This window comes from Nonomuraea sp. NPDC050540 (assembly GCF_044457485.1).
Lineage (GTDB): Bacteria > Actinomycetota > Actinomycetes > Streptosporangiales > Streptosporangiaceae > Nonomuraea.
This window is the reverse complement of sequence record NZ_JBITHA010000001.1, coordinates 371592-601067: the sequence shown is the minus strand read 5'-3', so window position 1 is coordinate 601067 and position 229476 is coordinate 371592. Positions and strand designations below refer to the sequence as shown.

General features: G+C 71.2%; 198 protein-coding genes, 1 other RNA gene and 2 pseudogenes (2 of these 201 running past the window's edge). 103 read left to right on the top strand and 98 right to left on the bottom strand.

Going from position 1 to position 229476, the window contains the following annotated elements; genetic code table 11:
• Positions 1-767: the 5' portion of a hypothetical protein gene (locus ACIBI5_RS02730; protein ID WP_397242460.1), read on the bottom strand. 388 nt of this gene lie to the left of the window's left edge; only the first 767 of its 1155 coding nucleotides appear in the window; it begins with the start codon at positions 765-767; its stop codon lies beyond the left edge, outside the window.
• Positions 768-911: 144 nt separating this feature from the next.
• Positions 912-2351 (bottom strand): FAD-dependent monooxygenase, encoded by a 1440-nt coding sequence (locus tag ACIBI5_RS02725; protein ID WP_397242458.1) that lies wholly within the window; start codon positions 2349-2351, stop codon positions 912-914.
• A 163-nt stretch (positions 2352-2514) separates the two neighbouring features.
• Here ACIBI5_RS02725 and ACIBI5_RS02720 point away from each other — a divergent pair, with 163 nt between their 5' ends.
• From ACIBI5_RS02720 to ACIBI5_RS02700, 5 genes are all read left to right on the top strand, one after another.
• The gene (locus ACIBI5_RS02720) at positions 2515-2826 is read left to right on the top strand and encodes an ArsR/SmtB family transcription factor (protein WP_379613865.1); all 312 of its coding nucleotides are present in this window, start codon (positions 2515-2517) and stop codon (positions 2824-2826) included.
• Positions 2827-2871: 45 nt separating this feature from the next.
• Positions 2872-3735, top strand: coding sequence for a hypothetical protein (locus tag ACIBI5_RS02715; protein WP_397242456.1), 864 nt, complete (start codon positions 2872-2874; stop codon positions 3733-3735).
• A 60-nt stretch (positions 3736-3795) separates the two neighbouring features.
• Positions 3796-4953, top strand: a complete 1158-nt coding sequence (locus ACIBI5_RS02710) for a thiolase family protein (protein WP_397243777.1) — start codon at positions 3796-3798, stop codon at positions 4951-4953.
• Complete coding sequence (locus tag ACIBI5_RS02705; protein WP_397242454.1) at positions 4950-7022, top strand: 3-hydroxyacyl-CoA dehydrogenase NAD-binding domain-containing protein; 2073 nt, start codon at positions 4950-4952, stop codon at positions 7020-7022. The genes ACIBI5_RS02710 and ACIBI5_RS02705 overlap by 4 nt, the downstream gene beginning before the upstream one ends.
• Positions 7023-7119: 97 nt before the next feature.
• The gene (locus tag ACIBI5_RS02700; RefSeq protein WP_397242452.1) at positions 7120-7494 is read left to right on the top strand and encodes an SSI family serine proteinase inhibitor; all 375 of its coding nucleotides are present in this window, start codon (positions 7120-7122) and stop codon (positions 7492-7494) included.
• A gap of 41 nt (positions 7495-7535) precedes the next feature.
• Here ACIBI5_RS02700 and ACIBI5_RS02695 read toward each other — a convergent pair whose 3' ends face one another.
• A complete protein-coding gene (locus ACIBI5_RS02695) occupies positions 7536-9011 on the bottom strand; it encodes an amino acid permease (RefSeq protein WP_397242450.1) in 1476 nt (491 codons plus the stop codon).
• Positions 9012-9142: 131 nt separating this feature from the next.
• Positions 9143-11041, bottom strand: a complete 1899-nt coding sequence (dxs, locus tag ACIBI5_RS02690) for a 1-deoxy-D-xylulose-5-phosphate synthase (protein WP_397242448.1) — start codon at positions 11039-11041, stop codon at positions 9143-9145.
• Positions 11042-11179: 138 nt separating this feature from the next.
• Between dxs and ACIBI5_RS02685 the strand changes: the two genes are divergently transcribed.
• From ACIBI5_RS02685 to ACIBI5_RS02670, 4 genes are all read left to right on the top strand, one after another.
• Positions 11180-12001, top strand: a complete 822-nt coding sequence (locus ACIBI5_RS02685; protein ID WP_397242446.1) for a neutral zinc metallopeptidase — start codon at positions 11180-11182, stop codon at positions 11999-12001.
• A gap of 103 nt (positions 12002-12104) precedes the next feature.
• A complete protein-coding gene (locus ACIBI5_RS02680; RefSeq protein ID WP_397242444.1) occupies positions 12105-12872 on the top strand; it encodes a neutral zinc metallopeptidase in 768 nt (255 codons plus the stop codon).
• Between the two features lie 68 nt (positions 12873-12940).
• Positions 12941-13678: a neutral zinc metallopeptidase gene (locus ACIBI5_RS02675; protein WP_397242442.1), complete on the top strand. Its 738-nt coding sequence runs from the start codon at positions 12941-12943 to the stop codon at positions 13676-13678.
• Between the two features lie 41 nt (positions 13679-13719).
• A complete protein-coding gene (locus tag ACIBI5_RS02670; RefSeq protein ID WP_397242440.1) occupies positions 13720-14508 on the top strand; it encodes a neutral zinc metallopeptidase in 789 nt (262 codons plus the stop codon).
• A gap of 4 nt (positions 14509-14512) precedes the next feature.
• On the opposite strand, the gene ACIBI5_RS02665 is transcribed toward ACIBI5_RS02670, so the two are convergent.
• From ACIBI5_RS02665 to ACIBI5_RS02645, 5 genes are all read right to left on the bottom strand, one after another.
• On the bottom strand, positions 14513-15640 hold the full coding sequence (locus ACIBI5_RS02665) for a serine hydrolase domain-containing protein (protein ID WP_397242438.1): 1128 nt from the start codon (positions 15638-15640) through the stop codon (positions 14513-14515).
• 158 nt (positions 15641-15798) lie between these two features.
• Positions 15799-17007 (bottom strand): ROK family protein, encoded by a 1209-nt coding sequence (locus ACIBI5_RS02660; RefSeq protein ID WP_379640912.1) that lies wholly within the window; start codon positions 17005-17007, stop codon positions 15799-15801.
• Complete coding sequence (locus ACIBI5_RS02655) at positions 17007-18266, bottom strand: sugar ABC transporter permease (protein WP_397242436.1); 1260 nt, start codon at positions 18264-18266, stop codon at positions 17007-17009. The genes ACIBI5_RS02660 and ACIBI5_RS02655 overlap by 1 nt, the downstream gene beginning before the upstream one ends.
• Positions 18263-19018, bottom strand: a complete 756-nt coding sequence (locus ACIBI5_RS02650) for an ATP-binding cassette domain-containing protein (RefSeq protein WP_397242434.1) — start codon at positions 19016-19018, stop codon at positions 18263-18265. The genes ACIBI5_RS02655 and ACIBI5_RS02650 overlap by 4 nt, the downstream gene beginning before the upstream one ends.
• A gap of 90 nt (positions 19019-19108) precedes the next feature.
• Positions 19109-20209, bottom strand: coding sequence for a sugar ABC transporter substrate-binding protein (locus tag ACIBI5_RS02645; RefSeq protein ID WP_397242432.1), 1101 nt, complete (start codon positions 20207-20209; stop codon positions 19109-19111).
• A gap of 147 nt (positions 20210-20356) precedes the next feature.
• Here ACIBI5_RS02645 and ACIBI5_RS02640 point away from each other — a divergent pair, with 147 nt between their 5' ends.
• The gene (locus ACIBI5_RS02640) at positions 20357-20767 is read left to right on the top strand and encodes a nuclear transport factor 2 family protein (protein WP_397242430.1); all 411 of its coding nucleotides are present in this window, start codon (positions 20357-20359) and stop codon (positions 20765-20767) included.
• 64 nt (positions 20768-20831) lie between these two features.
• Positions 20832-21944: a DUF5685 family protein gene (locus ACIBI5_RS02635; protein WP_397242428.1), complete on the top strand. Its 1113-nt coding sequence runs from the start codon at positions 20832-20834 to the stop codon at positions 21942-21944.
• A gap of 4 nt (positions 21945-21948) precedes the next feature.
• Here the strand turns inward: ACIBI5_RS02635 and ACIBI5_RS02630 are convergent, their stop codons facing one another.
• Positions 21949-22638: a sulfite exporter TauE/SafE family protein gene (locus ACIBI5_RS02630; RefSeq protein ID WP_397242426.1), complete on the bottom strand. Its 690-nt coding sequence runs from the start codon at positions 22636-22638 to the stop codon at positions 21949-21951.
• A 120-nt stretch (positions 22639-22758) separates the two neighbouring features.
• Here ACIBI5_RS02630 and ACIBI5_RS02625 point away from each other — a divergent pair, with 120 nt between their 5' ends.
• Positions 22759-23466, top strand: coding sequence for a neutral zinc metallopeptidase (locus ACIBI5_RS02625; RefSeq protein ID WP_397242424.1), 708 nt, complete (start codon positions 22759-22761; stop codon positions 23464-23466).
• Between the two features lie 57 nt (positions 23467-23523).
• Here the strand turns inward: ACIBI5_RS02625 and acnA are convergent, their stop codons facing one another.
• Together acnA and ACIBI5_RS02615 are read right to left on the bottom strand one after the other, a co-directional pair.
• Complete coding sequence (acnA, locus tag ACIBI5_RS02620) at positions 23524-26238, bottom strand: aconitate hydratase AcnA (protein WP_397242422.1); 2715 nt, start codon at positions 26236-26238, stop codon at positions 23524-23526.
• Between the two features lie 154 nt (positions 26239-26392).
• Positions 26393-27121 carry a metal-dependent hydrolase gene (locus ACIBI5_RS02615; RefSeq protein ID WP_397242420.1) on the bottom strand — a complete coding sequence of 243 codons (729 nt, stop codon included), beginning with the start codon at positions 27119-27121 and terminating at the stop codon, positions 26393-26395.
• A gap of 197 nt (positions 27122-27318) precedes the next feature.
• On the opposite strand from ACIBI5_RS02615, the gene ACIBI5_RS02610 reads away from it, so the two are divergent.
• Complete coding sequence (locus tag ACIBI5_RS02610) at positions 27319-29256, top strand: ricin-type beta-trefoil lectin domain protein (protein WP_397242418.1); 1938 nt, start codon at positions 27319-27321, stop codon at positions 29254-29256.
• 94 nt (positions 29257-29350) lie between these two features.
• Here ACIBI5_RS02610 and ACIBI5_RS02605 read toward each other — a convergent pair whose 3' ends face one another.
• Entirely contained in the window at positions 29351-30604 is a 1254-nt protein-coding gene (locus tag ACIBI5_RS02605) for an MFS transporter (protein WP_397242416.1), read from the bottom strand.
• Between the two features lie 61 nt (positions 30605-30665).
• On the opposite strand from ACIBI5_RS02605, the gene ACIBI5_RS02600 reads away from it, so the two are divergent.
• The 3 genes from ACIBI5_RS02600 (at position 30666) to ACIBI5_RS02590 (ending at position 32510) form a co-directional block, all read left to right on the top strand.
• Positions 30666-31178 (top strand): CGNR zinc finger domain-containing protein, encoded by a 513-nt coding sequence (locus tag ACIBI5_RS02600; protein ID WP_397242414.1) that lies wholly within the window; start codon positions 30666-30668, stop codon positions 31176-31178.
• Between the two features lie 67 nt (positions 31179-31245).
• Positions 31246-31980: a PadR family transcriptional regulator gene (locus ACIBI5_RS02595; RefSeq protein ID WP_397242412.1), complete on the top strand. Its 735-nt coding sequence runs from the start codon at positions 31246-31248 to the stop codon at positions 31978-31980.
• 5 nt (positions 31981-31985) lie between these two features.
• The gene (locus ACIBI5_RS02590; RefSeq protein ID WP_397242410.1) at positions 31986-32510 is read left to right on the top strand and encodes a DUF1707 domain-containing protein; all 525 of its coding nucleotides are present in this window, start codon (positions 31986-31988) and stop codon (positions 32508-32510) included.
• Here the strand turns inward: ACIBI5_RS02590 and mug are convergent.
• Positions 32502-33026: a G/U mismatch-specific DNA glycosylase gene (mug, locus tag ACIBI5_RS02585; protein ID WP_397242408.1), complete on the bottom strand. Its 525-nt coding sequence runs from the start codon at positions 33024-33026 to the stop codon at positions 32502-32504. The genes ACIBI5_RS02590 and mug overlap by 9 nt on opposite strands.
• A gap of 10 nt (positions 33027-33036) precedes the next feature.
• Positions 33037-34437 (bottom strand): sugar porter family MFS transporter, encoded by a 1401-nt coding sequence (locus tag ACIBI5_RS02580; protein WP_397242406.1) that lies wholly within the window; start codon positions 34435-34437, stop codon positions 33037-33039.
• Positions 34438-34620: 183 nt separating this feature from the next.
• On the opposite strand from ACIBI5_RS02580, the gene ACIBI5_RS02575 reads away from it, so the two are divergent.
• Positions 34621-35847: an MFS transporter gene (locus tag ACIBI5_RS02575; protein ID WP_397242404.1), complete on the top strand. Its 1227-nt coding sequence runs from the start codon at positions 34621-34623 to the stop codon at positions 35845-35847.
• A gap of 156 nt (positions 35848-36003) precedes the next feature.
• On the opposite strand, the gene ACIBI5_RS02570 is transcribed toward ACIBI5_RS02575, so the two are convergent.
• From ACIBI5_RS02570 to ACIBI5_RS02540, 7 genes are all read right to left on the bottom strand, one after another.
• The gene (locus ACIBI5_RS02570) at positions 36004-36456 is read right to left on the bottom strand and encodes a GNAT family N-acetyltransferase (RefSeq protein ID WP_397242402.1); all 453 of its coding nucleotides are present in this window, start codon (positions 36454-36456) and stop codon (positions 36004-36006) included.
• A 32-nt stretch (positions 36457-36488) separates the two neighbouring features.
• Positions 36489-37628, bottom strand: coding sequence for a sensor histidine kinase (locus tag ACIBI5_RS02565; RefSeq protein WP_397242400.1), 1140 nt, complete (start codon positions 37626-37628; stop codon positions 36489-36491).
• On the bottom strand, positions 37625-38290 hold the full coding sequence (locus tag ACIBI5_RS02560; protein WP_397242398.1) for a response regulator: 666 nt from the start codon (positions 38288-38290) through the stop codon (positions 37625-37627). Before ACIBI5_RS02560 ends, ACIBI5_RS02565 begins: the two co-directional genes overlap by 4 nt.
• Complete coding sequence (locus ACIBI5_RS02555; protein WP_397242396.1) at positions 38290-39843, bottom strand: carboxylesterase/lipase family protein; 1554 nt, start codon at positions 39841-39843, stop codon at positions 38290-38292. Before ACIBI5_RS02555 ends, ACIBI5_RS02560 begins: the two co-directional genes overlap by 1 nt.
• 97 nt (positions 39844-39940) lie before the next feature.
• A complete protein-coding gene (locus ACIBI5_RS02550; RefSeq protein ID WP_397242394.1) occupies positions 39941-42412 on the bottom strand; it encodes a polynucleotide kinase-phosphatase in 2472 nt (823 codons plus the stop codon).
• Positions 42405-43901 carry a 3' terminal RNA ribose 2'-O-methyltransferase Hen1 gene (locus ACIBI5_RS02545; protein ID WP_397242392.1) on the bottom strand — a complete coding sequence of 499 codons (1497 nt, stop codon included), beginning with the start codon at positions 43899-43901 and terminating at the stop codon, positions 42405-42407. The genes ACIBI5_RS02550 and ACIBI5_RS02545 overlap by 8 nt, the downstream gene beginning before the upstream one ends.
• 62 nt (positions 43902-43963) lie before the next feature.
• Entirely contained in the window at positions 43964-44878 is a 915-nt protein-coding gene (locus tag ACIBI5_RS02540; protein WP_397242390.1) for an LLM class F420-dependent oxidoreductase, read from the bottom strand.
• A gap of 144 nt (positions 44879-45022) precedes the next feature.
• On the opposite strand from ACIBI5_RS02540, the gene ACIBI5_RS02535 reads away from it, so the two are divergent.
• From ACIBI5_RS02535 to ACIBI5_RS02520, 4 genes are read left to right on the top strand one after another with little or no spacing between them, the layout of a single operon-like run.
• Positions 45023-45994 carry a hypothetical protein gene (locus tag ACIBI5_RS02535; protein ID WP_397242388.1) on the top strand — a complete coding sequence of 324 codons (972 nt, stop codon included), beginning with the start codon at positions 45023-45025 and terminating at the stop codon, positions 45992-45994.
• A gap of 50 nt (positions 45995-46044) precedes the next feature.
• Positions 46045-47163, top strand: coding sequence for a sensor histidine kinase (locus ACIBI5_RS02530; protein ID WP_397242386.1), 1119 nt, complete (start codon positions 46045-46047; stop codon positions 47161-47163).
• The gene (locus ACIBI5_RS02525) at positions 47160-48233 is read left to right on the top strand and encodes a sensor histidine kinase (protein ID WP_397242384.1); all 1074 of its coding nucleotides are present in this window, start codon (positions 47160-47162) and stop codon (positions 48231-48233) included. The genes ACIBI5_RS02530 and ACIBI5_RS02525 overlap by 4 nt, the downstream gene beginning before the upstream one ends.
• Positions 48230-48829, top strand: a complete 600-nt coding sequence (locus ACIBI5_RS02520; RefSeq protein ID WP_397242382.1) for a response regulator transcription factor — start codon at positions 48230-48232, stop codon at positions 48827-48829. The genes ACIBI5_RS02525 and ACIBI5_RS02520 overlap by 4 nt, the downstream gene beginning before the upstream one ends.
• Before the next feature lie 176 nt (positions 48830-49005).
• Here the strand turns inward: ACIBI5_RS02520 and ACIBI5_RS02515 are convergent, their stop codons facing one another.
• Complete coding sequence (locus ACIBI5_RS02515; protein ID WP_397243775.1) at positions 49006-50235, bottom strand: class I SAM-dependent RNA methyltransferase; 1230 nt, start codon at positions 50233-50235, stop codon at positions 49006-49008.
• 88 nt (positions 50236-50323) lie between these two features.
• On the opposite strand from ACIBI5_RS02515, the gene ACIBI5_RS02510 reads away from it, so the two are divergent.
• Entirely contained in the window at positions 50324-51970 is a 1647-nt protein-coding gene (locus ACIBI5_RS02510; protein ID WP_397242380.1) for an alpha/beta hydrolase, read from the top strand.
• On the opposite strand, the gene ACIBI5_RS02505 is transcribed toward ACIBI5_RS02510, so the two are convergent.
• Positions 51948-53990 carry an APC family permease gene (locus tag ACIBI5_RS02505; protein WP_397242378.1) on the bottom strand — a complete coding sequence of 681 codons (2043 nt, stop codon included), beginning with the start codon at positions 53988-53990 and terminating at the stop codon, positions 51948-51950. The genes ACIBI5_RS02510 and ACIBI5_RS02505 overlap by 23 nt on opposite strands.
• Before the next feature lie 102 nt (positions 53991-54092).
• Between ACIBI5_RS02505 and ACIBI5_RS02500 the strand changes: the two genes are divergently transcribed.
• Entirely contained in the window at positions 54093-54758 is a 666-nt protein-coding gene (locus ACIBI5_RS02500) for a potassium channel family protein (RefSeq protein WP_397242376.1), read from the top strand.
• On the top strand, positions 54758-55417 hold the full coding sequence (locus ACIBI5_RS02495; protein WP_184971832.1) for a TrkA family potassium uptake protein: 660 nt from the start codon (positions 54758-54760) through the stop codon (positions 55415-55417). The genes ACIBI5_RS02500 and ACIBI5_RS02495 overlap by 1 nt, the downstream gene beginning before the upstream one ends.
• 353 nt (positions 55418-55770) lie before the next feature.
• Here the strand turns inward: ACIBI5_RS02495 and ACIBI5_RS02490 are convergent, their stop codons facing one another.
• From ACIBI5_RS02490 to ACIBI5_RS02465, 6 genes are read right to left on the bottom strand one after another with little or no spacing between them, the layout of a single operon-like run.
• A complete protein-coding gene (locus tag ACIBI5_RS02490) occupies positions 55771-56433 on the bottom strand; it encodes a DUF3159 domain-containing protein (protein WP_397242374.1) in 663 nt (220 codons plus the stop codon).
• A 4-nt stretch (positions 56434-56437) separates the two neighbouring features.
• Positions 56438-56827, bottom strand: coding sequence for an OB-fold nucleic acid binding domain-containing protein (locus ACIBI5_RS02485; protein ID WP_184971835.1), 390 nt, complete (start codon positions 56825-56827; stop codon positions 56438-56440).
• 28 nt (positions 56828-56855) lie between these two features.
• A complete protein-coding gene (locus ACIBI5_RS02480) occupies positions 56856-57494 on the bottom strand; it encodes a DUF3710 domain-containing protein (RefSeq protein WP_397242372.1) in 639 nt (212 codons plus the stop codon).
• A 12-nt stretch (positions 57495-57506) separates the two neighbouring features.
• Positions 57507-57986, bottom strand: coding sequence for a dUTP diphosphatase (gene dut, locus ACIBI5_RS02475; protein ID WP_397101315.1), 480 nt, complete (start codon positions 57984-57986; stop codon positions 57507-57509).
• A 20-nt stretch (positions 57987-58006) separates the two neighbouring features.
• Positions 58007-58561 (bottom strand): PaaI family thioesterase, encoded by a 555-nt coding sequence (locus tag ACIBI5_RS02470; RefSeq protein ID WP_397242370.1) that lies wholly within the window; start codon positions 58559-58561, stop codon positions 58007-58009.
• 11 nt (positions 58562-58572) lie between these two features.
• Positions 58573-59772 (bottom strand): AI-2E family transporter, encoded by a 1200-nt coding sequence (locus tag ACIBI5_RS02465; protein ID WP_397242368.1) that lies wholly within the window; start codon positions 59770-59772, stop codon positions 58573-58575.
• Positions 59773-59858: 86 nt separating this feature from the next.
• Here ACIBI5_RS02465 and ACIBI5_RS02460 point away from each other — a divergent pair, with 86 nt between their 5' ends.
• Positions 59859-61997: a DUF6351 family protein gene (locus ACIBI5_RS02460; RefSeq protein WP_397242366.1), complete on the top strand. Its 2139-nt coding sequence runs from the start codon at positions 59859-59861 to the stop codon at positions 61995-61997.
• On the opposite strand, the gene valS is transcribed toward ACIBI5_RS02460, so the two are convergent.
• Positions 61994-64492, bottom strand: a complete 2499-nt coding sequence (gene valS / locus ACIBI5_RS02455) for a valine--tRNA ligase (RefSeq protein WP_397242364.1) — start codon at positions 64490-64492, stop codon at positions 61994-61996. The genes ACIBI5_RS02460 and valS overlap by 4 nt on opposite strands.
• Positions 64493-64571: 79 nt before the next feature.
• Here valS and ACIBI5_RS02450 point away from each other — a divergent pair, with 79 nt between their 5' ends.
• On the top strand, positions 64572-64850 hold the full coding sequence (locus ACIBI5_RS02450) for a DUF4235 domain-containing protein (RefSeq protein WP_379609721.1): 279 nt from the start codon (positions 64572-64574) through the stop codon (positions 64848-64850).
• On the opposite strand, the gene ACIBI5_RS02445 is transcribed toward ACIBI5_RS02450, so the two are convergent.
• The 11 genes and pseudogenes from ACIBI5_RS02445 to paaN form a co-directional block, all read right to left on the bottom strand.
• Positions 64831-66216 carry a trehalose-6-phosphate synthase gene (locus ACIBI5_RS02445; RefSeq protein ID WP_397242362.1) on the bottom strand — a complete coding sequence of 462 codons (1386 nt, stop codon included), beginning with the start codon at positions 66214-66216 and terminating at the stop codon, positions 64831-64833. The genes ACIBI5_RS02450 and ACIBI5_RS02445 overlap by 20 nt on opposite strands.
• Positions 66217-66229: 13 nt before the next feature.
• Complete coding sequence (locus ACIBI5_RS02440) at positions 66230-67762, bottom strand: FAD-dependent monooxygenase (protein ID WP_397242360.1); 1533 nt, start codon at positions 67760-67762, stop codon at positions 66230-66232.
• A complete protein-coding gene (locus ACIBI5_RS02435) occupies positions 67741-68688 on the bottom strand; it encodes an MBL fold metallo-hydrolase (protein WP_397243773.1) in 948 nt (315 codons plus the stop codon). Before ACIBI5_RS02435 ends, ACIBI5_RS02440 begins: the two co-directional genes overlap by 22 nt.
• 59 nt (positions 68689-68747) lie before the next feature.
• On the bottom strand, positions 68748-69752 hold the full coding sequence (locus ACIBI5_RS02430) for a 2Fe-2S iron-sulfur cluster-binding protein (RefSeq protein ID WP_397242358.1): 1005 nt from the start codon (positions 69750-69752) through the stop codon (positions 68748-68750).
• 1 nt (position 69753) lies between these two features.
• Positions 69754-70221 (bottom strand): 1,2-phenylacetyl-CoA epoxidase subunit PaaD, encoded by a 468-nt coding sequence (gene paaD / locus ACIBI5_RS02425; protein ID WP_397242356.1) that lies wholly within the window; start codon positions 70219-70221, stop codon positions 69754-69756.
• Positions 70215-70898, bottom strand: coding sequence for a 1,2-phenylacetyl-CoA epoxidase subunit PaaC (gene paaC, locus ACIBI5_RS02420; RefSeq protein WP_397242354.1), 684 nt, complete (start codon positions 70896-70898; stop codon positions 70215-70217). The genes paaD and paaC overlap by 7 nt, the downstream gene beginning before the upstream one ends.
• On the bottom strand, positions 70895-71164 hold the full coding sequence (paaB, locus tag ACIBI5_RS02415) for a 1,2-phenylacetyl-CoA epoxidase subunit PaaB (RefSeq protein WP_379609714.1): 270 nt from the start codon (positions 71162-71164) through the stop codon (positions 70895-70897). The genes paaC and paaB overlap by 4 nt, the downstream gene beginning before the upstream one ends.
• 206 nt (positions 71165-71370) lie before the next feature.
• Positions 71371-72300 (bottom strand): annotated as a pseudogene (gene paaA, locus ACIBI5_RS02410) (1,2-phenylacetyl-CoA epoxidase subunit PaaA); the annotation flags it as partial.
• Entirely contained in the window at positions 72297-73295 is a 999-nt protein-coding gene (locus ACIBI5_RS02405) for a 3-hydroxyacyl-CoA dehydrogenase family protein (RefSeq protein WP_397242352.1), read from the bottom strand. The gene ACIBI5_RS02405 and the pseudogene paaA, both read right to left, overlap by 4 nt.
• Positions 73292-74035, bottom strand: coding sequence for an enoyl-CoA hydratase/isomerase family protein (locus ACIBI5_RS02400; RefSeq protein ID WP_397242350.1), 744 nt, complete (start codon positions 74033-74035; stop codon positions 73292-73294). The genes ACIBI5_RS02405 and ACIBI5_RS02400 overlap by 4 nt, the downstream gene beginning before the upstream one ends.
• A gap of 196 nt (positions 74036-74231) precedes the next feature.
• Entirely contained in the window at positions 74232-75878 is a 1647-nt protein-coding gene (gene paaN / locus ACIBI5_RS02395; RefSeq protein WP_397242348.1) for a phenylacetic acid degradation protein PaaN, read from the bottom strand.
• A gap of 97 nt (positions 75879-75975) precedes the next feature.
• Here paaN and paaI point away from each other — a divergent pair, with 97 nt between their 5' ends.
• The 3 genes from paaI to ACIBI5_RS02380 are packed head-to-tail and all read left to right on the top strand — an operon-like array spanning position 75976 to position 78255.
• Positions 75976-76344: a hydroxyphenylacetyl-CoA thioesterase PaaI gene (gene paaI, locus ACIBI5_RS02390; protein ID WP_397243771.1), complete on the top strand. Its 369-nt coding sequence runs from the start codon at positions 75976-75978 to the stop codon at positions 76342-76344.
• Positions 76345-76352: 8 nt separating this feature from the next.
• A complete protein-coding gene (gene paaK, locus ACIBI5_RS02385) occupies positions 76353-77660 on the top strand; it encodes a phenylacetate--CoA ligase PaaK (protein ID WP_397243769.1) in 1308 nt (435 codons plus the stop codon).
• A 4-nt stretch (positions 77661-77664) separates the two neighbouring features.
• Positions 77665-78255 (top strand): TetR/AcrR family transcriptional regulator, encoded by a 591-nt coding sequence (locus ACIBI5_RS02380; RefSeq protein ID WP_397242346.1) that lies wholly within the window; start codon positions 77665-77667, stop codon positions 78253-78255.
• Positions 78256-78303: 48 nt separating this feature from the next.
• On the opposite strand, the gene ACIBI5_RS02375 is transcribed toward ACIBI5_RS02380, so the two are convergent.
• From ACIBI5_RS02375 to ACIBI5_RS02360, 4 genes are all read right to left on the bottom strand, one after another.
• Positions 78304-79113 (bottom strand): hypothetical protein, encoded by an 810-nt coding sequence (locus ACIBI5_RS02375; protein ID WP_397242344.1) that lies wholly within the window; start codon positions 79111-79113, stop codon positions 78304-78306.
• 12 nt (positions 79114-79125) lie between these two features.
• Positions 79126-79425, bottom strand: coding sequence for a DUF4193 domain-containing protein (locus tag ACIBI5_RS02370; RefSeq protein ID WP_090929286.1), 300 nt, complete (start codon positions 79423-79425; stop codon positions 79126-79128).
• A 287-nt stretch (positions 79426-79712) separates the two neighbouring features.
• The gene (locus ACIBI5_RS02365; RefSeq protein WP_397242343.1) at positions 79713-80996 is read right to left on the bottom strand and encodes a sensor histidine kinase; all 1284 of its coding nucleotides are present in this window, start codon (positions 80994-80996) and stop codon (positions 79713-79715) included.
• Positions 80993-81646, bottom strand: a complete 654-nt coding sequence (locus tag ACIBI5_RS02360; protein ID WP_184971867.1) for a response regulator transcription factor — start codon at positions 81644-81646, stop codon at positions 80993-80995. The genes ACIBI5_RS02365 and ACIBI5_RS02360 overlap by 4 nt, the downstream gene beginning before the upstream one ends.
• A gap of 211 nt (positions 81647-81857) precedes the next feature.
• Here ACIBI5_RS02360 and ACIBI5_RS02355 point away from each other — a divergent pair, with 211 nt between their 5' ends.
• On the top strand, positions 81858-82022 hold the full coding sequence (locus ACIBI5_RS02355; protein WP_184971869.1) for a hypothetical protein: 165 nt from the start codon (positions 81858-81860) through the stop codon (positions 82020-82022).
• A 61-nt stretch (positions 82023-82083) separates the two neighbouring features.
• Here the strand turns inward: ACIBI5_RS02355 and ACIBI5_RS02350 are convergent, their stop codons facing one another.
• Positions 82084-82872 carry an inositol monophosphatase family protein gene (locus ACIBI5_RS02350; RefSeq protein WP_397242341.1) on the bottom strand — a complete coding sequence of 263 codons (789 nt, stop codon included), beginning with the start codon at positions 82870-82872 and terminating at the stop codon, positions 82084-82086.
• Positions 82873-82906: 34 nt separating this feature from the next.
• Positions 82907-84883 carry a prolyl oligopeptidase family serine peptidase gene (locus tag ACIBI5_RS02345; RefSeq protein ID WP_397242339.1) on the bottom strand — a complete coding sequence of 659 codons (1977 nt, stop codon included), beginning with the start codon at positions 84881-84883 and terminating at the stop codon, positions 82907-82909.
• Positions 84884-84922: 39 nt separating this feature from the next.
• On the opposite strand from ACIBI5_RS02345, the gene ACIBI5_RS02340 reads away from it, so the two are divergent.
• Positions 84923-85834 (top strand): ferrochelatase, encoded by a 912-nt coding sequence (locus tag ACIBI5_RS02340; protein WP_397242337.1) that lies wholly within the window; start codon positions 84923-84925, stop codon positions 85832-85834.
• On the opposite strand, the gene ACIBI5_RS02335 is transcribed toward ACIBI5_RS02340, so the two are convergent.
• Positions 85825-86982 (bottom strand): lytic transglycosylase domain-containing protein, encoded by a 1158-nt coding sequence (locus tag ACIBI5_RS02335; RefSeq protein ID WP_397242335.1) that lies wholly within the window; start codon positions 86980-86982, stop codon positions 85825-85827. The two genes, ACIBI5_RS02340 and ACIBI5_RS02335, sit on opposite strands and share 10 nt — an antisense overlap.
• Before the next feature lie 78 nt (positions 86983-87060).
• On the opposite strand from ACIBI5_RS02335, the gene ACIBI5_RS02330 reads away from it, so the two are divergent.
• Genes ACIBI5_RS02330 through ACIBI5_RS02315 form a run of 4 tightly spaced genes read left to right on the top strand, consistent with a single transcriptional unit; the run spans position 87061 to position 91637 of the window.
• Positions 87061-88263: an MFS transporter gene (locus ACIBI5_RS02330; protein WP_397242333.1), complete on the top strand. Its 1203-nt coding sequence runs from the start codon at positions 87061-87063 to the stop codon at positions 88261-88263.
• A gap of 56 nt (positions 88264-88319) precedes the next feature.
• Complete coding sequence (locus tag ACIBI5_RS02325) at positions 88320-89030, top strand: polysaccharide deacetylase family protein (protein WP_397242331.1); 711 nt, start codon at positions 88320-88322, stop codon at positions 89028-89030.
• 46 nt (positions 89031-89076) lie between these two features.
• Positions 89077-90354 (top strand): D-arabinono-1,4-lactone oxidase, encoded by a 1278-nt coding sequence (locus ACIBI5_RS02320; protein ID WP_397242329.1) that lies wholly within the window; start codon positions 89077-89079, stop codon positions 90352-90354.
• Positions 90355-90407: 53 nt separating this feature from the next.
• A complete protein-coding gene (locus tag ACIBI5_RS02315; RefSeq protein WP_397242327.1) occupies positions 90408-91637 on the top strand; it encodes a sensor histidine kinase in 1230 nt (409 codons plus the stop codon).
• Positions 91638-91793: 156 nt separating this feature from the next.
• Here ACIBI5_RS02315 and ACIBI5_RS02310 read toward each other — a convergent pair whose 3' ends face one another.
• Positions 91794-92606 carry a hypothetical protein gene (locus ACIBI5_RS02310; RefSeq protein ID WP_397242325.1) on the bottom strand — a complete coding sequence of 271 codons (813 nt, stop codon included), beginning with the start codon at positions 92604-92606 and terminating at the stop codon, positions 91794-91796.
• 113 nt (positions 92607-92719) lie between these two features.
• Here ACIBI5_RS02310 and ACIBI5_RS02305 point away from each other — a divergent pair, with 113 nt between their 5' ends.
• Positions 92720-93853, top strand: coding sequence for a S8 family serine peptidase (locus ACIBI5_RS02305; RefSeq protein WP_397242323.1), 1134 nt, complete (start codon positions 92720-92722; stop codon positions 93851-93853).
• Positions 93854-94012: 159 nt separating this feature from the next.
• The gene (sepH, locus tag ACIBI5_RS02300; RefSeq protein ID WP_397242321.1) at positions 94013-96217 is read left to right on the top strand and encodes a septation protein SepH; all 2205 of its coding nucleotides are present in this window, start codon (positions 94013-94015) and stop codon (positions 96215-96217) included.
• A gap of 172 nt (positions 96218-96389) precedes the next feature.
• Here the strand turns inward: sepH and ACIBI5_RS02295 are convergent, their stop codons facing one another.
• Complete coding sequence (locus ACIBI5_RS02295; protein ID WP_397242319.1) at positions 96390-98009, bottom strand: PH domain-containing protein; 1620 nt, start codon at positions 98007-98009, stop codon at positions 96390-96392.
• Entirely contained in the window at positions 98006-98539 is a 534-nt protein-coding gene (locus tag ACIBI5_RS02290) for a PH domain-containing protein (protein WP_397242317.1), read from the bottom strand. Before ACIBI5_RS02290 ends, ACIBI5_RS02295 begins: the two co-directional genes overlap by 4 nt.
• Before the next feature lie 95 nt (positions 98540-98634).
• Here ACIBI5_RS02290 and ACIBI5_RS02285 point away from each other — a divergent pair, with 95 nt between their 5' ends.
• Positions 98635-99582 (top strand): ATP-binding cassette domain-containing protein, encoded by a 948-nt coding sequence (locus ACIBI5_RS02285; RefSeq protein ID WP_397242315.1) that lies wholly within the window; start codon positions 98635-98637, stop codon positions 99580-99582.
• A 12-nt stretch (positions 99583-99594) separates the two neighbouring features.
• Positions 99595-100383, top strand: a complete 789-nt coding sequence (locus tag ACIBI5_RS02280) for an ABC transporter permease (RefSeq protein ID WP_397242313.1) — start codon at positions 99595-99597, stop codon at positions 100381-100383.
• Here ACIBI5_RS02280 and ACIBI5_RS02275 read toward each other — a convergent pair.
• Positions 100367-103507 carry a BTAD domain-containing putative transcriptional regulator gene (locus tag ACIBI5_RS02275; RefSeq protein WP_397242311.1) on the bottom strand — a complete coding sequence of 1047 codons (3141 nt, stop codon included), beginning with the start codon at positions 103505-103507 and terminating at the stop codon, positions 100367-100369. The two genes, ACIBI5_RS02280 and ACIBI5_RS02275, sit on opposite strands and share 17 nt — an antisense overlap.
• Positions 103508-103615: 108 nt before the next feature.
• On the opposite strand from ACIBI5_RS02275, the gene ACIBI5_RS02270 reads away from it, so the two are divergent.
• From ACIBI5_RS02270 to ACIBI5_RS02255, 4 genes are all read left to right on the top strand, one after another.
• Complete coding sequence (locus ACIBI5_RS02270) at positions 103616-104188, top strand: YbhB/YbcL family Raf kinase inhibitor-like protein (RefSeq protein ID WP_397242309.1); 573 nt, start codon at positions 103616-103618, stop codon at positions 104186-104188.
• A gap of 183 nt (positions 104189-104371) precedes the next feature.
• Entirely contained in the window at positions 104372-105868 is a 1497-nt protein-coding gene (locus ACIBI5_RS02265) for a hypothetical protein (protein WP_397242307.1), read from the top strand.
• Positions 105869-105926: 58 nt separating this feature from the next.
• Positions 105927-108143, top strand: coding sequence for a SulP family inorganic anion transporter (locus tag ACIBI5_RS02260; protein WP_397242305.1), 2217 nt, complete (start codon positions 105927-105929; stop codon positions 108141-108143).
• 34 nt (positions 108144-108177) lie between these two features.
• Complete coding sequence (locus ACIBI5_RS02255; protein ID WP_397242303.1) at positions 108178-109191, top strand: NAD-dependent epimerase/dehydratase family protein; 1014 nt, start codon at positions 108178-108180, stop codon at positions 109189-109191.
• A 97-nt stretch (positions 109192-109288) separates the two neighbouring features.
• On the opposite strand, the gene ACIBI5_RS02250 is transcribed toward ACIBI5_RS02255, so the two are convergent.
• From ACIBI5_RS02250 to ACIBI5_RS02230, 5 genes are all read right to left on the bottom strand, one after another.
• Positions 109289-109756 (bottom strand): GNAT family N-acetyltransferase, encoded by a 468-nt coding sequence (locus ACIBI5_RS02250; RefSeq protein WP_397242301.1) that lies wholly within the window; start codon positions 109754-109756, stop codon positions 109289-109291.
• Between the two features lie 384 nt (positions 109757-110140).
• Positions 110141-110530, bottom strand: an RNA gene (gene rnpB, locus ACIBI5_RS02245) — RNase P RNA component class A.
• Positions 110531-110568: 38 nt separating this feature from the next.
• Positions 110569-111981: a histidine phosphatase family protein gene (locus ACIBI5_RS02240; RefSeq protein WP_397242299.1), complete on the bottom strand. Its 1413-nt coding sequence runs from the start codon at positions 111979-111981 to the stop codon at positions 110569-110571.
• Positions 111978-112718, bottom strand: coding sequence for a zinc ribbon domain-containing protein (locus tag ACIBI5_RS02235; RefSeq protein ID WP_397242297.1), 741 nt, complete (start codon positions 112716-112718; stop codon positions 111978-111980). The genes ACIBI5_RS02240 and ACIBI5_RS02235 overlap by 4 nt, the downstream gene beginning before the upstream one ends.
• Positions 112719-112720: 2 nt before the next feature.
• Positions 112721-113521: a Nif3-like dinuclear metal center hexameric protein gene (locus ACIBI5_RS02230; RefSeq protein WP_397242295.1), complete on the bottom strand. Its 801-nt coding sequence runs from the start codon at positions 113519-113521 to the stop codon at positions 112721-112723.
• Between the two features lie 107 nt (positions 113522-113628).
• Here ACIBI5_RS02230 and ACIBI5_RS02225 point away from each other — a divergent pair, with 107 nt between their 5' ends.
• Positions 113629-115203: a flavin-containing monooxygenase gene (locus tag ACIBI5_RS02225; RefSeq protein ID WP_397242293.1), complete on the top strand. Its 1575-nt coding sequence runs from the start codon at positions 113629-113631 to the stop codon at positions 115201-115203.
• 33 nt (positions 115204-115236) lie between these two features.
• Here ACIBI5_RS02225 and ACIBI5_RS02220 read toward each other — a convergent pair whose 3' ends face one another.
• The 6 genes from ACIBI5_RS02220 to ACIBI5_RS02195 form a co-directional block, all read right to left on the bottom strand.
• Positions 115237-117366 (bottom strand): hypothetical protein, encoded by a 2130-nt coding sequence (locus tag ACIBI5_RS02220; protein WP_397242291.1) that lies wholly within the window; start codon positions 117364-117366, stop codon positions 115237-115239.
• 10 nt (positions 117367-117376) lie between these two features.
• Positions 117377-118222: a hypothetical protein gene (locus ACIBI5_RS02215; protein ID WP_397242289.1), complete on the bottom strand. Its 846-nt coding sequence runs from the start codon at positions 118220-118222 to the stop codon at positions 117377-117379.
• A gap of 50 nt (positions 118223-118272) precedes the next feature.
• A complete protein-coding gene (locus tag ACIBI5_RS02210; protein WP_397242287.1) occupies positions 118273-119025 on the bottom strand; it encodes a hypothetical protein in 753 nt (250 codons plus the stop codon).
• A 50-nt stretch (positions 119026-119075) separates the two neighbouring features.
• Positions 119076-119999 carry a hypothetical protein gene (locus tag ACIBI5_RS02205; RefSeq protein WP_397242285.1) on the bottom strand — a complete coding sequence of 308 codons (924 nt, stop codon included), beginning with the start codon at positions 119997-119999 and terminating at the stop codon, positions 119076-119078.
• Between the two features lie 13 nt (positions 120000-120012).
• Entirely contained in the window at positions 120013-123426 is a 3414-nt protein-coding gene (gene fxsT, locus ACIBI5_RS02200; protein WP_397242283.1) for an FxSxx-COOH system tetratricopeptide repeat protein, read from the bottom strand.
• 166 nt (positions 123427-123592) lie between these two features.
• The gene (locus tag ACIBI5_RS02195; RefSeq protein ID WP_397242281.1) at positions 123593-123775 is read right to left on the bottom strand and encodes a hypothetical protein; all 183 of its coding nucleotides are present in this window, start codon (positions 123773-123775) and stop codon (positions 123593-123595) included.
• Between the two features lie 80 nt (positions 123776-123855).
• Between ACIBI5_RS02195 and ACIBI5_RS02190 the strand changes: the two genes are divergently transcribed.
• The 9 genes from ACIBI5_RS02190 (at position 123856) to ACIBI5_RS02150 (ending at position 134756) form a co-directional block, all read left to right on the top strand.
• Entirely contained in the window at positions 123856-124971 is a 1116-nt protein-coding gene (locus tag ACIBI5_RS02190; RefSeq protein ID WP_397242279.1) for an FxsB family cyclophane-forming radical SAM/SPASM peptide maturase, read from the top strand.
• A 589-nt stretch (positions 124972-125560) separates the two neighbouring features.
• Positions 125561-126136 (top strand): aKG-HExxH-type peptide beta-hydroxylase, encoded by a 576-nt coding sequence (locus tag ACIBI5_RS02185; protein ID WP_397243767.1) that lies wholly within the window; start codon positions 125561-125563, stop codon positions 126134-126136.
• Between the two features lie 189 nt (positions 126137-126325).
• The gene (locus ACIBI5_RS02180; protein WP_397242277.1) at positions 126326-127354 is read left to right on the top strand and encodes a dipeptidase; all 1029 of its coding nucleotides are present in this window, start codon (positions 126326-126328) and stop codon (positions 127352-127354) included.
• Positions 127351-128439 carry a M20/M25/M40 family metallo-hydrolase gene (locus tag ACIBI5_RS02175; RefSeq protein WP_397242275.1) on the top strand — a complete coding sequence of 363 codons (1089 nt, stop codon included), beginning with the start codon at positions 127351-127353 and terminating at the stop codon, positions 128437-128439. The genes ACIBI5_RS02180 and ACIBI5_RS02175 overlap by 4 nt, the downstream gene beginning before the upstream one ends.
• A 7-nt stretch (positions 128440-128446) precedes the next feature.
• Positions 128447-129205, top strand: a complete 759-nt coding sequence (locus ACIBI5_RS02170) for a GNAT family N-acetyltransferase (protein ID WP_397242273.1) — start codon at positions 128447-128449, stop codon at positions 129203-129205.
• 9 nt (positions 129206-129214) lie between these two features.
• Positions 129215-130642, top strand: a complete 1428-nt coding sequence (locus ACIBI5_RS02165) for an Nramp family divalent metal transporter (protein ID WP_397242271.1) — start codon at positions 129215-129217, stop codon at positions 130640-130642.
• A 165-nt stretch (positions 130643-130807) separates the two neighbouring features.
• On the top strand, positions 130808-132658 hold the full coding sequence (locus ACIBI5_RS02160) for a zinc-binding dehydrogenase (RefSeq protein WP_397242269.1): 1851 nt from the start codon (positions 130808-130810) through the stop codon (positions 132656-132658).
• A 17-nt stretch (positions 132659-132675) separates the two neighbouring features.
• Complete coding sequence (locus tag ACIBI5_RS02155; protein ID WP_397242267.1) at positions 132676-133629, top strand: helix-turn-helix transcriptional regulator; 954 nt, start codon at positions 132676-132678, stop codon at positions 133627-133629.
• A 35-nt stretch (positions 133630-133664) separates the two neighbouring features.
• Positions 133665-134756 carry a C45 family autoproteolytic acyltransferase/hydolase gene (locus ACIBI5_RS02150; RefSeq protein WP_397242265.1) on the top strand — a complete coding sequence of 364 codons (1092 nt, stop codon included), beginning with the start codon at positions 133665-133667 and terminating at the stop codon, positions 134754-134756.
• Here ACIBI5_RS02150 and ACIBI5_RS02145 read toward each other — a convergent pair.
• Both ACIBI5_RS02145 and ACIBI5_RS02140 read right to left on the bottom strand, forming a co-directional pair.
• A complete protein-coding gene (locus ACIBI5_RS02145) occupies positions 134740-135399 on the bottom strand; it encodes a response regulator (RefSeq protein ID WP_397242263.1) in 660 nt (219 codons plus the stop codon). The genes ACIBI5_RS02150 and ACIBI5_RS02145 overlap by 17 nt on opposite strands.
• Positions 135396-136454, bottom strand: coding sequence for a sensor histidine kinase (locus tag ACIBI5_RS02140; RefSeq protein ID WP_397242261.1), 1059 nt, complete (start codon positions 136452-136454; stop codon positions 135396-135398). The genes ACIBI5_RS02145 and ACIBI5_RS02140 overlap by 4 nt, the downstream gene beginning before the upstream one ends.
• A gap of 122 nt (positions 136455-136576) precedes the next feature.
• Between ACIBI5_RS02140 and ACIBI5_RS02135 the strand changes: the two genes are divergently transcribed.
• Both ACIBI5_RS02135 and ACIBI5_RS02130 read left to right on the top strand, forming a co-directional pair.
• Positions 136577-137791 carry an FAD-binding oxidoreductase gene (locus ACIBI5_RS02135; protein ID WP_397242259.1) on the top strand — a complete coding sequence of 405 codons (1215 nt, stop codon included), beginning with the start codon at positions 136577-136579 and terminating at the stop codon, positions 137789-137791.
• Between the two features lie 2 nt (positions 137792-137793).
• Positions 137794-138756 carry a carboxymuconolactone decarboxylase family protein gene (locus tag ACIBI5_RS02130; RefSeq protein WP_397242257.1) on the top strand — a complete coding sequence of 321 codons (963 nt, stop codon included), beginning with the start codon at positions 137794-137796 and terminating at the stop codon, positions 138754-138756.
• On the opposite strand, the gene ACIBI5_RS02125 is transcribed toward ACIBI5_RS02130, so the two are convergent.
• Genes ACIBI5_RS02125 through ACIBI5_RS02115 form a run of 3 tightly spaced genes read right to left on the bottom strand, consistent with a single transcriptional unit; the run spans position 138757 to position 142324 of the window.
• Complete coding sequence (locus ACIBI5_RS02125; protein ID WP_397242255.1) at positions 138757-140205, bottom strand: AMP-binding protein; 1449 nt, start codon at positions 140203-140205, stop codon at positions 138757-138759. It abuts the gene before it with no gap.
• A complete protein-coding gene (locus ACIBI5_RS02120; protein WP_397242253.1) occupies positions 140205-141191 on the bottom strand; it encodes an acyl-CoA dehydrogenase family protein in 987 nt (328 codons plus the stop codon). Before ACIBI5_RS02120 ends, ACIBI5_RS02125 begins: the two co-directional genes overlap by 1 nt.
• Complete coding sequence (locus tag ACIBI5_RS02115; protein WP_397242251.1) at positions 141188-142324, bottom strand: acyl-CoA dehydrogenase family protein; 1137 nt, start codon at positions 142322-142324, stop codon at positions 141188-141190. The genes ACIBI5_RS02120 and ACIBI5_RS02115 overlap by 4 nt, the downstream gene beginning before the upstream one ends.
• A 192-nt stretch (positions 142325-142516) precedes the next feature.
• Between ACIBI5_RS02115 and ACIBI5_RS02110 the strand changes: the two genes are divergently transcribed.
• The 6 genes from ACIBI5_RS02110 (at position 142517) to ACIBI5_RS02085 (ending at position 147948) form a co-directional block, all read left to right on the top strand.
• Positions 142517-143824: a sensor histidine kinase gene (locus ACIBI5_RS02110; protein ID WP_397242249.1), complete on the top strand. Its 1308-nt coding sequence runs from the start codon at positions 142517-142519 to the stop codon at positions 143822-143824.
• 35 nt (positions 143825-143859) lie between these two features.
• Positions 143860-145188, top strand: a complete 1329-nt coding sequence (locus ACIBI5_RS02105; RefSeq protein WP_397242247.1) for a sensor histidine kinase — start codon at positions 143860-143862, stop codon at positions 145186-145188.
• A gap of 14 nt (positions 145189-145202) precedes the next feature.
• Positions 145203-145802 (top strand): TetR/AcrR family transcriptional regulator, encoded by a 600-nt coding sequence (locus tag ACIBI5_RS02100; RefSeq protein WP_397242245.1) that lies wholly within the window; start codon positions 145203-145205, stop codon positions 145800-145802.
• Positions 145803-145870: 68 nt separating this feature from the next.
• A complete protein-coding gene (locus ACIBI5_RS02095) occupies positions 145871-146854 on the top strand; it encodes a diiron oxygenase (protein WP_397242243.1) in 984 nt (327 codons plus the stop codon).
• Positions 146851-147717 (top strand): SDR family NAD(P)-dependent oxidoreductase, encoded by an 867-nt coding sequence (locus ACIBI5_RS02090; RefSeq protein ID WP_397242241.1) that lies wholly within the window; start codon positions 146851-146853, stop codon positions 147715-147717. Before ACIBI5_RS02095 ends, ACIBI5_RS02090 begins: the two co-directional genes overlap by 4 nt.
• An 18-nt stretch (positions 147718-147735) precedes the next feature.
• A complete protein-coding gene (locus ACIBI5_RS02085) occupies positions 147736-147948 on the top strand; it encodes a hypothetical protein (RefSeq protein WP_379609662.1) in 213 nt (70 codons plus the stop codon).
• A 173-nt stretch (positions 147949-148121) separates the two neighbouring features.
• Here the strand turns inward: ACIBI5_RS02085 and ACIBI5_RS02080 are convergent, their stop codons facing one another.
• Both ACIBI5_RS02080 and ACIBI5_RS02075 read right to left on the bottom strand, forming a co-directional pair.
• On the bottom strand, positions 148122-149801 hold the full coding sequence (locus ACIBI5_RS02080; RefSeq protein WP_397242239.1) for a beta-galactosidase family protein: 1680 nt from the start codon (positions 149799-149801) through the stop codon (positions 148122-148124).
• A gap of 57 nt (positions 149802-149858) precedes the next feature.
• Positions 149859-150617, bottom strand: coding sequence for a class I SAM-dependent methyltransferase (locus ACIBI5_RS02075; RefSeq protein ID WP_397242237.1), 759 nt, complete (start codon positions 150615-150617; stop codon positions 149859-149861).
• A 50-nt stretch (positions 150618-150667) separates the two neighbouring features.
• Between ACIBI5_RS02075 and ACIBI5_RS02070 the strand changes: the two genes are divergently transcribed.
• Positions 150668-151282 carry a copper resistance protein CopC gene (locus ACIBI5_RS02070; RefSeq protein WP_397242235.1) on the top strand — a complete coding sequence of 205 codons (615 nt, stop codon included), beginning with the start codon at positions 150668-150670 and terminating at the stop codon, positions 151280-151282.
• Positions 151279-152367 carry a copper resistance D family protein gene (locus ACIBI5_RS02065; protein WP_397242233.1) on the top strand — a complete coding sequence of 363 codons (1089 nt, stop codon included), beginning with the start codon at positions 151279-151281 and terminating at the stop codon, positions 152365-152367. Before ACIBI5_RS02070 ends, ACIBI5_RS02065 begins: the two co-directional genes overlap by 4 nt.
• Positions 152368-152443: 76 nt before the next feature.
• Here the strand turns inward: ACIBI5_RS02065 and ACIBI5_RS02060 are convergent, their stop codons facing one another.
• Positions 152444-153607, bottom strand: coding sequence for a hypothetical protein (locus ACIBI5_RS02060; RefSeq protein WP_397242231.1), 1164 nt, complete (start codon positions 153605-153607; stop codon positions 152444-152446).
• Between the two features lie 66 nt (positions 153608-153673).
• Positions 153674-154930, bottom strand: coding sequence for a cytochrome P450 (locus tag ACIBI5_RS02055; protein ID WP_397242229.1), 1257 nt, complete (start codon positions 154928-154930; stop codon positions 153674-153676).
• A gap of 25 nt (positions 154931-154955) precedes the next feature.
• On the opposite strand from ACIBI5_RS02055, the gene ACIBI5_RS02050 reads away from it, so the two are divergent.
• Positions 154956-155363 carry a PaaI family thioesterase gene (locus ACIBI5_RS02050; protein ID WP_379609655.1) on the top strand — a complete coding sequence of 136 codons (408 nt, stop codon included), beginning with the start codon at positions 154956-154958 and terminating at the stop codon, positions 155361-155363.
• A gap of 6 nt (positions 155364-155369) precedes the next feature.
• Here ACIBI5_RS02050 and ACIBI5_RS02045 read toward each other — a convergent pair whose 3' ends face one another.
• Positions 155370-158672 carry a BTAD domain-containing putative transcriptional regulator gene (locus ACIBI5_RS02045; RefSeq protein ID WP_397242227.1) on the bottom strand — a complete coding sequence of 1101 codons (3303 nt, stop codon included), beginning with the start codon at positions 158670-158672 and terminating at the stop codon, positions 155370-155372.
• A gap of 73 nt (positions 158673-158745) precedes the next feature.
• Here ACIBI5_RS02045 and ACIBI5_RS02040 point away from each other — a divergent pair, with 73 nt between their 5' ends.
• From ACIBI5_RS02040 to ACIBI5_RS02025, 4 genes are all read left to right on the top strand, one after another.
• Entirely contained in the window at positions 158746-159159 is a 414-nt protein-coding gene (locus tag ACIBI5_RS02040) for a DUF4267 domain-containing protein (RefSeq protein ID WP_397242225.1), read from the top strand.
• A gap of 15 nt (positions 159160-159174) precedes the next feature.
• The gene (locus tag ACIBI5_RS02035; protein ID WP_397242223.1) at positions 159175-161694 is read left to right on the top strand and encodes a CocE/NonD family hydrolase; all 2520 of its coding nucleotides are present in this window, start codon (positions 159175-159177) and stop codon (positions 161692-161694) included.
• A complete protein-coding gene (locus ACIBI5_RS02030; protein WP_397242221.1) occupies positions 161691-162596 on the top strand; it encodes an ABC transporter permease in 906 nt (301 codons plus the stop codon). Before ACIBI5_RS02035 ends, ACIBI5_RS02030 begins: the two co-directional genes overlap by 4 nt.
• A gap of 295 nt (positions 162597-162891) precedes the next feature.
• Entirely contained in the window at positions 162892-164934 is a 2043-nt protein-coding gene (locus tag ACIBI5_RS02025; RefSeq protein ID WP_397242219.1) for an ATP-binding protein, read from the top strand.
• A 1-nt stretch (position 164935) separates the two neighbouring features.
• Here the strand turns inward: ACIBI5_RS02025 and ACIBI5_RS02020 are convergent, their stop codons facing one another.
• Positions 164936-165943 carry a hypothetical protein gene (locus ACIBI5_RS02020; protein WP_397242217.1) on the bottom strand — a complete coding sequence of 336 codons (1008 nt, stop codon included), beginning with the start codon at positions 165941-165943 and terminating at the stop codon, positions 164936-164938.
• Between the two features lie 70 nt (positions 165944-166013).
• Entirely contained in the window at positions 166014-166385 is a 372-nt protein-coding gene (locus ACIBI5_RS02015) for an ankyrin repeat domain-containing protein (protein WP_397242215.1), read from the bottom strand.
• 95 nt (positions 166386-166480) lie between these two features.
• Here ACIBI5_RS02015 and ACIBI5_RS02010 point away from each other — a divergent pair, with 95 nt between their 5' ends.
• Complete coding sequence (locus tag ACIBI5_RS02010) at positions 166481-167383, top strand: proteasome assembly chaperone family protein (protein ID WP_397242213.1); 903 nt, start codon at positions 166481-166483, stop codon at positions 167381-167383.
• Between the two features lie 13 nt (positions 167384-167396).
• Entirely contained in the window at positions 167397-168437 is a 1041-nt protein-coding gene (locus ACIBI5_RS02005; protein WP_397242211.1) for a Gfo/Idh/MocA family oxidoreductase, read from the top strand.
• Positions 168438-168439: 2 nt separating this feature from the next.
• Here the strand turns inward: ACIBI5_RS02005 and ACIBI5_RS02000 are convergent, their stop codons facing one another.
• Positions 168440-169219 carry a tyrosine-protein phosphatase gene (locus tag ACIBI5_RS02000; RefSeq protein ID WP_397242209.1) on the bottom strand — a complete coding sequence of 260 codons (780 nt, stop codon included), beginning with the start codon at positions 169217-169219 and terminating at the stop codon, positions 168440-168442.
• Between the two features lie 52 nt (positions 169220-169271).
• Between ACIBI5_RS02000 and ACIBI5_RS01995 the strand changes: the two genes are divergently transcribed.
• Complete coding sequence (locus ACIBI5_RS01995) at positions 169272-170144, top strand: hypothetical protein (RefSeq protein ID WP_397242207.1); 873 nt, start codon at positions 169272-169274, stop codon at positions 170142-170144.
• On the opposite strand, the gene ACIBI5_RS01990 is transcribed toward ACIBI5_RS01995, so the two are convergent.
• Together ACIBI5_RS01990 and ACIBI5_RS01985 are read right to left on the bottom strand one after the other, a co-directional pair.
• The gene (locus ACIBI5_RS01990; RefSeq protein ID WP_397242205.1) at positions 170125-172635 is read right to left on the bottom strand and encodes an ATP-binding protein; all 2511 of its coding nucleotides are present in this window, start codon (positions 172633-172635) and stop codon (positions 170125-170127) included. The genes ACIBI5_RS01995 and ACIBI5_RS01990 overlap by 20 nt on opposite strands.
• A gap of 107 nt (positions 172636-172742) precedes the next feature.
• Positions 172743-174851 carry a M6 family metalloprotease domain-containing protein gene (locus tag ACIBI5_RS01985; protein WP_397242203.1) on the bottom strand — a complete coding sequence of 703 codons (2109 nt, stop codon included), beginning with the start codon at positions 174849-174851 and terminating at the stop codon, positions 172743-172745.
• Positions 174852-174951: 100 nt separating this feature from the next.
• Here ACIBI5_RS01985 and ACIBI5_RS01980 point away from each other — a divergent pair, with 100 nt between their 5' ends.
• The 3 genes from ACIBI5_RS01980 (at position 174952) to ACIBI5_RS01970 (ending at position 178693) form a co-directional block, all read left to right on the top strand.
• The gene (locus ACIBI5_RS01980; RefSeq protein WP_397242201.1) at positions 174952-176094 is read left to right on the top strand and encodes a PucR family transcriptional regulator; all 1143 of its coding nucleotides are present in this window, start codon (positions 174952-174954) and stop codon (positions 176092-176094) included.
• Between the two features lie 121 nt (positions 176095-176215).
• Positions 176216-177157 carry a hypothetical protein gene (locus tag ACIBI5_RS01975; RefSeq protein ID WP_397242199.1) on the top strand — a complete coding sequence of 314 codons (942 nt, stop codon included), beginning with the start codon at positions 176216-176218 and terminating at the stop codon, positions 177155-177157.
• Between the two features lie 357 nt (positions 177158-177514).
• Entirely contained in the window at positions 177515-178693 is a 1179-nt protein-coding gene (locus tag ACIBI5_RS01970) for a Cmx/CmrA family chloramphenicol efflux MFS transporter (protein WP_397242197.1), read from the top strand.
• A gap of 459 nt (positions 178694-179152) precedes the next feature.
• On the opposite strand, the gene ACIBI5_RS01965 is transcribed toward ACIBI5_RS01970, so the two are convergent.
• Positions 179153-179569, bottom strand: coding sequence for a MarR family winged helix-turn-helix transcriptional regulator (locus tag ACIBI5_RS01965; RefSeq protein ID WP_397242195.1), 417 nt, complete (start codon positions 179567-179569; stop codon positions 179153-179155).
• A gap of 79 nt (positions 179570-179648) precedes the next feature.
• Here ACIBI5_RS01965 and ACIBI5_RS01960 point away from each other — a divergent pair, with 79 nt between their 5' ends.
• The 3 genes from ACIBI5_RS01960 to ACIBI5_RS01950 all read left to right on the top strand — a co-directional run bounded on the left by ACIBI5_RS01960 (position 179649) and on the right by ACIBI5_RS01950 (position 183504).
• The gene (locus ACIBI5_RS01960; RefSeq protein WP_397242193.1) at positions 179649-181382 is read left to right on the top strand and encodes an ABC transporter ATP-binding protein; all 1734 of its coding nucleotides are present in this window, start codon (positions 179649-179651) and stop codon (positions 181380-181382) included.
• A 59-nt stretch (positions 181383-181441) separates the two neighbouring features.
• A complete protein-coding gene (locus tag ACIBI5_RS01955; protein ID WP_397242191.1) occupies positions 181442-182980 on the top strand; it encodes a gamma-glutamyltransferase family protein in 1539 nt (512 codons plus the stop codon).
• Between the two features lie 206 nt (positions 182981-183186).
• Positions 183187-183504 (top strand): DUF5709 domain-containing protein, encoded by a 318-nt coding sequence (locus tag ACIBI5_RS01950; RefSeq protein WP_397242189.1) that lies wholly within the window; start codon positions 183187-183189, stop codon positions 183502-183504.
• Here ACIBI5_RS01950 and ACIBI5_RS01945 read toward each other — a convergent pair.
• The 6 genes from ACIBI5_RS01945 to ACIBI5_RS01920 are packed head-to-tail and all read right to left on the bottom strand — an operon-like array spanning position 183483 to position 187259.
• On the bottom strand, positions 183483-184148 hold the full coding sequence (locus ACIBI5_RS01945; RefSeq protein ID WP_397243765.1) for an HAD family hydrolase: 666 nt from the start codon (positions 184146-184148) through the stop codon (positions 183483-183485). The genes ACIBI5_RS01950 and ACIBI5_RS01945 overlap by 22 nt on opposite strands.
• Before the next feature lie 31 nt (positions 184149-184179).
• Positions 184180-184557 carry a DUF1992 domain-containing protein gene (locus tag ACIBI5_RS01940; protein ID WP_397242188.1) on the bottom strand — a complete coding sequence of 126 codons (378 nt, stop codon included), beginning with the start codon at positions 184555-184557 and terminating at the stop codon, positions 184180-184182.
• 20 nt (positions 184558-184577) lie between these two features.
• On the bottom strand, positions 184578-184982 hold the full coding sequence (locus ACIBI5_RS01935; RefSeq protein ID WP_397242186.1) for a DUF5360 family protein: 405 nt from the start codon (positions 184980-184982) through the stop codon (positions 184578-184580).
• Positions 184966-185514, bottom strand: a complete 549-nt coding sequence (locus ACIBI5_RS01930) for a TetR/AcrR family transcriptional regulator (RefSeq protein ID WP_397242184.1) — start codon at positions 185512-185514, stop codon at positions 184966-184968. The genes ACIBI5_RS01935 and ACIBI5_RS01930 overlap by 17 nt, the downstream gene beginning before the upstream one ends.
• 33 nt (positions 185515-185547) lie before the next feature.
• Entirely contained in the window at positions 185548-186183 is a 636-nt protein-coding gene (locus ACIBI5_RS01925) for a response regulator (RefSeq protein ID WP_397100784.1), read from the bottom strand.
• Positions 186180-187259: a sensor histidine kinase gene (locus tag ACIBI5_RS01920; protein ID WP_397243763.1), complete on the bottom strand. Its 1080-nt coding sequence runs from the start codon at positions 187257-187259 to the stop codon at positions 186180-186182. Before ACIBI5_RS01920 ends, ACIBI5_RS01925 begins: the two co-directional genes overlap by 4 nt.
• A 113-nt stretch (positions 187260-187372) precedes the next feature.
• Between ACIBI5_RS01920 and ACIBI5_RS01915 the strand changes: the two are divergent.
• The 3 genes and pseudogenes from ACIBI5_RS01915 to ACIBI5_RS01905 form a co-directional block, all read left to right on the top strand.
• Positions 187373-188032: pseudogene (locus tag ACIBI5_RS01915) on the top strand (ABC transporter ATP-binding protein); the annotation flags it as partial.
• A gap of 50 nt (positions 188033-188082) precedes the next feature.
• On the top strand, positions 188083-188805 hold the full coding sequence (locus ACIBI5_RS01910; RefSeq protein ID WP_397242182.1) for an ABC transporter permease: 723 nt from the start codon (positions 188083-188085) through the stop codon (positions 188803-188805).
• Positions 188806-188849: 44 nt separating this feature from the next.
• Entirely contained in the window at positions 188850-189431 is a 582-nt protein-coding gene (locus ACIBI5_RS01905) for a Uma2 family endonuclease (protein WP_397242180.1), read from the top strand.
• Here ACIBI5_RS01905 and hrpA read toward each other — a convergent pair.
• Positions 189421-193287 (bottom strand): ATP-dependent RNA helicase HrpA, encoded by a 3867-nt coding sequence (gene hrpA, locus ACIBI5_RS01900; RefSeq protein ID WP_397242178.1) that lies wholly within the window; start codon positions 193285-193287, stop codon positions 189421-189423. The genes ACIBI5_RS01905 and hrpA overlap by 11 nt on opposite strands.
• Before the next feature lie 257 nt (positions 193288-193544).
• Here hrpA and ACIBI5_RS01895 point away from each other — a divergent pair, with 257 nt between their 5' ends.
• Genes ACIBI5_RS01895 through ACIBI5_RS01880 form a run of 4 tightly spaced genes read left to right on the top strand, consistent with a single transcriptional unit; the run spans position 193545 to position 195375 of the window.
• The gene (locus ACIBI5_RS01895; RefSeq protein ID WP_397242176.1) at positions 193545-194291 is read left to right on the top strand and encodes a hypothetical protein; all 747 of its coding nucleotides are present in this window, start codon (positions 193545-193547) and stop codon (positions 194289-194291) included.
• 51 nt (positions 194292-194342) lie between these two features.
• Positions 194343-194513 carry a hypothetical protein gene (locus ACIBI5_RS01890; RefSeq protein WP_397242174.1) on the top strand — a complete coding sequence of 57 codons (171 nt, stop codon included), beginning with the start codon at positions 194343-194345 and terminating at the stop codon, positions 194511-194513.
• The gene (locus ACIBI5_RS01885) at positions 194510-195220 is read left to right on the top strand and encodes a tetratricopeptide repeat protein (RefSeq protein ID WP_397242172.1); all 711 of its coding nucleotides are present in this window, start codon (positions 194510-194512) and stop codon (positions 195218-195220) included. The genes ACIBI5_RS01890 and ACIBI5_RS01885 overlap by 4 nt, the downstream gene beginning before the upstream one ends.
• Positions 195163-195375: a tetratricopeptide repeat protein gene (locus ACIBI5_RS01880; RefSeq protein ID WP_397243761.1), complete on the top strand. Its 213-nt coding sequence runs from the start codon at positions 195163-195165 to the stop codon at positions 195373-195375. The genes ACIBI5_RS01885 and ACIBI5_RS01880 overlap by 58 nt, the downstream gene beginning before the upstream one ends.
• On the opposite strand, the gene ppgK is transcribed toward ACIBI5_RS01880, so the two are convergent.
• Complete coding sequence (gene ppgK, locus ACIBI5_RS01875; protein ID WP_397242170.1) at positions 195341-196075, bottom strand: polyphosphate--glucose phosphotransferase; 735 nt, start codon at positions 196073-196075, stop codon at positions 195341-195343. The genes ACIBI5_RS01880 and ppgK overlap by 35 nt on opposite strands.
• A gap of 90 nt (positions 196076-196165) precedes the next feature.
• Here ppgK and ACIBI5_RS01870 point away from each other — a divergent pair, with 90 nt between their 5' ends.
• Both ACIBI5_RS01870 and ACIBI5_RS01865 read left to right on the top strand, forming a co-directional pair.
• Positions 196166-197278 carry a TIGR03118 family protein gene (locus ACIBI5_RS01870; protein ID WP_397242168.1) on the top strand — a complete coding sequence of 371 codons (1113 nt, stop codon included), beginning with the start codon at positions 196166-196168 and terminating at the stop codon, positions 197276-197278.
• Between the two features lie 167 nt (positions 197279-197445).
• Positions 197446-198081, top strand: a complete 636-nt coding sequence (locus ACIBI5_RS01865) for a TenA family protein (protein WP_397242166.1) — start codon at positions 197446-197448, stop codon at positions 198079-198081.
• Here the strand turns inward: ACIBI5_RS01865 and ACIBI5_RS01860 are convergent.
• The 3 genes from ACIBI5_RS01860 to ACIBI5_RS01850 are packed head-to-tail and all read right to left on the bottom strand — an operon-like array spanning position 198071 to position 200763.
• On the bottom strand, positions 198071-198649 hold the full coding sequence (locus ACIBI5_RS01860; RefSeq protein WP_397242164.1) for an HAD family hydrolase: 579 nt from the start codon (positions 198647-198649) through the stop codon (positions 198071-198073). The two genes, ACIBI5_RS01865 and ACIBI5_RS01860, sit on opposite strands and share 11 nt — an antisense overlap.
• Positions 198646-199254 (bottom strand): response regulator, encoded by a 609-nt coding sequence (locus tag ACIBI5_RS01855; protein WP_397242162.1) that lies wholly within the window; start codon positions 199252-199254, stop codon positions 198646-198648. The genes ACIBI5_RS01860 and ACIBI5_RS01855 overlap by 4 nt, the downstream gene beginning before the upstream one ends.
• Positions 199255-199263: 9 nt before the next feature.
• Complete coding sequence (locus ACIBI5_RS01850) at positions 199264-200763, bottom strand: carboxylesterase/lipase family protein (RefSeq protein WP_397242160.1); 1500 nt, start codon at positions 200761-200763, stop codon at positions 199264-199266.
• A 118-nt stretch (positions 200764-200881) separates the two neighbouring features.
• Between ACIBI5_RS01850 and ACIBI5_RS01845 the strand changes: the two genes are divergently transcribed.
• Positions 200882-201700, top strand: coding sequence for a DUF4253 domain-containing protein (locus ACIBI5_RS01845; RefSeq protein WP_397242158.1), 819 nt, complete (start codon positions 200882-200884; stop codon positions 201698-201700).
• A 66-nt stretch (positions 201701-201766) separates the two neighbouring features.
• On the opposite strand, the gene ACIBI5_RS01840 is transcribed toward ACIBI5_RS01845, so the two are convergent.
• Positions 201767-202594 (bottom strand): SAM-dependent methyltransferase, encoded by an 828-nt coding sequence (locus ACIBI5_RS01840; RefSeq protein ID WP_397242156.1) that lies wholly within the window; start codon positions 202592-202594, stop codon positions 201767-201769.
• A gap of 314 nt (positions 202595-202908) precedes the next feature.
• The gene (locus ACIBI5_RS01835; protein WP_397242154.1) at positions 202909-204147 is read right to left on the bottom strand and encodes a Scr1 family TA system antitoxin-like transcriptional regulator; all 1239 of its coding nucleotides are present in this window, start codon (positions 204145-204147) and stop codon (positions 202909-202911) included.
• A 163-nt stretch (positions 204148-204310) separates the two neighbouring features.
• Between ACIBI5_RS01835 and ACIBI5_RS01830 the strand changes: the two genes are divergently transcribed.
• The 11 genes from ACIBI5_RS01830 to ACIBI5_RS01780 all read left to right on the top strand — a co-directional run bounded on the left by ACIBI5_RS01830 (position 204311) and on the right by ACIBI5_RS01780 (position 215380).
• A complete protein-coding gene (locus ACIBI5_RS01830; protein ID WP_397242152.1) occupies positions 204311-205024 on the top strand; it encodes a hypothetical protein in 714 nt (237 codons plus the stop codon).
• Entirely contained in the window at positions 205021-206676 is a 1656-nt protein-coding gene (locus ACIBI5_RS01825; RefSeq protein WP_397242150.1) for an MFS transporter, read from the top strand. Before ACIBI5_RS01830 ends, ACIBI5_RS01825 begins: the two co-directional genes overlap by 4 nt.
• 20 nt (positions 206677-206696) lie before the next feature.
• Positions 206697-206885, top strand: a complete 189-nt coding sequence (locus ACIBI5_RS01820; RefSeq protein WP_184974744.1) for a hypothetical protein — start codon at positions 206697-206699, stop codon at positions 206883-206885.
• Positions 206882-207085, top strand: coding sequence for a hypothetical protein (locus tag ACIBI5_RS01815; RefSeq protein ID WP_379609609.1), 204 nt, complete (start codon positions 206882-206884; stop codon positions 207083-207085). Before ACIBI5_RS01820 ends, ACIBI5_RS01815 begins: the two co-directional genes overlap by 4 nt.
• Before the next feature lie 65 nt (positions 207086-207150).
• Positions 207151-207381 carry a hypothetical protein gene (locus ACIBI5_RS01810; protein WP_397242148.1) on the top strand — a complete coding sequence of 77 codons (231 nt, stop codon included), beginning with the start codon at positions 207151-207153 and terminating at the stop codon, positions 207379-207381.
• Positions 207378-208094, top strand: a complete 717-nt coding sequence (locus tag ACIBI5_RS01805; RefSeq protein ID WP_397242146.1) for a hypothetical protein — start codon at positions 207378-207380, stop codon at positions 208092-208094. Before ACIBI5_RS01810 ends, ACIBI5_RS01805 begins: the two co-directional genes overlap by 4 nt.
• Complete coding sequence (locus ACIBI5_RS01800; protein WP_397242144.1) at positions 208091-209236, top strand: FAD-dependent oxidoreductase; 1146 nt, start codon at positions 208091-208093, stop codon at positions 209234-209236. The genes ACIBI5_RS01805 and ACIBI5_RS01800 overlap by 4 nt, the downstream gene beginning before the upstream one ends.
• 1 nt (position 209237) lies before the next feature.
• Positions 209238-210029, top strand: a complete 792-nt coding sequence (locus tag ACIBI5_RS01795) for an aspartate/glutamate racemase family protein (protein WP_397242142.1) — start codon at positions 209238-209240, stop codon at positions 210027-210029.
• The gene (gene hemB, locus ACIBI5_RS01790) at positions 210026-211003 is read left to right on the top strand and encodes a porphobilinogen synthase (RefSeq protein WP_397242140.1); all 978 of its coding nucleotides are present in this window, start codon (positions 210026-210028) and stop codon (positions 211001-211003) included. The genes ACIBI5_RS01795 and hemB overlap by 4 nt, the downstream gene beginning before the upstream one ends.
• A gap of 19 nt (positions 211004-211022) precedes the next feature.
• Positions 211023-213761 carry a PT domain-containing protein gene (locus ACIBI5_RS01785; protein WP_397242138.1) on the top strand — a complete coding sequence of 913 codons (2739 nt, stop codon included), beginning with the start codon at positions 211023-211025 and terminating at the stop codon, positions 213759-213761.
• A gap of 14 nt (positions 213762-213775) precedes the next feature.
• The gene (locus tag ACIBI5_RS01780) at positions 213776-215380 is read left to right on the top strand and encodes a hypothetical protein (protein WP_397242136.1); all 1605 of its coding nucleotides are present in this window, start codon (positions 213776-213778) and stop codon (positions 215378-215380) included.
• Position 215381: 1 nt separating this feature from the next.
• Here ACIBI5_RS01780 and ACIBI5_RS01775 read toward each other — a convergent pair whose 3' ends face one another.
• The gene (locus ACIBI5_RS01775) at positions 215382-216101 is read right to left on the bottom strand and encodes a hypothetical protein (protein WP_397242134.1); all 720 of its coding nucleotides are present in this window, start codon (positions 216099-216101) and stop codon (positions 215382-215384) included.
• Positions 216102-216477: 376 nt separating this feature from the next.
• Positions 216478-218394 (bottom strand): Xaa-Pro dipeptidyl-peptidase, encoded by a 1917-nt coding sequence (locus ACIBI5_RS01770; protein WP_397242132.1) that lies wholly within the window; start codon positions 218392-218394, stop codon positions 216478-216480.
• A gap of 2 nt (positions 218395-218396) precedes the next feature.
• Between ACIBI5_RS01770 and ACIBI5_RS01765 the strand changes: the two genes are divergently transcribed.
• The 3 genes from ACIBI5_RS01765 to ACIBI5_RS01755 are packed head-to-tail and all read left to right on the top strand — an operon-like array spanning position 218397 to position 221070.
• Positions 218397-218831 carry a hypothetical protein gene (locus ACIBI5_RS01765; protein ID WP_397242130.1) on the top strand — a complete coding sequence of 145 codons (435 nt, stop codon included), beginning with the start codon at positions 218397-218399 and terminating at the stop codon, positions 218829-218831.
• 20 nt (positions 218832-218851) lie between these two features.
• Positions 218852-219436 (top strand): TetR/AcrR family transcriptional regulator, encoded by a 585-nt coding sequence (locus tag ACIBI5_RS01760; protein WP_397242128.1) that lies wholly within the window; start codon positions 218852-218854, stop codon positions 219434-219436.
• Entirely contained in the window at positions 219433-221070 is a 1638-nt protein-coding gene (locus ACIBI5_RS01755; RefSeq protein ID WP_397242126.1) for a nitroreductase family deazaflavin-dependent oxidoreductase, read from the top strand. The genes ACIBI5_RS01760 and ACIBI5_RS01755 overlap by 4 nt, the downstream gene beginning before the upstream one ends.
• On the opposite strand, the gene ACIBI5_RS01750 is transcribed toward ACIBI5_RS01755, so the two are convergent.
• On the bottom strand, positions 221054-221662 hold the full coding sequence (locus ACIBI5_RS01750) for an NAD(P)-dependent oxidoreductase (RefSeq protein WP_397242124.1): 609 nt from the start codon (positions 221660-221662) through the stop codon (positions 221054-221056). The two genes, ACIBI5_RS01755 and ACIBI5_RS01750, sit on opposite strands and share 17 nt — an antisense overlap.
• Positions 221663-221750: 88 nt before the next feature.
• Between ACIBI5_RS01750 and ACIBI5_RS01745 the strand changes: the two genes are divergently transcribed.
• The gene (locus ACIBI5_RS01745) at positions 221751-222113 is read left to right on the top strand and encodes a winged helix-turn-helix transcriptional regulator (RefSeq protein ID WP_397242122.1); all 363 of its coding nucleotides are present in this window, start codon (positions 221751-221753) and stop codon (positions 222111-222113) included.
• A gap of 24 nt (positions 222114-222137) precedes the next feature.
• Here ACIBI5_RS01745 and ACIBI5_RS01740 read toward each other — a convergent pair whose 3' ends face one another.
• Together ACIBI5_RS01740 and ACIBI5_RS01735 are read right to left on the bottom strand one after the other, a co-directional pair.
• On the bottom strand, positions 222138-222332 hold the full coding sequence (locus ACIBI5_RS01740) for a hypothetical protein (protein WP_397242120.1): 195 nt from the start codon (positions 222330-222332) through the stop codon (positions 222138-222140).
• Positions 222333-222558: 226 nt separating this feature from the next.
• On the bottom strand, positions 222559-224883 hold the full coding sequence (locus ACIBI5_RS01735; RefSeq protein ID WP_397242118.1) for a glycosyl hydrolase 2 galactose-binding domain-containing protein: 2325 nt from the start codon (positions 224881-224883) through the stop codon (positions 222559-222561).
• Positions 224884-225366: 483 nt separating this feature from the next.
• Here ACIBI5_RS01735 and ACIBI5_RS01730 point away from each other — a divergent pair, with 483 nt between their 5' ends.
• Positions 225367-229476, top strand: partial view of an SCO7613 C-terminal domain-containing membrane protein gene (locus ACIBI5_RS01730; RefSeq protein WP_397242116.1) — the 5' portion only. 186 nt of this gene lie beyond the right edge of the window; the window shows 4110 of its 4296 coding nt (coding positions 1-4110); the start codon lies at positions 225367-225369; the stop codon falls past the right edge of the window.

Genomic DNA, 229476 nt, shown 5'->3' with positions numbered 1-229476 from the left:
ACCTGGCCGGCGCTTGAGCACTGCGCGCCGCTGCAGGGCTCGGAGCCGGAGCCGGTCAGCATCCAGCCCGCGCCCACGCCGATCACCACGATGGCCGCCGCCGCGACGATCAGCATCTTGGTACGGCGCCGCACCTCCCCCTGCCCTTGGTCCTGCTCGTCGGAACCGCTCCAGCCCGAACCGAGGAAGCCCCGGCGCGGCTCGTCGTCATCGCCGCCGAACGGGCGCTCGTAGGACTTGTCCAGCGGCAGGTATCCGGGCTCGTTCTCGTCGCGGTCTCCGTCGGGCCCTGCTACGGCGTCGTAACCGGCTCCCGCGGCTCCGGCGTCGTATCCAGGTCCCGTCGTGCCGGCCTCGTAGCCCGCCGTTCCGGCCTCATAGCCCGTGCCTGACTCGAAACCCGTGCCGGCCTCATAGCCGGTGCCGGGCTCGTAGGCCGTGCCGGGCTCGTAGCCGGGCGTGCCGGAGTCGTAGCCCGCCACGGCGTCGTAGGCGGTGCCTGCCGGGCGGTCCAGGCCGTGGTCGGCGCCGGTGTTCAGGTCGAGCGGGTCGGCCGGGTCGGGGTGGCTCTTCAGGGCGCTCTGGTCCAGGAGGATGTCCTGGTGGACCAGGGCGTCCGGCTCGGGCAGATGGTAGGTCTCCGAACGCTCCCCGGGCGTGCCCGGGTCGCCCGGCAGGTGGTAGGTCTCGCTGAGCACGACGGCCGGCTGCTCGTCGGTGTCCGCGGCGTCCGTCTCCCACCGGTCGGAGAGCACGTCACCGGTCATGTCCGGGTTTAACGACCTGCCCTGCTCGTCCTCGAATGGTCTGTCCTTCTCGTCGCGCGACACGGTGTACCTCTCTAGCTACCGGGTGTGGATCGCGACCTTCCTAACAGACTCCACCACCTCCTGTCCGGAAATTTCACTCGATCACCACAAATAGTCGTCCGTAACAGGTTTGAACCAGCGTCCCAGTGCTTCACCCAGCGTGTCCGCCCCGGCCCGAGAGGTCCACGCCACGTAACCGTCGGGACGGATCAACAGGGCCTCCGCCTCGTGTTCCGCCCGGCCGCGCACCACCTCCACCGGCCAGCCGGACACCGCCTCGACGAGATCGTCCCGCCCGGCCAGGTCCAGGAGAAACGGTCGCCCGCCGCGCAGCAACTCTGTCAGCCGTATGTCGCCGTCTTCGGTCTTGACCGCCAGATCGGGGGCCATCCGCCCCGCCCCCGGCACGCCGACGTCGTAGGCGGTGTCGACGCCGCTGATCATCCCGCTCAGGTAGGTGTTCACCTCGTCGAAGCCCATCAGCTCCGCGAACAGCTCCCGCAGCGGATCCACCGACGGATCCGGGTTGGCCAGCGCCGTCTGGGCCCTGACGTTCCAGAGCACCCGCGCCGCCACCGGGTGCCGCTCGGCGTGGTAGCTGTCGAGCAGCCCGGCCGGCGCCCGCCCCCGGACCTCCGCCGCCAGCTTCCAGCCCAGGTTGACCGCGTCCTCCAGTCCGGTGTTGAGGCCCTGCCCACCCCACGGGAAGTGCACGTGCGCCGCGTCCCCGGCCAGCAGGACCCGGCCGGTCCGGTAGCGCTCGGCCTGCAGGGCGGCGTCGCCGTACCGGGAAAGGGCGCGCGGATCGCGCATGGGCACGGGAACGCCCGCGATGTGCTCGGCCGCCTCCCGCAGCTCCTCCAGCGTGACCGGCGCCTCCCGGTCGGCGTGGGGCGCGCGGAAGTCATAGGTGGTGATCCGGCTGTGCCCGGCGGGATTCACCCAGGCGATCAGCCAGCCACGGGGCGTGCGGTGGTAGCCCCCAGGAAGCCCGTACGGATCCTCCAGCCGCACATCCCCCATCAAGGCGGCCACCCGGGCCCCCGTCCCCGTGAACGGGATCCCGGCGGCCTTCCGCACCACACTCCGCGCCCCGTCGGTCCCCACCACGAACCGGGCCGCCACCTCCCGCCCGCCGGCCGTCACCACCACCCGGTCCTCATGTTGAACCAGCTCCGTCACCTCCTGCCCCCGCCGGATCTCCGCCCCCAGCCCCGCCGCCCGGCGCGCGAACACCCGCTCCGCCCACGCCTGCGGGCTCCCCACCAGACTGGGCCCGTCCCCGGCCACCGCCCCGAGATCGAGCCCGAACATCCCGGAGAAGTGGAACCGCAGGCTCCCGTAGCTCGCCCTCCCGACGGCCTCCAGCAGCCCGCGCCGGTCGAGGCTCTGCGCCGTCCGCGCGTGCAGCGTCCCCGCCTTGGACTCCCCCGTCGGTACGGCCAGCCGCTCCAGCACCAGCGCCCGCACCCCCTGCAACCCCAGCTCCCCGGCCAGCAACATCCCGACCGGCCCGCCGCCCACGATCACCACGTCATACATCCGAACCTCCTCAGCCGACTCCCCCACCCGAACACCACAACCCCCACCCCGGTTTCACGACCCGACGCCACCGGAAGCCGACACCGTTTGTCAGTTCGGAATCCTCGTACGGACGTACCGTGCCTGTCAAATCACTGTTCGGGAGATGCGTACAATGGGCCGTATGTTGCATCCGACACGCGACCAGATCGACCTGGTGGATGTGATGGCCGCCATCGGGCACCCGGTCCGCGCCGCGATCGTGCGGAAACTGGCCGCCTCGGAAGAGGAAGAGTTCTGCGGCTCGATCCTGCCGGATGTGCCCAAGTCCACCCTGACCGCCCACTGGCGGGTGCTGCGCGAGAGCGGCGTCATCTGCCAGCGCCCCGAGGGCCGCAAGCTCTTCATCAGGCTCCGCCGCGCCGACCTCGACGACCGCTTCCCCGGCCTCCTCGACCTGATCGTCTACGAAGGATCTAGGGCTCCATCCGAGTAGCCCGTTCACCGGCACGGACACGCTCGGTGACGCCATCATGACGTCATGCTTTCGACCGAGATCTTCCCCCTCCCCGGCGCACGGGTGGTGACCGGGCTGCGCACGCACGCCAGGGCCGCGCGCCGGCTCGCGCTCATCGCGCTCTCCGGTTCGATCGCGCTGCCCGCCGCCGTCCAGATGCTCGCCGAACGGGCCGCGACCAGGGAGGAGACACTGCCGTACGCCGTCGCGGCACTCCTGCTCTCCCTGGCCTCCCTGCCCGCGCTGGCGGCGACACAGGCGGTGTGGGGCGTGCGCATGCGCCGGGTGCGGCGGCGTGAGCTGGAGCTCTACGCCGTCACCGGCGCCCCTCTCACCCGCGCCCTGAGCCGGCTCGGGGTCGCCGCGTGCTGGACCGTGACACTGCTGCTCGGCTACACGGTGCCGCGCCTGTTCCGCGAGTCCGGCCTGTACGGCACCGCCGACACCCTGACCCGCGCCGTCGACCTCCTCACGCTGGCGGGCTACGTGGCCGCGGCCTTCTTCGCCGCCTGGTGGGCCCGAGGCGCCCTGTCCACCCTCGCCGGCATCGCCCGCTCCGGCCACTCCCCAGGCGACCCCTGGGACCCGGACCACGCCAGACCCCCCACCGAACCGAACCGGCCCCGCGCCGGCCGAAGCGCCGCCCCGGCCGGCACTCCGACGCTGCCCTTCACGGCACCCATGCCGGCGACTACGACATCGGCGAAGCCGTACCGGATGAAAGCGGCGATCAGGACCGCGAGGCGCCCCGCGGTCACCTGGACCGCCACCGCGCTGGCCGTGATCGCCCTGCTCGGCGGCCGGGCGCATCTGTGGGAGCCCGCCGCCCTCACGGTGGGCGCGCTCCTGCTCGCCGCCCTCGTCTGCGGAGTAGTTACTGGCGAGTAGCATAGGCTCGGAAGCTGTCCAGCAACGAGGAGCGAATCCGTGCCTTCCTCTCGTGACGTCGTGTTCGTCGACGGCGTGCGCACGCCTTTCGGCAGGTCAGGGCCGAAGGGACTGTACGCGGAGACCCGCGCGGACGACATGGTCGTCCGCGTCATCCGCGAGCTGATCCGCCGTAACCCCAATCTTCCGCCCGAGCGGGTGGACGAGGTCGCGATCGCGGCCACCACCCAGATCGGCGACCAGGGCCTGACCATCGGGCGTTCCGCCGCCGTGCTGGCCGGGCTGCCCAAGAGCGTGCCGGGCTACGCCATCGACCGCATGTGCGCGGGCGCGATGACCGCGGTGACCTCGGTCGCGGGCGGCATCGCGTTCGGCGCCTACGACGTGGCCATCGCCGGCGGCGTCGAGCACATGGGCCGCCACCCGATGGGCGAGGGCGTCGACCCCAACCCCCGCTTCCTGTCGGAGAAGCTCGTGGACGGCAGTGCCCTGGTCATGGGCATGACCGCCGAGAACCTCCACGACCGCTACCCGGAGATCTCCAAGGAGCGGGCCGACGCGTACGCGGCGCTGTCGCAGGAGAAGGCGGCCAAGGCCTACGCCGACGGCAAGATCCAGCCGGACCTGGTGCCGACCGCGATCCGGACGGCGGAGAAGGGCTGGGGGCTGGCCGTACAGGACGAGGCTCCGCGGCCCGGCACGACCGTCGAGGCGCTCGCGGCGCTGAAGACGCCCTTCCGCTCGCACGGCCGGGTCACGGCGGGCAACTCCTCGGGCATCAACGACGGCGCGACCGGCTGCGTCGTGGCCGCCGCGGACGTCGCCGAGGAGCTCGGCCTGGACGCGAAGATGCGCCTGGTCTCCTACGCCTTCGCGGGCGTGGACCCCGAGGTGATGGGCGTGGGCCCGATCCCGTCGACCGAGCGCGCGCTGCGCCTGGCCGGTCTGAACATCTCCGACATCGGGCTGTTCGAGATCAACGAGGCCTTCGCCGTGCAGGTGCTGGCCTTCCTCGACCACTTCGGGATCGACGAGGACAAGGTCAACCCCTACGGCGGCGCCATCGCCTACGGCCACCCGCTGGCCTCCTCGGGCGTGCGGCTGATGACGCAGCTCGCCCGCCAGTTCGCCGAGCGGCCCGACGTCCGCTACGGCATCACCACCATGTGCGTCGGCATGGGCATGGGCGGCACCGTGATCTGGGAGAACCTCGCATGAGCGTGAACGTGACGGAGCTGTTCAAGGACGAGGTCGTCACCAAGGCGCTGGTACGCGACGTCGAGCTGCCCGGCGGCGCCGGGACCATGGCGCTGATCACCCTGGACAACGGGTTCGACCACACCAAGCCGAACACGTTCGGGCCCGGCGGGCTGACGTCGCTCGGCGCGGCGCTGGACGGGATCGCGGCGCGTACCGATCTGGCCGCGGTGGGTGTGACCGGCAAGCCGTTCATCTTCGGTGTCGGCGCGGACCTCAAGGGCGCGGCGCTGGTCCGCGCGCGCGAGGAGGCCCTGGAGATCGGCCGGCTGGGGCACGAGGTGTTCCGGCGGCTCGGCGAGCTGCCCGTGCCGTCGTTCGCGTTCGTGAACGGCGCGGCCATGGGCGGCGGCCTGGAGATCGCGCTCCACTGCACGTACCGGACCCTTTCCTCCGGGGTGCCCGCGCTGGCCCTGCCGGAGTGTTTCCTCGGCCTGGTGCCCGGCTGGGGCGGCACGCAGCTGCTGCCCCGCCTGATCGGCCCGGCCGCGGCGCTCAAGCTCATCATCGAGAACCCGCTGTCGCAGAACCGCATGCTCAAGGGTCGCGACGCGTTCGAGCTCGGGGTGGGCGACGCGATGTTCGAGCCCGCCGACTTCCTGGAGGAGTCGCTCCGCTGGGCCTCCAAGGTCCTCAAGGGCGAAATTTCCATCGAACGCGCGACATATCCGGATGCCGACTGGGAGAAGGCCGTCAACGACGCCCGCTTCCTCGTCGACATGAAGCTGCGCGGCGCCTCCCCCGCCCCCTACCGGGCCCTCGACCTGGTCGCCCTGGCCCGCACCGCCACCCGCGACGAGGGCTTCGCCGCCGAGGACGAGGCCCTGGCCGACCTCCTCATGGGCGACGAGCTGCGCGCCGGCCTCTACGCCTTCGACCTCGTCCAGCGCCGGGCCAAGAAGCCCGCCGGCGCGCCGGACACGTCGCTGGCCCGCAAGGTCACCAAGGTCGGCGTCGTCGGCGCCGGGCTGATGGCCTCGCAGATGGCGCTGCTGTTCGCCCGCCGCCTGGAGGTGCCGGTCGTGCTGACCGACCTCGACCAGGCCAGGCTCGACAAGGGCGTCGGCTACGTCCACGCCGAGATCGGCAAGCTCCTGTCGAAGGGCCGGATCTCCGGCGACCAGGCCAACCGGCTCAAGGCCCTGGTCAGCGGCTCCCTCACCAAGGACGCCTTCGCCGACGCCGACTTCGTCATCGAGGCCGTCTTCGAGGACATGGCGGTCAAGAAGAAGGTGTTCGCCGAGGTCGAGGCACACGTCTCCGCCGAGTGCGTGCTGGCCACCAACACCTCCTCACTGTCGCTGAGCGAGATGGGCGCCGAGCTCCGGCACCCCGAGCGGCTGGTCGGCTTCCACTTCTTCAACCCGGTCGCGGTCATGCCGCTCCTGGAGATCATCCGCGGCGCCGGCACCTCGGACGCGACCCTGGCCACCGCCTTCGCGGTCGGCAGGTCACTGCGCAAGTCGTCGGTGCTGGTCAAGGACGCGCCCGCGTTCGTGGTCAACCGGCTGCTGACCCGCTTCATGGGCGAGGTCATCGCGGCCGTGGACGAGGGGACGCCGCTGGAGGTCGCCGAGCACTCCCTGGACGACCTGGGCCTGCCGATGTCGCCGTTCGCGCTGCTGCAGCTCGTCGGTCCCGCCGTCGGCCACCACGTGTCGGAGACGCTGCACGCCGCCTTCCCCGGGCGGTTCGGCGTCAGCGGCAACATGGCCAAGCTCGTGGCCTCGGGCAAGCCGGGCGTCTACGCGCCCGACTTCTCGCTCGACCCCGAGGCCGTGGCGCTGTTCGCGGGCGGCACCCGTCCGTCCACCGCGCAGGAGGTACGGCGGCGCGTCCTCCTGGCCCTGTCCGAGGAGATCCGGCTCATGCTGGAGGAGGGTGTGGTGGCCGCCGCCCAGGACATCGACCTGTGCATGATCCTGGGCGCGGGCTGGCCGTTCCATCTGGGTGGCGTCACGCCGTACCTGGACAGGGCGGGCGTCTCCCAGCCCCGCTTCCTGGAGCCCGGCGTCGCCTCCGTGCCGTAGGAGGCCGTAGGAGACGGAAGGGCCTCGTGTCACGGGGCCCTTCCACCCCGGAAGAAGTAGCGTGTGTGACCTTGCCCGTCCGAGGAAGGGAACACATGTGAAGACGCTCGCGCTCGTCGTGCTGGCCGGTGCCGTGGTCTTGGGGAACGCCGCCCCGGCAGCCGCCTCGCAACGGCCCCGCGCGACGTTGAAGATCAGCGTCACCGCAGGGGACACCACCAAGGCAGTCCGGCTGACCTGCGACCGGGACGGCGGGAACCATCCGTCGCCGCGGGCGGCCTGCCGGCTGCTGCGCTCGGTCAAGGGCGATCCGGCCAAGCTCAAGAACGACCGGGCCATCTGCACCAAGGAGTACCTGCCGCACAAGGTCAAGGTCGCGGGCACGTGGCGGGGCAAGAAGGTCGCCTTCACCCGTACGTTCGGCAACGGCTGCCTGATGAAGGCCGCGGGACGGGCCGTCTACACCTGGTGAGTGAGCCGGGGCCGTGCCACGCGAGCACGGCCCCGGGCCGGTCAGTGGGGCTTGATCCCCGTGGGCAGGCGCTGGGCGCGGCTGTGGCGGTAGCCGTACAGGAAATAGAGGGCGGCCCCGATCACCATCCAGATGAGGAAGCGCAGCCACGTCTCCACCGGAAGGTTGAGCATCAGGTAGAGGCAGGCCAGCACCGACAGGATCGGCAGCAGCGGGACGAACGGCGTGCGGAAGGCGCGGTGCAGGTCCGGGCGGGTCCTGCGCAGGATGATCACGCCGATCGAGACGACGACGAACGCGAAGAGCGTGCCGATGTTCACCAGTTCGGCCAGCGCGCCGAGGGAGATGAACCCGGCCAGCAGAGCCGTCACCACGCCGATGATGATCGTGAGGCGGGCGGGCGTGCCGTACTTCGGATGGACCTTCGCCAGGCCGCGCGGCAGCAGGCCGTCACGGCACATCGCGAACAGCACCCGGCTCTGCCCCAGCATGAGGATCATCACCACGGTGGTGAGGCCGGCGATGGCGCCGATGCTGATCAGCGCGGCGGCCCAGTTCTGGCCCACGGCGGTGAACGCGTCGGCGAGCGGCGCCCGCGTGCTGAGTTCGCTGTAGGGCTGCATGCCGACCACGACCAGCGAGACCACCACGTACAGCACCGTGCAGACGACCAGCGAGCCGATGATGCCGCGCGGCAGGTCGCGCTGCGGCTGGATGGTCTCCTCCGCGGCCGTCGCCACGATGTCGAAGCCGATGAACGCGAAGAACACGATTGCGGCGGCCGAGAAGATGCCGATCACGCCGAAGGCCACCGGGGTGATGCCGAACAGCACCTGGATGAGCGGCGCCTTCAGTCCCTCGACGGCCGGTGTGGAGATCGGGTCGGGGATGAACGGCGTGTAGTTGGCCGCGTTGACGAAGAACAGCCCCGCCACGATGACCAGCAGGATCACCGCCACCTTGATGATCACGATGATCAGGTTGACCCGCGAGGACAACTTGATGCCGGCCACCAGGATCGCGGTCAGGATCAGCACGATCACCATCGCCGGCACGTTGACCACCGGGCTGTCGCCCGCCATCCAGTCCGGCAGCGTGAGCCCGATCGACTGCAGCAGTGAGGCGAAGTAGCCCGACCAGCCGACCGCCACCACGGCCGCGGCCAGCGCCATCTCCAGCATCAGGTCCCAGCCGATCACCCAGGCGGGGAACTCGCCCAGCGTGGCGAAGGAGAAGGTGTACGCAGAACCCGCCACGGGCAGCGTGGAGGCGAACTCGGCGTAGCAGAGCGCGGCCAGCCCGCACACGACGGCGGCCACGATGAAGGACAGGGCCACCGCGGGTCCCGCGGTCTGCTTGGCCACCTGACCCGTGAGCACGAAGATGCCGGTGCCGACGATCACGCCGATGCCGAAGACCGTGAGGTCGACGGCGGTCAGGCGCTTTCTCAGCCGGTGCTCCGGCGCCTCCGTGTCCTGGATCGACTGCTCGACGCTCTTGGTGCGAAAGATATCCACGATCAGTCAGTGCCCGTTTACCCCGCTGTCATGCCTTCTCTCGCGCATCACGAACGGCCCCGATCCCCCGGCGACCAGGTACTTTCCGGACAACGTGCCGCCGTGCGAGGTGAGCACGGCGGCGCTCGGGGTCAGTTGCGGGCGGTCGGGCTTTCGATCGGGGCGCCGCGCTTGGCGATCGCCTCGGTGATCTCGCGGGCGAGGTCTTGTCCGGTCAGCCCGATCTGGCCGAGGATCTTGGCACGCTTGGCGTGGTCGAGGAAGCGCTGCGGGATGCCGTAGGAGCGGACGGGCACGTCCACGTCGGCCTCGCGCAGCAGCCGCGAGACCGCGTCGCCCACGCCGCCGACCTTGCCGTTGTCCTCGACCACGGCCACCAGCTTGTGGGCCCCCGCCGCCACCACCAGGGCCTCGTCGAGCGGCTTGACCCAGCGCGGGTCGACGACCGTGGCGGTGATGCCCTGGGCGTCGAGCAGCTTGGCCGCGTCCATGCAGATGTGCGCCATCGGGCCCACGCCGACCAGCAGCACGTCGGGCTCGCCCGAGTCGGCCACCCGCAGCAGGTCCATCTCGCCCAGCTTGCCGACCGGCTCGATCGTCTCGGCCAGCGCGCCCTTCGGGTAGCGCAGCACGGTCGGGCCGTCCGTGGTGGCGACGGCCTCGCGCAGCAGTTCGACGATGCGCTCCCCGTCGCGCGGCACGGCGATCCGCAGTCCGGGGACGACCTGCATGATGGACAGGTCCCACATGCCGTTGTGGCTGGCCCCGTCGTCGCCGGTGACGCCCGCGCGGTCGAGCACCAGGGTGACCGGCAGCTTGTGCAGGGCGACGTCCATCAGCAGCTGGTCGAAGCCGCGGTTGAGGAAGGTGGCGTACACGGCGAACACCGGGTGCATCCCGCCGAGCGCCAGGCCGGCGGCGCTGGTCAGGGCGTGCTGCTCGGCGATGCCGACGTCGTAGATGCGCTCGGGGTAGGCCTCGGCGAAGGCGGCCAGGCCCACCGGGTGGAGCATGGCGGCGGTGATGCCGACGATGTCGGAGCGCTCGCGGCCGAGCTTGACCATCTCCTCGCTGAACACGTCGGTCCAGATGCGGGGCTTCGGCTTCTCCCGCCCGGTCGACTTGTCGAAGGCGCCGGGACCGTGCATCTGGTCCTCGTCGTGGTTCTCCGCCGGGGAGTAGCCGCGGCCCTTCTGGGTGAGGGCGTGGACGATGACCGGGCCGCCGAAGTCGCGCGCCTTGCGCAGCGCGGCCTCCATGGCCTGCTCGTCGTGGCCGTCGATGGGGCCCAGGTACTTCAGGCCGAGGTCCTCGAACATCACCTGCGGGGCGATGACGTCCTTGACGCCCTTCTTGATCCCGTGGAGGGCGTCGTAGAGGACGGGAACGTTCCCGATCTTGTCCTTGACGAACTCCAGCATGTCCTCGTAGCGGCGGTTGACGCGCAGCGAGGACAGATGGGAGGCCAGCCCGCCGATGGTCGGCGAGTAGGAGCGGCCGTTGTCGTTGACCACGATGACGACGGGGAGGTCCTTGATCGCGGCGATGTTGTTGAGCGCCTCCCAGGCCATGCCGCCGGTCAGGGCGCCGTCGCCGATGATCGCCACGACCCTGCGCTCGCGATCGCCGCGCAGCTTGAACGCCTTACCGAGCCCGTCGGCGTAGGACAGCGCGGTGGAGGCGTGGGAGTTCTCGACGAAGTCGTGCTCGGACTCGGCCTGGCTCGGGTAGCCGGACAGGCCGCCCTCCTGCTTGAGCGCGTCGAAGCCGGCGAGGCGGCCGGTGAGGAGTTTGTGGACGTACGCCTGGTGGCCGGTGTCCCAGATGATCGGGTCGCGCGGGGAGTCGAAGACCCGGTGCAAAGCGATCGTGAGTTCCACGACACCGAGGTTGGGCCCCAGGTGTCCGCCGAAGCGCGCGCACGAGTCGACGAGCGTGTCGCGGATCTCCCCCGCGAGCCTCGGCAACTGCGCCGCTCCGAGCCTTCTGACGTCCTCCGGACCCTTGATTGAGCTCAGCAGCCCGCTCACGGAATCAGCCCCTCCTGCTCGTGCTCGCCACTGCGCACGAGTCTAGTTCGTGCCCCCGGCGCTGACTGCATCGAGTCAAATCAGCCCACATTTGTCCGATCTTGACCTAGTCTTTCCCTCACTATGAACACTCTCCCCATGAGGAAACTCTCGTCACTCGTGGCCGCTGGGCTGGTGCTTGCTCTGGCGGGCGTGGGTACGGCGACCGCCGAAGCGCAGCCCGCCAACCAGGGGGCGCAGCTGCAGCAGGCAGCGCCGCCCCGTGGCAAAGCAGCCGCGACGGCGAACCCGCTCTACCGAACCGGCCGGCTCGCCGACTCCAACTGTTCTCCCGGCAGCCTGCCCCGTGGCAGCACCGCCGCCTACAAGCGCTTCCTGCAGCGCGTCACCAACTGCCTGAACGCCTCCTGGAGCAGCCAGTTCCGCAAGGCGGGCCTGTCGTTCAGCAAGCCGCGCCTGCGGATCATCACCAAGAAGGTCCGCACCGCCTGCGGCCCGTGGAGCGCGGGGGCCGACGGCCTCTACTGCTCGGGCGACCGCACGATGTACATGCTGATCACCAAGACGCAGCTCCGCAACCCGTACGCCCTGGGCATCACCCGCCTGATGGCGCACGAGTACGGTCACCACGTCCAGCAGATCTCCGGCATCTGGAACTACTACTGGGCGGCCCGCAACAGCTCGGGCAAGTCGATGCAGCTGCAGCTGTCGCGCCGCTCGGAGCTTCAGGCCGAGTGCTTCTCCGCGGTCTTCATGAACACCGTGGCCGACTCCCTGCCCGTCGACCAGGGCGAGTGGGACCGGACGGTCGACTGGTTCCGCAAGAACGGCCACAAGGCCTGGGCCCAGAACGACCACGGCAAGGGCTCCTCGCAGGCCGCCTGGATGAACCGGGGCTTCAACTCCGGCCAGGTGGGCGCGTGCAACACGTGGAAGGTCTCCGCCCGCTACGTCGCCTAGCCTGCTAGGCCCGAAATATCGTGACATTGCGGCCCGTGCCCCTCGCGGCACGGGCCGCAATGTGCTTTACCAACGGCATATGCGCCAAATAAGGTGCCTTCTCATGCGTACCCCCATTTTGGCGCTCATTTCCGGCGCCCTGGCGAGCGTGCTGTTCACCGGTGTGGCCCACGCCGCTCCCCCCACCTACTCACCGGTGCTGACCAAGAACCCGGTCTACAAGACAGGTGCGCTGGAGCTCAAGGAATGTGACGAGCAGCCGGTCCAGAGCGGGGACCTGGACGACGCCCGCGTCTACCTCGAGTTCCTCATGGACTGCCTGAACGAGTCCTGGAGCAGGCAGCTGGCCAAGAAGAACATCCCGTTCGCCAAGCCGGGCTTCGAGGTCATCGCCAAGCCGGGCGCGCGGACCTCGTGCGGGAAGTTCCCGGCGGGCGCCCAGGCCATCTACTGCCCGAAGAACAAGAAGATCACCTTCCTGCTCGACGAGGCGATCCTGGCCGAGCCGTTCGAGCTGTTCCTGATGGAGGTCCTGGCCCACGAGTACGGTCACCACATCCAGCAACTCACCGGCATGCTGAGGGTCGTCGACAACCTCAAGGGCAAGAGCAAGGCCCGCGTGTACGACGAGAGCCGCCGGGTGGAGCTGCAGGCCGAGTGCCTGTCGGGCGCGTTCATCGGCTCGGTCTGGCACTCGCTGGGCCGGCGCGAGTTCGACTTCCGCTACATCGTGAAGGTCGCCGAGAACGGCTACGACTTCCGTTCCCACGGCAAGGCCAAGAACATCGCCTGGTGGCTCAAGCGCGGCTTCGACGCCGAGTCCCCCAGCGCGTGCAACACCTGGGCGGCGCCGAAATCCCGGGTCTCCTAACCGGAGCGCCCCGAACTGGTCTAGGATCCGCGATCGTGCGACTTCCCCTTATTGCGGCATCTGTGTGCATGATCGCGGGTCTGACCATTTCCGGTACGGCCAGCGCCTCGGCAGAACCGGCGGCCGCCGTGCCGCCCGCCGTACTGACCCAGAACAAGATCTATCGCTCCGGCACCACGTCGGCGCTCTCGTGCGCCATTCCGGAGATCCGCCGGGGAAGCGCCGCCTCGCTCCGAGCCTTCCACACCGGGATGGCCCGGTGCGCCGACCGCTTCTGGACGGCCAGGTTCAAGGCCGCGGGGCTGCGGTACACGCCGCCGAAGGTCCAGGTGACGACGGGCAGCCGATCGGTCTGCGGGAAGATCACCAGCAACGGCGCGCAGTACTGCCCGCAGCAGCGCACGGTCGCCATCCGGATCATGAAGCGTGACCTGACCGACCCGTTCAAGATGAACATCGCGCACTCGGTCGCCCACGAGTGGGGACACCACGTCCAGCACCTCACCGGCATCCTGACCGCGCAGAACGCCATGTACTGGCGCTCGTCGGGCAGCGCGCGCACGATCCTCAGCCACCGCCTGGAGATGCAGGCCGAGTGCTTCGCCGGCGCCTTCTACAGCTCCACCCTCGATTCCATCGATCCCGGCATCACCTGGGACCAGTGGATGGAGTCGGTCAGCAGGGCCGGGGAGAGCAAGACCCACGGCCGGCCGGCCAATCTCGCCTATTGGCAGAACCGCGGTTACGGCGGTCGTTCGGCGCAGTACTGCAACACGTGGAAGGCGGGAAAGTCACGCGTTCTCTGAATGGCAATTGATTGTTAAGCAGGACGTATCACACTTTCTCCATGAGGTTCCCCCTTTATGCCGTGGTGTCGGTCCTTCTGGCCGGGGTAGTCCTGGCCGGCGCGACGGGCACCGCGGCCGCGTCCGCGTACCCGATCAAGAGTGCCGTCCTCACCCAGAACAAGATGTACCGGACCGGCGCGCTCGCGCCGGGCGCCTGCGTGGAGAAGCCGGTCGCGGCGGGGAGCGTCGCGCAGGCCAAGGCCTACGTCCGCACCGTCCACACCTGCCTCAACAAGGCGTGGCGCGCGCATTTCACCGGCGGGGGGCTGGAGTTCGGGCAGCCGTCGCTGACGTTCGTCACCAAGAAGGGCGCCCGCTTCTGCGGCGAGAAGTGGGCCGACCAGGCGGGCAGCTACTGCGTCAACACGCGGCGCTTCGCCATCAGCCTTGACGACAAGATGCTGGAGGACCCCTCGGACCTGTTCCTCATGGACGTGGTCGCGCACGAGTACGGGCACCACCTCCAGAACATCGCCGGCCTGCACCACGCCTACCTCTACGAGCCGTACCGGAGCAAGAAGGAGGAACTGGAGCAGACGCGCCGGTTCGAGCTCCAGGCCGAGTGCCTGGCCGGGGTCTTCATGGGCAGCGTGTGGGAGTCGCTGGACCGGACCGAGGACGACTGGGACTACCTGCTGGACATCGTCAAGAGCTCCGGCGACGAGACCACGAAGATCAAGGACCACGGCAAGGGCGGGAACCAGCGCTACTGGCTCGACAAGGGCTTCACCGCCGCCGCCCCGTCGGCCTGCAACACCTGGACCGCCCCCGCCTCACGGGTCGCCTAGGACGTCAGGACGCGCACAGCGCGCGGTCGATCAGGTCGCCCGACGCCTTCTCCTGCTTCAGCGACCGCTCGTCGCCGATCTGCGTGGACATGAAGACCACCACGCTGCGCCGGCCGTCGGCGCTCACGCCGGTGCGCGTCTTGTAGCCGTAGTCGTCGCCGCCGTGGTGCCAGTACACGCCGCCGCAGGACAGCGGGCGCGAGCTGAGCCCGAGGCCGTAGCGCGCCCCCGGCCACCCGGCCTCGTGGGCGGGCGCGCGCACGGTCTTCTTCATCTGCGCGAGCTGCTCCGCCGGCAGCAGCCTGCCGCCCAGCAGCGCGCGGAGGAACCGGCCGGTGTCGGCGGTGGTCGAGATCAGTCCGCCCGCCGCGTCGCCGTCGAACTTCGAGGTGAGGTCCACGGGCTTGGCCGGCGGCATGAGGAGGTAGCCCCTGGCGTGCGGCTTGGGCACCTCGTTCGACGCGCCCGACCACAAGGTACGGCGCAGCCCCAGCGGCCCGCTCACCCGGGCCGCCACCTCCTTGTGCCACGGCCGGCCCGTCGCCTTCTCGATGATCAGGCTGATGAGCAGGTAGCCCGTGTTGTTGTAGCGCCACTCGGCGCCCGGCCGGAACTCCGGCTTGTGCTTGACCGCCCTCTCCACGATCTCCAGCTCGGTGAAGCGCTCGTAACGGTGCTCCAGGATCTCTTCGAGCGAGGCGTAGCCCGGGTAGGCGTCGTACAGGCCGCTGGTGTGCTGGAGCAGCATGCGAAGCGTGATCGTGTTTCCGTCGTTGCCGTTGCCCTGGACGACGCCGGGCAGGAGCTTCTCCACGGTGTCGTCGAGCGACATCTTGCCCTCGGCGACCAGTTGCAGCGCCACGGTGGCCACGAACGTCTTGGTGGTGCTGGCGATCCTGCTGTAGCCGTTGGCCGGGACCGGGCGCCGCGTGCCGTGGACGGCCGTGCCCGCCGTGGCCACCAGGTTCCGGCCTCCGTCGGTGACCCTCGCCTGGACGCCGATCGTGCCCACGTCCTTGATGGCGTTGACGTCGCGTTGCAGGTCGGCCCGGCCGTACCCGGGGCGGGCGGTCGCGCCGGCCCCGGCGGGCAGCGCGACGGACATGACGGCCGCGGTGACGGCGGTGAACAAGACTGCTCGATATGCGTGGCGCATGAACTCTTCTCCGTGTCGAACGCTGATGCATCCGACACTAGAAACAGGATCATGCCTTGTGATCGGCCGTACGCCCGGTCCTGCCCTCGGCCGCCGGGACGATCCGCCCGGGGTCCGGGCAACTTTGGATGCGCTCAGCCGCCCGCGCGGGCCAGGACTTCCAGCGGGTCGGCCAGTACATGGGCGAAGGCCAGTTCCGCGGCGCCCACGAGGGTCGCGTCGTCGGCCAGCGCGGAGGTCCGCAGGCGCAGCTTCTCCCGCTGGGGCGCCAGGGCGCTGACCGCCAGCCGGCTGCGCACCTGGGCGGCCGAGCCGAGGTAGACCTCGCGCAGCATGCCGCCGAAGATCACCATCTCCGGGTTGAACAGATTGACCAGGTTCGCCACGCCCAGCCCCAGCCAGTCGCCGACCTGGCGCAGCGCCTCCTGGGCGACGATGTCCCCCCGGTCGGCGGCGTCGACGACGTTGCGTACCGCGTCGCGGCCCTGGTGGCCCTCCTCCGGGCTCCTGCCCGCGGCCTCCAGCAGGGCGCGCTCCCCCACCTCCGCCTCCAGGCAGCCTCGCGAGCCGCAGGCGCACTGCCCGCCGCCCGGGTTGATCACCATGTGGCCGATCTCACCGCCGTAGCCGTCGTGGCCGCCGAGCAGGTGGCCGCCGGCGATGATCCCGCCGCCGACGCCGACGTCCCCGTGCAGGTAGACCAGGTCGCGCACGCCCACGCCCACGCCGCGGCTGTGCTCGGCGAGCGCGGCCAGGTTCGCGTCGTTGCCCACGCTCACCGGCAGCCCGAAGGCCAGCCGCCTGCCCAGTGCCTCGCCGAAGGGCGCCTCGTCGGCGTGCAGGTTCGGGCCGAACCTGATCACGCCGTCGCTTCTGCGCACGCCGCCGGACACGGCGGCGCCCGCCCCGACGCAGACGGCGTCGTGGCGGGCCTTGCGCCGCATCTGCCGGGCCGCGGCGGCCAGGTCCCCGGTCAGCTCCGTCAGGTCGAACGGGCCGCGCCGCCGTACCGACTCCCTTCGGTCGAGTATCACCCCGCCCAGCCCGACGCGCGCGACGGCCAGCCGATCGGGACCCACGTCGAAGGCGAAGACGTAGACGCGCGCCGACTCGGGGCGCACCACCAGCGACGGCCGGCCGGCGCGGCCGGTCTCGCGCGGCAGTTCCTCGCGCACCAGGCCCGCCGCGGTCAGGTCGGAGGTGAGCGCCATGATGGTGCTGCGGTTCAGGCCCATGCGCGAGGTCAGCTCGGCGCGGGAGATCGGCCCGCCCAGATGGACATGGCGCAGCAGCGTGCCGAGATTGTGCCGCCTGATGTCCTCCTGGGATGGCCCCGCCCGCATCACCTCAGACCCGCTGCGGCCGCCCGCCTGCGCGCCAGCGCGTCGACGCCCGCGGCCAGCAAGAGGACAGATCCGGTGACCAGGTATTTCACGCTGGAACCGTACTGCATCAGGCCCATGCCGTTTTCGATGACCGCCACCACGGCGCCGCCCAGCACGGCGTCGAGGACCCTGCCCTTGCCGCCGAACAGGCTCGTCCCGCCGATCACCGCAGCTCCGACGGCATACAGCAGGACCGTGCTGCCTCCGGTGTTCGGGTCGACGGAGTTGGCGCGGGAGGCGGCGATGATCCCGCCGACCGCGGCCATCGACGAGCAGATCACGAACGCGCCGATCTTGATGCGGTCGACGTCGATGCCGGCCCTGCGGGCCGCCTCCGCGTTCCCGCCGACCGCGTAGACATGCCGTCCGAAGGGCATACGGCGCAGCACGAACGTCCACAGGACCAGCAGCGCCAGGATGACCGGCACGACGATGGGCACGCCGGTGAGCGAGATCGTCAGCGGGTTGCGGCTGCGTTCCAGGTTCAGGACGTGGACGGCGAGCCCGGCGATGACCGCCAGGCTGCCCACCCGCGCGGCGATCAGCGAGAACGGGTCGGCCACCAGCCCGCGCGCGGCCCGCCGTCGGGCCCGGGTGAGCTGGAGCGCCGCGTAGATCACCACGCCGGCGGCGTAGAGCGCCCAGCCGAGCGCGGGCGTCATGTTCTTGGTCGCGATGGCGACGATGACCGGGTCGGCGATGGAGATGTTGGTGCCCTCGTCCAGCATGATCAGCACCACGCCCTGGAAGGCGAGGAAGGCCGCCAGCGTGACCACGAAGGACGGGATGCCGACCTTGGCCACCAGCGAGCCCAGGACCACCCCGATCGCCGAGCCGGTGAGGATGGCCGCGATCACGGCCACGTACCAGGGTTGCCCGAGGTCGGTGAGCGTGACGGCGAGCACCGCCGCGCAGACGCCGCTGGCGAAGCCGGCCGACAGGTCGATCTCGCCCAGCAGCAGGACGAAGACCAGGCCCATGGCGATGACGGTCACCGCGGCGCCCTGGGTGAACAGGTTGGCGAAGTTGATGGCGGTCAAGAACGAGGGCCGGGCGATCGCGAAGACCGTGCAGAGCACGACCAGGCCGATGACGGCGGGCAGCGCGCCCATGTCGCCGCCGCGGACCCGCTCCCCGTAGGCGCGGGCGCTGTGCCCGATCGACGGCGCCTGCACCGCCGTGATGATGGCCTCTTTGTCCTGCACGAGCTTGCTCATGGCGCGATCCCCAGTTCTCCGCTGCGACCGGAGGTGATCAGTTCGACGACCTGCGCGTGCGTCACGTCGGCGGTGCGGACCTGGGCCGCCATCCTGCCGAGGTAGAGCGCCGCGATCCGGTCGGAGACGGCGAACACGTCGTTCATGTTGTGCGAGATGAGCACCACGGCCAGGCCCTGGTCGGCCAGCCTGCGCACCAGTTCCAGCACCTGGGCGGTCTGGGCGACGCCGAGTGCGGCGGTGGGCTCGTCGAGGATGACCACCCGGGAGTTCCAGAGCACCGCCTTGGCGATGGCGACGGTCTGCCGCTGGCCGCCGGACAGGCTGGCGACCTGTTGCCGGATGGATTTGACCGTGCGTACCGACAGGCCGGACAGCGTGCGCTCGGCCATCTCCTCCATCGTCGCCTCGTCCAGGACCAGGCCGCTGCGGCGCTCGCGGCCGAGGAACATGTTCTGGACGATGTCGAGGTTGTCGCAGAGCGCGAGGTCCTGGTAGACGATCTCGATGCCGAGCGCTCCGGCGTCGCGCGGGGTGCTCACCTGGACGTCGTCGCCGTCGAAGAGGATCCGGCCGGCGTCGACGGGGTGGATGCCGCCCACGCACTTCACGAGCGTCGACTTGCCGGCGCCGTTGTCGCCGACCAGAGCGGTGACCTCGCCGGCGTGGGCGGAGAAGGCGACGTCGTGGAGCACTTGGACGGGGCCGAAGCTCTTGTCGAGGCCGCGTACTTCGAGAAGTGGGGTCGTCATGGGGCTCCCTCGGAGGAGGGTACGGCAGGCCGCCTTGTGGGCCGCTTGCCGTACCTTAAGCCGAAATTTCGGGATCTAGAGGGGGTTGGGTTAGCTGATTCCGGCTTCTGTGCACTTGGCGGCGAAGTCGCCGGTGCAGAGTTCGTCCTTGGTCACGTAGCCGTCGGCCACGACGTCCTTGACGGTGTCGAAGGTGATGGGCTGGGGGTCGAGGAGTTCGGCGGGGACGTCCGCGCCGGTCTGGGAGTCCTTGACGGTGCCGCTCGCCGTCGGCTTCTCGCCCTTGGCCAGCGCGACCGCGAGCTTGGCCGCCGCGTCTGCCTCCTTCTTGACGGCCTTGTAGACGGTCATGCACTGGTCGCCGGCCAGGATGTTCTGCAGGCCCTGGACGGTGGCGTCCTGGCCGGTGACCGGGACCTTCCCGTTGAGGTTGTTCTTCTTCAGCACGGTGATGGCGGCGTTGCCGAGCCCGTCGTTGGCCGCCAGCACGCCGGCGATCTTCGGCTGACTGGTGAGCATCTGCTCGAACAGCGTGCCGGCCTTGGTGTTGTCCCACTCGGGGACCGACTCCTCGGGGCCCTTCACGTACTCTCCGGCGTCGAACTTGGGCTTCAGGACGCCGTCGTAACCCTCCTTGAACAGCGTCGCGTTGTTGTCGGTGGGCGAGCCGTTCAGGTAGGCGACGATGGGCTTGCCTGCCTTCTTCTCGGCCAGGCACTTGCTCAAGCCCTCGCCCTGAAGGGTGCCGACCTTGGTGTTGTCGAAGCTGACGTAGTAGGCGGCGTTGCCGCCGAGCGTGAGCCGGTCGTAGTCGATCGTGGGCACGCCCTGCGCCTTGGCCTTGTCGATGACGGTCTTGCCGGTGCCGCTGTCGAGGTTGACGATCATCAGCACGGTCGCGCCGTTGGTGATCATCTGGTCGGCGATGGTCTGGAACGCGGACTTGTCGTTCTGGGCGTTCTGGATGTCGAAGGCGACCCCGGCCGCCGTGAAGGCCTCTCCCAGGAACTTGCGGTCCGCCGTCTCCCAGCGGGCCGAGGACTTGCTGTCGGGCAGGATGACGCCGACCTTGCCGGGCTTGGCAGTGGCGGCTCCCGTCGTCGCGGTGGTGCCGGTGGTCGTGCCGCTCTCGCCCCCGCAGGCGGCCAGACCCAGGATGAGCGCGGCGGCGCCCAGGATCCCCTTGCGCATGGCAGACCTCCCTGAATGTTGTTTGCGGCAACGTATTCCGCCAGGGACCTCTTGGGAAGGGGCTCCGAGGCCGGAGTTTGTTGTTCCGCATAACAATCGTGAAACGTGGGTCTTGCTCGTGTACGAGCTGTCGCGTTGTCTGGGCCCATGGACGATCACTGGGCCATCGGCGACCGCCTGGCCACCTACGCCTACGCGCTGGACAGCGGCGCCTGGGACCTGCTCGACGAGGTGTTCACGCCCGACGCCGTGCTCGACTACACCTCCGCCGGAGGAATCAAGGGGCCGTTTCCCGAGGTCAAGGCCTGGCTCGCCGAGGTGCTGCCGCACTGGCCAGGCCGGCTCCACCTGATCGGCGCCACCCGGGTCGCGGTGCGCGGGGACGCGGCGGAGGTCTCGGCCTCGTTCACCGACACGCTGGCGCCCGGCCGGGAGCTGGCCAAGCCGGCCGGGATCCTGCAGGGCGGCGGCTGGTACCACCACCGGATGACCAGGACGGCCGCCGGGTGGCGGAGCCGGGAACTGGTGGAGGAGCAGACCTGGCGGACCATGCACTGAGGCCCTCCCCTGTCCTAGGTCACCGGTGCTACGGTGAGCACCGCCGTACCGGTTGAGGGGGCGTATGTTCGGGATTGTCCGGCCATGTCGGCACGGCATGTGCGGGGGGATGTTCAAGGACTGGCTGGGGCATCTGTGCGGCCTGTGCCTGGCCCTGCGGGACGAGCATGGGCAGGCGGCGCGGCTGGCGACCAACTATGACGCGCTGCTGGTGTCGGTGCTGGCCGAGGCGCAGACGGACGCGCCCACCCCGCGGCGCACCGCTGGGCCGTGTGCTCTGCGGGGGTTCAGGACGGCCGGGGTCGTGGAGTCGGAAGGGGCCCGGCTGGCCGCGTCCGTCTCGCTCATCCTGGCGGGGGCCAAGCTGCGCGACCACATCGCCGACGGCGACGGGCCCTACCGGCGCCGGCTCGTCGCCGCGACGGCCGGGCGGCTGGCCGGGCGCTGGTCCGGCGCGGGAGCCTCGACGGCGGCCGCCCTGTCCTTCGACCCCGCCCCGCTGACCGGGGCGGCCCTCGCCCAGGTGGAGCTGGAGCGGTCCGGCGGCCGTACGCTCGCCACGCTCACGGCGCCCACCGAGGACGCGGTGGCCGCCGCCTTCGCGCACACGGCGGTGCTGGCGGGGCGGCCCGGCAACCGCGAGCCGCTCGAACACGCCGGGCGGGCCTTCGGGCGGCTGGCCCACCTCCTGGACGCGGTGGAGGATCTGGCCGAGGATCGCGAGCGGGGGGCCTACAACCCGCTGCCGGCCACCGGTACCGCTCTCGCGGACGCCCGTTCCCACTGTGAGCGCGCGCAGGCCGATCTGCGGGCGGCCGTGGACGGGCTGGAGCTGCCCCGGCCCCGGCTGGCCAAGGCGCTCCTGGTCCATGAGACGTCCCGGGCGATCACCCGCACCTTCGCCGAGGGCACCTCGCCATCCGAGCCGCCGGCGCACTCGCCCCCCGAGCCGCATCCCCGCAAGCCGGATCCCGGCGGGCTGATCTCGCTGGCCTGTGCCGCCTTCTCCTGCTGCACCTGCGGGCTCTACCAGCCTCCGTGGGAGGAGGAGGACTCGCGGTGCTCCAGTTGCGCCAACTGCGGGGACGTCTGCTGCCATCTGCCCGACTGCTGCACGAGCTGCGACTGTTGCTCGGACTGCGACTGCTGTTCCGGCTGCGACTGCTGCTCGGCCTGAGCCGTCACCGCATAACGCTCTGGCCGATGAGCACCAGCGCGGAGACGGCCGCCACGATCAGAATCGCCGCACGCACCTTCCCGCCGTCGAGGTAGCGCCGCAGCGGCCCTGACACGAGAAATCCAGCGATCATGGGTACGAGCAGCGCCGCCCCCGTGGCCAGCGCCTTGCCGGGCAAGCGGTCCACGAACGCCAGGACGGCCAGCGACTGGGCGGCGCTCAGGGCGAAGAACATGGCCAGTGTCGCCCGGATCTGCGGCCCCTTGGCGCTCTGGTACACCAGGCCGATGGGCGGGCCGCCGATGCCTGTGGCCGTACCGGTGACGCCGGAGACGAACCCGGCGGCGGCGAGTGTGGCGCCGTTGCGCGGCACGCTCAGCGCCCGCGCCGTCAGCCCCACCGCGATGAGCACCATCACGCCGACGAGCACGCCGAGTGTGTGGGCCGACACGTAGACGACGACGAATCCTCCGATGACCGTGCCGGGCAGCCGGCCGAGCACCGCGAACCCCAGCCCCCGCCAGTCCACCCTGCGCCACTCGGCGGCCAGCGTGAACAAGGGCAACGTGAAGTTGACCACCTGGATCGCACCGGGCATGACGCCGGGGTCCAGGATCGTGAGCACGGGCGCGGCGATCAGCCCCAGCCCGAACCCGACGCCTCCCTGGACAATTGCCCCGATGAAAACCGCCAAACTACCAATTGTCAGGACCAGGGCAAGATCGCTCATGCCGGAGAGTCAACCACCGTCCCATCCATCCCATCCCACCGCCCTGGTCACCACTGAGCCCTATGATCCGTGTTTGTGCCCCTCATGCAGACCGTTGCCGTGCTGTCCGTGCTGACCCTCACCACCGCCCCGGCCGCCGATCCGTGGGCGGGCACCGGCAGGCTCGCCGTCCAGTCGTGCGAGGAGCCCGAGCTGATCTCCGGCGGGGTGGCGCGGCCCAGGGAGTATCTAGTCGCGATGGTGAAATGTCTTGATAAGGCGTGGGGTGGGCATTTTGCTCGGGCGCGGATGCCGTTCAGCAAACCCAAGGTGCGCTATTTCGACGCGCCGCAGGATCGGATCTGCGGGTTCGACTGGCCAGAAGGAACTGCCGCCTTCTACTGCCCGGGGCCGCGCACGCTGGTGTTCCCGCTGACCGGCGACTGGATCGAGGGGCGGACCGATCTGCTGCCGCTCAAGATCGCGGCCCACGAGTACGGACATCACCTGCAGAGCCTGACCGGCGTCCGGGCCGCCTACGAGCGCGGGAAGGCCACCGCCGAACGCGGGCGCCGCTACGAGTTGCAGGCCGACTGCCTGGCCGGGGTGTTCCTGGCCGGGGTGTGGCGGTCGCTGCCCCGGGACACGAAGGACTGGGCGGCCCTGGTCGAAGTGGTACGGGCCAGCGGCGACGACCTCTACCGCACCCACGGCAGCGGCGCCAACCGCGTCTACTGGCTGAAGCGCGGCTTCACCGGCGCCCGACCCGCCTCCTGCGACACCTGGTCGGCGGCACGGTCGCGGGTGGCGTGACGTACCCCGTGAGAAGGCCCCGCCGCGAGCGGACGGCGGCGGGGCCCCTCGTGCCGGCTACTTGGCCAGCAGCGAGCGGAGCACGTACTGCATGATGCCGCCGTGACGGTAGTAGTCGGCCTCGCCGGGGGTGTCGATGCGGACGACCGCGTCGAACTCGACGTCGCCGGCCTTCACGTGCACGGTCCGCGGGATGCCGCCGTCGTTGAGCGCCACGACGCCGGTGATCTCGAAGGTCTCCTCGCCGGTGAGCCCCAGGGACGCGGCCGAGGCGCCCTCCGGGTACTGCAGCGGCAGGACGCCCATGCCGATCAGGTTCGAGCGGTGGATGCGCTCGTAGGACTCGGCGATGACGGCGCGGACGCCGAGCAGCGCGGTGCCCTTGGCGGCCCAGTCACGCGAGGAGCCGGAGCCGTACTCCTTGCCCGCGAGGACGACCAGCGGCGTGCCGTTGGCGGCGTAGTTGACGGAGGCGTCGTAGATGAACGACACCGGCGCGCCGGCCTGGGTGAAGTCGCGGGTGTAGCCGCCCTCGGTGCCGGGGGCGATCTGGTTGCGCAGGCGGATGTTGGCGAACGTGCCGCGGATCATGACCTCGTGGTTGCCGCGGCGCGAGCCGTAGGAGTTGAAGTCCTTGACCGCGACGCCGTGCTCGTCGAGATACTGCGCGGCCGGGGTGCCGACCTTGATCGCGCCGGCGGGCGAGATGTGGTCGGTGGTGACCGAGTCGCCCACCTTGACCAGCACGCGCGCGCCGGAGATGTCGGTGACCGGCTCCGGCTTGACCGGCATGCCCTCGAAGTAGGGGGCCTTGCGGACGTAGGTGGAGTCCGGGTCCCACTCGAAGGTGTTGCCGGTGGGGATCGGCAGCGAGCGCCACGTGTCGTCGCCCTTGAAGACGTCGGCGTAGTCGCGCTCGAACATCTCGCGGCCGATCGAGGAGTTGACGACGTCCGAGATCTCCTCGGGCGAGGGCCAGATGTCCTTGAGGAAGACCGGCTCACCGTCGTTGCCGACGCCGAGCGGCTCGGTGTCGAGGTCGATGTCCATCGTGCCCGCGAGCGCGTAGGCGACCACCAGCGGCGGCGAGGCCAGGTAGTTCATCTTCACGTCGGGGTTGATGCGGCCCTCGAAGTTGCGGTTGCCGGACAGCACCGCGGTGACGGCCAGGTCGTTGTCCTGGACCGCCTGGGAGATCTCGGGGATCAGCGGGCCCGAGTTGCCGATGCAGGTGGTGCAGCCGTAGCCGACCAGGTTGAAACCGATCTTGTCGAGGTACGGCTGCAGCCCCGACCGCTCGAAGTACCCGGTGACGACCTGCGAGCCGGGAGCCAGCGAGGTCTTGACCCACGGCTTGCGGTTCAGGCCCTTGTCGACCGCGTTGCGGGCCAGCAGCGCGGCGCCCAGCATCACGTAAGGGTTGGAGGTGTTGGTGCAGCTGGTGATCGCGGCGATGGTGACGATGCCGTGGTCGATCTCGAACGTGGTGCCGTCGGCCAGCGTCACCGGGCACGGCTTGTGCGGCCGGCCGTTCGCGCTCTGCGCGGGCGGGTCGGAGGCCGGGAAGCTCTCCTTGCCCGCCTCGTCGTCGGCGACGAAGTTGGCGACGTCGTGGCGCCAGGTGTCCTTGGCGGCCGACAGGGCGATGCGGTCCTGCGGGCGCTTCGGCCCGGCGATCGACGGGACGACCGTGGCCAGGTCGAGCTCGATGTACTCGGAGAACTCGGGCTCGGCGCCGTCCGGGTCGAGCCAGAGGCCCTGGGCCTTGGCGTAGGCCTCGACGAGCGCGATCTGCTCCTCGGAGCGGCCGGTGAGGCGCAGGTAGTTGGTGGTCTGGCCGTCGATCGGGAAGATGGCGCAGGTGGAGCCGAACTCGGGGCTCATGTTGCCGATCGTGGCCCGGTCGGCCAGCGGCACGGAGGAGACGCCTTCGCCGTAGAACTCGACGAACTTGCCGACCACGCCGTGCTTGCGCAGGATCTCGGTGATCGTCAGCACCAGGTCGGTCGCGGTGGCGCCGGCGGGGAGCTTGCCGCTGAGCTTGAAGCCCACGACGCGCGGGATCAGCATGGAGATCGGCTGGCCGAGCATCGCGGCCTCGGCCTCGATGCCGCCGACGCCCCAGCCGAGGACGCCGATGCCGTTCTCCATCGTGGTGTGGGAGTCGGTGCCCACGCAGGTGTCGGGGTAGGCCTTGCCGTCGCGCGTCATCACCACGCGGGCCAGGTGCTCGATGTTGACCTGGTGCACGATGCCGGTGCCGGGCGGGACGACCTTGAACTCGTCGAAGGCCGTCTGGCCCCAGCGCAGGAACTGGTAGCGCTCGCGGTTGCGCTCGTACTCGCGCTCGACGTTGCGCTGGAAGGCGTCGGGGTGGCCGAAGAAGTCGACGATGACGGAGTGGTCGATGACCATCTCGGCCGGGGCCAGCGGGTTGATCTTCGTCGCGTCCCCGCCGAGCTCGCGTACGGCCTCGCGCATCGTGGCCAGGTCGACGACGCAGGGCACGCCGGTGAAGTCCTGCATGATCACGCGGGCCGGCGTGAACTGGATCTCGACGCTCGGCGCCGCCTTCGGGTCCCATCCGCCCAGGGCGCGGATGTGGTCGGCGGTGATGTTGGCGCCGTCCTCGGTGCGGAGGAGGTTCTCCAGCAGGATCTTCAGGCTGTACGGCAGGCGCGCCGAGCCCTCGACGGCGTCCAGCCGGAAAATCTCATACGACGCGTCGCCGACGCGTAGCGTGTCACGGCTGCCGAAGCTGTTCGCGGACACGGTGAATCGCCTCCTCGGTGGACCAAATACTCAGTCAAATCCTGCCGCACCCGGGGACCGGACAAGACGTTAGGTAACCCTAACCCGCAGGTTGCAGCGGATATCTCGACATCAAGATATCCCTAAAGTATCTCGACATCAAGTTAAACCGCCCTCACAGGGGCGCGAGCCGCCAGAACAACAGCCCGACGATCGCCACCGACAGCACCGGGGCCAGGATCTTCTGCTCGAACTTCTTGCCCGTCTTGATCCCGATCTTCCACGGCAGCACCCACCGCGCCGCCAGTGGCCACAGCACCGGGCACCCTCTCTCGGTCATGCAGTCACCCACGACATGGATGAAGCACCCGATCCCCACCGCCAGCCCCAGCCACGCGTAACCCACCCCGAGCGACATGAACACGACGAACAGCCCCGCGGTCAGGCCGATGTTCACCATGGCGGAGCCGGTCTTGTTGCCGGGGATGCCGATGCCGATGGCACGCAGGGCCAGGCCGATCAGCAGGACGACCATGATGTCGCGCCCGATCGGGTACGTGTTCGCCAGCCAGTGCGCCCCGAACCCCACCGCCACCGCGAACGCCAGCGAGTGCGTCATCCCCCGGTGCCCGCCGCTGATCCACGCGACCACCTTCGACAACGCCCACGTCACCGGCCCGAACGTCTGGGCGATGGTCGCGCTCGGGTGGTCGAGGTCGGGCAGCATCGCCGCCCCCGCGCACACCAGCGCCCCGGCGATGAGCTCGGAGGGCGTCAGCGCGCTGGCCATGATCCCGGTCTCGATGAACCGGCTCGACTCGTTCAGCAACGGCAGCGCCGCGAACGCCGGCGCCAGTCCCAGCCACGCGATCGCTCCGGTCATCGCGTGCGAATGCCCCATCATGCGAAGATCACAAAGAGTTACTGTAATGCAAAATCCCGCCCTGGCGGAGGTATCCCCAAGGCCACTGGCACGACCGCCGCCCGCCACCCACCCGGGCTTCCCGCGATCGCGGACCCATTCACATGAGCCCTGTTCACATTTCCGGAATCTTGAGGTTACTTGTGAGTATCACTCATGATTACCGGAGGTACCCCCCAATGCGCTTACCCCTGGCCCTGCTGGCGGCACTGACCGTGCTCGTCACACCGGCCCAAGCCCAGGCAAGCACCGCCAACCCCCTCCCGCCTCACCTGGAGACCATCCGCAAGGCCGAGGCGGTCAAGCTCTACGGCGACGACGCCATCCGCCCGCTGCCCCAGCGCAAGACCTCCCTCGCCGCGCTCGGCGACAGCGAGATCTCCGGCGAGGGCGCCGTCGACCGCTCCCTCTACGAGCCCGGCACCGACGGCCCCGACAACTGGTGCCACCGCTCGACCAAGGCGGCCGTGCACGTCACGCGGATCCCCGCCGACGTCACCTACAACCTGTCCTGCTCCGGCGGCGCGACCAACGACATCACCATCGGCGGCACCCACCAGTACGAGGAGCTCAACCAGGGCGAGAACCTGTCGATCAAGGCCCGCAACACCCGGATCAAGATGATCACCGTGGTCGCCGGCGCCAACGACGGCGGCGGGCCCGAGTTCGGCCCCACGATGACCGACTGCGTCACGCGCCGGGTCCTCTTCCAGGGCAACTGCTGGCCCAACCAGGACCCGACCTGGCAGCAGCGCGTCGACTTCATCGTCCCGCGCGTGGCCAAGGCGCTGACCGACGTCAAGCAGATCATGGCCGAGGCGGGGTACGCCCCCGGCGACTACCAGCTCGTCGCCATGTCCTACCCGGGCCCGGCCAGCCCCGACGTCGAGGACAACCCGAACTTCCCCGGCTGGTACAACGGCGGCTGCCTCGGTTACCTGTCCGACCTGGCCTTCGCCCGCAACAAGGCGGTCCCGATCTTCGAGCAGGGCATCCGCGCCGCCGCCCAGCAGGCCGGCGCGCGCTACCTGGACGCCAGCCGCCTCTTCCACGGCACCGAACCCTGCCAGGACACCACCTGGGTGACCGGCCTGCACGCGGTCAACGGCGACTTCTTCAACCCCAACGCGGTCCGGCAGTCGTTCCACCCGAACACCTCCGGGCACGCGGCGTTCGGCGCCTGCCTGACCCAGTTCTACAACGCCGGCACCAACGCGGCCACGTGCATGAACCCGGCCGGCTCGCTGAGCCCGCGGCTGTACGCGGGGCTGCCGGAGTTCAAGCAGCTCAGGCACGCGGCGACCGGCACCTGTGTGGACGTGGAGGGCAATTCCTCGCGTAACGGCCGCAAGCTGCTCACCTGGCCGTGCGAGGCCACCAGGAACCAGGCGTTCTGGTACGACCCGTCCACCCAGGCCGTCCACTCCCAGCTGTCGCAGGACCGGTGCGCCGACATCAACGGCGGCAACCTGGTGGCCGGCACCGCCGTACAGGTGTGGAACTGCAACGCGAGCCCGGCACAGCGCTGGACCTTCGACGGCGCGCGCCTGCACGCCGCGGGGGCGCCGTCGCTGTGCGCCACCTTCCCGGGTACGGCCCGCGCCCTCGGCGACGGCATGGTCCTGGCTCCGTGCGACGGCGGCGACCAGCGCCAGGTGTTCACCTGGGAGGCCAAGACCGCGGTCGTCTACCAGCAGCTGAAGCTGTCGGGCAAGTGCCTGGACGTGCCGGGGACCAAGCCGGCCGGCGGCGCGAACCTGCTGCTCTACTCCTGCGACGGCAGGGCCGACCAGTTCTGGGGGTTCAACACGGTCTCCGGGCAGCTGCACAACCTGGCCGACCCCGGCCTGTGCGCCGACGTCGAGGGCGGCACGATGGCCCAGGGGCAGCCGGTGCAGGTGGCGAACTGCTCCGCGGCGATCGGCCAGTACTCGGCCTCGATGCGCTGGAACCTGTCCGGCGGCGGCTATGCCTCCCGCAAGGACCCGTCATGGCTGATCGGCGCGGCGGGCTCGGCCGACAACACGCCGGTGACCTTGCAAAGGGCGGGAACCTGGACCCCGGGTGAGAGCCGCCGGCCCGACCCGTGGAAGTTCATGACCGTCGACATCTACTGAAAACCCACAGAAACTTACGGAAAACGCAGACGAGGTCGTTTCCAGCGGCGACAGCACCCCCCAGCCCTGCCGACGCGGAACGACCTCGTCTGCTCTAGATAACGGCCGTCTTTCCCGTGCTGTTCCCGGATTCCGCAACTTTTTCGTGATCTGTCTCACTCTCGGCCAGCGCGGCCGGGGTGACCGCCCGGAAGAAGGGCACCACGATCACCAGAGCGAGCGCGGCGAACAACGCGAAGGCCACCCTGACCCCGGCGAACTGGGCGACGAGCCCGGCCACGAGAGAGGCGACCGGCATCGCCCCGTAGCCCAGCATGCGCCCGGCGGAGGTGTAGCGGCCGAGCAGCCGGTCCGGCACGATGCGCTGCGCGATCGTCCGGGAGTTGACCGTCCACAGCGTGCCGCCCATGCCGCCGACGAAGGCCGTGGCGCCGACCGCCCACGCCACGGGCAGCACGGCCGGGACGAGCACCATGAGGAACGTCCCGACCAGGTCGGCGAACAACGCCCAGCGCACGCCCAGCAGCCGGTTGATCAGCGCGACCGTCAGCGCCCCGGCCAGGCCGCCGAGGCCGATGGCGCTGATGAGCAGGCCGTATCCGGCCGCGTCGAGCCGGAGCTCCTGGATCGCGTAGATCGGCAGCAGCGCCAGCCAGGCCGCCCAGCTCGCGCCGAGCACGGTGACGGCCAGGTTGAGCGTGCGCAGGAGCCGGTGGTTCCACAGGAAGGCGAGCCCTTCGCGGATCTCGCCGCGGACCGACGTCGGGCCGGACACGGGTGCCGCCGCGGCCCGGAAGCGGCCGACGAGCAGCGCGAGCAGGACGGCGCCCAGCGCGAAGCCGATTCCCGCCGAACCGAGTGCCACCGACAGGCCGATCCCGACCAGCAGGCCGCCGACCGCGGGACCGGCGAACTCGTTCATCAGCGTCTCGGCCCCGGCGATCCAGGCGTTGGCGCGGGTCAGCCTCTTGGCCGGTACGGCCGCGGGCACCAGGGCGCCGATCGCCGCGCTGGCGACCACCTCGGCGACGCCCAGCGTGAGACCGGTCGCGTACAGGAGGGGGATGGACAGCCAATCGGCCATCGCCGCGGCGAGCAGGACCGCGACGGCGCCGAGCCGGACCAGGTTGGCCACGACGGCCAGCCGCCGCCGGTCGCCGCGGTCGGCGAGGACGCCCGCGTGCAGCGAGACCAGCAGCCACGGCAGTGTCAGCGTCACGCCCACGCCGGTGATCAGTGCCGGTGAGGAGGTCAGCCCCACCGCGGCCATCGGCAGGGCGACCCGGCCGATGCCGTCGGCCAGGTTCGTGACCGCGGTGAACCCGACCAGGGCGCCTTCGTTTCTCATATCAACCACCTATCGCATTAGAAGGTTAGATCTAAACCACCTAAGTGTTTAGATGGAAGGCATGATGGAACCGTCTCCCGCGACCCTTCTCATCGAGGCGTTCGCGAACACGATCGACGTCGAAGAGGGCACCGATCTGCTGTCCGAGCCCGGCGGACTGCGGAGCTGGCTGACCGCCCACGGCCTGCCCGGCCGCGTGGACGAGCGCGCCTTCCAGCAGGCCAGGCTGCTGCGGGCGGGGCTCAGGGAACGGCTGCTCGCCAACAACGGCGAGGAGCCGGACGAGCGGGCCATCGCCAAGGCCGAGGAGGTCCTCGACTACCTGCCCGTGACGGTGAGCCTCAGCGCCGAGGCGCCGCTGCGGGCGGAGGGACCGCTGGCGGCCATCGCCGCCGCCTGGGCGAACACCGCCGCGACCGGCGAATGGCAGCGGCTGAAGAGGTGCCCGAACCACGCCTGCGCCTGGGTCTTCTGGGACGGGACGCGCAGCCGTACCCGGAGATGGTGCTCGATGCGGGTGTGCGGAAACCGGGCGAAGGTGCGCGCGCACGCGGAACGGCAGCGGACGACGTAGGCTTGTCATCGACCGGTTGTCGATATATCTTTGAAGCATCGACAGCATTCGACGATAGGAGCAAGACATGTCTTCCGCACAAGCGTCAGGTGGCCCTTGGCCCCACGCGCACGAGTTCAAGCGCGCCGCCCGTGAGGCGATCAGGAACCTCTCCGAAGCCTTCGAGCAGAGCGCCGAGCACCACCACCGCCATCGGGGCGGCGGCGGTCCGCACGAGCACCGAGGCCGCGGCAGGCGCGGCGGTCCCGGCCCGTTCGGCTTCGGTCCCGGCGGCCCCTGGGGCCAGGGCGGTCCCTTCAGCGGGGGCCGCGGCGGCTGGGGAGGCTGGGGCGGCCGGCCCCGCAAGGCCAAGCGCGGCGACGTCCGTTCCGCCATCCTCGCCCTTCTGGCCGAGGAGCCCCGCAACGGCTACCAGATCATCCAGGAGATCGCCGAGCGCAGCGAGGGCGGCTGGAAGCCCAGCCCCGGCGCCGTCTACCCGGCGCTCCAGCAGCTCACGGACGAGGGCCTGGTCGTCGCCGACGAGAGCGAGGGCCGCAAGACCTTCCGCCTCACCGAGGCGGGAACCGCCTACATCGAGGAGCACGCCGACGAGGTACGCGCCCCGTGGGACGAGATGCGCCCCGACATTGACGACAACACCGCAGATTTGTGGGATATTGCCCGCCAATCCGCCTTCGCCATGATGCAGGTATTGCAGACTGGCAGTGAGGCGCAGATCCGCGAGGCCCGCAAGGTGCTCACGGAGACGCGCCGCAAGCTCTACCAGATCCTGGCAGACGGCGACCCTGGCGAGGAGTGACCTGAGTGGACGCGCACGACCTCCGGATCGGCGATGCCGAGCGTGAGCGGACGATGGCCTCCCTGCGCGAGCACTTCGCGCAGGGCCGCCTGAACCATGAGGAGCTCGACGAGCGACTCGACCGCACGCTGGCCGCCCGCACCGCACGCGACCTGACCGCGATCACCGCCGACCTCCCCTCCTCGGAGCACGGCTACGCGCCACCCCCTCCGGTCAAGGAGGGCGCCTGGGACGACCGGCACGCCTACCAGGAAATGATGCGTGCCCATCGTCACCAGATGCGCGAGGCGCGTCACCAGATGCACGACGCGCACCGGCAGTGGCATGACATGCGCCACAAGATGCGGCACCAGGGCCGCACCCGCCACCATCACGGACCGGGGCCGATCGTGCCGTTCCTGGTGGTGTTCGGGATCGTCGCGATGATCGTGGGCGGCTTCGGGGCACTGAAGTTCGTGCTGCTCTTCGCGATCGGCGCGATGATCTTCAGCTCCATCCGCCGCGCGGCCATCCGCCGGTCCCTACGCTGACGCGCCGGGCTCACCGCCCGGCGCCAGCGACTGTCTCAACCTGCGCAGCTCGGCCGCGATCGCGTCGAGGGTCCAGTGCGCGTTCAGCCCGCTCGGGTTGGGCAGCACCCACACGGGCGTGTCCGCGATCTTCCGCTCCTGCGCCCCGATCGTCGCCTTGGGTACGGCGAAGGCCGTGCGAAAAGCCGACACCCCGAGCACGGCCAGCGTTCTGGGCCGGTGCTCGCTCAGCAGCGCCGCCAGCCGTACACCCCCCTGCGCGAGCTCGGCCCGCGACAGCTCGGCGGCCTTGGCGCTCGCCCGGGGCACGATGTTGGTGATCCCCAGCCCATAGGACGGCAGCAGGTGCTGCTCGGCCGGCGCCAGCAGGCGCGGCGTGAACCCCGACAGGTGCAGCGCGGGCCAGAACCGGTTGCCCGGCCGGGCGAAGTGATGCCCGGTGGCCTCCGACATGAGCCCGGGGTTGATGCCGCAGAAGAGCACGTCGAGATGGGGGCCGAGCACGTCGTCGATCACAGCGGCGAGATTAGCCCATGTCTTCGAGCTTGCGGCCCTTGGTCTCCTTGACCCACTTGGTGACGAAGAGGAAGGACAGGACGGCGAAGGCGGCGTACATCGTGTAGGTGAACGGCAGGTTCCACTCCGACAGCGCCGGGAACGAGACCGTGATCAGCCAGTTCGCGATCCACTGGGCCGCGGCGGCGACGCCGAGGGCGGCGGCGCGGATCCGGTTCGGGAACATCTCCCCCAGCAGCACCCAGACCACCACGCCCCAGGACAGGGCGAAGAACAGCACGAACACGTTGGCGGCGACCAGCGCGATCGTGCCCTGCGGGTTCGGCAGCGTGACCACGCCGTTGACCGTCTGGGCCGCGCTGAACGCCCACGCCGCCGTGCCCAGCGAGATCGCCATGCCCGCCGAGCCGATCAGCAGCAGCGGCCGGCGGCCGATCCGGTCGACCAGCGAGATGGCGATGAACGTGCCGATGATGTTGATGACCGAGCTGGAGAAGCTGATGAGCAGCGAGTTGCTCTGGTCGATGCCGACCGACTGCCAGAGCACCGACGAGTAGTAGAAGATCACGTTGATGCCGACGAACTGCTGGAACACCGACAGGATGATGCCGATCCAGACGATCGGCAGCAGGCCGAGCGCCCGGCCGCGCAGGTCCTTCATCGTCGGGCGGGCCTCGGTCTTCAGCGAGTGCTGGATCTCGGCCACGCGGGCGTCCAGGTCGATGTCCGGGCCCTCGACCTCGGCCAGCACCTTCCGCGCCACCGTCGAACGCCCGGCCGCGATCAGGTAGCGCGGCGACTCGGGGATGGTGGAGGCGAACAACAGGTACAGCAGCGCCGGCACCACACACGCGCCCAGCATCCACTGCCACGCCTGCAGGCCCCACAGCGGGTTGTTCACGTCGCCGCCGGCCACGCGCGCCAGCAGGTAGTTGACCAGCTGCGACACCGCGATGCCGAGCACGATCGCCAACTGCTGGAACGACCCGAGCCGCCCCCGGTAGGCGGGCGGCGCCACCTCCGCGATGTACGTCGGCCCGAGCACCGAGGCCATGCCGATCGCCACGCCGGCCAGCACCCGCCAGAACGCCAGGTCCCAGATCGCGAACGGCAGCATCTGGCCGATCGAGCTGATCGCGAACAGCACCGCGGCGACCTGCATGGTGCGGGTCCTGCCCCACCGGTCGGCCAGCCCGCCGCCGACCCACGCGCCGATGGCGGAGCCGAGCAGCGCGATCGCCACCACGAAGCCGGTCTCGACCGAGCCGACCTGGAAGTGTTTCTGGATGCCGGTGACGGCGCCGTTGATGACGGAGCTGTCGTAGCCGAACAGGAAGCCGCCGATGGCGGCCGCGGCCGTGATGAAGACGACGTGCCCCAGGTTCTCCTGCTGCGACTGCGGTGTGGCCATGTTTCCGGACGTACCCGGAGATTGATCAATAAACGGCTCTACTTAGGCAAAGAGAGGGAGCCGCGGCACGACTCCCGGGGGCGGAGCAACACGGTGATCACCTTCCACGGCCGGATTTGGCCCAACGAGAAGGAGGGAAAGTGGCGCTTATATCGGGCTAAGTCTGGCGATTAATGTACCTGCATGTCACGGATCGTCCCGCCTCCCGGGCCTGCCCGCACCCTCGCGCTGGCACAGCTCACCAACTCCCTCGGCGACGGCGCCTTCTACGCCTCCTCCGCGCTGTTCTTCACCCGGGTCGTCGGGCTGTCGGCCGCGCAGGTCGGCGTGGCGCTGACCGTGGCGTGGGCGTGCGGCATGCTGGCCGGGGTACCGCTGGGACACGTGGCCGACCGGTGGGGGCCGCGGCGTACCGCCGTCGTGCTCGCGGTGGCGACCGCGCTGGCCCTCAGCGCCTTCCTGGTCGTCCGCGCCTACCCGCTGTTCATCCTCGTGGCCTGCCTGTACGCCTGCTGCCAGGGCGGACTGACCTCCGCCAGGCAGGCGCTGCTGGCCGGGCTGGTGCCCCCGGAGGAGCGCACCGCCGTCCGCGCCCACCTGCAGTCGACGCTGAACGCCGGGCTCGCGGTGGGCGCCGGCATCGGCGGGCTGGCACTCTCCTTCGACACCGCGCCCGCCTACCTGGCCGTCTTCGCCCTGGACGCCGTCGCCTTCCTGCTGGCCGCGCTCATGCTGCTCCGCCTGCCCGAGGTGCCGCCCGTCCCCGCCGCCCCGGCCGGGACCCGCGCGCCGCGCCTGGCCGTGCTGCGCGACCGCCCGTACGCGCTGATCACCTTCCTCAACGCGATCATGTACCTGAACATGCCGCTGCTCAGCCTCGGCCTGCCGCTCTGGATCGTCGAACGCACCGACGCCCCCAAACCCGTCGCCGCCGCGCTGCTCGTGGTCAACATGCTCTCGGTCGTGATCTTCCAGGTACGGGTGGCCCGCCGGGTCACCGACCTGCCCGGCGCCGCCAGGGTGGGCGGCCGGTCCGGCTGGGTCTTCCTGGCCGCCTGCCTCGTGTACGCGGTGTCCGGCGCCCACATCGGCCCGTGGGCGGCGGTGGCGGTGCTGGTGGCCGCCGCCCTCGTCCAGGTGTTCGGCGAGATGATGCAGGGCGCCGCCGCCTGGGAACTCGGCTTCGGCCTGGCCCCGGCCGACAAGCAGGGCCAGTACCAGGGCTTCTTCGGCATGGGCCCGCAGATCGCCCGCATGCTGGGACCGGTGCTCATGACCACGCTGCTGATCGGCTGGGGGACGGCGGGCTGGCTCGTCCTGGGCGGCCTGTTCCTGACCGCCGGCCTGGCCCTCGGCCCCGCCGTCCGCTACGCCCAGCGCACCCGCGCCCCCCTCCCCGCCCACCCCTGACGGTCCTTCCTCCGGTCGGGCCGCCCTCCTGGGCCCGCCCCGTTGCCCAGTTGTGTGGTCGGCCGGTTGAAGGACACCATCGTGCCTACGGCAGACCGTGTCCGGCGCGGGAGCAGATGGAACGGGGAACGCACAACACCACGGAAACCGAGATGATCAGCCCAGGATGAGCATGAAGTGTTCCTCGCCGTCGTGGACGACGGTGCCCGCGTGCCGGAAGCCGAGCTTCTCCAGCAGCCGCACCGAACCGGTGTTGCCCTTGTGCGGGTCGGCGTGCAGCGGGCGGGTCTTCTCCTCGTGGAGGTAGAGGGTCAGCGCCCGGGTGCCGACGCCCTTGCCCCAGTGTTCGCGGCCCAGCCAGTAGCCGACGAAGCGGCGGGTCTCATCCGTCCAGGACACGATGTTGCCCGCCGTCACGCCGTCCACGGTGACGGTCCTGACCAGGACGCCGGGGTCGCCGAGGATGTTGGCCCGCCAGTGGTTCATGAACCGCTCGCGCGGGCGGGAGGGGAAGTTGGCCCGCGCGCTGGCCTCCTCGTCGTGCTCCTGCTCGAAGAACACCTCGAGGTCGGCCTGCTCCACGGCGCGCAGCCGCACATCTACGCTCATGCCGGAGGAGTCTGGCACCCGCCACCGACAATTCAGGGACGCTGGTCGGCCGGGATCGTGGCGGTGACCGCGAACCCGCCCTGCCCGTCGTCCTCGGCCGCGAACACCCCGCCCAGCAGCGACACCCTGCGGCGCAGCCCGATGAGCCCCATCCCGGAACCGGCCGCGGCCAGCTCGGGCGCGGGGGTGGAGCGGGACGCCTGATTGCGGACCTCGACCTCCACCCGGTCGCCGAAGTAGGAGAGCGAGACCGTCACCGGCGCGCCGGGCGCGTGCTTGCGAGCGTTGGTCAGCGACTCCTGAACCACCCGGTACGCCGCCCGCGCCACCACGGCGGGCACCGCCGAAGCGTCACCCGAGACCTCGAGAGTGATCCCCTCCCCCGAGGCCAGCTCCGCCAGGTCTCCCCCGGTGTCACGGTCGGGCGGCCGGCCGCCCACGCTCTTGCCCGGCAGTTCGTCACCGGCGACCACCTGCATCAGCTCGCGCAGTTCGTCGAGCGTGCGCGCCCCGGCCCGGCGGATCTGGTCGGCCGCGGTGCGGGCCGACTCCTCGCGGGCGGTGACGCGCAGCGCCTCGGCGTTCAGGACGATCTCGGTGACGTGGTGGGTGACGATGTCGTGCATCTCGGCGGCCAGTCTCCGCCGCTCGGCGACCTCGGCGCGTTCGGCCAGCAGACGGCGTTCCGCGTCGGCGAGCTCGGCCCGCCGCCGCAGCGAGCCGATGAGCTCGTAGCGGGTCTTGAGCCAGAGCGCCACGAGTGCGGGCAGCGCCGTGGCCGACAGCGCGAAGTACAGCGCGGTCCAGGTCGGCGCCCAGATCGGGATCGCCAGCAGGGCCAGCGCGGCGGCGAACGCGAACGCCTGGCGCCACGGCAGCACGTACACCAGGAACGACACCACGAGCGGCGCCGCCAGCGGAGCGAACGCCTGCGTGGTGCCCGCGTTCAGGGCCAGCGCCGCCGTGGCGGCCAGGGTGAGCGTGCCGACGGTACGCGGGAGCCGTACCACGCCGAGAAGACAGACGTCGACCAGGAGGTTCACGACCAGCTCCGCGACCTGACCGCCGCCCGCGAACAGGAAGACCTGCGCGGTCGCGCACAGGACGGCCGCGCCCCACGAGGCCCGCACCACGGCGCGGCGGTCGCCGGCGGTGAGGTCGGGCCTGGTCACGGCGGGTCACCCGGCAGCAGCCCCGCCCGGTGGGCCAGCACCGCGGCCTGGGTGCGGTGGGTGAGGCCGAGCTTGGTCAGCAGCCGCGAGACGTAGCTCTTCACGGTCGTCTCCGACAGGAACAGCCGTTGCGCGATCTCCGGGTTCGTGAGCCCTTCGCCCAGGCAGACGAGCACCTCGCGGTCGCGCTCGGCCAGTTCCTCGATCCTGGCGCGGGCGCTCTCGCCGCGCGCGGACCGGTTCACCAGCCGTTGCGCGGCGATCGGCGACATGACCACGTGCCCGTCGGCCGCGACTCTGATGAGGTTGAGCAGGTCCTCGGCGGGCGTGGTCTTGACCAGGTATCCGCTCGCCCCGGCGGCCAACGCGGCGCGCACGTGGGTGTCGGAGTCGAAGGTGGTCAGCGCGATCACGGTGGGCGGGTCGGCCAGGGCGGCGATCTCCCGGGTGGCCGTGACGCCGTCGACGCCGGGCATCCGCAGGTCCATGAGCACCACGTCGGGCCGCCCCCGCAGGACCTCCTCGACCGCCTCCGCCCCGTCGCGCGCCTCCCCCACGACCTCGATCTCCGGGCTGGAGCCGAGGATGGTCCGCAGGTGGCCGCGGACCATCGGGTCGTCGTCGACGAGCAGCACCCTGATCATGCCTGCCGAGTCTGTCATCACCCCAGTGTCCCGCTCCAGAACCCGCACTGGTGCGCCCGGTCCAGGTCGACGGGGCCGATGCCGCCCTGCTCGGCCGGTTTGAGACTGACGGCGCGCCCGCCGGTGAAGGCGGGCCAGCCGTGCGGCCGGCCGGTGCGGGCGAAGGAGGTCCAGGCGTCGATCATCTGGTCGGCCAGGCGCCACTGCCCGGCGGTGAGGTCGTCCCAGGGCTGCCCGCCCAGGTCGAACAGGTACGGCAGCTCACTGGCATGCTGCGCGCCCGGCGGGAAGCCGGCCGGCACCCGCCCGATGTTGGGCGCCTTCTCGTCGGCGAACTCGTAGGCGTAGACCCGGGTGTGCTCGGCCATCTCCCGGTCCGCCCAGAGCGTCGGGCAGGCCCAGGCCCGGTCACTGGCCACGGTGGCCCAGGCCAGGGCCGGGCTCCGGTAGGCCGACAGCGGGTACTTCCTCATCGCGGCCTCGGCGTGCGTGCCGAAGGCGCCCTTCATGAGCCGCGGGTAGTTCTCCGCCGTCACCGGGAATCCGGCCTGGGCGGCGCCGGAGACGAAGCCGTTGCCCTCGTCCTTGGTGCCGCCGGACAACACCGGGATCTTCATGAACCTGCCCTGGCGCAGCGCCTCGGCGGGTTCGCGGGGCAGCAGCGGCGTGCCGTACGCGAGACTGCTGGAGAAGCTCTCGTTGACCGGCATCAGCGCGGCGGCGGGCTTGGCGCGCAGGCACTCCAGCTCCCGGCCCGCCGGGCAGCCCAGCTTCTTCGCCGCCTCCAGACCGGTGGCGTGGTTGGCCTTCAGCGAGGTATAGGGCGTGAAGGACGGCATGCCGGGGATCGGCAGGTACGTGCCGCTGACCCACTCCAGCATGCAGGAGCCGGACTGGATGATCGCCCGGTCGGCCAGCCCGCGCGCGGCCGGGGAGGTGAGCAGGGCGCAGGTGCTCATCCCGCCGGCCGACTCCCCGAACAGCGTCACGTTGCCCGCGTCGCCGCCGAAGGCCGCGGCGTTGCGCTTGGTCCAGCGCAGCGCCTCCAGCTGGTCGGCCAGGCCGAAGGTGCCGGATCCGGCCAGGCCGGGCAGGCCGAGGTAGCCGAACGCGCCGAGCCGGTAGTTGACCGTCACCACCATGACGCCGCCCTTGGCGGCCAGGCGGCGGGCGTCGTAGGCCGCGCCTGAGCCGGTGGTGTAGCCGCCCCCGTGAAGCCACACCATCACCGGCAGCCGCTTGCCCGTGCGCTTGGACGGGACGGTGACGTTGACGAACAGGCAGTCCTCGGCGCCGACCCTCTTGCCGGCCTCGGTCTGCGTGCACTGCTCGCCCGGCTTGGTGGCGTCGGCCACGCCCGCCCACGGCTCGGCCCTGACGGGTTCCTTCCAGCGCAGCGGGCCGACGGGCGCACGCGCGTACCGGATGCCGCTGAAGGTGGTGACCGCGGCCTCGGTCTGGCCGCGGATCCGGCCCGAGTCCAGTTCGACCACGGTGGTCTCGGGGGCCGCGGCGTGCGCGGCCCCCGAGACGAGGAGCAGGCAGAGCCCCGCGAGCAGGGACGCTCTCATGACGACTTCCTTCCGAACGCCGGTGGGACCGCCACCGTACGATCGGCGCCACGGCCCCCGGCACCCGCGGAAGTTGCGACCGGGCGACCGGAAGTTGTCAGAGGCGCGGGTCCACGGGCTCGGTCTCCATCGCCAGCACGGCGAAGACGGGCTCGTGCACGCGCCACATCGCCTCGCCGTCGGCCAGCCGCGACAGCGCCTCCAGGCCCAGCGCGTGCTCGCGCAGGGCCAGCGACCGCTTCTTGCCGAGGAAGCGCCGGCGCAGCACCTCCAGCGCCTCGGTGTAGTCGGGGCCGTAGATGATGCGCAGGTACTCCCGCCCGCGCACCTTGACGCCGGGCTGCACCCGGCCGGGCGTGTACACGGCGGGCTTGACCACCATGCCCTCGCCCCCGGCCGCCGTCAGCGACTCCCACCAGGCCGTCGCCGCCGCGCGCGAGTCGTCCGAGTCCAGCGACACGAACACGTGCCTGGTCGGCGTGATCAGCTCGGAGTCCAGGCGGCCCAGCGCCGACAGGTGCCACGCGTGCGGCTCCATCGCGGTGTTGCGGCCGCTCTGCCCGTCTCCGCAGGCCAGGATCTGGAATGGCGCCAGCCGTACCCCCTCCAGGCCGTCCACGGGCCAGCAGTAGCGCGCGTAGGCCTCGCGGAAGCGGGCAGCGTTGTCCTGGCGGCGCCGGGTGCGGTCCAGCAGACCGCTCACATCCAGGCCGCGCCCGGCCGCCGTCTCCAGGACCGAGGTGGCCATGGGCAGCGCCGTGCGCGCCGCCGCGCCGACGGAGGCGTACTGCGACTTGATCAGCTCGCCCGCCTTCGCCGACCACGGCAGCAGCTCGCAGTCGAGCACCACCCAGTCGGCGCCGAGCTCGTCCCACAGCGGCGCCACGGCCGCGCGCAGCCGCTCCACCAGCGGCGCGGTGTCGTCGAAGAAGCGCCGCCCGGTGCGCGTGAAGATCTCGCCCGCGCTGCCGTCCGTCACGCCGAAGCGCGCCGCCGCGGCCTCGGGCGTCCGCGCCAGTACGGCCACCGCCCGCGAGCCCATGTGCTTCTCCTCGCACACCACCTCGGTGACCCCGGCAGCGGCGAACTCCTCGAACGCCTGCGCCGGGTGCTCCAGGTAGCCGTCGAGCTGGGAGGTCTCCGGCGGCGCCATGGTCGGCGGCAGGTAGACCAGCCAGCGCGGGTCCACCGCGAAGCGGCTCATGACCTCCAGCGCCGCGGCGGCGTTGGTGTCGAACACCTTGACCCGCGGGCCGAAGCGGGTCTCGACGTAGCGGGTGCCCTGGACGTCGTTGATGTCGAGCTGGCCGGGGTCGCGGGTGTAGCCGCCGAGCGGCTTGACCGAGGCGTACCAGACCTGCTCGGCGGGCACGGAGACGAGCTCGCGCGAGGGGTAGCGCAGCGCGGTCAGCTCGCCGCCGAACACCACGCCGGTGTCGAGGCAGATCGTGTTGTTGACCCACTCCGGCTTCACGGTCGGGGTGTGGCCGTAGACGACCATGGCCCGGCCCCGGTACTCCTCGGCCCACGGGTAGCGCACGGGCAGGCCGTACTCGTCGGTCTCGCCCGTGGTGTCGCCGTAGAGCGCGAACGCGCGCACGCGGCCGGAGGCGCGCATGTGGTAGGCCTCCTTGAGGCCGGCGTGCGCCACGACGAGCTTGCCGTCGTCGAGGACGTAGTGGCTGAGCAGGCCGTCCATGAACGTCCGCGCCCGCTCGACGAAGGCCGGGTCGCTCGCGGCGAGCTGGTCGAGCGACTCCTGCAGGCCGTGCGCGACGCGGACCTTGCGGCCGTTCATCGCGCGGACGAGCTTCTGCTCGTGGTTGCCCGCGACGCAGATGGCGGTGCCCGCCTCGACCATGTCCATGACGATGCGCAGCACACCGGGCGTGTCGGGGCCGCGGTCGACCAGGTCGCCGACGAAGACCGCGGTGCGGCCCTCCGGGTGGTGCGTGCCCTGCCATCCGAGCTCGGCCAGCAGCCGCTCCAGCTCCGCGCGGCAGCCGTGCACGTCGCCGATGATGTCGAACGGCCCGTGAAGGTGCCGCAGGTCGCTCCACGCCTTCTCGTAGGTGACCTGCGCGTTCTCGATCTCGTCGAGGCCGCGCAGCACGTGGACCTTCCTGAAGCCATCCTTGTTGATCTTGCCGAGGGAGCGGCGCAGGTCCTTGCGCTGCCGGATGACGACGCCGGGGCCGAAGTCGCGGTCGGGCCGCGTCTCGTTGCGCGCGATCGCCACGTCCTCGGGTACGTCGAGGACGACGGCGTCGGCCAGCACGTCATGCCGCCTGGCCAGCTCGATGAGGCTCTTGCGGGCCTGGTACTGCACGTTGGTGGCGTCGACGACGGTGAACAGGCCGCGGCTGAGCCGCACGCCCACGATGTGGTGGAGCAGGTCGAAGGCGGCGGGGGTGGAACTCTGGTCGTTCTCGTCGTCGGAGACCAGGCCGCGGCAGAAGTCGGAGGAGATGATCTGCGTCCGCTTGAAGTGCTTGGCGGCGAACGTCGACTTTCCGCTGCCCGAGACCCCCACCAGCACCACGAGGGACAGTTCGGGAACGCTAACCACGAGTGAATACCCCCATCTGAGTCGAGGGCCCCAGCTCGGGATCCTCCTCGCCGACCGGCCTGAGGCCGACGGTGTAGCCGAACCGCTCGCACACGCTCGCGCACCAGGCGGCGAACTCCGCGCGCGTCCACTCGAAGCGGTGGTCGCGGTGGCGCAGCCCGTCCAGGAACTCGTAGCGCACGTTGTACTCGACGTTCGGCGTGGTCACGAGCACATGCTGCGGCTTGGCCGAGCCGAACACCACCCGCTCCAGCGCGGCGAGCCTGGGCGGGTCGACGTGCTCGACGACCTCCATGAGCACCGCGGCGTCGTAGCCGGCGAAGCGCTTGTCGGTGTAGGTCAGCGCGCCCTGGAACAGGGTGAGCCTGGCCCGCTTGCTGTCGGACATGCGCTCCAGGCGCAGCTTGCGGGCGGCGATGGCCAGCGCCAGCGGCGAGACGTCCGTGCCGGCGACGCGGGCGAACCGCGGCCTGGCCAGCAGCGCGCCGACCAGCTCGCCCTGGCCGCAGCCGAGGTCGATCACGCTGGTGGCGCCCAGCTCCTCCAGGGTCGCCAGAACCGCCTCACGGCGCAGCACGTTGAGCGGCCGCGCCTTCGCCTTCCCCGATTCCTGCGTGGTCTCCCGCGTCTCCTGTGTCTCTTGCGTCTCCTGTGTCTCGGCCAGGGCCTCTTCGGTCTCGGCCGCCACCGCCTCGTCCGCGGCGGTCTCGTCCGGCGCGGCCTCCTCCGACACCGCGGGCTCCAGCTGCTCCTCGGTCTCGTCGCCGAGCTCGGCCAGCCGGGCCAGCGCCGAACGGGCCAGCGTCCAGCGCCGCCCCAGGTACCGGCGGGCGATCACGCCGCGCAGCGGATGCTCGCGCAGCCACCCCTCACCGGCCCGCAGCAGCTTGTCCACCTCGTCGGGCGCGACCCAGTAGTGCTTGGCGTCGTCGAGCACCGGCAGCAGCACGTACAGCTGGTTGAGCGCGTCGGCCAGCCGCAGCGTCCCGCGCAGCGTCAGCCGCACGTACCGCGAGTCGCCCCACTCGGGAAACCCCTCGTCCAGCGGTACGGCCCGCGCCTCCACCGCCCAGCCGAGCGGCTCGAACACGCCGCGAGCCAGATCCGCCCCGCCCCTGCAGACCAGCGCGATCTCCAGCGGCAGCGGCGTCCCCGGCAGGTCGGGCCGCGCCTTGCACCGCCCGGCCCGCGCCGTCCTGAACACGTCCGCCAGCGCCACCGCCATCAGCGACGAGGCGGCGTACGGCCGGTCGTTGACGTACTGCGACAGGCTGAAGTCGGGCGAGCTCTTGCCGCTCGACCTGACCAGCGCCACCGGGTCCACTTCCAGCAGCAGGGCCACGGTGCACCGTCGCTCGTCCGCTTCTGGATAGAAGACCGTCGCCGTTCCCGTCGATTGACGGAACTCCTGCACCCGGTCGGGATGCTTGTGCAGCAGGAAGCCCAGGTCAGTGGCCGGCTCGGCGGTGGTCGAGATCGTCAGTAGCACTCCGGAAGTCTGACTTATCCGGTACGGGCGGCGCCAATCGAAATCGCCGCCCGCCGGCGGCTTTACACGTGGGGCAGGATCTCCGCGGCGATCAGCTCCAGGTGGTCGAGGTCGGACAGGTCCATGACCTGCAGGTACACGCGCTCGGCGCCCACCTTGGAGAACTGCTCCAGCTTGCCCAGCACCTCCGCCGGCGTCCCGGCCAGGCCGTTGGCGCGCAGCTGGGCTAGGTCGGAGCCGATCGCCGCGGCCCGGCGCTCCAGCCCGGCCTGGTCGGCGGCCACGCAGACGGTCTGGGCCACCGACATGCGCACCGTGCGACCGGCCGCGTCGGCGGCCCGCCGTACCGTGTCGAAGTGGGTGCCGCTCTCGTCCACGGTGCGGAACGGCACGTTGAACTCGTCGGCGTACGCCGCCGCGAGCCGGGGCGTGCGCTTGGCTCCGAAGCCGCCGATGATGATCGGCGGGTGCGGACGCTGCGCCGGCTTGGGCAGCGCGGGCGAGTCCTTGAGCTGGTAGTGGGCGCCGTCGAAGGAGTAGGGGCCCTCGGCGTTCCACAGGCCGGTGACGATCCGCAACTGCTCCTCGAACCGGTCGAAACGCTCCCCGACCGGCGGGAACGGGATGCCGTAGGAGGTGTGCTCGTTCTCGTACCAGCCGGTGCCGAAGCCGAGCTCGACCCGGCCGCCGCTCATCTGGTCGACCTGGGCGACGCTGATCGCCAGCGGGCCCGGCAGGCGGAAGGTCGCGGGCGAGACCAGGGTGCCGAGCCGGATGCGGGAGGTCTCCCTGGCCAGACCCGCCAGGGTGATCCAGGCGTCGGTCGAGCCGCTGCCCGGGTCGCCCTGGCCGATGCGCTGATAGTGGTCGGAACGGAAGAACGCGTCGAACCCCAGCCGCTCGGTGGCCCGCGCGACGGCCAGCAGCTCGTCGTAGGAGGCGCCTTCCTGCGGTTCGGTGAAGATCCTCAACTTCATAGGCCCATTAAATCCGGAGAACGGCCCCGCGCCCCCGTGTAGCCTTGCTAGTTTCACTTTCGGTAGCAGCCCAGACACGAAGGGTCGCTTATGCCGAACAGCCGGCGCACAAGAGAGCCGGGCACTCCCCCGCGATCCATCGTGATGGCGGCGGCCCTGGCTCTGGCCGCCGCCACCGGCGTGGCCGTCTGGCTGCTCCCGGCCCAGGCCACCCCCGAGACCCCGGTGGCCGCCCCCGCCAAGCCCCCGCCGCCGACGACGACGATGGTCACCGCCACCCCGCGGCCTTTAGCCGCCGAGGGACCCAGCGCGTTCCTGGCGTTCGTCGACACCGCCCGCACGCCCGAGTTCAACCTGCCCGACCACAGCCGCCGCACCGGCGTGCGCTGGTACGCGCTCGGCCACGTGGTCTCCGGTGGCGACGGCTGCGTCCCCAGGTGGGGCGGCAAGCTCGACCCCGGCAGCAACCCCGTCGCCAACCGCATCGGCAGGCTGCGCGCCGGCGGCGCCGACGCGGGCCTGTCCTTCGGCGGCCCCGCGGGCAGGGAACTGGCCGACGCCTGCGACGGCACCACCTCGCTGACCGCCGCCTACCGCCGGGTCGTGAGCGCGTTCGACGCCCGCTTCGCCGACTTCGAGATCCGCGACAGCGCCAACGCCGACGTGGTGCTGCGCCGGGCCAGGGCGCTGCGCGCGCTGCAACAGGAGCGGCCGCTGCACCTCACCTTCACCGTCCCGCTGGGGCCCGGCGGGCTGTCGGAACGCGACGCCGCGCTGCTCAAGCTCACCCACGACGCCGGCGCCCGGATCTCCACGGTGAACCTGCTGGCCGCCATCGAGCCCGGCGACGCGCCCGAGGGCCGGATGCGGCGGGTGGCGGAAGCCGTACGGGCGGCTCATGGGCAGATCGCGCGGGCGCTGGGCATCGCCGACCCCGCCCAGGCGTGGCGGAGCCTCGCGCTCACCTCGGTGCTCGTCAGCCCCGGCGACCTCGGCGAGATCGACGCGCGCAAGCTGACGACGTTCGCCGCCCGCTACGAGCTGGCCTGGCTGTCGCTGCGCGGCGCCGCCCCGTCCCAGTCCGTGTCGCGTATTCTCTGGCGCACCCGTGCGTGAGCTATAGGATTCTCCGCGTCAGGGGGTATTTGTCGGAGGAGGAGCATTTGATGGCGGCCCGGCCGGAGCTGGCCAGAAAAGTGCTGCTCTACTGGATGGACGGCATGGTCGCGTTCATCGCGGTCGCGTTCACCATCATGCTGTTCAGCCTCGCCGCCATCGGCACGCTCTCCCCGGGGCGCGCGTTCCTCGTCGGGGTGCTCCTGCTGGCGCAGTTCGCCATGTTTCCGTTCGTCCTGCGCGCCGCCTACGACGACAAGCCCAGGCCCACCGTCCTGCTGGCCGTCTCCGGTCTGGCCATGCTGGTCTCGATCATGCTCATCCCGCCCGGCCTCGGCACCAGCACCTGGGAGATCGTCGCCGGTCTGTGGCTGGCCGGCCTGGCGATCAACGTCCGGTGGCGGGTGAGCGTCGCCTTCGGCGTGGTCCTGGCCGCCATCACCGTCCCCCTCGCCGTCTACGTCTCCGAGATGGGCCTGTTCGTGGCTCTGGTGGGTGAAGGCGTCACCCTGGTGATCACGCCGCTGGCCATGTGGCTGTGGGTGTGGCTCTGGCGCACGATCAGGGACGCGCACGAGAGCCAGGAGGCCAAGTCCCGCCTGGCCGTCGCCGAGGAACGGCTGCGCTTCGCCCGCGACCTGCACGACCTGCTCGGCCACAGCCTGTCGGTGATCAGCATCAAGAGCGAGCTGGCCGCGAAGCTGTCGGCCAAGGACACCGCCCGCGCCGCCGGCGAGATGTCCCAGGTCCGCGAACTGGCCGGCGGCGCGCTGGCCGAGGTCCAGGCCGCCGTCGAGGGCTACCGCTCGCTCGACCTGTCACTGGAGCTGGCCACCGTACGCGCCACGCTGGAGGCCGCCGGCGCCCGCTGCACGGTCGAGGCCAGCACCGACGACCTGTCGCCCGCCGCCCGCGCGCTGCTGGCGTGGGCGGTGCGCGAAGGCGCCACCAACATCCTCAAGCACAGTACGGCGACGCGCTGTGCCATCACCATCGACCGGGGCGTGCTGGAGATGCGCAACAACGGCGTGAAGGGACCCCAGCGCTCGACCGGCAGCGGCCTGCGCGGCCTGTCGGAACGGCTGACCGCCGCCGGCGGCACCTTCTCCGCCTCGGTCACGGACTCGGACTCGGGCGAGTTCCTCCTGCGCGCGGCGGTCCCGGCATGATGCGGGCCAGCAAGCTCGACAGGGTCCGGTGGCTGTTCCTGTACTCCAACGACTTCATCAACCTGACCGTCTTCCTCAGCCTCCTGCAGCTCTCCATCGCCTGGCAGGAGAACTGGGCGCCCAAACCCGTGCTCGTCGGGGCCTTCGCGCTGCTCCTGGTCTTCTTCGCGCTGTCCACCCGGCCGCTGCGCATCGCGACCCGCGGCGGCCGGCGGCCGACCCTCCTGCTGGCGGTCGCCGCCGTCATCACGCTCGCCTTCGCCGCCTTCTCCATGGTCTGGCTGGTGCCGGTGTGGCTCGGGATCGTGTCGCCGTTCCTGAGCAGGCGCGCCTTCTGGATCACGGCCTCCGTCGTCACCGCGCTGACCCTCGTGTACGTGGCCATCATCGGCGGCCTCCCGTTCGTCGTCATCATGATGGTCCTGACGCTGATCGTCACCGGCGGCACCCTGGCCAACGTACGGATCTGGCGGAGCGCCCAGGAAGCCTACGAAGGCCAGGAGGCCAAGGCGGCGCTGGCCGTGTCGGAGGAACGGCTGCGCTTCGCCCGCGACCTCAACGACCTGCTCGGGCAGAGCCTCGTCGACATCGCCGCCGGGGCCGGGCGGGCCGAGGCCACGCTGGGCGTCGACCCGGAACGGGCGGCGGCGGAGATGTTCGAGGTGCGGGATCTGGCCAGGCGGTCGTTGCGGGAGGTTCGCACCGCCGTACAGAACTATCGGGCGCTCGACCTCGGCGAGGTGCTCGCGAGCGTGCGCGCCGTGCTGGAGGCGGCGGACGTGCACTGCGCGATCGACACCGACGACACCGGCGACCTGCCCGCCGAGGCCCGCACACTGCTGGCCGCGGTGGTTCGCGAGGGTGCCACCAACATCCTCAAGCACAGCACCGCCCAGCGGTGCACGATCACGATCAAGAATGGGGTGCTGGAGATGTCCAACGACGGGATCTCGCCGGACGCCGGCGAGCCCGGCGGGCTGCGCGGCCTGTCCCAGCGGTTGAGCGCGGCGGGCGGCACGCTGAGCGCCGGCGCCGCCGACGGCGTCTACCTGCTGCGAGCCGCGGTATGACCACGCGCGTCCTGCTCGCCGACGACGAGCACCTCATCCGCGGCGCCCTGGCCGCCCTGCTCGACCTTGAGGACGGCATCGAGGTCGTCGCCCAGGTCGGCCGCGGCGACGAGGTGGTCCCCGCGGTCCGGGCCCACAACCCCGACGTGGCCGTCCTCGACATCGAGATGCCCGGCATGGACGGCCTGACCGCGGCCGAGCAGATCAGCGCCCAGTGCAAGATCGTCATCCTGACCAGCCTGGGCCGCCCCGGCTACCTGCGCCGCGCGATGGCCGCCGGGGTCAGCGGCTTCCTGGGCAAGGACGCCTCCGCCGAAGAGCTGGCGATGGCCATCCGCAAGGTGATGGCCGGCGGCCGCTACCTGGACGCCGAACTCGCCGCCGCCGCGATGGCCGCCGGCGACAGCCCGCTGACCGAACGCGAACGCGACGCCCTGCGCCTGGCCGGCGACGGCGCCCCCATCTCCCGCATCGCCACCGAACTCCACCTGACAGAAGGCACCGTCCGCAACTACCTGTCCAGCGCCATGACCAAACTCAACGCCCAGAACCGCCTGGAGGCCATCCGCACCGCCCAGCGCATGGGCTGGCTGTAGCCACGGCGTTCGCGCGGTGGCACCGGCACCCCCGCGTAACGCCCGTCGCCTCCGGGGCGGTGTTCTTGTCGCTGACTACGCCCCGTCACCGGTTAAGGGGACGGGACGTTTCATGATCTTGAGACATCAGGAGACACCCCGAGATTCGGTAGCGCCGCTGCTGGTCAGGGCCCTTTCTAGGCCTTGACCAGCAGGGCCACACACTCCACGTGGTGGGTCATCGGGAAGGCGTCGAAGGCGCGGAGGTCGGTGAGGGGGTAGCCGCGTTCGTCCAGCCAGGCCAGGTCGCGGGCCAGGGTCGCCGGGTCGCAGGAGACGTAGACGATCCTGGCGGCCTCCAGCGAGGCGATGCGGTCCACCACCTCGCGGCCCAAACCCGAGCGGGGCGGGTCGACGACCACGAGGTCGGCGCGTTCGATCTGGAAGCGGTCCAGGGCTTCCTCCACCCGGCCCCTCTCCACCCTGGCCTGGGGGAGGTCGCGCAGGTTGGCGCGGGCGTCGCGGACGGCTGCGGCCTCCGATTCGAGGCCGAAGACGGCGCCCTCGTCGCCCACCCGCTCGGCCAGCGCGGCGGCGAACAGGCCCACTCCGCAGTAAAGGTCGAGCGCCCATTCGCCGGGCTCGGGCTGGCCGTACGTGAGGACGGCGTCCAGGAGGGTTTCGGCGGCGCCGGGGTGTACCTGCCAGAAGCCGCTGCCCGTCACCCGGAACTCGCGGTCGTCCGCCCGCTCGTGGAGGTTGCCGGAGCCGTGGCGGGCGTCGCTGCGGCCTTTGCCCTGGTTGACGAGGATGGAGGCGGGCGCCTCCAGGTCGGGGACGGCGACGGTGCGGCGCGGGCGGGGGGCGATGACGACGTTGCGTTCGCCGCTCGACGACGCGATGACCTCCACCCCGGCGGCGCCCTTCCAGTTGTGCGCCTCGGCGCCCACCGCCTCCACCTCGGGGTGGGCGATGAGGCAGGCGTCGACGACCTCGATGTCGTGGGAGCGGTGGTGGCGGAAGCCGAGCTCGCCGCCGGGCGTGGCGGCGAACTGGACGCGGGTACGCCACCCGAGCCCGTCCTTCGCCCCGGGAACCTCCTCCACCACGATCTCGCGCTCGATCCCGGCCAGGCGGCGCAGTTGCTCGGCGACCACGTCGGCCTTCATGGCCCGCTGCGCCTCCAGCGTGACGTGCTGCCAGTCACACCCGCCGCACCGGCCGGGACCGGCGTACGGGCACGGCGGCACGACCCGGTCAGGCGAGGCCTGGAGGACCTCGACGGCGTCGGCCCGAAGGAACCGGGTCGTCTCCTCGGTGACCCGGGCACGGACTCGCTCTCCGGGCAGTGCGTGGCGTACGAACACCACCCGCCCCTCATGGCGTGCCACGCACCAGCCGCCATGCGCGACCGGGCCTACCGTCAGCTCGAGAGTTGCCTGTTCCACAGCAATACAGCCTAGGCCCTCACCCGGCCGACTCCACCGAGCAGCGCCTTAACTACGCTATGTAGCCATGTACGAGGGGCGGGTGGTACGGCGGCGGCTCGGGTTCGGGGGCACGCTGGCCGCCACGCTGTTCTTCTGCGCCTCGCTCACCCCGACGCTGCTGCCCAGGCCGTGGGTCATGCAGGGCGCGATGGGCGGGGTCACCGGCATCATCGGCTACGCCGTGGGCGCGAGCGCGGGCGCGGCGGGGCGGGCGCTGATCGGCTACCGGCTGCCCGAGCGGGGGCGGGTGCTGGCCTGGCGGGTGCTGATCGCGGTGTGCGCACTGCTGGCGGGCGTGACGCTGTGGTACAGCCTCGGCTGGCAGGACGACCTGCGCGCGCTCATGGGGATGACCAGGCAGATCACCTGGTTCCCTCCGGCGATCCTGGCGCTGAGCGTCGCGCTGTTCGCGCTCTTCCTGCTCCTGGCCCGGTCGGTACGGCTCGGCGGCCGCAAACTGATCACCTGGCTGGACCGCTTCGTCCCGGTGCCCATCGCCCAGGCCACCGGAATCGTCATCGTGACCGCCGTCGTCGGGGTTCTGGCCAACGACGTGCTGTTCTCGGGGTTCGTCAACGCGGTCAACGACGCCTCGTCGGTCGCGAACGGCACCACCGATCCCGGGGTGCGGCGGCCGGGTTCCGCGAAGGTGTCCGGCGGCGCGGGTTCGCTGCTGGGCTGGGACTCCCTGGGGCGCGAGGGCCGCAACTTCACCGGGAGCGCGATCGCGACGCCGCGGCTGCGCGCCTTCTCCGGAAGGCGGCCGGCCGAGCCGATCCGGGTCTACGTGGGCCTGCAGGCGGCTCCCACACCGGCGGCCCAGGCGGCGCTGGCCGTACGGGAGCTGGAAAGGACGGGCGCGTTCGCGCGCCCTGTGCTCGCGGTGCTGGGGACGACGGGCACGGGGTGGGTGGACGAGCAGATCGCCGACAGCCTGGAGTACATGTACAACGGCGACAGCGCGATGGTCGCCCTGCAGTACTCCTACCTGCCGAGCTGGGTGTCGTTCCTGGTGGACCGCGGCAAGGCGGCGCGGGCGGGCGCGGCGCTGTTCGACGCGGTGCGCGCCCGGTGGGAACGGCTGCCGCCGGGCGAACGGCCGCTGCTGGTCCTGTCAGGGGAGAGCCTGGGCAGCTTCGAGCTCGAAGGCGCCTTCCGCGACCTGCCGGACCTGGTGGGCAGGGCCGACGGGGCGTTGTTCGTGGGGCCGCCGGACGCCAACCCGATCTGGCGGGCGGTGACCGCGGGGCGCGAGCCGGACAGCCCGGTGTGGCGGCCGGTGTTCGAGCGGGGCAGGACGGTGCGCTTCGGGCAGTACCCGGATGACCTGTCCTGGCCGCCGGGGCCGTGGGAACGGCCGCGCGTGGTGTATCTGCAGAACGCCTCCGACCCGGTCGTGTGGTGGTCGACCGACCTCATCTACGCCAAGCCGGAGTGGCTGACCGCGCCGCGCGGGCCGGACGTCAACCCGCGGATGAACTGGTTCCCGCTGGTGACGTTCTGGCAGGTGCTGGGAGACATGTCGGTCGCGCTGAACGTCCCGGCAGGGCACGGCCACGTCTACGGCGCGAACGTGGTGGAAGGCTGGGCGGCTATCGCCGCGCCGGACGGCTGGAGCGCCGCCGACACCGCCCGCCTCCACGCGCTGGTCAGCGCTCGTTCTTCCCCGTGAGCTGCTCGTCCTTGATGACCTGGTGCCAGGGACGGCGCACGGAACCCGGCGCGAACGGCTCGGGACGGCCCTTGAGCCGGTCGGAGGAGTGCAGCTGCCACGGGACGCTGGTCACCATCACGCCCGGCTTGAACAGCAGGCGCGCCTTGAGCCGCAGCGCGCTCTGGTTGTGGAGCAGGTGCTCCCACCAGTGGCCGACGACGTACTCGGGGATGAAGACGGTGATGACGTCGCGGGGCGAGCGGCGGCGCAGCGTCTTGACGTAGTCGAGGACCGGCTGCGTGATCTCCCGGTAGGGCGAGTCGAGCATCTTCAGCGGGACCGGGATGCCCCACCGTTCCCACTCCTCCTGCAGGCGGCGGGCCTCGTCGCCCTCGACGCCGACGGTGATGGCCTCCAGCGTGGACGGGCGGGTGGCGCGGGCGTAGGCCAGGGCGCGCATGGTCGGCTTGTGCACCTTGGAGACGAGCACGATCGCGTGGTTGCGGGCCGGGAGCATCGACGGGTCGTACTCCTCGGTGATCTCCAGCTCTGCGGCGACGTTGTCGTAGTGGCGGCGGATCGCCTTCATCATCAGGAACAGGATCGGCATCGCGATGCACACGATCCACGCGCCGACCAGGAACTTCGTCAGCAGCACCACGATCAGCACCAGGCCGGTCATGATGCCGCCGAAGAAGTTGATCGTCCGCGAGCGGTGCATCTGGTGGCGTACCCGGGGGTCGGTCTCGGTCTTCAGGTGGCGCGTCCAGTGGATGACCATGCCGGTCTGGCTGAGCGTGAACGAGACGAAGACGCCCACGATGTACAGGTTGAGCAGGCGGCTCACGTCGGCCTGGAACCCCCACAGCAGCAGGCAGGCGCCCAGCGCCAGGATGACGATGCCGTTGGAGAAGGCCAGCCGGTCGCCGCGGGTGTGCAGCTGGCGCGGCAGGTAACGGTCCTGGGCCAGGATCGAGCCGAGCACCGGGAAGCCGTTGAAGGCGGTGTTGGCCGCCAGGAACAGGATCAGCGCGGTCACCGCCGAGATCACCACGAACAGCAGCGAGCCGCCGCCGAAGACGGCGTCGGCCACCTGGGAGATGATCGGCTGCTGGTAGTAGCTCTCGCCGGCCGGCTTGCCGTCGATGAGGATGTCCAGCGCCGGGTGCTCCGACACCTTCACGCCGGAGACCAGGCCGAGCGCGATGATGCCGCCGAACATCGTGATCGCGACCAGGCCCATCATGAGCAGCGTGGTGGCGGCGTTCTTGCTCTTGGGCTTGCGGAAGGCGGGCACGCCGTTGCTGATGGCCTCGACACCCGTCAGGGCGGCGCAGCCGGAGGAGAAGGCACGCAGGATCAGGAAGGCGGCGGCGAAGGAGGTCAGGTTCGTCTGCTCGGCCACGATCGCGTAGTCGGCGGTGGGCGCCTTGAGGTCGTCGTCGAGGACCAGGAGCCGGATGCCGCCCCAGAAGATCATGCCGATGACCGCGGCCATGAACGCGTAGGTCGGGATGGCGAAGGCGGCGCCCGACTCCCTGATGCCGCGCAGGTTGACGACCGTGAGCAGAATGACGATGACGATGGCGACCGTGGGCTTGTGCTCGGCCACGAACGGCACCGTCGCGCCCACGTAGTCGACGCCGTTGGCGACCGAGACGGCCACCGTCAGCACGTAGTCCACCATGAGCGCGCTGGCCACGGTCAGGCCGGCGTTCTTGCCGAGGTTCGTGGTGGCGACCTCGTAGTCGCCGCCGCCGCTGGGGTAGGCGTGGACGTTCTGCCGGTACGAGGCGACCACCGTGAGCATCACGATGATGACGGCGATGGCCACCCAGGGGCTGAAGTGGTAGAACGACACACCCGCCAGCGAAAGGATGACCAGAATCTCCTGTGGCGCGTAGGCCACCGAGGACAGGGCGTCACTCGCGAACACGGGGAGTGCGATGCGTTTGGGAAGCAGCTGTTCATGCAGCTGACCGCTGCGCAGCGCCCGGCCGACCAGGACGCGTTTCAGGAGATCCGTTACCTTCGCCACGTAAACCGATGCTAGCCCTCTCCTCCCGCCCGGCAGTTACGGCGCTCCCTTATCAGGCCATACTGATACACGAGACCTGCCAAACCGCGGACGGCGGAGAGTATGCACATAGTGATCATGGGTTGTGGCCGGGTGGGATCGACCATCGCCCACATCCTTGAGGACAACGGCCACTCGGTCGCGATCATCGACCGGGACCCGCAGGCGTTCCGCCGCCTGCGCGCCGGATTCCGCGGCCGCCGCGTCACCGGCGTCGGCTTCGACCGCGACGTCCTCATCGAGGCCGGCATCGAGTCGGCCGCCGCGTACGTGGCGGTCTCCAGCGGCGACAACTCCAACATCATCTCCGCCCGTGTCGCCCGCGAGACGTTCGGCGTCGACAACGTCGTCGCCCGCATCTACGACTCCCGCCGGGCCGAGATCTACCAGCGGCTCGGCATCCCCACGGTCGCCACCGTGCGCTGGACCGCCGACCAGATCCTGCGCCGCGTCCTGCCCGAGGGCGCGGAACCCCTCTGGCGCGACCCCACCGGCACCGTCATCCTGGCCGAGGTCACGGTGAACGCCGCCTGGGTCGGCACCCGCGTCATCGACCTCGAAGGGCAGGCTGGGGCCCGGATCGCGTTCGTCAACCGCATGGGCGAGGCCCTGGTCGTCAAGCGCGAGACCATGGTCCAGGAAGGCGACATCCTGCACGTCATCGCCGCAGAAAACGACATGGACCGGATCAACAAGGTGCTCGCCGCGGCGCCGGAACAGGACCACTGATGCGCGTCGCCATCGCCGGCGCCGGAGCCGTCGGCCGCTCCATCGCCGCCGAACTCCTGGAGAACGGCCACGAGGTCCTGCTCATCGACATCGACCCCAAGGCCATCAAGATCGACACGGTGCCACGCGCCGAATGGCTGCTCGCCGACGCCTGCGAGATCTCCTCCCTCGACGAGGCCGGGCTCAACAACTGCCACGTCGTCGTCGCCTCCTCCGGAGACGACAAGGTCAACCTCGTGGTCTCGCTGCTGGCCAAGACGGAGTACGGCGTGCCGCGCGTCGTGGCCCGCATCAACCACCCGTCGAACGAGTGGCTGTTCAACGAGTCCTGGGGCGTGGACGTCGCCGTCTCCACGCCGCGCCTGCTGTCCGCGCTGGTGGAAGAGGCGGTGAGCGTGGGCGATCTGGTGAGGTTGATGACGTTCCGCCAGGGCCAGGCGAACCTGGTGGAGCTCACGCTGGCCGACGACGCCCCCGTGGTGGGCCAGCGCGCCGGCTCGGTCCCCTGGCCCACGGACTCGGCCCTGGTCGCCATCCTCCGCGAGGGCCGCGTCCTCGTCCCCACCGCCGACGACCCGCTGGAGGCCGGCGACGAGCTCCTCTTCGTCGCCAGCCAGGAAGTCGAGCAGGACCTGGCGCATCTCCTGTCCTCTCACTGACTTTCCGCTCCAAGCAGCCCCATCCGTCACGGCAAAGCCGCAGCCACCCCCACCCGCCGCACGTGGCCGGCTTCTGTCCAGGGACACGGCCGTCCAGCGTGCGGGGCGGGCCACCATAACGCCCGCCCCGAACCCGGCTACCGCTGAAAGGCACGTGGGGTAGCCGAAGGCAGCGTCAGACGGCCGGCGGCGCGGTCGTGGCGGCGGCCGGCTATGCACGCTGGACGGCCGTTGCCCTGGACGGGGCCCGGCCCTGTGCGGCGGGTGGGGGTGGCTGCGGCCGGCCGTAACGGAAAAGGCCGGAAAGAACCGACACACCACCCCAGGCCGCACTTTCTAGAACAGGGCTGAGATCACGCCACCGACGGCTTGATGGGCGTGCGGCCGCGGCCCAGGAGCCAGAGCATAGCGCCGAGGGCGGCGACTTGGAGTGGCCAGCCCATCAGGATCTTCGTGATGCCCAGCGCCGCCACCGCCTCGTCTCCTCCGTACACGTAGACCGGCAGCTGCACCGCCACCCGCACCACGCACGGCAGCATCAGCAGCCACGTCAGCCGCGTGCACAACCGCACGATCCCCGGGTCCTTGTGCCACGCCGTCGGGTCGCCGGTGACCGAGCCGATGAGGAAGCCCACGACCGGCCAGCGGGTGATGATCGAGATGAGCATCGCCACCGAGTAGCCGGCGTTCCAGAGGATTCCGGGCAGGAAGTACGCCTTCGCGTCACCCGATCGGCTGGCGAAGAAGGCGCCGATGGCGATGCCGATGAGGCTGTTGATCACGAACTGCGGCGTGGAGCGCTGCACGAGGCGCGCCAGGAGCAGCAGCACCGCCAGCGCGATGCTGACGATGAGCGAGGTCTTCAGCTGCTCCGTGGTGATCCACGTGACGGTGAAGGCGATCGTGGGCACCGCGGCCTCGATCATGCCACGCACGCCGCCCAGTGCCTTGCTGAGCTGGGCGCGCACCGCCGCCTCGACGGTGTCGTGGGCGACTTCCTCGGCCTCGGCGCTCACCTGATCAGCTCCCTGGACGCAGTTCGTATCGTGGATTGAACATCACCTTGCGCCCGTCCTGCATGCTGACCAGGCCCTCGGCCTTGACGATGCGACCGGGTTCGATGCCCGCGATCCTGCGGCGGCCGAGCCAGACGAGGTCGATCACGTCGGACCCGTCGTAGAGCTCGGCCTCCAGCGCGGGCGCCCCACCCCGGGGACGCAGCGTCACGGTACGTAGCGTACCGGCTACGCAGAAGCGGCGTCGGCCGCCGCACCTGACGATGGGAGTGGCGCCGGCCTGGTCGGCGTCCTCCCGCAGCTCCTGAGCTTCGATCTCGGACTGCGGGGAGGCAAGCCGGCTGAAGAAGCCGCGCAATCCCCCGCGTTTGTGGGGCTCTGCCGTACTCGTCATGATGACTCAGCTTATGTGATGAGAGGCGTCAGCGAATCTCACTGATTTCGGGTCCTCGCTGGAAGGGGTTGAGCCCGGGGTCGGACGCGTCCTGCTCGGGGGTGTTCTCGTTGGGACGGCGCAGCGGGATCGCCTCTTCCCTGGCCATCGGGTCGCTGCCGCGCACCACGACGATGTCCCTGACGAAGTCGAGAAACTCCTCCGCGACCTTCTCGTCGAGGGCGGCGCGGCCGCTGATGATGGCCAGCAGGAGCCAGCGCGGGCCGTCGACGCCGAGGTAGCGGATCTGGCGGCGTTCGCCGTCGGACTCGACCTCGCCCCTCAGCTCGGGACCCAGCGGGCCCTCGCTCACGGACAGGCCGCTCGCGGTGCTGGTGATCTTGGTGCGTACCTCGTCCCACAGGCCGGAGGACTTGGGCGCGGCCATCGCCTGGACCTGCAGCGTGCTCTCCTCGTAGAGGGCGATCACGCTGACGTGCTGGTCGCCCATCGCGGCCAGGCGGATGTCGAACGCCGGGTGGTGCGGGACCCGCAGGCCGCCCAGGTCGATCCGGTCTGACTCCGGGTGCGTCTCGTCGGCGTCCCAGGGACCCGACTCGCGTCCAGGCTCACGTGCCGCCGATTCCTCGGCGGCCGGCTCCTGCTCGCGACGCTTGCGTCGGAACACGTTCCTCACTCCTTAACGTCCGGTAGAACCAAAGCCGCCGTTGCCGCGTGCCGATCCGGGCAGGCGCTCGACCTCGGCGAAGGCGGCGCGCTCCACACGCTGGATGACCAGCTGGGCGACCCGGTCGCCGCGGCGCAGGCGGAAGGCGTTCTTGGTGTCGGTGTTGATCAGCGTCACCTTGATCTCGCCACGGTATCCGGCATCGACGGTGCCGGGGGCGTTGACGAGGGTCACGCCGTGCTTGGCGGCCAGGCCCGAGCGCGGGTGCACGAACGCGGCGTAGCCGTCGGGCAGCGCGATCGCCAGGCCGGTGCCGACCATCGCGCGCTCGCCGGGCAGCAGTTCGACGTCCTCGGCGGCGTAGAGGTCGGCGCCGGCGTCGCCCGGATGGGCATAGGACGGCGGCGGCAGCTCGCGGTCGAGCCGCTGGATCAGGACCTCTGTGTCCGTCGGGCGCGCGAGGCTCGCACGCCTCCCGTCCGCTCCGCCCACTGCGTCGGACTCACTCCCGCTCACGGGTTCACCTCGTACTCGTGATGTTCGGCCGCCATGGCCTCGGCGTCGCCGTGCTGCGCGAAGTGCTCCATGTTCACTTCTACGAACAGCGCCGCGGCGCGGACGGCGGCCGGGCCGTCGGGGGCGCCGACGCGCCCCTCAGCCTCAAGGTACGCCTTCCGCCCCGCCATACCGGTGCACCAGGCACGCAGGTGGAGTGTCGTGCCCACGGGAACCGGGAGGAGGTAGTCGGTCTCCAGGCGGGCCGTGACATACGGCTTGTGGAACAGCCAGATGGACATTCCGATGACTTCGTCCATCGCCGCGGCGAGCACGCCGCCGTGCGCCAGCCCCGGCGCTCCCTGGTGGGCCGTGCCGACGGTGAACTCCGCCTCGACCGTGGCCCCGTCGGGCGTGCGGGCGGCGAGGTGGAGGCCGGTCGGGTGGTCGGCGCCGCAGCCGAAGCACCGGCTGTAGTGGGAGCCGAGCGCCGAACCCGGCGGGGGCGCGTTGAGGTGCGCCTTCGGCTGGTCCGCGCCCTCGGGAGGCGTGGTCAGGGAGGAACGTGTCACGGGTGACGAGGTTACTCCTTGCCGGAGACCGCCACGTCCTCGGCGGCCGCTTCCGGCGCGGGCGCACCGGGCTTCGCGGGCGCGGACTCACCGGGCCCCTGGGGCGCGGGCTTCGCGGGTGCCTGTGGTGTGGACGGCTCCGCGGGCGGGAGCTCCTGCGGCGGATCGTGGCGCAGCTCGGGCAGCGCCCGGTAGATGACGGCGGCCACCGGGACCGCCACCACGGCGCCCGCGATGCCGCCCATGATGCCGCCGACCGCCAGCACCAGGATGATCGCCAGCGGGTGGAAGTTGAGCGCCCGCCCGACGATCAAGGGCTGCAGCACGTGGTTCTCCAGCTGCTGCTCGACGATGAGCACGATGAGGAAGACCAGCGCCTTCCACGGCTCGACCGACCCGAGCGTGACCAGCGTGGCCACGGTGCCGGCGAAGAAGATGCCGACGATGGGGATGAAGCTGGCCAGGAAGATCAGTACGGCCAGCGCCGCCCAGAGCGGCACCCCCAGCCCGGCCAGCACGATGCCCATGATCACGCCGTGCACCGCGGCGACCGCGACCGTGCCCTGGACGTAGTGGGAGATCGTGACCCACGCGGCGGTGCCGGCCCTGTCGACCCGCGGCGCCATGCTGCCGAACCCCTTCAGGAACCAGCCCCAGATCCGGTCACCATCCTTGAGCAGGAAGAAGGTGACGAACAGCAGCAGCACGATCGAGGCCAGGATCTCCACGAAGACCTGACCGGCGGCCAGCGCGGTGCTGGTCAGCGCCGCCTGCTGCTGGGTGATCCAGCTCGTGATCTGCCCGGTCCACTTGCTGAGCTCGGCTTCACTGAGGTGCAGCGGCCCCACCAGCATCCAGTCGCGCACGTTGTTGATCGTCGCGGTGATCTGCTTGGCGAGCTGCGGGAACTCCTCGCTGGCCCGCGTGCCCACCAGCCATCCGGTGCCGCCCAGGATGGCCAGCGCCACCAGCATCGTCAGCCAGGTGGCGTAGATCGGGCGCAGCCCGCCCTTACGGAAGAAGCGCGTCAGCGGATAGAGCAGAGCGGCCAGCAGCAGCGCGATCGCCACCGGCAGCGCCACGAAGCTCAGCCGGGCGATGACCTGCGCGAAGACGTAGACGACCACGCCGACGAGGATCAGGCAGGCACTCCACGCCGCCATCCGGGCCAGGAAGGGCGGCACGAGTTTCGTCAGTCGGTCGGAGAACACGTGTTCAAGACTGGCACGTCCCACCGACAGATGCGCGCACATATTCGGGCCTGTGCAAGGTCAGCGGCCCATGTCACGTTCGACGCATGAAGGCTGTCCCGATCTTAGTGGCGCTCCTCATGGCGCTGTCCGGTATCACCGCCTTACCCGCCCACGCGAACGGCGGCCTCGCGCTGGAGGTGCTCTCCAGCCGCGCTGACCAGGTGAGCGGCGGCGACGCCCTGCTGAGGGTGCGCCTCGCCCCGCGGCTGAAAGTGCTGCGCAACGGCGAGGACGTGACCCCGGCCTTCGCCCCCGACCCGGGCGGCAGAACCGCGACCGGTCTGGTGACCGGCCTGCGCTCGGGCGAGAACCTGGTCACCGCGACGGCGCGGCCGTACCGGGACGTGCTGCGGCTGCGCAACCACCCGATCTCGGGACCGATCTTCTCGGGCCCGCAGCAGTACCCGTTCGTCTGCAAGACCGAGCGCACCGGCCTCGGCCCGCCCGTGGCTGACAACCAGGCCCGGCAGGGCTACCGGGTCGAGGGCGGCTGGAGCAAGGACTGCTTCGCCCCGTCGGTCACCGACCGGATCTACCGCTCGACCGGCGGCCAGTGGAAGCCGATGCCCGCCGGGCGCCCGGCCGACATGTCCACGACGAAGCTGCTCGACGGCCGCACCGTCGACTTCGTGGTCAAGCGCGAGCGCGGCGTCATCAACCGCTTCCTCTACTCGATCGCGGTCGTGGAGGGCGGCTGGAACCAGCGGGCCATGTACCGCTTCGACGGCGGCGTCGCGATCGGCCGCGACCAGGGCACGCTCGGCGGCAGCGCCCTCGACCCGCACGGCCTGGGCCTGGGCTACGCGATCCTGCACTCCTCCGGCACGCGTACCTCGACCCACTACAACCTGATCGTCGGCGGCGAGACCGCGCTGATGGTCAAGGAGCGCTTCATCGAGCTGTACGGCAGGCCGCTCTACACCGTGGGCGTGGGCGGTTCTGGCGGCGCCATCCAGCAGTACGTCTACGCCCAGAACCACGGCGACCGGATCATCGACGCCGCCATCCCCCAGTACTCCTATCCCGACATGGTCACCCAGACCATCCACATCGGCGACTGCGAGCTGCTCGAACGCTACATGGACGCCTCCCCGCGCTGGGCGAACTGGAACTCCAGGACCGCCCTGATCGGCCTGAACGCCAGCGACACCGTCGCCAATCCGTACACGAGGCAGCCGGGCGCCAGCGAGTGCGTGATCGGCTGGCGCGGACTGACCCCGCTGGCCATGAACCCGAAGTGGACCGACGACAACGACCCCGAGTGGGCCAAGATGGACCCGCCGGGCGTCAAGGACACCGTCCACTGGACCCACTGGGAAGACCTCAGGAACGTCTACGGCGTCGGCCCCGACGGCTACGCCCGCTCCCCCTGGGACAACGTCGGCGTGCAGTACGGCCTGAAGGCCCTGCGCGACGGCGTCATCACCCCCGAGGAGTTCCTGGACGTCAACGAGAAGGCGGGCTCGTGGAAGGAGTCGCGCGACATGGTCCAGGAGGGCTGCCCGTTCGTCCCGGCCGCCTGCCCGGCCGACTGGGACCCGTGGAGCGCCCGCAACATCGCCCCCGGCCGCAGGACCGGCGATCCGGTCGCGATCCGCAACGTCGAGCGCAGCGGCCTGGTCTTCAGGGGCGACATCGACATCCCGGTCATCGACTGGCGCCACTACCTGGAAGACCAGCTCGACATGCACAACAGCCACCAGTCGTTCGCCTCGCGGCAGCGGATGCTCGACCATGACGGCGACGCCGGCAACCAGGTGATCTGGTTCACCGACGCCCGGCCGGACGGGCCGCGCTTCGACCAGACGCCGCAGGCGCTCGAGGTCATCGACGCGTGGATGGCCAACATCCGCGAGCGCCCGTGGCGCGGGGTGCCGGGCAACAAGCCGCCGCTGGCGGTGGACCGCTGCTTCGCCACCGACGGCACGCAGATCGCGGCCGGTCGCGGCGTGTGGAACGGCATCCTCGACCGCCGCGAGCCGGGCGCCTGCACGAAGGCGTTCCCGCTGTACTCGACGAGCAGGATCGTGGCGGGGGGCCCGATCGAGGGCGGGGTCTTCAAGTGCCGGCTGCAGCCGGTCGCCAAGGCGATCGCCCGCGGCCTGTACGGCACGTGGCAGCCGGACCCCGCCGAGCGCGCCCGGCTGGACGCGGTCTTCCCGGCGGGGGTGTGCGACTACTAGCCGAGCTCCACCTCGACGGTGAGCGACTCTCCCGGTTCCAGGACGAACTCCTCGACGTTGCCCGCGCCGCAGAGGTCGTCCTGGGCCAGTCGTACCAGCGCCACCTCGGGGCCGGTGACGGTCAGCCTGGACACCTCGGCCCGCATCGACTGCTTGGCCTCGGACTTGGCCTTGCGCACCCGGCGCAGGATCTCCGAGGCCACGGTCAGCACGGCGGGGTCGCCCGCGCCGGGGGCGGCCTGCGGCCACGCGGCGCGGTGGACCGAGCCCTCGCGCCACCACGACCAGACCTCTTCGGTGACGAAGGGCAGGAACGGCGCGAACAGCCGCAGCTGCGTCTCCAGCGCCCGCCGCAGCGCCACGATCGCCGAGGCGTCCCCCTCGTACGCCCGCGCCTTGACGAGTTCCAGATAGTCGTCGCAGAACGACCAGAAGAACCGCTCGGCGACCTCGAGGGCCCTGGTGTGGTCGTAGGACTCGAAGGCCCGGCCCGCCTCGCCGACGGCCTCGTTCAGCGCGGCCAGCATGGACAGGTCGAGCGCCTGGGTCACCTCGCCGCCGACGTCGCCGAAGCCGAGCACGAACTTGGAGGCGTTGAGGATCTTGATGGCCAGCCTGCGTCCGACCTTGAGCTGGCCGGGGTCGAAGGCGGTGTCCACTCCGTAGCGGCCGTTGGCGGCCCAGTAGCGCACGGCGTCGGAGCCGTACTGCTCCAGCAGCGCCATCGGGGTGACGACGTTCCCCTTGGACTTGGACATCTTCTTGCGGTCGGGGTCGAGGATCCAGCCCGACACCGCCGCGTCGCTCCACGGCAGGCTGCCGAACTCCAGGTGCGAGCGGGTCACCGAGGCGAACAGCCAGGTGCGGATGATCTCGTGCGACTGTGAGCGCAGGTCCATGGGGAAGACCCGGCGGAAGAGGTCGTCGTCGGTCTTCCAGCGGCCGGCGATCTGCGGCGTCAGCGAGGACGTGGCCCAGGTGTCCATGACGTCGGTGTCGCCGGCGAAGCCGCCGGGCACGCCGCGCTGGTCCTCGCTGTAGCCGGGGGGCACGTCGGAGGACGGGTCGACCGGCAGCATCTCCTCCGGCGGCAGGATCGGCTCGTCGTGCAGCCGGTTGCCCGAGCCGTCGAGCTTGTACCAGACGGGGAAGGGCACACCGAAGAAGCGCTGCCTGGAGATGAGCCAGTCGCCGTTGAGCCCTTCGACCCAGTTGTCGTAGCGCACCCGCATGTGCGGCGGATGCCACTTCAGCTCCCGCCCACGCTCCAGCAGCCGCTCGCGCAGCGCCTGGTCGCGCCCGCCGTTGCGGATGTACCACTGGCGGGTGGTGACGATCTCCAGCGGCTTGTCGCCGCGCTCGTAGAACTTCACCGTGCGCTGGACGGCCTTGGGCTCGCCGTCGAGGTCGCCGGACTCGCGCAGCATCTCCACGATCCGCTCGCGGGCGCTGTGGACGGTCTTGCCGGCCAGTTCCTTGTACGGCTCGCCGTCCACGCCCTCCGGCGGCTCGGGCAGCAGGCGCCCGTCCCAGCCGATGACCGAACGCGTGGCCAGCCCCAGCTCGCGCCACCAGGTGACGTCGGTGACGTCGCCGAAGGTGCAGATCATCGCGATGCCGGAGCCCTTGTCCATCTCGGCCAGGCGGTGGGCCAGGATCGGCACCTCGACGCCGAACAGCGGCGTGAGCACGCTCGTGCCGAACAGCGGCTTGTAGCGCTCGTCGTCGGGATGGGCCACCAGCGCCACGCAGGCGGGGATGAGCTCGGGCCGGGTGGTCTCGATGAAGACCGGCCCCTGGTCGCCGTAGAAGGAGATCCGGTGGAAGGCGCCCGGCCACTCGCGGTCCTCCAGCTCCGCCTGCGCGACGGCGGTGCGGAAGGTGACGTCCCAGAGCGTCGGCGCCTCGGCGAGGTAGGCCTCGCCGCGCGCGAGGTTGCGCAGGAAGGCGCGCTGCGACACCGCGCGGGAGTCGTCGCCGATCGTGGTGTAGAGCAGCGACCAGTCGACCGACAGGCCGACGCGCCGCCAGACCTCCTCGAAGGCCCGCTCGTCGACGGCGGTCAGCTGGTGGCACAGCTCGACGAAGTTGCGCCGCGAGATGGGGATCTCCCGCTTGCCCGGCTTGTCCGGTGGAGCGAACTCCGGGTCGTAGGGCAGGGAGGCGTCGCCGCGCACGCCGTAGACGTTCTGCACCCGGCGCTCGGTGGGCAGGCCGTTGTCGTCCCAGCCGATCGGGTAGAAGACCTCGTAGCCCGCCATCCGCTTGTAGCGGGCCATGATGTCGGTGTGGGTGTAGGAGAAGACGTGGCCGACGTGCAGCGAGCCGGAGACGGTGGGCGGCGGGGTGTCGATCGAGAAGATCTCGGGCCGCTCACGGGTACGGTCGAAGCGGTAGACGCCTTCGTCCTCCCAGCGGGCTACCCATACCTGCTCCAGGCCGTCGAGAGTCGGTTTCTCCGGCATGGCGGCATGGCGTAGTCGCTGTTGAGTCATGCCTCCTTATGGTACGGCTTCGCACGGCTCGCAGAAGCTAGAGACTAGTGTTCGTTACATAGGCGAAGGAGTGATCAGGATGGCGGACGACAAGCCGGATGTCGCGTGGCGGGTGATCGGCGGTCTGGTGGGTCTGGTGACGGCGTGGGCGGCCAGGAAGCTGCTCGGGATCGTCTGGGTCAAGGCGACGGGCAAGGAGCCCCCGATCGACTCGGAGTCCCCCGAGGTCAGCATGGGTGAGGCCATCGGCTACGCGGTCGTGATGGGCGTCGGCATGTCGGTGGCGCAGATCGTGGTCAACAAGACCGCGAAGAAGCGCTACGACGCCTGGAAGGCGCTCAAGACTCCAAAGCCGTGAGAAACTCGCTGGCCCAGCGGTCGACGTCGTAGGTGGCCACCCGGCGCCGCATCGTGCGCATGCGCCGGGCCAGCTCGTGCGGCGAGGCGTTCATGGCGGCCATCATCTCCCGTTTGAGTCCCTCCACGTCGTACGGATTGACCAGGTACGCCGAGCGCAGCTCGGCGGCGGCCCCGGCGAACTCGCTCAGCACCAGCGCGCCCTGCAGATCGTGGTGGCAGGAGACGTACTCCTTGGCCACGAGGTTCATCCCGTCGCGCAGCGGCGTCACGACCATGATGTCGGCGGCCAGGTAGAGCGCCGCCAGCTCCTCCCGGTCATAGGACTGGTGGAAGTACTGGACCGGCTGGGCCCCCAGCACCGAGTACTCGCCGTTGATCCGGCCGACCTGCAGCTCGATGTCGTCGCGCAGCCGCCGGTACTCCTCGACCCGCTCCCTGCTGGGCGTCGCGATCTGCACGAACACCGCCTCGCCCGGAGCCAGGCTCTCATCGCGCAGCAGTTCCCCGAAGGCTTCGAGCCGCTGCCCGATGCCCTTGGTGTAGTCGAGCCGGTCGACGCCGAGCAGCACGTGCTCGGGGTCGCCGAGCTCGACCCGGATCTCCTTGGCCCGGTGCATGATGTGCGGCTCGCGCACGAGCGTGTCCAGCTCGGAGAAGTCGACGGAGATCGGGAAGGCCTGGGTGGTGACGACCCGGTCCTCCAGGAAGATCTCGTTGCTCTTGTACGGCAGGCCGAGCAGCCGCCGGCACAGCATCCGGAAGTTGGCCGCCCCGCCGGGCAGCTGGAAGCCGACCAGGTCCGCCCCGAGCAGCCCTTCGACCAGCTCGCGCCGCCACGGCAGCCGCCAGAACAGCTCGACGGGCGGGAACGGGATGTGCAGGAAGAACCCGATGCGCAGGTCCGGCCGCATCTTGCGGAGCATGGCGGGAACGAGCTGCAGCTGGTAGTCCTGCACCCACACCACCGCGCCCTGATCGGCGACCTCGGCGGCGGCCTGCGCGAAGCGCTCGTTGACGGTGCGGTAGGACTCCCACATCTCGCGTTCGAACACCGGCGGCGCGACCACGTCGTGGTAGAGCGGCCAGAGCGTCGAGTTGGAGAAGCCCTCGTAGTAGAGCTCGACCTCTTCCGAGGTCAGCGGGACCGGGATGAGGTCCATGCCGTCGTTCTCGAACGGCTCCAGGAGCTCGTCGGCGGCGCCGTGCCAGCCGAGCCAGGCGCCTTTGCGGCGCTGCATGACCGGGGCGATGGCGGTGACCAGTCCTCCAGGGCTTCGACGCCACGATGCCGTTCCGTCAGGCCCTACCGTGCGGTCCACCGGCAGGCGGTTCGCCACGATCAGGAACGAGCTACGGCTGGTCACCAAGGATTCCCTCCTACGACTCACTGTACGCAAGCCGCAAGGCACGGCTCACGGCGGCCGCCACCTCTTCGGTCCCCGCATGGGGGATCATCGCGGCGATGTGGGCGTCGGGCCTGACGAGCCATACCTCATCCGGCGCCGCACCGAGAGTCTCGGCCAGGGCTCCGGTCCCATCGATCTCCGCGAGCTCGCGAACGGCGAGCGGCGCCGTAGTCACCTTCCCCGGGATCTGGGCAAACAAACCCGAATCGCACATTTCACCCAGGAGTAGCAGGAAACCGCTCCTGCACATCTCGCGCAGCCGTCCCCCCGGCACGGGACAGTCCGGAAGGATCACCCCGGGCGCCGGAGCCGGGCTCTGTCCCTTGGGCGGGCGCCCGGCGAAGGGGCGGCCCGGCGTGGTGAGCGGGGAGTCGACGTACCAGTACGGCTCGGCGAAGCGCCCGGAGTCGACCTCCTCGATCGCGCCCCGCTCCAGCACGTCGCGCCGGTGCGCCCGCCCGGCCTCGTCCGTGGGCACCAGGAAGCGCATGGTGGCCGTGGTGACCTCCAGGTTCTCCCGGGCGGCGGCGTGCCGTTCGTCGTGGTAGGTCTCCAGCAGTTCCTCCGGGGCCCAGCCACGCAGGACGGTGGCCAGCTTCCAGGCGGCGTTCTCGGCGTCGGGCACGCCGGAGTTGAGCCCGCGGGCGCCGAAGGGGGCCACGAGGTGGGCGCAGTCCCCGGCCAGCAGGACCCGTCCCACGCGCATCCGGGAGGCGATCCGGGAGTGGAAGCGGTAGACCGACTGCCAGACGAGCTCATACGGCCGGTCGCCGATGATTTGCCTGATTTTTCGCGAAATATCATCTGATGTTGCGAGGTAGCCGGGCGGGACCTGCCAGTCGATCCGATACGTCGAGCCGGGACACGGGTGGATGAGGACCTGGCGGCCGGGGTTCCACTCCGGGTCGAAGTAGAAGCGGCGCTCCTGCTCCCAGCCCGGCAGGTCGGCCCGGATGTCGCAGATGAGGAACCGGTCGTCGAAGGAGTGCCCGTCGAAGGTGACGCCGAGCGCCTGCCGTACCCCGTGGGCGCGGGCGCCCGCGCAGGCCAGCACGTAGGGCGCGCGCGTCACCTGATCGCCGCAGCGGACCGTCACCCCCTCGCCGTCCTGCTCCAGGCCGGTCACCTCGTGGTCCCAGCGCACCTCGATGAGCGGCTCGGCGGCGATGGCCGCGTCGAGCAGTTCCTCCGTGCGGGCCTGCGAGATGTTGACGAACGGCGGCAGCGGGCCCTGCGCGCCGAAGCTCCACGAGAACAGCTCGCGGTCGCGGTAGTAGGTGCGCGCGGTGGTCCACGTCAGGCCCTCCTCGGCCACCTGCGGCACGCCCAGCCACGACCAGAGGTCGAGCACGTCGCGCTGCTGGCAGATCGAACGCGAGCCCTCCAGGTCACGCGCCGGCCTGCGGTCCAGGACCAGCACCGGCAGCCCCCAGCGGGCCAGCAGCAGCGCCGCCGTCTGGCCGACCGGGCCCGCGCCGACCACTATGACTGCAGGGCCGCCCATACGTCCCTGTCCCTCTCGGCGGTCCAGATGACCGGGCGCTCGATCCCGTGCAGCTCGTCCCACAGCCGCGAGACGTCGAACGGCAGGCAGTGCTCGAAGATCGGCCAGCGTCCGTAGCGGGGCGCGAGCGCCGCGTGGGTGCGTTCGAACGCCTCCTTGAGCGTACGGCTGCCGCCCACCTCCCTGATCATCACGTCCAGGAACTCACGCGTCTGGGCGATGGCCGCCTCGACCTCGTCCTTGCCCGTCGCCACCGCGCCCCTGCCGCCGACCAGCGTCCCGGCGCCGAACTCCGCCACCCGGTCGAGCGTGCCCGACGCCCAGTCGCGGTGGAAGGCGTCGCCGGTGTACAGGGCGGCCTGCGACTCCACGAGGTCTCCGGCGAACATGATCCGGTGCTTCGGCAGCCACATCACCAGGTCGCCCTCGGTGTGGCCGCGCCCGCAGTACGCCAGGACCAGCTCCCCCCTGTCACCGCCGAGCTCGATGGTGAAGCGGTCGCTGAACGTGGCGGTGGGCCAGGTCAGGCCGGGGATCGAGGCGGGTTCCTTGAACAGGCGGGGCATCCTGCCGTACTCGCTGGCCCAGTCCTGCTCGCCGCGCTCGGCGATGAGCTCGCGGGTCTTCTCGTGCGCCACGATCACGTCCGCGCCGAACGCCGAGGCCCCCAGGACCCGCACGGCGTGGTAGTGGGACAGGACCAGGTAGCGCACCGGTTTGTCCGTGTGCTCACGCAGCTTCGCCAGCCACTCGCGGGCGGCGACCGGGGTGGCCAGCGCCTCGAAGCACACCACGAAGTCCTCGCCCTCGACCGCGCCCACGTTGGGATCGCCCTCGGCGGTGAGCGCGTAGACGCCTTCGGCCAGGACGTGCAGCGTCTGCCGCTTCTCGCCCAGATCCTCGGATGAGGCGAACGGCTTGGCCATCTTCTTCCGCTCCTTCACAACAGGCGCTCTCATGTGTTCTCAGGCGTTCTCACGCGTTCTCAGGCGTCGAAGTCCGCTGTGACGTGCTCGGTGACGGGGTGGCTCTGGCAGGCCAGCCTGTAGCCGGCCGCCAGTTCTCCGGGCTCCAGCGCGTAGTTCTGGTCCATCGCGACCTCACCCCTGCTCACCCGGACGCGGCAGGTGCCGCAGACGCCGCCCCTGCAGGCGTAGGGCGCGTCCGCGCGCACCCTCAGCGCGGCGCCGAGCAGGCTCTCGTCGTCGCGCAGGTTCACGCGCGTGGTGCGGCCGTCGAGCGTGAAGTCGAAAACCGCCCCATCCGGTACGGCATGCGCCCTCGCGACCGGCTCCCCCGCGTAGAACAGCTCGTAATGGACCCGTCCGCCCCCCAGCATCCCCCTGACCGTCTCGACCAGGCCGATCGGGCCGCACAGGTAGTACTCGTCGGCCTCGCCGAGCAGGGGCAGCAGGGTGCGCATCTTGTCCGCGTCGATGCGGCCGCTGGCGATCGGCGCCTCCTGGGGCTCCTGGCTGAGGACGTGGAGGAGGTTGAGGCGGCTGCCGTAGACGTCCTTCAGGTCGGCCAGTTCCTCGGCGAACATGACCTCTCTGGCCGTTCTGTTGCCGTAGACGAGGGTGAAGCGGCTGAGCGGCTCGACCTCCAGCGTGGTCGTCAGCAGGGAGATGACGGGGGTGATGCCGGATCCGGCGGCGATGGCCAGATGATGCCGCGATTTTTCCGGATATAGCGGGGTGGTGAACCGGCCGAGTGGCGGCATCGCCTCCACCACGTCCCCCGGCTTGAGCATGGAGTTGGCCCACTCGGAGAACGCACCGCCCGGGAGCCGCTTGACCCCGATCCTGAGGGGGCCGCCCGCCGGGGAGCAGATGGAGTAGCTGCGCCGTACCTCAAGGCCGTCGAGGAAGACGCGCACGGTGAGATGCTGCCCCTGCACGAACGGCAGCCGCTCCTCGAACGTCACCGCCACCGCGTCGTCGGTCAGGCGTTCCACGGCCGCGACCGTGAGTGGCCGGAAGCGGCTCACGTCAGATCTCCTTGAAATGGTCGAACGGCTCCAGGCACACGCGGCACGTGTAGAGCGCCTTGCACGCGGTCGAGCCGTACCGGCTGACCAGGCGGGTCTCCGGCGACCCGCACCGGGGGCACCGCGCGCTCAGCTCCAGCGCGACCGCCCCCCGGGCGCCCGGGCGGCCCGGCGGCGAGATCCCGTGCTCGCGCAGCTTCTCCCTGCCCTCGTCGGTGATCCAGTCCGTACTCCAGGGCGGCGACAGCACCGTCGTGACCACCGCGCCGGGCAACGCCCGCCCGATGTCCTCGCGGATGGCGTCCATGGCCGGGCACCCCGAGTACGTGGGCGTCACCACCACCTCGAACCCTCCGTCCGCCCCCTGCCTGACCTCCCTGACGATGCCCAGATCGCCGAGGGTGAGCACGGGCAGCTCAGGATCCGGCACCGCCGCGACCGCCGCTCTGGCCTGCGCGAGCGTCACCATGTGGCGCCCTGGTGCTCGCGGTGCAGGGCCTGCATCTCGGCGAGGAGGGCGCTCAGGTGCTCGCTGTGCTCGCCTCTGCGCCCACCGTACCGCTGCCCGGCGCCCTCCGGCACGGCCAGCCCCGCCTCCCCCAGCACCGCCCCGACATACTCCGCCCAGGGCTCCCTGAGCACAGTGTCCGCTCCGGCGTCACGGGTGTCTTGGGTGTCTTCTTGGGCGAACAGCTCCCCCGTGTACGGCCAGAGCGCGTCCAGAGCGGCCGTCATGCGGCGGTGGCTCTCGTCGGTGCCCAGGCCGAGGCGCCTGGTCCAGAGGGCGGCGTAGTCGCGGTGGTAGGCGATCTCCTTGACGCCCTTGGCGGCCACCCCGTCCTCGGGATGCGCGCCGTACACCTCGAACAGGAAGCTCGCGTACAGCAGGTGCCGCACCACCGTGTGCGCGAAGTCCCCGTTGGGCTGCTCCACGAGCAGACAGTTGCGGAACTCCCCGGGCCCGCGCAGATACGCCAGCTCGTCCTCGTCCCCGACCCGCGACAACAAGGAGCGGGCCTGCCCGAGAAGGTCGAGCGAGAGGTTGGCCAGAGCGACGTCCTCCTCAAGGGTGGGCGCCCGCGTCACCCACTCGGCCAGCCGCTGCGACAGCACGAGGCAGTCGTCACCGATCTCCAGGGAGTTCACAGGTGCTTCACCCCCTCGGGCAGGTCGTAGAAGGTCGGATGCCGGTACGGCTTGTCCCCCGCCGGGTCGAAGAACGCGTCCTTCTCATCCGGCGACGAGGCGGTGATCTCGGCGGCCGGGACGACCCAGATGCTCACGCCCTCCTGGCGGCGGGTGTACAGATCCCGGGCATGCCGCAACGCCAGCTCGGCGTCCTCGGCATGCAGGCTCCCGGCGTGCACATGCGACAACCCACGCTTGGGCCGCACGAACACCTCCCACAACATCAGCCCACCTCCCCAACCCCGGAACCGCTCTCCCCCGGCACCGCCCCGGGCCCCGCCGTCCCATCCCCCGGCGCCCCGCGTCGCGCCGATCCACGGTCTGACACCCCCAGGCCTGACACTCCGTGGTCCGACGACCCGGGGGCTGACATCCCGGGGGCCGGCCCCTCGGAGCCCGGTGCCTCGCGGGCCGGCGGGCTGGAATCCGCCGCCCCAGGGGTGGATGGGTGGGAGCGGGGACGGGTCGCGTAGGCGGTGGCGGCTTCGCGGACCCAGGCGCCCTCCTCGTGGGCACGGCGGCGGTGGGACATGCGTTCGGCGTTCAGGGGCCCGTCGCCCGCCAGCACGCGCTTGAACTCCGCCCAGTCGATCTCGCCGTGGTCGTAGTGGCCGCGCGCGGAGTTCCAGCTCAGGTCGGGGTCGGGGAGGGTGAGGCCCAAGATCTCGGCCTGCGGCACCAGCATGTCGATGAACCGCTGCCGCAGCTCGTCGTTGGAGTGGCGCTTGATCTTCCAGGCCATCGACTGCGCGGAATGGGTCGACTCGGTGTCCGGCGGGCCGAACATCATGAGGGACGGCCAGTACCAGCGGTCCACCGCGTCCTGGGCCATGCGCTTCTGGGCGGGCGTGCCGTGGGCGAGCGTGTGGAGGAGCTCGTAGCCCTGCCGCTGGTGGAAGCTCTCCTCCTTGCAGATCCGCACCATCGCCCGCGCGTACGGCCCGTACGAGCACCGGCACAACGGCACCTGGTTGACGATGGCGGCGCCGTCCACCAGCCACCCGATCGCGCCCATGTCCGCCCAGGTGGGGGTCGGATAGTTGAAGATCGAGGAGTAGCGCTGGCGGCCCTCGTGGAGGGCGTCGAGCAGTTCGTCGCGGTGGACGCCGAGCGTCTCGGCGGCGCTGTAGAGGTAGAGCCCGTGCCCCGCCTCGTCCTGAACCTTGGCCAGCAGGATCGCCTTGCGCTTGAGCGAGGGCGCCCGGGTGATCCAGCTACCTTCCGGCTGCATGCCGATGATCTCGGAGTGCGCGTGCTGGGCGATCTGCCGGATCAGCGTCTTGCGGTAGGCGTCGGGCATGTCGTCGCGTGGTTCGATGCGCTCGTCCGCGTCGATGACTTCCTGAAATATCCCGCTCATCGATCCTCCTCCCACGTATAGAACCCTTTCCCCGACTTACGCCCCAGCTCCCCTGCGGCGACCTTCTCCCGCAGGATCCGGGGCGGCTCGAACCGATCGCCGAGTTTCCTGTGCAGGTACTCGGCGATGGCCAGCCGCACATCCAGCCCCACGAGGTCACCGAGCCGGATCGGCCCCATCGGGTGCCGGTAGCCGAGTTCCATGGCGATGTCGATGTCCTCGGGCGAGGCGACGCCCTCCTCGACCATCCGCATGGCCTCCAGCCCCAGCAGCACCCCCAGCCGGCTGGAAGCGAATCCCGGCGAGTCGTTGACCACCACCCCCGTCTTCCCGATCAGCTCCACCCACCCCTGGGCCCGCCCGAGCACGTCATCCGGAGTGCCGGGCGTCACCACGATCTCGACCAGCTTCTGCACCGGCACGGGATTGAAGAAGTGCAGCCCGATCAGCCGCTCGGGCCGATCAAGCCCCGCCGCCAGCTCTCCGATCGACAGCGAACTCGTATTGCTCGCCAGTACGGCCCGTTCCCCCGCCCGCGCCTCCGCCTCGGCCAGAACCTCGACCTTGAGCTTGGGATCCTCCGGCACCGCCTCGACCACCAGATCCACACCACGCGGCACCGGCCCCATCACCAACCGAGCCAACGCCTCCACCGCCCTGACGACCCCGCCACCAGAGCCGAGAACCCCAGGGCTGACCGACCCCGGGCTGACAGACCCAGAGGTGACCGACCCCGGGCCGACGGAGCCAGGGGTGACGGGCCTCGGGTGGGCCGAGCCGGGGGTGGCGGGCTCGGGGCTGGGAGGTTGGCCGGTGGGGGTGGATCTGGATTCGGCTATGGCCAGGCCCTTGGCTATGCGGGCGTGGGCGGCCGCGGCTTCGGGTTCCTGGACGGTTACCTCCGCTCCGGCCGTTAGGAAGACCTGGGCTATGCCGGCGCCCATCCGGCCGCCGCCGATGACGGCCACCCGCAGGCGGTGGGGTGCGTCGGTCATCTGCCGTCCTTCCGGTCCCGGTCCAGAAATTTCCGCATACGGGCGTGCTTGTCGGGGTCCTCGAACAGCACGGCCTGGGCCAGGTGGTCGGTGACCGGGTGGGCGGCAGGCGGGGCGTCCAGGACGAGCTTGGTCAGACGGAGCGCAGCGGGTGACATCTGCGCCATGCGGTCGATCAGGGCGTGGGCCGCGGCCTCCAGGGACGCCTGCTCGTGCACGGAGGCGACGAGGCGGGACGACAGCGCTTCCTGGGCGTCGATGGTGTGCCCGGCCAGCAGTACCAGCTTGGCCAGCGGCTCGCCGACCAGTTCCTTCAGCCGCCAGCACGCTCCGGCGCCGGCGATGATGCCCAGATGGGGCTCGGGGTTGCCGAACTTCGCCCGGGTGCCGGCCACCCTGATGTCGCAGGCGTACGCCAGCTCGGCGCCGCCGCCCAGCGCGTAACCGTCGACCGCGGCCACCGTCGGCGTCGGCAGGCGGCGAATTCGCTCGAACAGCGTGCTGTTGATGCCCTGTAGCGCCTGGTCACGGCCGCGTTCGAGCAGTTCGGCGATGTCGGCCCCGGCGGCGAAGAACCCGTCGCCGCCGGTCAGCAGCAGCGGTTTGGGGTCGCTTTCCAGGAGGCCGCAGACCGCGTGGAGGTCGCCGACCATCTCGGCGTTGATCGCGTTGCGGGCCTCGGGCCGGTGGAGCCGTACCACGAGCCGGTCCGGCTTTTCCTCCACGAGCAGGGTGTTCACCGTCGTCCCCCGGCGGCCGGGTGGATGTCAGTCATGCGGGTTCCTCACGGTTCGCGGCACGGTCAGAGGCGTCGGTCGGGTCGGGTGCGCGAACGGGCCCGGTGGTGGTCGCGCGGCGACGATCCCCAGGGCCGGACCAGGTGGCCCGTTCTCCCGGCCCGGCCCCTCGGTACCGCACGGCACAGGGACGGGGGTGTCAGGCCGGGCGGCGGGATTGGACGATGTGGAAGCGGCCCGCCACATACCCCGGATCGGTGAGGGAGGCCGTCGCCGCGGGGTTGGCGCCGGAGCCGTGGAAGTCGCTGAAGGCCGCCGACTGGTTGACGAAGATGCCGCCGGTCAGGTTGCAGGAGAGGTTGACCCCGGCCTCCAACGCCGCCTTCTCCGCCCGGTCCAGCACATCGGGCGAGGTCGAGTACACGGCCGCCGTCAGCGCCCCGTGCGCCGAGACGGTCTCGCCGAGCAGGTTCAGCGCCGCCTCGGTCGACTCCACCGGGATGACGAAGGAGATGGGCCCGAAGTGCTCGCTGGCGTAGACGTCGGATCGGGCGGGGTCCACGCGCACGATGACGGGCGTCCTGACGGTCGCCTCGGGGAAGGTCGGGTGCTTGAGCGCCCGTGATTCCAGGACCACCTGGCCCAGCGCGGGCGCGTTGTCGACGCGGGCCAGCACGTCGGGGTTGGCCAGCGCCCCGGTCAGCTCGACCGCGCGGGCGTCGTCGCCGAGGAGTTTGCCGACCGCGGCGGCGATCCCGGCGGCGACCTCGTCGAAGCTCTTGTGTCCCTCGTCGGTGTCGATGCCGGCGGCCGGGATGAGGATGTTCTGCGGCGCGGTGCACATCTGGCCGCTGTACAGCGACAGGGAGAAGGCGAGGTTGCCGAGCATGCCCTTGTAGGCGTCGGTGGAGTCGAGGACGACGGTGTTGAGCCCGGCCTTCTCGGTGTGGACGAGCGCCTGGCGGGCGTTCGCCTCCAGCCAGTCGCCGTAGGTGGTGGAGCCGGTGAAGTCGACGATGCGTACGTCCGGATGGACGGCCAGGTCGGTGGCCAGGCCCACGCCCTCCTCCACGGCCAGTTGCACGAGGGCGGGGTCGAAGCCCGCCTCGGCCAGCACCTCGCGGGCGATCTGGACGGAGACGGCCAGCGGCAGGACGGCGCGCGGGTGGGGCTTGACGATGACGGGGTTGCCGGTGACGAGCGAGGCGAACAGGCCCGGGTAGGAGTTCCAGGTCGGGAAGGTGTTGCAGCCGATGACGAGGCCGATGCCCCGCGGCACGACGGTGAACTTCTTCTCCATCACCAGCGGATCGCCCTTGGCCGGCTTCTCCCAGCGCGCCGCGGTGCCGGAGGCGGTCATGGCGGCGTAGCCGTACGCGATGGCTTCGAGCGCGCGGTCCTGGGCGTGCGGGCCGCCGGCCTGGAAGGCCATGACGAACGCCTGGCCGCTGGTGTGCTGCACGGCGTTGGCGATCTCGAAGGAGCGCTTGTTGACGCGGTTGACGATCTCGACGCAGGCGAGCGCGCGCGCCTCGGGCCCGGCGTCGCGCCAGGCGGGCAGCGCCGCCTTGGCGGCGGCGATCAGGGCGGCGACGTCCGGCCGCGGGTAGGTGACGCCGAGTTCGATCCCGTACGGCGAGCGTTCCGCCCCGACCGGGTCACCGGAGGACGGCTGGTCGGTGGGGAAGGGTCTGCCCAGATACGACTCGAACGCTTCCTTGCCCCGCTCGGCGGCGCCCTCTCCGTAGACGCGGGGGCTCGGCGACTCGGGATAGGCGCTCCAGTAGCCCCGTTCCGAGATCGCGGAGAGCGCCTGGTCCAGGGTCTCGCGGTTCTGCTCGAACATGTTGTCCCTCTCTTGACAGGGATCCGCCGGACGTGAAGTGTTTACCGAACATTCGGTCAGTTGACAAGGGAGACTTCCGTTGGAAAGCGCGCGTCGTATGCTCGCCGCCGACACGGCCTCCAAGGCGCTGGGCATCGAACTGCTCGATCTGGCGGAGGGCCGGGCGACCTGCCGGATGGCGGTGACCGGGGAGATGGTCAACGGGCACGGCCTGTGCCACGGCGGATACGTCTTCCTCCTGGCCGACACCGCCTTCGCGTGCGCGTGCAACACCTACGGCCCGGTGACGGTCGCGGCCGGGGCGGAGATCACCTTCGTCTCCCCCGCCCGGGAGGGCGACGTGCTGACCGCCGCCGCGGCCGAGCGCACGCGTTACGGACGCAGCGGAATCTACGACATCACGGTGACGGGTTCCGGCGGCCGGGTGGTCGCGGAGTTCCGCGGCAGAAGCAGGGAGATGCGGTGAAGCGACCCATGGACCGTCCCATGAACACGGCCGGAGCGCCCGCGCCGGAGGACCTCGATCCCGCGGAACGGCTTTCGCGGGACGAGCTGACCGCGTTGCAACTGGAGCGCCTGCAGTGGACGCTCAACCACGCCTACCAAAACGTCCCGTTTTATCGTCATAAATTCGACGAACAAGGCGTCCACCCCCGCGACTGCGAAGAACTCACCGACCTCGCGCACTTCCCCTTCACCACCAAGCAGGACCTGCGCGATACCTACCCGTTCGGCATGTTCGCCGTCCCCCGCGAGCAGGTCGTCCGGATCCACGCCTCCAGCGGCACCACCGGCAAGCCCACCGTCGTCGGCTACACACGGCAGGACGTCGACACCTGGTCCGGCGTCATGGCCCGCTCCATCCGCGCCGCCGGCGGCCGACCCGGCCACATCGTCCACGTCGCCTACGGCTACGGCCTGTTCACCGGCGGCCTCGGGGCCCACTACGGCGCCGAGCGGCTCGGCTGCACGGTCGTGCCGGTCTCCGGCGGCATGACGCCCCGGCAGGTCCAGCTCATCAACGACTTCCGGCCCGAGGTCATCATGGTGACCCCGTCGTACATGCTGGCGCTTCTCGACGAGTTCGAGTCGCAGGGCCTCGACCCGCGCGCCAGTTCGCTCAAGGTCGGGATCTTCGGCGCCGAGCCCTGGACCGAGGAGATGCGCAAGGAGATCGAGGAGCGCTTCGACCTGCACGCGGTCGACATCTACGGCCTGTCGGAGGTGATGGGTCCCGGCGTCGCGCAGGAGTGCGTGGAGACCAAGGACGGCCTGCACGTCTGGGAGGACCACTTCTACCCGGAGACGGTCGACCCGTTCACCGGCGAGGTCGCCGAGGCGGGCGAGCTGGTCTTCACCTCGCTGACCAAGCAGGCGCTGCCGATCATCCGCTACCGCACCCGTGACCTGACCAGGCTGCTGCCCGGCACCGCGCGGCCGGCGTTCCGGCGCATGGAGAAGGTGACCGGGCGCACCGACGACATGATCATCCTGCGCGGCGTGAACGTCTTCCCCACCCAGATCGAGGAGATCGTGCTGCGCACACCCGGCCTGTCGCCGCACTTCCAGGTGCACCTGACCCGGCCGGAGCGGCTGGACGTGATGACCGTCAAGGTCGAGGCCAGGCCGGGCTTCGAGGGCCGCGGGGAGGCCGCCGCCGCGCTGCGCGGGGCGGTCAAGGACACGGTCGGGGTGAGCGTCGAGGTGGAGATCGTGGAGCCGGAGACGCTGGAGCGATCCGTCGGCAAGCTCAAACGGGTCATCGACAGACGGGATAATTAGCCATATGGCCACCACATCCCGTCAGCGGAAGCGCGGACACGACCCCGAGTCCGTGCTGTCCATCGCCGTGGGCGTCTTCAACGAGCGCGGCTTCGACGGGACCAGCATGGAGGACCTGGCCCGCGCGCTCGGCGTCACCAAGTCGGCCATCTACTACCACGTGCCCGGCAAGGAGCAGCTCCTCGCGCGGGCGCTGGACCGGGCGCTGGACGGGCTGTTCGAGGTGGTGGCCGACGAGCGGGCCAGCGACGGTCCCGCGATCGAGCGGCTGCAATGGGTGGTACGGCAGAGCGTCCGCATCCTGGTGGACCGCCTGCCGTACGTGACACTGCTGCTGCGGGTGCGCGGCAACAGCACGACCGAGCAGCAGGCGCTCGACCGGCGGCGCGAGTTCGACCGGTTCATCGCGCACCTGGTGAAGGAGGCGGCGGCCGACGGCCAGATCCGGCCCGACCTGGACCCGGCGCTGGTGACGCGGCTGTTGTTCGGGACGGTGAACTCCATCACCGAGTGGTACCAGCCCGGCAGGGGCGGCACGGCCGACGAACTGGCCGACGCGGTGCTGAAGATGACGTTCGACGGCCTGCGCGTCTGAAGGCGGCCCCCGCTCGTCCGAAGGCGGCCCCGCTCGTCCGATCGCGGCTCAGGGGTCGAGCTGCCTGGGGGCGGAGTCGGCCTCGACGGCCCGCTTGCCGGGCGTCGGCAGCGCCTGCCTGCCCCGCAGGTCGTTGCGGATCGCCTCGCCCAGCCGCTTGGTGGCGGCCCGGTTGAGCGCGCCTCCGGCGACGGCGCCGGTGAGGAACGGCCCGAGCGTGGTCAGGTGGCGTCCCAGGACCTTGAGCAGCCGGTTGCGCAGCGCGGTCTTGGTGGCGGCGCCGATCGCGAGCGTCACCGTGGCCGGTGCGAAGGGGTCGATTCCGCGCTGCCTGGCCCAGGCCGCGGTGAAGGCGACGGCACGCTGGGTGCCGGTGCCCTCGACGCGGACGCCGTAGACCTCGTGAAGCTCGGCCAGAAGTTTGACTTCGATGGCGGCCACGACGATCGTCTCGGCGACCAGCTGGGCCGGCGCGGAGAGAAGGAGGGGTGGAGCGGCGAACTCGGCGGCGGCCAGTGCCCCGCCGATGGCGCCGACGGTCATGGTGGCCTTCTGGGCGGTGCGCACCAGGTCGTCGGCGAGTTGCTCACCTGTGAGGCCGTGGTGGTGCTCGGACAGTGTCTGCAGGTCCCTGATGGGGATACGGGGCGCGATGCTGAGGAACACGTCGGCGAGCCATCGGCCTCGGCTCTCGCCGCTCTTGCGTGCCTTCCTCGCGCCTGCCGCGAGAGATTGGGCTAGTCGGCCGAGCAGCTTGCGCCGCTCGGCCGGCTCCAGCTCACCGGGTTGGGAGAGCTTGCCCACGATCTCGCCGATTTCCCTGTCGGGCTCGGCGTTCTCCTTGTCAGGTGCTGCCACGGTGCCTCCCAACTAGGCGGCGCACTCCCGGCAGACCTGCTGGCCGTTCCGCTCGGAGGCCAGCTGGCTACGGTGGTGCACCAGGAAGCAACGCGAACACGTGAACTCGTCGGCCTGGCGCGGTATCACGCGCAGGGAGAGCTCCTCATTGGACAGGTCGGCACCGGGCAGCTCGAGCGATTCGGCGAGATCGGTCTCGTCGATGTCGATGCTGCCGGACGACTTGTCCGTGCGCCGCGCCTGGAGTTCCTGGAGGCTGTCCTCCCCCAGGTCGTCATCGGTCTTGCGCGGGCTGTCGTAGTCGGTAGCCATTGTGCTTACTCCATCCCCCTCATCTATATGTCTTCGCGCTCGTCGCGCGTGGTCTAACGTCCGGGACGTTCGTCTTGTGCCCGTTCCTCGCGGGAGATTTTGCATCGGATACCCGCGAGAAGAGGTCGACGAACCTCCCAACACGTCATGACGCGCCGCCGAAGGCAATGGTTAGCCAAATATGGCTAAACCCACAGCCTTGGCGTCTTGCGCCACCGTGTTCGACGGCACATCCAACCACATGTACGGCGCGAACGAGACGCCCGCGGTGGATCAACACGCCGGGATCAACGACCAGGAAGCCGAATGGTCACGACAAGTCCCCCACCATCACGTGGAACAGCGGCGACGTTTCCGCCGTGCGCCTGCACCACAGCACGGACGATCGAAAGCCCGAGTCCCGATCCCTTCGCCGAATCCACACGGTCCGCATGGAGCCTCCTGAACGGCTCGAACAGGCTGTTCACCTCGTACGCCGGGACGTGCTGCCCGGTGTTGGCCACCTGAACAACCAAGGCCCCGTCCGCCATTCCCGTTCGGATCCAGACTTTTCCGTTATCGGGAAGGTTGTACTTGACCGCGTTCTCGAGCAGATTGCTCACGCACCGCTCCAGCAACACCGGATCCCCCACGGTGCCCGCCGGGCTCAGTTCTGTGGTGACTGTCACACCGTGCTCCTCGGCGAAGGGCGTCACCTGCTCCACCGCGGTCCGCGCCACGTCCTTGATGTCGAGGGGCTTGCGCACCGCCAGCTCGCGTTCGCTCCTGGCGAGCAGCAGCAGCCCCTCGATGAGCTTCTCGTTGCGCGCGTTGACCTCCAGGAGGGTACGGCCCAGCGCCTTCAGATCCTCCGAGGCCCCCGGGTCGCCCAGGGCGATCTCCAGGACCGTCCTGTTGATGGTGAGCGGCGTGCGCAGCTCGTGGGAGGCGTTGGCCACGAAGCGCCGCTGGGTGTCGAAGGCGATGTTGAGGCGGGTGAGCATGTCGTCGAAGGTGTCGGCCATCTCCTTCAGCTCGTCGTCGGGGCCCTGCAGGGCGATGCGCTGGTGGCTGAGGTTGCCGTCGGAGAGCTTGCGGGCGGTGGCGGTCATCTTGCTGACCGGCCGCAGCGCCCGGTCGGCCACGAAGTAGCCGATGATCACGGCGAAGATGCCGACGCCGACCAGGGCCATGATGCTGCTGCGCAGCATCGCCTCCTGGATGTTCTGCCTGGTCTGGGCCTGCACCGCCCGCCACTGCGCCTCGGCGATGGTCGCCTCGATGGGCGCCACGTTCCGCAGGTTCAGGTTGGGCCACTCCGTGTCGACCGTGGAGCCGGCGATCGTGTACAGCGACATCACCACGACGGCGGCGGCCACGAAGAACATCGCGCTGTAGGCGATCGTGAGGCGCCAGCGGACGCTGACCTTGCCGGGCAGGTCCCAGACGGACCCCTGCGGTGCCGAACCGAGGTACTCGGGAGGAGGCGGACCGTCCCACGAGGGTGCCCCGCCGGGAGGGGACATCTGCCTGCCCTCGGCCCGCTCCGAGTGCGGGCTGATCATCGGGTGGGTCGGCGCCGGTTCGCTCACAGCTTGTATCCCACCCCGGGTACGGTCTCGATCACCTGCGGCTCTCCCAGCTTCTTGCGCAACGTCATCATGGTGACCCGCACGACGTTGGTGAACGGGTCGATGTTCTCGTCCCATGCCTTGTCCAGTAGGTCTTCCTGCGAGACGACGGCGCCCTCGGCCCGCATCAGCTCTTCGAGCACCGCGAACTCCTTCTTGGTGAGCACGACCTCCTTGCCGTCGCGCTCCACCAGCCGCTTGCCCGGGTCCAGCCGGATGCCGCCCCGCTCAAGGACCGGCGGCAGCGCCGGCGCGGAGCGCCGGCCCAGGGCCCGTACCCTCGCCACGAGCTCCACGAACACGAACGGCTTGGCGAGATAGTCGTCGGCGCCCAGCCCGAGCCCTTCGACCTTGTCGTCCACGTCGCCCGAGGCGGTCAGCATCAGGATGCGCGACGCGGTGCGCTGCGCCACCAGACGGCGGCACACCTCGTCCCCGTGGACGACCGGAAGGTCACGGTCGAGCACGATCACGTCATAGTCGATGTAGGAGGTACGCTCCAGCGCTCCGCCCCCGTCGTAGGCCACGTCCACGGCCATGGCCTCGCGGCGCAGCCCGGTCGCGATCGCGTCGGCGAGCACCCGCTCATCTTCGACCACCAGCACTCGCACGGTGTGCACACCTCTCTCCGGTCCCGGCTCACATTCTCCGCACACGACGATAAGCGCACGGTAAGGCATGTGTGAGCACGCGAGCCGCAAGCCGCGGCCAAATCCATGTTTCGGGAACGGAGGGTCCGGGGTATGCCGTCGGGACCACCCGCTGACGTGTGCTCGCGGGTTTTCGCGCGCTCTTTGCGACCCCCCTGAGAGAGAAGGTGAGATGGGCGAGTTCACCACTACGATCGAACGCCGCCTCGACCAGGCATACCGTGGCCTGAAGGAGGCCAAGTGCTCCGGCGACGACTACCTCGCCGACACCCTCAACGCCGAGATCGAGGACCTGCGCCGCCTGGCGGACGACCACGGGGTGCCGTTGCCTCGCTGACCACCGAAAGCACGAAACGGCCGGAGCCCATCAGCGGGGCTCCGGCCGTTTCACGTGCGCGTCAGGCGTCGCGCTCCGGGTCAAGGGGCGCGAGCAGGCCGTGCAGGTCCTCGAACAGGCCGGGGCCCGCGCACAGTGTCAGCTCGGTGTTCGGGGCCTTGCCGCGCAGGCCGCCGATCCTGGCGCCGGACTCGGCGGCGACGAGCCCGGCCGCCGCCCAGTCCCAGTAGTTGACGCCGCGCTCGTAGTAGGCGTCCACGCGGCCGGCGGCCACCGAGCACAGGTCCGTGGCGCAGGAGCCGCCCCGCCGGATGTCGCGCACCCTGGGCAGCACCGCCGCGAGCACCTCCCCCTGGACGGCCCGCCGCTCGGGCGAGTATCCGAACCCGGTGGCGACCAGCGCCCTGGACAGCGGCACGTCCCGGTTGCAGGCGAGCCGCGAGCCGCCCAGCCAGGCGCCCTCGCCCAGCGCGGCGGTGAACACCTCGCCCCTCGGCACCACGTTGACGACCCCGGCGACGATCTCGCCGTCCACCTCGACCGCGATGGACACGGCCCAGTCGGCCAGGCCGTACAGGAAGTTCACGGTGCCGTCGACGGGGTCGACGACCCAGCGGACGCCGCTGGAGCCGGGGGTGGCGCCGCCCTCCTCGCCGAGGATCATGTCGTCGGGGCGGGCGGCCAGGATGCGGGCCCTGATGAGCTCCTCCGAGGCCTTGTCCAGCGCCGTGACGACGTCGGTGGGGCTGGACTTGGTCTCGACCGTCGCGGACATCGTGGGCCGCTCGGCGAGCAGCATGGCGCCCGCCTCCCTGGCGATGTCCTCGGCCAGCTTCAGGAAATCGGTCATGAGAGCGAGTCCGGGCGCGGGCTGGATGTCACCGTCATGCGAGCGAGTCCGGGCGCTTCCACTCCTGGCCGAGGACGTGCTGGGCGAGGAAGGCCAGGACGGTCTCGTACCAGGCGACGGCGTTGCCGGGCTTGAGGATCCAGTGGTTCTCGTCGGGGAAGTACAGGAACTTCGACTCGACGTCGCTGCGCTGCAGGTCCCACCACAGGCGCAGGGCCTCGCCGATCGGCACCCGGTAGTCCTTGTCGCCGTGGATGACGAGCATCGGGGTGCGGATGTCCTTGAGCCCGTGGTGCGGGGAGAGCTTGGCGTAGCGCTCGGAGCCGGGCTCGCCGAACTCGCGCTGCCAGTACATGGCGGCGTCGGTGGTGCCGGCGAACTGGTCGAGGTTCCACAGCGAGGCGTGGGTGACGACGGCCTTGTAGCGGTCGCTGTGACCGGCGACCCAGTTGGCCATGTAGCCGCCGTAGGAGCCGCCCATCGCGCCGGCGCGCTCGCCGTCGACGTCGGGGCGGGCTAGGGCGACGTCCACGATGGCGTCGAGGTCGGCGAGCGTGCGCGGGCCCCAGTCGCCCCAGCCGCGGTCGATCATCCGCTGGCCGTAGCCGGTGGAAAGGCACGGATCGGGCAGCAGTACGGCGTAACCGTGCTCGGCCATGATCCACGGGTTCCAGCGCCACTGCCAGTCGTTCCAGGAGGCGACCGGGCCGCCGTGGATCCAGAGCATGAACGGCGCGGGGTCGTCGGCCGAGGCGCCCTCGGGCAGCACCAGCCAGCCGCGGATGGTCGCGCCGTCGTCGGCGGTGGCGGAGATCTCGGTGAGCGTGCCCTTGACCTCGGGCCGCTCGGCCGGCGAGGGCAGGTCGGTGACCTGGCCGCCGGGCAGGTCGATGCGGGCGGGCCCGGCGGGGAAGGACACGGAGCTGCGCAGCGCGTAGACGGAGCGGCCGTCGGCGGCGGGGTTGAGCGCGAGGTAGGCGTCGTCGTCGCGGGTGAGCCGGGAGGCCGCGCCGCCGATCGGCACCAGGAACGCCGGGCGGCGGCCCTGGTGGTCGGCCACGATGTACACGGACGCGGAGTCGGGCGCCCAGGCCACGTCCATCGGGAACAGGTCGGGGGCGTGGGTCTGGCCCTCGCCGGTGGCCAGGTCGCCGATCCACAGCTCGGTGCGGGCCGACACGTCGAGCGCGGTGTGCCGGTCGCGGGCGGCGGCGATCTTGCCGCCGTCGGGCGAGACGGCCAGCGGGCCGGTGAAGTCCTGGCCCTCCTCGGTCACGACGGTGCGCCGCTCCCCCGTGGCCACGTCGATGGCGACCAGGTCGGTGCGCTGCTGTCCGCCGGGCAGGTACGTGGTCCAGGTGCTGACCACGGCGGCGCCGTCGGGGGTGAGGTCGAAGGAGGCGTTGACCAGCGCGCGTCCGGCGTCCGGCGTCAGGTCGCGCACCTCCGCCAGGCGGTCGCCGCTCAGCCGGCCGGCGAACAGCCGGGGGCCGCCGGGGCCGAGGTCGTGGTCCCAGTAGCGGACCGGGTAGCCCTCGTGCAGGATCGCGCTGATGCCGGCGTCCTTGCGGGCCTTGCGCCGCTCCTCCTCGGTGGACTCCTCGCCGGTGAGCACGTCGGCGGAGAAGACGACCACGTCGCCCGCGGTCTTGAAGGCGCCGACGCCGCCGGGCCTGGCGGCGATCTGGCGGGCCTCGCCGCCCTCGCGCGGCAGCAGCCACAGCGCCGGGACCTCCTCCTCGCCGTCCTTGACCGTCGGGTCGGGGCGGGCGGAGGTGAACAGCACGTCGCCGGCGGCGGTGGAGTCGGCGGAGCTCTCTCCCTTGGCCGAGCGGGTCAGCCGGTAGGGGGCGCCGTCGACGGGGATCGCCCAGAGCGCGGTGCCGAAGGATTTGCCGTCCGGATTGAGCGACTGGACCACCGACACCAGCCGCGAGCCGTCCGGGGACAGCTTGAGCGAGAGAACCCGAGGGATAGCCACATAGTCGCGAATGTCGTTGAATGCGCTCACCCGATCGAACCTACCTCAGCGCCCCCTAGGCTTGCCTACGTGGGAAACTACGACGCACTGCTGATCCTGTCCTTCGGCGGACCTGAAGGTCCCGGCGACGTCATGCCCTTCCTGGAGAACGTCGTGCGCGGCCGCGACGTGCCGCGCGAGCGGCTCAAGGAGGTCGCCGAGCACTACTACCACTTCGGCGGGATCAGCCCGATCAACCAGCAGAACCGCGAGCTGATCGAGGCCGTGCGGCCCACGCTCGACGTGCCCGTCTACTGGGGCAACCGCAACTGGGCGCCCTACGGCGAGGACACCGTGCGCCAGATGCGCGCCGACGGCGTGCGCAGGGCGGCGGTCTTCGCCACCTCGGCCTTCGCCGGCTACTCCTCCTGCCGCCAGTACTACGAGGACATCGCGCGCATCTCGCTGCCCGACGGGCCCGAGCTGGTCAAGCTGCCCCACTACGGCGACCACCCGGGGTTCGTGACGGCCATGGCCGACCGGGTCCGCGACGCGCTGGCCGAGCTCGGCCGGCCCGACGCCAGGCTCGTCTTCACCGCCCACAGCATCCCGCTGGCCCACGCGAAGAGCGCCTACGAGAGCGAGCTGCGGCGCAGCGCCGAGCTGGTCGGCGAGGCGCTGGGCCGTACCCAAGACTGGGATCTCGTGTGGCAGTCGCGCAGCGGCCCGCCGCAGGTGCCGTGGCTGGAGCCGGACGTCTGCGACCACCTGCGCACGCTGGACGGCCCGGTGGTGCTGGCGCCGATCGGGTTCGTCTCCGACCACATGGAGGTCGTCTACGACCTCGACACCGAGGCCGTGGAGGTGGCCGGGGAACTGGGGCTGCCGATGGCGCGGGCGGCCACGGTCGGCACCCACCCGGCGTTCGTGCGCGTGGTGGGCGAGCTGATGGCCGGGCCTGAGCCGGTGCCGTGCTCGACGGAGACGTGTCCTCAGGTATAGGCGCGGGCGTAGGCCTCGGCGTAGCCCATGACCTTGTTCACGTAGTCCCACGAGTGGTTGTAGAACCAGATCGCCTTGCGCAGCTTCTCGCCGCCCTTGCCGGCGCCGTTGGCGCACAGGTAGTTGGCGGCGCCCGGCACCGCGTCGTACGGGCTCCAGATGTCCTTCTTGCCGTCGGCGTCGCCGTCCACGCCGTAGGCCCGCCACGTGGCGGGCATGAACTGCATCGGCCCCAGCGCGCCCGCGCTCGACGGCCCGTTGTTGCGCCCGTGCCCGCTCTCGACCTGCCCGATGGCGGCCAGCACCGTCCATGACAGCCCGGGGCAGCGGGTGGCCGCCTGCTTGTAGAGGTCGAGGTAGCTGCCCGGCCGTCCCACCGACGCCACCCGCTGTTCCCGCGGCTCCGGGGTACGGCTGCCGCCCAGCCCGATCACCTGGGCCCCCTTGCCGAGGAGCTTGGCGACCCCGGCGGTGCCCACCTTGCCCTCCTTGCCGTGCAGCAGCACGGCCACGCCGGGGGCGACGCCGAGCGCCTTGCCGGTCTCGGCGCTGACGATGCCGTCGATGCCCTTGAGCCCGAGCCCGGCCGAGGCGGCCAGCCGGAGCCTGGGGCCGCCGTCCACCTGGTAGTCCGCGCCCAGCACCATGCCGAGCCGGCGCGTGGCGGCGGTGTCGGCGACCAGTTCGCCGCGGCTCAGCGCGCTCCAGACGGCCGGCTCGTCGGCGACCGGTTTCGGGGTCCAGGCGCGGAAGTCGGCCGGGGTGACGGCCAGCACGTTCAGGCCGGTACCGGCGATCTTGATGGCGCCCGCGTCCACGACCGCGACCTTCTGCACGTGCTTGAGCCGGCCGAGCGCGTAGCGGGCCTGCCTGGGCACAGTGGCGCGGGCGATCGCCAGCACCCTGGGCGGGGTGGGGGTGATGCCGGGGCCGCCTCTTCCGAAGTCCTTGACCTGTTCGGGGACCATGCGCTCCAGGGGTTCCGGCCTGGCCTGCGGGCCGGGGGCGCGCCGGGCCTGCTGGGGCTGGGCCGTACCGGTGAACAGGTCGTCGCGGACGAGGAAGACCACGCCGCCGCTCGTCACGGTGACCACGGCGACCGCGGCCACGAGCAGCACCGCGGAACGGATCGAGGGAAGAGCGGACACGCGGGACACGTTACCCAAAATCAGTTGCGCTTCCGCGAAGCTCTACAGAAGGGTGTCACGCGGCGATAGGGGGATTTTGTGGTCGGGCCGTATCGGGGACTGTTCAACGCGCCCGGGGTCAAGGGTTTCGTGCTGGCCGGATTCGTGGGGCGCTTCCCCATGTCGATGCTGGGGATCGGGATCGTCCTTCTGATCTCCGCGCTGACCGAGTCCTACGCCACCGCTGGAGCCGTCGCGGCCGTGGTCAACGTCTCCTATGCGCTCGCGGCGCCGCTCTCGGGACGGCTGGCCGACCGTTTCGGCCAGAACCGGGTGATCGTCCCCTTCTCCGTCATCAACGCGGTGGCCCTGGTCTCACTCATCCTGAGCGCCGGGTTCCGGCTGCCCGAATGGACGCTCTACGCCTCCGGCCTGCTCGTCGGCGCGACCTCGCTCTCGCTGGGCTCGATGGTGCGCGCGCGGTGGTCGACGCTGCACGGCGGCTCGGGGAAGCTGCACACCGCCTTCGCGTTCGAGTCGGTGGCCGACGAGGTCATCTTCGTGACCGGGCCGGCGGCGGTGACGCTGCTGGCCACCTATGTCAACCCGTACGCGGGGCTGGTGGTCGCCGTGGTGGCGATGCTGGGCGGGTCGCTGGCGCTGGCGGCGCAGCGGCGTACGCAGCCGCCGATCGTGGCGGTGCGCTCCGCCGGCGGCACGCCGATCCTGATCCCGGGCGTCGCCCTGCTGTCGGGCGTGTACGTGGGGCTGGGCGCGGTGTTCGGCTCGGTCGACCTGATCACCGTGGCCTTCGCCGAGGAGCACGGAGCCAAGGGAGCCGCGGGGTTCCTGCTGGCCAGCTTCGCCGGCGGCTCGATGGTCTCGGGCCTGTGGTTCGGCTCGCGGCACTGGCGGATCCCGATGCGCGGGCGCTTCGTGCGGGCGCTCGGGGTGTTCGTCGTCGGGCTGCTGCCGATCATGTTCGTGGATGACGCGCGGCTCATGGCGCTCGCGCTGTTCGTCGCGGGCCTGGCCATCTCGCCGACGCTCATTACGGGGTTCTCGCTGACCGAGCGCCTGGTGCCGCCCTCGCTGCTGACCGAGGGCATGGCCTGGATCTCGACCTCGATCGGGTTCGGCGTCGCGCTCGGCGCGTGGGCGGGCGGGCGGCTCACCGAGGCGTTCGGCGCCTCCAACGCCTACGCCTTCTCGCTGGCGTGCGCGCTGTTCGCGGCCATCGTCGGGGTGTCAGGTTCGGGTTTGCTGAGGATTCCGGAAGCGCCTTCACCGGCGAAGAGCTGATCCGCTACGGTCGGGAGATCCCTCAAGCAACACCCTCAACTCACGAAAGCTCCGTAATGTCCCGACAAATTGCTTCACTTCTAGCCATCGCCGCTGTCACCGTCACTCTGGCCCCAGCGCCCGCGTCGGCCGCGCCCGAAATCGACTGCACGCAGGTCAAATGCCTCGCGCTGACCTTCGACGACGGGCCGGGCAAGTACGCTGACAAGCTCCTCGACACGCTGAAGAAGGCCAACGCGAAGGCGACGTTCTTCCTCGAAGGCCAGTACGTCAAGACGCGGCCCGCCTTCGCCAAGCGCATGGCCAAGGAGGGCCACGAGCTCGGCAACCACAGCTACAAACACCCCAACTTCACCGATCTCGAGCCGGGGGCCATCCGGAACGAGGTCAAGAAGACCCAGGACATCATCTACAAGACGACCGGGGTCACGCCCAAGCTGCTGCGCCCGCCGTACGGCATGGCCGACATCCAGGTGTCGGACGTGGCGGCGGAGTTCGACATGCCGATCGTGTTGTGGACGGCGGGCTCGCGTGACTGGGCCACCAAGAACGCCGACGAGATCAAGAAGCAGACCTTGGCGGTCGCCCAGCGCGACGGCATCATCCTGATGCACGACTGGGTCAAGCAGACGGTCGACGTGATGCCGAGCCTGGTCAAGCTGCTCCAAAGCCGCGGCTACACGCTGGTGACCGTTTCCACACTGCTCAAGAGCCAGAACCTTCAGCCCGGCGACATCTACCCCGTTCCCGAAGGCTGGGAGAGATGAGTATCGTTCACATTTAACGGAACGATCCTTTTCCAGGGGGCGCGTCATGGTCTTCACCAACTGGGCCGGCAACCAGTCGGGCACCCCCGCCGAGGTGCGTACGCCCACCTCGGTCGAAGACGTGGCGGGCGCCGTGCGGGACGCCGCGCGCACCGGACGGCGCCTGCGCATGGTCGGCACGGGCCACTCCTTCACCGGAGTGGCCCTCACCGACGGCATCATGCTCCGCCCCACCGGCCTCACCGGCGTCAGGACGTGGGCGGAGGACCGGGTGACCGTCCTCGCCGGCACCCCGCTCAGCCACCTCAACGAACTGCTCGACCGGCGCGGCCTCGCGCTCGCCAACATGGGCGACATCACCGAGCAGACCGTCTCCGGCGCCATCCAGACCGGCACCCACGGCACCGGCCGCGACACGGGCGGCCTGGCCGACCAGGTCGTCGAGCTGGAGCTCGTGCTCGCCGACGGCTCCGTGGCCACGGTCAAGCCGGGCGAGGACCTCTTCGACGCCGCCCGGGTCGGGCTCGGCGCGCTCGGCGTCCTGACCGCGGTGACCTTCAAAGTCGAGCCCGCGTTCCTGCTGCACAACCGGCGCCGCCGTCTCCCCCTCACCGAGATCCTGTCCTCGCTCGACACCATGACCACGGCCAACGAGCACCTCGACTTCTTCTGGGTGCCGCACACCGACGCCTGCCTGGTCAAGACCAACAACAGGAACCCGGGGCCGGCCCGGCCGCCGAGCGCGTTCAAGCACTGGCTGGACGCGGTCTTCCTGGAGAACACGCTCTTCGGCGCGGCCTGCGCGCTCGGCGCCCGCTTCCCCGGGCTGATCCCTCGCATCAACGGCGTCAGCGCCGCCGCGCTCGGCGACTCCGAGTCCGTGGACACCTCCTACAAGATCTTCACCGCGCGGCGCGACGTGCGCTTCCTGGAGATGGAGTACGCCGTGCCGCGCGAACACCTGGGCCAGGCGCTGCGCGAGACCCGCGACCTGGTCGAGCGCATGGACTGGAAGATCACCTTCCCGATCGAGGTCCGGGTGACGCCGCCGAGCGACGCCTGGCTGTCCACCGCGTACGGCCGGCACTCCGCCTACATCGCCTGCCACATCTACCGCCCCACCCCCAACCCCGCCTACTTCGAAGGCGTCGAGGAGATCATGACCAGGCTCCGGGGACGCCCCCACTGGGGCAAGATGCACACCCGCGACGCCGCCTACCTCGCGACCGTCTACCCGCGCCTGCCCGACTTCGTGGCCCTGCGCGACCGCCTCGACCCCGGTCGCCTCTTCACCAACCCCTACCTGGACACCGTCCTCGGCTGAGTCGTACAGCTGGCTGGAGTGCCAGGGGTCCCGGGCGTCCATACCCTTGACGCATGACGCGTGACGCCCTCGAGGCTCTGGACCGCCTCGCGGGCGGCCTCGGCACCGCCGTACTCGCCCTGTTCCTCGCGATGGCGTGGTCGGTGACGCTGGTGAGCTGCCTCACCGGCGTCGGCCTGCTGGCGCTGCCCGGCATGATCGGGCTGACCAGGTCCGTGGCCGAGCGGGAACGCGCCCGCCTGGGCCGCCGCGGCGAGCCGGTCATCTCCCCCTACGGCGAACCGGCTGAGGGCAACTGGGCCGAGCAGATGAAGGCGGCCTGGCACGATCCCTCCGTCCGGCGCGACCTGGCGTGGGTGGCCATCCACGCCACGATGGGGCTGGTCCTCGGTATGGCCGGGCTCGCGCTGCCGATCATGGGGCTGCGCGACGTGACGTTCCCGCTGTGGTGGCGGCTCCTGCCCGCGGGCGAGGTGGGCTCCTCGCTCGGCGTACGCGCGGAGACGTGGCCCGCGGTCCTGGCCGTGGGCCTGTCGGGGCTGCTCTGGCTGGGGCTGGCCCTCGTGCTGGGGCCGCGGCTGGCCGTTCTGCAGAACCTGCCCGGCCGCAGGCTGCTGTCGCCGCACTCCTCGGTGGACCTGTCCGCGCGGGTCGCGCGGCTGACCGCCACCCGGGCCGCCGCCCTGCGCGCTCACGCCGCAGAACTGCGCAGGATCGAGCGCTCCCTGCACGACGGCGCCCAGAACAGGCTGGTCGCCGTCGTCGTCACCGTCGCCGCCGCCAGACGCGCGCTCTCCCGCGACCCCGAGGCCGCCGACCCCGCGCTCGAACGCGCCCAGACCGCCGCCGAGCAGGCCCTCGCCGAACTTCGCGGCGTCGTGCGCGGCATCCTGCCGCCCGTGCTGGAGGACAAGGGCCTGTCCGGCGCGCTGTCGGCGCTGGCCGCCGGGTCGGCCGTCCCGTGCGGGCTGAGCGTGGGCGAACTCGGGCCGCTCCCGCTGTCGGTCGAGGCCACCGCGTACTTCACCGTCGCCGAGGCCCTCACCAACGTCGCCCGTCACAGCGGCGCCACCCGGGTCGACGTCGAGGTCATCCTGTACGGCGAGGCGCTGCGGATCACCGTGGAGGACGACGGCAGGGGCGGCGCCGGCGAGGACACCGGCGGGGGGTCGGGGCTGGCCGGGATCAGGCGGCGCGTGGAGTCGCACGACGGCGTCCTCACCCTGTCCAGCCCGGAGGGCGGCCCCACCAGGCTGGAGGTCGTCCTCCCCCCGGCCTCCTGAGACGTCGGCCGGACCGGCTGCCGGTGTTGTGAGGCGACCGCCCCATCGGGTGCAGACCTTCTCGGGGGGCGGCACCACCGGGTGAAGACCTTGCGCGGGCGTGGCCGTACCGGCTGCCGGTCGTGTGGGGGCGTGCGGCCCGGAGGGGTTGTCAGGTCAGGGGAGGGTGGCGCGCTCCTGGTCGGCGGGTGCGTCGTCCGGGGGTGGGGTGGCCTCGTCCTCGGGCCGGCCGGTCTCCTCGGGCGGGTCCGTGGTCGGCTCGCCCGACGGCTCCACCTCGCCGGTCCTGGTCGGCGTCGGCGTGGGCGTCGGCGTCGGCGTCTTGCTCGGCTTGGGTGTCGGGGTGGGTGTCGGGGTCGGCGTGGACTCCGGTTCCTCCTGGGTGGCCGGGGTCTCGGTGGGCGGCGTGGTGTGCTCGTCCTCCTTGACCGGCCCCTTGGGCTCCTCCCTGACCGAGGCCGGGCGCTTGCCGGGCAGCTGGTCGGGGATCGCCGAGCCGCTGGCCGCCTGGTAGATGAGGATCGCGCCCATGCTGATCGCGAAGACCAGCGCGGCGGCGAACCCCAGCTTGAGCCACGGCAGCGGGCGGCGCCGTTCCGGCTTCTCCACCGCCGCCATGACCAGGGTCGCCTCCGCCTCGCCCGGCTCCGGCGGCGGCTCGTCGCGGAGGGTCGCCTGTGCCGCGGTGGCCAGTTCCCCCTCGCCGTCGCGGTGCGGCGGCACCTCCTCGCCGTCCTCGTGCTCGCGCCACGCGAGCACCGTGTGTTCCTTGACCTTCTCGCCGGTCCGCTTCAGGTAGTGCGTGTAGATCGCGCTGCCGACCGTGCTGGCCACACTGGCCACGGCCGCGCCGATCACCGTCCCCGCCACGCCGAGATACGACGCCGCCACCGCGGCGGTCACCGCGGCCAGGGCTCCACCGAGGACCTGCGGCACGCTCAGCTCGAACCTCCGCTGCTCGCCGCTCATCCTCCAGATCAGTCCCCTCTTGTCATTCGACAGGTAAAGAGCTTCCTCGTGAATAGACGCGAGTGCGTGTCCTGTTGTTCCTGTGACCTGCGTGACAGGAAGGCTCAAGGGCCGTGCCCCGCCGATTCGGACTGCCCTCCGTCTATGCCGCCGCGGCCGTGGCCACGGCCGTCACGACCGTCGCCCCGCTCGCCGTGACCGAGCCCGCCTCAGGACTGTCCGCGCGGCCGGTGGTGACGGAGCCCACCCGGCCGTACATCGTGACCGCGCACACGCGCGGCGACGCGCGGGACCTCGTCAGCGAGGCGCGCTGGCGGGTACGCCGCTACTACACGGCCGTCCTGCCCGGATTCGCGACGTGGCTGAGCGACAGGGAGGTGGCCGAACTGCGGGCGGACGCGCGGGTACGCTCGCTCGAACCCGACCGGCAGGTTCACCCTATGGGCGGCTGGGCACTGGACCGGCTCGACGAGCGCGAACTGCCCCTCGACGGCCGCCACCGCCCCACGGCGACCGGCCGGGGCGTCACCGTCTACGTGCTCGACAGCGGCGTGGACGTCGGCCACCGCGAGTTCGGCGACCGCGCCTGGCACGCCTTCGACGCCACCGGCGGGCGCGGCGCCGACTGCAGCGGTCACGGCACGCAGGTGGCGGGCGTCGCCGCCGGCCGCACGTACGGCGTGGCCCCGCAGGCCAGGATCGCCTCGGTGAAGGTGCTGGGCTGCGGCTTCGGTTCGATGTCGGACGTGCTGGCCGGAGCCGACTGGGTGCGCGGGCACGCGCGCGGCCCCGCCGTGGCCAACATGTCGATCGGCGCCGAGCCCTCCCCCGCGCTGGACGCCGCCGTGCGCAACCTCACCCGGGCCGGCGTCCTGGTCGTGGCCGCCGCGGGCAACTCCGGCGAGAGCGCCTGCTCGGTGTCGCCGGCCCGCCGGGCGTTCGCGGTGGCGGCCAGCGACTCCGCGGACCGGCGGGCGCCGTTCTCGGGCCACGGCCCTTGTGTCGATCTTTACGCGCCGGGCGTCGACGTGCGTTCCGCCTGGCTGGAGGGGACCACGCGCGAGGAGAGCGGCACGTCGATGGCCGCCCCGCACGTGTCCGGAGTCGCCGCCCTCTACCTGGAGTCCCATCGCGGCTCCAGCCCGTCAACTCTCGCGTCTTGGCTCAAGTCCACGGCGACCCGTGGCGTGATTCGTCAGAATCCGTCGAGGACCCCTAACCTCCTGCTGCACTCCGGCGGGCTATAAAGGATGGAATCGACAAATGTGACCGGCGTCACAACGCTTGGGGAGTATCCCAGGCAGGCGATGTTCGGACATGCCGGGTACGGTGCTGGCAGGCAACCGGCACACGCGAGAGACTCAAGGGTCCGGGGGAAGAATGAGCGCGCTGACGAAGGGACTCGCATGCAGGAGCTCCGACTCGTCGCGGTGAGTGAGGACGGCACGTATCTCGTCCTGGCGACAGCCGGGCGGGGTACGCGGTTCACGCTCCCCGTGGACGACCGGCTCCGCGCTGCCGTCCGCGGAAACTTCTCCCGTCTCGGCCAGTACGAGATCGAAGTGGAGAGTCCGTTGCGCCCCAAGGAGATCCAGGCACGCATTCGCGCTGGAGAGACCGCGGAAGAGATCGCCGCGACCGCGGGTATCCCGGTCGAGCGTGTCCGCTGGTTCGAGGGTCCCGTGCTCCAAGAGCGGGAGTACGTCGCCCAGCAGGCGCAGCGCGTCGCCGTTCGCATGCCTGGAGAGTCCGCGCCGGGACCCACGCTCGGCGAACTCGTCGCCGAGCGCCTCACCCGCCGCGGCGTGCCCACCGACGAGATCGACTGGGACTCCGCCAAACGCGACGACGGCCTGTGGCGGGTCAAGCTCGGCTACGTCTGGAACGGTCACACCCGGCACGCGGAGTGGCTGTTCGACCCGCGCAAGCGGCACGTCACGCCGCATGACGACGAGTCCATGCGACTGTCGGCGGCCGACTTCGACCCGAACCCGCCCGCCGAGGACACCACCGTCACGCCGTTCGCGCCGCGCGCCGCCAAGCTGCAGCCGGTGCCGCCGCTGCCGTCGGTGATCCGGCACGAGCCGCCCGCCGTGGTCAGACCCGGCGACGGCCCGGCCGTCGCCTACCCGCCCGGCCGTGACGCCTACCCGCCGGGCCGTGACGCTTACCCGCCCGGACGCGAGTCCTTCCCGCCCGGACGCGAGTCCTTCCCGCCCGGACGCGAGTCCTTCCCGCCCGCCCGGGAAGGCTTCGCGCCTGGACGTGAGGGGTACGCGCAGGGCAAGGAGGGCACCGGCCGCGACGGGTTCCCGCCGAACCGGGACGCGTACCCGCCGGCCCGGAGCGAAGGCGCCTACGCCCGCCCGCCCGAGACCCCCTCCAGGGAGGCCGAGCGCGGATACCCGTTCGAGGACGAGACGTCCGACTTCGACGGGCAGGGTGGAGAGGGTGTGCGCCGGGCACCGGCGGCCTGGCACCCGGACTTCGCCACCAACCGCCCGGAACGCCCCCAGTCCCGCGACACCGACCCCATCTACGCCCCGGCCCCCCGCACCGACCCGACCCCCGCGCCCCGCCTCCAGGAGCCCACAGCCCCGGAGCCGACCACCCAGGAGCCCGCGGCCCCCGCCATCCCGGAGCCCGTGGCCCCCGTCGTCCAGGTGCCCTCGGCCCCTGTCGTCGAGGTGCCGGTGGCCCCTGTCGTTGAGGTGCCCTCGGCCCCTGTCGGGCAGGAGCCCGCGGCCCCTGAGCCAGCCGTCGAGGAGCCCGTGACCGCTGAGCCGGTCGTCGACGAGGTCGTTTCCGCCCCGGTTGTGCAGGAAGCGCCCCCTGTCGTGCAGGAGGCCCCTGTCGTGCAGGAGGCCGCGGTCGTGGAGCCGGTCGCAGAACCTGCCGCCGCCGTGGAGCCCGCCGCTGTGGAGGAGGTTACGGCCGAGCCGGTTGTCGAGGAGCCGGTGGCCGAGCCGGTCGAGGTGGCGCCTGTGGAGGTCGTGGCCCCCCAGGCTGTCGTGGAGGCCGCTCCGGTTGAGGCTGTCGTGGTACAGCCTCCTGCGCCTGAGCCCGCCCCCGAGCCGGAGGCCGACGCCCAGCCGATCGAAACGCCCGAGGCCGAAACGCCGAAGGCCGAGACTCCCAAGCCCGAAGAGCCCAAGCCCGAAGAGCCCAAGCCCGAAGAGCCCAAGCCCGAGGCACCCAAGGCCGAAGCGCCCAAGCCTGAAGCACCGAAGCCTGAAGCACCGAAGCCCGAGGCACCCAAGCCCGAGGCACCCAAGCCTGTGGTGGCGGCGTCGGTTGAGGTGGCCGAGGCAGAACCTGCCAAGGCGGAAGAGGCGGTTGCCGAGAAGCCTCCGGTCGAGGAGGTCAAGGCCGCGACGGTTCAGGAGGACGAGGCGGGCAAGGGCGAGGAGGCGGCTGTGCCGGCGGCCAGGGACGGCAAGGACGAGCCGATCGCCAAGCCGAAGCCCAAGCCGAAGGACCCGTCGACGGTGCCCGTTCCTTCGCCGCCGCCCGCCCCTGCGGCCCGGCAGCCGCGCAAGGGGTCCAAGGGCCGGCGCGCCTCCGTCCCGACCTGGGACGAGATCATGTTCGGCGCCCGCAAGCAGGACTGAGGCTCCGGGTACGGCCGGCCGCGGTAAGTGGCCGGCCGTGCGTCGTTACGGCGGGTCGTTCGTGCGGCTGCCGGGCGCCTGACGACCGGGCCCGGCGTACGGCGGCGGGGGGCGGCCTGCTTGGCTTGCCGTAAGAGAAAGGGCATGAACAGACCTCAGCCCGAGAGCGCGGTCAGGACCTGATGAAGGGCGCCAGCCAGTCGGGGGTGACCTCGGCCGGGAAGGCGACCGCCTGGGTTTCCGAGACGTCGACGGCCGAGTAGCCGCCCTCGCCCGCGCCCACCCCCGCCACCAGCGTCATGACGCCCGCGCGGCGCTGGAACCACGTCTGGCGGATCCGCCACCCCACCACCGCCCGGCGTTCGAACACCGCCTGCGAACGGCGCAGCGACCCCGAACGCACCGACAGCCGGATCCCGTCGTACCCGTGGCCCAGCGACCTGTAGCGGTCGAGGCCCAGCGGGACGCCGGCCCCGGCCAGGACGAGAGCGGCTACGGCGAGTACCCACCAGGCCATGGCGGCGGTCAGGAGGGCGGCGGCCAGCGCGAGGGCGGCCAGCGCGGCCCAGGGGGCGATCGCGCGGAACAGGCGGCGGTTGCGCGCCACCGGCGGGTGCGGGCGCAGTTCGGCGGTGAAGGGGCCGATCGCGGAGCCGGTGACCTGATGCGCGACGGCGCGGGGCACGTCGGGCAGGAGCTGTCCGCGGGCCTGGGAGTCGCCGAGGCCGGTGACGATGGCCCAGACGCGTACGACTCCGGCCCAGCGTTCGGCGAGGGCGTCGGCGATCTCGTAGCCGCGTACGCGCCGGGATTCCAGGGACACGCTCCTGCGGTTGATCAGCCCGCGTTCGGCGACGAGGTAGCCGTCGCGCTCCTTGAGCGTGAAGTTCCAGTTGAACACCGCGTACATGACCCCGCCCACCACCGGCATGGCGACCACCAGCAGGACGACGGCGACCAGCAGCAGGTAGGGACGGTCCCAGAGCCACTGACCGGCGTCCCAGGCGGCGTCGCGGCCGAAGCCGAGCTGGTCGCCCCATTGGAAGGCGAGGCCGATGGCGCCACCGGCCAGCGCGAACGGCGTGAGCAGGTACGCCCCCGACAACGGCCCGTAGAGCAGCCAGGCGCGGGGCACGCGCATGATGATCCGCTCGTTCTCCCGCGGCCGCGGAGGGGCGTCGGGAGCCGGTTGCCGCCGCTCCTGGGCGCGGGCGTGCAGGAGCACCGCCTTGAGGCGTTCCGCCTCGGCGAGGGTGACGCCGTCGAGCTCACCCTCCTGCTCGCTGCCGCCGCTGGCTCCGGTGTCGAGTTTGAGTACGGCGAGGCCGAGCAACCGGTGCATGGGCGGCATGGAGACGTCCACCCCGCGGATGCGCTCAAGCGGGATGGTCCGGACGGAACGGCTGATCAGCGACCGCTTGATCTCCAGCCGGTCGCCCGCGATCTGATAGCTGAACGTCGCCCAGCGCACCACCGCGAACACCACCGTCCCGGCGACGCCCAGCGCCGCCCACAGGAACGAGCGCGGCGAGAACCCGCCCACGAACAGCACACCGACCAGCGGCAGCAGCAGTGAGGGCAGCATGCGGACGGGGTCGATGAGCAACACCTTGGGGCTGAGCCGCACCGGCACCGCCCATCCCTCCGGCGGCCCCTGGCCACCCGGTTCCCCGGGAGAATCAGGCTGCGCGACCGGCGGCGCGGGCTCCCCGGCTCCGGGGTGGGCGTTTCCCGCCGCGGGTGGGCCTTCTGTACCGGGTTGCTGGTCGAGGTGGTGGGGGTCGAAGGTCATGTGGCGTCGTCCCTGAGGTGCTCGGCCCGATGGGCGAGCTGGTCGGCCAGCCCGGCGGCCACGCCGTACTCCAGACCCTTGATCGTGGAGGAACCGGCGTGCGACGCGGTGCGGATCTCCAGCGTGGCCAGCCCGAACAGCCGCTCCAGCCATCCCTGCGCCTTGTCCACCGTCTGGATCCGGCTCACCGGCACGAACACCCATTCCCGGGTGAGGAAGCCGGAGCGGGCGTACACGACGTCTCCCGACAGCTCCCACCGATGGACGGCGAAACGCACGAACGGCTCGGCCACCAGGAACGGCGTGGCCACCACGCCCACCCCCACCGGCAGCAGCCACGAGTCGGCCGACAGCCACCCGGGCACCCAGCCCCACCCGCTGCCGCCCACCACGCGCGCCACCACGACCGCCCCGCCCACCAGGAGGACGAAGCCGATCAACGACTCCAGCATCCACAGCTGCCTGGCCTTGGGCGAGACGCGGTGCGCCGGGTCACGCAGCGTCCCCGCTCGGGGCTCGGATTCACTCACACCTCCCAGCTTAGGCGCGGCTCGCGTCAGCGTTATCTCAGCGGCCCTCACCCGGGGTCAGGGAACTGTCAGTGACGTGGACCACAGTGGGGTCCATGCGATACGCGATCGAGGCCGAGGGCCTCGCCAAGCGCTACGGCGAGACCACCGCACTGGCCGGTGTCGACCTGGTGGTGCCGCCGGGAAGGCTGCTCGGCGTGCTCGGCCCCAACGGGGCGGGCAAGACGACCGCTGTCAGGATCCTCGCCACCCTGCTCGCCCCCGACGCGGGCCGGGCCTCGGTGGGCGGTTTCGACGTGGTGCGCCAGTCCCATCAGGTGCGCTCGCTGATCGGCCTGACCGGGCAGTACGCGGCGGTCGACGAGATGCTGACCGGAGTCGAGAACCTGCTCATGATCGGCCGCCTGCTCGGCCTGTCCAGGCCGGAGTCGCGGGCGCGGGCGGGGGAACTGCTCGATCGCTTCGACCTGGCCGACGCCGGCGGCCGGGCCGCCAAGACCTTCTCCGGCGGCATGCGCAGGCGCCTCGACCTGGCGGCGAGTCTGGTGGGGCGGCCTCAGGTGCTGTTCCTCGACGAGCCGACGACGGGGCTGGATCCGCGCAGCCGTACCGACCTGTGGGGTGTGGTGCGGGGGTTGATGGCCGACGGCGTGACCGTGCTGCTGACCACCCAGTATCTGGAGGAGGCCGACCAACTGGCCGACGACATCGTGGTGTTCGACCACGGCAGGGTGATCGCCTCAGGGACGTCCGACCAGCTCAAGTCGATGACGGGCGCGCAGGTGCTGGAGGTGAGCCCGCTGCGGTCCGGCCAGCTCGACCTGGTGGCCGAGGTGGTGGGGTCCGTGGTGGAGACGCCGCCCGAGGTCGCCAACGGGAAGGTGACGGCGGCGGTGCACGATCCGCAGGTGGTGCCCGCGGTGGTGCGGCGGCTGGACGAGCTGGGGGTGGTGGCCGCCGAGCTCGCCCTGCGCAAGTCCAGCCTGGACGAGGTGTTCCTCGCGCTGACCGGCCACCGTGCCGATGAAAAGGCGGTGGTCTAGGTGGAGGCCGCGATGGCCGTGCGTGAGGAGCGGCGGGCCGGGGTGCGGGCGACCGTCCGGCAGACGGCCACGCTGGCCTGGCGGAGTCTGGTGCAGGTCAAGCACAACCCCTGGGACCTGCTCGACCTCAGCATCCAGCCGATCATGTTCCTGCTGCTGTTCACGTATGTGTTCGGCGGCGCGATCTCCGGCTCCACCGGGGACTACCTGCAGTTCGCGCTGCCCGGCCTGGTGGTGCAGAACACGCTGTTCTACACGCTGTCCACGGCGATCGGGCTCAACACCGACATCAGCAAGGGGGTGTTCGACCGGCTGCGGAGCCTGCCCATCGCGCGCACCGCGCCGCTGGCGGGGAGGATCGTCGCGGACACGTTCAAGCAGGTGTGGGCGTTCGCGCTGCTGATGGGGCTCGGGATGGTGCTGGGGTTCCGGGTCCAGACGAGCGCGGCCGGGGTGGCCGGGGCGCTGGCGTTGCTGGTGGTGGTCGCGCTGGCCATGTCGTGGATGTCGGTGCTGATCGGGCTCAGGGCGTCGAGTCCGGAGAAGGTGCAGATGATCGCGTTCTCCGCCATGATGCCGCTGACCTTCACGAGCAGCGCGCTGGTCGATCCGGCGACGTTCCCGGCCTGGTTGCGGGCCTGGTCGGAGGTCAACCCGGTCTCCTACCTGGCCGACGCGATCCGGGGGCTGCTCATCGGGGGCGAGGTGGCGACTCCGGCGCTGGTCTCGCTGCTGTGGGCGGCGGGGTTCGTCGCGGTGTTCGCGCCGCCGGCCATCAGGGTCTTCAGAACCCGCGCGTGAGTGCGCCCGCCAGGGCCAGGGTGGCGGGCCGGTCGAGGGCGTGACCCTGCGCGAAGTGGATGTCGAAGGAGCCGGGTGGCAGAGCGGAGCGGGTGTCGTGGGTGATCCGGACGTGGTCGGGGTCGACGACCGTGGTGAGGCCCTTGACCGCGGCGGCCGCGCCGAGCAGGACGGCCGCGCGGGCGGGATCGCCGGCGGCCAGCGCGTGCGCGGCGCAGCCCACCACGGCCAGGCCGGTCAGCTGCGCGTCGCCCGAGGCCGCGGCCTGCTCCAGGGCCAGCGTGAGATGGCGGCGGGCATCCGGCGGCCGGCCCTTGTCCAGGGCGACCAGGGCCAGCGCCGTGTTGACCGCGGCGATCATCGGCTTGGGCACTCCGTCGGAGGACTCCATGATGGCCATCGCCCGCCCGTAACAGGCCAGCGCCGTGGCCAGGTCGCCGTCGCGGCGGGCCAGGTCGCCCTGGGCGGCGGTGACCCCGGCCTCGCCCACCCGGTCGCCGAAGCGGACGACCAGATCGGCGACCTCGGCCAGGTGGCGCTCCGCCCGTGTGCGGTCGCCGGCCAGGTCGAGTGCGATCGCGAGGCGGGCGCGCAGGTAGGGGGTGTCCTCGACGGAGCCGAGCGTCCGCATGACCTCCAGGGCCTCGCCCATGACCTCGATGCCCTGGTGGACCTCGCCGCGCAGCACGTGGAGGTCGCCCACGGCGGCGAGGGCGGAGCTGATGCCCCACCTGTCGCCCACGGCGCGGTAGCCGGTGAGCGCCGCCCGGAGATCGGCCTCACAGCTGCCGATGTGGCCGCTGTAGTAGCTGAGCAGGCCGGCCATGAGGTGGCCGGAGGCGACGACCCACGGGTCGGCGTGGTTCAGCAGGTCGCCGGTTTCCTGGGAGGCCTGCTGGGCGCCGCCGTACAGGATGAACATGGGCATGGCCAGCGCGACCAGCGGGTGGCCGGGCCCGCCGAGACGGCGGGCCCGCACGAGCGCGGCGCGTGTCTCCTCCCACGGCAGCGCCGCGCCGACGGCGTTGATCCCGTGTACGGCCAGCCCCACAGCACGCAGCCGCGCCGGAGCCCGCGACGCCGCGGCCAGCGCCTCGGCCGAGCGCTGAGCGCCTTCGAGTCTGCTGCCCCGCAGCCACCAGTACCACCCGAGCGCCCCCACCAGCCGCAACGCCGTCTCCCCCGCCTCGGGATCGGCCGCCGCGGCCGCCACGCACCAGCGGAGCGCGGCGTCGAGGTTGTCATGCTCGGCGGTGAGCGCGGCGAGGTGCCGAAGCTGACCGGCCGCGCGCAGGCCGGGCTCGGCGTCCTCGGCGAAGCGGAGATAGTACGCGGCGTGCGCTCGCCGGATCCTGTCCGCCTCGGGAAGGTGTTCGGCGGCGAAGGCGCGGATGGTCTCCAGCATGCGGTAGCGCCCGGACTCGAAGACGACGAGGGATTTGTCCACCAGGCGGGTCAGGGGCTCCAGGTCGGCGGCGCACACCCGCTCCACGGCCTCCAGCGTGGCCCCGCCCGCGAAGACGGACATCCGGGCGGCCAGCTCGCGCTCGGGTTCCGGCATCAGGTCCCAGCTCCACGACACGACCGCCCGGAGCGTCTGGTGGCGCGGCTGGGCCGTACGACTGCCGCTCGTCAGCAACGAGAACCGGTCGCCCAGGCGCGCGGCCACCTCGCCCGCGCCGAGCGAGCGCATCCGCGCGGCGGCCAGCTCGATGGCCAGCGGCAGCCCGTCCAGCGCCCGGCAGATCCGGACGACCGCGGCGGCCTCGGCGGCGTCCGGCGCGTAGCCGGGGCGGACCGCGGCCGCCCGGTCGGCGAACAGCCGCACGGCCGCGTACGCGCCCGGGTCCTCGGCGCCGGGCGGGGGCAGTTCCAGCGGCGGCACCGCCCAGCTCGTCTCCCCGGTGACCGCGAGCGGTTCGCGGCTGGTGGCCAGGACGCGTACCCCGGGGCAGTCGGCGAGCACGCGCTCGGCCACCTCGGCGGCGGCGGCGATCACGTGCTCGCAGTTGTCCAGGACGATCAGCGGCTCGTGGTCGCCGATGAGCCGCACGAGCCGCTCGATCGGGAGTTCGGGACCCGGGAAGCGGGTGCCGTCACGCAGGTCGAGGGCGGCGGACACCGCCTGTGCGACATCCGCGGCTCCGGCCAGGTCCACCAGCCAGGCCCCGCCGGGCGGCGCGAGCGCGGCGGCGGCCTCGACGGCGAGCCGGGTCTTGCCGGCGCCGCCGGGTCCGAGCACGGTGACGAGGCGGTGACGGCCCAGAAGATCACCGATGTGAGCAACATCACGATCACGGCCGACGAAGCTCGTCAGCCTGGCCCGCAGATTGCCCGTCCGCCGCTCACGGGGCTCTTCCGTGCGGGCCGCGGGCTCGTCGCGGAGCAGGTTCAGGTGGATCCGGGCCAGTTCGGGAGAGGGATCGGCGCCCAGGGTGTCGCGGAAGGCACGGCGGGCGCTCTCGTAGGCGGCCAGCGCCTCCACGCGGCGGCCCGCCCCATGGAGTGCGCGCATGCGCAGGCCGTGCAGCCGCTCACGCAGCGGATGGGCGGCCAGCAGCCCGGCCAGCCCGTCGAGCGCGTCGGCGGGCCGCCCGAGCCGCAGGTCGGCCTCGATGCGGTCCTCCGCCGCGGCGAGCCGGAGATGGTCGAGACGGGCGACGTAGGCGGCGACCACCTCCAGGTCGGCGAGGTCGGCGAGCGCGGGCCCGCGCCACAGCGCCAGCGCCTCCCGCAGCACCCCTGCCGCCGTCGCGGCGTCCCCCTCGGCCAGCCGCGCCTGCCCTTCCCGAGCCAGTACGGCGAAGCGGTGCGCGTCCACCTGGTCAGGACCGGCGACCAGCCGGTACCCGGCCGGTTCCGCGACGATGAGCTGGCGCACCGGGTTTTTGCCGAGTGCCGCCCGAAGCCGGGAAACCAGCGCCTGAAGGGCATTGGCGACCCCGTCAGGCGGCCGGTCCGCCCACACACCGGCGATCAGCGTCGCCAGGGGAACGGTCCTGCCCGCCTCGACAACCAGCAGGCCAAGGAGGGTGCGTAGCCTCTGACCTGCGATCTCCACGACCTCGCCGTCCCGGCGAACCTCGAGCGGGCCGAGAATGGCGAAGGTCATGCTTGTGTTCAAGCTCACCTTCTCCATCCCATGATTCTGGATGATTTCCGGCCCTTCCCCCGCCACCGACCCTCGCGAAACGGTCGGCGCACCGCCGTGAGCCGCGTAGCATCATCCGGCATGGGGCTGCGTTACACGGCGACACGCGTGCGACGGGCCGTCGTCCTCTCGGCGGCGGTCGCGCTGGCGCTCGCGTCGTCGGGCTGCGCGCTCCTTCCGGGCCGGTCGATGGCCAAGGACATCGGCCAGCTCAACGTCACCAGTCCAGAACTGCGCGAGGGCAAACCGTTGCCCCGTGAATATTCCTGCAAGGGCAACCAGGGCAGTCCGCCGCTGCGCTGGTCGGGTGAGCCGCTGCCTGGGGCCAAGTCGATCGCGATCGTGCTCGACACCCACACCGGCACGAATCCCGCGGTCAACTGGGTGGTTTACAACATTCCGCCAGACTGGACCGAGCTCGGCCCCAACGCCACCGAGGCACTGCCGGACGACGACACCGGCCAGGCCAAGGTGACCAGCGGCAAGGAAGGCTACGAGCCGCCCTGCGACGACAAGGCCACCTATCGGTTCAGCGTCTACGCGCTGGACGAGCCGGTGACGGTCGAGGGGGGCGCCTCTCTCCCCAAGGTCCTGAAGAACATCGCGGACCGGACCATCGCCCGGGGGCGACTGACGGTGGTCCACATCGAGTGAGAGGTCGAACACCGCAGGTAGTAATGGTTACCAATTCTTCACTTAGGGTGTGACAACGCTCATAGTGGTCCGACAGAATCAGATCCAATTGTTAGACGTCGGTGATCAATGGGGGCAGGTCGCGTCGATGGCCGCGCGATCTCACCGGCGCCACTGGGAGGCCATGGCTTTGAGGGTGGTGCAATGATCGCGGTCGTAGTCAGCTTGGTCGCTGTCGTGCTCCTCGTGCTCGTCGTCGTGGCACTGGGCATGCGTTCGATGAACAAGAGGGAGAGTTCCCTGCCTCCGGAGCGGCTGAAGGAGATGGCCGACCGGGAAGAGATGAGGACAGCGCGTTCGACCGACGAGTTCGCGGCGCACGAGCCCCGGATGAACAACTTCAGCCCGGACTTCAGCCCGATCGACGAGGTACGGCAGCCCCGGCCGGTACGCACCGGCCAGCGTGGCAAACGCGGCGTCGACGAGTGGGGCAACCCGAGCTCCGATGACGAGGACGAGGAGTTCTGGGCGAACATCCGCAGCGATGCGGAAGAGGGCGGCTTCGGCGCCGGCGGCACGGTCGCGGCCCGCAAGGGCGCCTCCCGCCCGGTGAACGTCGACCGTCCGATGGGCGCCCCGCGCCCGGTGAAGCCGGAGCAGCCGGTGAGCGCCGCCGCGGAACCCGACCCCAACGCCGCCACCGTCCAGCAGCCGCTGCCGCAGCGCACCCCCACACCCGCCCCCGCGGCGGCCAAGGCGAACCTGGCCGACCTGGTCGAGCCCACGCAGCACATGGAAGCGGTCCCGAGCGAGGCCCCCGCCCCGCCCACGCGCCCGTCGCGGCGAGCCAAGAAGGCGCCCGCGCCCACTCCCGCCCCTTCCGCCGCCGACCTGTCCGACCAGCGCACCGTGACCTTCGCCGCCCCGACCTCGGACGTGATGAGCATCCTGGGCGCCGGCGCCCAGCCGGTGCCGCCGCCGCCCCGCCAGGAGCCCGCCCGCCAGGAACCCGCGCGCAACAGCGGCGCCTTCCCCGCGGCCCCGGCCACCCCGCCGCCCTCGCCGTCGTTCACCCCCACCAACAGCGGCTCATTCACCGCGATCCCCAACGGCTCCCTGCACGGCGCGCCCACCAGCGACCCCTTCCCCGCCTACGTCAACAACGCCGAGACGTGGCAGAGCCCGGTCTCGCCGACCCCCACCGCCTCCGGCTCGTGGCCGGCGACGCCGGTGCGCGACGTGCTCGACGACCCGACGCCCGTGACGCCAGGCCCGGCGGACTCCTGGCCGGCCTTCGAGGGCGCGTACGCCGCTCCGCCCGCCAACGACTTCCCGAACTCCTACGAGGTCCGCGCCGGCTGGGCCGTCGCCGATGACAGCGAGGTCACCGGCCCCACACCCGCTTCCGGCACCCCCACGGCGCCCGCCCGCGCGGTCTCCGCCTACGACGACGTGCTGGCCGCGCCCACCGCCCACCCCGCGCCGCAGCCCGCCCCCTACCCCGCCTACGAGACGGGCGACTACGCCCCGGCCAACGCCGCCGCTCCCGGCGCCGCCTGGCCCGAGCCGCCCGCGGGCGGCCCCGGCTGGCCGAGCTACGGCGAGATGTACCCCAGCAACGGCCAGGAGCAGCAGCCGGCCCGCCAGGGCGGCCGCCGCCGGGCACCCGAGCAGCAGGACTATCCCGACTACTACCGGTGATCATCAAAAGCCCGAGTAAGGCGTAATCCCTGGTCAGTAGGGCACTAGAGTTGCTCGCATGATCAGGGACACACAGAGTAGCGTGATCCGCACGCTCCGATACGACCTGCCCGCCTCGCTGGTGGTGTTCCTCGTCGCGGTGCCCCTGTCCTTGGGCATCGCCATGGCCTCCGGGGCGCCGCTCGCCGCGGGCCTGATCTCGGGCGTGGTGGGCGGCATCGTGGCGGGCGCGCTGGGCGGCTCCGCCGTACAGGTGAGCGGGCCCGCCGCCGGTCTGTCGCTCGTCGTGGTGGACCTGGTCCACACGTACGGCTGGCGCGCCACCTGCATGATCACCCTGCTGGCCGGCGCCGTGCAGATCGTCCTCGGCCTCTTCCGCGCGGCACGGGCCACCCTGGCGGTCTCCCCCGCGGTCATCCACGGCACGCTGGCCGGGGTGGGCGTGGTCATCGCCCTGTCGCAGCTGCACGTCGTGCTCGGCGGCAGCCCGCAGACCTCGGCCGTCGCCAACCTCATCGAGTTGCCCGCGCAGATCGCCGCCCATCACGACCACGGCTTCGCGGTCGGCGTGCTGACGATCGCGGTGCTGGCGATCTGGTCGAAGCTTCCGAAACCGGTCAGGGCCGTGCCGGCGCCGCTGGCCGCGCTGCTGGCCGCCGCGGTGACGGCGTGGGCGTTCGGCTGGAACGTGACCCGGGTCGACCTGTCCGGCAGCTTCACCGACTGGGCCTTCCCTGTGCTGCCGCAGGGCGACGGGCACCGTATCGTCGTCGCGGTGCTTCTCGTCGCGCTGCTGGCCAGCGTGGAGTCGCTGCTGTGCTCGGTCGCGGTCGACGGCACGCACAAGGGCCCGCGCGCCGACCTCGACACCGAGCTGACCGGCCAGGGCGTGGCCAACATGGTGACCGGGGCGCTCGGCGGGGTGCCGGTGGCGGGGGCGATCGTGCGCAGCACCGCCAACGTCAAGGCGGGCGCGCGCAGCCGCTGGTCGGCGGTGCTGCACGGCGTCTGGATGCTGCTGTTCGCGCTGGGCTTCGGCTGGTCGATCCAGCTGATCCCGATGGAGGCGCTGGCCGCGCTGCTGGTCTTCATCGGCGTGCAGATGGTCAACCTGGGCCACGTCAGGAAGGTGCACGGCCACGGCGAGGTGCCCGTCTACATCGTGACCCTGGTCGGCGTCGTCGTGCTCGGGCTGGCCGAGGGCGTGGTGGCCGGGCTGGGCCTGGCCGCGCTGCTGGCCCTGCGCCGGCTGACCTGGGTGACGGTGAACGTACGCCCGGAGGAGGACGGCCACTACCACGCGACGATCTCCGGCTCGCTCACCTTCCTCGGCGTGCCCCGGCTGACCCAGGAGCTGCGCTCGATTCCCGAGGGCGCCACCGTCGACCTCGACCTCAACATCGACTTCATGGACAATGCCGCGTTCGAGGCGATCCACTCGTGGCGGGTGGACCACGAGCGGCTGGGCGGCCACGTGGACATCGACGACATCCACGACGAGTGGTACGCGATGGCGGCCTCGGGCTCGCGCATGTTCCCCGCCAAGACCCCGCCGCGGGCGCCGGACCGCTGGTGGCTGCCGTGGGCGCACCGCAGACGGCGCACCGTCCGGCCGTCGCTGGTGCCGCAGCAGGTCGGACCGGTCGAGGTCGAGTGCCAGCTGACCGCGGGCGCGCGTGAGTTCCATCGCCGTACGGCTCCGCTGGTCCGTCCCATCTTCACCGAGCTGGCCCGCCGGCAGACGCCCTCGCACCTGTTCATCACCTGCGCCGACTCGCGGGTGATGCCGAGCCTGATCACCGCGAGCGGGCCCGGCGACCTGTTCACCGTGCGCAACATCGGCAATCTCGTGCCCCGGCGCGGCAGTGAGCCGCACGACGACTCGGTCGTGGCCGCGATCGAGTTCGCCACCCAGGTGCTGGGGGTGCGCACGATCACGGTGTGCGGGCACTCGGGCTGCGGGGCGATGACCGGGCTGCTCAGCGGCGGTGTTCAGGCGGGCAGCCTGCCGGGGCTGCGGCGCTGGCTGCGGCACGGCAACCACAGCCTGGCCCGGTTCATCGAAACCGACGGCGACGGGAGCGACAGCGGGCCGCTGGATCGGCTGTGCCGGGTCAACGTGCAGCAGCAGTTGCTCAACCTGCGCACGTACCGGCGGGTGGACGAGCAGGTGAGGGCCGGGGAGCTGGAGCTGGTCGGGCTCTACTTCGACATCGGGTCGGCCCGGGTGCACATGCTGCCGCAGCTGCCTTCTACGCTCTCGGTGAAGACGTGACGGATTTGGCGGGCCGTACGCGAAGAATGCAGTTATGAGAGTTCTGGTCATCGGAGGTTCCGCGTTCCTCGGCCGCGCGATCGTGCAGGAAGCGCTCGACCGAGGACATGAGGTCACGACGTTCAACAGAGGTCGGAGCGGGCCCGACCTGTCCGGTGTCGAGGCGGTGCACGGGGACCGCGAGGTCACCGCGGACCTGGAGCGGCTGGTCGACGGGCGCACCTGGGATCTGGTGGTCGACTCCTCCGGCTATGTGCCGAAGGTGGTGGGCGAGGCGGTGCGGGTGCTGTCCGGGCGGGCGGCGACGTACGCCTTCATCTCCACCATCTCGGCCTTCAAGAACTTTCCCGCCGAGCAGACCTCGGAGGACAGCCCGCTCTGGGACTGCGCGCCGGACGCCGGTCCCGACGCCGGTGACTACGGCGTGCTCAAGGCGGGCTGCGAGCGCGCCGTCGAGCAGGGCTTCGCGGGCAACGCCCTGATCATCCAGCCCGGCCTCATCCTCGGCCCCTACGAGAACGTCGCCCGGCTGCCGTGGTGGCTGACCAGGATCTCGAAGGGCGGGAAGGTGCTGGCCCCCGGCGACCCGGCGCAGCCCATGCAGCTCATCGACGCCCGCGACATCGCCGTCTTCACGCTGGACCAGGCCGAGAAGGGCGTGGCCGACCGGTTCATCGTCACCGGGCCGGAGGGCAACGCCACCTACGGCGGGTGGCTGGAGATGTGCAGGCGGGAGACCGGGTCGGACGCGGAGTTCGTGTGGGTCGCCGATGACTTCCTGATCGAGCACGAGGCCGGCGTGTGGATGGAGCTTCCGCTGTGGGCTCCCGCCCAGCCCGACATGGCCAACTTCTGGACCGTCTCCACCGGCAAAGCCGAGGCGGCGGGGCTGCGCTGCCGTCCCGTGGCCGACACCGTGCGCGACACCTGGGAGTGGCTGCGGCAGATCCCCGAGGACGAGCGGGTCTACGGCAAGAAGCACAAGCACGGCATGGCGCCCGAGAAGGAGCAGGCCATCCTGGCCGCCTGGGCCGCCCGTTCTGCGTAATCTTCCGCAGACGGGGCCATTCGCCGGTTCTAGCGTGGAGAGCGTCCCGACTCCCAGGGACGTGAGTGAGGGGCGGGGTTGCCGATGCCTCCGCCTCTCACTCCGCCAAGGCCCGCAACGGCTCGTCGGTGAGGCGGTAGACGGTCCACTCGTCCATGGGGATCGCGCCGAGCTTCTTGTAGAAGCCGATGGCGGGGGCGTTCCAGTCGAGCACCGACCATTCCAGGCGCTGGTAGCCCCGGTCCACGCAGATCTTGGCCAGTTCGGCCAGCAACGCCCTGCCGTACCCGCCGCCTCGGTGCTGCGGCCGCACGTAGAGATCCTCGAGATAGATCCCGTGTACGCCACGCCACGTCGAGAAGCTCAGAAACCACAACGCGAACCCGGCGAGCCGCCCATCGTGCTCGGCCACGTGCGCGAAGGCGGCGGGCTGTCCCCCGAACAGGGCCGTACGCAACTGCGCCTCGGTCGCCCTGGCCTCGTGGGGCACCTTCTCGTAGTCGGCCAGCTCGGCGACCATGGCCAGGATCTCGGAGACGTCGTCGGGGGTCGCGGGTCGAATCATGTGCCTCAGGTTAACCGAGTCCCGGCCAGGCCTTATCCACCCGTGGGCGGATCCGGAGGGGGCGCCTCAGTGGGCGGGTCCGGCGGCGGCTCCGGCGGCGGAGGTTCGGCCGGCGGGGCGGGTGGGGGCGGTCCGCTCGCGGGCAGAGGCGGGCGCGGCGCCGGTTCCGGACCGCTTCCCATCGCACCGGCCGCCAGCCAGAGGCCCAGCAGCAGGACGAGGACCCCCACCGAGGTCCCGGCGACCCGCCCCATGCGAAGGTGCGGTCGTACCCAGGTCCGGCCGCCTCCAGGGCGTCGCCGGTAGTGCCCCTTCACGTGCTGCCGCCGGTCGGCCATATGCGGACCGTAGCCACGAAAAGGGGAACGTTCCAGCCAGACTATGGTGACGAGCCGGCCTGTAGGCCGGGTTCTGTCCCTCTGGTGAGGGGGCGACCATCCATCTAGGGCCGCCGTTGCCGGCGGCCTCAAGCGGTCTACCCGCGCGGCTCGGGCGGGCAGCCCTCGAACGCCGTGCGCGGGCGCCTCTCGCGAGACGCCCTTCTTGACCTTGCTCCAGGTGGGGTTTACCGAGCCGCCCACGTCACCGTGGGCGCTGGTGGTCTCTTACACCACCGTTTCACCCTTACCTCCCCGAAAAGGGGAGGCGGTCTGTTCTCTGTGGCACTGTCCCGCGGGTCACCCCGGGTCGGCGTTACCGACCACCCTGCCCTGTGGAGCCCGGACCTTCCTCGGCGGACCCTCGCGGGCCCGACGCGGCCGCCCGGCCGGCTCGTCTGGCAGCGAGGTTATCACTCCTGGGCCACCGGGGATTCAGCGCAGGTGCGCGGTGTCGTTGAACGCCTTCACCACGGCGTTGCCGTCCGCGTAATAGTCGACCAGGCTCAGGCAGGCCAGGTCGAGATGCATCCGGTACAACGCCGCCGGCGGCGCCATCAGCGCGAACCGCAGCAGCATCTTGATCGGCGTCACGTGCGACACGACCAGGACCGTCTTGCCCAGATGCTGCTCGACCAGGCGATCCCTGACGCGCTGCACCCGGCGGGCGGCCTCGGCGAAGCTCTCGCCGTCCGGGGGCGCCACCGAGGGCTCGGCCAGCCACGCGGCCAGTTCCTCCGGCCAGCGCCGTTGAATCTCGGTGAACGTGTGCCCCTCCCACGCCCCGAAATCGGTCTCCCTGAGGTCTTCGTCCACCTCCACGCCGAGCCCCGCGCGGGCCGCGACCGCCTCCGCGGTCTGCCGGGCGCGCTTGAGTGGCGAGCTCACAATCACATCCAGCCGGTACGGCTCCCGCGACAACCTCTCCGCGGCCGCCGCCGCCTGGGCCAGGCCGTTGGCGGTGAGCTCGGCGTCCCCCAGCCCGGAGAAGCGCCGCTCCACCGACAGAGGGGTCTCGCCGTGCCGCAGCAACAGCAGGGAGGTGGCGACGCGGGTGGCATCACCCCAGCCCGACCCCTTGGCCCTGGTCTGCCGCGCGGCGGTGGAGGCGGAGGGCGCCGACAGGTCCGCGCCGGGAGCCGGCGTCTTGCGCGCCGCCGCTCGGGCCGGCGCACCGCCGTCCACGAAGAGCTCCGTCTGCCCGGCCTCGCCCGACGCCTGCCCGGCAACCCCTCGCCCGGCATCGGACGCGCCCGGTTCACGGGCCCCGCCCCCGATACCCGGCCCACCGGATCCGCTACCGGTGCCCGGCTTGCCGGATTCACGCCGGTCGGCGGGGGCTGCGGGTAGGTCGCCTGAGTTGCCGGTTTCGCCGTGGTCTGCGTGGGCTGGGGAATCGGGGCCGGGCTGGTCGCCCGGTTGCCACGGGAGGCCCTTGGCGGCGGCGTCCATGGCCTCGTTGGCCAGGCGGTCGGCGTGTTTGTTGCGTTCCCGGGGGATCCAGGTCCACTCGGTCACCCGCAGCCGCCCGGCCAGCCGGTTGGCCTCCAGGGCGAGCGGGCGCAACCCCTCGTTCTTGATCTTCCAGCTTCCGGCCATCTGCTCGACGACCAGCTTGGAGTCCATGCGCACCGCCACCGCGGCGCCCTCGCCGCCCAGCCGCAGCACCTCGGTGAGGCCGGCGATCAGGCCGCGGTACTCGGCCACGTTGTTGGTGGCGACGCCGATCGCCTCGGCGGTCTCGGCCAGCACCTGCCGGTCGGCGGCGTCGAGGACGACGGCGCCGTAGCCCGCGGGGCCCGGGTTGCCCCGTGAGCCGCCGTCGGCCTCGATGATGTACGAGGTCACAGGCCCGACTCTGGCGTGCGGACCAGGATCCTGCGGCACTCGTCGCAGCGCAGGACCTCGTCGTGGGGCGCGGCCTTGATGCGGTTCATCTCGGCGATGGACAGCGACACCTTGCAGCCCTGGCACTGGCCCCGGTAGAGCATGGCGGCGGCGACGCCGTACTGACCCTTGAGCTTGGTGTAGAGGGTCATCAGGTCGGCGGGGATGTCCGCGACGACGTCACCGCGGCGCTGCTGCACGTCGGCGGCGTCCTTGTCGATCTCGCCGAGCGCGGCGTCGCGGCGGTCCTCGGCGACGGCCCTGGTGGAGGCGAGGGCGTCGCGCTGGGCGACCAGGTCGACGGCCTTGGCGTCGGCGGCCTCACGGCGTTCCATGATCTCCAGGACGACCTCTTCCAGGTCACCCTGGCGGCGGTGCAACGAGGTGATCTCGGACTGCAGGCTGGCCAGGTCCTTGGGGGAGGTCACGGCGCCGGAGTCGAGGCGCTTCTGGTCGCGTTCCGACCGGGTGCGCACGGTGTCGACGTCCGCCTCGGCCTTGTTCTGCTCGCGCGCGAGGTCGCCCGCCTCGGTCTCGGCCTCGATCACCTCGGTCGAGAGCTTGGCGAACCGCTTGGTCTGCTCTTCGATCTCGGCCAGCTCGGGCAGGGTACGGCGGCGGTGGGCCAGCCGGTCGGCCGCGGAGTCGAGCTCTGCCAGGTCGAGCAGTCGCTTCTGTGCTTCAGGGGCTGCTTTCATGATCAATATCCTCTTGTCCAAGCATCGGTGACCGTGGCGGAGACGCGCGTCTCAACGTTAACGCCACTCGAGGCCAGGATGGACGCGGCGCTGTCCAGCCACGGCCATTCGGTGGCCCAGTGGGCGGCGTCGATGAGCGCCGGGCCGTCGGCCTCCATGAACTCGCTGGCCGGGTGGTGCCGAAGATCGGCGGTCAGGAAGACGTCGGCCCCGGCGGCGCGGGCCGTACCGAGGAGGGAGTCGCCCGCGCCCCCGCTGACGGCGACGCGCGCGACCGGACGGGACAGATCCCCCGCCACCCGGATTCCCCAGGACGTCTGGGGCAGGCCCTCGGCCGCCCGCTCGGCGAAGTCGCCCAGCGTGACGGGGGACGGCAGCGTGCCGATCCGGCCCAGGCCGCGCCAGGGGTCGTCGGGGAGGGGACGCAGCGGCACGAGGTCGCCGGTCAGGCCCACGGCTCGGGCCAGCGCGTCGGATACGCCAGGGTTGGCGACGTCGGCATTGGTGTGAGCGGTGTAGAGGGCTATGTCGCGCTTGATGAGGGTATGGAGCAGGCGACCCTTGGGGGTGGTGACGGCGACGCTCGTGGTGCCGCGCAGGTAGAGAGGGTGGTGGGTGACGATCAGGTCGGCTCCCCACGCGATGGCCTCCTCCGCGACCACCGCCACCGGATCCACCGCGAACAGGACTTTCCGCACCTCAAGCGCGGGGTCGCCGCAGACCAGGCCGACCGCGTCCCAGGATTCGGCGGTGGCGGGCGGGTAGGCCGTTTCGAGCGTTCCGATCACTTCTGCCAGCGTCACGCTGCGCAGACTACCGGCCCGGACCGATGCGTCAGGCGTGTTGTGTCGGGGGTGTCGTCCGAACAGGGTTCGGCGTAATGTAAGTGGATCCTGACGCGGAGGGCGTTATGTCACCTAGGATCGCGATCATCGGTGCGGGATTCGGTGGGCTCTGCATGGCGATCCAGCTCGAACGCGCGGGCATCACTTCTTACACCGTGTTCGAGAAGGCCGGCGAGGTCGGCGGCACGTGGCGCGACAACAGCTATCCGGGCGCGGGCTGCGACATCCCCTCCCATCTGTACTCCTTCTCCTTCGAGAAGTACGCCTCGTGGACCCGCCGCTACCCCGGCCAGCCCGAGATTCTTGGCTATCTCACCCATTGCGCCGACAAATACGGCGTCAGGGGGAAAATCCGCTTTCACACCGAGGTCTCGGCGGCGGTCTTCGACGGCGACCACTGGCACCTCACCACCCGCCCCTCCGGTACGGCCGCCGCCCCCACCAGAACCAGCCCGCCCGACGACCCGGAGGCCGGCATCCCCGGGAACGACGGTCCACGGGCTGACACACCCGGGAACGACGGACCTCGGGATGACCGGCCGGTGCTCGGGGTGGGAGGTGTGCGGATCGAGGAGTTCGAGGTCGTGGTGGCCGGGGTCGGGCAGCTGAATCGGCCCTTGGTGCCCGACATCCCCGGCATGGCGGACTTCGAGGGCGTCTCCTTCCACTCCGCCCGCTGGAACCACGACCACGACCTCAGCGGCCGCCGGGTGGCCGTCATCGGCACCGGGTCGTCGGCCGCGCAGTTCATCCCGCCGGTGGCGGGACGGGCCGGGCACCTGGACGTGTTCCAGCGCACGCCGAACTGGGTCATCCCCAAACCCGACGCCGCCTTCGGACCGCTGACCCGGCTGGCGCTGCACTTCGTGCCCGGGTTACAGCGCGCGTACCGCGAATGGATCTACCGCTACGCCGAGGGGACGCTCTACCCGGCGCTGGCCCGCGGGTGGAGCGAGGGGCTGCTCAGGAACCGGGCCCTCGGCCACCTGCGCGCGCAGGTGGCCGACCCCGGGCTGCGCGCCAAGCTCACGCCCGACTACCCGCCGGGCTGCAAGCGGGTGGTCATCGACAGCAAGTTCTATCCCGCGCTCACCCGGCCCAACGTGGACGTGGTGACCGACCGGATCGTCCGCATCACCGCCGAGGGGGTCGAGACCACACGGGGACTGCGCGAGGCGGACACCATCATCTACGGGACGGGGTTCAGGAGCACCGAGTTCCTGGCGCCGATCGCGTTCACGGGCCGCGGCGGGCAACGGCTGGACGAGCGGTGGAAGCAGGGGGCGGAGGCGTACCTGGGCATCTCGGTGCCGGACTTCCCGAACCTGTTCCTGCTGTACGGCCCCAACACCAACCTGGGCCACAACTCGATCATCTTCATGATCGAATGCCAGGTGAACCACATCATGAACTGCCTGCCGTACCTCGCGGACCGGGGACCGATGGAGGTCAGAGCGGAGGCGATGGCGGCGTGGAGCAGGCAACTGGACGTGGCCATGGCCCGCATGGTGTGGGGGAACGGCTGCCGGAGCTGGTACAAGACCAGCGAGGGCCGCGTCACCAACAACTGGCCCGGCCCCACTCCCCTGTACCGGAAACTGACCGCACTACCCCCGCTACCCGCCTACCGGTTCGGCTAGCGCTGTGGCGTTCGGAAGGCAGAGCCCACAGCCTCACTGCGGCAGCCCGGCTTTGACCAGATACAGGATTCGCTGTCCCAGCTCACCCAGACTCGTGTCACGGGTGTCAGCACTCTGCCGATCTGGCTTCCTAGTCTCACGAATGGCGGGAAGCAGGGTCTGCACGGTCACGTCGTAGGTCCTGCATATGGCGCGGAGTTCCTCCTCCGCCGCGGTGTCGAGCGGTCTGGACCCGAGACGCTCCATGAACAGGGCCACTCGAACCTTGAAGGCATCGATGAGTTGCCGCCACACGGCAGCGGCGCCCACCAATTCGACCACATCGAGTGAAGCGAGCCGCTGTCGTGCCCGCCTTCTGGTCTCCGTACCAACCGCGCTGTCGAACAATTCTTTCAGTATTGTCCCGAGGTCCTCGGAAGCGGCGGCGGTGGCCTCCGCGATAGCGAACTGCTCGCTCAGCGCAGATGGCAGCCGTACGAGGTCCGGCTCCACGCCACTGCTGGGCACGCTCGTCGCACGCAGGGCAGCGACGCCGGTCAGCAACGTGTCCAGAAGATTCTGCGTGGCGCTCTGCTGCCGGCTCAGCCGATCGAGCCTGCCCCTCAACTCACTGACGGTGCCGACTTCCGCTGAGTCCCCAAGCCGCTTGATGCAGGCATCCACCAGGTCACGGAAGTTCCTGGCGAAGTCGTGGACATCGAACAGGAGCGGCTGGCGGCCAATCAGCCGGGACACCTGTCCTCGCAGATCCCACGTAAGGGTTCCGTTGATGACGACGATGATCTCACAGGGGCTGGCAGTGGCCTGGGCGGCGGCGATTCGTTGCCGGAGGAACAAGTCTTCACTCTCTTGGAGGAGAGACCTGGTAATCACCACTGCTACGGCCGCCCGCCCGTCCCCATAAGGGATCCAGAAGTCGATGGGATCGCTGTCGCCGGTCAGGGCCACGTCAGTCCGGAAATCCATGCCCCCCTCTTGGATGATGCGCCGGGTAGCGGTTGTCACCTGCTGATCCGGCACTTCGTATCTCTGCCGGGCCGCGTCCCTCAGCAAGGCCGGGGTGACTACACTGCCGCCACGACTCGCTATGATCGCCTCCGCCTTCCGATACAGGGACAGTGCCTCGCGCGGGTTTCCCTCCGACATGGCACACAGCGCCTCGGCCACCGGAAGTCCGACGGAGCGCCCTCGCTTGGCAAGAAGTTGTACGGCCTCGCCCGGCGAAAAGGGCGTGGGGGTGAGCACCCGCGTCCGCTGCAGGAGCCCGCGCGGCAACTTGCTCAGGCTTTCCGACATACCGGAGAAGATGAGCATGCTGTTGGTGTCAATGAAAACCTGCACCAACTCATCGAAGGCATTGACCGAATCCTGCCGCCACGGACCGGGCTCACCCAGCAGCTTCTCGAATTCGTCAATGACCAGAACCAGACGACGGTCCATCCGCCCGCTGAGGAACGCCAACACGGACAGGGCATGATAGGCGTCGTCGACTGTAGAGAGCCGGCGGGTGACGCCGCGTTCATGCAACTCGGGGGTCACGGGCCCGCCGGTGAGCCATTCCCAGACCGCGTCGACATGGTCGTCCATGACCATTAGGGCCAACGCGGTGGCGTAGGGAGAGTGTTCGGGCAGGTGGAGCAGGCGGCGGCGCAACTCACCAAGCAGCGCGCTCTTTGCAAGGTGAAAGTGTTCGACAACCTTGCGAGGATCGATGGTGTGCGCCAGCAGACCATCGCGAAGAGATCGGGCGAATTCCTCGTCCGTGTCATGCATCGACAGTTCGGCAACGGTCACGCGGGCGTAGTAGTCAATGATCAGGTCATGCAATCGAGCTTTCCCGAACTGCTCCGCCAGAACATGCCTGAAAAGCACGCCCATGCCCGCATGCGGCGTGTCCAGACGCAGAATGATCGTGTCCTCGTTGCCCTGGTGGATGTACTCCAGCAGCGAACGGGACAGGTGGGTCTTGCCGACACCGAGCTCCCCCATAATGGCGAGCGCACGTCCGGACTCACCGACCTCGCCTTCTCCCGTCGCGAGATAGGCGTCGATGTAGTTGAACGCACGGCGGAAGGTCGGGGTCACCACGGTCACCTCGGTGGGGTCCGCCTCGTCGCTCAACCTCAAGGTGTAGGTGACGGGAAGTTCCGGCGCTTCGTCCATGGCTGAGTTCCTACTCCTCCGAGATTCTCGTCCGGGCGAACCTTTCGAGCAACCGCTGCCGGCTCTCCAGGAGATACTGCGACAGCTTCGATTCCGTGATCTCACCGACACCACAAGATTCGATGAGATGGGCAAGTTCCGCCACGGCTTCCGCGGCAGAACCGAAGGGCACCATCAGCCTGCTCGCAACCAGGGCAATTTCCTCGCCTGACAGCTCTTTCAACCTGGGCTCGATTAGCCGAGGAATATCACGATCCTTGTCCGTGATCGGGCCGAGCGCGATCACCTTCGTCCGCCGTTCGGGCAGCCGGCCGAAACGGCGGCTCACCTTCTCGATGTCGATCTCGCCGGTCTCGGCCAGGAATACCATGCGCGGCCTGACGAGTTCGTGGCAGCGGTGGACCCACGAAAGCGGAATCCGCTGGGGCAGGATCACAACTGCTACAGACTCGCCTTTCTTCAGCACCTGGGCCAGTAGCCGATGGGCCTCATCAGGATCCCGCTCTACTGCCCGCAGGCGGCTGACGTCCTCCTCATGCAGATGTGTGCCACTTTCCAGAACATCGGCCATCCGGCGGATGACCTGCTTCGCCATGTCTTCAAAGTCACGGCCGTCGTTGAAGGGCGCCTGACCGAAGTCGAAGACGTAGACACGGTCAATCTTGCTCTGCAGCAGGCGCCCGCAGCGTGCGAGGAATGTGCTCTTGCCTACACCGCCCGGCCCGCCGACCAGGAAGAGGTGCCCCTCATCGAAAATGCGTTCTGGGAAGGCGAAACGCTCGAACTCGTCATAGCCCTCCCGCATCCCGTCTATGAAGGCGAAGAAGCCGAAGTGATCTTCCCATTTGTCGAACATCAGGAGCGGACCTGACAGCGGCCCCGGAAGCGGAGTACGCCCGACTACCATCAGGGCATCCTCCTGAAGGGGGCCCACGGCCTCCTGAACGCGGCATCCGTCAGCGCGAGCGTTTCCGCGAGAGCCTCGAGTTCGGGTCGGACATGCTCAATGCCTCGATCGACCTCGCCGCGCGACAAGGATCGCTCGAGAATGCGGCTCGCCCGGCGAATCGCCGGCCACGCGGGCCTGGCCCGACCGGCACGGTACAACTGACGGCTGAGCGCGGCATGCGCGGTGTCGAACGCCGTCGCGGAAGGGAGTTCGTGATCCGTACGAGCCTGTGCGTACACCCGTGCCGCAAGCACGAAGTCCTCGGCAGCGTCGCTGAGGTCATCGGCATACTTGGCGCCGAGATTCATGGAGTGGCGCCATTCCGATGACACAAGAGTGAGCACCCCACCCGTCAAAACCGGCAGGAGAACCGACAACAGCGCCCACAGCGGATTGGGTAGATCGTTGCGCTTCAGGGAAGGCACCGCGGCGGTCAAGGCCGCGCATGTCCGGGCGAACGCCTTGGCGTCGGCGGCACGCCACTGTTCGAGAGTCTTCATGGAGGAACCGGAGCCGATCAGGTCGTCGCTCGACCGCAACGAGGGGTGGAGCGCGACGCCTGCCGCGGCCAGCGCGGCCCTGTTGCCTTCCGACAGGCAGTAGATCACGTGCTCGTCACCGATCTCCGGTTGCTGGGCAGCCCAAGCGGTGCCGGCGAAGATTCCGAACAGCGACAACCCCAGAAGGACCAGAACGTAGCCGACTCGCATGCCACCACCCTGTTCTCACTGCGGAGCCGAAGATCATGACTGCGAACCAGTCACCCCTGTAGCAGCTCGTCCACTCGCCGTACGACCTCCCGAAGTCGTACTTCGGCGGTGTAAACGGCGGGCTGCGCGACCGTAACCCCGATGATGAGCACGCGGTGCCGGGGAAGCAGGTAGACGTAGATCGCACCAGCTTCGACGTCGAGCACAAGCCGGCGCAAAGAGCGATCAGTGAAGGTACGCAACGAATGCGTGATCTCAGGTAGGGACACCCGGATCACGGCCGCCAGATCGAGATACTGCTGGCGCGCGCCTTCCGGAGCCAGGTGACCGCCAATCCAGGGCGACAACGCGCTACTCTCGTACACGTCGGCGCTGAAGATGGGATCACCGTCACGGTGCACCGCAAGATACTGAAGATCAGTCGCCGACAGCATCTTAGCGGCAAGCTCGGTCAACGGCGTTTGCAGGCCGCGCTCGGCAACTGGGCCGCGGGCGATGTGAACGGGATCGGAGAGCCTGGGTTGACCAGGATCAACCTCATGGTAACCGCCGGGAAGCTGATCCGGCTGGAGATAGACTTTGACTCTGGCCTGGGTCGCCAGACGCCGCAAAGAGATATCCATCTCGTCTATTCGTACCGCATCCCTGGTGCCACCGACGAGATACTCCTCAGCGAAGATCGGCAGACAGCATGCCGCACCGTCCTCGAACTCGATGACCGTGCGAATCAGTTTTCCCGTTCCAAGTGGGCGCAGCGGAGCATCCAATCTGATCGTCTCCGAGACGAATCGGCGAAATGCCTTTTCCCATGGATTCCGCTCATCAATTGACACCTTGCTGATGGTGAACGCAGGGAAACCCCTGTCGTAATAGGCGATGAAAGGTAGGGCATCGTCTTCCAACAGCATCCGCTCACATATGGCGATGACCCTTTCGTGCCCCACAGGGGCGAAAGAGGAGCGAACACTGTCCATACCGTCCTCCGTGTCAGTAACCGAGTATTTCGATCTCTAGCGCGTGCCGGTTCTCCTGCTCCCCTCGCGGACTGCGGGCCAGCAGGTGACGGGTGTCGGTCAGATTCGCCGCAGCGGCAACGACCCATGGATGCTGGGCACCGAACAACTCATTGAGGTTGTCGTGGACCATCCGGTCCAAGTTCAGGGCGGAAGCCGGATCTTCGTCGAGCGTCTGGTTGGCGAAGGTGCTCGCGGCGAGCAACGTGTAGGGGTGGCGTGCCCCGAGCTGGTCGTGTAGCCCATTGAAGGACTCGTTCGCCAGGGCGAACGCCTGCTCGGCGTCTCCGACTGCACTGAGGTAGCAGGCCAGATTCGCGCCTGCCGCATAGGTGTAGGGATGCTCTCTCCGTTGAGCGGCGAGTGCCGCGAGGACCGCACGGCCGTGGACAACCGCGCCCATAGACTCCCCACGCGCATGGAGATCCGCCGCCAGGCCCGCCCGGCACAGCACTGTGTAGATGTTGGCCTCACCGGCGAGAGCGCGCAGTTCCTCAAAGGTCTCCAGGTCGGTGGCCAGGGCCTCGTAAGGACGACCCAGCAGCCGTTCGGAGGTCGCCACTCCCGTCGCGAGACGCAGCGCCAAAAGGCTCCTGCGCCCGGCGCGGTCAAGACTTCTGGCAATGGCAGCCAGTCCGCGTCGTTGCAGGTCGTAGGCCTCGTTGTAGCGACCGAGTGCGCGCAGGAGCACTCCGGCGGTCACCACGGTTCGCCAAACCGCAGGGTCGGCCTCGCCGTACAGGAGCAACCTCTCTCTGATCCGGATGCCCGCCAGTTCGGCCGCGGCGTGCGGATGCCCGCTCAGCGCCAGGGACAGGGCCAGGTTGTTCATTTGCCTGCCTGTCCAGGCATGCTCCGGCCCGAGAGTCTCCAGCATGCCCTCGTACGCCAGCTGATCCCAACGGTAGGCCTCATCGAAGTCCCCCAGCACGCGCAGATCGGCCGCATGTGCCTGTGCGGCGATGTAGCGGAGAGGATGGCGGCTGCCTGCGCTGCTGAGCTGTTGCAGAGCCAATTGCGTGAGGGTGAAGGCAGTGGCGTGCTCACCCAGTGCTCTGGCGAGGTTCGCGAGCTGGATGCGCAGATCGTTCAGCAGGTGCGGCTGCAGGTCGGCCTGATGACCCGACCAGAGTTCGAGTGCCGCGAGACCGATGGCGCGCCCGCGCAACCAGGAGCTCCGGTCCCCGAGAAGATACTGGTAGCGGACCTGGTTGACGACCCAGCTCCGGACCATTTCGTCGGTACTCAGGAGGGCGCCGGCCGGTTCCAGATGCTTGACCAACTCGGCGAATTGCGCGGCTCCGGCACCTTCGATGTCCGTAGGTGCGTACCAAGCCAGCATGGTCAGGACTTGCCCCCTGCGCTCCAGCACCGCCTCGTTGCTCATCCGCGCACGGATAAGCGCCGCCGTCACCCGGTGCATCCGGAGCGCTCCCGTGGGACCGAAGCGTAGCGTGGCCAGCCTGTGCTGATGGACTGTCCGGAGCATCACGTCCAGGGTGAGTTCGTCGCCATGGTCCAGCGGGAGCACCTCAGCCGCATAGGCCCGGGAGACGCTGGAACGCAGGAGCCTGAGCGGCAACCCGTCGGCTGCGGCGAAACCGCAGAGTTCCAGCAGCCACAGGGCCTTCACCCCAAGGGGCCGATTGGCGAGCAGGCGCAGCATCATCTCCACCATGACGCCGTGTTCTGTCGACTCGGCGGCCTCACGGCGTAGTTCGCTTTCCACCTGCGTGTACGTCCACAGGAATTGTTCAACGACTGTCGCGAAACGGTTCCTACTCAGGTCGTCGCCAGTCGACAAGGCGAACCACGCTTTGACCATCGACAAAGCGAGAGGCCGATGGCCCACTGTTCGCGCGACTGTGTCCGCGTCGATCCTTCCCAGGGGTGTCTGCCGACTACCGAGTACATGCGCCGCCTCATCCGCGGTCATGGTGGATGCTTCGACTCCTCGGTCGAAGCGGCCGGCCCATGCCTCGATCTTTCGAGAGGTGATGATCACATGTCCATGACGCCCCGCGGGGATGAGGCCCTCTAAGGTTGCGGGGTCGTCGACATCGTCGAAGATGAGGAGCCATCGCGAGGATTCAGGTGATGCTAAATGCCTCAGAAGTGCGGCTACCGCATCGCCTTTGGCCGGCACATCGAGGATCTCTGCGAACTGGCGTAAACCCTCACGAGCGTCGTAGACATCGGCGGCGTGGATCCAATGAGCGCTGTCGTAGGCGTGCCCGAACCGATGGGCGAACTCCACGACCAGCTCACTCTTGCCGCTCGCTTCCTCACCGTAGACCAGGCATTCTCCGGCGCCACTCCAGCCGGGATCCAGAAGCCGTCTGATCTCGGCGAGCTGGACTTCCCTGCCGACGAACTCCTGGTTACGCTCCGGCAGGTTGCCGGAGACCGGGTTGCCGGGATAACGAGCTGCCCACTGCTCGGCCCGAACGGCGCTTGCCGACCTGGGCAGCCCCAGCCGCTCCTGCACCTCGGCCAAGGCACCGGCCTCATCCAGGCCCCGCAGATCGATCACGGTACCGACGGACGACGATTGCCCAGGCTTGTCGGCTTCCAGCAGGACGCTGAACAGCCCACGCCCCGAGGGGGCTTGATGCCGGGGCACCAACTCGGGGACAGCGGGCCCCAGCAGAAGTACCGCCGAGCGCGCAGTGCCGGCGCGCAGATCGACCGGTGTGATCTCCAGGTACTCGGCAAGACCCAGCACGGGCACCCGAAGACCCCATCGCCCGATCAACGCTCCGAGCCACTCGGCCCACACCTCGTAGTTCGGCTGATGTACAACCGCCACCGAGTCCAGGGTCGTGACCGCCCCATGGGTCAGCTCCTCCACCAGCCGTTCGAACTGAGCCCGCAACCCACCACTTCCAGATGGCTCCACCAACGCGGCCAACGCGTCTGAGTAGGAATAGTCCGGGCTGTAAGAAATCCTGATGTCAGGAGGCGGGGAGAACAGCGACTGGACAACCTGCCAAGCGGATTCGAACAGCGGACCGCCCTGCAGGTCAACCTTTGTCGGCAACGGCAGAACGCTGACTCCGCCCTCCCGTGCGAGTGTGGTGAGCGCAAGCGCCTCGTCAATCGCGCGAGGGGTAAGAGTGAAGCAGACAACCACGTGGCCGCAATGAATGAGCATGGGCGGCGGCTGGGGTCCTGGCCGCGCGTTGAGGAGGACATAGTCGAAGGGCATCGCACCCAAATCGATCGCCACGTCGTCGGTCACCGCGTGGTAGACGGACCTGCCGCCAAGGCCTAAGGAGATCTTGGTGATGACAAGACCCCGTTCCACTCTCTCCGTCCATGGCTCGTCCGGGAGCGTGGCCTGGTTGAGATATCGCTGGACCGCAGGCGCGGTGATGCCCTCATCCACCACCAACACGCTCCGGCCCGCCTCAGAAAGCAGGGCGGCGACGTTGCAGACGACCGTTGTTCGACCTGCTCCGGGCCTGGACGAGAGGAATGCGATAACGGAGGCTGCTGTCATCATCTCCACCGCGGGCCGGGGGGCTCACCACACCCGCGATACTAACGCTGCTTCAATCTCCAGGCAGGCTGGAATCGTGACCCAGGTAATAGCCCTGGACAGAATCCGACGAACGGGCAAATACACGGCGAAGCGCCTGTGCTAGGGCAGAATCGGGCAGGCTGGCGGCCTGATCGAGCTCCACACCGGATAGGTCGATGAGATCGGACTCAAGCGCCTCCTCACCTTCGAACATCGTGTGTACACCTCCGTGAGCCATGCAGCACAAGTATTATCGCCAAGCGGTTCGCGTCCATCGGAAGAACGGTGCAATCAGTGTCCTCGGCGCCGCCCAGAAGCTTCCGCACTTTTGTTCTCAAGATTCACGCGCGTTGTGATCTCGCGTGTGACTACTGCTATGTGTATCAGGCCGCCGACCAAAGCTGGCGTTCCCGCCCGCGGATGATGTCGGTGGCGGTAGCGCGGCAGGTGATGACCAGGATCGTGGAACACGCGACGATCCATGGGCTCAGCAGCGTGGACGTGACACTCCACGGTGGTGAACCGCTGCTGTGCGGAATCGGCCACCTGCGTGATCTTCTCTCTGTCATCAGGAGTGCTGATTCGCGCGTCCGGCTCAGTATTCAAACCAACGCGATGCTGCTGGACGAGGCGTATCTCGACCTGTTCGACGAGACCGGTGTGAACGTCGGGGTCAGCCTGGACGGTGGAGCGGAGCAACATAACCTGAACCGGCGCAGTCACGCCGGCCTCGGCACCTATCGGAGGGTCGCGCACGCGGTGCGCACCCTGGCGGCCCGTCCCGGGCGATTCGGTGGCCTCCTGTGCACGATCGACCTGCGCAACGATCCGATCGCCGTTTTTGACGAACTGGTTTCGTACCGCCCGCCGATCATCGATTTCCTCCTGCCCCACGGCACGTGGGACACACCCCCGCCAGGCCGGACAGAGCATGGGCAGGCCACACCCTACGCGGACTGGCTGATACCGGTTTTCGACCAATGGTTCGACGCAGCACACCGCCCCACCGCTGTACGCCTGTTCGACGCCATCATCGATCTGCTTCTCGGCGGGCAGGCCGGCACCGAGGGCGTAGGACCTCTTCCCAGCCCCGTGGTGGTCGTGGAGACCGACGGCACGATCGAGCGGACGGACGCGCTGAAGGTGGCCTATGACGGCGCCGCGGCGACCGGCCTGCATGTCGGCACTGCCAGCTTCGACGACGCGGCCGCGGCGATGGGCCCTCCCGCCCCTGCCTCGCAGTGTGTGGCCTGCCCCCTCTACAGGGTGTGCGGGGGCGGCCATCCTGCGCATCGCTACCGCTCGGGTTCCGGTTTCGTGAACCGCAGCGTCTACTGTCCTGATCTGTACCGGCTGATCACACACATCAGCGGCAAGGTGACTACTGGCCTGGCGTTGATGCGGGCATGACCACAAGGTTCCGGCTGTCGGCAGGAACTCTGAAGCGCCTGGCGAGCGGAGAAAGTGATCCGGCCACCCTGGCCGTACTGGCCGCGGTCGAGCGGAGCAAGAACGTCCTCTTGCTGCGCGAGGTAGTCTCTCGAAGCTTGCGTCTGGATCACGACCACGCGCGTACCGCTGCCGAAGGACTCCGCATGCTTCGCCGGCATCATCGGAGTTCGCCCTCCGCTGTTGAGCACGTGCCGCGCTATCCGCTGGTCGGCACGTGGGCCAGCGCCACCCTGACTGCACTCGAGCAAGGTGCCGAGCATGCGCGGCCACAGCGGCTGGCGGCTCTGTCCGCCGGTATGGTGGTGCTCACCGGGGTTGGGGAGCGCGTCGCCTTCCCCGCGGAATCGGGAGGAGCCGCGCTGCCGGGGCTGGGGCGGCTTGCCCTGCCCGGACTGGCCGAGGGCGAGGTCGTGATCCTTCACGACGGACGGACGGCCTCCCTGGAGATCTGCGGCGAAAGATTCCCCATGCCGCGAAAGCTGGCGTGGGACAACTCCTGCTGGCAGGGTGTTCGAGGTGAGCAGCCGGTGTTGGACGACCTCGACGCCTGGCGTTTCCCGGACCGAGCCCTGGCTCTACAGCGCCTGACGTCAACCGAGGCGGCGGGCTGGCTCAAGGTCATCACGGATGCGGCGAGGTTGCTGGACCGGCATCACAGGGAAGCGTCCGACTCGTACACGGCGTTGACCCGCGTGATCGTGCCGCCGACCGATCCGAAAGCGGTACACGTAGCGCGACAAGCCCGTCGGCACTCGGCAGCGTGGCCATGTCAAAGCCGCCGGATGTCAGATCCGCCGCGCTGTCACTGGCGCATGAGGTACAACACGCCAAACTGGCCGCGGTGATGATTCTCTTCGATCTGGTGCGCCCAGACGTGGACAGACTCTTCTACGCGGCATGGCGTGAGGATCCGCGCCCTGCGAACGCGTTGCTCCAAGGTGCGTTCGCGCACATGGGAGTGGCAAGATTCTGGCAGGTCCAGCGAGCGCTCACCCCGGGGGGCGAAACCGCGCATATCGAGTTCGTTCGCTGGCGGGACGCCGCGCTGGTTGCCTGTCGCAACCTTTTGGGGGAAGACGTCCTGACCGCTCCCGGGCACATGCTTCGTCGAAGCGATGACTGAGCCTCTTCAGACCTGGGTAGGCGAACCCGCACCCCCGCAGGCGGTATTCCGAGCCCATCAGGCGCACCGCTCCAAATTCACCGCCGGGTGAAAGGGGTACAGGATTCGTAGCTCCGGCCCATCCTTCGCGGGTGGATTTGGCCTGCGGTACGAGCGGTCGCGGCCGTCTGGCGCGATAACGTCGGTGACATGACAACACCCCTCCACCAGCGTGCGGTCGTGGCCGACACGCACAACGACCTGCTGATGGCGGTCTCGGCGCGACCGGCGGAGATCTGGGCTTCGTTCTTCCGCGAGCGCTGGCTGCCCCAGCTTCAGGCCGGCGGGGTGAACCTGCAGGTGCTGCCGGTGTTCATCGACGACCAGTACCGCCCGGAGGGCGCGCTCCGGCAGACGTTGCGCATGATCGAGTGTGCCCACGTGATCGCCGAGGGCAACGCCGGGGCCGTGGCGCTGTGCCGTACCGGAGCGGAGATCGACGCGGCGCTCGCGGACGGGAAGATCGCGCTCGTCCTGGCGCTGGAGAGCATGCCGGGCCTCGACGCCAGCGTGGAGCTGATCTCCACCGTTCACCGGCTGGGCGTGCGGGTCGCCTCGATCGCGCACTGGGGGCGCACCCCGCTGGCCGACGGCAGCGGCGAGGACGCCACCGGCAGCGGCCTGACCTCCCATGGCGTGGCGGCGCTGCGGGAGATGGAGCGGCTGGGGATGGTGTTCGACATCTCACACCTGGGCGCCTCGGGAGTGGCGCACGTGCTGGAGTTGTCGACCAGGCCGGTCCTGGCGACGCATTCGAGCGCCCGCGCGCTGCGCGACCACCACCGCAACCTCACCGACGACCAGCTGCGCGCCGTGGCGGCGGGCGGCGGCGTCGTGTGCGTGAACTTCTTCGCCCCGTTCCTGCTGGAGGACGGCTCGAAGGCTCAGCTCGACAACCTGCTCGACCACATCGAGCACATCGCCGCCGTGGCCGGGATCGACCACGTGGGGCTGGGCCCGGACTTCGTGTACGAGGTGCTGAAGGAGCTCACGCCGCCCTGCTGCGAGGACGTCAACCTGCGCGGCGTGGACCCGCTGCAGGCGATCCCCGGGCTGGAGGGACCGGCGGGGCTGCCGATGGTCACCGAGGGGCTGTTGCGGCGCGGGGTGCCGGAAAGCGACGTTGTGAAGATCATCGGTGGGAATGTCCACCGTTTCCTGGGGGAGTTGCTCGTATGATCGCGGAACTCGAAGAGCTGGTCACGTGTGAGTCGTTCTCCAGCGACCTGGAGGCGGTCGCGCGCAGCGCCAAGGTCGTGGGCGCGATGGGCGCGCGGCATCTCGGCGCCGAACCCGAGTTCATCGTCGTGGACGGCGTCACCCACCTGCGCTGGACGTTCGGCGAGCCCCGCGTGCTCCTGCTCGGCCACCACGACACCGTCTGGCCGATGGGCACGCTGCGCACCCACCCGTGGTCGGTGGTGGACGGCGTGGCGCGCGGGCCGGGTGTGTTCGACATGAAGGCCGGGCTGGTGCAGACCTTCCACGCGCTGGCGGGGCTGCCGAGCCTCGACGGGGTCACCGTGCTGATCACCGGCGACGAGGAGGTCGGCTCGACGACGTCCAGCGGGCTGATCGAGGAGACCGCGCGCGGGCTGGCCGCCGCGTTCGTGCTGGAGGCCAGCGCCGACGGCGGCGCGCTGAAGACCGCGCGCAAGGGCACCTCCGACTATCGGGTCGAGGTGTACGGCAAGGCCGCCCACGCCGGACTCGAACCGTGGAACGGCGCCAACGCGGGCGTCGAGCTGGCCCGCCAGATCCTCGCCGTCGACGAACTGGCCCAGCTCGTCGACGGCGGCGAGCTGCCCAGGGCCACGGCCACCACGGTCACGCCGACCGTGCTGTCCGGCGGCTCGACCGTCAACACCGTGCCCGCGCACGCCCGGGTCGGCGTGGACGTGCGGGTGTCGTCGGTGGCCGCGCAGACCCGCGTGGACGAGCTCATGCGCGCCCTGTCCCCCACGACCCCCGGCACCCGGATCGAGGTCAGCGGCGGACCGAACCGGCCGCCGCTGGAGGAGGCCATGTCGGCGGAGCTGTTCGCGCTGGCCCAGCGGCTCAGCCCGGAGCCCCTGACCAGCGCGCACGTGGGCGGCGCCTCCGACGGCAACTTCACCGCCGGGGTCGGCTGCCGCACCCTCGACGGGCTGGGCGGCGTGGGCGGCGGCGCGCACGCCGACCACGAACACGTGATCGTCGCCGAGATGCCGCGCCGCACGGAGCTCCTGCGGGCTCTGGTGTCGGCGGTCCTGGCGGGTGAGTGAGGGAGACGTGAGCGACCTCGAGATCCGCGAGCTCCACGACCGGCGGGAGTTCGTCGAACTGCACCGCCTGTTCGACGACATCTGGCAGCCCGAACCGGGCAACCCGCCGGTGACCGTGGAGCTGATGAAGGTGTTCTCGCACACGGGCGGCTACGTGGCCGGGGCCTACCGTGACGGGGAACTGGTCGGCGGATCGGTGGGGATCCTGGCCGCCGGCGGCACCCTGCACTCCCACGTGACCGGCGCGCTGCCCGGTCAGGGCATCGGGCTGCCGCTCAAACGGCACCAGCGCGACTGGGCGCTGGCCAGGGGGATCACGAAGATCAGCTGGACGTTCGACCCGCTGGTACGGCGTAACGCCCGCTTCAATCTGGTGAAGCTGGGCGCGCGGCCGGAGGAGTACCTGGAGGACTTCTACGGGATCATGGCCGACGCCATCAACGAGGGCGACCGGTCCGACCGGCTGCTGGCGGTGTGGCGGCTGGACGAGACGGCGGTGCCGTACCCGATCGGGAACGCCACGGCGGGGGTGGCGGAGCGGGACGGGATGCCCGTCGTGGGGCGGGCCGACGGGCCGGTCGTGCTGGTGGCGACGCCGCGCGACATCGAGACGCTGCGGCGGGAGAAGCCCGCGGCGGGCATGGCGTGGCGGATGGCGCTGCGCGAGGTCCTGGGCGGGCTGATGGGCGGGGGCGCGCGGGTCGTGGATTTCACGGACCGTGGAGAATATGTACTAAAGCTGTCAGAGGGCGAACAGCCTGGTTAACGTCGGTGCATGACGGAATTCACCCCCACCGTCCCGCACCGCGTTCTCCCCCCGGTAACCGTGAGGGACCTGCCAGAACCACCGCGCACCACCTGGCGCGTCATCGGGCCCGGCCTGGTGGGCGCGGGTGTGGGACTGGCCTCCGGCGAGTTCATCCTCTGGCCCTACATCGCCTCCCAGGTCGGCGTGGTCTTCATCTGGGGCGCGCTGATCGGCATCGTCACGCAGTGGTTCCTCAACATGGAGATCGAGCGGTACACGCTGGCCACCGGCGAGACCGCGCTGACCGGGTTCAGCCGTATGTGGAAGCACTGGGGCCTGGTCTTCGTGCTGATGACGCTCTGCTCGAACCTGTGGCCGGGCTGGGTGACGACCTCGGCCACGATGGTCACGTACCTGACCGGCGGCGGCCAGCCGAGCGTCCGCTACATCGCGATCGGCATGCTGCTGGTCATCGCGCTGGGGCTGACGCTCGCCCCGGTCATCTACACCGTCCTGGAGCGGGTGATCTTCGTGAAGATCGCCCTCGTGCTGACGCTCGCGGTGGTCGCGATCCTGTTCGCGATCAACGCCGACGCCTGGGTGGAACTGGGCAAGGGCCTGACCGTCGGGGCGAGCTTCCCGGTGCCGCCGCTGGAGTTCGCGGTGCTCATGGGCGCCATCGCCTACGCCGGGGCGGGCGGCGGGCAGAACCTGTGCCAGAGCAACTGGATCCGCGACAAGGGCTTCGGCATGGGCGCGTACGTGCCGCGCCTGGTCAGCCCGGTCACCGGGCACGAGGAGGCGGCGGCGTCCACGGGGTTCCAGTTCGCCCCGACCAAGGAGAACCTGGCCCGCTGGCGGCAGTGGTGGCGTTTCGCCAACATCGAGCAGGGGTCCACCTTCGCGGTGGTCTCGTTCCTGACGATCGCGCTGATGTCGATGCTGGCGTACTCGACGGTGTTCGGGAAGGAGGGGCTGGCCAACAGCATCACCTTCCTCAAGGTCGAGGGCGAGACGCTGCAGAGCGTGGTGGGGCCGTGGTTCGGCGTGCTGTTCTGGGTGATCGGCGCGTTGTCGCTGTTCGCCTCGGCGATGGGCATCGTGGACTACACCTCGCGCCTGGCCTCGGACGTCATCAAGACCGTCTACCTCCGCAACCGCGGCATCACGGTCAACCGCGTCTACTTCCTCACGGTGTGGACGATGACCGTGCTGGGGATCGCGATCCTGCTGCTGGGCTTCGACCAGCCGCTGATCCTGCTGGTGTTCTCGGCGAGTTTCGCGGCGGTGATGATGTTCGTGTACTCGATCCTGCTGATCATCCTCAACCGGCGGTCGCTGCCCGACGCGATCAAGGTCCGCTCGTACCGGCTGGCGGCCCTGTTCTGGTCCGTCGCCTTCTTCGGCTCCCTCACGATCCTCACCCTGGTCCAGCAGGCCGGCAAACTCTTCTGACGCTTCTGGCGGGCCGTCCTTCCGTTACGGCTCCCGCCACCCCCACGCCACCCGCCGACCCGGGCGGGCGCCGATCGGGGGGATCGCTTCTCACGCCGGACGTGGTCCCCGCCGTCACGGCGCCCGCTTGACCTCTACTTTGGTTGAGGTACCAGACTGCCCGGCATGAACATTGTCGAAGTGACCCGGTTCGGTGGTCCGGAAGTCCTGCGGGTTCGTCAGTCCTCCCCGGTGACCGCCGGGCCGGGAGAGGTCGTGATCGAGGTGCGCGCGGCCGACGTGCTGTCGATCGAGGTGCAGTTGCGCACCGGCTGGGGGCGGGAGTGGTTCGGCACCCAGCCGCCCTACGTGCCCGGGACGGCCGTGGCAGGGGTGGTCCGGCCGGCGCCGGAGGCCGGCTCCTGGGAAGGGCGGCGGGTCGCCGCGCTTCTGCCCGGCGGCGGGTACGCCGAACAGGTCGCCGCGCCTCTGTCCGCGCTCGTGGAGGTGCCCGATCACGTCTCGCTGATCTCGGCCGCCGCCCTGCTCCAGGTGGGACCGGCGGCGCTCAGCCTTCTCGACGCCGCCGAGCTCAAGCCGGGTGCGCGGGTGCTGGTGACCGGGGCGGGCGGGGCGCTCGGGCTGGTGCTCGTGGAACTGGCGGCCAGGGCGGGCGCCCGCGTGGTCGGCGCCGCCCGGGGCCCGGCCAAGCGGGCCCGTGCCCTCTCGCTGGGCGCCTCGTCCGTGGTGGACTACCCGGCCCTGGCCTCCGGTGACCTGGAGTTCGACGTCGTCTTCGACGGGGTGGGCGGGCGGGTGGGGGCCGACGCCTTCGCGCTGACCGTCCCGGGTGGGGTGTTCTTCGGGTACGGGGTGCTCAGTGGCGAGTTCGCGGCCGTCGGTCCCGACGAGGCGGAGCGGCGCGGGGTGCGACTGGTGGGGATCGAGCAGGTGCAGTTCACGCCGGAGGCGCTGCACCGGCTGGCGGAGCGGACGCTGACCGCCGGGATCACGCCCACGATCGGGCTGGCGGTGCCGCTGGACCAGGCGCATCGGGCCCACGCGGCGCTGGAGGCGCGCGACGTGGTCGGCAAGGCGGTGCTGGTGACCCACGGGCGGGCGGTGCGCTACTCCGAGCACGGCGGCGCCGAGGTGCTGCGGGTGGACGAGGTGCCGATCCCCGTGCCCGGCCCCGGTCAGGTGCGGGTGGCGGTCAGGGCGGCCGGGGTCAACGCCGTGGACTGGAAGATCCGCGGCGGCGCCTTCGGCATCCCGCTGGACGGCCCCACGGGCACGGGGCTGGAGTTCTCGGGCGTCATCGACGCGATCGGACCCGGCGTGGACGGCCCGGACGCGGGTCCGGACGCGGGATGGTTGCGGGTCGGGCAGGGGGTGGTGGGGCGGCATTCCGGGGCGCTGGCCGACTATGTGCTGGCCGTACCGGATGATCTGGTTGCCAAGCCTGACGGGCACACCCATGTCGAGGCGGCGGCCTTGCCGGTGGCGGTGGAGACGGCGGCGCGGGCGCTGGCGCTGCTCGGGCTTGAGGAGGGGCGGACGTTGCTCATCCACGCCGTCGCGGGCGGTGTCGGGCTGGCCGCCGCCCAACTGGCCATCCGGGCGGGGCTTCGGGTGGTCGGTACGGCCAGCGAACCCCACCACCCCTACCTGAAGGGCCTGGGCGTGCACCCGGTGACCTACGGCGACGGGCTGGAGGAGCGGATCGGGGAGCCGGTGGACCTGGTGCTGGACGCCTCGGGCAGGGATGTGGTGGCGCTGTCGGTCCGGCTCACCGGCGATCCGGACAAGGTGGTCAGCATCGCCGATCCCGGTGCGGGCAGCCACGGGGTTCGCTTCTCCAGCGGGTCATCCAGCCCCATCAAACTTCGCGATATTTCGGGAGAAATCGCCGCCACCCGCCTCCCCATCGCCGCCGAGTTCCCCCTCGAACAGGCCGCCGACGCCCACCGGCTCAGCGAACACGGCCACTTCCTCGGCAAGATCGTGGTCAATGCGGAAGCGAACGTTCCTCGTTAGCGGGCACACTGGGCCACATGCTGGAAACCTCGGCCCGCCTGCTCAAGCTCCTGTCCCTGCTCCAGGCCCACAAGGAATGGTCGGGACCCGAGCTGGCCGACCGGCTCCAGGTCTCCACCCGGACGGTCAGGAACGACGTCGAACGCCTGCGCACACTCGGCTACCCGGTCCACGCCACCCCGGGCGTGGCCGGCGGCTACCGGCTCGGCGCCGGGGCGGCGCTGCCGCCGCTGCTGCTCGACGACGAGGAGGCCGTGGCGGTCGCGGTCGGTCTGGGGCGGGCGGCCGGCGGCGGCGTGGCCGGGATCGAGGAGACCTCGGTACGCGCGCTCGCCAAGCTGGAGCAGGTGCTGCCCTCGCGGTTGCGCCGCCGGGTCAGCGCGCTCAACACCCACACGGTGCACATCCCCGGCGAGGCGCCGTCGGTGCCGCCCGAGGTGCTGACCACGATCGCCAACGCCGCCCGCGACCACGAGCGCCTGCGCTTCGACTACGTGGGGCACGGCGGGGCGGTCAGCAGGCGGGACGCCGAGCCGTACCGGCTGGTGCATCGCAGGGGGCGCTGGTATCTGATGGCGTGGGACGTCGAGCGGGCCGACTGGCGCACGTTCCGGGTGGACCGGATCACGCTCAAGGTGCCCGCCACCGGGCCGAGGTTCGTGCCGCGGGAGCTGCCCGGCGACGTGGCGGCGTACGTGGAGAAGGGGATCAGCACCGCGATGTGGGAGCACACCGGAACGGTGCTGCTGCACGCGCCGGCCGAGCGGATGCGGAAGCTGGGGCTCGGCCTGGAGATCGAGCCGGACGGCGAGGACCGTTGCCTGATGCGGGTGGGCGGCGACAACCTCGCCGGCATCGCCGCCTGGATCGGCTTCCTCGACGTGGACTTCGAGGTGCTGGACCCGCCGGAGCTCGCCGCCGCGGTGAAGGCGCTGGCCGACCGGTACGGCAGGGCGGTCAGCGACCGGTAAGCCGGCGGTCAGAGGCCGGCGGCATCGTCGGGGACATGGATATCACGCAGGTCGCAGGCAGCAGGGACGACTTCCAGCTCGTCCGCCACATCACCGTCTCCGGCTCCCAGGAGGAGATCGGCGGGCAACTCGCGCAGGAGGCGCGCCGGATCGGCTGGCAACCCGCCCCCGCCGATCCCGAGGTCAACCGGGCGCGCAGGGAGTGGTTCGCCCGCCACTGGCCGCAGCATCTGGCCCGCATGAACGGCGCCGCCGCCGCGCTCGGCCTCGACCCCGGCCAGGACGAGGTCACGCTCGACGGACTGACCGCGCTGCCGCAGGCCTGCTCGGCGCTGTGGGTGCCGCCCTCGGCGGCCACCGACGGGCACGGCAGGATCGGCCGCAACTATGACTTCTTCACCATGACCACGAGCGAGCTCATGGGCACCCCTCCGGTGCCGGACGAGCTGCCGATGGCCTCGCGCCCGCACGTGATCACCACCCGGCCCGCCGACGGCCTGGCGACCACGGTGCTGACGATGACGGAGTTCGACGGCTGCATGGACGGCGTCAACGAGGCCGGTCTCGCCGTGGTGCTGCTGATCGCCGACTTCGAGAGCGCCGAACCGCCCACGGACTTCTCCCCGCAGGCCGGCGTGAACTCGGTGCAGTTGCCCCGCTTCCTGCTGGACACCTGTGAGACGGCCGAGGAGGCCAGGGCGGCGCTGCGGGAGGTCACCGTGTACGACTTCGGGATGCCGCTGCACTACCTGATCGCCGACGCGCGGGGGCAGGCGTTCGTGTGGGAGGCGCCCGGCCATGTGACCGAGGCCGGTGACGGCGCGCTGTGCGTGACCAACCATCTGCTGCACCGCCACCCCGACCCCAAGGCGCTGCCGGAGGACACTCCGGGGTCCTTCGCCTCCTACGCCCGCCTGCGTACCCTGCATGAGCGCAGCCAGGACGCGGTCATGGGCCCGGCGGACCTGCGCGCGAGCCTGCTGGAGGTGGCGCAGACCGGGGACCCGTCGATGCGGACGCTGTACAACTCGTTCCTCGACACCGCCGAACGCACGATGACGGTCCGCTTCTACCTGGGCGAGGGCCGCGGCCACTCCCCCGAGCTGGTCTTCAGCCCTTCGCTCTGACCAGGCCGGACTCGTAGGCGAACACCACGAGCTGGGCGCGGTCGCGCGCGCCCAGCTTCGTCATGGCCCTGCTCACGTGGGTCTTGGCGGTGAACGGGCTGACCACCATGCTCTGGGCGATCTCGGCGTTGGTCAGCCCGCGCGCCACCAGCGCGACGGCCTCGCGCTCGCGCGCGGTCAGCAGGTTGGCCTCCCCCGGCGGCAGCGTCAGCGGCGGCCGGGTCACGAACTCGCTGATCAGCCTGCGGGTGATGCCGGGCGACAGCAGCGCGTCGCCGCGCATGACCACGCCGACCGCGTGCACGAGGTCGCCGGGGTCGGTGTCCTTCAGCAGGAACCCGGCCGCGCCCGCGCGCAGCGCGGAGAAGACGTACTCGTCGAGGCCGAAGTTGGTGAGGATCACCACGTGGACGGCGGCCAGCTTCGGGTCGGCGGCGATGGCGGCGGTGGCCTCGATGCCGTCCATGACCGGCATCTGGATGTCGAGCAGGACCACGTCGGGCAGGAGTTCCCGCGCGAGCTCGATCGCCTCCTGCCCGTTGGCCGCCTCGCCGACGACGTCGACGTTCTCCTCGGCGTCCAGCAGCGCGCGAAAGCCCGCCCTGATGAGCTTCTGGTCGTCGGCGAGCAGGACGCGGATCATGCGGGCAGCTCCGCCCGCACGCTGAACCCGCCTTCGGGCCGCGGCCCCGCCGCCAGCGTGCCGCCGAGCGCGGCGACCCGCTCGCGCATGCCGGTCAGCCCGACCCCCGGCGTGCCCGCCGACGGGCCGTGCCCGTCGTCGTCCACCTGCAGGACCAGCTCGGCGCTGCCGTAGTTGACGACCACGTCGGCGGCGGCCGCGCCGCCCGCGTGCTTGGTGACGTTGGTCAGCGCCTCCTGCACGATCCGGTAGGCGGCCTGCTCGACCTCCTCGGGCAGCGGGCGGGGCGAGCCGCCGACGGTCAGCCGCACGTCCTGGCCGCCCGCCCTGGTCCGCTCGACCAGTCCGGGCAGCCGCGCCAGCGCCACCGTCTCGTCGCGCAGCGCCTCCAGCGTCGCGCGCAGCTCGCGCATCGCGTCGCCGCTGGCCTCCTGGATCGTCAGCAGCGACGCGGGCACCTCCTCACCGCGCTTCTTCGCCAGGTGTACGGCCACGCCCGCCTGCACCTTGATGACCGAGATCGCATGGGTGAGGGTGTCGTGCAGTTCCCTGGCGATGTAGAGCCGCTCCTGCTCGGCCCGGCGCAGCAGGGCCTCCTCCCGGGTGCGCTCGGCCTCGGCGGCCCGCTCGTCGGCCTGCAGGAGCGCCACGCCCATCGCCATGGCCGCCACGTACCAGCCCATGACGAGGAATCCGCCCTTGATCGCGAGCACCGGAGGCTGACCGGCCAGCAGGTTCGCCGCGATCATGCCGAGGATGAGCGTCAGCGCCGAGGCGAGCGCGTACGGCCGGGCCTGGATCCTGACCACGCTGGTCAGGGCGATGAGGGCGGGCACGCTCGCCGCGATCTCGGGTTCGACGGTCAGGAAGTAGACGAGCGCGAGCCCGGTGGTCGTGGCCAGCACCGGTATGGGCGCGCGCCGGTGGAAGTGCATGGCGGCCGCGGCGGCCAGCAGCAGCGCGTAGCCGATCGGGCCTGCTTTGCCGGTGAGGGCGGCGTTGGCCACCATTACGGCCGCCACGACGGGCGCCATCAGGAGATCGGGCCTGCTCATGGCGGCAAACTACGCCATATGTCGCCCCAGCGCGTCGCCCGGGGGTGCTACTCCCCGGAGAGTAGGCAAGTGCGTTCGCTGGTACGACGACCTGCGGCGATCCGGCGGCGATCGTCGATGGCATGCGAATCGACACCTTCTCCGGCCCGATCCACCTGCCCGGCGACCCCGGCTACGACGGCGGCCGATGGACCTGGAACCAGGCGGTCGACCAGCGGCCCGCGGTCGTCGCCGAGGCGCTGGGCGCCGAGGACGTGCGGGCCGCGCTGCTGGCCGCCCGCGAACGCGGCCTTCCCCTGACCGTGCAGGCGACCGGCCACGGCACGCTGGTGCCGGCCGACGGCGGCCTGCTGCTGAAGACCACCCGGATGGCCGGCGTGGAGATCGACCCGGTGCGCCGCGTGGCGGTCGTGGAGCCGGGCGCGGTGTGGGAGGACGTGCTGTCGGCGGCGGCCGCCCACGGCCTGGCCCCGCTGGCGGGCGTGCCGTCGGTCGGCGTCACCGGCTACACGCTCGGCGGCGGCGCGGGCTGGCTGTCACGCCTGTACGGCCTCGCCGCCGACAACGTGGTCGGCGCCGAGGTCGTCACCGCCGACGGCCGGATCCTGGAGGCCGACGAGGAACACCACCCCGACTTGTTCTGGGCGCTGCGCGGCGGCAGCGGCAACTTCGGCGTCGTCACCCGGCTGGAGTTCCGCCTGTTCCCGGTGGCGCGGATGGTGGCCGGCATGACCATGCACGCCTTCGAGCGCGCCGGCGAGACGCTGGCCGCCTTCCGCGACTGGGAGCAGCCGGACACGGTCAACGCCGCCGTCTTCGTCATCAGGATGCCCGACGGCACGCGGATGCTGGGCGTGCGCGTCGTGGCGGTAGGCGAGCCGGAGTCGGTGCTGGCCCCGCTGCTGTCGGCGGCCGGCGAGCCGCTGAGCGGCGAGTACGCCGATCTGCCCTACGAGCAGGCCGTGGGGGTGCTGGCCCCCGCCCACGGGCCGATGCCGCTGGGCAACGGCTTCGAGTACGTCCGTGACCTGCCCGACGACCTGATCGCCGCGCTCATGGAGTCGCCGGTGGGCGGCATCGAGATCCGCAGGTGGGGCGGCGCCATGGCGGCGCCGGGCGGCCCGGCGGGGCATCGCGACGTGCCGTTCTCGGTGATGGCCGGTGAGCCGATCGAGGTCCCGCACGCGACCGGCGGCGCGTTCCTCAACTTCCTGACCGACACCTCCAGGACCGCCGACGCCTTCACCCCGGCCGGCTACGCCCGCCTGCGCGAGCTGAAGAAGGCCTGGGACCCGGAGGGCGTGCTGCGTCCGAGCCACCTGATCGAGGCGGAGTGAGCATGGGATTCCTGCACATCAGCCCGGTCGAGCCGAAAGCCGCCACGGGCCTGGTCGCCGAGGTCTACCGCCGGCAGGCCGCCGACGTGGGACTGGCCCGCATGCCCGCCCTGATGGCCCTGTCGTCCGTGCCCGCCCTGCTGGCCGCCACCTGGTCGACGCTCAGGGAGTCGCTGATGGCGGGGCCGCTGTCCAGGACGGAGCGGGAGGTCGTCGCGCTGGGCGTGTCGACGGCCAACCGGTGCCCGTACTGCGTGGGCGCGCACACCCTGTTCCTGCACGCGACCGGCGACCACGCGCTGGCCGAGACCCTGCTGGCGGGCGGCAGACCGGCCGATCCGCGCCAGGCGGCCCTGTACGCCTGGGCGATGGGCGAGACCCGCGACGCCCCGGACGCGCCGGAGCTGCTGGGGACGGCGCTGGCCTTCCACTTCATCAACCGCATGGTCACCGCCCTGCACACGCCCGACGTGCTGCCGGGAGGACTGCAGAAGACCCGGCTGGTGCGCCGGGCGGCCGGCCGTACTCTGGCCGGGCCCGCGCGGCGGCCGCTGCCGCCGGGCGAAAGCCTGCGGCTCCTGGACGCGCCGCGCACCGCAGCGCCCGCCTGGGCGCACGGCTCCCCCGCCGGTACGGCCTACGCCGCGCTGACCGAGGTCGCCGGGCAGGGAGGCGCCCTCCTGACGTACCCGGAGCGCGTGGCCGAGGCCGTGGCCCGCTGGGACGGCGGCCACCCGCCCATGGGCGGCTCCTGGCCGGCCGGCGCCCTGTCCGGGCTGCCCGCCGCCGAGGTGGCGCCCACGCGGCTGGCCCTGCTGGCGGCGCTGGCGCCGTACCGGATCACCGAGGGGGACGTGGCGGCGTGGCCGCACACCGACGAGAGCCTGGTCCGGCTGCTCGCCTTCGGCGCCGTGACGGCGGTACGGCACGCCGAGCGGAGCTTCAGCCCGGCGGCGGCGAGCTGATCAGCGGGCGGCCAGGTACTCCTCCCTGACCTTGCTCCTGGACAGCTTGCCGGTCGGCGTGCGCGGCAGCCGCTCGCGGAACTCGATCACCTTCGGGTGCTTGAAGCGGGCCAGGCGCGGCTCCAGGTGGGTCAGGAGGGCGTCGGCGGTGATGGGGGCGTGCGGCTGGACGAGGGCGACGACGTTGTGTCCCCATTCCTCGTCCGGCACGCCGATGACCACGACGTCGGCCACGGCCGGGTGCTCCAGGATCGCCGCCTCGATCTCGGCGGGGTAGATGTTGACGCCGCCGGAGACGATGAGGTCGGTGCGGCGGTCGCACAGGAACAGGAAGCCGTCCTCGTCGACGTAGCCGATGTCGCCGGGGGCGTACCACTCGCCGCGCATGCTGGCGGCGGTCTTGGCCGGGTCCTTGCGGTACTCGAACGAGCCGAGGCTCGACTTGACGTAGATCATGCCGGGCTCGCCCGGCGGGAGCTCCTCGCCCTCCTCGTCGAGGATCTTGGCCTCGAACGTGGGGGCGGGGCGGCCGACCGTGCCGGGGCGGGCCAGCCAGTCGTGCGGCTTGACGGAGAAGGCGATCGTGGACTCGGTCGAGCCGTAGTACTCGTAGAGGACCGGCCCCCACCAGTCGAGTATGCCCTGCTTGACGGCGACCGGGCAGGCGGCGGCGGTGTGGATGACCTGGCCCAGCGAGCTGAGGTCGTAGCGCTTCCTGACCTCGGCCGGGAGCTGGAGCATCCGGTGGAACATGGTCGGCACCATCATCGCGTTGGTGACCCGGTACTGCTCGACGAGGGCCAGGATCGGCTCCGGCTCGAAGCGCGGGGCGATGACGACGGTGTGGCCGAGGTGGAGGGCGAACTGGCTGTGGGCGCACGGCGCGGAGTGGTACATGGGCGAGGTCACCAGGTGCACCCCGTCGCCCGGCCGCAGGTCGCACACCTCGCCCAGGAACCAGACGTACAGCGGGACGATCGCCTCCGGCTCCGCGCCGGGCAGCGGGCGCTGCACGCCTTTGGGGAAGCCGGTGGTACCGGAGGTGTACCACATGACGGCGCCCGAGGTGCGGTCCTCCGGGGCGGTGCCGGGGCGGCCCTCGGCCAGGCTCGCCACGTCCGCGGGGCCGGTCACCACGACCTTGGCGTCGCAGTCCTGGATGATGTAGTCGACCTCGGGCTCGGTCAGGTGCCAGTTGATCGGCACGTAGTAGAGCCCGATCTGGCCGGTGGCCATGAGCATGACGACCGCGTCGACGCCGTTGCGCAGGATGCCGGCGACCACGTCCCCGTTGCCCAGGCCGCGGGCGCGCAGGCCGTGGGAGACCTGGTTGACGCGGGTGAGCAGGTCGCCGTAACTGGTGGTGGCGCCGTCCACGTCGATCACGGCGGTACGGCCGGGGTCGGCCGCCGCGAAGGCGTAGAAGCCCGGGGTCTGGCTGAGGTCCATCACAGCTCCAGCAGCTCGGCGAGACGGGTGCGGTGGCGGCGGGGCGGGCCGAGCAGGACCTCGTCGGCCTTGGCGCGCTTGTAGTACAGGTGGGCGTCGTGCTCCCAGGTGAAGCCGATGCCGCCGTGCAGCAGCAGATGGTCGCGGGCCACCTCGAAGCAGGCCCGGCCGACGTAGGCCTGGGCGAGCGCGGCGGCCTCGGGCAGGTCGGCGGGCGACTCGTCGCCGGCCCAGGCGGCGTAGCGGACGATCGACTCGGCCTGTTCGAGCTTGCCGTGCATGTCGGCCAGCTTGTGCTTCACGCCCTGGTAGGAACCGATGTAGCGGCCGAAGGCGACCCGGACCTTGGCGTAGGCGACGATGGCTTCGAGCGCGGCCCTGATCACGCCGAGCTGCTCAGCGGCGAGGGCGACGGCCTGCAGGTCGCGGATGGTGGCCAGCGTCTCGGGGTCGTCGGTGACGAGCCTGCCGGGCGGCGCGGTGACCCGCGCCTGGCGCCGCGTGAGGTCGAGCGTCTCCAAAGGCTGCCTGGTCGCCTCCTCAGCCGGTACGGCCCGCAGCTCGCCCCCGACGTCCAGCAGGATGAGGCCGGCCTCCATGCCGTTGGGCACGTGGCCGGGGTCGGCCGCGTAGGTGGCGACGAGGCTGCCGTCGGCGATGCCGGGCAGCAGTTCCTTGTCTCCCGCCCTGGTCAGCGCGATGGCGGCGAACGTGGTGGCCAGGAAGGGACCGGGCAGCAGGGCGGCGCCGGTCTCCTCCAGGACGACCGCGAGCTCGGCGTGGCCGGCGCCGGCTCCGCCGTACTCCTCGGGGACGATGAGGCCGGTGAGCCCGAGCTCGCCGGAAAGGCGCGCGTAGACCTCGCGGGAGTACCCGTCGGTCGACTCCATGTCGCGGCGCACCTGGGCGAGCGGGGAGGCGGCGGCGAGGAAGGACCGTACGGCGGCGCGCAGGTCCTGCTGCTCCTGGCTGAGCACGAGCTTCACGACTGGGTCCCCACCTTCAGGTCCTTGAACGGCACGGTCTTGTCCACGCGCGGCTCCGGCGGCAGCCCGAGCACCCGGTCGCCAACGATGTTGCGCATGATCTCGTTGGTGCCGCCGCCGAGGGCGAGGGCGGGCGCCAGCGCGATCGCCTGGGACAGGCCGTCGTCGGTGACCGCGTCGGGCCCGGCGAGGGAGGTGGCGAGGTCGGCCTGGAACATGGTCAGCTCGGCCAGCAGCAGTTTGGCGGCGCTGCCGCGGGCGCCGGGGAAGACGCCGGCCCTGGTCTCCTGCGACAGTCGCTGGTTGAACAGCGACAGCGCGCGGGAGCGGATGTGCAGCTCGACGAGCTGGTCACGGACGTAGGGGTCGCCGGTGTCGAGCTTGTCGCGCAGGGCCTCGAAGGCGACGGGGTTGTCGCGCTGGCCGCTCATGCCGACGCCGGCGGAGATCGACAGACGCTCGTGCAGGAGGGTGGTGACGGCGACGCCCCAGCCGTCGTTGACCTCGCCGATGCGGTCGGCGTCCGGGATCGTCACGTCGTCGAAGAAGATCTCGTTGAACCTGGCGTGGCCGGTCATGTCCTTGAGCGGCTTGACGGTGACGCCGGGGTGGTGCATGTCGACGGCGAACATGGTCAGGCCCTTGTGCTTGGGCACGTCCACGTCGGTCCTGGCCAGCAGCAGGCCCCAGTCGGCGTGCTGGGCCACCGAGGTCCAGACCTTCTGGCCGTTGACGACCCAGCCGTCGCCGTCGCGCTCGGCCTTGGTCTGGAGGCTGGCCACGTCGCTGCCGGCGCCGGGCTCGGAGAAGAGCTGGCACCATACGTGCTCGCCGCGCAGCAGCGGGCGCAGGAAGCGGGCGCGCTGCTCGTCGCTGCCCCGGTCGAGGATGGTCGGGCCGCACATGCCCAAGCCGATCGAGAAGACGTAGGTGGGCAGGTTGTGGTGGCGGGCCTCGGCGGCGAAGGCGCGTTCCTCCGCCTGGGTCAGGCCCTGGCCGCCCCACTGCTCCGGCCAGGTGATGCCGGAGTATCCGGCGTCGTGGAGCCTGGCCATGAAGGCCTTCGGATCGTCCTCCCGGGCGTTCTCCGCCAGCCAGGCACGGGCCTCGCGCCGATACTCATCAAGGTTCACATCGTCTCCTTGGCATCAGTGCTCACTTACTCTAACTAGCCCGAAGTCGCATTCATAGAGCATTGCTCTGGCGTCGTTTTGTCCGGATTTATCGATGAATCTCCGTTGATTAGAGATGAGGGCACCTAGTGTGATCACCTGATCACGGGGGAGGACGTGATAGCGCGCTTTCGGGGTTCGGTACGGGGAAGGTTGACGCTCTTCGCGAGCTTCACCATCGCTTTGCTGTGCCTCGTGGTCAACACGTTCGTGCTGGTCGCCATCAGGGAGACGGCCGAGGAGTACCGGGCCAACGAGGTCGTCGGGGCCGCGCTGCGCGTGGTCCACCTGATCAAGCGCGGCACGCTGCCGTCCACCATGGCGCCCGAGCCCGGCGGCGCCCTGCAGGTGCTCAACAGCGACGGGAAGGTGGTCGCCTCCTCGCCCAACCTCAAGGGCAGGCCGCGCGTCTCCGATACCACGCCCACGGCGGACAACTCCGCCAACATCAGCGTGGAGTGCGACCTGTACGCCTACCCCGGCCAGTGCATGGTGGTGTCGACCTTCCGGGTGTACGAGCCGGACGGCGACTGGTACGTCTACACGGTCGGCCCCGTCGTGCCCTGGTACGTGCACCTGAGCGTGCTCGCCTTCCTCATCGGCATCTCGATCGCGCTGACCGTGCTGGTGGCGTTCGGCACGTGGAAGGTCGTGGCCAACACGCTGGCCCCGGTGGACGCCATCCGCTCCAAGCTGTCCGACATCACCGCCACCGACCTCGGCCAGCGGGTACCGGTGCCGATCACGCACGACGAGATCCGCGCCCTCGCCCTCACCGCCAACGAGACGCTGGACCGGCTGCAGACCGCCGTCGAGCAGCAGCGCAGGTTTGCCTCCGACGCCTCCCACGACCTGCGCAGCCCGATCACCGCCATGCGCGCCCAGGTCGAGGAGGCGCTGCTCTACCCCGACAGCGCCGACTGGCCGCGCACCGCCGAGGCGATCGTCGGCAGCCTGGACCGGCTGCAGGCCATCGTCACCGACCTGCTGACGCTGGCCAAGCTCGACGCCGGCGCCTCCGGGGCCAAGGAGCCGGTGGACCTGGCCGACCTCGTCATTTCCGAGACCATCCGGCCGAGGGTCAAGAAGGTCGTCACCTCCCTCGACCCGGGCGTGGTGGTCACCGGCGACCGGCTGCGGCTCGCCCGCCTGCTGACCAACCTCATCGACAACGCCGAGCGGCACGCCGACCACACCATCACCATCACCGTGCGCGAGCAGGACCGCCGGGCCGTACTGGAGATCCTGGACGACGGCGCGGGCATCTCGCACGACCAGCGCGACATCGTCTTCCGGCGCTTCACCCGGCTGGACGCCTCCCGCAACCGCGACGCCGGAGGCACCGGACTCGGCCTGCCGATCGCCCGGGAGATCGCCACCAGCCACCATGGCACGCTCACCATCGGCGACTCCGCGCGCGGCGCCCGGTTCGTGCTCTCACTGCCGCTCAGGGAGCCGTGACCCAGGTGTTCACCCGATGGTCGGTGAGAAGCCGGATGACAGCGATCGCGGCGGGCAACGCGCTCGTCCTCAACCTCGTCGTGGCCGTTCTCGTCACGCCGCTGGTCCACGTGGTGATCAGCGACTACGTCACCGAGCGCGTGGCCAAGGCGGCCCGCCGCGTCGCCTTCAACGTCGAGCGCTTCGCGCCCGTCGGCGACCTCAAGTCCGTCACGTCCACCGAGGAGATCGACGCCCTGCAGGTCGTCGACAACGAGTCGAAGGTACGGCAGGCCAGCGAGCGGCTCCTCGGCCTGCCGCCGCTGACCAACCTGAAGCCCACCGAGGACGACGGCCGGGTGTCGGCCACCACCTGCACCAGGCTGTTGCCCGGCAACCCCTGCCTGACCACCGTGGGCTTCCGCGTCAGCGTGGACGGCAACTACTGGATGTCCTACGCCTTCGGCCCCGACATCCCGTGGTACATCAGCCCGCTCTACGCGCTCGGCCTGCTGGCCGGCGCGCTCGTGCTCACCGTGCCCAGCTCGGTGGTGGCGTGGGCGGCGGTCGGCAACGCCCTGCGGCCGGTCAAGGACATCAAGACCGAGCTGGCCGAGATCACCGCGACCGACCTGGGGCGCCGGGTGCCGCGCTCGCCGCGCCGCGACGAGCTGGACGACCTGGCCAGGACCGTCAACGACACCCTCGACCGGCTGGAGGCGGCGGTGGAGCAGCAGCGCAGGTTCGCCTCCGACGCCTCCCACGACCTGCGCAGCCCGATCACCGCCATGCGCGCCCAGGTCGAGCAGGCGCTGCTCTACCCGGACGAGACCGACTGGCCGCAGACGGCCAGGGAGGTGCTGGCCAGCCTGGACCGGCTGCAGGCCATCGTCGGCGACCTGCTCACGCTGGCCAGGCTGGAGGCGGGGGCGCCGGGCCGTACGGAGCGGGTGGACCTGGGCGAGCTGGTGGCGGCCGAGTCGGGGCGGCCCAGGTCGAAGCAGGTGGCGACCTCGCTGGAGCCGGGCGCGACGGTCCTGGGCGACCGGGTACGGCTGGCCCGCCTGCTGACGAATCTCGTCGACAACGCCGAGCGGCATGCCGACGAGTCGATAACGATCACGGTTCAGGCAGAAGGCGGGCAGGCCGTCCTGGAGGTGATGGACGACGGGGACGGCATCGCGCCCGATCAGCGCGAGGTGGTTTTCCGGCGTTTCACCCGGTTGGACGCCTCCCGCAACCGCGACGCGGGCGGTACGGGACTGGGTCTGCCGATCGCCCGGGAGATCGCCACGAGCCACGACGGGACGCTCACGATCGAGGATTCGACCCACGGTGCCCGGTTTGTCCTGCGGATCCCACTCGCTGATGGTTACCGAGAGTAATAGAGTTCTCGGCTGTGACACGGGGTTTCAGCCGATTACGACGTGAGGATCTCCTCAAGACGGCCTGCGAGGTGATTGCGGCCCGTGGGTTCGGGCATACCCGGACCCTCGACATCGCCCGGGCGGCGGGCGTGAGCCAGGCGTTGCTGTTCTACCACTTCGAGACGAAGGAACAGCTGATCGCCGAGGCCTTCGCCTACGCGGCCAGGCAGCACCTGAACGCGATCGGCAAGATCGAGCGCTCGCCGCATCCGCCGAAGGAGCGCCTGCGCGCGCTGATCAGACTGAGCTCGCCGGGCACCTCGGCCGCGGGCTGGCGCATCTGGATCGACGCCTGGTCGGAGTCGATGCGCAACCCCGAGCTCGAGGCCACCACCCGCCGCATGGACGTGCACGGCAGGACCGTGCTGAAGGAGATCATCGCGGCCGGGGTCGAGTGCGGCGAATTCACCTGCGCCGATCCCGAGGCCTCCAGCTGGCGGATCTTCGCGATGATCGACGGCCTCGCCGTACAGCTGCACGTGCACGACAAGCTCATCTCCCGCCGCAAGGTCCTCCTGCTCGTCCGTACGGCTGCCGCGATGGAGGTGGGCCTGACGGTCGACGACGTGTGAGCCGGGTCACTCTTCCCTCGCTATTGGATGCTCCGTACAATTACGTGGCGAGGAGAGGAGTGCCTGCGATGACAGCAGCACCGAGCTCTACCGCCGCACGGGAATCCGACGAGACGGTCGCCGACCGCAGTGCCTACGAGACGGTCATCCATCGCCTCTCGAAGGCCTCGGTCGACAAGCACTGGGAGCCGTACAAGGACATCCCCTGGGACGACCCCGAGTTCCTGATCGACCAGGACGACCCGCGCTGGGAGCTGCCCGAGGTCGACAAGCTGGGCGCGCACGCGTGGTACCGGTCCCGCTCCCCCGAGGTCAGGGCGCGGATCGGGCTGTTCAGGGTGGCCACCGCGATGAAGATCGGGCTGCAGTTCGAGAACCTGCTCAAGCGGGGCCTGCTCAACTACGCCTACCGCCTGCCCAACGGTGCGCCGGAGTTCCGCTACGTCTACCACGAGACCATCGAAGAGGGACATCACGGGATGATGTTCCAGGAGTTCGTGAACCGCACGAAGATGCCGGTGCGCGGCATGCCGGGGCCGCTGAGCCTCATCGCCCAGGTGGCGCCGTGGATCCCGCTGATCTCCACCGAGCTGTTCTTCATCTTCGTGCTCGGCGGCGAGGACCCCATCGACCACGTGCAGCGCAAGATGCTCAAGGACGGCAGAAAGCACCACCCGCTGGAAGAGACGATCATGCGCATCCACATCGCGGAGGAGGCCAGGCACATCTCCTTCGCCCGGCACTACCTGCGCAACCGGGTGCCGCGCATGCCCCGCCACCGCAGACTGCTGCTGGGGATCATCTCGCCGATCATCCTGGGCGTCATGGCCCGGATCATGCTCGCCCCGCCCGGCCCGATGATCAAGCGCTTCAACGTCCCGCCGCACGTGGTCAGGGAGGTCTACACCGACAGCCAGGCCGCCGCGGCGGAGATCCGCGACTCGGTCGGCAAGACCCGCGAGCTGTGTGTGGACGTCGGCCTGGTCAACCCGCTCACCCGGCGGATCTGGCAGGTCATGGGCATCTGGGCGCCGAGCGGGAAGAGCGCGTGAGCCCCTCGCCCGCCGGGCGGGTGAAGTGCGCGATCGTCACCGGAGGCGCGTCGGGAATCGGCCGGGCGCTCGCCCGTGACCTGTCCCTGAAGGGCGTGGCCGTGACGATCGCCGATCTCGACGAGGCGGCGGGCAAGCGGGTGGCCGCGGAGTTCGGGCTGGACTTCGCCCCGCTCGACGTCACCGACGCCGAGGCCGTGGCCGCCCTCTTCCACCGGGTACGGCAGGAGCGCGGGCGGCTCGACTTCGTGTTCAACAACGCGGGCATCGCCATCGGGGGCGCCACCGAGGAACTGTCCCTGGCGCACTGGGACAAGGCCGTCGACGTGAACCTGCGCGGCGTGGTCCACGGGGTGCACGCGGCGTACCCGATCATGCTGGAGCAGGGGTTCGGGCATCTGGTCAACACCGCGTCGATGGCGGGGCTGGTGCCGGCGCCGTTCATGCTGCCCTACACCACGACCAAGCACGCGGTGGTCGGGCTGTCGCTGGCGTTGCGGGCGGAGGCGGCGGCGCGGGGCGTGCGGGTGAGCGTGGTGTGCCCGGGGTTCACCGACACGCCGCTGCTCGACCACGCCAACCCGGGACTGCCGGAGACCGAGATGGGCCGGCAGGCCAGGAGCGCGGCGGTGCGGGCCCAGGGGCGGCTGTACGCGGTGGACGCGCTGGCGCGCGACATCCTGCGCGGGGTGGCGCGCGACCAGGCGCTCATCGTGGCTCCGGCCTCGGGGCGGATGGCGTGGCGCGGGGCCAGGATGTTCCCGGCGGGCGCCGTGCGGGCGGCGGCGCTGGCCGTGCGGCGTCTGCGTGTTTCACCTTCCGGCAACGTTTCACCTCCCGACAAAACGGACATAAAGCCATAAATCGGGGAGGTGTTCCGTGTGAGTTCCAAGTCGCGCCAGTCGCGCGAGCAGCACGAGGACAGTACCGGCCGGCGGTCGGAGGTGGAGACGCCGAAACCCTTCGCGAAGGTCAGGGCGGCCTCGCGGGGAACCACGGAACGCACCGCGTCGGGCGGTGCGCTCTCGCGGCGGCTGGCCAAGCAGTCCCTCCCCCTGCGCCGCGGTCAGCGCGGCGGCACCACCAAGAGCTGACCTGGACGCCCTAGGCCGCCACCTAGGGAACGCCGGGGCGCCCCCACCGCCCACCTGGGGGCGCCTCCGGTTCCGGCGAACGGCGCGGCCGACACCCCGAGCGGCCGCGCGTCACGTGGGGGTGGAACCGAGAGGCCGGTCCCGGGCCCTCCAGCCCGGGACCGGTACGCACGCTAGAGCTGGGGCTCCGGCCGCAGTTCGACGCGGGCGTCCCGGGGCGCGCCGTCCATCTCCAGCACGACGATCTCGTTGGCGCCCTCATGCAGGAGCGGCCACGGCACGTACAGGGTGACCTGCGGGCCCTTGTCCCAGTAGCGGCCGAGGTGGAAGCCGTTGACCCACACGTGCCCCTTGACCCAGCCGGGCAGCGCGAGGAAGCCGTCCGCGGGCCGTTCGACGTGGAGGGTGCCGCGGTGGAAGGCCGGGCCCTCGGCGGCGGACGCGCGCCCCCACGGCAGCGCCGAGACGTCCGACAGCGGCACGGGGTCGATCTCCCAGCCGAACAGGTACTGCTGGTCGTGCTGGACGCCGTCCAGGACGCCCTTGCGCTCGCCCACCAGCGGGCCGTAGTTGACCCGGCCCATCGCCTCGACCACCAGCGTCAGCTCGGCGCCCTCCGCGGGCGTCTTGACCTCCACGTCGGAGCTCCCGTTGCGCTCCAGCACCCCGGCGACGGCGCCGTCGACGAGCACGTTCGCCCGGTCGCGCAGCCCTCTGACGCGCACCCGCAGCGCGTCGCCGCGCGGACCGGGGATCCGGGTGCGGTAGACGGCCAGGCCGTAGTCCTGGCCGAGCTCCTCGAACGTACGCGTGGCCGCGCTGCGCACGGTCCCGGTCGAGAGCACGTCCAGGCAGTCGAGCAGCGCCAGCCGTTCGCCCAGCTCCACCTGCCCCGGCGGCAGCGACTCCTGGACGCTCTCCGGCACAGGCGGCAGGTCGGCGTGCCGGCCCAGCGCCTCCCGGTAGGCCCAGAACTTCGGCGTCAGCGCCCCGCTCTCCGAGATCGGCGCGTCGTAGTCGTAGGAGGTGACGGTCGGCTGGTAGGTGTCGCCGTCGGCGTTGGCCCCGGCCCAGAAGCCGAAGTTGGTGCCGCCGACGGCCATGTAGAAGTTGACGGAACCGCGCTCCAGGATCTCCTCCAGGGCCTGGGCGGCGTCCCGCGGGTCGCGCGTGTGGTGCTGCTCGCCGTAGTGGTCGAACCAGCCGTTCCAGAACTCCATGCAGAACGGGTCGTCGTCCGGCCGGTGCCGCGCCAGCGCCTCGAACTGCCGCTCGGCCCCGCTGCCGAAGTTGGCCGTGGCCAGAACGCCGGGCAGCGTGCCGCCGGTCAGCATCAGGTCCGTGGCGCCGTCGGAGGTGAACAACGGGACGTCGATGCCGCGCCGTACCAGTCCGTCGGCCAGGTGGCGCAGGTAGACGGGGTCGGTGCCGTAGGAGCCGTACTCGTTCTCCACCTGGACCATGACGACGTTGCCGCCCCTGGTCGCCTGGTGGGCGGCGATGCGCGGGATCAGCTCGTCGAAGAAACGGTCCACCGGCTCCAGGAAGCGCGGGTCGTGGCAGCGGTAGGGGCCGGGCAGCCATGACGGCAGCCCGCCGTTCTCCCACTCGGCGCAGATGTACGGCCCGGGCCGCACGATGACCTTCAGCCCGGCCTCCCCCGCCGCCAGGAAGAAGCCCTCCATGTCGGCCAGGCCGGTGAAGTCGAAGCGGCCGGGGCGTGGCTCGTGCAGGTTCCACGGCACGTACGTCTCGACCGTGTCCACACCCATCGCCCGCAGCTTGCCCAGCCGGTCCGGCCACTGCCTGGGCAGCGTCCGGAAGTAGTGCATGGCTCCGCTGAGCACCTTCATCGCCGGTTCCTTCTTGCCGATAATGGTTTGCTTCGCCGTACTTTAGAGCATGTGTGCTCAGGGGCGGCGGGCGAGCAGGACCTGCGTGCGGACCTCCTCCACCCAGCGGCCCGACGGGTTCGCCGCCGTCAGGGCGGCGCGCAGCGCGCCGACGAAGGCGTCCTTGCGCTCGCCGAGGCGGGCCGGCGCCGAGTAGGAGTAGGACAGCTGCAGGCCGATCACGTCGTCCTGGTCCCGATCGCGCCGCCAGGTGAACACCTCCGACTCCAGGTCCCCGAACGGCGAGTCGGCCAGCACCTCGTCATGATGCTTTCCGCTGGCCTGGAAGGAGTCGCGGGCGGTCAGCCCGTTCACCCCGAACTCCTCCCGCACCCGCCGCGTCACCGGCTCCCACGGCAGGTTCTCGTGGTCGCGCGTGGGGCCCACCAAGGCGACGATCCCGTCCGGCGGCAGCAGGCCGTCCAGATCGGCGAGGACCGTCCGCCGGTCCATCCAATGGAAGGAACGGCCCATCACCACGTGGCCGAAGCCCGGCAGTTCCCGCAACGTCGTCGAATCGCCGGCCAGCCACCGGATGTTCGACCGCCCGGCGCCGAGCTCGCGCCCCTCGGCCAGCATCTCCTCAGCCGGATCGACCGCCAGCACCCCTTCCACCTGCTCCGACAGCGGGATCGCCACCGTGCCGGGTCCGCAGCCCAGATCGAGCACGGTGGCCCGCGCGCCGAACGCCGCGGCCAGCCGGTCGATCGCCGCCTCGCCGTGGTCGGCGCGGTGTCTGGCGTAATAGGGGGCGGCACCGCCGAACAGGTCATCCATAGGTGGGACCATAGACGGGTTTCGAGGTGTTCGAGGGAAGGTCAAGATCGGTGAGGCGGCTTCTCACGGTCCTGCTGCTCGCCTGTGCGGCGGTCGGCGGCTGGATCGCTCCAGCGCAGGCGCACAACGTGCTGGTCTCCAGCGATCCCCGCGCGGACGCGGTGCTCACCGCGGCGCCGCAGCGGGTCACGCTCGTCTTCGACCAGCCGGTACGGCAGGGCTACGCGCAGATCGGCCTGACCGGGCCGGGGGGCGAGGCGCTGACCGCGGGCGCGACGGTGGTGGCCAAGGAGCGGGTGAGCGTACCGCTGAAGGCGCTGACCGCGAACGGCGCGTATGTGGTCGGCTACCGGATCCTGTCCTCGGACGGGCACCCGGTGACCGGCCAGGTGCGCTTCACCCTCAAGCTGTCCGCCCCGGCCGGCGAGGCGCCGCCCGACGGGCGGCCCGGCGCCACCGCGGTGGCACAGCCGGCGACGGGGTCGGCCGACCTCAGCGCGCGGGCGGCGGAAGCGGCGGCCAACGGCGGGGCCGGGATGGCGGTCGTCTGGATCGCCGGCGCTTTGCTGCTGCTCGCGGCCGGAACCGTGATCGCCCTGCGCAGAGGCGCCCAGCCCGCTTCACCCGAGGCCCCGTCGCCGGGCGGCAAGGGCACACGGGCATGAGCGGCACCGCGCCGGTGCGCAAGAGCGAGGACCACGAGAGCGTGGCGCCCGGTCCGGATACCGACCGCGACCCCGCCGACCGCGGACTGGCCGGGGTGCGTGGGATGGCCGGGGTGTTCGTGCTGGCCGCCGTTGCGTCGGCTGTGGTGGCGAGCACGGTGACCGCGCAGGAGGCGGTGCCGGGCATCGTGCTGCCGGGGCCGGTGGTGGCCTTCGGGCTGCCGGTCGTGCGGGTGCTGCTCGACGTGGCCGCGGTGGCGACCGTGGGGCTGAGCCTGCTGCCCAAGCTGCTCGGGTTCGACGAGCCGGAGCGCACCGAGCCGGTTCTCCGGCGCGTGCGCCCGCTGGCGGTCACCGCCGCCTGGGCGTGGGCGATCTGCGCGCTCGTCACCATCGTCTTCCAGGCCGCCGAGCTCAACCCGGGCGGCGTCCCCACCCTCGGCATGATCGCCGCCTACGTGAACGGCGTGGGCACCGGCCAGGGGCTGCTGTTCAGCGCCGCGTGCGCGCTGGCGGCGGCGGGGATCGGGCTGATGGCGGTGCGGTTCGGCGAGAAGGTGCCGGCTGAGCTGCGGATCGTGGTGGCGGCGTTCGGGCTGCTGCCGATCCCGGTGACCGGGCACGCGGTCGACTCCGTCTGGCACGACCCGATCATGATCTCGATGGAGCTGCACGTGATCGGCGCCGCCGCCTGGACCGGCGGGCTGCTGGCCACCGTGGTGTTCCTCGCGCCGCGCCGCGACCTGCTGGCGACGGCGCTGCCCAGGTTCTCCCGGCTGGCGACGCTCGCGCTGGTGCTGGTGGCCGCGTCCGGGCTGGTCAGCGGGCTCGGCACGCTGGCGCTGACGCCGGGTGTGGAGCTGCCGGGCGCGATCCTGACCACCGAGTACGGCCTGCTCGTCGTCACCAAGGTCGCCCTGACCGCGCTGCTGGTGCCGCCGGCCGCGCACATCAGGTGGCGCCTGCTGCCCGGCATCGCCGCGGGAAAGGCCACCTCCGTGGTCGGCTGGGCGAGCGCGGAGGTGGCCGTGATGGGCCTGGCCTACGGCGTCGCCGTGGCCATCACCCGCGCCTCGATCGGCTGACCGCCCAGGCCGGCACCACCCCGCGCGGCCCGGCCGAGCACATGGGCGGGCACGGCCGCGCGGCTCGCCGCGGCGCTCAGGCGGGGACGATGTCGCGGGGTTCGAGGGGGTGGAGTTCGAAGCGGTTGACGAACCATTCGCAGGCCAGCCACGCGGCCAGCAGCCCCGCTCCCGCCCAGAGGGCCGACGTCGTGGCCAGGGGCGGGGCGCCCAGGAGTCCTTGCATGCCGTTGAGCGTGCCGTACACGCCGCCCATGAGCGCGCTCTGCGCGATCAGCCCCCCGTAGACGGCCGCGGTCGCGAGGACGGTCCCGGCGACGGCGCGCACCACCGGCATCCTGATCGCGAACGCCAGGTCCACCGCGATCGCCCCGGCGACCAGGAAGAACGGCACCGCCGACGGCGGGAACCCGGTGGCGGTCAGCATCGGCCACACGATCGTCCTGAACCCCACGTACGCGAGCGCGACCAGCGTGGCGCTGCCGAAGCGGCCGATCATCAGCCGGGCGACGGCCAGCACGGTCATGCCGACGACGACGGCGTAGACGGGATAGAGCGCGTCCGGCACCGGCAGCGAGAAGCCGACCATGGTGGTCCGGTCGACCTCCCGCCCCATCTGGTCGGCGGCGAACTGCAGCAGGATCGGCTCGGCGTAGGCGGAGTTGTTGTCCCAGGCGCCGATGGACAGCACGCCGTACTCCTGGTGCTGCTCGGGGAAGTGCACGTTCTCCAGGAAGAACGCGAAGAACGCGCCCAGCACCACGGTCCGCTCCCGGCCGGGCGGCGCCCCGGTGAACCAGCCCCGGATCACCCCGGCGATCATGAAGAACGTGCCCACGTACAGCAGGATGTGCGACGGGCTCCACGAGGTGATGTCGAGGCCGTTGACGCGGTGGTTGATCAGGTCGAGCGGGACGGCCACCAGGAAGATCCCGGTCCCCCACTGGATGAGCCGCAGCGCCGTCCTGTCGACGCCGTAGCCGGTGTAGCCGTGGACGATGGTGAGGGCCAGGGCGAGGACCGTTCCGGCCGAGTTCAGCAGGTGCGGTGGGGCCAGGTCGTCACGCAGCCACTTGAAGTGCCAGGAGACGTCCCAGGCCGAGCCGAGCAGCTTGAGTGAGAACGCCGCCAGCCAGCCGTAGTAGAGGACCCGGAAGAGGTCCGGTGGCGTCTCGCGCCCCGCCTGGCCTCTGGTCCAGTACGGCAGAGCCCAGTCCTTGATCATTACTGCTCGTTTCACGGCACGAAATCTTGCCCGGCCTTTACCCACATCGCAATCGGGGGCGGACTTGACACAAACCGCAGATCAAGCCGGGCGCAGCCGTACGGGAAGGTGCTTGAGCCCGTTCTGGAAGTTGGAGGTGAGGCGGACCGGCTCCCCGGTGAGCGTGACCTCCCAGCGCAGCAGTTCGGTGAAGACGGCGCGCATCTGCACCCTGGCCAGATGCGCCCCCAGGCAGAAGTGCGGCCCGAAGCCGAAGCTGACGTGGTCGTTGGGGGTACGGCCGGCGTCGAAGCGGTCGGGGTCGGCGAAGACCGCCGGGTCGCGGTTGGCGGAGGCGTGGTAGACGACGACCTTGTCGCCCTCCTTGATCTCCTGGCCGGCGAGGGTGAGGTCGCGCGTGGCCGTACGGCGGAAGTTCATGACGGGCGGCCAGAAGCGCAGCATCTCCTCGATCGCCGACGGCAGGAGCGCGGGGCGGGCGCGCAGGCGGGCGTGCTCGGCGGGATGGCGCAGGAGGGTGAGCAGGCCGCCGGGGATGCCGTTGCGCAGGGTCTCGTTGCCGGCGACGGCGAACAGGAAGAACATGTTCTGGAACTCGGCCTCGCTCAGGCCGCCCCTGAGCATGGCCGACATCACGGACGTCTCGTCGGTCGGGGTGGCGGCCAGTGCCTCGGCGTAGGCGAACATGTCGGCCAGGGCGGCCTTCGAGCGGGGGTTCACGCCGGGTTCGAGCTCGGGGCGGGCCGCCAGCGCCAGCCGTCCCATGGGGCTCAGCCGCCGCGCGTCGGCCGTGGACAGCCCCGCGTAGTCGGCGTCCTGGTAGCCGATCACCCGCGAGGCCCAGTCGTGCAGCAGCCGCCGGTCGCCGTCCGGCACGCCCATCACGTGCGCGAGCGTCCAGACCGGCAGGTCGGCCACCACCTCCACGAAGTCGCACTCACCGGCCGCGAAAAGCGCCGCGGCCCGCCCGGCGATCGTGCGCTCCAGCAGCCGCACGGCCCGGGGCGAGAACGCCGCCGCCACGATCCCGCGCAGCCTGGAGTGGTCAGGCGGGTCGGTGTTGAGCATCATCGCGCGCACGAACGCGAGATCGGCCGGCGTCGCGGGATCGCGGATCTGGGTGGCGCCCCGATGGGAGGAGAAATCTTCGGGTGTACGCAGCACATGCTTGACCTCTTTATGCCGAAATACCCCGAAATATCCAGGCCCTGCCTGCCACGGCCCCACCGCGGGCTCCGGAATCCGGTGCACCGGCGCCTCATCCCGCAACCGGGCGAACAACGCGTAGGGCACACCAGTCCCGTACGTCGACGGCAGAAAGACGGTCTCCACACCCATGGTCCCCAGCGTGCATGATGACCCCGTGACACCTGAAGAAGGCGACGCGATTCTCCGGGACTACTTCGCCCCCTGGATCCAGGACCTCGGGCTGCGCGTGGAAGAGGTCGGTGAGCGCCACGCGGTGGTCCGGCTGCCGTGGTCCGACGCGCTGGCCAGGCAGGGCGGCGGCCTGTGCGGGCAGGCCATGATGGCCGCCGCCGACACGGCCACGGTGATCGCGATCTCCTCGGCCAGAGGCGGCTTCGTGCCGATGACGACGGTGCAGCAGTCCACGACGTTCCAGCGGCCGGTGGCGGGCAAGGACGTGCTGGTGCACGTGCGGATCACCAAGCTGGGCAGGACGCTGGCATTCTCCGACGTCACCCTCACCCCCGACGGCGCCGCCGACCCGGCCGCCCACGCCAGCACCGTCTACGCCATCCTGGCCTGACCCGCCTCACGGCGGCGGGCGGCCCGCGTCACGGGAGCCGGCGGCCCGCATCACGGCAGCGGCGGCCGCTTCACGGGAGGCCGCGGCCCAGCGGTGGGCGCCCCAGCGGTCGGCGATGCCGGCGGCCCTGGTGAAGTGGGCGCGGGCCGTACCCTCCTCGCCCAGCAGGCGGGCCAGCTGCCCGAGCGTGTGCGCGGGCGGCGGCAGGGCGACCGACATGCTGCCCGCCCCCGCGGGCGGCCCACCTGCGTGCGGGAGCAGCGCGTCGTACAGCTCACGCGCGCCCTCACGCTCCTCCAGCGCGGCCATCGCCGTCGCGCGGAAGGCGGCGAAGACGGGGAAGAAGTAGTCGGCCCTGATCGGCACCGCCCGCCGCCGCATCTCGCGGGCCTCATCCAGCCGTCCCTCCGCCGCCAGCACCACGGCGACCAGGTCGGCGGCGAGCCCGCCGTACTCCTCCAGCAGCCGCCACGCCACCTCCGGCAGGTCCTCGTCCATGAAGGTGGCCCGCACGAGCAGCAGGTACCCGTGCGCGTGCAGCGAGCCGTGCCCGGCCATCCGCGCCGTGGCCTCGGCATAGGTACGGCGGGCCGCGACGTCGTCCCCCCGGATGCGGGCGAGGGTGGCCAGCGCGCACTCCCCCACGTTCACCGGCTCGGTCATCCGGTAGCGCCTGGCCAGCTCCAGGCTCTCCTCGACCAGCTCCAGCGCCCGATCGGGCTCGCTCTCGGCGACGGCGACAGTGGCGCGCAGGAACAGCGTGTACCACCGGTACTCGGGCGCCTCCACCCGCGCGAGCCGTTCGGCGATCCCGGCGCGTTCCCGCGCGTCGAGCACCGGGTCGAGGTCGTGGGCGAGGGTGGACAGGGCGCGGGCGAGCAACGACGGGTCGTCCAGGCCCGTGGCGATCGCGACCGCGCGCCGGGCGGCGGCCCGTGCCTCGGGGGCGCCCTGGGCGGCCAGTTCGGCGGCGTAGGCGTCCAGCAGACGACAGCGCACCGCCTCATCCAGGCCGGGTCGTTCCATGAGCCGCTCCAGCAGCGCCACGAGCGGGCGGTCGACGCTGCCGTAGGCGTGGTTCTGCCAGGGGACCGGGCCCGTCCAGGCGGTGAAGGCGGCGATCTGCAGGCCGGGGTCGCCGTCGGCGGCGTCGATGGCGCGCTGTCTCGTGGCCCTGGCGCCGCCGAGGTCTCCGGCCCGCACCTGGGCGCGCAGGAGCCTGCCGAGCAGGCCGATGCGCTCGGCCTGGGCGTGCGGCACGCCCTGGCCGTCCAGGTGGGCCAGCACGTCGGTGAGCAGGTCCACGGCGGCCGCGTGGGCGAAGCGCGCCTCGGCCAGCTCGGCGGCGCGCACGCCGTACTCGACGCACTTGGGGGAACGCGCCCGCGCGTAGTGGTAGGCCAGCGCGGACGCGTCGTCCGGCGCATGTGCTTCCAGGGCGTCGCCGATGCGCAGGTGCAGCCGTTCGGCGCGGGCCATCGACAGCTCACCCGCCACCGTCTCGCGCACCAGCGCGTGCACGAACCGCACCCGCCCCGTCCCGGGCTCCGTGAGCAGCCCGGCGATCAGCGCCGACTCCACGCCGTCGAGCACCGCTTCCTCACCCAGGCCGGAGGCGGCGACGAGCACGTCGACGCTTGACTCCCGCCCGGCGACCGCCGCCAGCCTGAGCACGCTGACGGCGCCGTCGGGCAGCCTGGCCAGCCGCCGCAGCAGTACCTCCCGCACCCCCTGCGGCACCCCGTCGAGCAGCGCCCGCGCGCCGGCGGCGGGCCGGAAGACGCCTTCGCTGTCGAGCAGGCGGGCGGTCTCGCGGACGAAGAACGGGTTGCCGCCGGTGCGCTCGGTCAGCGCCGCCACGGTGGGGGCGTCGACCGGCACCTCGCTCAGCCCCGACAGCAGCGCGGCCACCGCCTCCGGCGTCAGCCCGGGAAGGGGCAGACGCAGCGGTTCGCGCCTGGCCAGCGCGGCGAACGTCTCGGTGAAGCCGCCGTCGAGCTCGTCGTCGCGGTAGGCGGCCACGAGCAGCACCCTGCCCTCCAGCCCGGACATCAGCGCGAGCGTCTCGGCGTCGGCCCAGTGGAGGTCGTCGAGCATGACGGCCAGCGGACGTTCCCCGGACACTCCGGCCAGCCACGACCAGACCGCCCTGTGCAGGAGGAAGCGGCCGGTGGCGGCGTCGCCGTCCACGGTGGCGCTCTCGCCGAGCAGCGTCGCGAGGGTGGGCGCGAGCTCGGCCGGCGGCGGCGCGTGCGCGGCCACGGCCCGCAGGATCTCACCCCACGCCCACGCGGGCGGGACCCCTTCGGCGCGAGGGCAGCTTCCCGCGGCCACCAGCCACCCGTCGAGGGTCAGCCGCTCGTGCAGCCGCCGCAGGAGCGAGGTCTTGCCGAGCCCGGCCTCCCCGCTCACGAGCGCGACTCCGGGTCCGCCGGAGCGCGCGGAAGCGGCCGCGCGCAGCAGCGCCTCCAGCTCGGTCGCGCGCCCCACGAACTCCCCGCCATCCGGTACGGCCCGCGCTCCCCCGTCCTCCGGAGCGGCGGCGACCGGCGCCGCGACCGCCTCCACCCGCCCGTTCAGGATCGCCGACTCCAGCCCGGCCAGCACCGGCCCGGGATCCAGCCCCAGTTCCCCGGCCATCACCTCGCGGGCCCGCCGCAGGGTGGCCAGGGCGTCTCCCTGCCGCCCCGCGTGCCACAGGGCCAGGGCGTGCAGCCGCCAGCCCTCCTCGCGCAGCGGGGCCTCCCTGATGAGCACCTCGGCCTCGGGCACCGTCCCCGCCGCGTCGCCCGCCCGCAGCCCGGCCGCCACCCGCAGTTCCCGCGCCGCCTGCCGCAGCTCCTCCAGCCGCGCCACCTCGGCGAGGGCCCATCCGGCCTCGGCCGCCTCGGCGTAGGCGGGTCCCCGCCACAGCCCGAGTGCCCGTTCCAGCCGGGCCCGCGCCGGGGCGCCGTCGAGGGAGCGCGCCTCGTCCAGCAGCCGCTCGAACTCCCACGCGTCCACGGCGTCCCCGGCCAGCCGCAGCGCGTACCCCGGAGGAGCGCTCACCAGCAGCCGCGCGGGCGTGCGCGGCGTCCGGCCGGGTTCGAGAAGCCTGCGGAGATTGGAGACGTACGCCTGCAGGGACGCGAGCGCCTGTGCCGGGGCGCGGTCGTGCCAGAGGTCGTCGATCAGCCGGTCGGCGGAGACCACGTGCCCGCGCGCCGCCACCAGCACCGCGAGAACGGCACGCTGAAGCGGCCCGCCCAGCGGCACCGCCACCCCGCCGACCTCGGCCGCGAACGACCCGAGCACCCTGATCCGCACCATCGCCCCACATGGTACGAGGAGCTCCAAGCCGGACTCCAAGTCCCTTCCAAGCATCAATGCCGAAGCTGTGGCCATGAAGAACAACGCCCGCGCCCTGCGCGTCACCGCCGCCGCACTGACCTGGATCGCCGCCCTCATGATCGGCTACGTCGGCTTCAGCTACCTGTTCACGCCGATGGCCACCGCCCCGAGCTTCGGCCTGCCCGCCTGGCCCGGCGCGGAGGCTGCCGGATTCCTCAACGTGAAGGGCGTGCGCGACGTGGTGTCCGGCCTGATCCCGCTGGCGCTGCTGCTGTCGGGCCAGCGCAGGGCGCTCGGCTGGAGCCTGGCGGTGATCTCGCTGATCCCGTTCGGCGACGCCGCGGTCATCCTGGCCAACGGCGGCTCGGTCATGGCCGCGCTCGCCATCCACACCGCCACGGCCGTCGTGGTTCTGGCCACCGCCGCCCTCCACCTGCGGATCTCAGTGATCTCTCAGAATCGGTAAGTATGCTCCGACTCCATGAGAAGAGTGTCCGCGCTGGTCGCGGTACTTGCCCTGATCGGGGCGGTGGCGTGGCTGGTGTGGCCGTCGGGTCCGGAGGTGCGCGGCCAGGAGAGCCGCCTCGCCGTCACCGACGGGCCCGCCGACGACCAGCGGGTGGAGCTCGACACGACGTTCTTCCCGCCCGCGGGCGGCGGGAAGGCGCCCGCGGTCCTGCTCGCGCACGGCTTCGGCGGCAGCAAGCAGAGCGTCCGCGACGACGCGCTACGGCTGGCGCGCGACGGCTACGCCGTCCTCACCTGGTCGGCCCGCGGGTTCGGCCGCTCGACCGGCCAGATCGCGCTGAACTCCCCCGACTACGAGGTCAAGGACGTCAAGCAGCTGATCGACTGGCTGGCCAAGCGCCCCGAGGTCGTCCTGGACAAGGCGGGCGACCCGCGGGTGGGCATCGCCGGCGGCTCCTACGGCGGCGCCATCGCGCTGATGACCGCCGCCCACGACGCGAGGGTGGACGCGATCGTCCCCCAGATCACCTGGTACGACCTGGCCGACGCCCTCTTCCCCGACGCCACCGGCCAGGGCGCGCAGAGCGGCGTGTTCAAGAGCCTGTGGGCGGGTTTCTTCTTCGGCAGGGGCGCCCCCTCGGCCCAGGGCCTGCAGGCGCTCACCCGCCGGCCGGCGCCGATGACCGCCGACGAGGCGCGCTGCGGCCGCTTCCTGCCGGAGATCTGCGCGATCTACCAGCAGGTCGCCACGACCGGCAGGGCCACGCCCCAGGCGGTCGAACTCCTGCGCAAGGCCAGCCCCAGCTCCGTCCAGGGCCGCGTCAAGGCCCCCACGCTGCTCATCCAGGGCCAGCGCGACTCGCTGTTCCCGCTGGGCCACGCCGACGCCAACGCGAAGGCGATCGCGCCGGGCACGCCGGTGAGCGTCATGTGGTTCGACGGCGGCCATGACGGCGGAAACGGCGAGGCCGACTGGCTCTACGACCAGACCTCGTCCTGGCTGGCCCGCTACCTCAAGGGCGACACCGCGGCGGCCCCGGTCAAGGCGTTCACCGTGACCAGGGACGGCGGCCGCGACCCCGGCACCCGCCAGCGCATCCGCCTGCACCCCGAGACCGGCGCGTACCCGGGCCTGTCCGGCACCACCACCACGGACGTCACGCTGGCGGGCCCCGAGCAGAACATCGTCAACCCGCCCGGCGGCAACCCCGCCTCCATCTCCACGGTGCCCGGCGTCAGCGGCCTGTTCGGCGGCGGAGGCGCCCAGAACAACCTGAGCGTCTCCCTCGACATGCCGGGCCAGGCCGCGAGCTTCGAGTCGGCACCGCTGACCGCCCCGCTCCAGCTGACCGGCTCGCCGTCGGTGAAGCTGCGCGTCCACGGCAAGGGCGAGGTGACGCTGTTCGCCAAGCTGTACGACGTCCCCGACGCCATCCAGCCGCCCACCCTGCCCGCCGGGCTGGTCTCGCCGCTGCGCGTGAAGATCCCCGACGGGGCGCAGAGCGCCGACGTGACGGTCGCGCTGCCCGCGCTCGACCACCGGTTCGCCGTGGGTCACCGGCTCCGGCTGACCGTCACCACCACCGACATGGGCTTCGCCACCCCGGCCGAGCCCGCCTCCTACCGGGTCGCGCTCGCCGCGCCCGTCCTGAGCGTGCCGACGGTGGCGACGCTGAGCGCCCCGCCGAGCGGCGTCGCGTGGTGGGTGTGGGCGATGCCGCTGGCCGCGATCGTGCTGGCCGCCGTCCTGCTGGTCACGGGCAGGGCACGCGGGGGTACGGCGGGCCGTACCGACGGGGAGGGCTCGGCGCCGCTGGAGATCAGCGGGCTGACCAAGGCCTACCGCAACGGCGAGAAGGCCGTGGACGAGCTGTCGTTCCGCGTCGAGCAGGGCCAGGTGCTCGGCCTGCTCGGCCCGAACGGAGCGGGCAAGACCACCACGATGCGGATGATGATGGGCCTCATCCACCCGGACGCCGGCGAGATCCGCATCTTCGGCGAGCGGGTCACGCCGGGCGCGCCCGTGCTGTCGCGGCTGGGCTCGTTCGTGGAGGGGCCGGGCTTCCTGCCGCACCTGTCGGGCCGGGAGAACATCGAGCTGTACTGGGCGGCGACCGGCAGGCCGGCGGCCGAGGCGCATATGGAGGAGGCGCTGGAGATCGCCGGGCTCGGCGCGGCGCTGGAGCGTGCCGTGCGCACGTACTCGCAGGGCATGCGGCAGCGCCTCGCGATCGCCCAGGCGATGCTGGGCCTGCCCGACCTGCTGGTGCTCGACGAGCCCACCAACGGTCTCGACCCGCCCCAGATCAGGGAGATGCGCGAGGTGCTGAAGCGCTACGCCCGCGACGGCCGCACGGTGATCGTCTCCAGTCACCTGCTGGCCGAGGTGGAGCAGACCTGCACCCACGTGGTCGTCATGCACCGCGGCCGCCTGATCACCACCGGCCCGGTGGCCGCCCTGCTGGCCAGCTCCAACGGCCACGGGCCACGCCTGGAGGACGTCTTCCTTGACCTGATCGGAGAGAACTCGTGAGCGAGGAGCGGACGAAGGAGGCACTCCTCACGGCGGTGGAGGAGGGCGGGCGGCCCAACACGGCGGAGGGCTACGCGCCGGGCAGGACGCTCCCGTTGCGGGTGGAGATCGTCCGCCAGTTCAAGCGGCGCCGGACCATGGTCATGTTCGGGCTGCTGCTCGCGCTGCCGTGGATCCTGGTCATCGCCTTCCAGTTCGGCCCCCAGCAGCCCAGCGGGCAGCAGGCCGGGCTGCGCATCTCCGACCTGGCCACGGCCAGCGGCCTGAACTTCGCCGCCTTCGCGCTGTCGGTCTCGGCCAGCTTCCTGCTGGTGGTGGCGGTGGCGCTGTTCTGCGGCGACACGGTGGCCAGCGAGGCGAACTGGTCGTCGCTGCGCTACCTGCTGGCCGCGCCGGTGCCGCGCGACCGCCTGCTGCGCCAGAAGCTGATCGTGGCCCTGGGCTTCTCCGCCGCCGCGGTCGTCGCGCTGCCGCTCATGGCGCTGCTGGCCGGGACGGTCGCCTTCGGCTGGGACGACATCCAGGTGCCGGGCACCGGCGAGGTCATCCCGGCCCTGGACGTGCTGCCGCGTTTCGGCATCGTGATCGGCTACGCGCTGGTCAGCCAGCTCGTGGTGGCGGCGCTGGCGTTCCTGATCTCCACGGTCACCGACTCGCCGCTCGGCGCGGTCGGCGGCGCGGTCGGACTGTGGATCGTCTGCACGATCCTGCAGGCGGTCGAGGCCCTGGGGACGCTGCGGGAGTTTCTGCCGACGTTCTGGAACACCGCCTGGCTGGACGCCCTCGCGCCCACCATCGACTGGGGCGGCATGGCCAAGGGCGCCTCGATCTCGGTGACGTACGCGGCGCTGCTGCTGGCCTTCACCTTCCGCCGCTTCCGGCGCAAGGACGTGGTGTCCTAGGCCCAGTGGGGGGGCTTGTTCTCCAGGTAGAAAGTGTCGTCGTCGGCCTCGCGCCAGTCGCCCCACGCCACGTCGGTGTCGTCGGCGGTCTGCTCCGGGAGAAATTCGCTCACGGAATACATGCTACCGAGACGAACAAACCCGACCCCGCGCCGACCGCAGCCCCAAGGACATCAGGTTTGACCGGGGGTACGATGCCATTGCAGGTGTCGCCTAACCCCCCGTGAGGCTGCCCATGGCCACCCCTACAGGTTGGCGGCGAGAAGGCAATCTGCCGGCGGAGCTGACGAGCTTCGTGGGCCGGAACCGCCTGCTCGCCAATCTCAAACGCCACCTGGGTGAGTCACGCCTGGTCACGGTCACCGGCATCGGCGGCGTGGGCAAGTCGCGCACGGTGCTGCGCCTGGCCCATCAGGTCCGCTCCCAGTTCGAGGACGGCGTCTGGTTCGCCGACCTGGCCCGGCTGCAGGACACGGGCATGGTCAAGCACACGATCGCCTCGGCGCTCGGCATCGCCGACCAGTCCTCGCGCGAGGCGTCGGAGTCGCTGACGGAGTGGGTCGGCGGGCGGCACATGCTGCTCATCATCGACACCTGCGAGCATCTGGTCCAGGGCTGCGCCGAGCTGGTCGAGGAGCTGCTGGCGGCCAACCCGAGCCTGCGCATCCTGGCCACCAGCCGGCAGTCGCTGCACCTGCCGTACGAGCGGGTGGTGCCCGTTCCGCCGCTGCAGGTGCCGGGCGAGGACCTGACCGAGAGCCTGTTCACCAACGAGTCGGTGCAGTTGTTCGCCGACCGCGCCGGTTCCGTGATGCCGGAGTTCGTGCTCGACGAGCACAACATCGGCTCGGTGGCCGAGCTGTGCCGCCGCCTGGACGGCATCCCGCTGGCGATCGAGCTGGCCGCGGTGCGGCTGCGGGCGCTGTCGGTGGACCAGATCCTGGCGCTGCTGGCCGACCGGTTCAGCCTGCTGGCCGGGGCCAGCCGTACCGCGCTGCCCCGCCACCAGACGCTGCGCGCGGCCATCGGCTGGAGCCACGAGCTGTGCGAACCGGCCGAACGGCTGCTGTGGGCGCGCCTGTCGGTCTTCGCCGGAGACTTCGAGCTCGATGCCGCCCGCTTCGTGTGCGCCGACGACCGGCTGCCCTCCGAGGCCATCACCGATCTGGTCACCGGCCTGGTGGAGAAGTCGATCCTGCTCATTCGCAGCAACCACGCGGGCGTACGCTACAAGCTGATCGACACCCTGGCCGAGTACGGCGAGGAGTGGCTGGACAAGCTCGGCGAGAGCCAGCAGATGCGCCACAAGCACCTGCAGTACTACCTGAGCCTGGCCCAGCGCAGCGAGGACGCCTGGTCCGGCCCGCGGCAGATCTACTGGTTCGTGCGCATGCGCCAGGAGCATGACAACGTCCGGGTGGCGCTGGAGCACGCGCTGCAGACGGCGGGCGAGGCCGTACAGGCGCTGAAGCTGCTGTCGTCGCTGTGGTTCATGTGGATCTGCTGCGGCTTCACCCGCGAGGGCCGCCTCTACCTGGAGCGGGCGCTGCAGGCCAACCCCACCCCCAGCAAGGAACGCTGCAAGGCGCTGTGGGTGCTGTCGTACGTGCGCAGCGCCCAGGGCGACAGCGCCGGCGCCCTGTCGGCGGCCGAGCAGTGCAGCACCGAGGCGGTCAGGGTCGGCGACTCCAAGGCGGTCATCCTGGCCTCCAAGATGCAGGGCACCGCGGCGCTGCTCCAGGGCGACCTGCAGAAGGCCAGCGCGCTGCTGGGCGTGGCGATCGAGTTCAACACCGACAACAAGGAGCTCAACCCCGGCCTGCTGCCCGCCATCGTCGAGCTGTCGATCGTGCTCACCTCGCAGGGCGAACTGTATGAGGCCGAGTCGCTGCTGGTCGACTGCCTGCAGGTGTGCAAGGAGCGCGGCGAGCTGTTCGTCAGCTCCTACGCCTACTGGGCGCTGGCGCTCACCCGGCTGGCCACCGGCAGGGCCGACGACGCGCTGCAGGACGCCCAGGAGGGGCTGCGGATCAAGCGGCACTTCCACGACACGCTGGGGACGCTGATCGCGCTGGAGACGACCGCGCGCATCTACACGGCGCTGGAGCAGCCGTTGCTGTCGGCTCGCCTGCTCGGCGCGCTGCAGCAGAACTGGAAGACCGCGGGCCTGCCGATGCTGGGCGCTCCGTGGCTCACCGACGACCACGACAAGCTGGTCAAGGAGTGCCAGAAATCGCTGGGCGAGGTGGCGTACAAGCAGGCGTCGGAGTTCGGGGCCAAGCTTGACCTGGACGAGGCGTCCGCGCTCGCGCTGGGCGAACTGGACGCCCCGTCCTGACTCAGACGGCCTGGGCCCATTCGGTGCCCGTCGGCCAGGCGTGCACGTACCTCGCGCTGCCCAGCGAGTACTCGATGTGGCCGCGTACCCAGTGCTCGAGCCCCTGCACGTACGCGCGGACGGCGCGGGTGCCCCAGGTGTCGACCGACCCGCGCAGGCGCACCATCTCGGCGACGGCGCGATCATGCATGGTCGCGACCTCGTCGAGCGCCTCCTGCAGGGAGTAGCCGCGGTGGGTGATGAGCACGTTGACGAGGTTGTGCCGGGCCTTGTCGTGCTTCTTCTCCTTGGCGTAGGAGAAGAGGTCGTTGTCCCAGACCACGAGGTCGTTGGCGTGCTCGGTGAGGGCCCTGATGTCGGGATGGTGCCATTCGTCGGGGGTGAGCCGCCGGCCGCCCGCGATGTCGATCAGGGCGTAGACCGGGTACATGGCACCGGTGCGGCGGCGCATGAACACGTAGTCCTCCGGGCTGGGGACGACGTTGGACTCGCGGTTGGCGGCCTCCCAGACCTGGGCGAAGATGTACTCCTTGGTGGCCGTGGACCAGCGGTCGAGCTGGTCGCGCTCGGCGTGCTCGGCGATGCGTTCCTTGAGCCCCTGCAGCGACTTGGCGAACACGTTGGTGACGGGTTCGTCGGATTCGATGTCGTGCAGGACCCGGAACATCTCCGGGAGGGCCCTGGCGATGAGCGCGGTGTGGCGGCTGAGGTTCTCCGACTCGCAGAAGCCGTCGTCGAAGGCGAACAGCCAGATGCACCAGTCCATGAGGAGCTTGAGCATGTCGCGGTCGACCAGGGGGTAGGCTCGGGCGGTGAGCCATCCGAACCTGGCGCTCTTGTAACGTTCCAGCATGTCAGGCTCGTTCAGCATGCCTGACTCGAGGAGCCAGGCGAAGCTGTCTTCGCTGGCCTCCACGACGTAGGGATTCACCTCGCTTTCGAACGGGCACTGCAGGATGGGGATGCGGAGGGATGGGTTGGTTGTGGCTTGCGCAGAGGTTCTAGCCATGACCACATGATCGCAATGATCTTGGAGGGTGGCCATATCGCATTAATAGCGAATTTTCTGCCCTTGGGGGCTATGTCAACCAATCCTCGACCCCGAACATGCGGGCTGTGTCGATAGCCGATGGGTTGCCCGTTTTGGGATCCGCACCCGCTTCCAGCAGCACTTTGACCACTTCGGGCTCCTTCTTGAACACCGCCCCCGCCAGCGGCGTCTGCCCGCGGTCGTTCGGCCGCCCCGGGTCGGCGCCCAGCTCCGCGAGCATCCGCACGGTCGGCGCGTGCCCGTGATAGGCCGCGAGCATCAGCAGGGTGTCGCCCTTGCCGTTGGTCAGATTGGCCGGCACCCCGGCCTCCACGTACGCGCGCAGCGTCTCGGCGTCCCCTGCCCTGGCCAGATCGAACATCCTCGTGGCGAACTCCTCGAGCTCCCGCTCCCCGTCCATGAAGCCCATTCTGCCTCGATAGGGTGCCCTGCACGGAATCGTTCCGGCTCGCCGTAGGTTGCTGTGGAGAGTACCTAGGGAAAGGCTGTCCAACCGTGTTCGACCCGACGGATCTCTACGAGCTCGCCGAAGATGCGCCCGAGCTGACCGATCCGGTGCTGTTGTACCACTTCGATGGTTTTGTCGATGCGGGCGGCGCCGGACGACTGGCGCTGGGCCATCTCCTGGCCGAGCTGGAGCACCGGGTCGTGGCCACGTTCGACGTGGACCGCCTCCTCGACTACCGCTCCCGCCGGCCCATCATGACCTTCGACACCGACAAGTGGGTCGACTGCGAGAGCCCCGAACTGGCCGTGTATTCCACCGCCGACGCCACCGGCACGCAGTTCCTCGTGCTCAGCGGCCCCGAGCCGGACCGCGAGTGGGAGCTGTTCGCCAAGGCCGTGGGCGCGCTGCTCGACGAGCTCAAGGTGAGCAAGATCGTGACCTTGCACGGCATCCCCATGGCCGTGCCCCACACCCGGCCGCTCGGCATCACCATGCACGCCAGCCGTCCCGAGCTCATCGGGCCCCAGAGCAGCAACTTCGGCCGGGTGCAGGTGCCCGGCAGCATGGCGGCGCTCCTGGAGTTCCGCCTGGGCGGGCAGGGCCACGACGCGGTGGGCTACGCGGTCCACGTGCCCCACTACCTCTCGCAGGCCGAGTACCCCCACGCGGCCGTCACCGCTTTGGAGGCCGTCACCCGCGGCACCGGGCTGGTCTTCCCGATGGAAGGGCTGCGCGACGCCGCCGAGCGGACCAACGTGGAGATCGAGGAGCAGATCCGCGGCTCCGCGGAGCTGTCCACCGCCATCGAGGGCCTGGAGCAGCAGTACGACGCCTTCGCCGCCGGGTCCGACAAGGAGAGCCTGCTGGCCGAGCCGTCGTCGATGCCGACCGGCGACGAACTGGCGGCGCAGTTCGAGCGTTTCCTGGCCGAGCGGGACGAAGATCTCTAAGTAGCCTGGGGCCATGGACGACATCCAGGTTGGCCTGATCGGCTACGGCCCCGCCGGGCAGTTCTTCCACGGGCCGCTGGTCCACGCCACCCCGGGCCTGCGCCTGACCGCCGTGGTCACGCGCGACCCGGAGCGCGCGGCCGAGGTGGAGCGTAAGTACGGCGCGGCGGCCGTACCCGACGCCGAGTCGCTCTTCCCCCGCTGTGACCTCGTCGTGGTCGCCTCGCCCAACCGCACGCACGTCCCGCTGGCCACCGAGGCCCTGGCCTCGGGCCTGCCGGTCGTCGTGGACAAGCCCCTGGCCGCGACCGCCGAGGAGGCCGCCAGGCTGGTCGCGCTGGCCAAGGAGCGGAATCTGCTGCTGACCGTCTTCCAGAACCGGCGCTGGGACGGCGACTTCCTCACCCTGCGCGCCCTGCTGGAGGAGGGCGGGCTCGGCAGGGTGGCCAGGTTCGAGTCGCGCTTCGAGCGCTGGCGCCCCCGTCCCAAGGGCGGCTGGCGCGAGTCCGGCGGCGCCCAGGAGATCGGCGGCCTGCTCTACGACCTCGGCAGTCACCTGGTCGACCAGGCGCTCCAGCTGTTCGGCCCGGTCCGCACGGTCTACGCCGAGAGCGACGCCAGGCGGGAGGGTGTGGGCTCCGACGACGACACCTTCGTCGCGCTCACCCATGACAGCGGCGTGCGCTCGCACCTGTGGATGAGCGCCGTGACCGGACGGCTGGGCCCGCGTTTTCGCGTACTGGGCTCGACCGGCGCCTACGTCAAGTACGGCCTGGACGTCCAGGAGGACCGGCTGCGCGCCGGGGCCACCCCGGACCAGCCCGGCTTCGGCGACGAGCCGCAGGATCGCTGGGGCCTGCTCGGCACCGACGACGCGGCCCGTCCGCTGCCCACGGCGCCCGGCGCCTATCTCGCCTTCTACCGGGGCGTGGAGTCCGCGCTCAGGGACGGCGGCCCGGCCCCGGTGGACCCGGCGGGCGCGGTCGAGGCCCTGAAGGTGATCGAGGCCGCGCGCCTGTCCTCCCTCCAGGGCATGCTCACCCACCTCGGCTGAACCTAGAGCAGGCGGGCCCGCAGGGCCGCGGTGTCGTCCTGCGTCCAGCCGTGCGAGCTCAGCCACTCCAGCGGCCCGCCGAAGCGGTCGTCGAGCACCCCGAGGAACTGCTCGATGTAGGGCGCTCGCGGCATGTGGTCGTCGGCCGGGCGCGAGTCCAGGTCGTCGCGGTAGGTGGAGCTGGCGCGCAGCCGCGCCAGGACCCGGTCCATCCGTTCGCCCGTGGCAGTGTAGTCGGCCACGATCGCCTCCCTGGTCACCCCGGCCACGGCCAGGGCCAGCGCGGCGACCACGCCGGTGCGGTCCTTGCCGGCCGCGCAGTGCACGACGGCCGCGCCGTCGTCGAGCGACAGCGCGCGCAGCGCCCCGAGCACCGAGTCCGGCCGGTCGCGCAGGTAGCCGAAGTAGAAGCCGGTGACACGCAGTTCCTCGTCCATCTGGCGCTCCTGCCAGGGCAGCACCTTGTCGGCGTCGATGGAGTCCGCCTCGACGTCGGTGTGCTTGCCGCCCTCGGCGAAGAAGCTCAGATGGTGATGGGTGACCTCGGCCACACGGATCAGCGGGCCGGGACCCTCAAGCGCGACCTCGGCGTGCGAGCGCAGATCCACCACGTGCCGGATCTTGAGCTCACCCACCAGATAGGAGACGTCACGCTCCGTGAGACCTTGCAGGTTGTCGGAGCGGTAGATCCTTCCGGAACGGGTGGTCCGGCCGTCCTGCGTCGGCAACCCGCCCAGGTCACGAGCGTTGACTGCCCCTTGTAGCTCAATCCAGCTGTTCATCTGATTAACCTACATGTGAGCGAATTCCCGGTTCATAACGCAACATGAACGTATGGATCCGCGCGCTCATCCCCCGCGGCTGGTCATCGACCCCTCCCTGCCGGCCGAGATCTCGGTCGAGCTCCGGGCCAGCCCGCACCTGCTCCACATGGCTCGCCGCGGGCGGCGGATGGAGCGGACGTTCAACCCGGCCCTGCTCGTCGTGCTGCCCGGGTTCCTGCTGCTGATCTGGGTGCTGACCAGCACCGTGGGGATGATCGTGGCCGGCGTCGGCATGGGGTTGATCGCCCTGCTGCGCTGGGCGGCCACGGGCATCTCCAACAACACGGCCCGGCGGCGCCTGCGGCTGGCCCACGAGTACTCCGCCCACTACGTGCTCCCCCAGGACCTGGACTATCCGTGCTCGCGGCTGCTGCGCCGGGCGCAGGACGCCGTGGACACGATTCTCGCCGCCGACGTGCAACGGGCCGGGCTGCTCGACTCGGTCAACAACCGGGTCTCCCTGCCGGAGGAGGTCTGGCAGATCGGCACCCGGCTGGCGAAGCTCTCGTCCATGCACGCCGAGCACGGCCAGATCGTGCCCCAGCTGATGCCTTCGGCGCTGGAGGACGCGTTCAAGCCCTACAGCAGCGCCCTGGACGCCGCCTGGACGTCGCTGTCGAAGCGGGTACGCCGCCTGGAGGAGTACGCCCTGCAGGTACGCAAGGCCGACGAGGTCTACCACGCGCATCTGCGCCTGGAGGCGCTGGCCGCCAGGACGCCCGACTACCAGGCCCTGATCGCCGACACGGTCCGCGACGACCTGGCCCGCGCGCACATCAGGGAGCTGGCCGCCCAGGCCGCGCAGGTGCGCAAGCTCTTCGAGCAGAGCATCGACGAGGCCAGGCAGACCGCGGGAGAACTGCTCAGGACGCCGCTCGCCTGAGCAGTTCGAGCGTCCTGCGCGTGCCCGCCTCGTTGCCGAGGCTGCGGTAGATCTCCCTGGCCCGCTCCAGCGGCTCGACCGCGGCCTCGCGCTCGGCGGCGTCCAGGTGCGCCTCGCCCAGATAGCGCAGGCATTGGGCCATCCGCCAGCGCTCGCCCAGCTCCTCGAAGGCGGCGTAGGCGCGGCGCAGCTCGTCCTGGGCCTCGCGGACCCGGCCCATGCGGCCGAGGACGCGTCCGGCCGACTGGGCGCTGCGGGCCACGCCCCAGGAGTCGCCGAGCGCGGCCAGGATGTCGCCGGACTCGCGGACGTGGTCCAGTTCGACCAGGCCGTTGGCCGGGTTGCCCACCTCTCCGGCCGAGCGCAGGCAGCGGGCCACCTCCCACAGCTCGCCCCGCTGCTTGAACATCTCGGTGGCCCGGTCCAGGCTGAGTCCCGCCCTGGTGAAGTGCTCGGCCGCCGCCTTGGCCTCGCCCTCCCTGCGCAGGCCGCGGGCCTGGGCGGCCAGGGCCTCGCCGTACACGCGGAGTGTCTGTGCCTCGGAGTAGCGGTTGCCCTCGCGCTCGAAGACCTCCAGCGCGTCCTCCAGCAGCTCGCGCGCCTCGGCGGTGCGGCGCTCGGCGAGGCGGAGCTCGGCCAGGTTGCGCTGGGTGCGGGCCATCCACCAGAGGTCGTCCACGTCGCGGAAGCCGGCGATCGCTTCGAGCAGGTAGTCCTGGGCGCGGTCGAGGTTGCCGCCGGTGTACAGGATCATGCCGATGGTCCGGCGGCACCGGGCCGACCACCAGGCCTCGCCGAGCTCGGTGAAGATCTCCAGGGCCGTCTCGGCGTCGGCGGTGCTGCCGCCGCCGGCCACCGCGGCGCGGTCGAGCAGCGCGATGCCGAGCACCCGCCGGTCGCCGGTACGCAGCGCCGCCTCGTGGCCGATGTCGGCGACCGCCCGCCAGTCGGCCCAGTAGGCGCGCAGGGAGTGGCACAGCGAGCAGAACGCCCTGGCCAGCGCCCAGGTCTGCTCCCACAACTCCAGCTCGCGGGCGTGGTGGATCATCGCGATCATGCTGAGCCGCTCGGCGTTGAGCCAGTCGGCCGCCTGCGACTGCCCCTCGGCGCTGGAGCGCCGCCCGCCCCTGCTCCAGTCCTGCGGCCAGCGGTCCTGGGCGGCGGCCTCGGCGCGGTGGCGGTAGCCGCTCAGCACCCGCTCCGTCGCCGGCCCGCGGCGCTCCTCCGGCAGTTCGGCGGCGAACAGGCGGACCAGGTCGTGCAGGCGGTAGCGCATCACACCGGTCGCGTCGGTGCCGGAGCACTCGGCGAGCTGGGCGTCGATCAGCGCCTCCAGCTGGTCGCCGCCGTCGAGCTCCGAGGTGTCCAGCAGCGCGCCGGCCACCCAGCCGGGTACGTCGGGGGCCGTCAGGCCGGAGAGCATGCGCAGCAGGCGGCGCTGGATGCCGGTGCAGTCCTCGTAGCTCAGCTGCACGGAGGCGCGCACGCTCTTGTCCACCCTCGGCGCGAGCTCCAGCTGGTCCAGGCGGCGGCGCTCGTCGGCCAGGCGGCCGGCCAGCTCGCGTAAGGACCAGGTGGAGCGGGTGGCCAGCCGGGCGCCGCAGATGCCGATCGCCAGCGGCAGGTGGTCGCAGATGCCGACGATCTTCTTGGCCGACTCCAGGTCGTCCACGACCCGGGCGCCGCCGGCCAGCCGGGCCAGCAGTTCGACGCTCTGGGCCTCGCTGAAGACCGGTAACTGGAAGTCGATCGCGTTCATCAGGAACAGCGGGTGGCGCGAGGTGACGATGACGGCGCAGCCCGGGTCGGCCGGCAGCAGCGGCTTGACCTGCTCGCCGTCGTCGGCGTTGTCCAGGCCGATGAGGATGCGCCGGCCCTTGGTCCAGGTGAGCCAGAGCTTGCGCAGCTCCTCCATGCCGCCCGGGTCGGTGGTGAGACGGACGCCGAGCGCGCGCAGGAAGCCGATCAGCACCTCGTCGGGGCCCACGCCGCGTAAGTCGGCGTAGAGCCTGCCGTCGGGGAAGCCGCCGGCGACCTCGTGCCCGAACCTGGCCATCAGCGCCGACTTGCCGACGCCGCCCCTGCCGTACACGGAGGCGACCAGCGGCGGCGCGAGCTCGCTCGGCTTCCTGCGCCCGGCGAAGACCGAGCGCAGCTCGTTGAGCGACTCGGCGCGCCCGGTGAAGTGCTCGGGCACCGGCGGCCACTGGTCGGGCGCGCGTCCGGGGGCGTCCGGGGCGATCAGCCGCTGCCGGCGCGGGCGCACGCCGCCCTCGGTGGTGGCCCACGTGGTCAGGCCCACCAGAAGCGCGGCGGTCGCGGTGACACCGATCTTGGCTATCGGCGGGATCTCCCATTCAAGAGAGGCCGCCAGGATGCTCGCCGCCGCCGCCGCGACTCCCGCCGCGACGGGCGCGGCCAGCGGGACCCTGCGCCTTCTCGACTTGGGCTCGGGCATCGGCTCGTCGGGCAGCCGCAGCGGGCCAGTCAAGAAGCACCCCCTTCGGGGCTGATTCAAGCTGATTCTGTACGGCTGGCGCCAGAGGCCCGGCCCGGCAGATGGGGTACGGCCGGAGCCGGCCGTACCCCATCACAGGGTCAGAGACCGATCACCTGGCAGGTGGCGGTCACGGTCTTGGCCGGGTCGCTCTCCGAGGTGGCGGTGAGCTTGACCTTGGCCAGGCGGCTGCCGCCGTCGCCGCGCACGGCGTTGACGGTGACGAGCTCGTTCTTGCCGAAGTCGACGGCGGCCAGGGCGTTGGGCAGCTGGGTGCTCCAGCCGCGGCCCTGGACCTCGGCCTTCAGGCGGTAGACGTCACCGTTGAGGTAGGCGCTGACGTCCTCGGGGTGCTGCCCGGCGGCCGGGGCGGCCCTGCCGGTGTTGAACAGCGGGAACTTGCAGGTGGACACGCCCTTGGCGGCGGGCAGGCCGATGGCGGGCAGGACCTTGACGCCGCGCTTCTGCGGGCCGGCGCCGTCGAGGGAGCGGATGGCGACCGTGTAGGACAGCACGCCCTTGCGGTCGCGCTTGACGTCGGTGACGTAGAAGTGCAGGCGGTTGGCCTGGTCGACGAACTCGTACTCGCTGCCGGAGTCGGTTCCGGCGTGGAAGAGGGCGTCGGACAGCTGCCGGTAGTCGCCGATCGTGATCGGGACCTTGGTGCCGTCGGGCAGGACGTAGTCGGTCATGCCGATGTCCTGCGGGTTGGCGTCCACCACCCACTCGAACGGCGCGCGGTCCTCGTTCTTGGTCTTGGCCAGGAGCACGCCGGAGTCGGGGGTGAAGGAGTCGGTGCCCATCCTGTCGACGACCTCGACGGTGTAGTTCTCGTAGCCGCCGCCGTCGCACAGCGGGTTCTGGGCGGGGTCGCAGGCGGGCGACTTGTCGCCGGTGTCGAACTGCAGGTTGACGCCCGACAGGCCGGCCGGGCCCGGCTGGACCGTACGGGCGGTGATCTTCGCGGTGACCAGGCCGGAGTCGTCGAGCGCCTCGCGCGACAGGCGCAGCACGTTGGCCTCGTCGACCATCTCCAGCTTGATCTTGTTGCGGAGCATGTGCTGGGCGCCCATGGACGCGCCGGAGGTCGGCGGGATCAGCCAGCGGCTGTGCGGGCCGCCGGGTCCGTTGAAGCTGCCCCGGCTGAGCATCTCCCAGATGCCGGTGTACGCCCTTCTGGGCGGCACGCCGTACGGGTTGTTGTAGTTGTCGGCGATGCCGAAGATGTGGCTCAGCTCGTGGGCGTAGACGGCCATGCCGGAGCTCTCGGCCTGGACGGAGTCGACGCCGAAGCGGGCGTTGGGCCAGAAGTTGGAGCCGGCCTGCCAGGAGGTCCACTCGACGTAGCGGGTCCTGACCCAGTTGGGGAGGCTGGGGTCGTCAGGCCCGAACTCCTCGGTCACATCCTCCTTGGTCGGAAATTTCATCATTCCGAACTCTTGCCAGGTGGCCGATTCGTCCTGGCCGGCGCTCAGGTAGAAGATGAAGTCGAACTTCGCGGCCTCCTCCGGCCCGATGTCGCCGATCCAGAGCGCGTTGCCCTCGGTGCGCAGGTTCTTGTTGCAGCTGTCGCCCGCCGGGCAGCCGGTGCCGCCCTGGAACTCCATGGCGTACTCGTGGTCCTTGCCGGTCAGCGTGTACGGGCCGAAACCGGTCAGCTCGACCCCGATGCGGCCACCGGAGTCCTCCATCCAGTACTCGTGGATGGTGTGCCCCTTGTTGAGGGCGTTCGGGGTGTTGAGGAAGTCCTGGTAGAACTTGGCGACCTGGCCGCGCGGCACGTCGTGCGCCTCGGCGCTGGGGTTCTTGTAGACCGTCGAGCCCTTGGGCTGGGTCACCACGAACGGCTGGTTGGGGTAGTCCAGCAGCACCAGCGCGCCCTTGAACGTGCGCTTGGAGCCCTTGACGTTCGGGTCGTTCCACTTGGTGCCGGGAGGCTTCTTGTAGTCGGCCCACGTCATGTGGTCCGGGTTCTCCCAGTTCTGCGGGTCGATCGGCTTGAGCGGGCCGTCGCCGGGACGCGAGCGGAGCGCCTGCGCCCCTTCCGGCTCGTCGCGCTGCCAGGGCTGGGTCTGCGGCCAGTGGTCCTGGCGCCAGGGGTGCTCGGGGTCGGTGGGAGGTGCTGCGGAAGCGGGGGTGGCCGTCCAGACCAGCGGGACGAGCACGATGCCCGCTAAAAGGCCTTTAAGCAGCTTCTTCGGGAGATTCACGGATTGGACGGTATATACGTTATTGACGGAGATCACCGATCAGTTGTAGGGAAGAGCCATCACTTCCTATCCGACAAATGTCGAAATCGCCTGGTGACCGGTGGCTGATCTTCAACGCATCGTGGACGACCTCGCCGCCCGCCTCGACCGGCCCCTCCTCCTGGAGGACCGCCTGCAGCGGGTGGTCGCCTACAGCGAGCAGAGCGGCGCGATGGACGACATCCGCCGCGATTCCATCCTGCGCCGGCACACCACCCCCGAGGTCCGCTCCTGGCTGCGCGCCGCCGGCATCCACGACGCGGCCGCCCCGTTGCGCACCCCGGGCGCGCCCCCGCTCGGCCTGCTGCCGCGCGTCTGCGTCCCGGTACGGCACGGCAGCGCCCTGCTCGGCTTCCTCTGGTTCATCGACGCCGAGCCCGAGATGACCGAGGCGGACATCGCCCTGGCCGCCTCCTCGGCTCCCCTGCTGGCCCTGGCGTTGTTCCACGAGAGCCTGGCCTCCGGGCTCGCCTCGCACCGCGAGCTGGAAGCGGTCACCGGCGTCCTGCTCGGCGAGCGCGACGCGGCCCGCCAGCTCATCGAGGCGGGCGCCTTCCCGCAGGGACAGCCGGTGACCGCGCTGGTGGCCAGGCCCATGGCCGCCGAACCCGACGAACCGCTGCGGATGGCGCTGGAGCAGGGGCTGCTGACCCTGCGCCGCCGGCTGTCCGGGCACCATCCGCTGCACCTGGTCCGCTACGACCACGGCGTGCTGCTCGTGGCCGGGCCCGCGGTCCCGGCCGAGGACGTGCACGCGGCGCTGGCCGTACCCGTGGTGGTGGGGGTCGGGCGTACGCGGCCCGCGCTCGCCGACGCGGCGGGCTCCTACACCGAGGCCCTGCACGCGGCCGAGACCGCCGCCCGCGTCCCCGGCCTGGGCCCCTCGGCCGAGTGGGCGCGGCTGGGCGTCTACCGGCTGCTGACCGGCTTACCCGACCACGAGCTCCACCCCGGCCTCGAACACCTGCTGGCCGACCCCCAGCACCTGCCGCTGCTGGAGACGCTGGAGACCTATCTGGACCTGGCCGGCAGCGCCGTGGCCACCTCGCGCGTCCTGCGGCTGCACCGGACCTCCCTGTACTACCGGCTCCAGCGCGTCGAGGAACTCGCCCAAACCGACCTCAAGGACGGCGGCGAACGACTCGCCCTGCATCTTGGCCTAAAACTGGCCCGACTATCTGGCAGATATCGCCCCCGTGTCTAATTGCATACGCAGCCCAAGCTGCCGTTTAATGCCAAAAGGAGAAGATCCGACGGGAGAGTTGATGCCGGCAGGAGCGCGTGCCGCAAGAGTCCTTCGCAGCCGCGCGCCCGCGCCTGTGGTCGTGCATTCCGCACCTCTGGTGCTGCCCATCTGCGCGGAACCGATCCGCGACGGCGCCGTCGCGGTCCGTCGCGACCGGGTGCTCCAGGTGGGGCCGAGGACGTCGGTGCTCGCCGCCCACCCCGCCGTCGAAGAGGTCCGCTGGAAGGGCATGATCACACCCGGCCTCGTGGACGCCTGCTCCCCCGCCGTCTCCCCGCCTCCCGGCGTCACCGCCCGCGCCACCGTCGTCACCGGCCTGGCCGACCCGGCCGCCGTACCCGCGCTGCGCGGCGTCACCTACCTCGCGGTGAAGACGGAGTCGGAGGAGACCTGGGAGGACACCGGCCGCGACGCGCTCATCACCGCGATCCGCGAGGTGGCCTTCACGGTCGGGATGGCCGCGCACACCGGCGACCCGCTGGTCCTGGAGGACCTCGCGGTGCTCGCCAGGACCTTCGGCCTGCGGGTCCTCGTCGACCTCGACCGCCACAGCGCCGCCGTGCTGGACGAGTCCGGCATCCTGGGCCCGCACTGCCACGTCGCCTGCGCCGGACCGCTCGACCCCGGCGAGCGCAAACTGCTGCGCCTGCGCAGAAGCGTGGCCGCCGTCTGCCCGTCGCTGCTGCGCGAACGCCCCGAGGACGCACTCGCCCTGCTCGACGAGGGCAACCTGCTCGCCCTGGGCACCCGCGGCGAAGGCTCCCCGCTCGACCAGGCCCGCGCCATCCGCGACTACGTCCGCGGCCGCGGCCAGCGCCCGCCCGGCCTGGACCAGCGCCTGGTCGAGGCCGCCACGCTGGGCGGCGCGCGGGCGATGGGCATGCACACGGGCCCCGGCCGCCTGGGCATCCTCGCCCCGGGCGCCCGCGCCGACTTCGCCGTCTTCGACGCCCGCGGCCGCTACCCGTACTCCGCCCTCCTTTCCGGCCCGCCCTGCCTGGCCACCGTCATCGCGGCCTGAGCGGGGCCGTCCCGGAAACAGCAACGAAAGTTGCCATGCGGCTGGTGAGAGCCGCACCATCGGGCCAGAGGTGATCGCCACCGGGCCATCCCACGCCGATCCCCGGCCCGCCCTTCTTCGCGGGCCGGCGCCTCCCACCCCGAAGGAGAACTTTCGCATGCCCACATTCACGTCCCCTCCCGGACGACCCGCATCCACCACCCCTCCCGAACGCCCCGAGCCCGCTGCGTCTGCCGCGTTCCCCTCCTCCGTCGAGCACCCCGCGTTCACTTCCCCTCGCGCGTTCACTTGCTGCGTCGAACGATCCGCGTTCACCACGCCTCTCTCGCTCGCTGCTTCCGTTGAACGGCCCGCGCGATGAGCGTCGAGACCCAGGCGCCGCCCGTCCGGGGACGGTTGCCGCTCGGGGTGTACCTGCTGGCGCTCAGCCTGTTCGCGATGGGCAGCGCGGAGTTCCTGCTCGCGGGAGTTCTGCCGGCGATCGCCGCCGACCTCGGCATCTCGCTGTCGGCGGCAGGCGGGCTGATCTCGGCGTTCGCCGCCGGGGTCGTGGTGGGCGGGCCGCCGCTGGCCATCCTGACCCTGCGCTGGCCGCGCCGGACCACGCTGGTGGCCACCCAAGCGGTCTTCGCCGTCTGCCTGGCGATCGGGCTGGTCACCGACGACTACGCGGTGATCGTGGTGACGCGTTTCATCTGCGGGCTGGCCTACGCCGGGTACTGGGCGGTCGCGGCGGTGACGGCGATCAGCCTGGTCACGCCCGACCGCACCGCCCGCGCGTCCGGCGTCGTGGTCAGCGGGCTCAGCATCGCGATGATCGCCGGCGGCCCGGCGGGCGCGCTGCTCAGCTACTTCACCGGCTGGCGGGGCGGCTTCTGGGCCGTAGCCGCCCTGACCATCGCGGCCGCGGTCCTGACCATGGTGGCGTTGCCGGCGACGAGCGCGAGCGGCGTACCCAGTGTGCGGGCGGAACTACGCACGATGCGCCGCCCCCAGCTGTGGGTGATCTTCGCCATCACACTGCTGAGCACCGCCGCCTACATGATCTCGTTCAACTACCTGGCGGCGTTCCTGACCGGCATCACCGGCGTACCGGCCGTGTGGGTCCCGGCGATCCTCACCCTGTTCGGCGTGGGCGCGTTCGCCGGACTGTCGATGGGCGGCAGAATCGCCGACCGCAAGCCCACGCGGGCCTTGCTGGCCGGAGCGGTGGGGATCGCCGCCGCCTCCGCCCTGCTCGCACTCCTGTCCCGCAACGTGGTGGCCGTGGTGGCGCTCGTCCTCGTACTCGGGATCGCCGGATTCATCCTGAACCCCGCCATCTACGGCCGCGTGTTCACCCTGGCCGCCAAGGCCCCCACACTGGCCGGAGCCACCACGGTCTCCGCCTTCCAGCTAGGCATCAGCCTGGTCCCCGCACTGGCCGGAGTCGCACTCAACGCGGGAGCGGGACTCACCTCGGTCGTATGGATCGGCGCCGCCCTAGCCGTAGCCACGGTCCCGCTAATCCTCCTGGACCACCACAAAGCCAACTAACCCACACCACCACCCAAGCCAACCCACACCACCACCCGGGCAACCCACACCACCACCCGGGCAACCCGCACCTCCCCCACACCACCACCTGGGCTACCGGCACCACCACGACCCGGGCTAGCCCCACCGCCGTCACGCGGGCTGACGTGGACGGCGGCATGGACCCCACCCACCCAGATGCCCGGCGTCCCCACCATGCGCAGCGCACGTGACCCGCTCAGAAGCACCGCGACGGCAACGCCGGCGAGGCACCCACAGCGGCGGCGACCTTGCGGGCTCCCGCATTGTCGGCGGCAGCACTGACGTCCACGGCGTCACGGACTGCGGCGTTGCCAACGGCGCCACTGCCGTCCATGGTGTTGCGGGCAGCACTGACGTCCGCGGCACTACAGGCGGTGGCACTACAGGCGGTGGTGTTGCCGGTGGTGGTGTTGCGGGTGGCGGTGTGGGGTTGGGTGGCTAGGGTTCGTCTACGAGGGTGAGCAGGTCGCGGAGGGTTTCTCGTTGGTCGGCTGACAGGGGGGCGAAGAGGTCGGCGGCGACCTCGGAGCGCACCAGTTGCACACGTACGAAGGCCCCGCGGCCCTCCTCGGTGAGGACGACCAGGGTCGAGCGGCGGTTGGCCGGGTCGACCTCGCGGCGTAGCAGCCCGGCCTCCTCCAGCGCGTCGACCACCGGCGTGACCGAGCGGGGCGCGATGCGCAGCGCCTCGGCGAGTTGCACCATCCTCAGCGGCTGCCCGGCCTCCATGAGGACCTTCAGGGCGCGCGCCTGACTGGGACTCAGGCCGAGCGGCTCCAGGCCGGTCCGGTAGCCGCGGCGGAAGCGGTGGCTGATCCGGTGCACGAGTTCCAGCAGTTCGGTGGCGTCCTTCACCCCGCTGAGCTTATCTCACTGTTCGCTGGAATGAATATGAGGTAACCTCCGTTTGAGTGAACATCTGAAAAGGAGCCCTATGACAGAGGAACCCCGCGCGCCCCTGCGGCGCATCATCCGACTCTTCCGCCCCTACCGGGGCCAGCTGGGCGTCGTGCTCGGCCTCATCTTCCTTTCCTCGCTGGTGTCGCTGGCCTCGCCGTTCCTGCTGCGCGAGGTTCTCGACGTGGCGATCCCCTCGCGCGCGGTCGGGCTGCTGTCCCTGCTCGTCCTGGGCATGCTGGCCGTGGCGGTCGCGACAAGCATGTTCGACGTGGTGCAGACGCTCATCTCCACCCGCGTCGGCCAGCGCGTCATGCACGATCTGCGCACCACCGTCTACTCCCACCTGCAGCGCATGTCGCTGGCCTTCTTCACCCGCACCCGCACCGGCGAGGTGCAGTCGCGGCTGGCCAACGACATCGGCGGCATGCAGGCGGTCGTCACCAGCACCGCGACCTCGATCGTCTCCAACCTCACCACCGTCGTGGCCAGCTTCGTCGCGATGCTCGTGCTCGACTGGCGGCTGACGGCCGCCTCGCTCGTCCTGCTGCCGCTGTTCGTGTGGATCAGCCGCAAGGTCGGCGAGGAGCGCAAGCGCATCACCGCCCAGCGCCAGCGCAAGCTCGCCACGATGTCGTCGATGGTGCAGGAGTCGCTGTCGGTGAGCGGCATCCTGCTCGGCCGCACCATGGGCCAGTCGCCCGAGCTCACCGGCCGCTTCACCCGCGCCTCCGACGAGCTGGCCGACCTCGGCGTGCAGTCGAGCATGGCCGGGCGCTGGCGGCAGTCCACGATCCAGATCGTCATGGCCGCGATGCCCGCGGTCATCTACTGGGTGTCCGGAATGACGTCAGCCGTCTCCATCGGCACCGTCGTGGCGTTCACCACGCTTCAGGCGGGACTGTTCCGCCCCGCCCTCTCGCTGATGCGCACGGGCGTGGAGGTGCAGAGCTCCCTCGCGCTGTTCGGCCGCATCTTCGAGTACCTGGACCTGCCTGTCGACATCACCCCCGGCACCCGCGCGCTGGAGCGTCCGCGCGGCGACGTGCGTCTCGAGCACGTCTCCTTCTCGTACGGCGACGCCCCCACCCTGACCGGCATCGACCTGACCATCCCCGCGGGCGGCAGCCTGGCCGTCGTCGGCGAGACCGGCTCGGGCAAGACGACGCTGAGCTACCTGCTGCCGCGCCTGTACGACGTGAGCTCGGGCCGCGTCACCATCGACGGCGTGGACGTGCGCGAACTCTCCTTCGAGTCGCTGGCCGCCACCGTCGGCGTGGTGTCCCAGGAGACCTACCTGTTCCACTCCTCCATCGCCGACAACCTGCGCTTCGCCAAGCCGGACGCGACGGACGAGGAACTGGTCGCCGCCGCCCGCGCGGCCCGCATCCACGACCACATCTCCGGCCTGCCCGAGGGGTACGACACGGTCGTCGGCGAGCGCGGCTACCGCTTCTCCGGCGGCGAGAAGCAGCGCCTGGCCATCGCCCGCACGCTGCTGCGCAACCCGCCCGTCCTCATCCTCGACGAGGCCACGAGCGCCCTCGACACCCAGACCGAGCGCGCCGTCCAGGAGGCCCTGGACACGCTGGCCGAGGGCCGTACCACGATCACCATCGCCCATCGCCTCTCCACGGTCCGCCACGCCGACCAGATCGCCGTCCTCGACCACGGCCGCGTCGCCGAACTCGGCACCCACGACGAACTGCTCGCCGCCGACGGCCACTACGCCGCCCTGGTCGCCCGGGATCTCCCGCTCACCCTCATCTGACCGCCCATGAGCTGGAGCTCCTTCCCCGGCGGCACCCCGCGCGGGCGTACCCTCTAGGCGTGCAGAACACCAGATATGCCCGCACCGGCATGGTGTGCAGCGTGGACCACCTCGCCTCCGCGGCCGGGATCGCCATGCTCGACCGGGGCGGCTCCGCGGCCGACGCCGCCATCGCCACCAACGCCGTCCTGACCGTCACCGCGCCCCATATGTGCGGCATGGGCGGCGACCTGTTCGCGCTCGTCCACGACGGGCGGGTGAGCGCGCTGAACGCCTCCGGCCGCGCCGGATCCGGCGCCGACGCCGGGCGGCTGCGCGCCGAGGGGCGCACCAGGATGCCGCACCTGCACGACATCAGGTCCGTGCCCGTGCCGGGCTGTGTGGACGGGTGGATCGCCCTGCACGGCAGGTACGGCAGGCTGCCGCCGGCCGACGTGCTCGCCCCGGCGATCCGGCTGGCCAAGGACGGCTTCCCCGCCTCGCCGCTGATGCTGCAGGGGGCGAAGGCCGCGGCCACGCGTCCCGGCGGCGGCGACTTCGCCGGTGTCACCGCCGAGGGCGACCTGGTACGCAGGCCCGGCGTGGGCCGCGCGCTGGAGGCGATCGCCGGCTCGGGCAGGGACGGCTTCTACCTCGGCGAGTTCGGCCAGGGCCTGCTGGAGATGGGCGCGGGCGAATACACCGCGGCCGACTTCGAACGGGTCAACGCCGACTGGGTGGACCCCCTGCGCGTGCGGGCCTTCGGGCACGACGTCTGGTCCGCCCCGCCCAACTCCCAGGGCTACCTGCTGCTGCTCGCCCTCGGCATCGCCGACGGCCTGGACCTGCCGTCCGCACCTGCCCGCTCGGCATGGGCGCACCTGCTGGCGGAGGCGGCGCGGGCGGCCGGTCACGACCGCCTCGCCGTACTGCACGAGGACGCCAAGGACCTGCTCGGCGAGCACGAGATCGCGCGCCGGCGGGCGCTGGTGGACCCGGCGGCGCGCCGCAAGGTGCGCGTCCCCGCCGCGGACGGCGACACCACCTACCTGTGCGCGGTGGACGGCGACGGCATGGGCGTCTCGCTCATCCAGTCGAACGCCTCGGGGTTCGGCAGCATGGTCTTCGAGCCGCGTACCCGGATCAACCTCCACAACCGGGGCATCGGGTTCTCGCTGACGCCGGGGCATCCGGCCGAGTACGCGCCCGGCCGCCGCCCGCCCCACACCCTCACGCCCGCCCTCATCACCCGCCCCGGCGGGTCGCTGCGCACGGTCGTGGGCACCATGGGCGGCGACGCGCAGCCGCAGATCCTGTTGCAGGTCATCACCCGCCTGCTCCGGTACGGCGAGGCGCCGGGCACGGCCATCTCGGCACCGCGCTGGAAGCTCGGCGGGACCACCGGGTTCGACACGTGGGACGCGCCCGACGAGATGGCGGTGGAGGTGGAGGCGGGCACCGCGTGGGGCGACGGGCTGGCCGCCCTGGGTCACCCGGTGGTGGAACGGCCGTACGGGACCGGGTTCGGCCACGCGCACCTGATCGACGTGCGGCCCGACGGGGTACTCGCCGGCGCCGCCGACCCCCGCTCGATCATCGGCGCCGCCATCGGCCGCTGACCCCCGCCCGTCCACGGCCGCACCCATCGGCCACCCCGTGGGGACCCGACGGCGGGTTCCCACGCCGGCCCTGGATAGCCGCGCCGCGCACGAGCTCCCAGGTCGGTCCGGCCCAAGGTGTGCTGGATGGGCAAGGATGGGTTGTCCCAGGGGCTTTGGGGGGCCAAGTCGCTGGTTTTCGGGGGTTGCGTGGGTAGGGAGCGCGTATGACCGAAACACCGGACCGCTACGGATACAGCGACGAGCAGGGCATAGAGGTCGAGGAGTGGAACGACGACCTCGGCGCCAACCACGAGATCCGGGAGGACGACCCGGGGCGTGGTGACACGCTCGACGAGCGGCTCCGGCGAGAGTTGCCCGACGGCCCCGGCCGCGAGCCGCGCGCCGACCACCGCCTCACCGCGCCCGACGAAGGGCTCGGGCCCGACGTCGACGGCGAGGAGGTGGGCGAGGACTGGGGCGGCGACGCCGGCGAGGATCTGTCAGCCGAGGAGCGTGCCGTTCACATCGAGCCCGACCGCTGAGCGAGGGCGGGCAGCAGCGCCTGGAGATCGTTCACGACGAGGTCGGCCACGTCGGCCGCCTCGGGCCGGTCGGCGTGCAGGTGTCCCCATGGGCCGCGGCGCAGCAGGGCGGTGCGCATGCCCGCCGCGCCCGCCGGGCGCACGTCGTTGTCGAGGCGGTCGCCGACGTACAGGATCTCGGCGGGTTCGCGCCCGGCCACGGAGGCGACCTTCGCGAAGAACTCGGGCGCCGGCTTGGCCACGCCCCACCCGTCGGAGGTGTGGATGGAGTCGGCGGGCAGGTCCATGGCCACGAGGGCGTCGTAGGCCTCGACGGGCTGGTTGCCGGCGATCACCACCTGGTAGCCAGCCGCGCGCAGGGCGCGGAGCGCGGGCCGTACGTCCGGGTAGAGGTCGTCGGCGTCGAAGTTGTTGCGCAGTCCGTCCGGGTCGTCGCGCCGCCAGGCGGCGATCTCGGCGTCCACGTCGAGGCCGGGCCGTACGATCTGGAAGGCGTCGCGGTGCGAGCGGCCGAGGGCGGCCACGCCCCCGAGCACGCCCATGAACGTCAGCCGCGTCACCCCGAGCCGGTCGGCCCAGCGGCTCCAGATGCGGGTCTCGTCGATGAGCGTCTCACCGACGTCGAACACCAGCGCCTTGATCATCTGCCTCTTCACGCACACCAGGGTACGAGACCTACCGCCGGGCCTCGCGCCAGCGCTGCACCACGCGCTCGACGTTGAACGGGAACAGGTCGACCGGCGGCCCTCCCGCGCCCCGCTTGATCGCCTTGTTGATCTTCTCGTTGATCCCCTGGACGAGGTCGCGCACCTCGCCCTCGGAGCCCGCGTCCAACGCCAGTTCGAGCACCTCGTCGGCCTCCTTGCGCAGCGCGAGGCTGGGCGGCAGCGGCATCGACAGGCCTTCTTCGGCGAGCTTGTTCTTGATCCACCAGTTGTCGTCCTGGGGCCGGCCGGCGCCGGGGATCGGCTTGCCCGTGCCCGGCAGGTCGTCGAACTCGCCACGCTCGGCGGCCTCGCGGATCTGCCGGTCGATCCATGACTCGAAGGGCATGCCAACAGGTTTGCGCTCCGTCATGCCTCGATCCTACGTACCGTGATCAGGCAGGCGATAGCGGGGATCGGGAAGAGCATCAGGTAGAGGTTGGGAATCCACCAGGCCGGGGAGAAGTCGCCGCGCAGCGTCCAGAACGCGATCGCCATCAGCCCCGAGGCCATGGTCAGCACCAGCGAGACCAGCATGAGCGGCGGGCCGCCCGGCCGGGGCACGCTCCCGCGCAGCAGCCACAGGCTCGTCAGCCCGGTCGCGCTGGCCAGCATGTCGATCCAGAGGAACGACCAGTTCCAGTCGGCCATGAGCGGGTTGGCGTAGTCGGCGAAGGCCCACTCTGGCGGGATCAGCCCGAGGCCCGTCACGCTGAAGTAGACGACGAAGCCGACGTCGGTGCCGAGCATCAGGGCCTTAGTCGCGCGCAGCACGGTCGATCATCTCCAGGAGGTGGCGGCGGGTACTCTCGTGCAGGTCGGGTCCTGGCTCGCCGAGTCCGAGCAGCCGCGCCGCCCACCATCCGTCCACGGCCAGGCGTACGGCCGTCGCGGCCGCCGGGTCGATTCCGTCGTCGGCCAGCCGTTCCTGCCAGACGGCGTAGCGCTGCCTGAGCGGCTCCAGCCCGGCGGGATCGACCAGCACTCCGGCCAGCAGGGCGACGGTGACCCGGTCGGTGGGCGCCGCGGCGGCCGGCCGTTCCGGGATGGTGGCCTCGATGTAGGCGCGCAGGTAGTCGCCGGGCCGCCCGCCGGCCTCGGCCAGGGCGTCGTCGAAGGCGGCGGTCAGGCGTTCGACCATGCCGCCGACCAGCGCCTGCTTGGTCGGGAAGTGGTAGAAGAGCCCCCCTTTGGAGACTCCGGCCCGCTTGGCGACGGCTTCGAGCGTGAGCGACTCGGCCCCGTCGGTGAGCAGGACGTCGGCGGCGGCGTCGAGCAGCCGTTCCTTGGAACTGGGTCTGGGCACGCCTCAAAACTGTACCGGTCAGCCGGTACAGTTTCAATCGGGCAAGCCGGCCTCGAACGCCAGCAGCCCCGCCTGGGTCCGGTTCGAGCAGCGGAGCTTGATCAGAATGCGTGAGACGTGCCCCTTGACCGTGGCCTCGGTCAGGAACAGCTCTCCGGCGATCTCCGCGTTGCTGCGCCCCGCGCCCAGACCGGCCAGGACGTCCCGTTCGCGCCCGGTCAGCGCCTCCAGCCTGCGCCGGGCCGCCTGGCGGCGGACCGCGCCGTCCAGCAGCCGGGACGCCGCGGGACCCGACAGCACCGTGTGGCCGCCCGCCGCCGCCTTCACCAGGTTGATCAGGTCGGCGGGCGGCGTCGACTTCAGCAGGTACCCGCCCGCCCCGGAGGTGAGCGCGCGCAGCACGTAGTGGTCGGCGTCGAACGTGGTCAGCACCAGCACGACCGGCGGCGCGGGCAGCCGGGCGATGCGCGCGATCGCCGCCAGCCCGTCCACACCGGGCATCCGCAGGTCCATGAGCACCAGGTCCGGCCGGTGGCGCACCACCGCCTCGACCCCGGCGGCGCCGTCGTGCGCCTCGTCCACCACGGTGATCTCGCCCGACGATCCGAGAATCGCGCGCAGGTGGGCGCAGACCATCGGCTCGTCGTCCACCACCACGACGCTGATCACGACGCCACCGGCAAGGTGAGGTCCACCACGAAGCCTCCCGCCTCCGACGGGCCCGCCGCCAGCGTCCCGTCCACCAGTTCCACGCGCTCGCGCAGGCCGAGCAGGCCGGTTCCGGAGCCGGCCGCCGCGAGCTCAGGGTCGCCGGGACCGGCGGGGGCGGAGTTGGCCACCGTGATGCGCACCCGGTCGCCGCTGCGGCGCAGCCGTACCGTGGTCTCGGCGCCGGGCGCGTGCTTGCGCACGTTCGTCAGCGCCTCCTGCAGGGCCCGCTCCGCCGTACGCAGGACGACCGGCGAGACCAGCGCGTCGTCGGCCTCGAACCCGACGCGCAGACCCGAGCCCTCGACCAGTTCCGCCAGCGCGGGCAGGAGCGGCACCTCGGGCTGGCCACGCACCGGCGCCGACGGCGCGCGCAGCACGCCGACCAGTTCGCGCAGTTCCTCCAGCGCCTGGCAGCCGGTGGCGCGCAGCGTCTCGGCCGCCTCCCTGGCCGGGCGATCGGCGGCGGTCAGGCCCAAGGCGCCCGCCTGGAGCACCATGAGGCTGACCCGGTGGGTGACGAGGTCGTGGATCTCGGCGGCGAGCCGTACCCGCTCCTCTCCCCTGGCCTGCTCGGCGAGCAGGTGCTGCTCGCGCTCAGCCCGCTCGGCGCGGTCGGTGAGCGCCCGGAGCAGGTTGGCGCGCGTGGACAGGTACAGGCCGAGCACGGCCGCGGCCGCGGTCAGCAGCACGGTGCGGATCCCGAACTCCGACGTCGGCCCCCACCACGCCGCCAGCGCGGTGAACAGCGCGACGGGCACCACCGCGGCCGGGCTGCGGGGCGCGTGCCGCAGCGCCAGATAGGCGGCGAACGGCGCGGCCGGCGGCGCCCAGAGGATCATCTCCAGGTGCACCGGCGGCGCGAACAGGTGGACGAGGGCCGCCCCCACCGTCGCCCAGGCGACCACGAGAGGCGAGCGGATCAGCAGGACCGGCCCGGACGCGACCAGCGCGACGGCCACCGGCCACGGCGGGCCGAGCGTGCCCACGACGTGGAGCGAGAGCATCAGGGCGGCGAGGGCCATCACGACGCGCATCAGCACGCCCTCACCCTAGGCCGCCACCGCCCGCACCGGACCCTACGAAAGTCGCAGGTGTCACCACTTTCCGAGCTTCTGCCCGACGGCCCCGCGACGCTGGAATCTCTCCCATGAACCAGACCATCACCCTGGAAGGACTCACCAAGAGGTACGGCCGCGCCACCGCCGTGGACGACCTGACCTGCGCCGTCCGCCCCGGAGTCGTCACCGGCTTCCTCGGCCCGAACGGCGCGGGCAAGAGCACGACGATCCGCATGATCGTCGGCCTCGACCGTCCCAGCTCGGGGCGGGCGGCCGTCGGCGGGCGGCCCTACCACGAGCTACCCGCGCCGCTGCGCGAGGTCGGCGCCCTGCTGGATGGGCGGGCCGCGCACCCGCGCAGGAGCGCCCGCGACCACCTGCGCATGCTCGCCGCGAGCAACCGCATCCGCGACACGCGCGTCACCGCCGTCCTGGAGCAGGTGGGCCTGGACGGCGTCGCCGACCGGCGGGCCGGGACGTTCTCGCTGGGCATGTCCCAGCGGCTCGGCATCGCGGCGGCGCTCCTGGGCGACCCGGGCGTGCTGATCTTCGACGAGCCGGTGAACGGGCTGGATCCGGGCGGCATCCGCTGGATCCGCGGCCTGATGCGCGGGCTGGCCGCCGAGGGCCGTACGGTTCTGGTCTCCAGCCACCTGCTCGCCGAGATGGAGCAGACCGCCGACCACCTGATCGTCATCGGCCGGGGCCGCCTGCTGGCCGACACGCCGATGACCAGTGTGACCGGTTCCCTGGAGGACGCCTACCTCGCCCTGACCGCCGACAGTGTGGAGTTCGGATCATGAGAGCGGAATGGATCAAGCTGCGGACGCTCCACTCGACCTGGTGGTGCCTGGCCGCCCTCGCCGTACTCACGGCGGGGCTCGGCGTGATCATGGCCGGTGCGGCGGCGGAGGCGGCGCACGAGGGCGAGCGCCTGGAGCCGGTGGCCGCCAGCCTCCAGGGCGGCCTGCTGTTCGGCCAGGTCGCGATCGGCGTGCTGGGCGTGCTGGCCGTCACCTCCGAGTACGCCGGCGGCACCATCAGGACCAGCGTGATGGCCGTCCCGGGCCGAAGCCGCCTCTTCGCCGCCAAGTGCGCCGTGGTGGCGTCGCTGGGCACGGCCGCCGGACTCCTGACCGCCGTGGCCTCCTTCCTGATCGGCCAGCGCGTCTTCGCCGTCTCGGGCCTGCCGCACGCCGCCCTGGGCGACCCGGGGGCGCTGCGCGCCGTCCTCGGCGCGGGCCTGTACCTGGGCATGCTGGGGTTGTTCGGGCTGGCGATGGGGTTCCTGGTCCGTTCGACGGCGGGCGGCGTCATCATCGTCGTCTCGGCCACGGTCCTGGTGATCGCGATCCTCCGGCTGCTGCCGGAATGGGTGGCCCAGATCTGGCCGACGGTCGCGGGCCTGTCCGTCCTGTCGCCGGACGGCCACCTCGGCGGCTTCGCCCTCTACACCGCCTTCGTCGCCCTGACCGTGGGCGCCGGGCTGGCGGTCTTTTACCGGCGGGATGTCGGGGCATGATGTGATACTGAGCGTACCCGCCCAGACACGAAGGGACAGGTTTCATGGTCACCATTTCGCGTATGCCGCATGAGACGACCGACGAGGCTCCGTCCACCAGGGTGCGGGAGCTGTTCGATGCTCTACCCCCCCTCCCCGGCCTCCGGGTCGAGATCATCGAAGGAAACATTCGAATGAGCCCCTTGGGCACACCCAAGCATCAAGTCCTCGCTGGCCGGATCTTCCGCCTGCTCATGCCAGTGCAGGACAAACAGGATTGGGAAGCCTATCCCGGAGTGGACATTTCCATCGAGGGCCCCCGCGATACCCTCGTGCCCGACTACGCGCTCGCCCCGAAGGACTGCCCACTCTGGGGGAACGAGCTGCGCTCACGTGGCGTGATCATGGTCGCCGAGGTGGTCTCCCCTGGCAGTGTCCACGAGGACCGCGTCGTCAAGCCGAAGCTCTACGCGATCGGCGGCATCCCCGTCTGCCTCGTGATCGACCCGGTCGCGAATACCGCGACCGTGTACAGCGACATCGTCGACGAGGTTTACAAGACCAAGATCACGCAGACTCTCGGCGAGACCCTGCACCTGCCCGAGCCCATCAATTTCGAGCTGGAGACCACCGAACTCACGGAGTGAGCTTCTCCATCGCCTTCGCGATGCGCTTCTCCGAGACCGGGGTGGGGGTGCCCAGGGTCTGGGCGAAGAAGCTGACGCGGAGTTCCTCGATCATCCAGCGGATCTCCCGCACGTCCGGGTCGGTACGGCGGGCCGGGGCGAGCCGGTCGAGCAGGTCCTGGTAGTCGTCCTCGACCTTGTGGACCCGGTCCATCCACTCCTCATCCCGCCACGGTTCCTCGGGCAGCTTGGTCAGGCGGCGCTCAAGGGCCCGGAGATAGCGGGAGATGTCGGGGAGGCGTTTCACTCCGGTCCCGGTCACGAAGCCCGCGTAGACGAGCTTGCCGAGCTGGTCGCGGGCGTCGTCCGCAGAGGCGCTCCGGCGCAGGCCGGACAGCTGGGTGCCGATCGTGTGCCAGGTGCTCAGGATCTGCTCCACCTTGCCCAGCACGTCCCGGGCGGTGTCGTACAGGTCGGCCCGTACGTGCTGGTAGAGGCGGTCGAAGGAGACCGGGTCCCAGGCGGGCCCGCCCACGTCGGCCATCAGCTGGTCCACCGCCGCGTTGACCACGTCGTCGAACAACGCCACCGCGCCGCCGTGCGGACTGCGTGACAGCGCCAGCTTGGCCTGGTTGGACAGGCCGCCGAGCAGCGACCTGGCCGGGTTGGTGACGTTGAGCAGCAGCAGGCGGCGGGTGCCGGTCCACATGGAACGGCGCTGCTCGGCCTGCGTCTCGTAGATCTTGACGCCCACGCTGGAGCCCTCGTCCACCAGCGCCGGATAGCCCTTCATCCGGCCCTGCTCGAACACCTTGGGCAGCGTGCCGAAACTCCACGTGTGGAGCCCGGTGCGCTCGACGTCGTCGCCCGCGGCCGAGAGCGTCTTGCGCAGGCGCGGGGCGAGCTGCTTCTTCAGCCCGTCCAGGTCCTTGCCCTCGGCGATCGTGCGCTTGCGCTCGTCGATCACCCGGTAGGTGACGCGCAAATGGTCGGGCACCTGGTCGAGCTGCCAGGCGTCGCGCGGGACGCGTACCCCGGTCAGCCGGAGCAGTTCGCGCTCGACCGCGTCCAGCAGCGGCTCGCCGGTCGGCTTGACGCCCGCGAGCACCTGCTTGGCGTAGTTGGGCGCGGGCACGAAGTTGCGGCGCAGATGCTTGGGCAGCACGCGGATCAGCGCGGTGATCAGCTCCTCGCGCAGCCCGGGGATCTGCCAGTCGAAGCCGTCGCCGTTGACCTGGTTGAGCACCTGCAGCGGCACGTGCACGGTGACGCCGTCGGCGTCGGCGCCGGGCTCGAACTGGTAGGTCAGCTTCATCCGCTGGCCCAGCTGCCGCCAGGTGTCGGGGTAGTCCTGGGCGCTGACGTCGGCGTTCTCGTTGACCAGCATCTCCGGCGTGAACGTCAGCACGCTCTTGTCGGAGACCGTCTTCCACCAGGAGTCGAAGTGGCGCGCGGAGACGACGTCCGCCGGCACGCGCTGGTCGTAGAAGTCGAACAGCGCCTCGTCGTCGACCATGATGTCGCGCCGCCTGGCCCGCGCCTCCAGCTCCTCGACCTCGCCGAGCAGCTTGCGGTTCTCGCGCAGGAACGCGTGGTGGCTGTCCCAGTCGCCCTCGACCAGGGCGTGCCGGATGAACAGCTCCCGCGACAGCTCCGGGTCGATGCGCCCGTAGTTGACCTTGCGGCCGACGACGAGCGGCACGCCGTACAGCGTGACCTTCTCCAGCGCGATGACCGCGCCCTGGTTCTTCTCCCAGTGCGGCTCGGAGTAGTTGCGCTTGACGAGGTGCTGCGCGAGCGGCTCCACCCAGTCGGGTTCGATCTTGGCGTTGACCCGGGCCCAGAGGCGCGAGGTCTCGACGAGCTCGGCCGACATCAGCCACTGCGGCTGCTTCCTGGCCAGCGCCGAGCCGGGGAAGATCGCGAAGCGCGCGTTGCGCGCGCCGACGTACTCCTGGATCGGCCGCCGCCCGTCCTGCCCGCGCTGCTTGTCCACGACGTCCTTGACGCCGATGTGCGACAGCAGCCCGACGAGGAGCGAGGAGTGGATCTGGTACGGCGCGGCCGGCGCGCTGTTCGGCTGGACCCCGAGCGTCTGCCGGATCTGGCTGTAGATGTCCTGCCACTCGCGTACCCGCAGGTAGTTGAGGAACTCGGACTTGCACAGGCGGCGGAAGGCGCTGGAGGACAGCTCCTTCTGCTTGTCCTTGAGGTAGTTCCAGAGGTTGAGATAGGTGAGGAAGTCGGACTCGGGGTCGGCGAAGCGGCGGTGCTTCTCGTCGGCCTGCTGCTGCTTGTCGGCGGGGCGCTCGCGCGGGTCCTGGATCGACAGCGCGGCGGCGATGACCATGACCTCGCGCAGGCAGCCGTTCTTGTCGGCCTCCAGCACCATGCGCGCCAGGCGCGGGTCGACCGGCAGCCCGGCGAGCTTGCGGCCGACGCCGGTGAGCTTGCCCTGGGCGTCGAAGGCGCCGAGTTCGACCAGCAGGTTGACGCCGTCGCGTACCTGCCGCTTGTCCGGCGGCTCGACGAACGGGAACGCCTCGATGTCGCCCAGCCCGATCGAGGTCATCTGCAGGATGACGCTGGCGAGGTTGGTGCGCAGGATCTCCGGGTCGGTGAACTCGGGCCGGTTGAGGAAGTCCTCCTCCTCGTACAGCCGGACGCAGATGCCGTCGGAGGTACGCCCGGACCGCCCCTTGCGCTGGTTGGCGCTGGCCTGCGAGATGGCCTCGATGGGCAGGCGCTGCACCTTGGTGCGGTGGCTGTAGCGGGAGATGCGGGCGAAGCCCGGGTCCACGACGTACTTGATGCCCGGCACGGTCAGCGAGGTCTCGGCCACGTTGGTGGCCAGCACGACGCGCCGCCCGGTGTGGCGCTGGAAGACGCGGTGCTGCTCGGCGGCGCTCAGCCGGGCGTACAGGGGGAGGATCTCGGTGTTGCGGAACTCGGCCTTGGACAGCGCGTCGGCGGCGTCGCGGATCTCCCTCTCGCCGCTGAGGAAGACCAGGATGTCGCCCGGCCCTTCCAGGACCAGTTCCTTGCAGGCGTCCACGATGCCCTGCGTCTGGTCGTCGTCCTCGTTGAGCGGCCGGTAGCGGACCTCGACGGGGTAGGTGCGGCCGGAGACCTCGACGATCGGGGCGTCGCCGAAATGCCGGGAGAAGCGCTCGGGGTCGATGGTGGCGCTGGTGATGATGACCTTGAGGTCGGGTCGCTGGGGCAGCAGCTGTTTGAGGTAGCCGAGGATGAAGTCGATGTTGAGGCTGCGCTCGTGGGCCTCGTCGATGATCAGCGTGTCGTACTGCTCCAGCAGCCGGTCGTTCTGCAGCTCGGCCAGCAGGATGCCGTCGGTCATGAGCTTGACCAGGGTGCGGTCGCCGCCCTGGTCGGTGAAGCGGACCTTGTAGCCGACGGCCTGGCCGAGTTCGGTGCCGAGCTCCTCGGCGATGCGCTCGGCGACGGTGCGGGCGGCGATGCGGCGGGGCTGGGTGTGCCCGATGAGGCCGCGCACGCCCCGCCCGAGTTCGAGGCAGATCTTGGGGATCTGCGTGGTCTTTCCCGATCCGGTCTCACCCGCGATGATCACGACCTGGTGGTCGCGGATGGCCGCGAGGATGTCGTCCTTGCGCTGGGAGACGGGCAGCTCTTGCGGATAGCGCACCACGGGTACGGCTTCGCGGCGGCGGGCCAGGCGCTGCTCGGCGCGTTCCACGTCCGCGAGGATCTCCGCGGTGATCTTGTCCCGCGCCTCGCGCGAGCGTACCCGGCGCACGCCGTCGAGCCTGCGCCGAAGCCGCCGCTGGTCGCGCGGCATGAGCTCGGGCAGGCGGCTCTGGAGCTCGGTGAGTGGAGAAGACAACGACGAGGTTCCCATACTGCTTTCAGGATATTTGAGCCCCGCGTGCCGGGTGCCAACGGTCCATCGTGCCTGACCGCGCCGTGGATCGCATCCCAATATCGGCGGCGTCCGTGACCGGCCGCGGTGTGTCAGCACTCTCCCCAGAGTTCACCACGGTCGATCACGGACACTAGTGAGACTCCTGAGACGCCTGAAGGGTTGCATGATCCCGAAGGATTTCTGGCCATATGGACGCGCCTCCTGACCGGTGACACGATCGGGACGGAGGTGCCATGCGACGTTCGGTCCGCCGCGTCCTGCGCGACGTCCGTGAACGCAGGAACCTCGACGCCTACGTGATCGCGGTCGTGGCGATCGTCTTCGCGGTGCTGACGCTGGTGGGGGAGGCCGTGGCCGAGCAGTACCGGTGGGCGGCGATCCTGGCCGGGATGGGCGTGCTGCTCCACCGGATCACCGTGCCCGACCGCTCGCACCCGCCGCTGGGCGACCGGGCCGACTTCGAGACGCATCCTCTGCGCGAGCGGCTCACGGACGCGAAGGAGGCGTGGCTGTTCGCCCCTTCCGGCATCAACCTGCTGTCCGAGGCCAACTGCGAGATCATCCGCCGGACCGTGCTGAGCCGTCCCGACGGCGTCTTCCGCGTCGTGCTCCTGGACCCGGAGGAACCGCACGCCGTCGACCTCGCCACCCGGCAGCTCGACGCCGGGCTGGAGTTCCCCTTGCAGAACCTGCCGGCGAGCATCGCGACCGCGCTCGACCGGCTGGCCGCGATGACGGACTGGCATGTGGCGGGCCGGGTGGAGTACGCCACTTTCTCCTACAATCCGGGATTCAGTATTCTCGCCGTCAATCCGGCGGGCGGCGACGGCACGGTGATCGTGGAACTCCACGGCGTCGGCAACCGGGCGACCGACCACCGTATGCACCTGGAATTGACCCGGCGCGCGCATGGGTACTGGTACCACTACTGGATTGAGCAGTTTGAGGGGATTTGGGACTCTTCAAGAGTGCTTGAATAGCGACCGAGAAAGGGACACCACATGGCCGCAGGGGGTTCTATGGGCGAGTCCATGCTCGTCGATCTGACCCATATCCCGTTCGACCGCCTGGCAACGGTGCCGGATGAGGTCCTGCACGAGTCTCTGGCCCGCCACCTGGCGACCGACCCCGCCAGCCGGCGATGGAACAAGAGCGACAAGGCCTGCCCGCAACCCGATCAACCTGGCCCGCGAGATCGGTGACCGGCGGCTACGCCCGGCATTCGCTGTCGCCCGCCGACCTGGCCGGGCTGGGCGCGGGCGAGGTCTCGCCCGCGCTCGCCGACACGCTCAAGCGGGCGATCGCCAGCAGGAACATCGCCCTGCGCTGCGGATCCGGCGACGCCGACGTCCTGCTGGCCGCCCTGCGCGGCACGTGGTACCAGCTCGGGCAGGACCAGATGATCGAGGTCGTACGGCGGGCCGGTGACGGGTTCGCCGAACCGGGACCGGCGGCCCGGGTGCCCGAAGACGCCGGGGTCTTCACCTCGGCCGCCGAGGCGGCCTTCGGCGAGGGCGACTTCACCGGCGCCCGCCGTCTGGCCTCCGTCGCCGCCAGCCGCTACCAACTGGAGGGCGACACCCGCAGACAGGCCCAGGCCATGGCGCTGCACGGCGAGATCGCGCTGGTGGAGGGCGACCTGACCGCGGCCAGGGAGAGCTTCAGGAGCGCGCTCAACGGCTTCGAGTCGCTGGCCGACCGGCTCTCCACGGCGCGGTCACTGTCGGCGCTGGCCAACGTGGTGGCCACCAGCGGCGACCACCGGGCGGCCGCCGACCTCTACCGGCAGGCCGTGGAGATCAACCGCACCGACGTCGAGGCCAGGACCGGGCGCGGTCAGGTCGCGTCGAACTGCGCCTTTACCCGCGCGCGCTCGACGACCTCGACCGTGCGCTCGCGCTCGGCCTGAACCCGGAGGGCGAGGCGGACGCCTGCTCGGCGCGGGCGCTGGCCCTCGCGGGTCTCGGGCGGCATGAGGAGGCGGCGGCCGCCATGGAGGCGGCCCTGCTGCTGGCGCCGGGCAGTCCGCTCACGCGGGAGCGTGCGGACCGCCTGCGCAGGTGAGGGCGGCGCCGATGATGCCCGCCTCGTTCTGCAACGCGGCGGGCACGATCGGGGTGTCGATCTTCACGTGCGGCAGGAACCGGTCGGCCTTCCTGCTGACGCCGCCGCCGATGATGAACAACGAGGGCGAGAACAACATCTCCACGTGCTTCAGGTAGGTCTCGACGCGTTCGGCCCAGTCCTTCCAGCCGAGGTCGTGCTCCTCGCGGGCGCGGTCGGAGGCGCGGTGCTCGGCGTCCTTGCCGTGCAGTTCGAGGTGGCCGAGTTCGGTGTTGGGCACGAGTGTGCCGTCGATGAACAGGGCGCTGCCGATCCCCGTGCCGAACGTCAGCATCAGGACGGTGCCCTTCCGCCCCCGGCCCTCTCCGAAGGCGAGTTCCGCCAAGCCGGCGGCGTCGGCGTCGTTGATCACCCGGGCGCCGTCGAACAACTCCGAGGCGTTGACGCCGACCCACGAGTGGTGGACGTTCGCGGCGGTCTTGACCACGCCGTCCATCACCACGCCGGGGAAGGTCACGCCGACCGGACCGGTCCAGCCGAAGTGCTCGACGATCTCGGCCACGGTCTCGGCCACGGCGGCGGGCTTGGCGGGCTGCGGCGTGGGGATGCGCAGGCGCTCCTTGGTGAGGCGCCCGGCGGCGACGTCCACCGGCGCGCCTTTGATCCCCGAGCCGCCGATATCAATGCCCAAAACTTCCATGTCTGTCCCATTCCCGGTCATAGCGAACGATGAACCAGTCTCCCGCCTCCCGCGTATCTCGCGTCACAAGCGCATATCAAGGAGGCACGGATGCGGCACCCCCATAGACGCGGCATCATCACGCTCGGTGCTGTCGCGGTCGTGCTGGGAGCTACCCTCACCACCCCGGCGCAATCCACCACCCCCCGCAACCGCTTCGACGTCGTCAACCTCGTCTCCGACGTCCGTGGCAAGGCCGCCGTCACCGATCCCAAGGTCGTCAACCCCTGGGGCCTCGCCATGGGCAAGACCCTGTGGGTCTCCAACACCGGGACCGGCACCGCCACCGTCTACTCGGGCAACGGCACGAAAGAGAAGACCGAGGTCGCCGTCCCCGGCGGCGCGCCCACCGGCCAGGTCGTCAACACCGGCGAGGGCTTCACCGTCAAGGGCGAGCCCGCCACGTTCATCTTCGCCAGCCCGAGCGGCGCCATCACCGGCTGGAACGCCGAGGCCGACCCCGCCAACGCGATCATCGCGGCGTTCACCCGGGGCGCCGACTACAAGGGCCTGGCCATGCTGGACAGCGACGACGGCTCGTTCCTGCTGGCCGCCGACTTCGCCGGTGGCCGTATCCACGCCTTCAACGAGGACTTCGAGCGGGTACGGCTCGGCCGCTCGCAGTTCCGCGACCGAGCCCTGCCCCGGAACTACCACCCGTTCAACGTGGCGGTCGCCAACGGCTCGGTGTGGGTCGCCTCGGTGCTGCGCGACCCCCAGACCGGCAAGGCGGTCCCCGGGCGCGGCAAGGGCTTCCTGAGCCGGTTCAGCCCCGACGGCAGGCTCACCGGCCGCATCGGGCGCGGCCCGCTCAACGCCCCGTGGGCGATCACCACGGCGCCGCGCGGCTTCGGCGCCCTGGCCGGATCGCTGCTGGTCGGCAACTTCGGCGACGGCACCGTCCACGCCTTCAGGAGCGGCCGCCACCTCGGCGCCCTGCGCGGCGCGAACGGCCGCCCGGTCGTCCTGCCCGGCCTGTGGGACCTGGAGCCCGGCACCGCGGCCACGGGCGGCGAGAACGCCGTGTGGTTCGCGGCCGGCATCGACGGCGCCAAGCACGGCCTGATCGGACTTCTCCGGCCGGCGGGCGCCCGCCCCGCCACACCCGCGCCCGTCGGCACCTCCACCCCGAAGCCGACGAAGACGACGGGAGGTGGTTACTAGGCCCTTCTCCAGCCCGGCGCGGGCGGCGCGGCCCGCGCCGCGGCGGTGATCTCCTCTGGTACGGAGTTCTGCACGCGCCGCACACCCCGCCCGGCCGGGCCCCGGCCGCGGCGGGGTTCGCGCGTCCCCCACGGCGTCCGCGCGCACGGGGTGTCTAGAGTCGCGGCATGAGTGATGAAGCCTTCAGTACGTGGCTGCGCGCCCAGTGCGCCGAGGAATGGGAGGCGGTGGCCGGGCACCCGTTCGCCGCCGCCATCACGACCGGCACCGCCGACATGCGGCACTACCTGGAGCAGGACTTCCTGTTCGTCGACTCCTTCACCGCCCTGCTCGGGGCGGCCGTCGCGAGCGCGGACACGTTCGCGGCCCGCGTGCCGTACGGGAAATTCCTGGGACAGGTCGCCACCACGGAGGAGAAGACCTATTTCCACCGGGCGCTGGCGGAGCTGAACGGCAGCACCGACGCGGCGCCGGAGCCGGTCACGGCCGAGTTCCGCGCGCTGATGGACGAGGTCAGGACCGCGCAGGACTATCCGCTGATCGTGGCTGTGCTGTGCGTGGCGGAGTGGAGCTATCTCGACTGGGCGGCGCGGGCGCAGGAGCCGCTGCCGGAGGGGTTCGTGCACCGGGAGTGGATCGAGCTGCACGAAGGGGCGGACTTCCGCGCCTGGGTGGGGTTCCTACGGGGGGAGCTCGACCGGCTCGGGCCCGAGCTCGGTGAGCGGCGCCGGGACGAGGTGCTCGCGGTCTTCCGGCGGGCGGTCTCCCTGGAACGGCGCTTCTTCGACATGGCTAGCGCGTGAGCGGTGCCAGGTCCGCGATGCCCCGGTAGTGGATGCCGGTCATGCCGATCGCCCGGGCGCCCTCGACGTTCTCCAGCCGGTCGTCGATGAACAGGCAGCGCCCGGGCGCCACCCCGGCCTGTTCGGCGGCGATCTCGTAGATGCGCCGGTCGGGCTTGGCGTGGCCGACCTTGGCGCTGCTGACCACGGCGTCGGCGAAGTAGGTGAGGCCGAGCCGGTCGAGGTGGGCGTCGAGGCTGTCCATGGCGTTGGTGACGATGATCAGCGGCATCCGCTCCTGGACCTTGGCCAGCACCGCCCTGACCTCCTCGTCGACCCAGAACGGCACCTCGGCGAACTCCTCCACGGCCTGCCTGGCTCTCTCGTGGCCGCCCAGCTCGGCGGCGACGGCCTCGACCCACTGCCGCTCGGTGATCCGGCCCAGCGTGGCGGGCAGGAGGAGGTCGGACCGGAACGCGGTCTTGATCAGGGGCAGGCCGTAGCGGGCCTCGATGTCGGCCTGGGCGGCCTCGTCGAAGATCCGGAGGACTCCATCGAGGTCGCTCAGTACCGCGTCAAAGGTCGTCACAACCAACCATTGTGCCGTGCCAGCTGGGCCGCTTCGATCCGGTTCCTGGTGTGGGTCTTGCCGATGGCCGAGGACAGGTGGTTGCGTACCGTGCTCTCCGACAGGTGCAGCCGGGCGGCCACGTCGGCGATGGTGGCGCCGTCGAGCGCGGCGGCCAGCACGTCGCGCTCGCGGTCGGTGAGCGGGCTCGGCCCGGCGTGCAGGGCGGCGGCGGCCAGCGCCGGGTCGACGATCCGCTCCCCCGCCACCGCCCGCCTGATCGCCGCGGCCAGTTCTTCCACCGGCCCGTCCTTGACCAGGAAGCCGGCGGCGCCCGCCTCCATCGCCCTGCGCAGGTACCCGGGCCGGGCGAAGGTGGTCAGGACCAGCACCGCGCAGCCGGGCAGCGCCGCCCGCAGCTCGGGCAGGACCTCCAGCCCGCTGCGGCCGGGCAGCTCGACGTCCAACAGCGCCACGTCCGGCGCGTGCTCCAGGGCCGCCGCGACGATCTCCGGGCCCGTCGGCACCTGGGCCACGATCTCCAGGTCGTCCTCCAGGCCGAGCAGGAGCGCCAGGGCGTCGCGCATCATGCCCTGGTCCTCGGCGATCAGCACGCGCACGGTCATGGGTCCACGCTAGTTCCAGAACGCCAGCCGGTGTTCGGCGGCGTAGTCGATGGGGCGGATCCTGCCCGGCTCCAGCGACAGGGTGCCGCCCTTGAGCTTGGGCCAGGCGGGCAGGCCGGCGCCGTTCGGGTCACCGGTGCGGGCGAAGTTCGTCCAGTAGGAGAGCATCTGGCCGGAGAGCTTCTTCTGGGCCGGGCTCAGCTTCGCGCTCTTCTCGGGAAACAGGTACGGCAGGTCGCCCGCGTGGTAGGCGCCCAGGTCGAAGTCGGCGTTGATGGGCAGGAACATCGGCGCGTCCCGGTCGGCGAACTCGAAGCCGTAGACAGGGGTCCGCCTGGCCAGCAGGGTGTTCTGGGCGTGGGTGCCGCGGGCCCACACGCGGTCGGTCATGACGGCGGCCCAGGCCACGGCGGGCTTGCCGTACCTCTTGAGCGGGTATTCCTTGGCGACCTCGGCCGTGCGCTCGCCGAACGTCTCCTTCAGTGCCTGCGGGTAGGCGATCTTGCCGCGCATGGCGGCGAAGATGCGGTGCTCGTCCTTGGTGGCGCCGGCCAGCACGGGCACGCGATGGAAGCGGCCCTTCTCGATGGCCTTGGAGGGGATCTCGGGCAGGACGGCGTTGCCGTAGGCGTAGGACTGGAAGACGTTCATGATCTGCGGGACGGAGAGGATCTTCTTCACCGGCAGCCCCTTGAGGCAGGCCAGGTCGGCGCAGCCGAGCTGCTTGGCGTAGATCTGGCCGACCGCCTCGATCTGGGCCGCCGGGCGCCAGGCGTAGGACGGCTGGGCCTCCAGGCCGGGGATCATGCTGCCCGCCGGCATGTCCATCATGGTCTCGCCGCTCTGCATGGCGGCCCGCTGGAACAGGCCCTTGGCGCCCGGCGAGGTGAGGTGGCCGCCGATGGCCAGCGCGCCGAACGAGATGCCGAACACCGTGACGTTGCCGGGGTCGCCGCCGAAGGCCGCCGCGTTGCGGCGTACCCAGCGCAGCGCCTCCTGCTGGTCCTGCAGGCCGTAGGTGCCGCCGTCGCGCAGGCCCGGGTAGCCGAACCCGCTGAACACCCCGAGCCGGTAGTTGATCGTGACGACGACCGCGTCCCCCGCGGCGGCGATCGCCCTGGCGTTGGAGTAGTGGCCGGCGCCGAGCGCGCCGTCGCCGTGGATCCACACCATGACCGGCCGCTTGGCGCCCTTCCTGGCCGGGGTGGTGACGTTCAGGAACAGGCAGTCCTCGTTCTCACTGGTGATCTTGGCGTAGTCGGACCCGACCTGCGGGCACGGGCTGCCCGGTTTGGTGGCGTCCTGGACGCCCTTCCAGGCCGCGGTGGGTCTCGGGGAGTCCCAGCGCGGCGCGGTGGCGTAGCGGATCCCCTCGAACAGGCGGTGCTGCCCGTCCTCCTTCCCGCGCACCGCGCCCTTGTCGGTGGTGACGACCGTGTCGGTGGCGGCCGCCGTGCGCGCGTCGGCGCATCCGGTCAGCAGTACGGCTGCCGCGAGCAGAATCTTCATGCGTCCAACGGTGCCGATCTCCGCCCCTGCCCCGGAAGGAACGTCGATCCAGGATCGCCCAGGACAAATGTCCTGCCGCTCGAAGCGATGTCGGCGTTCGGCACTACCATCTCCGTCGATGGGCGTGAATGATCTGCGGCTGCCACAGGAGCTGCGCCAGCTGTTCACCGACGGCGGCATAGGGCGCACCCTGGCCGTCGGCATGCCCGCGGGCGAGCTGGTCTGGCCCGATCCGGGGTTCGCCCGGAAGGCCGCCAGGCCGGCGTTCTGGATGAGCGAGGAGCCCGTCGGCGGCGCGCTGTGGTCGGCCTTCCGCGCCGAGCACGCCCGCAGCGGCTTATGGCCGGTGCTGCTCGACGAGTCGGCCCAGGCGTGGGCGGCGGGCCAGGTGGTGCCCGACGACGCCGGTCAGATCGAGCACTTCACCGCCGAGGGCTTCATGGCCGAGGTCTGGCAGGAGTGGGTGGCGCAGATGCCGTCCGAGGCGCTGAGCGAGCTGGAGCCCTTCGGGGCGCTCTGCCCGGGGCTGGCGCCGCCCGGCGTGCTGGTGGCCGAGCCCGGCGCGGTCGCCGACTGGTACGCGGGCGAACTGGCGGTGCGCGGCATGCCGATGGGCCTGGCCGCGGTCGACCGGGGCGCCGACGCGCTGGCCGTCATGGGCTGGCAGGGCGCGCTGCACCACAACGAGTGGATGGTCCCGCTGGCCGCCGTGATCCGCAGCTGGGAGGACCGCTTCGGCGCCCGTGTGGTGAGCTTAGGCTTCAACACCCTCGAACTCAGCGTGGCCGCGCCGCCCGGGGACGTCGAGCATGCCCTGCACGTGGCGGCCGAGCACTGGACCTTCTGCCCGGACAACGTGGTGCAGGGGGCCGGCGACCTGATCGGCTACGCGGAGCAGCTGGTCGGCGGCCATGCCTGGTCGTTCTGGTGGGACTGACCCCAGGGGCCTCTCCTCCTTCCTGCCGGCCGGGGGTACGGCGGGCGCCGCACCCCCGGCCGGTGTTCAGTGCAAGACGGCGAGCGCCCCGTAGTTGCCCGAGGACTCCGGTGGAATGGGGCCGCAATGGTCGTCAGGACGCCATTGCGAGACCCACGCCAGGCCGGGGTCGACCAGGTCGAGGCCGTCCAGGACGGCTGCCAGGCGTTCGCGGTCGCGGGTCGCGTAGCCGGGCAGGGTCATGGCGATCAGGTCGTAGACGGCGGGCAGCAACTCGGCGGGTATGCCGTCAAGGGTGGCCTGGAGGAGCCCCAGATGGCTGCCGGGTGGCCCGGCCTGTCCGAGGCGTTTGAGCACATATCTGAACTCCTCGTCGTCCAGGATGCTGTGTCCTGAGACGACCAGGATGCCCACCGGCCGATCCCAGTCGATGAACGTGCTCACGATCCGGTCGCCGAGCAACGCGTCGATCTCCCGGGCCTCTCCTTCGACGACGCGCACCAGGTCGGTGATCGGTTCGATAGTCGCGTGCGCGTTGGCCAGGATCATCGGGTCGGATTCGGCGTAGACCACGCGAGCGCTGGGGGTGAGCGGATGAGCTCGGGCGACGTCGTGGAGGAGGCGTCCGGCCGGCAGGCCGCCGGGGACGCCGCTGCCGATCACCAGGTGCTGGTCGGTTCCCACCGACGACAGATAGCGGATGACTCGGGCCAGGAAGGCGTGGACTTCCCTGGCGGCGGTTGCGCTCACGGCGGCGGCGCTGTCGTAGCGTCGGACGGCGTCTCGGTCAGCGAAGAAGTTGTTCTTTCCTCCGGCTGCCGCGTCTAGGACTCGGGTCGGCGTGGCTTTCTCTGTTACGAGATTGGCCAGGTTTCGGATGGCGCGTTGACGCATTGAGTGTGGGCCCTTTCCCCTCGCCACAAACAATCACGGGAAAGTTGGCACCTGACCCCACGCGGTGACCGAAGTCAATAATGATCCATAATCGCCGTGGTCTGGCAATAGCTATTTCGGGAAATACTTCTTTTTTGTTTGGGCGTCCGGAGAAGCCTCGGAAAACCCCTGGTAGAAGCCCTCTCAGCGCGGGCCCGGCCCATACCGGACAGGCCTGTTTACGCGGGCCCCGCACCGGACAAGCGCGGCGGCCCCCTCCGGCGCCCCGGCGGACCCCCTGCCCGAAACCCGGCCCGACGACGCACACAGCGTGATCAGGGGCCGAGGCGCTGGCGGTGGGCGTAGAGCAGGTCGAGCGTCTCGTCGCGGGTCGTGGTGATCACCGAGAGCTTGGCGAACGCCTGATGGTAGACCTCGATCGAGGTCGTGTCGGTGACCAGCTCGTCGGACTCGATCCAGTGGGCGCAGGCCAGGTCCGGCTCGTACGGCTCGGCGAACCGCCACAACGTGAACGGCCCGGTCCTCGGCAGGTACGCCGGGTCGGTGATCGGCGCGATGTGGATCGACACGTTGGGCCGCTTGGCGTGCTGGATCAGCGCGTCGAGCTGCGCCGCCTGAATGTCCTCCCCGGCGATCGAGCGCATGAGGGCGCTCTCGTCGACCACGGCCCAGAAGACGGGCCCGTCGGGCCTGGTCAGCAGCGCCTGCCGGGTCAGCAGCACCTGGACGGCGTCGTCGACGGAGGTCAGGCCGGGCGTGGCCAGGCCGGCCACCTGGATGGCGGCCCTGGCGTAGAGCTCGGTCTGCAGCAGGGGCGGGACGATCTGGGTCTGGTAGGTCCTGATGACCGAGGCCCGCTCCTCCAGCGCGTAGGCGGTGGCCGCCAGCGGCGAGACGGTGCTGGCGTCGTACCAGGACGGCTCGCGTTCGCCTCTGGCCAGCGTCATCAGGTGCTCGCGCAGGTGCGGGGCGGCCACGCCGTACAGGGAGAGCATGCGGGCGACGGTCGCGGGCGCGGGGGCGAGCTTGCCCTCCTCGATCGCGGCGACGGCGGCCACGCCGCGGCCGAGCGCGAACTCCACGTCGGCGGGCGACATGCGGGCGGCCACCCGCAGGCCGCGCAGGCGGTCGGCGAGCGCGGTCACGGCGATGTCGCTCAGCCTGGCGGCGTCGGGCAGGTCGTTGGTCGCGGTTCTGGCGGGCAGGCCCTCGGCGCGGCGGGCGATGTCGACGACGTCGCGCAGCAGGTCGAGCGAGCCCTCGGACAGGCCCGAGGCGGAGGCGCCGATCGCGGCGGCGCGCAGCTGCAGGTCCTGCATGGCTCCGGACTCCAGATAGTCCTCACCGAGGAGCCACCCGACACTCACCTGAAGGTAACTGGCCAGGGCCTGGAGCACCTGCAGCGTCGGGTTGGTCTGCTTGCCCGTGCGCAGCTGGCTGACGTAGGCCCGGGTGATCGGGATGCCGGCGGTCGTCAAGGCGGCGGCCACCTGAGCACCCGTGTATCCGCGCTTGCTCAGCGCGTGATCGAGTCGCTCAGCGAAATTTGCCACCAAACCTCCCGTCGGGAGCGGACTGACCACAGCGTAAAGGAAGGCCCCCTGACCTGCGTAATCTTCCCATGACGAAAGTGACAGTTGACACGCTAGAACACATCTGAGCACTATCAAAACCGTATCTGATAACTGCCACTTAACAACGAGAGGTGGCCGGGTCGTGATCCAGGGCAGCTCGTGGTTCGTCAGAGACCAGACCGGACAGGGCGCGCAGGCCCTCGCCATCCAGCAGATCTGCGTTCGGATAGCCGGTCCTGAAGCCCGGATACGCACCGCCGACCTGCCCTTGGGCGGCGTCCAGGTGTGGGCGGAGCCCGATTCGTGCGCTCATGACCGGCTCTGGGCCGTCCACCACCGGATGGCCCGCGAGATCGGCCTGGCCGGATGGCACACCGAGGTCGGCTCCGACCGGCTGCTCGTGCTCGGCTGGAGCGCGCCCGCGCTCGACCACCGCGCCCGTGTGCTGCGCAACGCGCTGGAACACCGGCTCGACGACCATGAAAGGACCGCCTCGCTGGCGCTCAGGACCGCCGCCCGGCTGCTGTGCCACCCCGGCGCCGACCCGGCCGACATCGCCGCGCAGACCCTGGACCGCGTGGCGCGGGACCTGCGCTGGCCGGCCAGGCTCGCCGTACTCGGGGAACTGGAACGCACCTCCACCGTCGAACCGCTCAGGATCAGGCTCGCCCAGGTGACCGGCCTCGAGGAACGCGTGCGCCGGCGCTGCGCCGAACACCTGGACATCGCCCTGCGGGCCATCCGCACCCTGGCGGGACTCTCCGCCCCGCCCCCGGAACCGCAACCCGAGACCCGCCTGGTGGGCACCGCGGAGCGCCTGGTCGCTGCGACCGTTCCCAATCGGAGTCCCCAATGACGCTCACGCCCATCCGTGAGCACGTCACGCTCCCGCCGGCGGCCAAGAAGGCCGCCGAGAAGAAACCCAGGAAGCGGCGGCGCCCGCACCGCCACCGCGCCCGCCGTGGCTACGTCCTGCTGCGCCTGGTCGCCGCCGGCGCCGTCGTGGCGATCATGGCGGACAGCACGGCGACGACGCTGGCCGTACCGCTGCTGAGCGCCGATCCCATGACGGCGGGGCTGCCCCTCGCCGAGATCACGTGGGTGAGCACGGGGAACTTCGCGGCGGTCGCCGCGCTGCTGGCGACGGCGGGCCGCTTCGCCGACCTGCTCGGCCGGCGCAGCGTGCTCGCGCTCGGCCTCCTGATCTACGGCCTCGGCGCCACCGCGGTGATCCTGGCGCCCGCCTGGCACATTCTGCTCGCCGGGCGGCTCGCAGAGGGCCTGGGCGCCGCGATGATGTTCCCCGCGTCGCTGGGGCTGCTGCTCGGCGAGCTCCCTCCCGCGCGCCGTGCCGGGGCGGTCGCGCTGTGGGGCGCGTCCTCCGGGATCGGCGCGCTCGCCCTGCAGGGCGGGGGTGGCTGGCTCATGGAGGCGTACGGCTGGCGCGGCCTGTACCTGCCCGGGGCGATCCTGGCGGGCCTGCTGCTGTGCCTCACCATCCGCCTGCCACGTTCCCGCGGCAGCAATCGCCGCATCCCCGACATACTCGGCGCCTTCGCCCTCGTCGGCGCCATCGCCAGCGCCGTGATCGCCGTCTCCCGCGGCGACGTGTGGGGCTGGACCTCCGACCGGACCCTGATCTGCGCCGGAGCGGCGGTGGTGCTGCTGGGCGCGGCACTGGCCACCTCGTGGCGGCACCCGGCCGGGGCGATCGACATGGGGTTGTGGCGGCGGCCCGGGTTCCTGTGGGGCGGCAGCGCGTCGTTCCTCTACGGCGCGCTGTCGTTCATCGTGCTCGCGACAGGTCCGCTCTACCTGCGCGAAAGCGGGTTCGACACCATACAGATCGGCTGGTGGCTGACGCCGATCTCGATCGCGATGATCGTGGCCAGCCCGATGGCCACGCTGGCCAGCCGCCGGCTCAGCCTCAACGGCGTCATCTACCTGGGCGCGCTGATCCTCGGCGGCGGCTGCGCCCTGCTGCTGGCCCAGCCGTCGCCCACGATGTGGAGCCTGCTGGGCGCGGTCCTGCTCGGCAGCGGCTTCGGCCTGCTGTCGACTGGAACGTTCACCGCGGGCACGATCGCCGCCGAACCGACCCAGTACGCGGCGGCGGTCGGCGCGATCAACACGGCCAGGATGCTCGGCGGCGCCATCGGCGTGGCCGCCGCCTCCGTGCTGATCGAGCACCCGTTCCTGAGCGGGCCCGCCCCGGGGTTCGCCTCCGTCTTCACCACCTGCCTCGGGATCACGGCGATCATCGGGACGGCCGCGCTGGTGCGGGTCGCCCGCGGGGCCGGCCGGACTCCCATGCCCGGAGTGCTCGCCCTCGAAGAGGAGGTGGCGATGCTGCGCCACCTGCTCGCCGAACTGCGCGCCAGCTTCATCCAGGTCCGTGCCGAGGCCGAGGAGGAGCTGGCCAGGTTCGGCATCCACGATCCGTCCGGAGTCCGGGTTGGCTGGCCACCTGGCGTCCCCGGGCAGCGGCAACCCTCTGACCAGCGCTGAACCCCCCGTAGGAGCACTCCATGCACGACGACGACGAACCCCGCCGGCCGTACCAGCACCCCTACCAGAACCCCGACGAGACGCCCACCGACGGCATGCCCGCGCTGTCGGCGGCGACCGCACGCACCGTCCACCGGCTGCGCCACATCCGACAGGTGTCCGACCTGGCCATCAACGTGATCGACCAGGCTCTGGAGCGCGCGTCGTGAGCGCCCGCCGCAAGCTCACCGTCACGGTGGAGCCGGGCTTCACCGGCGAGCAGCAGGACGAGCTGGCCGCGCGGATCGGCGGGGCGGCCCGCGAGGTGCTCGGCCGCGGCGCCCGGGTCGAGGTGGACGCCGAGCCCCCGATGGACGCCCGTGCCCGTCGCGAGGCGGCGATCCGCGCCGCGTCGTGGTCGGGCTGCTGATGACCGCCCCGACGCTGTTACCCCGGACCGCTCCGGTGCCCTCCTGGGGCAGCACGGTGCTCGTCATGGCACTGCGCAACCGGGCGGCCGTGGTCTGCGACGCGGAGCTGCGCCGCCTGTCCGCCCGCGTCCCGGAACTGGACGCCCGTGCCCGCGACGAGGTGGGCCGGACCGTCCAGCGGGTGGTGGACGCCTTCTTCGGCGGCGACCTCGGCCAGCGCGTGGCCCATGACGCGGGCCTGGCGGAGGCGCTGCGCGTGCTCTTCTCACTCGACCCCTCGGGAGGCAGATCGTGACCAGAGTGGGTGTCGTGGTTCCGCCCGCCAACCCGGCGGTGGAGCCGGAGTTCGCGCGCCTGCTGGGCGCGCGGGCGGACCTGCACGTCACCCGCTTCCCCGTACGGCCCGGCCTGCAACTGGCCGAACGCCTGGACGCCTACAACGAGGCGCTGCCCGCCATGATCCGCTCGTTCGGCGGCCTGCCGCTCGACGCCCTGGTCATGGCCTGCAGCGGCTCGCGCTACCTGCTCGGCCCCGAGCTCGACCGGCGCCGCTGCGAAGAGCTCAGCGCCGAGTTCGGCCTGCCGGTCGCCTCGGCCACCGAGGCCACCCGGCGGGCGCTGGAACACCTGGGCACGCGGGAGATCACGCTGGTCTCGCCGTACCAGCCGTGGCTGACCGACCACGCCGACCGGTACTGGTCGGCGGCCGGGGTGCGGGTGTCCAGGGTGATCCCGGTCAAGGCGGGCGAGCGCTTCGCGCCGTACGAGGTGACCACGGAAGAACTCGTCGGCCAGATCGAGCAGGCCAGGGCGGCCCCCGACGCGGTCCTGTTGCTGACCGGCACCGGCATGCCCACGCTCCGCGCGATCGGCAAGCTGGCGGAGGACAACGAACGGGTCGTGCTGACCTCCAACCTGTGCGGCGCGTGGTGGGCGCTGACCAGCGCGGGCCAGCAGGTCATGCTCGGCCGCAGGAAACACCGTGACGGCGAGCGGGTGCCGACGTGAGCGCCGTGATCGTGGCCGGAGCCGGCCCGGTCGGGCTGGCCGCGGCGCTCACGCTGGCGAGGGCGGATGTGCCGGTGCTCGTGCTGGAGCGCGAGCCGGCGCTCGGCACCCGTTCGCGCGCCTCCACCATCCATCCGGCCACGCTCGACCTGCTCGACGAGCTCGGTGTCGCGGCCGGCCTCGTCGCGCGCGGCGTGGTCGTGGACCGGGTGCAGTGGCGCGACCTTTCCGGCGCGGTGCTGGCGGAGATGCGGATGGCGGGCCTGGCCGGGCTCACCGCGCACCCGTTCCGCCTGCACGCCGAGCAGGCGGCGCTCACGCCGTTGCTGCTGGGCGAGCTCGGCGCGTACGCGCACGCCGAGGTCCGGTTCGGGGCCCCGGTCGAGGCGGTGGCTCTCACGGGCACCGCCGTACGGGTCAGGACCGGGGGCGGCTGGGAGCGCGCCCGCTACCTGATCGGCGCCGACGGGGCGCACAGCACCGTCAGGTCACTGCTCGGCCTGCCGTTCCCCCAGTCCGGCTACCCCACCCAGGCGCTGCGCGTCTTCACGGGCTCGCGCCTGGAAGAGATGCTGCCGGGCCTGGCCTCGCTCACCTACGTCCGCGATCCGGCCCAGTCGTGCAGCCTGCTCCGCCTGCCCGACCACTGGCGGATCATCCTCAGGCTCGCGCCCCGGGAGGCCATTCCCGGCCGGGTGGCGGGTCTGGCCCTCACCGACCTGAACATCCTCGGCACACACCGCTACGACCTGGCCAGCGGTGTGCTCGCCTCTTTCCGGCACGGCCGGGTGCTGTTCGCCGGTGACGCCGCGCACGTCACCTCCACCGCCGGCGGCCTCAACATGAACGCCGGCATCCACGACGCGGTCGACCTCGGCAGAACACTCGCCGGCGTCCTCGGGGGACACCAGCCGCCTGCCGCGCTGGAGAGCTGGGCGCGCCGCCGCCGCGCCGTCCTCGTCGACCACGTCATCCCGGCCAGCGAGGCCAGGGTCGCAGGGGTGCAGGACGGCGACGCCGCCCGGCTGCCCGCCGCCATGGCCGCGCTGCGCGCGATCGCCGCCGACGGCGAGGCCACCCGGGCCTACCTGGCCAAGGCCTCCATGCTCGACACCGTCCCCCTTCCCGTGAGGCACACCTGACATGCGAATCTGGTTCCAGAAGCACGCCGTCGAGGGCCGCTCGCCGCTGCTCGACAAGCTTTACGCGGAGCACCTGACCAAGGTGGCCGGACCCGGCACCACCATCGAGATCCACACCCTGCCGCCGCAGACCTACGCCGCGGAACTGCCCGAGGAACTGGTCGGCTTCGGGCCGCTCGGCCTGCTGTTCGGCGACTACTTCGCGCGCACGGCCACCGCCGCCGAGCGCGACGGCTGCGCCGCCTGGATCAGCGGCGCCGGCCAGGACCCCGGGCTCGCCGCCGCGCGCGTGCGCGCGACCATCCCCGTCATCGGGTACGGCGACGCCACCTGGCACGCCGCCCGCCACGAGCGCCACCGGCTGGGCCTGATCGGCTTCATCCCGCACCTGGCCGAGCCGATCACCGACAACATCCGGGCCGCCGGCGCCACCCTGGCCGCCTACGAGATGATCGACGACGGGGCGGCCGTGGTCACCAGGGCGCTGGCCCAGGACTTCGACCCGTTCGTCCGCGCGTACACGGCGGCCGCGCGGCGGGCCGCCAGAGCCGGCGCGCAATGGCTCGTGCCCGCCGAAGGCATACCCAACGAGATCCTGGTCCACCTCGGCATCCGCGACCTGCACGGGCTGCCGGTGATCGACCCCGGCGGCCTGGCCGTCAAGACCGCCGAGCATCTCGTACGGCTGCGCGACCTCGGCATCACCGCCCGCGCCGACGCCGGGTACTGGAACCGGCGCCCGCCCGCGGTCGTCCTGGAGCACGCCGAGCGGATCCTGGGGGCACGGCCATGAGCTACCCGTCCGACCGGCCGCGGCGGCTGCGCCGTACCGCGGCGTTGCGCGCGCTCGTCGCCGAGACCCGGCTGCACCCGTCGGACCTCGTGCAGCCCCTGTTCGTCCGCGAGGGCATCGAAGAGCCCCGGCCCATCCCCTCCATGCCGGGTCAGGTCCAGCACACGCGCGAGAGCCTGCGCAAGGCCGCCGCCGCCGCGGCGCAGGCCGGCGTGGGCGGGATCATGCTCTTCGGTGTCCCCGCGGCCAAGCACGCCGACGGGCGCGGCGCCTGGGACCCCGAGGGCATCGCCCAGCTCGCCCTGGCCGACGTCGCCGCCGAGGTCGGCGAGGCCACCGTCGTGATCGGCGACATCAACCTGGACGAGTACACCGACCACGGGCACGTCGGCCTGCTCGGCCCGGACGGCGACGTCGACAACGACGCGACGCTGCGCGCCTACTCCAGGGTCGCCGTCGCGCAGGCCGCCGCCGGCGCGACCATCGTGGCGCCCAGCGGCATGATGGACGGCCAGGTCGCCGCCATCCGCGCCGGGCTCGACGCCGCCGGGTACCAGCGGGTGCCCATCCTGGCCTACGCCGCCAAGTACGACTCCGCCTTCTACGGGCCCTTCCGCACCGCCGTGGAGTCGTCGCTGGTCGGCACCCGCTCCACCCACCAGCAGGACCCGGCCAACCTCCGCGAGTCGATGCGCGAGGTCGAGCTCGACGTCGAGGAGGGCGCCGACCTGGTGATGGTCAAACCGGCCGGACTCTACCTCGACGTGGTGCGCAGGGTCGCCGACGCGGTCGACGTCCCCGTCGCCGCCTACCAGGTGTCCGGGGAGTACGCCGCGCTGGAGGCCGCCGCCGGGCACGGCTGGCTGCAGCGCGAACGGGCCATCGAGGAGAGCCTCACCGCGATCCGCCGGGCCGGCGCCCGGATCGTCATCACGTACTGGGCCACCGAGGTCGCCCAGCGACTGCACCGCTAGCCCCTCCGGAGGAGAAGACGTGTCCCGCGAACTGTGTGAGCACTACGGGCCTCACCTGTACGACTACTGCAGGACGGAGCTTGGCGAGCCCGACGCCGAGCTGGCCGCCGCGGGCACGTTGCTGACCGCGTCGGCGCGCGCGGGCCAGGTCACCGACCCGGCCGCGTTGCGCCCCTGGCTGTACGCGCTGGCCCGCGCGCACCGCGCCGCGCGGGCCGCCTCGCACCCGGCGAGCACCGGGTCGTGGGCGCGTTCCAGCCGCATGTCCGACCTGCTGCCCGAGGCGCTGATCGCGCTCGACGGCCCGTACCGGGAACTGCTCGATCTTTCCGTACGGCACGGCCTGCCGCACGCCGAGATCGCCCTGCTGTTCGACGTGCCGGAGTCCCTGATCGACGCCACCGTCAGGGAGGCGGCGTGGCGGCTGGAGACCTGGCTGGCCGCGGTCACCGCGGCACGGGCCGCCCACGGGTGCGCCCAGCTGGCCGGGCGGGTGGCGGAGTGGGCCGCCGCGCCCAGCCGCAGCACCCGCGCCCGGCTGGGGCGCCACCTGTACGGATGCGTGTCGTGCCTGGCCGCGCCCAAGGGGCTGCCCGCCGCCACCCTGCTCACCCACCTGCCGATCGCGGCTCCGCGCGGGCCGCTGTCGGACCTGCTGCCGCTCGCCTCGCCGCTGGCTCCGGACGCGGTGGGGTGGCGGGCCGACGGGTTTCCCGTGCAGTCACACGGGCTCGGCGGCGTCCCGCACGCGCGCCTGGCCGACGGCGCCGCCCTGGCCACGACGCCGCCGAGCGCCCTCACCGCCACGCACGCGGCGTACGCCGACGCGCGGGCGGCCGATCCCCTGAACACCCCGGTCGCCGACCCCACGACGGCGACCGGGGCCGGGGTCCGACCGGGGGCGGGCGCGGCTGCCCCCGGCCGGATTCCCCTCCCTTCCGGCCCGGACTTCACCTCGACGGACGCCTTCCCCCGCCTTTCCCCCGACCCGCCACCCACGCTGGAACCCACCAGCGCGTCATCGGGCCCTGGGGCCATTGGCGCATCGTCGGGCCCGGTGTCCACCCAGGCGCCTTCCAGCGTGTCATCGGGCCTTGGGGGCACCAGCGCGTTATCCGGCCCTTCCCCTGCCGGGGGCGCGTCGTCCGGCGGGGGTTCCGGCGCCTCGCCCGAGGGGGTTCCGGCCGATCACACCTTCTCCGGGCGTGCTTCCGGTGACACGCCCGGAGAAGCGGCGGGGTCCGGGTATCTGGACGCGCTGATCGCCTTCGGGGCCGACCGCAGGACCGCCGCGCCGGATGCCGAGGCCACCGACGCCTCCTTCGGACCGATGGCCGGGCCGCCCCTGGGGTTCGGCGGCCCGGCCCGGCCCGGCGGGTCGTCCCATGCCGGGCAGCCCGGTCGCGGTCACCCCTACGCGACGCCCATCTACGCGGCCCCCGTCTACGGCGCGGAACCCGACGAGCCCCCCACCACCCACGAGCCCGCCCTCCGCAGCATCGACTTCCAGGAGACAGATCCTCGCGGAGCCGTCACCTCCGGCAGGTCCGTCACCTCCCGTGGCGAGGCCACCCCCTTTCACGAGGACGCCGCTCTCCCCCGCGCCGACACGGGCCCCTCTCGGGCCGGCGCCACGTCCTCGGGCGGCGACGCCGTACCCCATAGGGACATGAGCCCCGCGCGCGGCGACACCCGGCCCTCGCACGGGGACGGGGGCGACTTCGCCGAGCGTGATCCCTACACCCTCTCAGCCACCCCCGAGGAGCCGCTGGCCGAAGACGAGTTCCGGGCGTGGGAACGGCGGGGCGGCAAGTGGGACGAGTTCTGGAAGGACCGCCCCGACGAGGCCGATCCCGAGGCGCGCATCTCGGTGCGTTCGGTGGCGAGGGTCGGGCTGCTGGTCGGCGCCGGGGTGCTGGTGGCCGGTCTGGCCTGGTCGGGGATCCACGCCCGCCCCCGTCCCACCACGATCAGCGAGGCCGCGGCCCCGCAGCCCCGGCCCGTGGTCACCCTGAACGAGCCGGGCGCCGACCCCGAGGTGGAGGTCCCGCCGCAGGAGAACCCGGGGACGACCAACCCGGAACAGCTCATACCGGGTCGGACGCCGCCTCCGACCACCTCCCCCACCACGAACCCCGCGGGGCCGAGGGACGGCACCACGAAGAAGCCGTCGGACACGAGAAGCTCCGACGACTCGCCCGATCCGCCGCGCGAGCCCACCACGGCCCCCACCCGCCAGCCGACCAGGCAACCGACGAAGCAGCCGACCAAACAGCCGACGAAGCAGCCCACGAAGGCACCCGACAGGGGTCCGGCGAAGGAGTCGGCGGAGCCGATGGCCAAGAAGGTCGAGCTGCCGAAGCCGCCGCCGCCCAGCGCGCGGCTGTCGAACGCGTCGGCGTCGCTGGGCTCGGGCCGGATGGGTTCGTTCTCGCTCGACTGCGAGGGCTCGTGCCAGATCACCTCGGCCTCCGGCTCGAACGGCATCAGCGTCTCCGGCTCCTCCTACACCGTCAGCGCGCCCACCAGCCGCCCCGGCTGCCCGGGAGCCCCCACCACGGAGTCGGGCACGATCACCGTCTCGTGGTCGGGCACCAGAAGCGGTGACGGCACCACCACCGCCGGAACCACCAGCGGCGACGGCACGCTGACGATGAGCGTGTCGTGGACGGTCGCCAAGGACAAGGGCACGTTCGTGCCCGACATGAAGGGCGGCGGCTACTGGAGCAACTGCAGCCCGAACAGCGCCGACTACTGAGGCAGGGAGATCTGATGAAAGGGTTCTTCACCGGCATCTCCCGGAGGGAGAAGCAGTTCGCCGTCGCCGGGATCGTGATCGCTCTGGTGTTCTTCATGCCGTTCCTGGCGATGGCGGATCCGGGCAGCATCCCGGGCTCCGGGCCATCCGGTACGCGGCCGACCTCGGCCCAGGAGAAGGCGCTGGACGTGAAGCAGGGCGACTCGTGCAAGGACGTGCTGCCCGCCGACACCCCGTCGTACGTGGTGTGCGAATGGCTGACGCCGCCGCAGGACGCGGCGAAGGTGGCGGCGTTCTGGGCGGCGGACGGCGGGGCCAACTTCGAGAAGGCGCGGCCGCTCCCGCAGGACTACGTGCGCTGCAACCAGAAGACGGACCTGTCGAAGGAGCCGAACTGCCGGGGCGGGCAGACGTTCTGCGAGGAACTGCCGAGCGGCTGGTACAAGTGCGTCAACATGGTGAACAACGAGGTCACCTACGAGAAGTACGTGGACGGCAAGAAGCAGGTCCTGACCAGCCCGCCGCCCGACGCCATGACCCCCGCCGACCGCGACGGCGCCGACCGGGCCCCGTCAGACTCCGGTACGACCGACCCGGGTTCGACGGACTCCAGGACGACGGACCCCGGCACGACGGATCCCGGCAGGGGTGACACCGGTGAGACGGGGCGGCCCGCCGTACCCTCGCCGGCTCCCTCCGACGAGCTCGGACCCGGGCCCACCGTGCGCTCCGCCGCGCCCGTCGCCACCGCGATCACGGCCGCGAGCAAGGCCGGGCTGCGGATCTGGGTGGAGAACGACCTGGCCGACGACTTCCGCGCCGGTGACGCGCAGTTCAGGGCGGCGGTGGCCAAGCTCGTGGCGGCGGCGCAGCGGCCGGGCGTGGTGGGCGTGAAGTTCGCCGACTACCTGGGCTTCCGTGACTTCACCTCGGCGGCGCAGGTCAAGCAGTTCGTCTCCGAGGCGACGAAGGCGCTGCGGGCGAAGCTGCCCGGCAAGCGGCTGGCCATGGGCGTCGTGGTTCCCGAACTCGGCTGCGGCCAGGCCGAGCAGTGTGTCGCCGACATGCGCTCGCGCTATCCGCTGGTGACGCGCTCGCGAGTGGACGACTACATCCGCACCTCCGGGGTGGACCGCGTGTACGTGGCCTCCGGCCTGTTCGGCAAGTCGTACGGCGGCTTCAAGGTCACCCTGGACGGCCAGGAGAGCGCGATCACCCCGGCCATCGCCGCGCAGGCCCAGTGGATGGCGGTCAAGGCGCTCGGATGGGACGCCGTGGTACAGATCGGCTCGCGCGAGTACGGCCTGACCCACTCCGGCCAGAGCTCCCCGTGGGACAAGGAACGCGCGCAGGCCGAAGTCGACGCCCGGGTCGGCAACGCGATCGGACTCGGCGCGCAGACCGTCACCCTGTGGGGCCACCGGATCAGCTACGACGCCGACCACCGCCGCATCCTCGACGCCGGCCTGGCGCCGAACGCGGTGTGGCAGGCCCTGATCGGCAAGGGCATGCGGGAGCGGCTGTCGGTGCTGTTCGATCCGGGCAACCCGGAGGTGAGCGTGAGCGCGGACATCCAGGCGCTGGCCAAGGGCGTCAGCGAGATCTTCGTGCTGGTGTGAGTCACATGTCGGGCGGCAGATCATGACAATCCACCCAGTTGTCGCAGGTGGGCTCGGGCTCCCCGCCCGTCGGGGTCGAGCTGGGCTTCTGGGTGGGCTGCGCGGACGGCTGGGCCGGAGGCTTGCCCGACGGTTTCGCGGACGCCTTCGCACTCGGCTTGGCGCTCGGCTTGGCGCTCGGCTTCGTGCTCGGTTTCGCACTCTGCTTGGCCGACGGTTTCGCACTCGGCCGGGCGCTCGGCTTCGTGGAGGGCTTAGCGCTCGGCTGGGCCGGGGGTTTGGTGGTCGGCTCGCGCGCGCCGGCCGTGGGCTCGGCGCTCGGCTCCCGTGCGGGGCCGCTCGTCTCGGGCTCCTCGGGGGTACGGCTCGGCAGCGGCGTGAAGACCACCTCCCCCGGCACTTCCATGAGACTGACCTTGGGCGTGGCCACGGCGGGCCGCTCATCCGGGTCGCCCCCGCTCAGTCCGAGCCAGGCGCCGAGCCCCGCCAGCACCACCATCCCGGCGGCGACGGGCACCACCGCCCGCATCCTGAGGTGCCCGCGCCCCGGCCAGTCGTCCAGCACATCGGGCTCCTGCTCCCCCGGCCACCGGGTACGCGGCCGGCTCTCCCAGACATCGGGCCCCGGCTCGTCCCGCCGTCCGTCACCACCACCGAACGCGCCCGCCCGGCCGGACTCCGTCAGATCCCCCTGGCCACTCCCGCCGTCAAGCCAGGACAAGTCCCGCCGGCCAGACCCCGATGCGCCCCGCTCACCGGACCCGGCCTCGGGCCCCGAAGCATCGGACCGCAGAGTGCCGGACTGTGGAGCGTCGGGCTGTGGAGTGCCGGGCTGTGGAGTGTCGGGCCCGGCGTCTGATCGGGGTGTGGTCCGGTGGCCGAGGGCGTTGGAGCGTGAGGTGCCGGGCTCCGGCGTGGCCTGCTGGGCGGGTGGGGGCTGGTGGCCGGGTTCTGGCCAGGGTGGATCCTGGTGGCCGGGATCGGCGTCGCGGTACCGTCCGGCGTCGTACGGGTGTGTCATCGCCTTTGACTCCCCATAACGCGAAAAATCGACAAAAAGGGGCCCGGGGCCAGAAGAGCCCCGGGCCAGGGTCCGGTCAGAAGAACGTGTTCTCCGGCTCCGGCAGGTCGAGCAGCGCCGGGCCGCGGAAGGCCGTGCTGTCCTGCGGCACGTCCGCCAGCGGGCTGCCGACCACGAACGGCACCCGCACCTGGCTCTTGGCCAGGTCGACGGTGACCTTCGCGCCGGTGCCCACCTCACCGCTGTAGCTGGCGTCGGTGCCGGCGATCACCAGGCCGATCCGGTGACCCTTCTTGAAGGTGTAGTCGTGGGGCAGCGTGTCCCACGCCACCTTCACCGACGTTCCGGGCGGCACCGGCTGCGAGACCAGCGACGAGTCGCGGTTCTGCACGTCGATCCAGCCGCGGGCGACGATCTCCAGCGGGCGCGTGGCCACGTTGGTGATCGTCTTCTTGTAGCAGGCGTCGTCCTGGGCCGTGCTCTCGCCGTGGCAGCTCTCCTCGGTCAGCGTGGTGATGCCGAGGCCGCGCCGCCAGTCGACGCGGGTGTCCTCGCCGAAGTCGACGAGCAGGGCGGTCAGGTTCGATGTCGACTTGTCCAGCGACACCCGCAGGTCCACGTTCGGCGTACCGGACAGACGCATGTTGAGCGGGAGCTCGCCGGTGGTGAAGGCCACGCGGCCCGGGTGCGGGGTGCCGACGTCGGCGACCATCTGCTCCTCGCTCAGCCTGGTGTCGGTGAACGTCGCCGTCGTGCCGCGCCTGGCCGGCTTCAGGCCGAGCGAGCCGTCGGCGCCGGGCCGCAGGCTCACCTGGGCGGCGTTCGGTGCCGGCCAGTCGCGCTGGGTGATCCACTGGGTGGGCGAGAGCTGGACGTCGGCCCTGGGCTCGTTCATGATCCCGTTGCGCACGTCGTGCAGCCAGTAGTCGAACCAGCGGTGCAACGTGTCCACCCACAGGTCGCGGCGGCCCTCGAAGTCGAACGGGTCGACGTGCTGGTAGTGGCCGACCCAGATCTTGCGCGGGATGTTCCGCTCGGCCAGCTTCTTCCACCAGATGGAGAAGTTGTCCGGCTTCACGTTGAGGTCGTTGCTGGTGTGGGCGACGAAGACGCTCGCCTTGACCTTGGACACGTCGCCCTGCAGCCCGGCGATGTAGTCGCGCAGGGCCCAGAACGCGTTGTAGTTGCCCGTGGCGTCGCCGTCGTCGGCGTCCATCTTGTCGCGTACGGCCTTGCACTTCGGCTCAGGATCGGTGTCCACGTAGTTGGCCAGCCAGGAGGCGTAGTCGTAGTTGTAGACGACGCCGTTGGAGCGCTGGTACTTGTACCACGAGCTGATCGCCGAGATCGGGACGATGGTCTTGAGCCCCTCGACGCCGGTGGCCGCGACGGCGTTGGCCAGCGTGCCGTCGTACGACTTGCCGATCATCGCGGACTTGCCGTTGGTCCAGTCGGCGAGGGCGGGGCTGCCGTCGGCCCGGTACGCCTTGGCGCGGCCGTTCAGCCAGTCGATGACGGCCTTGCCGCCGAGCACGTCGGCCTGCCCGCCGATGTCGGGGCAGCCGTCGGAGCGGGTGGTGCCGAGCATGTCGACGTTCAGTACGGCGTAGCCGCGCGGCACGAAGTAGTTGTCGTAGAAGAGGGGGAACTTGACCACGTTCCCGGCGGCGTCGTAAACCTTCCGCTCGCCCTCGTTGCCTCGCCCGGAATTGTCGTAGTAGGGGCTCTCATCGATGATGACCGGAACCTTCAGCCCCGGGCCGGACTCCTTGGGCCGGATGATGTCCACCCGCACCCGGTCGAGCCTGCGGTCCCCGTCGCTGTCGAGCGGCGACTCGACGTAGACGTGCTCGCGTACGGCGTCGGCGTAGGAGAAGACCGGCTGGGTCCGGCCGTTCGCCACGGTGACGGCGGGATCGGCCGTGGCCTGGGCGGGGGTGGCGAGCGCCAGGGTGACGGCGATCGCGGCTATGGCTGGGGATAATTGTGGCACGCGTGTCCTCCGTGACATTTGACGAAAAACATCCGCAATGTGTCACGAACCCCCAAGCTGATCAACCCCCCACCTGCCTCCATTACCGGACAAACGATCAAAAGCCAATCGATAACGGTGCGTTCTACCGTCTGGCCCATGCTGAGAATCACGGAGGCCGCCGCCGTCGCCGCCCTCCTCACCGCCGGACTGTCCGCCGTCGGCACCGCTCCGGTCTCGGCCGCGTCGGCCGCCGGGCCGTAAAGTTCATCAACTTCGGCAGCAACCACTGTCTCGACAGCAACAAAGCCGGCGACGTCTACTCCATCGCCTGCAACTACGCGACGAAGCAGATGGGACAGGATCCGGTGAAGTTCGCCTCGAAGCTCGAAGGCATTGTGGAAAAGGTGGAGAAGTATCAAGGCGTCCTGAGCCAGCTCGGCCAGATTTTCACGTGAAAGGATGCTAGTTTGGCCGTATGACTAACTTGGTCGAACGGCCAACTTCGCCTCGTGGAGGTCGGCGGCGGGAGGAACTGGTGGCGGCGGGGATCGACCTGCTCCGTGAGGAGGGCTGGCCGGCCGTCACCACCCGCGGCGTCGCCGAGCGGGCCGGGACCAATCCCGGCCTCATCCACTATCACTTCGGCGGGCTGCCCGGCCTGCACGCCGCCATCGCGCGTGCGGCCGGGGAGCTGGTGATCGGGCCCCTGGTGGCGGAGCTGCTCGGGGCCGTTGACGCGCGGGCGGCGCTGGACAGGATCCGGGACATGCTGGGGGAGACCACCGGGGACGAGCGGGCCACGCGGCTGGCGGTCGAAGTGATCGCCGGGGCGGCACGGGATCCGGCGCTCGGTGAGGTGTTGCGCGAGCAGCTGCGGCAGGCCCGCGGGCAGATCGGCGAGGCGCTCGGGCGGATGTATCCCGAGTGGCCGGCCGAGCGCAGGGCCGGGGCGGCGGTGCTGGTGACGGCGGCCGTCGACGGGCTGATGCTGCACTACCTGCTCGATCCGGGACTTCCCGTGGGCCAGGCCGTGAGCGCGGCGGAAGGGTTGCTGTCATGAGGGTGCTCATCAACGGGGGCGGGGTCGCCGGCCTCACCCTCGCGTACTGGCTGCGGCGCAACGGGATCGAGCCGGTCGTCCTGGAACGCTCGCCGCACGGGCGGCTCGGCGGGTACGGGATCGACTTCTTCGGCACCGCCCACGACGTGGCCGAGCGCATGGGGATCGTCGACCGGCTGGTGCCGCGCCAGCTGCCGGTCGACTCGGTCGACTTCGTGGACGCCTCGGGGCGGGCCTGGGCGCGCCTGACCGTTCCCCTGCTCGACCGGGTGATCAAGGGGCCGCGTCTGGGGCTCATGCACACCACGCTCGAAGAGGCGCTGCTGGAGGCGGTTCAGGACGACGTGGAGATCCGCTTCGGGGAGAGCGTCGCGGGCGTGCGCCTCGTGCCCGGCGGGGTGGAGGCCGATCTGGCCTCGGGCGGCACCGAGGCGTTCGACCTGCTCGTCGGCGCCGACGGCATCCACTCCCTGACCAGGGAGCTCGTCTTCGGCGCCGAGGAACGCTTCGCCCGGTACCCGGGCTGCCGCCTGGCCTCCTACCCGGTGCCCGACCGCTACCACCTGGGGCGGGTCCGCGCCCACTACACCGAACCCGGGCGCCAGACCGTCGTGTATCCGACCGGGCGCGCGGACGAGCTGGCCGCGTTGTTCATCTTCCGGGCGGCGAACGGCGGCGCCGTACCCCGGCAGGAGCGGCTGGACCTGCTGCGCTCCACCTTCGACGGCATGGGCTGGATCACCCCCGCGCTACTGGAGGACGCGCCGGCCGACGGGGACGTCTTCATGGACACGATGACGCAGATCGTGCTGCCCTCCTGGCACCGCGGCCGGGTGGCGCTGGTGGGCGACGCCTGCGGTTCGATGACCATGCTCTCGGCGCACGGTGTCTCGATGGCCATGCTCTCGGCGCAGGGCGTCTCGATGGCCATGGGCGGGGCGTACCTGCTGGCCGAGGCGCTGCGTGACGAACGCGAGCCCGAGCGCGCCTTCGACCGCTACGAGCGGCGCATGCGCGGGGAGGTGGCCAAGCGGCAGCGCACCGCGCGGTTGTTCACCAGGACGCTGGTCCCGGCCACGCGGCCGCAGCTCGTGGTGCAGAAGGCGGTGACCAGGACGATCACGCGTGAGGCGTTCGCTCCGGTGCTGCGGCGGCAGTTCGGCGCGGAGACGATCCTGGCGAAGCGGGCGGCGCCGCCGACCGGGTGGCGCCGCCGGGCCTGGCGGTTGCCGATCGGCCTGTTCCGCGCGGGCCTGGGCTGGCTGGTGCCGCACCGGATGATGTTGCTGACGCACACCGGCCGCAGCTCGGGGCAGCCTCGCCAGGCGGTGATCGAGATCGTGGCGCGGGACGGCAGGAGCGTGGTCGCGGCTTCGGGGTTCGGCACGGGCGCGGACTGGTACCGCAACGTGCTGAAGACGCCGGAGGTCACGATCCAGATCGGCGGGCATCCCCGCCCGGCCGTCGCCGCACCCCTGTCCGCCGCCGAGGGCGCGGACATCATGGCCACGTACGCCGCCCGCCACCCGGCGGCGGCCCGGCGGCTCTGCGCGGTGATGGGGTTCGACGACGTGCTGGACTTCCGGCAGATCGGCGGGCGGATCCCGTTCGTGCGCTTCAGTGCGCCACGTTGACGCGCTGTGACGGGGTGGTCGGGTTCTCCAGCTCGTCCACCAGCGCCACGGCGTAGTCCTCGGCGGTGATGAACGGGCCGACCAGGGTGTCGCCGCCCTTGCGGTAGGCGCCGGTGCGCTCGCCGGGGGCGATCTGGGCGGCCGGGGAGATGTAGGTCCAGCGCAGGTCGTCCGCCTCGGCCCGGATGACGTCGAGCAGCGCGGACTGCGCCAGCGCCTCCTTCTTGTAGATCTCGGGGAAGTCGGGGGTGTCGACGAGGCGGGTGCCAGGCGCGATCTCCAGGCTGCCCGCGCCGCCGACGACCACGAGGCGGCCGACGCCCGCGGCGCGCAGGGCGGCCAGGACCGCGCGTCCGGCGGCCAGCAGCGGGGCCTCGGGCTCGCTGCCGTCCCTGGGCGGGGCGATGGACAGGACCACCGCGTCCTTGCCCTTGGCCAGGGCGGTGATGGCCGCGACGTCGGCGGCGTCGGCGGTCTGGGTGCCGTCCCTGCCCGAGCGGGTGACGCCGGTGACCTCGTGGCCCCGGTTCGCGGCCTCGGCGGCCACCCGGCTGCCGATCATTCCACTGGCGCCGATCAGCAGGATGTTCATCGTGGACCTCCTCGGTTGCGGTTGCGACTGCGAAGGTATCCATTGGATACTGGTTACTTCAACGTGCCATTGCTACCTTTGGGAAACCATGACGAACGGCGACGCCTTCGACCCGAACTGCCCCACCAGGCTGGTGCTCGACCGGATCGGCGACAAATGGTCGGTGCTGGTCGTGCTGAGCCTGCGCCACGGGCCGAAGCGCTTCACCGAACTGCGCGACATGATCGGCGGGGTGACGCCCAAGGTGCTGACCCAGACCCTGCGCGCGATGGCCGCAGACGGGCTGCTCACGCGGGAGGTGTTCGCGGAGGTGCCGCCCCGGGTGGAGTACACGCTGACGCCGCTCGGCCGTTCGCTGCAGGAACCCATCCAGGCGATCACCGACTGGGCGGAGCAGTACGTCACCGAGGTCATGGCCGCGCGGGAGAGCCGGCAGGGGCGGGAAAGCTGACCCGCCCCCGCCGGGAGTCCTCCGTCACGGGTTGCCGTTGATCAGTGCCATGGCCAGGCCGGGGCTGAACTGTCCGGCCGGCGTGGTCGGCGCGATGCCGCACCTGCCGTCGGAGTCGCCGGGCACCTTGACCCAGTAGTGGTACTCGGCACCCGAGGCCGGCTCGGCCCCGACGCTCTCAAGGCGATCGACGAGACCCTGGGCGACCTCATCGAACACCACCCCACCAGCCCTCTAAGCCCCCAATCCCGCCCATAACCCCCTTTCGTGTTGCTTCGGGTTCTCGCGCGCTCGTCCCGCGGCCTTCCGCGCGTCAATCCCCCGTCGGGGTTACGGCAAGCCGGGTTGCCCGGTCCGCCGTACCCCGCCGGGGTCTGTCGGGCGATGGTCGTGAGGGCTCATGGGGTGCTCGCCGTGACAACTCCGCTGTTGGCCGGTCGAGCGCTCAGCGGCGTTCGTTCACACAGCGCAGGACCGGGTAGCGGGTCAGCGCCGCGTGGTCCAGGTCCTGCGCCGTGGTGATGTGGAAGGTGGTGCTCTCCCCGGGCAGCAGGGTGACCAGCTGGTCGTCGATCTTCGCGTCCGGGGCCAAGCGGTCGGGGAAGACGGCCAGGTCGCGCAGGATCGTCCTCGCGGTCACCCGCAGCCGCACACCGTCGTTCACGGGCTCCACGTCGGTCGTGTAGTCGGCGGGCGGGTAGCCCATCTCGGGGTCCTCCTCGGCCAGGCGCAGTGCCCGCGAACCGTCCAGTTCGGCCACCAGCAATTCGCCCGTCGCCAGGTCGGCGATCGCCGGTTCCACGCCCAGGACGGCCCTCGGTTCGACCCTGATCGTCACCGACTCCTTGGCCAGCGTCTCGCCGGCGACGGACATCCTGGTGATCGCCAGTTCGCCCTCCCACGGCTCGGCGGAGTCGTTGACCGCCACCAGTTCGGCGCCCTGGAAGGTGAGGATCCGGGGGGCGTAGGCGCGGCGCATGCCGTACCAGAGAGGCTTCTTGCGGCCGTCGCCGTCGACGGCCGACCACGACGTGACGAGCCAGCAGTCGTTGAACTGCCAGATGATCGTGCCCATACAGTACGGCATCAGCGCGCGGAAGCGCTCGACGCCGAAGGCCATCGCGCGGGCCTGGTTGAGCTGGGTGTAGTAGTGCCAGTCGTCGAACGTCTCCGGCCGCGGCAGGTGCGCGCCCAGGCCGCGCAGGAGCTTGTCCTGGCCGCCGATCGCCTTCTGCGGGGAGGAGTCCGGCGTGAGCGGCCGGTCGGAGGAGGCCCTGCGCAGGGTGGCGTAGGCGGGCGGGCCCTGGAAGCCGAACTCGGCCACGAAGCGCGGGGTGTAGTTCGCATAGTGGGTGTAGTCCTGGGCGTTCCAGACGGTCCAGATGTGGATCGTGCCACGCGAGGGGTCGTTCGGGTCGCGGTCGGGCGTGCCGGAGTAGGGGCTGCCCGGCCAGTACGCCCGCGCCGGGTCGACCTCGTTCACGACGCGCGGCAGCAGGTCCTGGTAGAAACCCTCTCCCCAGGTACGCCCGGCGAGCTCCTTCTTCCAGCCCCAATGCCAGAAGCCCTCGATGTTCTCGTTGTTGCCGCACCACAGGACCAGCGACGGGTGACGCATCAGGCGGGCCACGTTGTCGCGGGCCTCGGCCTCGACCTCGCTCCAGAGCGGCTCCTCCTCCGGGTAGGCGGCGCAGGCGAACGGGAAGTCCTGCCAGATGAGCAGGCCGCGCTCGTCGGCGAGGTCGTAGAAGGCGTCCGACTCGTACGTGCCGCCGCCCCAGACGCGCAGGAGGTTGGCTCCGGCGTCGGCGGCCTGGGTGAAGCGCTCGGCCAGGTTCGCGGCGGTGACGCGGGCGGGGAAGCAGTCGTCCGGGATCCAGTTGAAGCCCTTGACGTAGACGGGGGCGCCGTTGACCGTCAGGCGGAAGGCCTCCCGGTCGACGTGGACGTCACGGAAGCCGATGCGCTCGGTCCGCACGTGGTCGCCGAGCCGCACCGTCAGGTCGTACAGCCGGGCCTCCCCATACCCTCGGGGCCACCACAGCTCCGGGTCCTCCACCCGCATGCGCAGAACGGCACCGGTCTGTCCGGCGGCCAGCCGTACCCGCGCCTCGACGCCCGCCACCTCCGCGACCACCTCGCACGCGGCGGGACGCGCCTGCTCCACCCGGACGCGCACCTCGACCTCGCCGTCGGCCCGCGCGGTCGGCAGCACCTCCGCCAGCCGCGCGCCCGACCAGGATTCCAGCCCGATCGCCCGCCAGATGCCCGCCGTGACCAGCGTCGGTCCCCAATCCCAGCCGAAGTTGCAGGCCATCTTCCTGATGAAGGGGTACGGCTCCGCGTACGCGCCGGGCCGCTCCCCCAGCTCGGCGCGGCGGGCCTCGGCGTAGGCGTAGGGCGAGTCGAAGCGGACGGTCAGCGTGTTGGCGCCCTCGCGCAGCAGGTGCTCGACCGCGAAGCGGCAGGTCCGGTGCATGTTGGCGGTGCTGCCCGCCTGCATGCCGTTGACCAGCACGGTCGCCACGGTGTCGAGCCCGGCGCAGACCAGGTCCACGCGTTCCTCACCGGTGTCGGTCCAGTGGAACGTCGTCTCGTAGGTCCAGGGGGTGCGGCCGATCCAGGCGAGCCGTTCCTCGTTGCGGTCGAGGTAGGGGTCGTCGATCAGGCCCGCCGCCAGCAGATCGGTGTGTACGCAGCCGGGGACCGTGGCGGGGATGCCGGAGAAGTCCGAGCCGGTCAGGGTCCAGCCTTGGTGCAGGGTGCGCAAGTCATCTCCACTGGTGGGGGCCGGGTTGACGCTAGGGCGGACGTGACAACGTTGTCAAGATCAGCCAGGTTGACCTGATCTCCAGACAATTAGCGAGATTTACGGCAAGGTCGGTGAGAATCCCGACATAGCGCGAGGTTCCCGCTCATGGATCTGTCGTCCTGCCCAGTCTGCGACACCGTCCAGTCCCCGCGCGCCCCTTCCTGCCCGCGATGCGGCACGGCGCTGACCGGGGCGGCGGCCGAGGAGTACGCGGCGGTCGCGAAGTCACTGGCGGCCCTGGACCACGAACGCGCCACCCTCCTGGCCCGCCGCGAGACCGCCCTGACCCGCCTCCGCGCCACCGCACGAGCAACCACCAAGCACCCCACCCCCCTTGACCCCCCAACCCCCGAAGCCCCAACCCCCGAAAAGCCAACCCCTGGACCGGCGGCCCCCGAACCCGCTGCCCCTGAACCCGCGACCCCCGCGTCCCCTGAGCCCGTGACCATCGGGCAGGAGGCGGCCGGACCAGCGACCGGCGGGCGGGCGACCGGTGGGTCGGCGGGACGCGAGTGGGATGCCGGGAAGGGCCTGGCTGTGGGCCGCGGCAGGGCCGGCGGTGCCACCCGCGACGTGGCCGGGGGTGGCGAGAGCGGTGGTGGCGGGCGGTGGGATCTGTCGCATCGGGCCGTGCAGAACGTGCTGCTCGGCCTGGGCGGCGTGCTGCTGTCGATCGCGGCCGTCGTGTTCACGCTGGTCAGCTGGGACGTCCCCGCGCTGCGTGCGCTGATCCTGTGCGCGTTCACGCTGGGCGTGCTGGCCGTCCCCTGGCTGCTGGTACGCCGCCGCCTGGCCGCCACCGCGGAAACCGTCGCCTACCTGGGCCTGGTCCTCCTCCCCCTGGACGGCGTGGCCATCGCCCAAGCCCTGTCAGGACCGGCCTCCGAGGCGGGCACGGCAGCCCCGCACCCGTTCTGGATCGTGGCCCTGGCCGCCGCCGCCCTGGCGGTGCTCTGGTCGGCGTACGCCTGGATGTCGCCGCTGCGGCTGCCCGCCCCCACGGCGATCGTCCTGGCCAACCTCGCCCTGGGAGCGATGGCCGTCGCCGTCTTCGACACGTCGGCGGAGGGCTTGCCCTGGGCGGCCGCCGTGGCCGTCCTGGCCTGCGCGGCCGACTACGTCCTGTGGCGGGTGGCCCGCGACCGCCTGGCCGCCCTCGAGTACGCGGTCTCCGCCACCGTCGGCGCACTCGCCGGGACGGCGGCCCTGGTTCTGGGCATCCTGGTGGCCGCCACCGCGGGCCCCGCCGTGGCCCCGGCCGCCGCCGCGACGCCGGCCGCGATGACGGCCCTGTTCGCCGCGTGGGCGCTGTCGGTCCGCGGGGCCGCCTGGCGCTTCCCGGTGGCCGCCGCCTCGGGCCTGGCCGCCATGGCCGCCGTGGCCGCCGTCCCCCTGTCCCTGCTGACCCCGGAGAACCTGACGGCCCTGGCAACCCTGCTCACCCCGGAAACTCCGCCCAACCCGCCAACCAGCCCAGAGGGGCCCTGGAGCATGACCGGGCCCTGGGGTGTGAGCGGGACCTGGGGCCCTACCGGGTCCTGGGGGATGGCTGAGCCCTGGTGGGTGGCGGTCTGGGTGGCGGCGGCCTGTGGGGTTCTGGCGGTCGTCCGCCACCTTCCGGCCGGGCTGCGTCCAGGCGTGCGCGGCGGCGTGCTCGTCGTGCTCCCCCTGGCCGCCGTCTTCGCCGGCCCCTCCCTGCTGACCGTGGCCACGGTGCCCTTCGCCTGGCTCTCCACGCCATGGCCCACGACCCCGCTGGACGTACCCGTGGGCCGGGTCTGGCAGATAGGCGCGGGTGACGCCGTCACGCTGGGCCTGCTCGCCCTGGCTCTGTCGCTGGCCGCGGTGGGCGTTCCGCGGTGGCGCCGGATCGGGGTGTGGGTGCTGGGCTCGGGGGCGGTGGTGGTGCTGCCGGTCGGGGCGGGCCTGCCGTACCCGATGGCGCTGCTGATCGTCGCGGGGACCGCGGCGTTCGCGCTGTGGACGGGCGCGCGGCGGTCCGGGCCCGCCGTCTGGGTGGGCGGCTATCTCGCGGCGCTGGCCGTGTGCTGGTCGCTGGCCGATCGCGAGGCCACCGTGCTCGTGGCGGCGGGCCTGGGCGCGGTGCTGGCGGTGGGGGCGGTCAGAGCGCGTACGGCACCGGCCCAGGCCCTGACCGGCGCCGGGGCGACGCTGATGGCAGGGGTGCTCGCACTGGCCCTGTTCTCCGGACCGGGGGCGGCCGCCGGAGGTACCTGGGCGGCTGGGGCGCTGCTGGCCGTCAGAGCGCTCACGCTCGTGGTGACGCGGCCCTCGCGCAAGCTGGCCCGTGCCGTGGCCGACGCCCCGACCACCGCCCGCACGCTGCTGTTCGGCGTGCTCGACCGGCTCACCCGCGCGGTCCGGCCCGGCGGGCGGAGCGCGGTGGAGGCGGCGGCCGTGGCGCTGAGCGCGTTCGCGATCTTGGTGAGCGGGCGGGAGCGCGCCCTGGTGATCGCCGTGGCGGCGGTGCTGGCCGCCTGTTCGGCGTGGCGGCGTCCGCGCGGCCGGTGGCGGGACGCGGCGGTGGCCGAAGCGGGCGCGCTGGCGGTGCTCGCGCCCTTCGCCCTCTCCAGTACGGCGGGCCCCGCCCTGTTCGGCCCCCTGACCTGGATCCGGCACGCCTGGCCGGAGGCGGCGGGCTCGCCGGAGGAGTCGCTGCGATGGGCGCTCCCTGACCATCCGGACGGCGCGCTGCTCGCGGTGCTGATCCTGTCGGCGACCGCCGGGACGCTCGCGGCCAGAGCGCGCTGGGGCCGCGCCGCCGCCGCCGGGGTCGCCTCGCTTGCCTACCCGGTGGCGCTCACGGCGGTTCCGCTGGCGGCCGGCCTGCCGTACTGGGTGTCGCTGGCCTTCCTCGTGGGCGTCACCGGCACGCTGGCCCTGTGGTCGGCCGTCGCCGCCACCGGCCTGCCCGGTCTCGGCAGGGTGGCGGGCACGGCGGGCGCGGCGGGGTTGTGGACCGGGACGCTGGCCGTCTCCTGGTCTCTGGCCGACCGGACCGCGACGCTGGCCGTGCTGGGCGCGATCGCCGCCATCGGCCTGCTCTGCGCGCTGCGCGGGCGCGGTTCCCCGGTCACCTCGGCGGCCTCGGCCGTGACCGGGCTGGCGATCGGCGCCGAAGGCGTGGCGGCGGCGCTCAGCGCAGGGGTCACCAGCGAGAACGCGGCGCTGCTGCTCCTGATGATCGCCGTCCTCCTGGTCAGGGCGGCCATGCTCACGCCCGGCGCGGTGGCCGTGCCGCTCGGCGCGACCGCCGGCGTCCTCTGGACGGTGGCCCTGGGCATGGCGGGCGACCTCCCGAGGCTGACGATCGTGCTGGCCGTGGGCGCGCTCTCCATGGCCGCGGCCTCCGGGCGGCGCACGCGGAAGCAGCGGGAGGCGCTGGCTCTGGGCGCGATCGTGACCGGCGCCGCCGCCCTGCTGCCGCATCTGCCCGTCTGGGCGGCGGTCCTCGCGTTCCCCTACGGCTGGCTCGCCCACCCCTGGACGGGGGTGCCCGGTGAGCTGTTCGCGCCGGAGGAGGTGCTGACGCCCGACGACCTCGGCGGCACCGGAACATCCCTGGCCGTGGGAGTCCTGGTGACGGTCGCCTACGTGATCACGGCGGGGCGGCTGGGCGGCGGGCGGGCGGCCCTGGCGATGGCCACGGTGGCGGTGCCGCTGTGTCTCCAGCTGGTCCCGGTGGTGGCGGAGCTGCCGTATGCGGGGGTGCCGGCGTTCCTGGGGTGCCTGGTGGTGGCGCTCGCCGTGCAGGCCGGGCGGGATCGGGCGGCGGGCTGGATCGTGCTCGTGCTCGCGGCGCACCTGGTGGTGTGGTCGATGGCGGCGGCGCCGTACACGCTGGGGGTGCTCGCGGCGCTGACGTCGCTCGCGGGCGCGCTGGCGGTGCGGGCACGCGAGCTTCGCGTGCGGCTGGGCGCCGCCGCGACGGCCACCGTCGCGGGCGGCGGCCTGGCCCTGACCGCGGCGCTCGCGGCCGGGCTGCCCGGGGAGCAGGCGGCGTTCGCGCTGATCGCCGTCACGGCGCCGGCCGCGCTGACCGCCGCGCGGCTGCACCCCCGGCCGGTCGCGCTGGCCGTCGAGCTGCCGGGGTGGGCGCTGGCGGTGGCCGGGACGCTGCTGACGGCGAGCGAACCCGCTCTGGCCTGCCTGGCACTGGCCACGACCGGGGTCCTGACGCTGGTGGTGTCGCTGCGGCCGGAGCGCCGCGACGCCCGCTGGGCCGGCCTGGTGCTCCTGCAGCTGGCGCTCTGGCTCAAGCTGGCACTCGAAGGGGTGACGGCGCCGGAGGCGTACACGGTGCCGCTGTCGGTGGCGGGGCTGATCGCGGCCTGGCTGGTACGGCGGCGCGACCCCGCCGTCTCCTCCTGGATCGGCTACGGCTCCGCCCTGGCGCTGACCTTCCTGCCCAGCCTCGTGGCCGCCTGGAACGACCCGGCGCTCCTGCGGCCGCTCCTGCTGGGCGCCGCCGCGTTCGCCGCCACCCTGGCCGGAGCCCGCGCCCGTCTGCAGGCGCCGCTGCTGCTCGGC

Excerpts from the sequence above, each read along its gene's own strand:
- ACIBI5_RS02725 (WP_397242458.1), bottom strand. The coding sequence starts at position 2,351 with ATGTATGACGTGGTGATCGTGGGCGGCGGGCCGGTCGGGATGTTGCTG.
- ACIBI5_RS02720 (WP_379613865.1), top strand. The coding sequence starts at position 2,515 with ATGTTGCATCCGACACGCGACCAGATCGACCTGGTGGATGTGATGGCC.
- ACIBI5_RS02715 (WP_397242456.1), top strand. The coding sequence starts at position 2,872 with ATGCTTTCGACCGAGATCTTCCCCCTCCCCGGCGCACGGGTGGTGACC.
- ACIBI5_RS02705 (WP_397242454.1), top strand. The coding sequence starts at position 4,950 with ATGAGCGTGAACGTGACGGAGCTGTTCAAGGACGAGGTCGTCACCAAG.
- ACIBI5_RS02685 (WP_397242446.1), top strand. The coding sequence starts at position 11,180 with ATGAGGAAACTCTCGTCACTCGTGGCCGCTGGGCTGGTGCTTGCTCTG.
- ACIBI5_RS02680 (WP_397242444.1), top strand. The coding sequence starts at position 12,105 with ATGCGTACCCCCATTTTGGCGCTCATTTCCGGCGCCCTGGCGAGCGTG.
- ACIBI5_RS02675 (WP_397242442.1), top strand. The coding sequence starts at position 12,941 with ATGATCGCGGGTCTGACCATTTCCGGTACGGCCAGCGCCTCGGCAGAA.
- ACIBI5_RS02670 (WP_397242440.1), top strand. The coding sequence starts at position 13,720 with ATGAGGTTCCCCCTTTATGCCGTGGTGTCGGTCCTTCTGGCCGGGGTA.
- ACIBI5_RS02660 (WP_379640912.1), bottom strand. The coding sequence starts at position 17,007 with ATGCGGGCGGGGCCATCCCAGGAGGACATCAGGCGGCACAATCTCGGC.
- ACIBI5_RS02655 (WP_397242436.1), bottom strand. The coding sequence starts at position 18,266 with ATGAGCAAGCTCGTGCAGGACAAAGAGGCCATCATCACGGCGGTGCAG.
- ACIBI5_RS02650 (WP_397242434.1), bottom strand. The coding sequence starts at position 19,018 with ATGACGACCCCACTTCTCGAAGTACGCGGCCTCGACAAGAGCTTCGGC.
- ACIBI5_RS02645 (WP_397242432.1), bottom strand. The coding sequence starts at position 20,209 with ATGCGCAAGGGGATCCTGGGCGCCGCCGCGCTCATCCTGGGTCTGGCC.
- ACIBI5_RS02640 (WP_397242430.1), top strand. The coding sequence starts at position 20,357 with ATGGACGATCACTGGGCCATCGGCGACCGCCTGGCCACCTACGCCTAC.
- ACIBI5_RS02635 (WP_397242428.1), top strand. The coding sequence starts at position 20,832 with ATGTTCGGGATTGTCCGGCCATGTCGGCACGGCATGTGCGGGGGGATG.
- ACIBI5_RS02625 (WP_397242424.1), top strand. The coding sequence starts at position 22,759 with ATGCAGACCGTTGCCGTGCTGTCCGTGCTGACCCTCACCACCGCCCCG.
- ACIBI5_RS02615 (WP_397242420.1), bottom strand. The coding sequence starts at position 27,121 with ATGATGGGGCATTCGCACGCGATGACCGGAGCGATCGCGTGGCTGGGA.
- ACIBI5_RS02610 (WP_397242418.1), top strand. The coding sequence starts at position 27,319 with ATGCGCTTACCCCTGGCCCTGCTGGCGGCACTGACCGTGCTCGTCACA.
- ACIBI5_RS02605 (WP_397242416.1), bottom strand. The coding sequence starts at position 30,604 with ATGAGAAACGAAGGCGCCCTGGTCGGGTTCACCGCGGTCACGAACCTG.
- ACIBI5_RS02600 (WP_397242414.1), top strand. The coding sequence starts at position 30,666 with ATGATGGAACCGTCTCCCGCGACCCTTCTCATCGAGGCGTTCGCGAAC.
- ACIBI5_RS02595 (WP_397242412.1), top strand. The coding sequence starts at position 31,246 with ATGTCTTCCGCACAAGCGTCAGGTGGCCCTTGGCCCCACGCGCACGAG.
- ACIBI5_RS02580 (WP_397242406.1), bottom strand. The coding sequence starts at position 34,437 with ATGGCCACACCGCAGTCGCAGCAGGAGAACCTGGGGCACGTCGTCTTC.
- ACIBI5_RS02575 (WP_397242404.1), top strand. The coding sequence starts at position 34,621 with ATGTCACGGATCGTCCCGCCTCCCGGGCCTGCCCGCACCCTCGCGCTG.
- ACIBI5_RS02570 (WP_397242402.1), bottom strand. The coding sequence starts at position 36,456 with ATGAGCGTAGATGTGCGGCTGCGCGCCGTGGAGCAGGCCGACCTCGAG.
- ACIBI5_RS02560 (WP_397242398.1), bottom strand. The coding sequence starts at position 38,290 with ATGACAGACTCGGCAGGCATGATCAGGGTGCTGCTCGTCGACGACGAC.
- ACIBI5_RS02555 (WP_397242396.1), bottom strand. The coding sequence starts at position 39,843 with ATGAGAGCGTCCCTGCTCGCGGGGCTCTGCCTGCTCCTCGTCTCGGGG.
- ACIBI5_RS02540 (WP_397242390.1), bottom strand. The coding sequence starts at position 44,878 with ATGAAGTTGAGGATCTTCACCGAACCGCAGGAAGGCGCCTCCTACGAC.
- ACIBI5_RS02535 (WP_397242388.1), top strand. The coding sequence starts at position 45,023 with ATGGCGGCGGCCCTGGCTCTGGCCGCCGCCACCGGCGTGGCCGTCTGG.
- ACIBI5_RS02530 (WP_397242386.1), top strand. The coding sequence starts at position 46,045 with ATGGCGGCCCGGCCGGAGCTGGCCAGAAAAGTGCTGCTCTACTGGATG.
- ACIBI5_RS02525 (WP_397242384.1), top strand. The coding sequence starts at position 47,160 with ATGATGCGGGCCAGCAAGCTCGACAGGGTCCGGTGGCTGTTCCTGTAC.
- ACIBI5_RS02520 (WP_397242382.1), top strand. The coding sequence starts at position 48,230 with ATGACCACGCGCGTCCTGCTCGCCGACGACGAGCACCTCATCCGCGGC.
- ACIBI5_RS02510 (WP_397242380.1), top strand. The coding sequence starts at position 50,324 with ATGTACGAGGGGCGGGTGGTACGGCGGCGGCTCGGGTTCGGGGGCACG.
- ACIBI5_RS02500 (WP_397242376.1), top strand. The coding sequence starts at position 54,093 with ATGCACATAGTGATCATGGGTTGTGGCCGGGTGGGATCGACCATCGCC.
- ACIBI5_RS02495 (WP_184971832.1), top strand. The coding sequence starts at position 54,758 with ATGCGCGTCGCCATCGCCGGCGCCGGAGCCGTCGGCCGCTCCATCGCC.
- ACIBI5_RS02485 (WP_184971835.1), bottom strand. The coding sequence starts at position 56,827 with ATGACGAGTACGGCAGAGCCCCACAAACGCGGGGGATTGCGCGGCTTC.
- ACIBI5_RS02460 (WP_397242366.1), top strand. The coding sequence starts at position 59,859 with ATGAAGGCTGTCCCGATCTTAGTGGCGCTCCTCATGGCGCTGTCCGGT.
- valS (WP_397242364.1), bottom strand. The coding sequence starts at position 64,492 with ATGACTCAACAGCGACTACGCCATGCCGCCATGCCGGAGAAACCGACT.
- ACIBI5_RS02450 (WP_379609721.1), top strand. The coding sequence starts at position 64,572 with ATGGCGGACGACAAGCCGGATGTCGCGTGGCGGGTGATCGGCGGTCTG.
- ACIBI5_RS02440 (WP_397242360.1), bottom strand. The coding sequence starts at position 67,762 with ATGGGCGGCCCTGCAGTCATAGTGGTCGGCGCGGGCCCGGTCGGCCAG.
- ACIBI5_RS02435 (WP_397243773.1), bottom strand. The coding sequence starts at position 68,688 with ATGGCCAAGCCGTTCGCCTCATCCGAGGATCTGGGCGAGAAGCGGCAG.
- paaD (WP_397242356.1), bottom strand. The coding sequence starts at position 70,221 with ATGGTGACGCTCGCGCAGGCCAGAGCGGCGGTCGCGGCGGTGCCGGAT.
- paaB (WP_379609714.1), bottom strand. The coding sequence starts at position 71,164 with ATGTTGTGGGAGGTGTTCGTGCGGCCCAAGCGTGGGTTGTCGCATGTG.
- ACIBI5_RS02405 (WP_397242352.1), bottom strand. The coding sequence starts at position 73,295 with ATGACCGACGCACCCCACCGCCTGCGGGTGGCCGTCATCGGCGGCGGC.
- paaN (WP_397242348.1), bottom strand. The coding sequence starts at position 75,878 with ATGTTCGAGCAGAACCGCGAGACCCTGGACCAGGCGCTCTCCGCGATC.
- paaI (WP_397243771.1), top strand. The coding sequence starts at position 75,976 with ATGCTCGCCGCCGACACGGCCTCCAAGGCGCTGGGCATCGAACTGCTC.
- paaK (WP_397243769.1), top strand. The coding sequence starts at position 76,353 with ATGGACCGTCCCATGAACACGGCCGGAGCGCCCGCGCCGGAGGACCTC.
- ACIBI5_RS02380 (WP_397242346.1), top strand. The coding sequence starts at position 77,665 with ATGGCCACCACATCCCGTCAGCGGAAGCGCGGACACGACCCCGAGTCC.
- ACIBI5_RS02370 (WP_090929286.1), bottom strand. The coding sequence starts at position 79,425 with ATGGCTACCGACTACGACAGCCCGCGCAAGACCGATGACGACCTGGGG.
- ACIBI5_RS02355 (WP_184971869.1), top strand. The coding sequence starts at position 81,858 with ATGGGCGAGTTCACCACTACGATCGAACGCCGCCTCGACCAGGCATAC.
- ACIBI5_RS02350 (WP_397242341.1), bottom strand. The coding sequence starts at position 82,872 with ATGACCGATTTCCTGAAGCTGGCCGAGGACATCGCCAGGGAGGCGGGC.
- ACIBI5_RS02325 (WP_397242331.1), top strand. The coding sequence starts at position 88,320 with ATGTCCCGACAAATTGCTTCACTTCTAGCCATCGCCGCTGTCACCGTC.
- ACIBI5_RS02320 (WP_397242329.1), top strand. The coding sequence starts at position 89,077 with ATGGTCTTCACCAACTGGGCCGGCAACCAGTCGGGCACCCCCGCCGAG.
- ACIBI5_RS02315 (WP_397242327.1), top strand. The coding sequence starts at position 90,408 with ATGACGCGTGACGCCCTCGAGGCTCTGGACCGCCTCGCGGGCGGCCTC.
- ACIBI5_RS02310 (WP_397242325.1), bottom strand. The coding sequence starts at position 92,606 with ATGAGCGGCGAGCAGCGGAGGTTCGAGCTGAGCGTGCCGCAGGTCCTC.
- sepH (WP_397242321.1), top strand. The coding sequence starts at position 94,013 with ATGCAGGAGCTCCGACTCGTCGCGGTGAGTGAGGACGGCACGTATCTC.
- ACIBI5_RS02295 (WP_397242319.1), bottom strand. The coding sequence starts at position 98,009 with ATGACCTTCGACCCCCACCACCTCGACCAGCAACCCGGTACAGAAGGC.
- ACIBI5_RS02285 (WP_397242315.1), top strand. The coding sequence starts at position 98,635 with ATGCGATACGCGATCGAGGCCGAGGGCCTCGCCAAGCGCTACGGCGAG.
- ACIBI5_RS02280 (WP_397242313.1), top strand. The coding sequence starts at position 99,595 with ATGGCCGTGCGTGAGGAGCGGCGGGCCGGGGTGCGGGCGACCGTCCGG.
- ACIBI5_RS02270 (WP_397242309.1), top strand. The coding sequence starts at position 103,616 with ATGGGGCTGCGTTACACGGCGACACGCGTGCGACGGGCCGTCGTCCTC.
- ACIBI5_RS02265 (WP_397242307.1), top strand. The coding sequence starts at position 104,372 with ATGATCGCGGTCGTAGTCAGCTTGGTCGCTGTCGTGCTCCTCGTGCTC.
- ACIBI5_RS02260 (WP_397242305.1), top strand. The coding sequence starts at position 105,927 with ATGATCAGGGACACACAGAGTAGCGTGATCCGCACGCTCCGATACGAC.
- ACIBI5_RS02255 (WP_397242303.1), top strand. The coding sequence starts at position 108,178 with ATGAGAGTTCTGGTCATCGGAGGTTCCGCGTTCCTCGGCCGCGCGATC.
- ACIBI5_RS02250 (WP_397242301.1), bottom strand. The coding sequence starts at position 109,756 with ATGATTCGACCCGCGACCCCCGACGACGTCTCCGAGATCCTGGCCATG.
- ACIBI5_RS02235 (WP_397242297.1), bottom strand. The coding sequence starts at position 112,718 with ATGAAAGCAGCCCCTGAAGCACAGAAGCGACTGCTCGACCTGGCAGAG.
- ACIBI5_RS02225 (WP_397242293.1), top strand. The coding sequence starts at position 113,629 with ATGTCACCTAGGATCGCGATCATCGGTGCGGGATTCGGTGGGCTCTGC.
- ACIBI5_RS02220 (WP_397242291.1), bottom strand. The coding sequence starts at position 117,366 with ATGGACGAAGCGCCGGAACTTCCCGTCACCTACACCTTGAGGTTGAGC.
- ACIBI5_RS02215 (WP_397242289.1), bottom strand. The coding sequence starts at position 118,222 with ATGTTCGACAAATGGGAAGATCACTTCGGCTTCTTCGCCTTCATAGAC.
- ACIBI5_RS02210 (WP_397242287.1), bottom strand. The coding sequence starts at position 119,025 with ATGCGAGTCGGCTACGTTCTGGTCCTTCTGGGGTTGTCGCTGTTCGGA.
- ACIBI5_RS02205 (WP_397242285.1), bottom strand. The coding sequence starts at position 119,999 with ATGGACAGTGTTCGCTCCTCTTTCGCCCCTGTGGGGCACGAAAGGGTC.
- ACIBI5_RS02195 (WP_397242281.1), bottom strand. The coding sequence starts at position 123,775 with ATGTTCGAAGGTGAGGAGGCGCTTGAGTCCGATCTCATCGACCTATCC.
- ACIBI5_RS02180 (WP_397242277.1), top strand. The coding sequence starts at position 126,326 with ATGACAACACCCCTCCACCAGCGTGCGGTCGTGGCCGACACGCACAAC.
- ACIBI5_RS02175 (WP_397242275.1), top strand. The coding sequence starts at position 127,351 with ATGATCGCGGAACTCGAAGAGCTGGTCACGTGTGAGTCGTTCTCCAGC.
- ACIBI5_RS02165 (WP_397242271.1), top strand. The coding sequence starts at position 129,215 with ATGACGGAATTCACCCCCACCGTCCCGCACCGCGTTCTCCCCCCGGTA.
- ACIBI5_RS02160 (WP_397242269.1), top strand. The coding sequence starts at position 130,808 with ATGAACATTGTCGAAGTGACCCGGTTCGGTGGTCCGGAAGTCCTGCGG.
- ACIBI5_RS02155 (WP_397242267.1), top strand. The coding sequence starts at position 132,676 with ATGCTGGAAACCTCGGCCCGCCTGCTCAAGCTCCTGTCCCTGCTCCAG.
- ACIBI5_RS02150 (WP_397242265.1), top strand. The coding sequence starts at position 133,665 with ATGGATATCACGCAGGTCGCAGGCAGCAGGGACGACTTCCAGCTCGTC.
- ACIBI5_RS02145 (WP_397242263.1), bottom strand. The coding sequence starts at position 135,399 with ATGATCCGCGTCCTGCTCGCCGACGACCAGAAGCTCATCAGGGCGGGC.
- ACIBI5_RS02140 (WP_397242261.1), bottom strand. The coding sequence starts at position 136,454 with ATGAGCAGGCCCGATCTCCTGATGGCGCCCGTCGTGGCGGCCGTAATG.
- ACIBI5_RS02135 (WP_397242259.1), top strand. The coding sequence starts at position 136,577 with ATGCGAATCGACACCTTCTCCGGCCCGATCCACCTGCCCGGCGACCCC.
- ACIBI5_RS02130 (WP_397242257.1), top strand. The coding sequence starts at position 137,794 with ATGGGATTCCTGCACATCAGCCCGGTCGAGCCGAAAGCCGCCACGGGC.
- ACIBI5_RS02125 (WP_397242255.1), bottom strand. The coding sequence starts at position 140,205 with ATGGACCTCAGCCAGACCCCGGGCTTCTACGCCTTCGCGGCGGCCGAC.
- ACIBI5_RS02105 (WP_397242247.1), top strand. The coding sequence starts at position 143,860 with ATGACAGCGATCGCGGCGGGCAACGCGCTCGTCCTCAACCTCGTCGTG.
- ACIBI5_RS02095 (WP_397242243.1), top strand. The coding sequence starts at position 145,871 with ATGACAGCAGCACCGAGCTCTACCGCCGCACGGGAATCCGACGAGACG.
- ACIBI5_RS02080 (WP_397242239.1), bottom strand. The coding sequence starts at position 149,801 with ATGAAGGTGCTCAGCGGAGCCATGCACTACTTCCGGACGCTGCCCAGG.
- ACIBI5_RS02075 (WP_397242237.1), bottom strand. The coding sequence starts at position 150,617 with ATGGATGACCTGTTCGGCGGTGCCGCCCCCTATTACGCCAGACACCGC.
- ACIBI5_RS02065 (WP_397242233.1), top strand. The coding sequence starts at position 151,279 with ATGAGCGGCACCGCGCCGGTGCGCAAGAGCGAGGACCACGAGAGCGTG.
- ACIBI5_RS02055 (WP_397242229.1), bottom strand. The coding sequence starts at position 154,930 with ATGGGTGTGGAGACCGTCTTTCTGCCGTCGACGTACGGGACTGGTGTG.
- ACIBI5_RS02045 (WP_397242227.1), bottom strand. The coding sequence starts at position 158,672 with ATGGTGCGGATCAGGGTGCTCGGGTCGTTCGCGGCCGAGGTCGGCGGG.
- ACIBI5_RS02040 (WP_397242225.1), top strand. The coding sequence starts at position 158,746 with ATGAAGAACAACGCCCGCGCCCTGCGCGTCACCGCCGCCGCACTGACC.
- ACIBI5_RS02035 (WP_397242223.1), top strand. The coding sequence starts at position 159,175 with ATGAGAAGAGTGTCCGCGCTGGTCGCGGTACTTGCCCTGATCGGGGCG.
- ACIBI5_RS02020 (WP_397242217.1), bottom strand. The coding sequence starts at position 165,943 with ATGGCTAGAACCTCTGCGCAAGCCACAACCAACCCATCCCTCCGCATC.
- ACIBI5_RS02015 (WP_397242215.1), bottom strand. The coding sequence starts at position 166,385 with ATGGACGGGGAGCGGGAGCTCGAGGAGTTCGCCACGAGGATGTTCGAT.
- ACIBI5_RS02005 (WP_397242211.1), top strand. The coding sequence starts at position 167,397 with ATGGACGACATCCAGGTTGGCCTGATCGGCTACGGCCCCGCCGGGCAG.
- ACIBI5_RS02000 (WP_397242209.1), bottom strand. The coding sequence starts at position 169,219 with ATGAACAGCTGGATTGAGCTACAAGGGGCAGTCAACGCTCGTGACCTG.
- ACIBI5_RS01995 (WP_397242207.1), top strand. The coding sequence starts at position 169,272 with ATGGATCCGCGCGCTCATCCCCCGCGGCTGGTCATCGACCCCTCCCTG.
- ACIBI5_RS01970 (WP_397242197.1), top strand. The coding sequence starts at position 177,515 with ATGAGCGTCGAGACCCAGGCGCCGCCCGTCCGGGGACGGTTGCCGCTC.
- ACIBI5_RS01960 (WP_397242193.1), top strand. The coding sequence starts at position 179,649 with ATGACAGAGGAACCCCGCGCGCCCCTGCGGCGCATCATCCGACTCTTC.
- ACIBI5_RS01950 (WP_397242189.1), top strand. The coding sequence starts at position 183,187 with ATGACCGAAACACCGGACCGCTACGGATACAGCGACGAGCAGGGCATA.
- ACIBI5_RS01945 (WP_397243765.1), bottom strand. The coding sequence starts at position 184,148 with ATGATCAAGGCGCTGGTGTTCGACGTCGGTGAGACGCTCATCGACGAG.
- ACIBI5_RS01940 (WP_397242188.1), bottom strand. The coding sequence starts at position 184,557 with ATGCCCTTCGAGTCATGGATCGACCGGCAGATCCGCGAGGCCGCCGAG.
- ACIBI5_RS01920 (WP_397243763.1), bottom strand. The coding sequence starts at position 187,259 with ATGCGCGTCGTGATGGCCCTCGCCGCCCTGATGCTCTCGCTCCACGTC.
- ACIBI5_RS01910 (WP_397242182.1), top strand. The coding sequence starts at position 188,083 with ATGAGAGCGGAATGGATCAAGCTGCGGACGCTCCACTCGACCTGGTGG.
- ACIBI5_RS01905 (WP_397242180.1), top strand. The coding sequence starts at position 188,850 with ATGGTCACCATTTCGCGTATGCCGCATGAGACGACCGACGAGGCTCCG.
- hrpA (WP_397242178.1), bottom strand. The coding sequence starts at position 193,287 with ATGGGAACCTCGTCGTTGTCTTCTCCACTCACCGAGCTCCAGAGCCGC.
- ACIBI5_RS01895 (WP_397242176.1), top strand. The coding sequence starts at position 193,545 with ATGCGACGTTCGGTCCGCCGCGTCCTGCGCGACGTCCGTGAACGCAGG.
- ACIBI5_RS01890 (WP_397242174.1), top strand. The coding sequence starts at position 194,343 with ATGCTCGTCGATCTGACCCATATCCCGTTCGACCGCCTGGCAACGGTG.
- ppgK (WP_397242170.1), bottom strand. The coding sequence starts at position 196,075 with ATGGAAGTTTTGGGCATTGATATCGGCGGCTCGGGGATCAAAGGCGCG.
- ACIBI5_RS01870 (WP_397242168.1), top strand. The coding sequence starts at position 196,166 with ATGCGGCACCCCCATAGACGCGGCATCATCACGCTCGGTGCTGTCGCG.
- ACIBI5_RS01865 (WP_397242166.1), top strand. The coding sequence starts at position 197,446 with ATGAGTGATGAAGCCTTCAGTACGTGGCTGCGCGCCCAGTGCGCCGAG.
- ACIBI5_RS01855 (WP_397242162.1), bottom strand. The coding sequence starts at position 199,254 with ATGACCGTGCGCGTGCTGATCGCCGAGGACCAGGGCATGATGCGCGAC.
- ACIBI5_RS01850 (WP_397242160.1), bottom strand. The coding sequence starts at position 200,763 with ATGAAGATTCTGCTCGCGGCAGCCGTACTGCTGACCGGATGCGCCGAC.
- ACIBI5_RS01845 (WP_397242158.1), top strand. The coding sequence starts at position 200,882 with ATGGGCGTGAATGATCTGCGGCTGCCACAGGAGCTGCGCCAGCTGTTC.
- ACIBI5_RS01840 (WP_397242156.1), bottom strand. The coding sequence starts at position 202,594 with ATGCGTCAACGCGCCATCCGAAACCTGGCCAATCTCGTAACAGAGAAA.
- ACIBI5_RS01825 (WP_397242150.1), top strand. The coding sequence starts at position 205,021 with ATGACGCTCACGCCCATCCGTGAGCACGTCACGCTCCCGCCGGCGGCC.
- ACIBI5_RS01820 (WP_184974744.1), top strand. The coding sequence starts at position 206,697 with ATGCACGACGACGACGAACCCCGCCGGCCGTACCAGCACCCCTACCAG.
- ACIBI5_RS01810 (WP_397242148.1), top strand. The coding sequence starts at position 207,151 with ATGGCACTGCGCAACCGGGCGGCCGTGGTCTGCGACGCGGAGCTGCGC.
- ACIBI5_RS01795 (WP_397242142.1), top strand. The coding sequence starts at position 209,238 with ATGCGAATCTGGTTCCAGAAGCACGCCGTCGAGGGCCGCTCGCCGCTG.
- hemB (WP_397242140.1), top strand. The coding sequence starts at position 210,026 with ATGAGCTACCCGTCCGACCGGCCGCGGCGGCTGCGCCGTACCGCGGCG.
- ACIBI5_RS01780 (WP_397242136.1), top strand. The coding sequence starts at position 213,776 with ATGAAAGGGTTCTTCACCGGCATCTCCCGGAGGGAGAAGCAGTTCGCC.
- ACIBI5_RS01760 (WP_397242128.1), top strand. The coding sequence starts at position 218,852 with ATGACTAACTTGGTCGAACGGCCAACTTCGCCTCGTGGAGGTCGGCGG.
- ACIBI5_RS01755 (WP_397242126.1), top strand. The coding sequence starts at position 219,433 with ATGAGGGTGCTCATCAACGGGGGCGGGGTCGCCGGCCTCACCCTCGCG.
- ACIBI5_RS01750 (WP_397242124.1), bottom strand. The coding sequence starts at position 221,662 with ATGAACATCCTGCTGATCGGCGCCAGTGGAATGATCGGCAGCCGGGTG.
- ACIBI5_RS01745 (WP_397242122.1), top strand. The coding sequence starts at position 221,751 with ATGACGAACGGCGACGCCTTCGACCCGAACTGCCCCACCAGGCTGGTG.